The 230,686-nt window shown below is 55.6% G+C and carries 198 protein-coding genes, 1 tRNA gene, 1 pseudogene and 1 riboswitch (2 of these 201 only partly in view); of the genes and pseudogenes, 102 read left to right on the top strand and 98 right to left on the bottom strand.

Going from position 1 to position 230,686, the window contains the following annotated elements:
• From selA to OGX75_RS02610, 5 genes are all read left to right on the top strand, one after another.
• On the top strand, positions 1 to 1,063 hold the 3' portion of the coding sequence (gene selA, locus OGX75_RS02630; RefSeq protein ID WP_286451010.1) for an L-seryl-tRNA(Sec) selenium transferase. 329 nt of this gene lie to the left of the window's left edge; only the last 1,063 of its 1,392 coding nucleotides appear in the window; its start codon lies beyond the left edge, outside the window; the stop codon is at positions 1,061 to 1,063.
• Positions 1,060 to 2,907, top strand: coding sequence for a selenocysteine-specific translation elongation factor (gene selB, locus OGX75_RS02625; RefSeq protein WP_115626036.1), 1,848 nt, complete (start codon positions 1,060 to 1,062; stop codon positions 2,905 to 2,907). The genes selA and selB overlap by 4 nt, the downstream gene beginning before the upstream one ends.
• A 186-nt stretch (positions 2,908 to 3,093) precedes the next feature.
• Positions 3,094 to 4,245, top strand: a complete 1,152-nt coding sequence (gene yiaY, locus OGX75_RS02620) for an L-threonine dehydrogenase (RefSeq protein WP_286451009.1) — start codon at positions 3,094 to 3,096, stop codon at positions 4,243 to 4,245.
• A 210-nt stretch (positions 4,246 to 4,455) separates the two neighbouring features.
• A complete protein-coding gene (aldB, locus tag OGX75_RS02615) occupies positions 4,456 to 5,994 on the top strand; it encodes an aldehyde dehydrogenase AldB (RefSeq protein WP_047460312.1) in 1,539 nt (512 codons plus the stop codon).
• 500 nt (positions 5,995 to 6,494) lie between these two features.
• Positions 6,495 to 6,908, top strand: a complete 414-nt coding sequence (locus OGX75_RS02610) for a winged helix-turn-helix domain-containing protein (RefSeq protein WP_012135723.1) — start codon at positions 6,495 to 6,497, stop codon at positions 6,906 to 6,908.
• 85 nt (positions 6,909 to 6,993) lie between these two features.
• Here OGX75_RS02610 and araD read toward each other — a convergent pair whose 3' ends face one another.
• From araD to yiaK, 8 genes are all read right to left on the bottom strand, one after another.
• On the bottom strand, positions 6,994 to 7,689 hold the full coding sequence (araD, locus tag OGX75_RS02605; RefSeq protein ID WP_012135722.1) for an L-ribulose-5-phosphate 4-epimerase: 696 nt from the start codon (positions 7,687 to 7,689) through the stop codon (positions 6,994 to 6,996).
• Entirely contained in the window at positions 7,683 to 8,543 is an 861-nt protein-coding gene (locus OGX75_RS02600) for an L-ribulose-5-phosphate 3-epimerase (RefSeq protein WP_286451008.1), read from the bottom strand. The genes araD and OGX75_RS02600 overlap by 7 nt, the downstream gene beginning before the upstream one ends.
• On the bottom strand, positions 8,536 to 9,198 hold the full coding sequence (gene ulaD / locus OGX75_RS02595; RefSeq protein ID WP_058668274.1) for a 3-keto-L-gulonate-6-phosphate decarboxylase UlaD: 663 nt from the start codon (positions 9,196 to 9,198) through the stop codon (positions 8,536 to 8,538). Before ulaD ends, OGX75_RS02600 begins: the two co-directional genes overlap by 8 nt.
• The gene (locus OGX75_RS02590) at positions 9,195 to 10,700 is read right to left on the bottom strand and encodes an FGGY-family carbohydrate kinase (RefSeq protein ID WP_286451007.1); all 1,506 of its coding nucleotides are present in this window, start codon (positions 10,698 to 10,700) and stop codon (positions 9,195 to 9,197) included. Before OGX75_RS02590 ends, ulaD begins: the two co-directional genes overlap by 4 nt.
• Positions 10,701 to 10,790: 90 nt before the next feature.
• A complete protein-coding gene (locus OGX75_RS02585; RefSeq protein WP_047460323.1) occupies positions 10,791 to 12,110 on the bottom strand; it encodes an MFS transporter in 1,320 nt (439 codons plus the stop codon).
• A 105-nt stretch (positions 12,111 to 12,215) separates the two neighbouring features.
• On the bottom strand, positions 12,216 to 13,145 hold the full coding sequence (locus OGX75_RS02580; protein ID WP_071259229.1) for a DUF4862 family protein: 930 nt from the start codon (positions 13,143 to 13,145) through the stop codon (positions 12,216 to 12,218).
• A 22-nt stretch (positions 13,146 to 13,167) separates the two neighbouring features.
• Positions 13,168 to 13,632, bottom strand: a complete 465-nt coding sequence (locus tag OGX75_RS02575) for a YhcH/YjgK/YiaL family protein (protein ID WP_012135715.1) — start codon at positions 13,630 to 13,632, stop codon at positions 13,168 to 13,170.
• 11 nt (positions 13,633 to 13,643) lie between these two features.
• Positions 13,644 to 14,642, bottom strand: a complete 999-nt coding sequence (gene yiaK, locus OGX75_RS02570; protein WP_071259234.1) for a 3-dehydro-L-gulonate 2-dehydrogenase — start codon at positions 14,640 to 14,642, stop codon at positions 13,644 to 13,646.
• 218 nt (positions 14,643 to 14,860) lie between these two features.
• Here yiaK and yiaJ point away from each other — a divergent pair, with 218 nt between their 5' ends.
• Both yiaJ and OGX75_RS02560 read left to right on the top strand, forming a co-directional pair.
• Positions 14,861 to 15,676, top strand: coding sequence for an IclR family transcriptional regulator YiaJ (yiaJ, locus tag OGX75_RS02565; protein ID WP_200075943.1), 816 nt, complete (start codon positions 14,861 to 14,863; stop codon positions 15,674 to 15,676).
• Between the two features lie 117 nt (positions 15,677 to 15,793).
• Positions 15,794 to 16,267 carry a 4Fe-4S dicluster domain-containing protein gene (locus OGX75_RS02560; protein WP_286451006.1) on the top strand — a complete coding sequence of 158 codons (474 nt, stop codon included), beginning with the start codon at positions 15,794 to 15,796 and terminating at the stop codon, positions 16,265 to 16,267.
• A gap of 35 nt (positions 16,268 to 16,302) precedes the next feature.
• Here the strand turns inward: OGX75_RS02560 and avtA are convergent, their stop codons facing one another.
• Both avtA and malS read right to left on the bottom strand, forming a co-directional pair.
• Positions 16,303 to 17,553: a valine--pyruvate transaminase gene (gene avtA, locus OGX75_RS02555; RefSeq protein ID WP_058668269.1), complete on the bottom strand. Its 1,251-nt coding sequence runs from the start codon at positions 17,551 to 17,553 to the stop codon at positions 16,303 to 16,305.
• A gap of 175 nt (positions 17,554 to 17,728) precedes the next feature.
• Positions 17,729 to 19,759 (bottom strand): alpha-amylase, encoded by a 2,031-nt coding sequence (gene malS, locus OGX75_RS02550; protein WP_286451005.1) that lies wholly within the window; start codon positions 19,757 to 19,759, stop codon positions 17,729 to 17,731.
• A 316-nt stretch (positions 19,760 to 20,075) separates the two neighbouring features.
• Between malS and OGX75_RS02545 the strand changes: the two genes are divergently transcribed.
• Positions 20,076 to 20,900: a protein bax gene (locus OGX75_RS02545; RefSeq protein WP_024131053.1), complete on the top strand. Its 825-nt coding sequence runs from the start codon at positions 20,076 to 20,078 to the stop codon at positions 20,898 to 20,900.
• Between the two features lie 94 nt (positions 20,901 to 20,994).
• Here OGX75_RS02545 and xylR read toward each other — a convergent pair whose 3' ends face one another.
• The 4 genes from xylR to xylF form a co-directional block, all read right to left on the bottom strand.
• Entirely contained in the window at positions 20,995 to 22,173 is a 1,179-nt protein-coding gene (gene xylR, locus OGX75_RS02540) for a D-xylose utilization transcriptional activator XylR (RefSeq protein ID WP_012135707.1), read from the bottom strand.
• Between the two features lie 82 nt (positions 22,174 to 22,255).
• Complete coding sequence (gene xylH, locus OGX75_RS02535; protein ID WP_286451004.1) at positions 22,256 to 23,437, bottom strand: xylose ABC transporter permease XylH; 1,182 nt, start codon at positions 23,435 to 23,437, stop codon at positions 22,256 to 22,258.
• Positions 23,415 to 24,956, bottom strand: coding sequence for a xylose ABC transporter ATP-binding protein (locus OGX75_RS02530; protein WP_286451002.1), 1,542 nt, complete (start codon positions 24,954 to 24,956; stop codon positions 23,415 to 23,417). The genes xylH and OGX75_RS02530 overlap by 23 nt, the downstream gene beginning before the upstream one ends.
• A gap of 77 nt (positions 24,957 to 25,033) precedes the next feature.
• Positions 25,034 to 26,026, bottom strand: a complete 993-nt coding sequence (xylF, locus tag OGX75_RS02525; protein WP_047460342.1) for a D-xylose ABC transporter substrate-binding protein — start codon at positions 26,024 to 26,026, stop codon at positions 25,034 to 25,036.
• A 366-nt stretch (positions 26,027 to 26,392) separates the two neighbouring features.
• Between xylF and xylA the strand changes: the two genes are divergently transcribed.
• From xylA to OGX75_RS02510, 3 genes are all read left to right on the top strand, one after another.
• Complete coding sequence (gene xylA / locus OGX75_RS02520; RefSeq protein WP_286451001.1) at positions 26,393 to 27,715, top strand: xylose isomerase; 1,323 nt, start codon at positions 26,393 to 26,395, stop codon at positions 27,713 to 27,715.
• A gap of 54 nt (positions 27,716 to 27,769) precedes the next feature.
• Positions 27,770 to 29,224, top strand: a complete 1,455-nt coding sequence (gene xylB / locus OGX75_RS02515; protein ID WP_286451000.1) for a xylulokinase — start codon at positions 27,770 to 27,772, stop codon at positions 29,222 to 29,224.
• Between the two features lie 174 nt (positions 29,225 to 29,398).
• Positions 29,399 to 29,752: a YiaA/YiaB family inner membrane protein gene (locus OGX75_RS02510; protein WP_115180989.1), complete on the top strand. Its 354-nt coding sequence runs from the start codon at positions 29,399 to 29,401 to the stop codon at positions 29,750 to 29,752.
• Positions 29,753 to 29,759: 7 nt separating this feature from the next.
• Here the strand turns inward: OGX75_RS02510 and OGX75_RS02505 are convergent, their stop codons facing one another.
• Complete coding sequence (locus OGX75_RS02505; RefSeq protein WP_047460352.1) at positions 29,760 to 30,755, bottom strand: acyltransferase; 996 nt, start codon at positions 30,753 to 30,755, stop codon at positions 29,760 to 29,762.
• 189 nt (positions 30,756 to 30,944) lie between these two features.
• On the opposite strand from OGX75_RS02505, the gene OGX75_RS02500 reads away from it, so the two are divergent.
• The 3 genes from OGX75_RS02500 (at position 30,945) to glyS (ending at position 34,333) form a co-directional block, all read left to right on the top strand.
• Positions 30,945 to 31,247 carry a YsaB family lipoprotein gene (locus OGX75_RS02500; RefSeq protein WP_012135698.1) on the top strand — a complete coding sequence of 101 codons (303 nt, stop codon included), beginning with the start codon at positions 30,945 to 30,947 and terminating at the stop codon, positions 31,245 to 31,247.
• A 95-nt stretch (positions 31,248 to 31,342) separates the two neighbouring features.
• Positions 31,343 to 32,254 (top strand): glycine--tRNA ligase subunit alpha, encoded by a 912-nt coding sequence (gene glyQ / locus OGX75_RS02495; RefSeq protein WP_001168544.1) that lies wholly within the window; start codon positions 31,343 to 31,345, stop codon positions 32,252 to 32,254.
• A 9-nt stretch (positions 32,255 to 32,263) separates the two neighbouring features.
• Positions 32,264 to 34,333 carry a glycine--tRNA ligase subunit beta gene (gene glyS, locus OGX75_RS02490; RefSeq protein WP_058668264.1) on the top strand — a complete coding sequence of 690 codons (2,070 nt, stop codon included), beginning with the start codon at positions 32,264 to 32,266 and terminating at the stop codon, positions 34,331 to 34,333.
• 115 nt (positions 34,334 to 34,448) lie between these two features.
• Here glyS and cspE read toward each other — a convergent pair whose 3' ends face one another.
• On the bottom strand, positions 34,449 to 34,661 hold the full coding sequence (gene cspE, locus OGX75_RS02485) for a transcription antiterminator/RNA stability regulator CspE (RefSeq protein WP_000014594.1): 213 nt from the start codon (positions 34,659 to 34,661) through the stop codon (positions 34,449 to 34,451).
• Between the two features lie 280 nt (positions 34,662 to 34,941).
• Positions 34,942 to 35,232 carry an HTH-type transcriptional regulator gene (locus tag OGX75_RS02480; protein WP_058668263.1) on the bottom strand — a complete coding sequence of 97 codons (291 nt, stop codon included), beginning with the start codon at positions 35,230 to 35,232 and terminating at the stop codon, positions 34,942 to 34,944.
• Positions 35,233 to 35,588: 356 nt separating this feature from the next.
• Between OGX75_RS02480 and OGX75_RS02475 the strand changes: the two genes are divergently transcribed.
• Complete coding sequence (locus OGX75_RS02475) at positions 35,589 to 36,299, top strand: DUF3053 domain-containing protein (protein ID WP_024131051.1); 711 nt, start codon at positions 35,589 to 35,591, stop codon at positions 36,297 to 36,299.
• A gap of 93 nt (positions 36,300 to 36,392) precedes the next feature.
• Here the strand turns inward: OGX75_RS02475 and ghrB are convergent, their stop codons facing one another.
• From ghrB to OGX75_RS02445, 6 genes are all read right to left on the bottom strand, one after another.
• Positions 36,393 to 37,367: a glyoxylate/hydroxypyruvate reductase GhrB gene (gene ghrB / locus OGX75_RS02470; protein ID WP_047460360.1), complete on the bottom strand. Its 975-nt coding sequence runs from the start codon at positions 37,365 to 37,367 to the stop codon at positions 36,393 to 36,395.
• A gap of 22 nt (positions 37,368 to 37,389) precedes the next feature.
• Positions 37,390 to 38,670: an MFS transporter gene (locus tag OGX75_RS02465; protein ID WP_049008241.1), complete on the bottom strand. Its 1,281-nt coding sequence runs from the start codon at positions 38,668 to 38,670 to the stop codon at positions 37,390 to 37,392.
• Positions 38,671 to 38,738: 68 nt separating this feature from the next.
• Entirely contained in the window at positions 38,739 to 39,677 is a 939-nt protein-coding gene (locus OGX75_RS02460; protein ID WP_200053726.1) for a sugar kinase, read from the bottom strand.
• 3 nt (positions 39,678 to 39,680) lie between these two features.
• The gene (locus OGX75_RS02455; RefSeq protein WP_104868045.1) at positions 39,681 to 40,430 is read right to left on the bottom strand and encodes a sugar phosphate isomerase/epimerase family protein; all 750 of its coding nucleotides are present in this window, start codon (positions 40,428 to 40,430) and stop codon (positions 39,681 to 39,683) included.
• A gap of 100 nt (positions 40,431 to 40,530) precedes the next feature.
• Positions 40,531 to 41,547, bottom strand: a complete 1,017-nt coding sequence (locus OGX75_RS02450; protein WP_024131050.1) for a LacI family DNA-binding transcriptional regulator — start codon at positions 41,545 to 41,547, stop codon at positions 40,531 to 40,533.
• A 148-nt stretch (positions 41,548 to 41,695) separates the two neighbouring features.
• The gene (locus OGX75_RS02445) at positions 41,696 to 42,358 is read right to left on the bottom strand and encodes an OmpA family lipoprotein (RefSeq protein ID WP_286450998.1); all 663 of its coding nucleotides are present in this window, start codon (positions 42,356 to 42,358) and stop codon (positions 41,696 to 41,698) included.
• A 166-nt stretch (positions 42,359 to 42,524) separates the two neighbouring features.
• Between OGX75_RS02445 and OGX75_RS02440 the strand changes: the two genes are divergently transcribed.
• Positions 42,525 to 44,858 carry a molybdopterin guanine dinucleotide-containing S/N-oxide reductase gene (locus tag OGX75_RS02440; protein WP_134768949.1) on the top strand — a complete coding sequence of 778 codons (2,334 nt, stop codon included), beginning with the start codon at positions 42,525 to 42,527 and terminating at the stop codon, positions 44,856 to 44,858.
• On the opposite strand, the gene OGX75_RS02435 is transcribed toward OGX75_RS02440, so the two are convergent.
• Together OGX75_RS02435 and tag are read right to left on the bottom strand one after the other, a co-directional pair.
• The gene (locus tag OGX75_RS02435; RefSeq protein ID WP_286450997.1) at positions 44,836 to 45,267 is read right to left on the bottom strand and encodes an N-acetyltransferase; all 432 of its coding nucleotides are present in this window, start codon (positions 45,265 to 45,267) and stop codon (positions 44,836 to 44,838) included. The genes OGX75_RS02440 and OGX75_RS02435 overlap by 23 nt on opposite strands.
• Entirely contained in the window at positions 45,245 to 45,826 is a 582-nt protein-coding gene (gene tag / locus OGX75_RS02430; protein WP_012135682.1) for a DNA-3-methyladenine glycosylase I, read from the bottom strand. Before tag ends, OGX75_RS02435 begins: the two co-directional genes overlap by 23 nt.
• Positions 45,827 to 45,984: 158 nt before the next feature.
• Here tag and OGX75_RS02425 point away from each other — a divergent pair, with 158 nt between their 5' ends.
• The 10 genes from OGX75_RS02425 (at position 45,985) to OGX75_RS02380 (ending at position 58,217) form a co-directional block, all read left to right on the top strand.
• Positions 45,985 to 46,689, top strand: a complete 705-nt coding sequence (locus tag OGX75_RS02425) for an autotransporter outer membrane beta-barrel domain-containing protein (RefSeq protein WP_047460372.1) — start codon at positions 45,985 to 45,987, stop codon at positions 46,687 to 46,689.
• 252 nt (positions 46,690 to 46,941) lie between these two features.
• Entirely contained in the window at positions 46,942 to 48,144 is a 1,203-nt protein-coding gene (locus tag OGX75_RS02420; RefSeq protein WP_071259261.1) for an L-lactate MFS transporter, read from the top strand.
• A 213-nt stretch (positions 48,145 to 48,357) separates the two neighbouring features.
• Positions 48,358 to 50,049, top strand: a complete 1,692-nt coding sequence (gene eptB / locus OGX75_RS02415; protein ID WP_286450996.1) for a kdo(2)-lipid A phosphoethanolamine 7''-transferase — start codon at positions 48,358 to 48,360, stop codon at positions 50,047 to 50,049.
• Between the two features lie 91 nt (positions 50,050 to 50,140).
• Positions 50,141 to 50,217 (top strand) — tRNA-Pro (locus tag OGX75_RS02410).
• A 912-nt stretch (positions 50,218 to 51,129) separates the two neighbouring features.
• A complete protein-coding gene (gene dppA, locus OGX75_RS02405) occupies positions 51,130 to 52,737 on the top strand; it encodes a dipeptide ABC transporter periplasmic-binding protein DppA (RefSeq protein WP_012135678.1) in 1,608 nt (535 codons plus the stop codon).
• Positions 52,738 to 52,933: 196 nt separating this feature from the next.
• Positions 52,934 to 53,953 (top strand): dipeptide ABC transporter permease DppB, encoded by a 1,020-nt coding sequence (dppB, locus tag OGX75_RS02400; protein ID WP_199977263.1) that lies wholly within the window; start codon positions 52,934 to 52,936, stop codon positions 53,951 to 53,953.
• Between the two features lie 9 nt (positions 53,954 to 53,962).
• Positions 53,963 to 54,865, top strand: a complete 903-nt coding sequence (gene dppC, locus OGX75_RS02395; RefSeq protein WP_012135676.1) for a dipeptide ABC transporter permease DppC — start codon at positions 53,963 to 53,965, stop codon at positions 54,863 to 54,865.
• A 10-nt stretch (positions 54,866 to 54,875) separates the two neighbouring features.
• Positions 54,876 to 55,859 (top strand): dipeptide ABC transporter ATP-binding protein, encoded by a 984-nt coding sequence (gene dppD / locus OGX75_RS02390; RefSeq protein ID WP_012135675.1) that lies wholly within the window; start codon positions 54,876 to 54,878, stop codon positions 55,857 to 55,859.
• Positions 55,856 to 56,860, top strand: a complete 1,005-nt coding sequence (gene dppF, locus OGX75_RS02385; protein WP_012135673.1) for a dipeptide ABC transporter ATP-binding subunit DppF — start codon at positions 55,856 to 55,858, stop codon at positions 56,858 to 56,860. The genes dppD and dppF overlap by 4 nt, the downstream gene beginning before the upstream one ends.
• Positions 56,861 to 57,014: 154 nt before the next feature.
• Positions 57,015 to 58,217: a sigma-54 interaction domain-containing protein gene (locus tag OGX75_RS02380; protein ID WP_047460384.1), complete on the top strand. Its 1,203-nt coding sequence runs from the start codon at positions 57,015 to 57,017 to the stop codon at positions 58,215 to 58,217.
• A gap of 33 nt (positions 58,218 to 58,250) precedes the next feature.
• Here OGX75_RS02380 and OGX75_RS02375 read toward each other — a convergent pair whose 3' ends face one another.
• The 5 genes from OGX75_RS02375 to bcsE all read right to left on the bottom strand — a co-directional run bounded on the left by OGX75_RS02375 (position 58,251) and on the right by bcsE (position 64,567).
• The gene (locus OGX75_RS02375; protein ID WP_283316761.1) at positions 58,251 to 59,549 is read right to left on the bottom strand and encodes an aromatic amino acid transport family protein; all 1,299 of its coding nucleotides are present in this window, start codon (positions 59,547 to 59,549) and stop codon (positions 58,251 to 58,253) included.
• A 115-nt stretch (positions 59,550 to 59,664) separates the two neighbouring features.
• On the bottom strand, positions 59,665 to 60,861 hold the full coding sequence (megL, locus tag OGX75_RS02370) for a methionine gamma-lyase (RefSeq protein ID WP_012135669.1): 1,197 nt from the start codon (positions 60,859 to 60,861) through the stop codon (positions 59,665 to 59,667).
• Positions 60,862 to 61,143: 282 nt separating this feature from the next.
• Positions 61,144 to 62,823, bottom strand: a complete 1,680-nt coding sequence (bcsG, locus tag OGX75_RS02365; protein WP_049009740.1) for a cellulose biosynthesis protein BcsG — start codon at positions 62,821 to 62,823, stop codon at positions 61,144 to 61,146.
• The gene (gene bcsF, locus OGX75_RS02360; RefSeq protein ID WP_012135666.1) at positions 62,820 to 63,011 is read right to left on the bottom strand and encodes a cellulose biosynthesis protein BcsF; all 192 of its coding nucleotides are present in this window, start codon (positions 63,009 to 63,011) and stop codon (positions 62,820 to 62,822) included. The genes bcsG and bcsF overlap by 4 nt, the downstream gene beginning before the upstream one ends.
• Positions 63,008 to 64,567, bottom strand: a complete 1,560-nt coding sequence (gene bcsE / locus OGX75_RS02355) for a cellulose biosynthesis c-di-GMP-binding protein BcsE (RefSeq protein WP_286450994.1) — start codon at positions 64,565 to 64,567, stop codon at positions 63,008 to 63,010. The genes bcsF and bcsE overlap by 4 nt, the downstream gene beginning before the upstream one ends.
• A 290-nt stretch (positions 64,568 to 64,857) precedes the next feature.
• Between bcsE and bcsR the strand changes: the two genes are divergently transcribed.
• The 9 genes from bcsR (at position 64,858) to OGX75_RS02310 (ending at position 80,852) form a co-directional block, all read left to right on the top strand.
• A complete protein-coding gene (gene bcsR, locus OGX75_RS02350; protein WP_012135663.1) occupies positions 64,858 to 65,052 on the top strand; it encodes a cellulose biosynthesis protein BcsR in 195 nt (64 codons plus the stop codon).
• Positions 65,053 to 65,063: 11 nt separating this feature from the next.
• Positions 65,064 to 65,816, top strand: coding sequence for a cellulose biosynthesis protein BcsQ (bcsQ, locus tag OGX75_RS02345; protein ID WP_012135662.1), 753 nt, complete (start codon positions 65,064 to 65,066; stop codon positions 65,814 to 65,816).
• A complete protein-coding gene (bcsA, locus tag OGX75_RS02340; RefSeq protein ID WP_104868057.1) occupies positions 65,813 to 68,419 on the top strand; it encodes a UDP-forming cellulose synthase catalytic subunit in 2,607 nt (868 codons plus the stop codon). Before bcsQ ends, bcsA begins: the two co-directional genes overlap by 4 nt.
• Before the next feature lie 10 nt (positions 68,420 to 68,429).
• Positions 68,430 to 70,781, top strand: a complete 2,352-nt coding sequence (gene bcsB, locus OGX75_RS02335) for a cellulose biosynthesis cyclic di-GMP-binding regulatory protein BcsB (RefSeq protein WP_286450993.1) — start codon at positions 68,430 to 68,432, stop codon at positions 70,779 to 70,781.
• A 3-nt stretch (positions 70,782 to 70,784) separates the two neighbouring features.
• Positions 70,785 to 71,894, top strand: coding sequence for a cellulose synthase complex periplasmic endoglucanase BcsZ (bcsZ, locus tag OGX75_RS02330; RefSeq protein WP_080750344.1), 1,110 nt, complete (start codon positions 70,785 to 70,787; stop codon positions 71,892 to 71,894).
• The gene (bcsC, locus tag OGX75_RS02325) at positions 71,876 to 75,460 is read left to right on the top strand and encodes a cellulose synthase complex outer membrane protein BcsC (RefSeq protein WP_286450992.1); all 3,585 of its coding nucleotides are present in this window, start codon (positions 71,876 to 71,878) and stop codon (positions 75,458 to 75,460) included. Before bcsZ ends, bcsC begins: the two co-directional genes overlap by 19 nt.
• Positions 75,461 to 75,688: 228 nt before the next feature.
• The gene (hmsP, locus tag OGX75_RS02320; RefSeq protein WP_024131042.1) at positions 75,689 to 77,695 is read left to right on the top strand and encodes a biofilm formation regulator HmsP; all 2,007 of its coding nucleotides are present in this window, start codon (positions 75,689 to 75,691) and stop codon (positions 77,693 to 77,695) included.
• A gap of 157 nt (positions 77,696 to 77,852) precedes the next feature.
• Positions 77,853 to 79,139, top strand: coding sequence for a C4-dicarboxylate transporter DctC (dctA, locus tag OGX75_RS02315; protein ID WP_012135654.1), 1,287 nt, complete (start codon positions 77,853 to 77,855; stop codon positions 79,137 to 79,139).
• Between the two features lie 219 nt (positions 79,140 to 79,358).
• Entirely contained in the window at positions 79,359 to 80,852 is a 1,494-nt protein-coding gene (locus tag OGX75_RS02310; RefSeq protein WP_047460417.1) for a M16 family metallopeptidase, read from the top strand.
• Between the two features lie 86 nt (positions 80,853 to 80,938).
• Here the strand turns inward: OGX75_RS02310 and kdgK are convergent, their stop codons facing one another.
• Positions 80,939 to 81,868 carry a 2-dehydro-3-deoxygluconokinase gene (gene kdgK, locus OGX75_RS02305; protein ID WP_012135652.1) on the bottom strand — a complete coding sequence of 310 codons (930 nt, stop codon included), beginning with the start codon at positions 81,866 to 81,868 and terminating at the stop codon, positions 80,939 to 80,941.
• A 232-nt stretch (positions 81,869 to 82,100) separates the two neighbouring features.
• Here kdgK and pdeH point away from each other — a divergent pair, with 232 nt between their 5' ends.
• Both pdeH and OGX75_RS02295 read left to right on the top strand, forming a co-directional pair.
• The gene (gene pdeH / locus OGX75_RS02300; protein WP_012135651.1) at positions 82,101 to 82,868 is read left to right on the top strand and encodes a cyclic-guanylate-specific phosphodiesterase; all 768 of its coding nucleotides are present in this window, start codon (positions 82,101 to 82,103) and stop codon (positions 82,866 to 82,868) included.
• Positions 82,869 to 82,989: 121 nt separating this feature from the next.
• The gene (locus OGX75_RS02295; protein WP_286450991.1) at positions 82,990 to 85,050 is read left to right on the top strand and encodes an AsmA family protein; all 2,061 of its coding nucleotides are present in this window, start codon (positions 82,990 to 82,992) and stop codon (positions 85,048 to 85,050) included.
• A 59-nt stretch (positions 85,051 to 85,109) separates the two neighbouring features.
• On the opposite strand, the gene OGX75_RS02290 is transcribed toward OGX75_RS02295, so the two are convergent.
• The 3 genes from OGX75_RS02290 to OGX75_RS02280 form a co-directional block, all read right to left on the bottom strand.
• Positions 85,110 to 86,432 (bottom strand): MFS transporter, encoded by a 1,323-nt coding sequence (locus OGX75_RS02290; RefSeq protein WP_049011539.1) that lies wholly within the window; start codon positions 86,430 to 86,432, stop codon positions 85,110 to 85,112.
• A 302-nt stretch (positions 86,433 to 86,734) separates the two neighbouring features.
• Entirely contained in the window at positions 86,735 to 87,763 is a 1,029-nt protein-coding gene (gene yhjD, locus OGX75_RS02285) for an inner membrane protein YhjD (protein WP_012135646.1), read from the bottom strand.
• A gap of 47 nt (positions 87,764 to 87,810) precedes the next feature.
• The gene (locus OGX75_RS02280; RefSeq protein WP_047460427.1) at positions 87,811 to 88,710 is read right to left on the bottom strand and encodes a LysR family transcriptional regulator; all 900 of its coding nucleotides are present in this window, start codon (positions 88,708 to 88,710) and stop codon (positions 87,811 to 87,813) included.
• A gap of 119 nt (positions 88,711 to 88,829) precedes the next feature.
• Here OGX75_RS02280 and OGX75_RS02275 point away from each other — a divergent pair, with 119 nt between their 5' ends.
• Positions 88,830 to 89,588, top strand: coding sequence for an SDR family NAD(P)-dependent oxidoreductase (locus OGX75_RS02275; RefSeq protein WP_024131041.1), 759 nt, complete (start codon positions 88,830 to 88,832; stop codon positions 89,586 to 89,588).
• A 281-nt stretch (positions 89,589 to 89,869) separates the two neighbouring features.
• Positions 89,870 to 91,459, top strand: a complete 1,590-nt coding sequence (locus OGX75_RS02270; protein WP_104868064.1) for an STY4199 family HEPN domain-containing protein — start codon at positions 89,870 to 89,872, stop codon at positions 91,457 to 91,459.
• A 5-nt stretch (positions 91,460 to 91,464) separates the two neighbouring features.
• On the opposite strand, the gene OGX75_RS02265 is transcribed toward OGX75_RS02270, so the two are convergent.
• Positions 91,465 to 93,114, bottom strand: a complete 1,650-nt coding sequence (locus OGX75_RS02265; RefSeq protein WP_012135642.1) for an alpha,alpha-trehalase — start codon at positions 93,112 to 93,114, stop codon at positions 91,465 to 91,467.
• Positions 93,115 to 93,541: 427 nt separating this feature from the next.
• Here OGX75_RS02265 and OGX75_RS02260 point away from each other — a divergent pair, with 427 nt between their 5' ends.
• Complete coding sequence (locus OGX75_RS02260; RefSeq protein WP_071259278.1) at positions 93,542 to 94,936, top strand: cytochrome-c peroxidase; 1,395 nt, start codon at positions 93,542 to 93,544, stop codon at positions 94,934 to 94,936.
• Between the two features lie 156 nt (positions 94,937 to 95,092).
• Here the strand turns inward: OGX75_RS02260 and gorA are convergent, their stop codons facing one another.
• Together gorA and OGX75_RS02250 are read right to left on the bottom strand one after the other, a co-directional pair.
• The gene (gene gorA, locus OGX75_RS02255; protein ID WP_286450990.1) at positions 95,093 to 96,445 is read right to left on the bottom strand and encodes a glutathione-disulfide reductase; all 1,353 of its coding nucleotides are present in this window, start codon (positions 96,443 to 96,445) and stop codon (positions 95,093 to 95,095) included.
• Between the two features lie 104 nt (positions 96,446 to 96,549).
• Complete coding sequence (locus OGX75_RS02250; protein ID WP_047460439.1) at positions 96,550 to 97,392, bottom strand: 23S rRNA (adenine(2030)-N(6))-methyltransferase RlmJ; 843 nt, start codon at positions 97,390 to 97,392, stop codon at positions 96,550 to 96,552.
• A 206-nt stretch (positions 97,393 to 97,598) separates the two neighbouring features.
• On the opposite strand from OGX75_RS02250, the gene prlC reads away from it, so the two are divergent.
• Complete coding sequence (prlC, locus tag OGX75_RS02245; RefSeq protein WP_081353211.1) at positions 97,599 to 99,641, top strand: oligopeptidase A; 2,043 nt, start codon at positions 97,599 to 97,601, stop codon at positions 99,639 to 99,641.
• 8 nt (positions 99,642 to 99,649) lie between these two features.
• Complete coding sequence (gene rsmJ / locus OGX75_RS02240) at positions 99,650 to 100,408, top strand: 16S rRNA (guanine(1516)-N(2))-methyltransferase RsmJ (RefSeq protein WP_286450989.1); 759 nt, start codon at positions 99,650 to 99,652, stop codon at positions 100,406 to 100,408.
• Between the two features lie 73 nt (positions 100,409 to 100,481).
• On the opposite strand, the gene OGX75_RS02235 is transcribed toward rsmJ, so the two are convergent.
• Positions 100,482 to 101,684: an NAD(P)/FAD-dependent oxidoreductase gene (locus OGX75_RS02235; protein ID WP_071259286.1), complete on the bottom strand. Its 1,203-nt coding sequence runs from the start codon at positions 101,682 to 101,684 to the stop codon at positions 100,482 to 100,484.
• Positions 101,685 to 101,917: 233 nt separating this feature from the next.
• Here OGX75_RS02235 and OGX75_RS02230 point away from each other — a divergent pair, with 233 nt between their 5' ends.
• Positions 101,918 to 102,421 (top strand): RrF2 family transcriptional regulator, encoded by a 504-nt coding sequence (locus tag OGX75_RS02230; protein WP_012135633.1) that lies wholly within the window; start codon positions 101,918 to 101,920, stop codon positions 102,419 to 102,421.
• A 50-nt stretch (positions 102,422 to 102,471) separates the two neighbouring features.
• Here the strand turns inward: OGX75_RS02230 and dtpB are convergent, their stop codons facing one another.
• Entirely contained in the window at positions 102,472 to 103,944 is a 1,473-nt protein-coding gene (gene dtpB / locus OGX75_RS02225) for a dipeptide/tripeptide permease DtpB (RefSeq protein ID WP_047460450.1), read from the bottom strand.
• A 299-nt stretch (positions 103,945 to 104,243) separates the two neighbouring features.
• Positions 104,244 to 104,678 carry a universal stress protein UspA gene (gene uspA / locus OGX75_RS02220; RefSeq protein ID WP_000323571.1) on the bottom strand — a complete coding sequence of 145 codons (435 nt, stop codon included), beginning with the start codon at positions 104,676 to 104,678 and terminating at the stop codon, positions 104,244 to 104,246.
• Positions 104,679 to 105,069: 391 nt separating this feature from the next.
• Between uspA and uspB the strand changes: the two genes are divergently transcribed.
• Positions 105,070 to 105,405, top strand: a complete 336-nt coding sequence (uspB, locus tag OGX75_RS02215) for a universal stress protein UspB (RefSeq protein ID WP_012135627.1) — start codon at positions 105,070 to 105,072, stop codon at positions 105,403 to 105,405.
• 142 nt (positions 105,406 to 105,547) lie between these two features.
• On the opposite strand, the gene pitA is transcribed toward uspB, so the two are convergent.
• Positions 105,548 to 107,044, bottom strand: coding sequence for an inorganic phosphate transporter PitA (pitA, locus tag OGX75_RS02210; RefSeq protein ID WP_012135626.1), 1,497 nt, complete (start codon positions 107,042 to 107,044; stop codon positions 105,548 to 105,550).
• A gap of 230 nt (positions 107,045 to 107,274) precedes the next feature.
• Between pitA and OGX75_RS02205 the strand changes: the two genes are divergently transcribed.
• Positions 107,275 to 108,468, top strand: coding sequence for a BaiN/RdsA family NAD(P)/FAD-dependent oxidoreductase (locus OGX75_RS02205; RefSeq protein WP_286450988.1), 1,194 nt, complete (start codon positions 107,275 to 107,277; stop codon positions 108,466 to 108,468).
• Between the two features lie 37 nt (positions 108,469 to 108,505).
• On the opposite strand, the gene OGX75_RS02200 is transcribed toward OGX75_RS02205, so the two are convergent.
• The gene (locus tag OGX75_RS02200) at positions 108,506 to 109,519 is read right to left on the bottom strand and encodes a magnesium transporter (protein ID WP_049011520.1); all 1,014 of its coding nucleotides are present in this window, start codon (positions 109,517 to 109,519) and stop codon (positions 108,506 to 108,508) included.
• A gap of 56 nt (positions 109,520 to 109,575) precedes the next feature.
• Positions 109,576 to 109,759, bottom strand: a riboswitch (M-box (ykoK) riboswitch).
• A gap of 413 nt (positions 109,760 to 110,172) precedes the next feature.
• Here OGX75_RS02200 and OGX75_RS02195 point away from each other — a divergent pair.
• The 3 genes from OGX75_RS02195 to OGX75_RS02185 are packed head-to-tail and all read left to right on the top strand — an operon-like array spanning position 110,173 to position 115,108.
• A complete protein-coding gene (locus OGX75_RS02195) occupies positions 110,173 to 111,240 on the top strand; it encodes an HlyD family secretion protein (RefSeq protein WP_012135621.1) in 1,068 nt (355 codons plus the stop codon).
• Positions 111,237 to 113,984: a ribosome-associated ATPase/putative transporter RbbA gene (gene rbbA, locus OGX75_RS02190; RefSeq protein WP_286450987.1), complete on the top strand. Its 2,748-nt coding sequence runs from the start codon at positions 111,237 to 111,239 to the stop codon at positions 113,982 to 113,984. Before OGX75_RS02195 ends, rbbA begins: the two co-directional genes overlap by 4 nt.
• Entirely contained in the window at positions 113,984 to 115,108 is a 1,125-nt protein-coding gene (locus OGX75_RS02185) for an ABC transporter permease (protein WP_049011518.1), read from the top strand. The genes rbbA and OGX75_RS02185 overlap by 1 nt, the downstream gene beginning before the upstream one ends.
• A gap of 104 nt (positions 115,109 to 115,212) precedes the next feature.
• On the opposite strand, the gene nikR is transcribed toward OGX75_RS02185, so the two are convergent.
• Genes nikR through nikA form a run of 6 tightly spaced genes read right to left on the bottom strand, consistent with a single transcriptional unit; the run spans position 115,213 to position 120,535 of the window.
• Complete coding sequence (nikR, locus tag OGX75_RS02180) at positions 115,213 to 115,614, bottom strand: nickel-responsive transcriptional regulator NikR (protein ID WP_012135616.1); 402 nt, start codon at positions 115,612 to 115,614, stop codon at positions 115,213 to 115,215.
• 5 nt (positions 115,615 to 115,619) lie between these two features.
• On the bottom strand, positions 115,620 to 116,426 hold the full coding sequence (gene nikE / locus OGX75_RS02175) for a nickel import ATP-binding protein NikE (protein WP_047460469.1): 807 nt from the start codon (positions 116,424 to 116,426) through the stop codon (positions 115,620 to 115,622).
• Positions 116,423 to 117,187, bottom strand: a complete 765-nt coding sequence (gene nikD, locus OGX75_RS02170; protein WP_104868071.1) for a nickel import ATP-binding protein NikD — start codon at positions 117,185 to 117,187, stop codon at positions 116,423 to 116,425. Before nikD ends, nikE begins: the two co-directional genes overlap by 4 nt.
• The gene (nikC, locus tag OGX75_RS02165; RefSeq protein ID WP_115608734.1) at positions 117,187 to 118,020 is read right to left on the bottom strand and encodes a nickel ABC transporter permease subunit NikC; all 834 of its coding nucleotides are present in this window, start codon (positions 118,018 to 118,020) and stop codon (positions 117,187 to 117,189) included. Before nikC ends, nikD begins: the two co-directional genes overlap by 1 nt.
• A complete protein-coding gene (gene nikB, locus OGX75_RS02160) occupies positions 118,017 to 118,961 on the bottom strand; it encodes a nickel ABC transporter permease subunit NikB (RefSeq protein WP_012135612.1) in 945 nt (314 codons plus the stop codon). Before nikB ends, nikC begins: the two co-directional genes overlap by 4 nt.
• Positions 118,961 to 120,535, bottom strand: a complete 1,575-nt coding sequence (gene nikA, locus OGX75_RS02155) for a nickel ABC transporter substrate-binding protein (RefSeq protein WP_286451058.1) — start codon at positions 120,533 to 120,535, stop codon at positions 118,961 to 118,963. The genes nikB and nikA overlap by 1 nt, the downstream gene beginning before the upstream one ends.
• Positions 120,536 to 120,677: 142 nt before the next feature.
• On the opposite strand from nikA, the gene OGX75_RS02150 reads away from it, so the two are divergent.
• A complete protein-coding gene (locus OGX75_RS02150; protein WP_286450985.1) occupies positions 120,678 to 121,079 on the top strand; it encodes a hypothetical protein in 402 nt (133 codons plus the stop codon).
• A gap of 275 nt (positions 121,080 to 121,354) precedes the next feature.
• Here the strand turns inward: OGX75_RS02150 and acpT are convergent, their stop codons facing one another.
• From acpT to OGX75_RS02050, 20 genes are all read right to left on the bottom strand, one after another.
• Positions 121,355 to 121,942, bottom strand: a complete 588-nt coding sequence (gene acpT / locus OGX75_RS02145) for a 4'-phosphopantetheinyl transferase AcpT (RefSeq protein ID WP_012135610.1) — start codon at positions 121,940 to 121,942, stop codon at positions 121,355 to 121,357.
• A 1-nt stretch (position 121,943) separates the two neighbouring features.
• Positions 121,944 to 123,173, bottom strand: coding sequence for a beta-ketoacyl-ACP synthase (locus OGX75_RS02140; RefSeq protein WP_286450984.1), 1,230 nt, complete (start codon positions 123,171 to 123,173; stop codon positions 121,944 to 121,946).
• Positions 123,170 to 123,901 carry a 3-ketoacyl-ACP reductase FabG2 gene (locus OGX75_RS02135; protein WP_110493692.1) on the bottom strand — a complete coding sequence of 244 codons (732 nt, stop codon included), beginning with the start codon at positions 123,899 to 123,901 and terminating at the stop codon, positions 123,170 to 123,172. The genes OGX75_RS02140 and OGX75_RS02135 overlap by 4 nt, the downstream gene beginning before the upstream one ends.
• The gene (locus tag OGX75_RS02130) at positions 123,898 to 124,374 is read right to left on the bottom strand and encodes a hotdog family protein (protein ID WP_104868076.1); all 477 of its coding nucleotides are present in this window, start codon (positions 124,372 to 124,374) and stop codon (positions 123,898 to 123,900) included. The genes OGX75_RS02135 and OGX75_RS02130 overlap by 4 nt, the downstream gene beginning before the upstream one ends.
• Positions 124,371 to 125,540, bottom strand: a complete 1,170-nt coding sequence (locus tag OGX75_RS02125) for a beta-ketoacyl-[acyl-carrier-protein] synthase family protein (RefSeq protein WP_198448741.1) — start codon at positions 125,538 to 125,540, stop codon at positions 124,371 to 124,373. The genes OGX75_RS02130 and OGX75_RS02125 overlap by 4 nt, the downstream gene beginning before the upstream one ends.
• 1 nt (position 125,541) lies before the next feature.
• On the bottom strand, positions 125,542 to 126,093 hold the full coding sequence (locus tag OGX75_RS02120; RefSeq protein WP_096753934.1) for a DUF3261 domain-containing protein: 552 nt from the start codon (positions 126,091 to 126,093) through the stop codon (positions 125,542 to 125,544).
• 122 nt (positions 126,094 to 126,215) lie between these two features.
• On the bottom strand, positions 126,216 to 128,540 hold the full coding sequence (locus OGX75_RS02115; protein WP_286450983.1) for an MMPL family transporter: 2,325 nt from the start codon (positions 128,538 to 128,540) through the stop codon (positions 126,216 to 126,218).
• Positions 128,509 to 129,114, bottom strand: coding sequence for a LolA family protein (locus tag OGX75_RS02110; protein ID WP_047460500.1), 606 nt, complete (start codon positions 129,112 to 129,114; stop codon positions 128,509 to 128,511). Before OGX75_RS02110 ends, OGX75_RS02115 begins: the two co-directional genes overlap by 32 nt.
• On the bottom strand, positions 129,111 to 129,533 hold the full coding sequence (locus tag OGX75_RS02105; protein ID WP_012135602.1) for an acyl-CoA thioesterase: 423 nt from the start codon (positions 129,531 to 129,533) through the stop codon (positions 129,111 to 129,113). Before OGX75_RS02105 ends, OGX75_RS02110 begins: the two co-directional genes overlap by 4 nt.
• A gap of 3 nt (positions 129,534 to 129,536) precedes the next feature.
• The gene (locus tag OGX75_RS02100; RefSeq protein ID WP_286450982.1) at positions 129,537 to 131,228 is read right to left on the bottom strand and encodes a glycosyltransferase family 2 protein; all 1,692 of its coding nucleotides are present in this window, start codon (positions 131,226 to 131,228) and stop codon (positions 129,537 to 129,539) included.
• The gene (locus OGX75_RS02095; RefSeq protein WP_049011356.1) at positions 131,219 to 131,572 is read right to left on the bottom strand and encodes an ApeI family dehydratase; all 354 of its coding nucleotides are present in this window, start codon (positions 131,570 to 131,572) and stop codon (positions 131,219 to 131,221) included. The genes OGX75_RS02100 and OGX75_RS02095 overlap by 10 nt, the downstream gene beginning before the upstream one ends.
• Positions 131,559 to 132,920 (bottom strand): class I adenylate-forming enzyme family protein, encoded by a 1,362-nt coding sequence (locus tag OGX75_RS02090; RefSeq protein WP_110493695.1) that lies wholly within the window; start codon positions 132,918 to 132,920, stop codon positions 131,559 to 131,561. The genes OGX75_RS02095 and OGX75_RS02090 overlap by 14 nt, the downstream gene beginning before the upstream one ends.
• The gene (locus OGX75_RS02085; protein ID WP_024131036.1) at positions 132,917 to 133,498 is read right to left on the bottom strand and encodes a COG4648 family protein; all 582 of its coding nucleotides are present in this window, start codon (positions 133,496 to 133,498) and stop codon (positions 132,917 to 132,919) included. The genes OGX75_RS02090 and OGX75_RS02085 overlap by 4 nt, the downstream gene beginning before the upstream one ends.
• A gap of 6 nt (positions 133,499 to 133,504) precedes the next feature.
• A complete protein-coding gene (locus tag OGX75_RS02080; protein WP_012135597.1) occupies positions 133,505 to 133,756 on the bottom strand; it encodes an acyl carrier protein in 252 nt (83 codons plus the stop codon).
• A 12-nt stretch (positions 133,757 to 133,768) separates the two neighbouring features.
• Positions 133,769 to 134,026 (bottom strand): phosphopantetheine-binding protein, encoded by a 258-nt coding sequence (locus tag OGX75_RS02075; RefSeq protein ID WP_024131035.1) that lies wholly within the window; start codon positions 134,024 to 134,026, stop codon positions 133,769 to 133,771.
• The gene (locus OGX75_RS02070; protein WP_228096617.1) at positions 134,007 to 134,777 is read right to left on the bottom strand and encodes a lysophospholipid acyltransferase family protein; all 771 of its coding nucleotides are present in this window, start codon (positions 134,775 to 134,777) and stop codon (positions 134,007 to 134,009) included. The genes OGX75_RS02075 and OGX75_RS02070 overlap by 20 nt, the downstream gene beginning before the upstream one ends.
• 41 nt (positions 134,778 to 134,818) lie before the next feature.
• Positions 134,819 to 135,541, bottom strand: coding sequence for a beta-ketoacyl synthase chain length factor (locus OGX75_RS02065; RefSeq protein ID WP_286450981.1), 723 nt, complete (start codon positions 135,539 to 135,541; stop codon positions 134,819 to 134,821).
• 57 nt (positions 135,542 to 135,598) lie between these two features.
• Positions 135,599 to 136,660, bottom strand: coding sequence for a class I SAM-dependent methyltransferase (locus OGX75_RS02060; RefSeq protein WP_012135593.1), 1,062 nt, complete (start codon positions 136,658 to 136,660; stop codon positions 135,599 to 135,601).
• A 151-nt stretch (positions 136,661 to 136,811) separates the two neighbouring features.
• Positions 136,812 to 137,189, bottom strand: a complete 378-nt coding sequence (locus OGX75_RS02055; protein WP_123907531.1) for a hypothetical protein — start codon at positions 137,187 to 137,189, stop codon at positions 136,812 to 136,814.
• A 324-nt stretch (positions 137,190 to 137,513) separates the two neighbouring features.
• On the bottom strand, positions 137,514 to 138,563 hold the full coding sequence (locus OGX75_RS02050) for an AI-2E family transporter (RefSeq protein ID WP_047460519.1): 1,050 nt from the start codon (positions 138,561 to 138,563) through the stop codon (positions 137,514 to 137,516).
• 131 nt (positions 138,564 to 138,694) lie between these two features.
• Here OGX75_RS02050 and OGX75_RS02045 point away from each other — a divergent pair, with 131 nt between their 5' ends.
• Positions 138,695 to 139,912 (top strand): MFS transporter, encoded by a 1,218-nt coding sequence (locus OGX75_RS02045; protein ID WP_012135588.1) that lies wholly within the window; start codon positions 138,695 to 138,697, stop codon positions 139,910 to 139,912.
• Between the two features lie 3 nt (positions 139,913 to 139,915).
• Here OGX75_RS02045 and OGX75_RS02040 read toward each other — a convergent pair whose 3' ends face one another.
• Positions 139,916 to 140,473: a DcrB family lipoprotein gene (locus tag OGX75_RS02040; protein WP_024131033.1), complete on the bottom strand. Its 558-nt coding sequence runs from the start codon at positions 140,471 to 140,473 to the stop codon at positions 139,916 to 139,918.
• Positions 140,474 to 140,545: 72 nt separating this feature from the next.
• Positions 140,546 to 141,211 carry a 7-cyano-7-deazaguanine/7-aminomethyl-7-deazaguanine transporter gene (locus OGX75_RS02035; RefSeq protein ID WP_012135586.1) on the bottom strand — a complete coding sequence of 222 codons (666 nt, stop codon included), beginning with the start codon at positions 141,209 to 141,211 and terminating at the stop codon, positions 140,546 to 140,548.
• A 170-nt stretch (positions 141,212 to 141,381) separates the two neighbouring features.
• Between OGX75_RS02035 and tusA the strand changes: the two genes are divergently transcribed.
• On the top strand, positions 141,382 to 141,627 hold the full coding sequence (tusA, locus tag OGX75_RS02030) for a sulfurtransferase TusA (RefSeq protein ID WP_012135585.1): 246 nt from the start codon (positions 141,382 to 141,384) through the stop codon (positions 141,625 to 141,627).
• Positions 141,628 to 141,803: 176 nt separating this feature from the next.
• Positions 141,804 to 142,787: a TRAP transporter substrate-binding protein gene (locus tag OGX75_RS02025; RefSeq protein WP_012135584.1), complete on the top strand. Its 984-nt coding sequence runs from the start codon at positions 141,804 to 141,806 to the stop codon at positions 142,785 to 142,787.
• A gap of 90 nt (positions 142,788 to 142,877) precedes the next feature.
• Here OGX75_RS02025 and zntA read toward each other — a convergent pair whose 3' ends face one another.
• Entirely contained in the window at positions 142,878 to 145,076 is a 2,199-nt protein-coding gene (gene zntA / locus OGX75_RS02020) for a Zn(II)/Cd(II)/Pb(II) translocating P-type ATPase ZntA (protein WP_286450980.1), read from the bottom strand.
• 76 nt (positions 145,077 to 145,152) lie between these two features.
• Entirely contained in the window at positions 145,153 to 145,779 is a 627-nt protein-coding gene (locus OGX75_RS02015) for a lysoplasmalogenase (RefSeq protein WP_012135582.1), read from the bottom strand.
• 141 nt (positions 145,780 to 145,920) lie between these two features.
• Here OGX75_RS02015 and OGX75_RS02010 point away from each other — a divergent pair, with 141 nt between their 5' ends.
• From OGX75_RS02010 to OGX75_RS01995, 4 genes are all read left to right on the top strand, one after another.
• A complete protein-coding gene (locus tag OGX75_RS02010; RefSeq protein WP_049011347.1) occupies positions 145,921 to 146,280 on the top strand; it encodes a DUF2500 domain-containing protein in 360 nt (119 codons plus the stop codon).
• 237 nt (positions 146,281 to 146,517) lie between these two features.
• Positions 146,518 to 146,997, top strand: a complete 480-nt coding sequence (locus OGX75_RS02005) for an Hcp family type VI secretion system effector (protein ID WP_286450979.1) — start codon at positions 146,518 to 146,520, stop codon at positions 146,995 to 146,997.
• 9 nt (positions 146,998 to 147,006) lie between these two features.
• Entirely contained in the window at positions 147,007 to 147,885 is an 879-nt protein-coding gene (locus tag OGX75_RS02000; RefSeq protein WP_286450978.1) for a hypothetical protein, read from the top strand.
• Between the two features lies 1 nt (position 147,886).
• Entirely contained in the window at positions 147,887 to 148,396 is a 510-nt protein-coding gene (locus tag OGX75_RS01995; RefSeq protein ID WP_049011344.1) for a DUF1240 domain-containing protein, read from the top strand.
• Between the two features lie 48 nt (positions 148,397 to 148,444).
• On the opposite strand, the gene OGX75_RS01990 is transcribed toward OGX75_RS01995, so the two are convergent.
• Both OGX75_RS01990 and rsmD read right to left on the bottom strand, forming a co-directional pair.
• The gene (locus OGX75_RS01990) at positions 148,445 to 148,720 is read right to left on the bottom strand and encodes a DUF1145 family protein (RefSeq protein ID WP_049011343.1); all 276 of its coding nucleotides are present in this window, start codon (positions 148,718 to 148,720) and stop codon (positions 148,445 to 148,447) included.
• Positions 148,710 to 149,306, bottom strand: coding sequence for a 16S rRNA (guanine(966)-N(2))-methyltransferase (gene rsmD, locus OGX75_RS01985; RefSeq protein WP_012135578.1), 597 nt, complete (start codon positions 149,304 to 149,306; stop codon positions 148,710 to 148,712). Before rsmD ends, OGX75_RS01990 begins: the two co-directional genes overlap by 11 nt.
• A gap of 136 nt (positions 149,307 to 149,442) precedes the next feature.
• Between rsmD and ftsY the strand changes: the two genes are divergently transcribed.
• The 6 genes from ftsY (at position 149,443) to livJ (ending at position 156,580) form a co-directional block, all read left to right on the top strand.
• On the top strand, positions 149,443 to 150,945 hold the full coding sequence (gene ftsY, locus OGX75_RS01980; RefSeq protein ID WP_286450977.1) for a signal recognition particle-docking protein FtsY: 1,503 nt from the start codon (positions 149,443 to 149,445) through the stop codon (positions 150,943 to 150,945).
• A 2-nt stretch (positions 150,946 to 150,947) separates the two neighbouring features.
• The gene (gene ftsE / locus OGX75_RS01975; protein ID WP_012135575.1) at positions 150,948 to 151,616 is read left to right on the top strand and encodes a cell division ATP-binding protein FtsE; all 669 of its coding nucleotides are present in this window, start codon (positions 150,948 to 150,950) and stop codon (positions 151,614 to 151,616) included.
• Positions 151,609 to 152,667 (top strand): permease-like cell division protein FtsX, encoded by a 1,059-nt coding sequence (gene ftsX, locus OGX75_RS01970; protein WP_024131031.1) that lies wholly within the window; start codon positions 151,609 to 151,611, stop codon positions 152,665 to 152,667. The genes ftsE and ftsX overlap by 8 nt, the downstream gene beginning before the upstream one ends.
• Positions 152,668 to 152,925: 258 nt before the next feature.
• Positions 152,926 to 153,780 (top strand): RNA polymerase sigma factor RpoH, encoded by an 855-nt coding sequence (gene rpoH / locus OGX75_RS01965; protein ID WP_012135571.1) that lies wholly within the window; start codon positions 152,926 to 152,928, stop codon positions 153,778 to 153,780.
• Between the two features lie 224 nt (positions 153,781 to 154,004).
• Positions 154,005 to 155,270, top strand: a complete 1,266-nt coding sequence (locus tag OGX75_RS01960; RefSeq protein ID WP_286450976.1) for a 4-aminobutyrate--2-oxoglutarate transaminase — start codon at positions 154,005 to 154,007, stop codon at positions 155,268 to 155,270.
• A gap of 206 nt (positions 155,271 to 155,476) precedes the next feature.
• Positions 155,477 to 156,580 (top strand): branched chain amino acid ABC transporter substrate-binding protein LivJ, encoded by a 1,104-nt coding sequence (gene livJ, locus OGX75_RS01955; RefSeq protein ID WP_024131030.1) that lies wholly within the window; start codon positions 155,477 to 155,479, stop codon positions 156,578 to 156,580.
• Positions 156,581 to 156,690: 110 nt separating this feature from the next.
• Here livJ and panM read toward each other — a convergent pair whose 3' ends face one another.
• Positions 156,691 to 157,074 (bottom strand): aspartate 1-decarboxylase autocleavage activator PanM, encoded by a 384-nt coding sequence (gene panM, locus OGX75_RS01950; protein WP_275376157.1) that lies wholly within the window; start codon positions 157,072 to 157,074, stop codon positions 156,691 to 156,693.
• Between the two features lie 543 nt (positions 157,075 to 157,617).
• Here panM and livK point away from each other — a divergent pair.
• The 12 genes from livK (at position 157,618) to ugpQ (ending at position 168,381) form a co-directional block, all read left to right on the top strand.
• Positions 157,618 to 158,727, top strand: a complete 1,110-nt coding sequence (gene livK / locus OGX75_RS01945; RefSeq protein WP_012135565.1) for a high-affinity branched-chain amino acid ABC transporter substrate-binding protein LivK — start codon at positions 157,618 to 157,620, stop codon at positions 158,725 to 158,727.
• 61 nt (positions 158,728 to 158,788) lie between these two features.
• Positions 158,789 to 159,715 carry a high-affinity branched-chain amino acid ABC transporter permease LivH gene (gene livH, locus OGX75_RS01940; RefSeq protein WP_012135564.1) on the top strand — a complete coding sequence of 309 codons (927 nt, stop codon included), beginning with the start codon at positions 158,789 to 158,791 and terminating at the stop codon, positions 159,713 to 159,715.
• Positions 159,712 to 160,989, top strand: a complete 1,278-nt coding sequence (gene livM, locus OGX75_RS01935) for a branched chain amino acid ABC transporter permease LivM (RefSeq protein WP_012135563.1) — start codon at positions 159,712 to 159,714, stop codon at positions 160,987 to 160,989. Before livH ends, livM begins: the two co-directional genes overlap by 4 nt.
• Entirely contained in the window at positions 160,986 to 161,753 is a 768-nt protein-coding gene (livG, locus tag OGX75_RS01930) for a high-affinity branched-chain amino acid ABC transporter ATP-binding protein LivG (RefSeq protein ID WP_286450975.1), read from the top strand. Before livM ends, livG begins: the two co-directional genes overlap by 4 nt.
• A gap of 17 nt (positions 161,754 to 161,770) precedes the next feature.
• Positions 161,771 to 162,484: a high-affinity branched-chain amino acid ABC transporter ATP-binding protein LivF gene (gene livF, locus OGX75_RS01925; protein WP_047463875.1), complete on the top strand. Its 714-nt coding sequence runs from the start codon at positions 161,771 to 161,773 to the stop codon at positions 162,482 to 162,484.
• Positions 162,485 to 162,622: 138 nt separating this feature from the next.
• The gene (locus OGX75_RS01920; RefSeq protein WP_047460592.1) at positions 162,623 to 162,844 is read left to right on the top strand and encodes a type II toxin-antitoxin system Phd/YefM family antitoxin; all 222 of its coding nucleotides are present in this window, start codon (positions 162,623 to 162,625) and stop codon (positions 162,842 to 162,844) included.
• Entirely contained in the window at positions 162,841 to 163,209 is a 369-nt protein-coding gene (locus OGX75_RS01915) for a type II toxin-antitoxin system death-on-curing family toxin (RefSeq protein WP_047460595.1), read from the top strand. The genes OGX75_RS01920 and OGX75_RS01915 overlap by 4 nt, the downstream gene beginning before the upstream one ends.
• A 200-nt stretch (positions 163,210 to 163,409) precedes the next feature.
• Positions 163,410 to 164,726, top strand: coding sequence for a sn-glycerol-3-phosphate ABC transporter substrate-binding protein UgpB (ugpB, locus tag OGX75_RS01910; protein ID WP_024131025.1), 1,317 nt, complete (start codon positions 163,410 to 163,412; stop codon positions 164,724 to 164,726).
• Between the two features lie 100 nt (positions 164,727 to 164,826).
• A complete protein-coding gene (ugpA, locus tag OGX75_RS01905) occupies positions 164,827 to 165,714 on the top strand; it encodes a sn-glycerol-3-phosphate ABC transporter permease UgpA (protein ID WP_024131024.1) in 888 nt (295 codons plus the stop codon).
• Positions 165,711 to 166,556, top strand: coding sequence for a sn-glycerol-3-phosphate ABC transporter permease UgpE (ugpE, locus tag OGX75_RS01900; RefSeq protein WP_047460601.1), 846 nt, complete (start codon positions 165,711 to 165,713; stop codon positions 166,554 to 166,556). The genes ugpA and ugpE overlap by 4 nt, the downstream gene beginning before the upstream one ends.
• Positions 166,557 to 166,564: 8 nt before the next feature.
• The gene (locus tag OGX75_RS01895) at positions 166,565 to 167,635 is read left to right on the top strand and encodes a sn-glycerol-3-phosphate import ATP-binding protein UgpC (RefSeq protein WP_012135556.1); all 1,071 of its coding nucleotides are present in this window, start codon (positions 166,565 to 166,567) and stop codon (positions 167,633 to 167,635) included.
• Positions 167,632 to 168,381 (top strand): glycerophosphodiester phosphodiesterase, encoded by a 750-nt coding sequence (ugpQ, locus tag OGX75_RS01890; protein ID WP_286450974.1) that lies wholly within the window; start codon positions 167,632 to 167,634, stop codon positions 168,379 to 168,381. Before OGX75_RS01895 ends, ugpQ begins: the two co-directional genes overlap by 4 nt.
• Here ugpQ and OGX75_RS01885 read toward each other — a convergent pair.
• The gene (locus OGX75_RS01885) at positions 168,362 to 168,742 is read right to left on the bottom strand and encodes a DUF2756 family protein (RefSeq protein ID WP_012135554.1); all 381 of its coding nucleotides are present in this window, start codon (positions 168,740 to 168,742) and stop codon (positions 168,362 to 168,364) included. The two genes, ugpQ and OGX75_RS01885, sit on opposite strands and share 20 nt — an antisense overlap.
• 120 nt (positions 168,743 to 168,862) lie before the next feature.
• Here OGX75_RS01885 and ggt point away from each other — a divergent pair, with 120 nt between their 5' ends.
• A complete protein-coding gene (gene ggt / locus OGX75_RS01880) occupies positions 168,863 to 170,608 on the top strand; it encodes a gamma-glutamyltransferase (RefSeq protein WP_049009224.1) in 1,746 nt (581 codons plus the stop codon).
• 414 nt (positions 170,609 to 171,022) lie between these two features.
• Here ggt and OGX75_RS01875 read toward each other — a convergent pair whose 3' ends face one another.
• From OGX75_RS01875 to yhhY, 5 genes and pseudogenes are all read right to left on the bottom strand, one after another.
• A complete protein-coding gene (locus OGX75_RS01875; protein WP_286450973.1) occupies positions 171,023 to 171,517 on the bottom strand; it encodes a YrhA family protein in 495 nt (164 codons plus the stop codon).
• Positions 171,518 to 171,537: 20 nt separating this feature from the next.
• Positions 171,538 to 171,894: pseudogene (locus tag OGX75_RS01870) on the bottom strand (HNH endonuclease family protein); the annotation flags it as partial.
• 109 nt (positions 171,895 to 172,003) lie between these two features.
• Positions 172,004 to 172,501: a YrhA family protein gene (locus OGX75_RS01865; protein WP_286450972.1), complete on the bottom strand. Its 498-nt coding sequence runs from the start codon at positions 172,499 to 172,501 to the stop codon at positions 172,004 to 172,006.
• Positions 172,502 to 172,521: 20 nt separating this feature from the next.
• The gene (gene tssD, locus OGX75_RS01860) at positions 172,522 to 173,661 is read right to left on the bottom strand and encodes a type VI secretion system tube protein TssD (RefSeq protein WP_286451057.1); all 1,140 of its coding nucleotides are present in this window, start codon (positions 173,659 to 173,661) and stop codon (positions 172,522 to 172,524) included.
• Between the two features lie 208 nt (positions 173,662 to 173,869).
• The gene (gene yhhY / locus OGX75_RS01855) at positions 173,870 to 174,358 is read right to left on the bottom strand and encodes an N-acetyltransferase (protein ID WP_110493712.1); all 489 of its coding nucleotides are present in this window, start codon (positions 174,356 to 174,358) and stop codon (positions 173,870 to 173,872) included.
• A gap of 404 nt (positions 174,359 to 174,762) precedes the next feature.
• Between yhhY and OGX75_RS01850 the strand changes: the two genes are divergently transcribed.
• From OGX75_RS01850 to gntU, 5 genes are all read left to right on the top strand, one after another.
• Complete coding sequence (locus OGX75_RS01850; RefSeq protein WP_286450970.1) at positions 174,763 to 175,800, top strand: oxidoreductase; 1,038 nt, start codon at positions 174,763 to 174,765, stop codon at positions 175,798 to 175,800.
• Between the two features lie 124 nt (positions 175,801 to 175,924).
• Positions 175,925 to 176,620: a quercetin 2,3-dioxygenase gene (gene yhhW / locus OGX75_RS01845; RefSeq protein WP_012135544.1), complete on the top strand. Its 696-nt coding sequence runs from the start codon at positions 175,925 to 175,927 to the stop codon at positions 176,618 to 176,620.
• A gap of 296 nt (positions 176,621 to 176,916) precedes the next feature.
• A complete protein-coding gene (gntR, locus tag OGX75_RS01840; protein ID WP_024131020.1) occupies positions 176,917 to 177,912 on the top strand; it encodes a gluconate operon transcriptional repressor GntR in 996 nt (331 codons plus the stop codon).
• 139 nt (positions 177,913 to 178,051) lie between these two features.
• Positions 178,052 to 178,582, top strand: a complete 531-nt coding sequence (gene gntK, locus OGX75_RS01835) for a gluconokinase (RefSeq protein ID WP_024131019.1) — start codon at positions 178,052 to 178,054, stop codon at positions 178,580 to 178,582.
• A complete protein-coding gene (gene gntU, locus OGX75_RS01830; protein WP_047460635.1) occupies positions 178,582 to 179,922 on the top strand; it encodes a gluconate transporter in 1,341 nt (446 codons plus the stop codon). Before gntK ends, gntU begins: the two co-directional genes overlap by 1 nt.
• Positions 179,923 to 180,024: 102 nt before the next feature.
• Here gntU and yhgN read toward each other — a convergent pair whose 3' ends face one another.
• Positions 180,025 to 180,618, bottom strand: coding sequence for an NAAT family transporter YhgN (gene yhgN, locus OGX75_RS01825; protein WP_286450969.1), 594 nt, complete (start codon positions 180,616 to 180,618; stop codon positions 180,025 to 180,027).
• Between the two features lie 191 nt (positions 180,619 to 180,809).
• On the opposite strand from yhgN, the gene asd reads away from it, so the two are divergent.
• The 6 genes from asd (at position 180,810) to glgP (ending at position 191,647) form a co-directional block, all read left to right on the top strand.
• Positions 180,810 to 181,916 carry an aspartate-semialdehyde dehydrogenase gene (asd, locus tag OGX75_RS01820; protein ID WP_058668215.1) on the top strand — a complete coding sequence of 369 codons (1,107 nt, stop codon included), beginning with the start codon at positions 180,810 to 180,812 and terminating at the stop codon, positions 181,914 to 181,916.
• 361 nt (positions 181,917 to 182,277) lie between these two features.
• A complete protein-coding gene (gene glgB, locus OGX75_RS01815) occupies positions 182,278 to 184,464 on the top strand; it encodes a 1,4-alpha-glucan branching enzyme (protein WP_058668214.1) in 2,187 nt (728 codons plus the stop codon).
• Positions 184,461 to 186,434 (top strand): glycogen debranching protein GlgX, encoded by a 1,974-nt coding sequence (gene glgX, locus OGX75_RS01810; RefSeq protein WP_286448935.1) that lies wholly within the window; start codon positions 184,461 to 184,463, stop codon positions 186,432 to 186,434. Before glgB ends, glgX begins: the two co-directional genes overlap by 4 nt.
• A gap of 17 nt (positions 186,435 to 186,451) precedes the next feature.
• Entirely contained in the window at positions 186,452 to 187,747 is a 1,296-nt protein-coding gene (gene glgC / locus OGX75_RS01805) for a glucose-1-phosphate adenylyltransferase (RefSeq protein ID WP_024131017.1), read from the top strand.
• On the top strand, positions 187,747 to 189,180 hold the full coding sequence (gene glgA / locus OGX75_RS01800; protein ID WP_012135534.1) for a glycogen synthase GlgA: 1,434 nt from the start codon (positions 187,747 to 187,749) through the stop codon (positions 189,178 to 189,180). The genes glgC and glgA overlap by 1 nt, the downstream gene beginning before the upstream one ends.
• 19 nt (positions 189,181 to 189,199) lie before the next feature.
• Entirely contained in the window at positions 189,200 to 191,647 is a 2,448-nt protein-coding gene (glgP, locus tag OGX75_RS01795; RefSeq protein ID WP_012135533.1) for a glycogen phosphorylase, read from the top strand.
• 136 nt (positions 191,648 to 191,783) lie between these two features.
• Here glgP and glpD read toward each other — a convergent pair whose 3' ends face one another.
• A complete protein-coding gene (gene glpD, locus OGX75_RS01790) occupies positions 191,784 to 193,292 on the bottom strand; it encodes a glycerol-3-phosphate dehydrogenase (protein WP_012135531.1) in 1,509 nt (502 codons plus the stop codon).
• Between the two features lie 202 nt (positions 193,293 to 193,494).
• On the opposite strand from glpD, the gene glpE reads away from it, so the two are divergent.
• The 3 genes from glpE (at position 193,495) to OGX75_RS01775 (ending at position 195,601) form a co-directional block, all read left to right on the top strand.
• Positions 193,495 to 193,821 (top strand): thiosulfate sulfurtransferase GlpE, encoded by a 327-nt coding sequence (gene glpE, locus OGX75_RS01785; RefSeq protein WP_012135529.1) that lies wholly within the window; start codon positions 193,495 to 193,497, stop codon positions 193,819 to 193,821.
• Between the two features lie 75 nt (positions 193,822 to 193,896).
• The gene (glpG, locus tag OGX75_RS01780) at positions 193,897 to 194,727 is read left to right on the top strand and encodes a rhomboid family intramembrane serine protease GlpG (protein WP_012135528.1); all 831 of its coding nucleotides are present in this window, start codon (positions 193,897 to 193,899) and stop codon (positions 194,725 to 194,727) included.
• 115 nt (positions 194,728 to 194,842) lie between these two features.
• On the top strand, positions 194,843 to 195,601 hold the full coding sequence (locus tag OGX75_RS01775; protein WP_012135527.1) for a DeoR/GlpR family transcriptional regulator: 759 nt from the start codon (positions 194,843 to 194,845) through the stop codon (positions 195,599 to 195,601).
• A gap of 44 nt (positions 195,602 to 195,645) precedes the next feature.
• Here OGX75_RS01775 and malT read toward each other — a convergent pair whose 3' ends face one another.
• Positions 195,646 to 198,351 (bottom strand): HTH-type transcriptional regulator MalT, encoded by a 2,706-nt coding sequence (gene malT / locus OGX75_RS01770; protein WP_012135526.1) that lies wholly within the window; start codon positions 198,349 to 198,351, stop codon positions 195,646 to 195,648.
• Between the two features lie 617 nt (positions 198,352 to 198,968).
• Here malT and malP point away from each other — a divergent pair.
• Both malP and malQ read left to right on the top strand, forming a co-directional pair.
• Entirely contained in the window at positions 198,969 to 201,362 is a 2,394-nt protein-coding gene (gene malP / locus OGX75_RS01765) for a maltodextrin phosphorylase (protein WP_286450968.1), read from the top strand.
• Between the two features lie 9 nt (positions 201,363 to 201,371).
• Positions 201,372 to 203,459 carry a 4-alpha-glucanotransferase gene (malQ, locus tag OGX75_RS01760; protein WP_286450967.1) on the top strand — a complete coding sequence of 696 codons (2,088 nt, stop codon included), beginning with the start codon at positions 201,372 to 201,374 and terminating at the stop codon, positions 203,457 to 203,459.
• Between the two features lie 130 nt (positions 203,460 to 203,589).
• Here malQ and gntT read toward each other — a convergent pair whose 3' ends face one another.
• From gntT to gntX, 3 genes are all read right to left on the bottom strand, one after another.
• The gene (gene gntT, locus OGX75_RS01755) at positions 203,590 to 204,906 is read right to left on the bottom strand and encodes a gluconate transporter (protein WP_012135522.1); all 1,317 of its coding nucleotides are present in this window, start codon (positions 204,904 to 204,906) and stop codon (positions 203,590 to 203,592) included.
• Positions 204,907 to 205,419: 513 nt separating this feature from the next.
• Positions 205,420 to 205,995, bottom strand: a complete 576-nt coding sequence (gene nfuA / locus OGX75_RS01750; protein ID WP_012135521.1) for a Fe-S biogenesis protein NfuA — start codon at positions 205,993 to 205,995, stop codon at positions 205,420 to 205,422.
• A 58-nt stretch (positions 205,996 to 206,053) separates the two neighbouring features.
• Entirely contained in the window at positions 206,054 to 206,737 is a 684-nt protein-coding gene (gene gntX / locus OGX75_RS01745; RefSeq protein WP_286450966.1) for a DNA utilization protein GntX, read from the bottom strand.
• Between the two features lie 37 nt (positions 206,738 to 206,774).
• On the opposite strand from gntX, the gene bioH reads away from it, so the two are divergent.
• The gene (bioH, locus tag OGX75_RS01740; RefSeq protein ID WP_199977306.1) at positions 206,775 to 207,545 is read left to right on the top strand and encodes a pimeloyl-ACP methyl ester esterase BioH; all 771 of its coding nucleotides are present in this window, start codon (positions 206,775 to 206,777) and stop codon (positions 207,543 to 207,545) included.
• An 83-nt stretch (positions 207,546 to 207,628) separates the two neighbouring features.
• On the opposite strand, the gene feoC is transcribed toward bioH, so the two are convergent.
• The 5 genes from feoC to greB all read right to left on the bottom strand — a co-directional run bounded on the left by feoC (position 207,629) and on the right by greB (position 213,768).
• Entirely contained in the window at positions 207,629 to 207,865 is a 237-nt protein-coding gene (gene feoC / locus OGX75_RS01735; protein ID WP_012135518.1) for a [Fe-S]-dependent transcriptional repressor FeoC, read from the bottom strand.
• An 11-nt stretch (positions 207,866 to 207,876) separates the two neighbouring features.
• On the bottom strand, positions 207,877 to 210,195 hold the full coding sequence (feoB, locus tag OGX75_RS01730; protein WP_115614350.1) for a Fe(2+) transporter permease subunit FeoB: 2,319 nt from the start codon (positions 210,193 to 210,195) through the stop codon (positions 207,877 to 207,879).
• 18 nt (positions 210,196 to 210,213) lie between these two features.
• The gene (gene feoA / locus OGX75_RS01725) at positions 210,214 to 210,441 is read right to left on the bottom strand and encodes a ferrous iron transporter A (RefSeq protein ID WP_012135516.1); all 228 of its coding nucleotides are present in this window, start codon (positions 210,439 to 210,441) and stop codon (positions 210,214 to 210,216) included.
• 425 nt (positions 210,442 to 210,866) lie between these two features.
• Positions 210,867 to 213,197 (bottom strand): Tex family protein, encoded by a 2,331-nt coding sequence (locus OGX75_RS01720; RefSeq protein WP_012135515.1) that lies wholly within the window; start codon positions 213,195 to 213,197, stop codon positions 210,867 to 210,869.
• 97 nt (positions 213,198 to 213,294) lie between these two features.
• A complete protein-coding gene (gene greB, locus OGX75_RS01715) occupies positions 213,295 to 213,768 on the bottom strand; it encodes a transcription elongation factor GreB (RefSeq protein ID WP_012135514.1) in 474 nt (157 codons plus the stop codon).
• Between the two features lie 226 nt (positions 213,769 to 213,994).
• On the opposite strand from greB, the gene ompR reads away from it, so the two are divergent.
• On the top strand, positions 213,995 to 214,714 hold the full coding sequence (ompR, locus tag OGX75_RS01710) for an osmolarity response regulator transcription factor OmpR (RefSeq protein WP_001157751.1): 720 nt from the start codon (positions 213,995 to 213,997) through the stop codon (positions 214,712 to 214,714).
• On the top strand, positions 214,711 to 216,063 hold the full coding sequence (envZ, locus tag OGX75_RS01705; RefSeq protein WP_012135512.1) for a two-component system sensor histidine kinase EnvZ: 1,353 nt from the start codon (positions 214,711 to 214,713) through the stop codon (positions 216,061 to 216,063). The genes ompR and envZ overlap by 4 nt, the downstream gene beginning before the upstream one ends.
• 288 nt (positions 216,064 to 216,351) lie before the next feature.
• Here envZ and pckA read toward each other — a convergent pair whose 3' ends face one another.
• From pckA to igaA, 5 genes are all read right to left on the bottom strand, one after another.
• Positions 216,352 to 217,971, bottom strand: a complete 1,620-nt coding sequence (gene pckA, locus OGX75_RS01700) for a phosphoenolpyruvate carboxykinase (ATP) (RefSeq protein ID WP_115625993.1) — start codon at positions 217,969 to 217,971, stop codon at positions 216,352 to 216,354.
• A 417-nt stretch (positions 217,972 to 218,388) separates the two neighbouring features.
• The gene (gene hslO / locus OGX75_RS01695; protein WP_024131015.1) at positions 218,389 to 219,267 is read right to left on the bottom strand and encodes an Hsp33 family molecular chaperone HslO; all 879 of its coding nucleotides are present in this window, start codon (positions 219,265 to 219,267) and stop codon (positions 218,389 to 218,391) included.
• A 24-nt stretch (positions 219,268 to 219,291) separates the two neighbouring features.
• Positions 219,292 to 219,693 (bottom strand): ribosome-associated heat shock protein Hsp15, encoded by a 402-nt coding sequence (gene hslR, locus OGX75_RS01690; RefSeq protein ID WP_047460684.1) that lies wholly within the window; start codon positions 219,691 to 219,693, stop codon positions 219,292 to 219,294.
• 10 nt (positions 219,694 to 219,703) lie between these two features.
• The gene (gene yrfG / locus OGX75_RS01685) at positions 219,704 to 220,372 is read right to left on the bottom strand and encodes a GMP/IMP nucleotidase (RefSeq protein ID WP_012135508.1); all 669 of its coding nucleotides are present in this window, start codon (positions 220,370 to 220,372) and stop codon (positions 219,704 to 219,706) included.
• A gap of 81 nt (positions 220,373 to 220,453) precedes the next feature.
• Positions 220,454 to 222,586 (bottom strand): intracellular growth attenuator protein IgaA, encoded by a 2,133-nt coding sequence (igaA, locus tag OGX75_RS01680; RefSeq protein WP_286450965.1) that lies wholly within the window; start codon positions 222,584 to 222,586, stop codon positions 220,454 to 220,456.
• A 322-nt stretch (positions 222,587 to 222,908) separates the two neighbouring features.
• Between igaA and nudE the strand changes: the two genes are divergently transcribed.
• On the top strand, positions 222,909 to 223,469 hold the full coding sequence (gene nudE, locus OGX75_RS01675; protein WP_012135506.1) for an ADP compounds hydrolase NudE: 561 nt from the start codon (positions 222,909 to 222,911) through the stop codon (positions 223,467 to 223,469).
• Positions 223,470 to 223,562: 93 nt separating this feature from the next.
• Here nudE and mrcA read toward each other — a convergent pair whose 3' ends face one another.
• Positions 223,563 to 226,115 (bottom strand): peptidoglycan glycosyltransferase/peptidoglycan DD-transpeptidase MrcA, encoded by a 2,553-nt coding sequence (mrcA, locus tag OGX75_RS01670; protein WP_047460696.1) that lies wholly within the window; start codon positions 226,113 to 226,115, stop codon positions 223,563 to 223,565.
• Between the two features lie 120 nt (positions 226,116 to 226,235).
• On the opposite strand from mrcA, the gene OGX75_RS01665 reads away from it, so the two are divergent.
• From OGX75_RS01665 to aroB, 7 genes are all read left to right on the top strand, one after another.
• Positions 226,236 to 227,015 (top strand): type IV pilus biogenesis protein PilM, encoded by a 780-nt coding sequence (locus tag OGX75_RS01665; protein WP_286450964.1) that lies wholly within the window; start codon positions 226,236 to 226,238, stop codon positions 227,013 to 227,015.
• Complete coding sequence (locus OGX75_RS01660; RefSeq protein ID WP_286450963.1) at positions 227,015 to 227,554, top strand: PilN domain-containing protein; 540 nt, start codon at positions 227,015 to 227,017, stop codon at positions 227,552 to 227,554. Before OGX75_RS01665 ends, OGX75_RS01660 begins: the two co-directional genes overlap by 1 nt.
• Entirely contained in the window at positions 227,538 to 228,008 is a 471-nt protein-coding gene (locus OGX75_RS01655) for a HofO family protein (protein ID WP_286450962.1), read from the top strand. Before OGX75_RS01660 ends, OGX75_RS01655 begins: the two co-directional genes overlap by 17 nt.
• Positions 228,001 to 228,402, top strand: coding sequence for a DUF2531 family protein (locus OGX75_RS01650; RefSeq protein ID WP_373566018.1), 402 nt, complete (start codon positions 228,001 to 228,003; stop codon positions 228,400 to 228,402). Before OGX75_RS01655 ends, OGX75_RS01650 begins: the two co-directional genes overlap by 8 nt.
• Positions 228,314 to 229,552 (top strand): DNA uptake porin HofQ, encoded by a 1,239-nt coding sequence (gene hofQ / locus OGX75_RS01645; protein ID WP_286450961.1) that lies wholly within the window; start codon positions 228,314 to 228,316, stop codon positions 229,550 to 229,552. The genes OGX75_RS01650 and hofQ overlap by 89 nt, the downstream gene beginning before the upstream one ends.
• Before the next feature lie 308 nt (positions 229,553 to 229,860).
• The gene (gene aroK, locus OGX75_RS01640) at positions 229,861 to 230,382 is read left to right on the top strand and encodes a shikimate kinase AroK (protein WP_012135498.1); all 522 of its coding nucleotides are present in this window, start codon (positions 229,861 to 229,863) and stop codon (positions 230,380 to 230,382) included.
• Between the two features lie 58 nt (positions 230,383 to 230,440).
• On the top strand, positions 230,441 to 230,686 hold the beginning of the coding sequence (aroB, locus tag OGX75_RS01635) for a 3-dehydroquinate synthase (RefSeq protein WP_012135497.1). It continues 843 nt past the right edge of the window; only the first 246 of its 1,089 coding nucleotides appear in the window; it begins with the start codon at positions 230,441 to 230,443; the stop codon falls past the right edge of the window.

The raw sequence follows: 230,686 nt of genomic DNA, 5'->3' as shown, positions 1-230,686 counted from the left end.
GGCAATGCGCGCTCCGGTCACACTGGAATATGATCTGGATGGCGCCGGGCGCGGGCACCGCGATCGGGCGCTGGCGGATCTGTTATGTCGCATTACCGGGGCGGAAGACGCCTGTATTGTGAACAACAACGCGGCGGCCGTGTTGCTGATGCTGGCGGCGACGGCGAACGGTAAAGAGGTGGTGGTATCGCGTGGCGAACTGGTGGAGATTGGCGGCGCGTTTCGTATTCCTGATGTGATGCGTCAGGCGGGCTGTACGCTGCATGAGGTAGGCACCACCAACCGGACTCACGCGAAAGATTATCGTCAGGCGGTGAATGAAAACACCGGCCTGTTGATGAAAGTGCATACCAGTAATTACAGTATTGAAGGCTTCACCAAAGCGGTGGATGAGACAGAGCTGGCCGCTATTGGGCTGGAGCTGGATATCCCGGTGGTGGCGGATCTGGGCAGCGGTTCGCTGGTGGATCTCAGTCAGTACGGCTTGCCGAAAGAACCGATGCCGCAGCAGCTGATTGCCGCAGGCGTCAGCCTGGTCAGCTTCTCTGGCGACAAGCTGCTGGGCGGGCCGCAGGCCGGGATCATTGTCGGCAAGAAAGAGATGATTGCGCAACTGCAAAGCCACCCGCTGAAGCGGGCCCTGCGTGCCGACAAAATGACGCTGGCGGCGCTGGAGGCAACCCTGCGACTTTATCTGCACCCGGAAGCGCTGGCGGAGAAACTGCCGACGCTGCGGCTGTTAACCCGCAGTGAAGCGGCGATTCAGGCGCAGGCGCAGCGGCTACAGGCGGCGCTTGCCGCACGCTTTAGCGCGGAGTTCGCGGTAAACGTGATGCCTTGCCTGTCGCAGATCGGCAGCGGTTCGCTGCCGGTTGATCGGCTGCCCAGCGCGGCACTGACCTTTACGCCGCATGACGGGCGCGGAAGCCGTCTTGAGGCGCTGGCGGCCCGCTGGCGCGCGCTGCCGGTCCCGATCATTGGCCGAATTTACGATGGTCGCCTGTGGCTGGATATCCGTTGCCTTGAAGACGAGACCCGGTTTATGGAGATGATGTTGAAATGATTATTGCAACAGCCGGACACGTTGACCACGGAAAAACAACGCTATTACAGGCGATTACCGGCGTGAATGCCGATCGTCTGCCGGAAGAAAAAAAACGCGGTATGACCATCGATCTGGGGTATGCCTACTGGCCGCAGCCGGATGGCCGCGTGCTGGGATTTATCGACGTTCCCGGTCATGAAAAGTTTCTCTCCAACATGCTGGCGGGCGTGGGCGGTATCGATCATGCGCTGCTGGTTGTCGCCTGCGATGACGGCGTGATGGCGCAGACCCGCGAGCATCTGCAAATTTTACAACTGACGGGCAATCCGCAGCTTACGGTTGCGCTGACCAAAGCCGACCGCGTGGACGACGCGCGAATCGAAGAGGTGCGGGAAGAGATTCTGGCGACGCTGGGCCATTACGGGTTTGCCGACGCGACGCTGTTTGTCACCGCCGCAAATGAAGGGCGCGGTATTGAGGCATTGCGCGAGCATTTACGGCAGTTGACGGGCCGCGCGCATCCCGGCCATCAGAGCTTTCGCCTGGCGATCGATCGCGCGTTTACGGTGAAAGGCGCAGGGCTGGTGGTGACCGGTACGGCGCTCAGCGGCGAAGTGAACGTTGGCGATACGCTGTGGCTGACCGGTGTGAATAAGCCAATGCGCGTGCGCAGCCTGCATGCGCAGAATCAGGCGACTGAACACGCTCATGCCGGACAGCGTATTGCGCTGAATATCGCGGGCGATGCGGAAAAAGAGCAGCTTAACCGTGGCGACTGGCTTCTCTCTGACGTACCGCCGGATGCCTTTTCACGCGTCATCGTTTCGTTAGAACATGCTGCGCCGCTCGTGCAATGGCAACCGCTGCATATTCACCACGCCGCCAGCCATGTCACCGGACGTATTTCCCTGCTGGAGGGCACGCTGGCGGAACTGGTGTTCGATACGCCGCTATGGCTTGCCGATAACGATCGGCTGGTATTACGCGATATTTCTGCCCGAACCACGCTTGCTGGCGCACGCGTGGTGACGCTCAACTCGCCGCGTCGTGGTAAACGTAAACCGGAATATCTGCAATGGCTGTCGGCGCTGGAAAACGCCAGGGATGACAGCGCCGCGCTGGCGACGCATCTCGAACGCGGCGCGGTGAATATTCCTGATTTCGTGTGGGCACGGCAGCTCAACGGCGACGGTATGCGCCAGCTTATTGAACAGCATGGTTTTATTCAGGCGGGTTACAGCCTGTTGAATGCCCCTGTCGCCGCGCGCTGGCAGCGTAAGATTCTGGATACGCTCGCGATGTACCACGAACATCATCGCGATGAACCCGGCCCAGGGCGCGAGCGTTTGCGGCGCATGGCGCTCCCGATGGAAGACGAAGCGCTGGTGCTGCTGCTCATCGACCGTATGCGTGAAAGCGGCGTGATTCACAGCCACCACGGCTGGTTGCATTTACCGGATCACAAAGCCGGTTTCAGCGACGAGCAGCAGGCCGTCTGGCAAAACATTGAGCCGCTGTTTGGCGACGACCCCTGGTGGGTGCGCGATCTGGCGAAAGAAAAGGGCGTGGACGAGCAGGTTATGCGGCAGGTGCTGCGACAGGCGGCACAGCAGGGCATGATTACCGCGATCGTGAAAGATCGTTATTACCGTAACGATCGGATTGTCGCTTTTGCGAACCTGATCCGCGAACTGGATCAGGAGAGAGGCTCGACCTGCGCCGCTGATTTTCGCGATCGGCTGAATGTTGGACGAAAACTCGCCATTCAGATTCTGGAGTATTTTGACCGGACAGGATTCACGCGCCGTCGCGGAAACGATCATTTATTACGCGATGCGTTATTATTTCCGGCAAAAGAATGATACGAATTATTAAAATAGAAAATGAATTAATACAATCATTTTCTTGAATTATATAAAGCACAGCAGGCGATGAACCTAATGTGCTTTTTTATATTTTATAATGGGAAAATAACAACAGCGATCATATTTTCACGACAGGTTCATCCGTATGCTGCCAGCCTTATTTCAGTAATTAAGGATGGTACAATGGCTGCTTCAACATTTTTTATTCCTTCCGTGAATGTAATCGGCGCTGGTGCATTAAAAGAAGCAATGAATACTATGGCGGAATATGGTTTTCGCCGTACATTAATTGTCACGGATAGCATGTTGGCAACATTAGGCATGGCTGGAGATATTCAGAAGGCGTTGCAGGAACGCGATATTTTCAGCGTTATTTATGATGGCACGCAGCCGAACCCGACCACCGAAAACGTGGCTGCCGGGCTGAAACTCCTGAAAGAACACGGGTGCGATAGCGTAATTTCGCTGGGCGGCGGCTCTCCGCATGACTGTGCGAAAGGCATCGCGCTGGTGGCGGCGAACGGCGGCGACATCCGCGACTATGAAGGTGTGGATCGCTCCGCGAAACCTCAGCTACCGATGATTGCCATCAACACGACGGCGGGAACGGCATCAGAAATGACCCGCTTCTGCATCATTACCGATGAGGCGCGCCATATTAAGATGGCGATTGTGGATAAACACGTTACGCCGCTGCTCTCTGTGAATGACTCTTCGTTGATGATGGGGATGCCAAAATCGCTGACCGCCGCGACCGGCATGGATGCGTTAACCCACGCCATTGAAGCCTATGTTTCTATTGCCGCAACGCCGATTACTGATGCGTGCGCGCTGAAAGCCATCTCTATGATTGCGGAAAACCTGGCGATTGCCGTGGAAGAGGGCAGCAACGCGCAGGCGCGCGAAGCGATGGCCTATGCGCAATTCCTGGCTGGTATGGCGTTTAACAATGCTTCTCTGGGCTATGTCCACGCGATGGCGCACCAGCTCGGCGGCTTCTACAATCTGCCGCACGGCGTATGTAATGCGGTGCTGTTGCCGCACGTTCAGGTATTTAACAGCCAGGTCGCGGCAGGCCGTCTGCGCGACTGTGCGGCTGCGATGGGCGCTAATGTAACCGGGATGAGTGAAGCCGACGGTGCGAAAGCGTGCATTGACGCTATCCGTCAGCTGGCGCAGCAGGTCAACATTCCGGCGGGTCTGCGCGACCTGAATGTGAAAGAAGAAGATATTTCGGTGCTGGCGACCAATGCACTGAAAGACGCCTGTGGCCTGACCAACCCTATTCAGGCGACCCACGACGAGATCATGGCGATTTACCACGCGGCGATGTAATTGAGTGATTGCCGGATATACGCATCGTGTCATTCCGGCGTCATGCCCGATGGCGCTGTGCTTATCGGGCCTACACTGTGCGGTAAGGTGAAACGGCTTAAACATCCGCTTGTCTATATCGTGACCGCAGTCGTAAAGCAGTAAAAGGCTGGCGAAGATTTCGCCAGTCCCGTCTAACCTTTGTAGTACCCCTACAGTAAGGAGACGGTCATGACCAATAATCCCCCTTCAACGCGTATTCAGCCCGGCGAGTATGGTTTTCCTCTGAAATTAAAAGCCCGCTACGACAACTTTATCGGCGGAGACTGGGTCGCACCGGTAGACGGCGAGTATTACCAGAATCTGACGCCGGTGACCGGGCAACTGCTGTGTGAAGTCGCCTCTTCCGGCAAAAAAGATATCGATCTGGCGCTGGATGCCGCGCATAACGTGAAAGAACAGTGGGCGCATACGTCCGTGCAGGATCGCGCCGCGATTCTGTTTAAGATTGCCGATCGCATGGAGCAAAACCTGGAACTGCTGGCAACGGCGGAAACCTGGGATAACGGCAAACCCATCCGTGAAACCAGCGCCGCCGACGTGCCGCTGGCGATCGACCATTTCCGCTATTTTGCGTCCTGTATCCGCGCACAAGAGGGCGGTATCAGCGAAGTTGACAGCGAAACGGTGGCCTATCACTTCCATGAACCTCTGGGCGTGGTGGGGCAGATCATCCCGTGGAACTTCCCGCTGCTGATGGCGAGCTGGAAAATGGCCCCGGCGCTGGCGGCGGGGAACTGCGTGGTGCTCAAACCTGCGCGTCTGACGCCGCTTTCGGTTCTGTTGCTGATGGAAATCGTTGGCGATCTGCTCCCGCCGGGCGTGGTCAACGTCGTGAATGGCGCGGGTGGAGAGATCGGCGAATATCTGGCGACGTCGAAGCGGATCGCGAAGGTGGCGTTTACCGGTTCGACGGAAGTCGGGCAACAGATCATGCAGTACGCGACACAAAACATTATCCCGGTAACGCTGGAGCTGGGCGGTAAGTCCCCCAATATCTTCTTTGCCGATGTGATGGATGAAGAGGATGCGTTTTTCGACAAGGCGCTGGAGGGCTTTGCGCTGTTTGCCTTTAACCAGGGTGAAGTTTGTACCTGCCCGAGCCGCGCGCTGGTACAGGAGTCTATTTATGAGCGCTTTATGGAGCGGGCCATTCGTCGCGTCGAAAGCATTCGCAGCGGTAACCCGCTCGACAGCGTTACGCAGATGGGCGCGCAGGTCTCCCAGGGTCAACTGGAAACCATCCTCAACTACATTGATATCGGTAAGAAAGAAGGCGCGGATGTGTTAACCGGCGGGCGGCGCAAGCAGCTGGAAGGAGAGCTGAAAGAGGGCTATTACCTCGAACCGACCATCCTGTTTGGTAAGAACAATATGCGCGTCTTCCAGGAGGAGATTTTTGGCCCGGTGCTGGCGGTGACGACCTTCAGGACGATGGAGGAAGCACTGGAACTGGCTAACGACACCCAGTACGGGCTTGGCGCCGGGGTCTGGAGTCGTAACGGCAACCTGGCATACAAAATGGGGCGCGGTATTCAGGCGGGACGCGTATGGACCAACTGCTATCATGCTTACCCGGCGCATGCTGCGTTCGGCGGCTATAAGCAGTCGGGGATTGGCCGCGAAACCCACAAAATGATGCTGGAGCATTATCAGCAAACCAAATGTTTGCTGGTGAGCTATTCCGATAAACCGCTGGGACTGTTTTAAGCGCCGTATAACCACGTTGCCGGATGGCGGCTTCGCCTTATCCGGCCTACGGGAAATCGCACATGTAGGCCCGATAAGCATAGCGCCATCGGGCCTTATCCAGCCGACGGAGAACCGCATATGTAGGCCCGATAAGCGTAGCGCCATCGGGCAGATTTGCCGGAGAGAGTGAAGCCGCTGTTCGGTCGTTGGGAACCCGGCGCAGCATTATTAACTGTAATTTGAGATAAATATATAATATTTAATTGTCACATGCACCGGCCCTGTCTATTTAGCTTATACTGCTAATCGTTTGTCTTTAGTAATTACATATAATTTATACAAATATGTTTTTCAGCTATTAAACCTATACCCCATCAGAAAGGTGTGGGAAAAGAGTTGTGTCGGTTAACTATTGAAAATAAATTGCTTTTTTTTACACTTGAGGCTTACACAATAATCAAGGAGGAGGTGAACATGAGCAGGTATCTCTGGTTTAGCTCAACGTGAGTATCTAAAGTATGGAATATCAGTTACATGGATTTATGATTGGCAGGGAAATATTCCTTGATATTAACGAAGCTCGAATTTTCCGGCTGCCGGTTAATAAAATGGATAGCGTCATCTCTTTCTGTGGAGTGTTTTTTAATCGGACAATGCTCCATCTGTTTGTTTACCTTTTGGTCAATGCACGTTCTCAATATGTCTCAAAGGATGAATTACTCATCAACGTTTGGGAAAAAAATGAATTATGTGCTTCCACGCAGCGTTTATCTAAAGTCGTCAAAAATCTAAATAATAAATTAAGTCTGCTGGGGCTACCGAAGAATTCAATTGTCTGCGTGAAAGGAAGTGGATACATACTGGCACTGGATGATATTCAACCGCTTTATAGTGTGGTGGACAATGTAGATTATCAATACCGATATCGCTGAGGTCAGTAACCGTTTATTCCGTAGCGTGATGTCGCCTTCGGATTCTTACCCTGGACGTTTTACGCCCAGGGATTTTTTTATTGTCTTACTGCCCGTAATAGGCGTTCGCGCCGTGTTTACGCAGATAATGTTTGTCGAGCAATTCTGGCTGCATATCCGGTAGCTGTGGCGTGAGCTGGCGCGAAAACAGCCCCATATAGGCGCACTCCTCAAGCACCACGGCGTTATGCACGGCGTCAGCGGCGTCTTTCCCCCAGGCGAATGGCCCGTGTGAGTGGACTAATACCGCCGGGATTTGCATTGGGTTCAGACCGCGTTCTTCAAAGGTTTTGATGATTACCTCGCCCGTCTGGTATTCGTATTCCCCTTTAATTTCCTCCACGGTCATCAGCCGGGTACAGGGGATTGCGCCATAGAAATAGTCGGCATGCGTGGTGCCCCAGGCGGGCAGGTCAAGACCCGCCTGTGACCAGATCGTTGCATGGCGGGAATGGGTATGCACAATTCCGCCGATCTGCGGATAACGACGATAGAGCGCCAGATGCGTCGGCGTATCGGATGAGGGCTTTTTGCTGCCTTCAACGACCTTGCCGCTGGCGATCTCCACCACCACCATATCGTCGGCGGTCATGACGTCATATTCAACGCCGGAAGGTTTAATGACCATCAGTTTTCGCGTTTCATCGACGGCGCTGACGTTACCCCAGGTGAATGTCACCAGATGGTGTGCCGGAAGCGCCAGATTGGCTGCCAGCACCTCGGCTTTTAACTGCTCTAACATGTGAATCCTCCTTCCTGCATACGCGCTTCTATCCAGCGCCGCGCCTGGATAATTTCCAGCACCGGCTCTTTGGCCTTTTCCGTCCACATCTCAATCAAAAACGCGCCACGGTAGTTCAGCTCATGCAGCGTTTTGAAGATGCCCACAAAATCCACGCACCCTTCGCCGAACGGCACGTCGCGGAACTGACCGGGGCTGTTCTCGGTCACCGGCTGCGTGTCTTTCAGGTGGATGGCGGCGATGCGGTCAATACCGAGCTTCAGCTCAGCGGCGACGTCGTTGCCCCAGGCGCTGAGATTGCCGACATCCGGGTAAACGCTAAACCACGGCGAGGCGAGCAGCGCGTCCCATTTTTTCCATTTGCTGATGGAGTTCATAAAGGCGGTGTCCATGATCTCCACCGCCAGCATCACCTGCGCCGCTGCGGCTTGCTCCACCGCCCACGCCAGCCCTTCGGCAAAGCGTTGTTGCGTACCTTCGTCATGTTCTTCGTAATAGACGTCATAACCCGCCAGTTGAATGGTGCGGATACCCAGATCGCGCGCCAGGTGAATCGCTTTGGCCATGATGTCGCGCGCCCGCTGGCGTACGGCTTCATCGCGACTGCCGAAGGGAAAGCGACGATGCGCGGACAGGCACATTGACGGGATGGCCACGCCGGTTTCCAGCATGGCGGTCACCAGCGACGCCCGCTGCGTGGGGCTCCAGTCCAGGCGCGACAGGCGTTCGTCGGTCTCATCCACCGACATTTCGACAAAGTCAAAGCCGCAGCTTTTCGCCAGCACCAGGCGCTCCGGCCAACTGAGGTCTTTTGCCAGCGCTTTTTCATAGATACCTAACGGATGATTACGCATGCTGCTCTCCCCAGATGGCGTTAATTTGCGCGTGGAACCCGGCAGCAACCTGTGCCGGATGCGCCGCCCCTGCCAGCGCGCGTCCGGCGATAAATGCTTTGACGCGAATATCTTTAAACAACGGCAGATCGGCAGGCGTAATGCCGCCGGTAATCGACAGCTCCAGGCCAATATCAGAAAGCGCCTTCATCCGTGCCAGATCCGCGTCTCCCCACTGCTGTCCGCTGGCCTGCGCGTCGCGCCCACGGTGGTAAATCGCCTGACGCACACCGGTGCGATACCACGCGCGGGCATCGTCCAGCGTCCAGTTGCCGAACAGCTCCATCTGAATTTCACCGCCGCAGGATTGCGCGACGGCATGGCCTTTCTCCACCGTGGCGAGCGGCGCCGCACAGATAATCGTCATCCAGTTGGCGCCTGCGGCAAAAGCCTGCTGCGCGAGCGTTTCGCCCGCATCGGCCACCTTCCAGTCGGCAACGATGATTTTATCCGGGCACTGGGCGCGCAGCGCTTTCACCGCGCCAAGCCCCTCGGTTAAACAGAGGATGGTGCCAGCCTCAACGATATCGACGTGGTCCTGTAACAGGGCGACATCGTGAAGCGCCGCCTGAAGGTTGGTGTGGTCGAGCGCCAGTTGCAGTAATGGTCGGCTCATAATGCGTGCTCCTTAATGCGGGCGTGGTAGCCCTGTAATGCCTGAATCAAATCCTGGTATTGGCGGTATTTGCGCTGATAAAGACGGTGCGCGGCCATGTCGGGCATCAGCGTGCGTACCGGGTGCCGTAAGGCGTGCTGAGCCTCGCTGAAACTGCGGTATACGCCGGTGCCGACGCGGGCGGCGAGCGCGGCGCCAAAGCAGCCGGTCTCTTCAACCTGCGGCAGTTCGATGCGCAGGCCGCTGACATCCGCCAGCATCTGCATCCAGACGTCGGAGTGCGCCGGGCCGCCGGTTACGCGCAGGGTGTGCGCCTCAGTAAAGCGTTCGCGCATACGGTTGAGATGGGTCATGTGGCTGAACACCACCCCTTCGTAAATGGCCTGTAGCAGATGCGCGCGGGTATGCAGCGCCTGCATGCCGTAAAAGCCGCAGGTCATCTCCAGCCCGGCATTGCTGCCGTACAGAAACGGCAGAAAAAAGAGTTCGCCGCTCGCTTTCGGCAGACTGGCGACGGCCTGGTTGATCTCGTCAAAAGAGAGTTCGCCCCATTGGGCGGTAAACCATTCAAGATTGCCGGATGAGGTAGGGCTGGCTTCGTGAACGATGTACTGCCCGTCGTTGACGTAGCGGCCATAGACATAAGGGTGCGCTTCGTGGTCGCGCAACCCCTCAGTGATCCCGCTGGTCACCGCCCAGGTGCCCATCACCGCGTTGAGGGTGAATTCATCTTCAATACCGGCGCAGAGCGCGGTGGAAACCACGTCAAACAGACCGCCGACGACGGGCGTGCCCGCCTTCAGACCGGTGATGGCGGCTGCCTGAGCGGTGATCTCCCCGCATATTTCGGCTGACCCCATAATGGGGGGCAGCGCATCGTCGATTTCACTGATGCCCAACCATTGGGTCAGGCGCGGGTCATACTGCCCGCTGCTCATGTTGTAGAGGTTGGACTCAGAAATGTTGCTCTCTTCACACCCTTTTATGCCGGTTAAGCGCCAGCGCAGATAGTCATGCCCCATCATCACGCAGCCAATTTGTGCGTAACGTTGAGGGTCGTTCTCTTTAATCCAGCGCAGCAGAGAGGCGGGATGCCCGGTCCATAGCGTCTGACGGGTAACGGGGTAAAGCTGTTCAGGAATGCCGTCCTGCTGCCAGCGCTGGACAATCTTCAGCGCCCGGCGGTCGGAAGAGAGAATGGCGCTGCCCAGCGGCTGATCCTGCCTGTCGAGCAGAAACAGTCCTTTACCCTGAGCGGAGATACCGACGCCTTTAATTTGCTCGCCGGAGATGCCTGTACGCTGCAAAAGCCCGGCAATGGTGGCTGCACACTGTTGCCAGAGCTGGTGCATGTCGCGTTCGGCGTAACCCGGCAGTGGCGTTGCCGTCTGTAACGACTGCCGGTTGATCCCATGCTCATGACCTTTGGCGTCATACAAACCGGCTTTCAGATAAGTACCGCCACAATCGATGCCCAGCCAGAAGGCCTCTTTCTCTCTCATCTTTCATGTCTCATTTTTGCCGGATGGCGCCACGCTTATCCGGCCTACGGGTTTTGTAGGCCCGGTAAGCGCTGCGCCCCGGGCATGGTGTTACGCGGCGTGTTTACGCGGGCTCATTGTCTTTGCTGGTGTCGAACCCGCATCGCATTTCGCGGGCAGCAACAGCGCTAGCAGTGCGGCCAGCGCCAGGGAGATTGCCAGGCAATAGACGCCCGCATCTTTGCTGTACAACGTGATCAGTACGCCAACCGCGTAGGGGCCGCAGAAGCCGCCGAGGTTGCCAAGCGCGTTGATAACGCCGCGTGCGCCGCCCGCCATCTCGGCGCTGAACAGACGTGCCGGGATCGTCCAGAAAACGCCCGCCGCCGATTGCAGGAAGAAGCCGCAGCCGACCAGCGCGGCATAGGCCAGCCAGATTTGGTTTTTCAGCGCCACCGACAGGAACATGCACAGGGCGAAGCCAATCAGCGGCAGGCAGACAAACAGTTTGCGTTTACCCGTGCGGTCGGAAAGGAAAGAGAACAGGAACATCCCGGCGATCGCGCCGACGTATGGCAAAATGGCGAGCATACCGACTTGCCCCATGCTGCTGTGGGTCAGCTCTTTGAGAATGGTTGGCAGCCAGAGGGTGTAACCGTAAATCCCGGTCTGATAGAAGAAGTTCAGGGCGATAAGTTGCCACATGGTTTTGTCGGAAAGGACCGCGCTGAGAGAGGCGTTTTTGACTTCGCTTCCGGCAATGGCTTTCTGTTCTGCGGCGAGGGTTTCCACCAGATAGTTTTTTTCCGCCCCGGAGATCCAGCGGGCTTCCTGCGGCCGGTCATAAATGGTGTACGCCCACAGCACCAGCACGACGAGAGAGAGCAGACCTTCAATAATGAACAGCCAGCGCCAGTCGAGTACGGTGATGATCCAGCCGGAGAGCGGGGCGGTGATAATCCCGGCAATCGGCACAAACATAATCACAATGGCGTTCGCACGACCGCGTTCAGCATCCGGGAACCAGTTGCTGATCATCGTCAGTACGACGGGCAGCATGCCGCCTTCCGCCACACCCAGTAAGAAACGCAGGGCAAGCAATTGATACTGGTTGGTGATTAAGCCTGTGAGGACGGAAATAACCGCCCAGGCAACCAGCGACCAGCCGATAAATTTCTTGCCGCTGCCGTGAACGGCGATTTTGCCGCCGGGAACCTGTAAGAACAGATAGCCGATGAAGAAAATCCCGCCAGCCAGACCGGCCATAGTGGCGGAAATACCTAATTCGGCATCCATTCCGCCAGGCATCGCGAAAGCAATATTCACGCGGTCCATATAAGAAATAATACAGGTAATCAGAATGGGCGGAATAATTCGCAGCCAACGCTGACGAGGTATATCTTTTTCTGTAGGGCGAGAGGTCATATTCATCTTCGTATTCTCGTAAAGTAAGTATTCTGGCGATGAAAAGTAAATTATTTAATGCCTGATGACGTTTTGCTTATCAGACCTACGCCGCCATCCGGCAACGTCTTATTATTTGGCGTTATTTAATGCCGTAATGCCGTCGCGTAATATCGCTACGCGGTGACTGACGTCGGCATTAGCGTTAATTTCCAGTAACTTAATACCCATGAATTGCAGAACGTCTGTTCCTGCGCAGGTCAGTAATTCATGGGCATGTTCCTGCGTCATCATGCTGTCAGGGCAGAAAGGCGCGAAAGGCGCATGTAAATCCTGCCATTCGCCGTATTCACCGCTTTGCGTTGTACCGGAGAACATCAGCGCGCCGAGTTTACCGGCCTGTTTTACCTGCTGTGTATGGGTCAGTGGCAGGGTGGTGTTGCGTCCTTCAATGGCGGAACGCGCCCAGTTAATGCAAACGCTGATGTCGTAGTCGGCAATCACCTCCAGCACGTTGTCCAGAGGCAGGAATCCTTTGCGCGGCGCGGCGCTGGTCATCGCGTCGCAGTGTTCCAGCACCAGGTCGCACGGCCAGTCCCAGCCAGCGATCTCTTTCACTGAACGGGCAAATGCGTCCGTTGCCTGCGCGACGTTTGGGTTATCGGCCAGCGGTGCGGCGTGCAGCTCAAGCGCGATCACTTTCCCGGCGCTTGCCGCGTTGATTGTCGTGATCTTCTGGTAAAGGTGGCGATAGTACGCCACACAGGCCTGACGCTGATCTTCATTGCTGGAGGCCAGCCCAAAGCCGCGGTTTTCACCGCGACGGCGCATGGTCTCCATAATCGCCGTCACGACGATTTGCCAGTTGCCTGGCGTATGGCGCAATAACCACGCGTCGCCGAGTGGGTGAAGATGTTCAAGGCAGGGTTGCTCCAGCCCACGAATATCAGGAGTATCGGAGAGTTGCCGCCAGAATTCCTTCTCTTCCTCTTCACTCTTTTGGTGAAATGAGGGTGCACAGGGATACGCACCGATAATATAACCGGTATTGTTCGTTTTCATGTTGTGCTCCAAAGATAACGTTTTATAAAGCGGATATTGCCACTTTAACGACGATTTTCCGTATGGGTGTCGCGACCGTTTTATTGCAGCCAGGGCGATGAACATCCTGCGGGAAAAAAATAGCGTAGCTTCCCGGAACCATTTCAAAGAAAGATTCATGTTCACTGTCGTGATAGAAAATAATATCGCGCTGTTCTAATAACGATTCGCTGATTTGGTTATTACCGGTGTCGATGGCAACCCCTATTTTTTCTTCACCCCAGGCGAGAAACTGAATATCCAGATAACGGCGATGAACTTCTGGACGGTTTTCAGCCGCAGTGCGGGTGGTTAAATCAATTATCTGGGCAAAAATATTTTTGCCGTCGATTTCCACCACCCCAGGGTCCAGCGTGCGAAAGTCGGTGGTACGTAAGAAATCGAGCGCCTTTTCAATCGCGTCTGGCAGACGACACGGATTGGGCTGTGCGATATGTCCAAATATCATGCTATGCCTCCTTACAGCGCCTGGATTTTGGCCCATACGCTGTCATCGACGGTGATGCCGTTGCGGCGATTCTCATCCCGCAGCCGGGTAAATTCGTGGCCTGGCAGACGGATTGCCACGTTCTCATCGGCGCGCTCGGCGGTGGTGACGAAATCCATAATGCGCTGGAGTTTGGCATCGCGCGTGGCGCCATCAATCAGCTTATCGACCTCAATAGCGATGAAGATCTGCGAAACGCCGTATTCGTCGCTGTTTTCCTGGGTAACTTCGGCAACGGAAGCGCCGTCGGAAAGCAGGGTGGCGATCATATCCAGCACAATCGACAGACCTGACCCTTTCCAGTAGCCCATCGGCAAAATGCGGCGATTTTTTTCGATCACGCCAGGTTCTTTGGTCAAATTTCCTTCATCGTCGAACCCGCCGTCTACCGGCAGCTCACGTCCCGCCAGCCGGTTCACCTCTAACATGCCGTAGGAGAACATCGACATCGACATATCGATCATGGTGATTGGCGATGAAGGGATGGCGACGATCAGCGGGTTCGTGCCAATGCGGCACTCTTTTGACCCCCACGGCGGCATCACGGCGATAGAGTTGGTCCAGCAGATGCCGATGTAGCCTTTTTCCGCCGCCTGCCAGCCGTAGCTGCCGCCGCGCATCCAGTGGTTGGCATTGCGTAACGCCACCAGGCCGATGCCGTGGTCGGAAGCCAGTTCAATGGCGCGATCCATCATTTTTTTCGCCGTCAGATTGCCGATGGATCGCTGAGCATCCCACTGCTCGATGGCGCCAAGGCTGGTGATGCGCTGCGGTCTGGCATCAGGAATGATGTCGCCATTATCCAGTTGCTGAATGAAACGGGGAAAGCGATTCACGCCATGCGAATAGACGCCGGATTCTGTGGTACGGGCAAACATTTCTGCACAGGCGTCAGCCGTTTCCGCCGCAACGCCGCGCGCCAGCAGCACCCGATTGAACGCCTCTTTTAACTGCTCAAAAGTCACTTTCATTCCTGCTTCTCCCGTTTATTTTTGACCGCTTTTTTATCTTTAAATTTCACTATGCGAAATCTGATTTCAAATATAGCGATCAAATTTTGACAGATCAACGGGGTGGTCTATTTTTTAAAATCATCAAAATCAAATAGTTGTGTTTTTTCGGTTCAGATCGTGAACTGAAACACACTTTGCGCTACCATCAGAGCGCGACGAAAAGGGGAGCGGAAGCGATGGGCATAAAAGAGAGCGAAATGACGCAAGAAAAAGAGAGGCCAGCCGGTAGTCAGAGCCTGTTCCGTGGTTTGATGCTGATTGAGATCCTCAGTAACTACCCGAACGGATGCCCGCTGGCGCACTTGTCTGAACTGGCCGGGCTGAACAAAAGTACCGTGCATCGACTGCTACAGGGATTGCAGTCCTGCGGGTATGTCACCCCCGCGCCTGCCGCCGGAAGCTATCGTCTGACCACTAAATTTATCGCTGTCGGGCAGAAAGCCCTGTCATCGCTGAATATCATTCATGTGGCTGCACCGCATCTTGAGACGCTGAATATCGCCACTGGCGAGACCGTCAACTTCTCCAGCCGTGAAGACGATCATGCCATCCTGATCTATAAGCTGGAGCCGACCACCGGCATGCTGCGCACCCGCGCCTATATCGGTCAGCATATGCCGCTGTATTGCTCTGCGATGGGGAAGATTTACATGGCGTTCGGCCATCCTGACTATGTGGAAACCTATTGGGAAAGCCACAGGGATCAGATCCAGCCGTTGACCCGTAACACCATTACCGGGTTGCCGGCGATGTATGACGAGCTGGCGCAAATTCGTGAAAGCGGTATGGCGATGGATCGCGAAGAGAATGAGCTGGGCGTTTCCTGCATTGCCGTGCCGGTGTTTGATATTCACCATCGGGTGCCATACGCCATCTCTATTTCGCTTTCGACGTCCCGGCTTAAGCAAATTGGCGAGAAAAATCTGCTCAAACCCCTGCGTGACACCGCGCAGGCGATCTCGAATGAGTTGGGTTTTACCGTGCGCGATTAAGGCAGGCGCCCGGAAGATGATGGGCATCTGACAAAATTTAATCGTTTCCCTCGTCGGATCAAAGCAGCGATCGCGCCCTCTCTGGCACTCTGGGGTTTTACGCAGGTGGAGAGGGCAATGAACCGATTTATCATGGCGGATGCGGCGAAATGTATCGGCTGTCGTACCTGTGAGGTTGCCTGCGTAGTGGCGCATCAGGAGAACCAGGACTGTGCGGCGGTGTCGTCCGGGGAATTTGTCTCCCGCATCCGGGTCATTAAAGACGATGCGTTTACCACGGCGGCGGCATGTCGTCAGTGTGAAGATGCCCCCTGCGCGAACGTGTGCCCAACGCAGGCTATTCGTCGCGATCATGGGCACATCTTCGTGGAGCAAGCGCGCTGTATCGGGTGTAAAAGCTGTATGCTGGTGTGCCCGTTCGGCGCGATGAACGTTGTGTCGCGAACCTCACGCGTACAGGCGATTAAATGCGATCTCTGCTGGCACCGTGAAACGGGTCCGGCATGCGTGGAGGCCTGCCCGACTGACGCGTTGCAGTGCCTTGATGTGGAAAACGTGCAGCGACAACGACTGCACGCGCAACCCGTCTGAGTGTCACCCCGGTCAGGCGATGACCGGGGAGGCTGTCAGCCTTCACGCCAGGCGCGCTCAACCTCTTCAGCAAGAATTTTCACCCCTGCCTCAATTTTTTGCGGATCGGGAACGTAGTTCATCCGCATGCACTGGTGCGTATGCGGCCAGGGTTTGTCCAGCCCCGGGAAGAAGTAGTCGCCGGGAACCATCAATACGCCGCGCGCTTTCAGACGCTGGTACAGCAATTCAGTTGAAATCGGCAAATCTTTGAACCACAGCCAGAGGAAAATAGCGCCTTCCGGCTTATGGATCAGGCAGCGATTTTCCGGTAAATACCGGCGAATGGTCGCGATTGTCTCCAGTACGCGCTGGTAGTAGAACGGTTTTATTACCGTTTCCGACAGGCGCAGCAGGTCGTTACGCTTAATCATTTCGCACATCATTGCCGGGCCAATACCGCCAGGCGACAGGCTGATAATGCCGTTCATATTGGTGATGGCGGTGATGATTTTTTCATTGGCGATAATGATGCCGCAGCGGGTGCCGGGCAGCCCCAGTTTGGAGAGGCTCATGCACAGGATGATATTCGGATTCCACAGCGGGCGTGCTTCGCTGAAAATAATGCCCGGGAAGGGAACGCCGTAGGCGTTATCGATCACCAGCGGGATGCCGTGCTGATTGGCAAGGGTATCCAGCTTCATCAGCTCTTCGTCGGTGATCACATTGCCTGTTGGGTTAGTCGGGCGCGACACGCAGATCATGCCGGTCTCTTCCCCGATGCGCAGATGTTCAAAATCAACGTGGTATTTGAACTGACCTTCCGGCAATAGCTCGATATTCGGGCGAGCGGAAACGAAAAGATCCTCTTCCAGCCCGGAATCGGCATAACCAATGTATTCCGGCGCCAGCGGGAACAGCACTTTTTTAGTCGTCCCGTCGGCGCGGCGTCCGGCGAAGAGATTAAACAAGTAGAAAAACGCGCTCTGACTGCCGTTTGTTAGTGCAATATTCTGTGGTTCGATATCCCAACCCAGATTCTCACGCAGCAGCGACGCGAGCGCTGTCAGTAGCTCCGTTTTTCCCTGCGGACCGTCATAATTACAAAGCGCATCAGTGGCTTTGCCGTTTTCCAGCATTTCGCCCAGTAGCGAATGGAAGTAATTCTGCATTTCCGGGATTTGCGCTGGATTACCCCCGCCGAGCATGATTGCGCCGGGCGTGCGTAAGCCGTCATTGAGGTCTTCCATCAGGCGGGTAATGCCTGAATGGCGGGTAAATTTGTCGCCAAAAAGTGAGAATGTCATAGCAGGTGGTCTGTCGAACTCATTATCAAAGTGGCTAACCATAGCGCTACCTATGGCAGGGTGCAAATCAGGCGTTAACGCCGTGGGTGATGCTTTATGCTGAAGATTTTTATCTGGCTGGTGTTTTGTTTTGATGAGACGTCCGGCGGATGGGCACGCCGGACGTCAGGCAGGATTAAGGGCGACCCGCCCAGACGACCATGACCTTATCGCCGTCGTGTTCGCGCACAAAACCGTATCCCTGCTTCAGCGAGAGCGTGGTTTGCTTACCGGCGCCGATGGCGGGGTGTCTGGCGCGGAACTGGCTGATTCGCTGCCAGTGGGCGACGGTGGCGGCGGATTTACCGTTGATATCCTGCCAGTTCATGTCAGAACGGGTGCCTTGCAGCGGATCGGAACCCGTCGGGCCAAAGGGGCGTGCGGATTCGTCGCCATAAAAGATCTGTACGGCGCCGGGCGCCAGCAGCAGAAGCTCTGCGGCCTTATCGCCGCCTTCCCGAAAGAGGCGCGTGTCGTGCGAGGAGAGATAACTCAGCACGTTGAAATCCTGTAATTTCTCTGCCATTTGCTGCCAGGTGGCGTCCATATCCGCCAGACAATCGACCGCTTTTGCCGCCTGCTCCTGGTAATCAAAGTTGATCATCGCATCAAAGCCGTGGCGGTAATAATCACTCTGCATGACACCGTGGCCCCAGGCTTCACCGGTCATCCAGAAAGGCGCGTCGTCCTGCGTCTTTTCCGGGTTGGCCTGTTTCCACTCGGTCAACGCCGCGCTGGCCTGGGTTTTCAACTGCTGCCAGGCAGGAAGTTCGACGTGTTTGGCGGTATCTACGCGGAACCCGTCGATGCCGTAATCACGCACCCACTGACTGAGCCAGTGGGTCAGATAATCCCGCGGCGTGTAGCCCTCAATGGCTTTTGCGTGGGTATCCGGTTTGTTTTTATAGAACACCGGCAGGCCGGAAGGGGTTGTGGATTCCGTTTTAATATCGGGCAGGAAGGCCAGCGACATGGTCAAATCGTCAAAGCCTGGATTGTCATAATCGCCAATATCCGTGCGAATCCATTCTTTCCCCCACCATGCTTCCCATGCCGCTTTGTCGCTGAAGTTGATGTAGTCATTAAAGCTGTGCCAGCTTTGCCCGGCGGCGGGCTTCCAGTCAGTCCAGCGTTCGCCCAGCGTCTTTTTCAGCTCATCGCCTTGCAGATACAGCGCGCCAAACCGGAATGTCTGCATGTCCGCCAGCGTGGCGTAGCCCGTGTGGTTCATCACCACATCAAACAGAATACGGATGCCGCGCTGGTGTGCGCCATCGACTAACGCGCGAAGGTCGTCCTCGCTGCCCATATTGGCGTCCAGCGTGGTCCAGTCCTGGGTGTAATAGCCGTGGTAGGCATAATGCGGGAAGTCCCCTTTCGTACCGCCGCCGACCCAGCCGTGGATTTGCTCGAACGGCGCGCTGATCCACAGGGCATTCACCCCCAGGTGTTGCAGATAGTCCAGCTTGTCTGCCAGCCCGCGTAAATCGCCGCCATGAAAGGTGCCAATCTCCTCCATGCCGTCTTTGTGGCGGCCATAGCTTTGGTCATTCGTCGGATCGCCGTTCTGGAAACGGTCTGTCAGCACAAAGTAGACCGTCGCGTTATGCCAGTTGAATGCGGCGGGCGTGTCGGTTTCCGCGCGTTCAAGCAACAAAAGCCCGTTGCTGGTCGCGCCGGGTTGCAGCGTAATCTGACCGTTCTTAACGGTAGCGGTTTGCTGGCTGTAGTAATCGCGCACGACAGCGCCTTCCGGGAAGGTGTGACTCACCTCCAGGGTCAGCGGCGAGCCGTTCCACGTCGGGCACTGGCGCACCGTGCTGGCGACGGGATCGGCGGTGCTTTTTATCGACAGCGTTAGCGTTGGCGTACCGGAGCGGGTATCAATCTCCAGCGAGTAGTCGCCGTCTTTAAACAGTCGCCACTGTGGCGGCGTGCCTTCACACGGTTTGAGCGACAGCATCTGATTGAGTTTTATGGCATCAGCAGGTTGCCAGCACTGTTGGTCAATATGCAGCGACAAAGGGCGCGTACCTTTCGTCAACGCGGCATGGCTGACAAACTTACCCGTACCTTCCGCCGTAAAGGGCGGGAATCCCTGAGATGTCCATGATGAGGCGAATACGATGCCGGGCATGAGCGCCAGCGCAAAAGCGGTAAGTTTCATTACGCTTTCCTTATTGCTGCGATTTTAGCCAGTATGCCGTTGAAAGATAGCGGATAACTCATCCCTCTGGCGTATTCCGCCAGGCTGAGGCGCGAGGGTGAGCGATCGTGCGCAGAAAATAGCCATGTTTTGCGATAACCACCACATTTTCTTCGTATTAATAGCGTTCTTCGCCATTATTGCGTGACAGGGTTTCGGAATTGGACTATTCCTTGGGGTGCTCTTGACGGTTATTTTTGATATGATTTGAGATTCATCTCTCATTTTTTTGAAAAATATAAGGCGTTGGAATGTATAAATCCGACCAGGAGACCTAATGATATTGACGCCCATACGACGATATGGGGCAATGATTCTTATGTTACTCACCGTAGTATTTTCGGGTGAGGTGCTGGCGAAGGCGCACACGACAACAACGAGTCAAAAGTCCCACGTAACCAAGACAGGTCATAAACAGGTAAGCAGTAAACAAGAGTATTCTCGCAATAGTGCAAAGAGTAGTTCACTTCCTGATTTGCGAAAATACCCTTCTGGAACACCAAGGAAAAAAGCGTTTCTCCGGACGGTTATGCCTTTTATCACCAGTCAAAATGCTGCGATTACTGCGGATCGTAACTGGCTGATTTCAAAACAATATCAGAACCGCTGGTCGCCTTCTGAGCGTACGCGTATGAAAGATATCGCTGCGCGCTACAAGGTAAAGTGGTCTGGCAACACGCGTAACATTCCGTGGAATACCTTGCTGGAACGCGTAGACATCATCCCGACCAGTATGGTGGCGACGATGGCGGCGGCGGAAAGCGGCTGGGGAACCTCTAAACTGGCGCGCAACAACAATAACCTGTTCGGCATGAAATGCGGAAAAGGGCGTTGTACCAATGCGCCGGGTAAAGTGAAAGGTTACTCGCAGTTCGGCTCGGTTAAAGAGTCGGTTAACGCGTACGTGATTAACCTGAACACGCATCCTGCTTACTCGTCTTTCCGTAAGTCTCGCGCCCAGTTGCGTAAGGCGGATCAGGAAGTTACCGCAAGCGCGATGATTCATAAGCTGAAGGGTTATTCGACGAAAGGGCAGAGCTACAACAACTATCTGTTCGCGATGTATCAGGATAACCAGCGTTTAATCGCCGCGCATATGTAATGACCCGATTTTGTAGGCCGGATAAGGCGCTTGCGCCGCCATCCGGCACAAACGCCCGGTGACGCTTTGCTTACCGGGCCTACAAAAGACCCCGCTACAACAACACCTCACTGTACCGATCGCGGTACTCTTTTGGCGTCGTGTCATACTCCTTTTTGAAAACAGAATAGAAATATTGCAGGGATGGGTAGCCGCACATCTGTGATATTTCGTTAATCGGCAGCGTGGTTGAAATTAACAGGCTGCGCGCTTTTTCCAGTTTTTCAGCATGAATAACGGCGTGAATGGTCTCCCCGACGTCTTCTTTAAACCGTTTCTCCAGGTTCGAGCGGGAGATACCGACCGCGTCCAGCACCTGATCGACTTTAATACCTTTGCAGGCATGGTTACGGATGAAATGCATCGCCTGTATGACGGCCGGGTCGGTCAATGAGCGGTAGTCCGTCGAGCGACGCTCAACGACGCGCACAGGCGGAACCAGAATACGTTGCAGCGGCAGCACTTCCTTATCCAGCAGGCGGTGTAGCAGTTTTGCCGCCTGATAGCCCATCTGCCTGGCTCCCTGAGCGACCGATGACAGCGCGACCCGCGACAGATAACGGGTCAGTTCTTCGTTATCAATACCGATGACGCACAGCTTTTCGGGAACCGGGATATGCAGATGCTCGCAAACTTGCAGCACATGTCTCGCCCGGGCGTCGGTAACGGCGATAATCCCGGTTTGCGGCGGCAGGGTTTGCAGCCAGTCCGCCAGCCGGTTTTGCGCGTGCTGCCAGTTTTCCGGTGCGGTTTCCAGCCCCTGATAGACCACGCCACGGTATTTTTCTTGTGCAACCAGTTGGCAAAACGCGTATTCACGCTCAGCCGCCCAGCGCTTGCCGCTGGAGGCGGGCAGGCCATAAAAGGCGAAGCGATTGATCCCTTTTTCTTTCAGGTGCAGAAAGGCGCTTTCCACCAGTGCGTAGTTATCGGTGGCGATATAATGGACGGATGGATAGTGTGCAGCAAGGTGGTAAGAACCGCCGACGCCGATAATGGGCACATCCACATCGGCAAGCGCCTGAGCAATGTCATCGTCATCGTAGTCGGCAATGACGCCATCGCCCAACCACTCTTTGATGTTATCAATTCGCGCTCGGAAGTCTTCTTCAATGAAGATATCCCATTCCGATTGCGATGCCTGTAAATATTCACCCACGCCTTCCACTACCTGACGGTCGTAGGCTTTATTTGCATTAAATAACAGTGTGATACGGTGGCGTTTCTCAAACATAGTTCTTTCCCTGCTGAATCAGTCATAAAGGACAATGCCGGTACGTGTTGACCGGCATTGAGCATGACCCCTTTTCTGGAATTCAGGAACGACGTTTAGTTGCTGAGTCCATCCATACTGCCAGTAACAAGATCGCACCTTTCACGATGTACTGCCAGAATGTGGGCACGTCCATCATACTCATTCCGTTATCAAGAGAGGCCATAATAAACGCCCCCATGACGGCGCCCGCGACGCTACCCACGCCACCCGCCAGGCTGGTTCCGCCGATCACGCAGGCGGCAATCGCGTCCAGCTCGGCAATGTTCCCGGCGGAAGGCGATCCGGCGCCGAGGCGCGAACTGAGTATCAGCCCCGCAATCGCCACCATCAGGCCGTTGATGGCGAAGACCGCCAGTTTGGTTCGCTCAACGTTAATGCCGGAGAGACGAGCGGCTTCCAGATTGCCGCCAATCGCATAAATTCTCCGGCCAAACGCCGTTCGCGTCGCCATAAACATACCGCCAAGCAGCAGGAATACCAGCAGCAGTACGGGCGTTGGAACGCCGCGATAATCGTTCAGCAGCCAGATTGCGCCCAGGACAATGACGGCGGTCAGCGCCTGGCGACCAACGACCGCAGTAGAAGCTGGGGTGCTAAGCGCCAGAGCCTGCCGACGCATACGCCCGCGCCATTGCCAGCCGATAAACGCCATTAAGCTGATGGCGCCTATTGTGAAGCCCAGACCGTTGGATAAGTAGCTCTGACCAATCTGCGACATCGCCGAGCTGGTGGGCGAGACGGTCGTACCATTCGTGATGCCAATGAGAATGCCACGGAAAGCCAGCATCCCGGCCAGGGTGACGATAAACGAAGGGACTTTCCGGTAGGCGACCCACCACCCGTTCCAGGCGCCGAGCAGTAAACCCAGCGCCAGCGTGACAACAATCGTAAGCGGCAATGGCCAGCCCAGCCAGACGTCGCAGATTGCCGCGACGCCGCCTAATAGCCCCATCATTGAGCCAACGGAGAGGTCGATTTCCGCAGAGATAATCACGAAAACCATCCCCACGGCCAGAATACCGGTGATCGCCGTCTGACGAAGCAGGTTGGAGACGTTGCGCGCGCTCAGGTATGCGCCTTCCGTGGTCCAGGTAAAGAACAGCATGATCACAATAATCGCCGCGATCATGACGAACACCTGTAGGTTCAGTGATTTTAACCCAAGAAAACCGCCCGTCAGAGGGGCTGAGAGTTTCACTTCAGACGGATTGTTTTTCGACATGATATTCGCTCCTCAATGCGGCTTCCATCACCTGTTCTTGAGTCAGGTTATGATTCACCAGGTTGGCTTTCAGTTTTCCTTCGTGCATCACCAGGATGCGATCGCTTAATCCAAGAACCTCGGGGAGTTCCGACGAGATGACGATGACAGCAATACCTTGCTGAACAAGCTGGTTAATGAGTTTGTAGATTTCATATTTCGCGCCGATATCGATTCCTCGGGTGGGTTCATCGAGGATGAGAATGCGCGGGTTCAGCAGGAGACAGCGCGCCAGTATGGCCTTTTGTTGGTTCCCGCCGCTAAGGCGCCCAATCGCTAAATCAGGCGAGGATGTTTTCACTTTCAGGCGTTGCAGCGATTCCAGAATGCATTTTTGCTCTGCGGCATCGTCAAGATGGCTTATCTTCCCGGTGAACCGATCGAGCGCCGCCAGCGTGATATTTTTCCCGACGGCCATAACCGGCACAATGCCGTCGCGTTTCCTGTCTTCAGGCACCATTGCAATGCCATGAGCGATCGCTTGCTGGCAATGACGAATATCCACGGCCTGATTATCGATCATGACCTTTCCTTCCCAGCGCCCGGGCCAGACGCCGAACAGGCATTGCACTAACTCCGTGCGGCCCGCGCCGACCAGCCCTGCAATGCCGAGAATCTCGCCCCGTTTCAGCGAAAAGGAGACATCATTGACGCGTTTGATGTGACGGTTGACGGGGTGCCAGGCGGTAAGGTGCTCAACGCGCAAAATCTCCTCCCCGGTAGCATGTGGTTCATTAGGATAGAGCGCCGTCAGCTCGCGACCGACCATCATGGTGATGATATCGTCTTCTTCCATTCCGGCGGCTGCGCGGGTGCCAATATGTTGGCCGTCGCGGATCACGCAGATTGTGTCCGAGATAGCTTTAACTTCATTGAGCTTGTGTGAGATATAAATACACGCAATATCATGCTGTTGCAGATCGCGAATAATTTCCAGCAGCACGGTGGTTTCTTGTTCCGTGAGGGAGGCCGTCGGCTCATCAAGAATCAGCAGCCGAACTTGTTTATTAAGCGCTTTGGCAATTTCTACCAGCTGTTGTTGCCCCAGGCCCAGGTCGCCCACGCGGGTATCCGGTGAGATAGACAAACTGACCTGGTCTAACAGCTTCTGGCAGCGTAGCGTCATCATGTCGTAATCAAGAATGCCGTTACGGGTGATTTCGCTGCCCAGGAAGATATTTTCCAGCACGGTTAAGTGCTTAACCAGCGCTAACTCCTGGTGAATAATAGCAATGCCCTTACGTTCGGTATCACGAATATGACCGGCTTGCAGTGTTTCTCCCGCAAACAGAATTTCACCTTCATAAGAGCCATGAGGGTAAATACCGCACAGCACTTTCATTAACGTTGATTTACCCGAACCATTTTCACCGCACAATGAAACGATTTCCCCGGCATTAAGCCTGAGGCTGACGTTATCAACTGCCTTCACTGCGCCGAAGGTCTTGGTAATGTTTTTCATTTCAAGTAGATAGGGCATAACTACTCCACATAAGCCAATGCGAGAACCCGGCATGGAGGGTTTGACGCCCTCCGCTGTTGTAGAGGGCGCAACGTTTACAGATCACTCTTTTTGTGGAACCCGTCTTTAATCACGGTTTCGTCAATATTGGTTTTATTAACATCAATTGGAGTAAGCAGGCGGGAAGGGACATCTTTCAGACCGTTATTCAGCGTGGCGTCGGCCTTAGGTTGTTGCCCGTTACCCAGCTCGACGGCGATCTCGGCGGCGGTATTCGCCAGTAGCGTGATGGGTTTATAAACCGTCATGGTCTGCGTGCCTGCGACAATACGTTTAATGCCCGCAAGGTCGGCATCCTGACCGGAAATAGCGACTTTTCCTGATAATCCCTGAGCGCTGAGCGCCTGAATCGCACCGCCTGCGGTCGCGTCATTGGAAGCGACAACCGCGTCAATTTTGTTATTGTTTGCGGTCAGCGCATTTTCCATAATTTTCAGCGCATTTTCAGGCAACCATCCGTCCACCCATTGATCGCCGACGACGTTAATTTTTCCTGAATCGATATAAGGTTTTAATACTTTCATTTGCCCGGCGCGGAACAATTTTGCATTATTATCTACTGGCGAGCCGCCCATCAGGAAATAATTCCCTTCAGGCACTTTATCGACCAACGCCTGAGCCTGTAATTCACCGACTTTTTCGTTATCAAAAGAAATATAAAAATCGATGTCGGCATCATTTATCATGCGGTCGTACGCTAATACTTTTATTCCTTCTTGTTTCGCTTCTTTTACGACATTGCTTAATACTTGCCCGTTATAAGGAATAATGACCAGAACATCAACGCCACGGTTGATCATGTTTTCAATCTGCGACATTTGGGTTTCTTCATTACCATTGGCAGATTGTACAAATACTTTTGCGCCGAGGGATTCGGCCTTGCTCACGAAAATATCGCGATCTTTTTGCCAGCGTTCCAGACGTAAGTCATCGATAGCCATACCAATTTTAACTTCTTTGGCATGTCCCGTTATGCTGGCGAGCAGGAGTGAAGTGCAGACGGTGAGTAAGATGTTTTTTATCTTCATAATCGTGATGCCTTTTGTTAGAGGGAACAGCGGTAAAAGTAACAATCACAGCGTGAGACGTAGCAGATTTTTAGCAGTTAATACGCGGAAGGCAATTATAGATTTTTATCTTGCAGTTACGATTTTTGGTTTATTTCGTGAATTATGACCGAGATCGTACTTTTAATGACGCATTACGCCCGTTACATTTCGTTGTTGATGAATAACCATTTTTTGCAGACGGTTACTTTTATTTTGCGAGGCAGCGCACACTTACGAATTATCTAAATAGCAGAGTGAAATAACATAATTGAGCAATGTGAATCGAGTAACCAATATTACGCCATTACCCATCCCTCGCCGTATTACCTGATTATGGAGTTCATTATGCAGGCTTATTTTGACCAACTCGATCGTGTTCGTTATGAAGGCCCTAAAAGCACTAATCCGTTAGCTTTCCGCCATTATAATCCAGATGAAATCGTACTGGGTAAACGCATGGAAGAGCATCTGCGTTTTGCGGCCTGCTACTGGCATACCTTCTGCTGGAACGGCGCGGATATGTTTGGCGTAGGCGCGTTCAGCCGTCCGTGGCAACAGCCCGGCGATGCGCTGGAGCTGGCGAAGCGCAAGGCGGATGTGGCGTTTGAATTTTTCCATAAGCTGAACGTGCCTTACTACTGCTTCCACGATGTGGATGTTTCGCCGGAAGGCGCCTCGCTGAAAGAGTATAAAAACAACTTTGCGCAGATGGTCGATGTGCTGGAGTCGAAGCAAGAACAGAGCGGCGTGAAGCTGTTATGGGGCACCGCGAACTGCTTTACCAACCCGCGTTACGGCGCCGGGGCGGCGACGAACCCGGACCCGGAAGTCTTCAGTTGGGCGGCGACGCAGGTGGTGAACGCGATGAACGCCACGCACAAACTGGGCGGCGAAAACTACGTTCTGTGGGGGGGCCGTGAAGGGTATGAAACCCTGCTGAATACCGATCTGCGCCAGGAACGCGAGCAGATTGGCCGCTTTATGCAGATGGTGGTGGAACATAAACATAAAACAGGTTTCCAGGGTACGCTGCTGATCGAGCCAAAACCGCAGGAGCCGACAAAACACCAGTATGACTACGATGTGGCAACGGTTTACGGCTTCCTCAAGCAGTTCGGCCTGGAAAAAGAGATCAAGGTGAACATTGAAGCCAACCACGCCACGCTGGCAGGCCACTCTTTCCATCATGAGATTGCGTCCGCCATTGCGCTGGGTATTTTTGGTTCTGTGGATGCCAACCGTGGCGATGCGCAGCTGGGCTGGGATACCGACCAGTTCCCGGTAAGCGTCGAAGAGAACGCGCTGGTGATGTATGAAATCCTGAAAGCGGGCGGTTTCACGACCGGCGGGCTGAACTTTGACGCGAAGGTTCGTCGCCAGAGCACCGACAAATACGATCTGTTCTATGGTCATATTGGCGCGATGGACACGATGGCGCTGTCATTAAAAGTGGCAGCGCGCATGATTGAAGATGGCGAACTGGATAAACGCGTGGCGAAACGTTATTCCGGCTGGAATAGCGAACTGGGCCAGCAAATTTTGAAAGGCCAGTTATCCCTGAGCGACGTCGCGCACTATGCTGAACAGCGTAATCTGGCGCCGGTGCATCAAAGCGGCCATCAGGAACTGCTGGAAAATCTGGTGAATCATTATCTGTTCGACAAGTAATCGCCATTGCGCCGCGTTTAGCCAACGCGGCGCATCGATAAAGGAGTGGTCACGATGTATATCGGGATAGATCTGGGCACGTCCGGTGTGAAAGCCATCCTGCTGAATGAGCAGGGAGACGTGCTGGCCTCGCAGACGGAGAAACTGTCCGTCTCTCGCCCGCATCCATTATGGTCGGAGCAGGATCCCGAACAGTGGTGGCTGGCGACGGATCGCGCCGTAAAAGCGCTGGGGCGAGAGCATTCATTACGTGATGTAAAGGCGCTGGGGATTGCCGGGCAGATGCACGGCGCCACGTTGCTTGATAAACACCAGAAGGTACTACGCCCGGCGATTTTATGGAATGACGGACGCTGTGGTGAAGAGTGCGCGCTGCTTGAGCAGCAGGTTCCGCAGTCTCGCGCCATTACCGGCAATCTGATGATGCCCGGCTTTACCGCGCCAAAACTGCTGTGGGTTCAGCGCCATGAGCCGGATATCTTCCGCCAGGTTGCAAAGGTGCTGCTACCTAAAGATTACCTGCGTCTGCGTATGACGGGGGATTTTGCCAGCGATATGTCGGACGCGGCGGGAACGATGTGGCTGGATGTCGCAGCGCGCGACTGGAGCGACACCATGCTCAACGCTTGTCAGCTAACCCGTGAACACATGCCCGCTCTGTACGAAGGCAGCGACATCACCGGTACGGTGTTGCCTGAGGTGGCGCACTCCTGGGGGATGTCTGCGGTGCCTGTTGTTGCAGGGGGCGGAGATAACGCGGCGGGCGCGGTGGGCGTGGGGATGATCAATGCGGGTCAGGCCATGCTGTCGCTGGGAACATCAGGCGTCTATTTTGCGGTGAGCGACGGTTTTCTCAGTAAACCAGAAAGTGCGGTACACAGTTTTTGCCACGCGCTGCCCGAACGCTGGCATTTGATGTCCGTCATGCTGAGCGCGGCATCCTGCCTGGACTGGGCGGCAAAATTGACCGGTCAGGCGTCTGTTCCCGCGCTGATTGACGCGGCACGCCAGGCGGATGATAACGCGGATGCCGTCTGGTTCCTGCCTTATCTTTCCGGCGAACGCACGCCGCATAATAATCCGCAGGCGAAGGGCGTATTCTTTGGCCTTACGCATCAGCATGGCCCCGCAGAGCTGGCGCGGGCGGTGCTGGAAGGCGTCGGTTATGCGCTGGCGGATGGCATGGATGTTGTGCATGCCTGTGGCGTGAAACCCGGCAGCGTGACGCTGATCGGCGGCGGGGCGCGCAGTGAATACTGGCGACAAATGCTGGCGGACATCTGCGGGCTACAGCTTGATTACCGCACCGGCGGCGATGTAGGCCCGGCATTGGGCGCCGCGCGTCTGGCGCAAATTGCGATGAATAAAGAGCAATCATTATCTGATTTATTACCGCAGCTTCCGCTGGAGCAAGCGCATTTCCCTGATGCTGAACGCCATGCGCGTTACCTTGAACGTCGCGAAACGTTCCGCCGCATTTACCAGCAGTTATTACCGCTCATGTCTTAATCCGCTATTCCTTCCGGCAGTGGCCGGAAGGAATTCTTATTTCATATTGATTGCCTCGATATATATCGAAATCAATATGTGTGTTTTCTGATTTTCACGTTATTGTCCGGTTATCGTCTTTTCCATTCTTATTTCTTGTCTTAATGTGAATCGGCAAAGCATAAGGAGAGTGATATGGACGATAAGGTTGCGCGCAGGAAGCGTCTGGCCGGTTTAATCATGCTGGCGGGCGGTGCGCTGGTCTATCTGACAGGGCTGTGGCCTGCTTGCCACTCGTTGAGCGACAAGGGCTATTTTTTTGCGATAATGGTGATGAGTGGCTTTCCCCTGTTAATACGCCAGGAGCCGACGGGAAATGAGCGTCTGCTCACCCGGTGCAAATATCTGTTACTTCTCGCCGCAGGTATGCTTTTTGTCGGTCTATGGAATATTGATTTACCGGTCGCCGTCAAAGTGATGTGCCTTCTGGGGCTGGGCGTGAGTCTGTTGGGTACGGATATGTACGCCACGTATTCTGATGACGAATAAGGGCCGGTCAACTGACCAGCCTGCGCGTATCAATCTTCTGTAGCAATATCGACAGCAGCAAACTTCCGGCCAGGGTGAGGGTAAAAATCCATACGATATCCAGCGGCGGCCAGCGTTTAAACTCCACGCCATTCGTCCGTAGCGCATGGATTATCAGCGCGTGAAACCCGTAAATACCGAGTGAGTGGCGGGAAATCAGCGCCAGCCCGGGAACCGTGCGCGTATTCAGGGTATTTTTGACCAGCGTGAGCAGCGACGCGGCGCAAATAAACACCATTGGGCCGCAATAGACGTACCAGGTATCGGCAAAATTTCCGCGCCAGTTGAGTTCATGTAACGTTCCGCGCGAAATAATCAATACCGCCGTAATGAAAAGCGCGGCGCTTATCCAGGTCAGCGAACGTTTTTGTGTCTCCATCATGCCAATCGCCCGGCCCAGCATGCCATAGAGGATGTAGTAAAACGTGTCGCCGGTGATATACAGGTTAACGGGGAGCCACTCAAATCCGCCGATTTTTTGCGACACGGTATTGGGGTTGGCGACAACGCCAATGACGATCATCAGCACCAGCAGCATTTTGCCGCTGATGTTTTTAACCTGTATTAACGGCGATACCAGGTAGATCACCGCGATCGCGAAGAAAAACCACAGGTGGTAGAACACCGGTTTTTGCAGCAGGTTTTTCAGCGATAGCTCTGCGTTAATCGACGTAAAAAGGGTGATATATACCAACGCAACGGCGCTATAGAACAGCAGGCAGAGCGCAATGCGCAGGAAATGTCGCGGCTGGGCGCTACGTTCGCCAAAAAAGAGATAGCCCGAGATCATAAAAAACAGCGGTACGCTGACGCGTGAGGCAGAGTTCAGGACATTGGCAAAATCCCAGCTAAATGGATTGATGCTTTGCGCATTGGTGACGTACCAGGTGGTGGCGTGGATCATCACGACCATTAAACAGGCGATCCCTCGCAAATTATCAATCCAGTATATTTTGGGTTGCATCAGTGCCTCTGCTTCCGTTTTAAATAGGGTCTGACTTGTTTATTGGCGCGGTATCTCACTGGAATATTCTGAGTTTTTACGCTAAAGCTTGTGATGGCCCAGCGAGATTCGCAAAATGCGCCTGTCTTTTGGGCTAAACCCTAACCTTAATAATAATAAGAGCGACCGGCAAATAAGGCGGTAATAAAAATGATGATGAAGTCTGTTTTTCCGGCGCTGTTAACCCTCCTGCTGGTGGGATGCGCGACGACAGCGCAGCCGGTTCAGAAGGCGCAGAAGGTCAACGTGAACCCGGAACGCTCACTGGATATGGAAGCATTGTGCAAAGCGCAGGCGGCGCGGCGTTATAACACCGGCACGCAGAAAATTGATGTGACCGGTTTTGAGCAATACCAGGGTAGCTATGAGATGCGCGGCAATACTTTCCGCAAAGAGAGTTTTGTTTGCTCTTTTGACGCAGAAGGGCAGTTTTTACATCTTTCCATGCGCTAAGTTCCCCCTTTTTCCCGTTTCGTACTGTATATCTTGCGGTCAGCGGGTATACTGATCCCTTCCTTTAAATCCACACGTATCCAGCACGAAATAATATGCAAAAGTTTGATACCAGGACCTTCCAGGGCTTGATCCTGACCTTACAGGATTACTGGGCTCGCCAGGGCTGCACCATTGTTCAACCATTGGACATGGAAGTCGGCGCGGGGACTTCTCACCCAATGACCTGTCTGCGCGCGCTGGGGCCAGAGCCGATGGCGGCTGCCTATGTGCAGCCTTCTCGTCGTCCGACCGATGGTCGCTATGGCGAAAACCCGAACCGTTTACAGCACTACTATCAGTTCCAGGTGGTGATTAAGCCATCGCCGGATAACATCCAGGAGCTGTATCTCGGTTCTCTGAAAGAGCTGGGGATGGACCCGACTATCCACGATATCCGTTTCGTGGAAGATAACTGGGAAAACCCGACGCTGGGCGCCTGGGGGCTGGGTTGGGAAGTGTGGCTGAACGGCATGGAAGTGACTCAGTTCACTTACTTCCAGCAGGTTGGCGGTCTGGAGTGTAAGCCGGTTACCGGTGAGATCACCTACGGCCTGGAACGTCTGGCTATGTACATTCAGGGCGTAGACAGCGTTTACGACCTGGTCTGGAGCGACGGCCCGCTGGGTAAAACCACCTATGGCGACGTGTTCCATCAGAACGAAGTGGAGCAATCCACCTACAACTTCGAATACGCCGATGTGGATTTCCTGTTCACCTGTTTCGAACAGTATGAGAAAGAAGCACAGCAACTGCTGGCGCTGGAAAACCCGCTGCCGCTGCCTGCTTACGAGCGTATTCTGAAAGCCGCCCATAGCTTTAACCTGCTGGATGCGCGTAAAGCCATCTCCGTTACCGAGCGTCAGCGCTACATCCTGCGCATTCGCACCCTGACCAAAGCAGTGGCAGAAGCTTACTACGCTTCCCGTGAAGCCCTTGGCTTCCCGATGTGCAACAAAGACAAATAAGAGGCGGCCATGTCTGAGAAAACTTTTCTGGTGGAAATCGGCACTGAAGAGCTGCCACCAAAAGCCCTGCGCAGCCTGGCGGAGTCCTTTGCTGCGAACGTTACTGCGGAGCTGGATAACGCTGGCCTCGCACACGGCAACGTAGAGTGGTTCGCCGCACCGCGCCGTCTGGCGCTGAAAGTGGCGAATCTTGCTGCTTCTCAACCCGATCGCGAAGTTGAAAAACGCGGCCCGGCGATTGCCCAGGCGTTTGACGCGGAAGGCAAACCGAGCAAAGCGGCAGAAGGTTGGGCGCGTGGTTGCGGTATCACCGTGGACCAGGCTGAACGTCTGACCACTGACAAAGGCGAATGGCTGCTGTATCGCGCGCATGTGAAAGGCGAAAGCGCAGAAGCGCTGCTGCCGAACATGATTGCCACCTCTCTGGCGAAACTGCCGATTCCGAAACTGATGCGCTGGGGCGCGTCTGACGTTCACTTCGTGCGTCCGGTACACACCGTAACGCTGCTGCTGGGCGACAAGCTCATTCCGGCAACGATTCTGGGTATCCAGTCCGATCGCGTCATTCGCGGCCATCGTTTTATGGGCGAGCCGGAAATCACCATCGACACTGCTGACCAGTATCCGCAAATCCTGCTGGAGCGCGGTAAAGTTGTTGCTGATTACGAAGCGCGTAAAGCGAAAATCAAAGCCGATGCAGAAGAAGCGGCGCGTCAGATTGGCGGTAACGCTGACCTGAGCGAGAGCCTGCTGGAAGAGGTCACTTCGCTGGTGGAATGGCCGGTGGTGCTGACGGCGAAATTCGAAGAGAAATTCCTCGCGGTGCCGTCTGAAGCGCTGGTTTACACCATGAAGGGCGACCAGAAATACTTCCCGGTTTACGCCGCAGACGGCAAACTGCTGCCGAACTTTATCTTCGTGGCGAACATCGAATCTAAAGATCCGCAGCAAATCATCTCCGGTAACGAGAAGGTGGTGCGTCCGCGTCTGGCAGATGCCGAGTTCTTCTTCAATACCGACCGTAAAAAACGTCTGGAAGATAACCTGCCGCGTCTGCAAACCGTGCTGTTCCAGCAACAGCTGGGTACGCTGCGCGACAAGACCGACCGTATTCAGGCGCTGGCGGGCTGGATTGCTGAACAAATTGGCGCGGATGTTAACCACGCGACCCGTGCGGGCCTGCTGTCGAAATGTGACCTGATGACCAACATGGTCTTTGAGTTCACCGACACGCAGGGCGTCATGGGGATGCACTACGCGCGCCATGACGGCGAAGCGGAAGATGTAGCTGTCGCGCTGAACGAGCAGTATCAGCCGCGCTTTGCCGGTGACGACCTGCCGTCTAACCCGGTTGCCTGCGCGCTGGCGATTGCCGACAAGATGGACACGCTGGCGGGGATCTTCGGTATCGGTCAGCATCCGAAAGGCGATAAAGACCCGTTCGCGCTGCGTCGTGCCGCGCTGGGCGTGCTGCGTATCATCGTTGAGAAGAACCTGAATCTGGATCTGCAAACGCTGACCGAAGAAGCGGCGCGTCTGTACGGCGACAAGCTGACCAACGCGAATGTGGTTGATGACGTTATCGACTTTATGCTCGGTCGTTTCCGCGCCTGGTATCAGGATGAAGGTTACACCGTGGACACCATTCAGGCGGTTCTGGCGCGTCGTCCGACCCGTCCGGCGGATTTCGATGCCCGTATGAAGGCCGTGTCGCACTTCCGCACGCTGGAAGAAGCCTCCGCGCTGGCGGCGGCGAACAAACGTGTGTCCAACATTCTGGCGAAGTCCGACGAAGTGCTGAACGATCGTGTCAATGCGGCAACGTTGAAGGAACCAGAGGAAATTGCTTTGGCTCTGCAAGTTGTGGTTCTGCGTGACAAACTTGAACCCGTGTTTGCTGAAGGTCGTTACCAGGAAGCGCTAGTCGAACTGGCTGAGCTGCGTGAACCGGTCGATACGTTCTTCGAAAAAGTGATGGTGATGGTTGATGACAAAGATCTGCGCATCAACCGCCTCTCTATGCTGGCGAAACTGCGTGAGCTGTTCCTGCAGGTAGCGGATATTTCCCTGTTGCAGTAAGTTTGTCGCAATAAAATAAAACCTGCCATCTGGCAGGTTTTTTTATGGGGAAAAAGGTAAAAAAAATCCCCGCCGATAGGCAGGGATCTTCAATTCTGAGCTTATAAGGCTAAGATTACAGGCTGGTTACGTTACCAGCTGCCGGGCCTTTAGCGCCGCTTTCGATGGTGAAGGAAACTTTCTGACCTTCATCCAGGGATTTGTAACCGTCGTTCTGGATAGCAGAGAAGTGTACGAACACGTCTTTGGAGCCATCGTCAGGAGTGATGAAGCCGAAGCCTTTATCAGCGTTGAACCATTTTACGATACCAGTCATTTTACCGGACATAGTGTATTACCTTTTAAAAAATAAGTGTGCCTTTCGGCGATATGGCGTGCTTTACAGATTTTTTAAGCGTTAAGGAAATGCGCACTACGAGGGGTATCAACGGATAACTCTTGAAGGGGACTGCCTTACTAAACTGCTTTAATGGTCTGTACGTCAAACCGTTGGACGCATTAACTCATGTAACGCCTGTGGATGCAACTTTTATTTTACTTCTTTCGGGTAAGTCTGTCGGGAAACGGCCCCTTAACAGGACCGTTAAACGAAAAAATCAGGCAATAATCTATTTCATCAACTGCTTACTTAAACCTGGGTTGGCCTGGATCAGGCGCATCAGATTTAACTCGGTACTCGACGGTTTTACCCGTCTGGATTCCCATTCCTGCACCATGGCAACGGTTACGCCCATCGCCCGGGCAAAATCATCTGTTTTTAGCCCGGTTCCTCTTCGTAACTGTTCAAACTCTGTAAAAGGGTTGGGCTTGTTTGTCAGGATAATCGTCTGCGATACATCTTTAAAAACAATTTGTTCCAGACTGCTCAGCAGTTCAAACATAGGATCTTTGTATTCCATTGAGAACTCCTATAAATCACACAGCGGGATCGTGAATTTCATCGAAGCTCATTAAGAATAGTCGGGAAACGTGAAGCCGGTTGGAAGCGGCAAAGAAGTGGATTCGTTTCAGCGCATTCCGGTCAGGATCGCGCGTTGGCTAAGGATCTGAAAAAGGCCGACATATCGGATCGACGGCGCGCAATTGTAAAGATAACAAAAATTTTATCACGTAAAAAAGCTGGCCGTTTCTTCGTATAATATTCCACGGCAAGATTACGCAGAAAGGGTATCTTGCAAGGCTGTCCTGGACTATCCTTGTCAGCGTCAGGCACGCGGCATCGTTGTGCGCATTTTTGGGTGAAAGGAGTATTAAAATGGCGACAGGTAAGTCCTGCTCTCGCTGGTTTGCGCCTGTTATGGCGTTATTAATGGTAGTTAGCCTGAGCGGGTGTTTTGATAAAGAAGGTGATCAGCGTAAAGCGTTTATTGATTTCCTGCAGAATACTGCGATGCGTAGCGGGGAGCGTCTGCCGACGTTGACCGCCGATCAGAAAAAACAATTTGGTCCGTTCGTGTCTGATTATGCGATCCTGTATGGCTATTCGCAGCAGGTGAATCAGGCGATGGATTCCGGTCTGCGTCCGGTTGTGGATAGCGTCAATGCGATCCGCGTTCCTCAGGACTATGTCACTCAGCGCGAGCCGCTGCGTCAGGCAAATGGTTCTCTGGGCGTGCTGGGCCAGCAGTTGCAGAATGCGAAATTGCAGGCAGATGCCGCGCACAGCGCGCTGAAACAGTCCGACGACCTGAAACCGGTCTTTGATCAGGTTTACAGTAAAGTGGTGACGGCGCCTTCGGAGGCGTTACAGCCGCTGATTCCGGCTGCGCAAATTTTCACGCAGCAACTGGTGCAGGTCGGCGACTTTGTGGCGCAGCAGGACACGCAGGTGAGCTTTGTCGCGAACGGCATTCAGTTCCCGACGTCACAGCAGGCCAGCCAGTACAACACGCTGATTGGGCCGCTGGCGTCTCAGCACCAGGCATTTAATCAGGCCTGGACCACTGCGGTAAACGCGATCCAGTAACGCTGTTTATGCCCGATGGCGCTGGCGTCGATCGGGCATACGGTTAAGCAACGTTGTAGGCCGGGCAGGGCAACGCCGCCGCCCGGCCATTTATTATCCTGCGACCTGCGGGTTCACGCAGTTCTTCTCCACCTTGCCTTGTAACGCATCAATTAAGTTATCCACCGCGCAGGCGGCCATGTTGTAGCGCGTCTCATGAGTGGCAGACCCGATGTGCGGCAGCGCCACAACGTTCGGCAGCGACAGCAGCGGCGAATCGACCGGCAGCGGTTCTTGTTCAAACACATCCAGACCCGCCGCATGAATTTCACCGCTTTGCAGGGCGGCAATCAGCGCGTTTTCATCCACGACCGGGCCGCGCCCTGCGTTAATGAAAATGGCGGAGGACTTCATTTTGGCAAACTGCGCCGCGCCAAACAGGTGATGCGTCTCTTCCGTCAGCGGCAGGATCAGGCAGACAAAATCCGCCGTCTGCAACAGGGTGTCCAGATCGCAGTACCGGGCGTTGAAGCGTTCTTCCGCCTCAGGATGATGGCGGCGGGCGTTGTAGAGAATCGGCATGTTAAAGCCGAAGTGAGCGCGTTGCGCCAGCGCAAGACCAATGCGCCCCATCCCGACAATCCCCAGCGTTTTGTGGTGTACATCAGTGCCAAACCAGTCTGGCCCGATGCTTTTTGTCCATTCCCCCACTTTGACGCGTTCGGCCACTTCCACCACGCGGCGGGCGGTACTCAGCACCAGCGCCATTACCGTATCCGCAACGGTTTCCGTCAGCACGGTCGGCGTGTGCATCAGCAATACGCTGCGCGCGTTGAGGGCAGCCACATCAAAATTGTCATAACCCACGGAGACGGTCGATGCCGCGCGTAGTTTCGGCATCTTCTCCAGCAGCGCGCTATTGACGGTTTCGCTGGAGCCCAACAAACCTTCCGCGCTGGCGAAAGCCTGGGCGTGTTGTTCTACCGTTTCCGGGCGAAGATTTGGCACCTGCGTGACGGTGAAATGCTCTTCCAGGCGATGCAGTAAATCGTCAGGTAACGCTTTGTAGAGAATAATGGACGGCTTCATGCGGATCTCCGTGAGTTAAGGTTTAAGCGTGGCGTGCGCCAATCGGTAATTGCTGATTGTTAGCAGGCTTAACAATTAAAGTTAGCCATACTGAGGCGAAAAGCGCCACCCCCATAAAAATGTACGAGGCGGCCGGGCTGCCGGTTGCGCCGTTGAGATAGCCGACGAACCATGAACCAAAGAAAGAGCCCAGCGCGCCCATACTGTTGATCAGCGCCATTGCGCCGCCCGCGACGTTACGCGGCAGCATTTCAGGAATAATGGCGAAGAACGGGCCATAAGGGGCATACATCGCCGCACCGGCGATAACCAGCAGGGTATAAGAAAGCCAGAAGTTGTTCGCGCCAACGGCCCATGAACCGATAAAGGCAAAGGCGGCAATCAACAGCAGCGGCCAGACGAACAGTTTACGGTTTTGCAGTTTATCGGATGCCCAGGAGACAACGATCATCGCGATCGTCGCCGCCAGGTACGGCACTGAAGAGAGCCAGCCGACTTCCACCATGCCCATATTCGCGCTGCCGCTGCGGATGATGGACGGCAGCCACAGAACAAACCCGTACACCCCGATACTCCAGGTGAAATACTGCATGCACAGCAGGATGACGTTGCGTGAGCGGAATGCCTCGCTGTAATTGCGTACCGCTTTGATGCCCTGCTGCTCTTTTTCCAGCTGCGCCTGAAGCGCGGCTTTTTCTGACTCCGTCAGCCATCCAGCTTGTGACGGTTTGTCTTTCACCAGCACCCACCAGAAGAACGCCCAGATGATGGCGGGGAAACCTTCAATAATGAACATTTCACGCCAGCCGAGCGCCTGAATCAGGTAGCCTGAAACTACGGACATCCACAGCACCGTCACCGGGTTGCCGAGAATCAGGAACGTATTGGCGCGCGAACGCTCTGACTTTGTGAACCAGTTGCTGATGTAAATCAGCATGGCGGGCATAACGGCCGCTTCCACGACGCCGAGAATAAAGCGGATGGCGGCAAGCATTGGGATATTACTCACCATCCCGGTCAGCGATGCGCATGCTCCCCATAAAATCAGGCAGATGAAGATCAGCTTACGTACGCTGCGACGCTCGGCGTACACCGCGCCTGGGATCTGGAAGAAGAAATAACCGAGGAAGAACAGGGCGCCCAGCAGGGAGGAGATCCCTTTCGTGATGCCGAGGTCTTCGTTAATCCCCGCTGCGGAAGCGAAGCTGAAGTTTGCGCGATCCAGGTACGCCAGGCTGTACGTGATGAACACGATAGGCATGATGTACCACCAGCGTTTTGCTGCATTTGTTGAGCTTGTCATAGGCCTGCCTCTGTCACTATGCCGCCGCTGTATGTAGGGTACAGGGGGCTGTTATCATTGCGTGAAGTTTATTCGCCTAACGCTTCACGAGTGGGTAATCCTTCACTGTCGCCCTGAACCTGAATCGCCAGCGCGCCAATTTTATTGCCTCGCGTCACTGCCTGATGCAGCGTGCGGCCTTCCAGCAGGGCGCTGATCACGCCCACGGCAAAGCCATCGCCCGCACCAACCGTATCGACCACGTTGTCCACTTTCACCGGTGCGACGCAGCCTTGCTCGCCCTCAGCGGTTTTGTACCAGGCGCCATCCGCGCCGGTTTTCAGCACCACCGCTTTCACGCCGTGGCGCAGATAAAAATCGGCAATGCCCTCAGGCGTTTGCTGTCCGGTTAATATCATTCCCTCTTTCAGACCGGGCAGCACCCAGTCAGCCTGGAAGGCGAGGCGGTTAAGTTTTTCCACCATTTCGGCTTCGCTTTTCCACAGCACCGGGCGCAGATTCGGATCGAATGAAATCGTTTTGCCCTGCGCTTTCATGATGCGGGCGGTATGCGCCAGCAGTTCATAAGAGCTGGCGGAAAGCGCCGCCGCAACGCCGCTTAAGTGCAGATGACGCGCGCCGGAGAAGTACGCATCGTGGTAATCGTCCACGGAAAGGTGGCTTGCAGCAGAACCTTTACGGAAATATTCCACAATGGGATCGGTTCCATTTTCGACTTTAGATTTAAGCTGAAAGCCGGTTGCGTAACGTCCGTCCAGCGTGACGCCCTGCGCATCAATCCCTTCTTTTTCAAGCGACTTAAGGACAAAACGGCCAAAACTGTCATCACCGACGCGGCTTACCCAGCCGACGTTTAACCCCAGGCGCGCCAGGCCGGTCGCTACGTTAAGTTCGGCCCCGGCGACGCGTTTGATAAACGCGTCTACGTCCGCGAGATCGCCCGTTTGCGTGGCGACGAACATCGCCATTGCTTCACCAATCGTGATGACATCCAGAGAATTTTTCATGCGTTACTCCTCACGTAACAAATCGACGTAGCGACGAGTCACCGCCGTCAAATCTTGCCCTTCCAGTGGGAACTCAATACCGCGCGGTACATCAACAGGCAGCGCGTTCAGCAGCGCCAGCCAGCGGGGATCGGCGTCATCCGGCGCAACGGCGCGGAAACTGTCGTGATGGGGCGTGGCGGCTTTAACGTGGATATAGCCGACGGCGGGCGCCAGGTAGCGTGCGGCGTCTTCCGGCGAGTCGCCTACCCACAGCCAGTTCCCCATATCAAACGTCAGTCTGATGGGCAGGTTCTGTACCTGACAGGCGGCATTGAAGCGTTGCATCGGGCGCAATTTCCCGCAGGCGGTTTGATCATTTTCCACCACCAGCGCCATGCCGCTGCTCTCCAGCCAGTCACGCAGGGTGTCGAGCTGATCCTGGCGTTCAAAATGACCCAGCGACACTTTCAGCCACCGCGCTTGCAGCGTGCGGGCTTCCTGTAACAGGTCGGGAAGGTGGGGGTTGAGGCTGCCATCCTCCAGGAACAGCGGTTCCGGCGCGGAATAGCAGGCCAGCAGGCCGAAAATGTCAATGGCGGCCGCCAGCAGCGGGAGCGCGTTAAGCTCGGCGTCAGTGAACATTTCACGGCGAATCTCGACGCCATCCGCCCCCGCTCCGGCAATGATGGGCAGCATCGCGGTTTGCCCGCCTGCGGCACGCACCTGGTCGTAGCCATAGGCGGCGGTGACCACCATAATTTTTCTTTGCATGGGAACTCCAAATCTATCGCTCTTGCTATTACGCTAGATGGAACCGGTTCCAAAGAAAAGTGCAGTGTGTCGAAATTATGATCACCATCACGAAGGAAAATTAGCGGGCGGTGGAGCCGCGAACGATCAGCTCGCCGGAGAAAACCTGCTCGTGAATCGCGTCGCTGCCCCCTTCAATGCGGCGTACAACCTGCTCGACAGCGGCAAAACCAATTTGCCAGGTCGGCTGTTTCAGCGTGGTGATGCCGACGCCTGCCAGCTCTGCCCATTCCAGTTCGTCAAAACCGAGCAGGCCGATGTCGCTGCCCCAGTTAAGACCAATGCGTTTGAGCGAACGGGCGACCTGCAATGTGAGCGCGCCGTTAGCGGAGATCACGGCTTTGCGCATCCCCCGGTGCTGTTGATGAAAATGGCGCAGGGTGTTATCCAGTTGCGTATTTTCCGCCAGCGGCACCTCGGCGTTTTCCGCCACCACGCCAGGATAACGCGCCAGCGTCGCACGAAATGCGTTCAGGCGCTCGCGGCGGGTATTGACCATACCGAGCGGTTCGCTGAGAAACAGGATCGCCTCGAACCCTTGCTCAATGAGATGTTCGGTGGCGGTTGTTGCCGCCTGGGTGTTATCCAGACCCACGACATCGCAGGCGAAATCAGGGATTTTACGGTCAATCAGAACCATCGGCAGCGCCGACTGTTGCAGGCGGTTCAGCCCCTCCTCGCGCATCCCGACGGCGTTCACCACGATGCCTTCCACCTGGTAGCTACGCAGCAGATCCAGATAGTGCAGTTCCTGATCCACCTCATTGTTGGTGTTACAGACCAGTGGAGTGAACCCTTTCTCGCGGCAGGCGGCTTCAATGCCGCTCAACACGTTAACGGAATAGGGGTTGGTAATATCGGCGATGATCAGGCCAATCAGGCGGGTACGGCCGCGTTTCAGGCCTCTGGCCATCAGGCTTGGGCGATAGTCGAGTTCGGCAATGGCTTTTTCAATGCGCGCCAGCAGGGCATCGGACAGCAAATGCTTCTCGCCGTTGAGATAGCGTGAAATGCTGGTTTTTCCGGTTTTAGCGGCTTTCGCCACATCGCTGATGGTTGCCCGTGTTGATTTGCTCATCGCTGATTTCCCTGAATTTGGTGACAACACCTTAACGCGAAAATCAACGATGGCAAGCGCTTCATGCCGGATAAGAATGTAGGCCGGATAAGGCGAAGCCGCCATCTGGCGATGTGCCGGGTGGCGCTGTCGCCACCCGGCACAACGATTACTGCAACGGACTTAAGGTGATTTCCACGCGGCGGTTTTGCGCTTTACCTTCGGCGGTGCTGTTGCTGGCGATCGGGTTCGCCGGGCCCATGCCGCTGGTGCGGATGCGGTTGGCGGCAACGCACTGGGTGATCAGCGCGCTGGCCACGGAGTCCGCGCGCTGCTGCGACAGACGCATGTTCAGATCCTGCCCGCCGGTACTGTCGGTGTAGCCCACTACGTTAACGGCGGTTTTGTTGTACTCTTTCAGCACCATCGCCACGCCGGTCAGCGTGTTGGCGCCTGCCGGTTTCAGGGTTGCGCTGCTGCTGTCGAAGGTGACGTTATTCGGCATATTCAGGATGATGTTATCGCCACTTCGCGTCACGCTCACGCCCGTTCCCTGCATTTTGTCACGCAGTTTCGCTTCCTGTACGTCCATGTAATAGCCAACGCCGCCGCCCAGCGCCGCGCCTGCCGCTGCGCCAATCAGCGCGCCTTTGCCGCGATCTTTCTTGGAAGAGGAGAGTGCGCCGACGCCTGCGCCGACCAGAGAACCAATGCCCGCGCCAATGCCGGATTTACCCGCTTCGCGCTCGCCGGTGTAAGGGTTTGTTGTGCAGCCAGATACTGCCAGGGCGCCGCTCACGATAGCAGCAATGACCAAAACACGTTTTTTCATCTTAGTTCCTTAATGACTTTTTTATTTTTTCGCCACAGCGACGGTGGCGGTTGATTATGACGTGCGAACATGAAGAAAATTCCAGGGAAGACTCTTAAATTTGTAAGTAACATTGAGCGGCATAATAAATAAGCCGTCACACCTGCATCGCATTCAGGAGCGCATTTTGATCAACGCACCATCGCACTATTCGGTATTAACCGCCGCCCACTGGGGACCTGTCCGGGTCGACACTGACGGCGAGACGATTCTCGCGTCTCGCGGGGCGCTGCCCACTTCGCATCTCAATTCCCTGCAAACCGTCGTGCGCGACCAGGTTCACAGCCCTACCCGGGTGCGTTTCCCGATGGTGCGTAAAGGATTTCTCGCCTCGCCAGAGAAGCCACAGGGCGTGCGCGGTCAGGATGAATTTGTGCGGGTGAGTTGGGATGAGGCGTTGGATCTGATCCATACCCAGCACAAACGTATTCGTGAAACATATGGGCCGTCCTCGATTTTTGCCGGTTCTTATGGCTGGCGCTCGAATGGCGTACTGCATAAAGCTTCCACCCTGTTGCAGCGTTATATGGCGCTGGCGGGCGGGTATACCGGGCATCTGGGGGATTACTCTACGGGGGCGGCGCAGGCCATCATGCCGTATGTGGTGGGCGGAAACGAAGTTTACCAGCAGCAGACCAGCTGGCCGGTTGTGCTGGAACACAGTGACGTGGTGGTGCTATGGAGCGCCAACCCGTTGAATACGCTAAAAATTGCCTGGAATGCATCGGATGAGCAGGGCATTGCTTACTTTGCCGCGCTGCGCAACAGCGGGAAACGGCTGATCTGCATCGATCCAATGCGATCGGAAAGCGCGGCGTTCTTTGGCGATAAGATGGAGTGGATCGCCCCGCATATGGGGACTGACGTGGCGCTGATGCTGGGGATTGCGCATACGCTGGTGAAAAACGGCTGGCATGATGACGCGTTTCTGGCGCGCTGCACGACCGGTTACGAGACATTCGCCGACTATCTGCTGGGCGTGAGCGACGGCGTGGCGAAAACGGCGGAATGGGCGGCAGATATTTGCGGCGTATCCGCCGCTAAAATTCACGAACTGGCGGAACTCTTCCATAAAAACACCACCATGTTGATGTCTGGCTGGGGGATGCAGCGTCAGCAGTTCGGCGAGCAAAAACACTGGATGCTGGTAACGCTTGCCGCCATGTTAGGGCAAATTGGCACGCCCGGCGGCGGTTTTGGCCTCTCGTACCATTTCGCCAACGGGGGAAACCCGACGCGCCGCGCCGCCGTACTGGCTTCAATGCAGGGCAGTCTGCCAGGCGGCACCGATGCGGTAGACAAAATTCCGGTGGCGCGCATTGTCGAGGCGCTGGAGAATCCCGGCGCGCCCTATCAGCACAACGGTATGAACCGCCATTTCCCGGATATCCGCTTCGTCTGGTGGGCCGGTGGCGCGAACTTTACGCATCATCAGGATACCAACCGTCTGATTCGCGCCTGGCAAAAGCCGGAACTGGTGGTGATCTCCGAATGTTTCTGGACCGCTGCGGCGAAACATGCCGATATCGTGTTACCTGCCACGACCTCTTATGAACGTAACGACTTAACCATGACCGGCGACTACAGCAACCAGCATCTGGTGCCGATGAAGCAGGTTGTGCCGCCGCGTGATGAGGCCCGTAATGATTTTGACGTGTTTGCCGAACTGAGCGAACGCTGGGAAACGGGCGGCCATGCGCGCTTCACCGAAGGGAAAAGCGAGCTTGAGTGGCTGGAAACCTTCTACAACATCGCCGGGCAACGCGGCGCCAGCCAGCAGGTGACGCTGCCGCCGTTTGCACAGTTCTGGGAAGCCAACGATCTGATTGAAATGCCGGAGAATGCGGCCAACGCGCAGTTTATCCGCTTTGCGGATTTCCGCCGCGACCCCGACGCGCATCCACTGAAAACGGACAGCGGCAAGATAGAGATCTATTCCCGGCGAATTGCGGACTACGGCTATGCGGACTGCCCAGGACACCCAATGTGGCTGGAGCCGGACGAATGGCACGGCAATGCCGAACCCGGTCAGCTACAGGTGCTGTCCGCCCACCCGGCGCATCGTCTGCACAGCCAGCTTAACTACAGCCAGCTTCGTGAACAGTATGCGGTGGCGGGGCGCGAACCGGTTACTCTGCATCCGCAGGATGCGCAGACGCGGGGCATTGCCGACGGCGACACGGTGCGGGTCTGGAATCACCGAGGACAAATTCTGGCGGGCGCGGTGGTGACGGAGGGCATTAGACCCGGCGTTATCTGCATTCATGAAGGGGCATGGCCGGATTTAGAGGTGTCGGCTGGCGGCATTTGTAAAAATGGCGCGGTAAACGTGTTGACCAAAGATCTCCCCAGTTCGCGACTGGGGAACGGCTGTGCGGGCAACACCGCGCTGGCGTGGATTGAAAAGTATACCGGCCCCTCGCTGACGCTTACGGCGTTTAATCCGCCTGCCAGCCCATAATCCATGTCGGATGCTGTGTATCTTCCTGCCATGCGCTGTCTTCGATACGAAAACCCAGCGCATGGTAGAAATTCACCGCCGACTGATTTTTCTGGTAAACCTCCAGGCTGAGCGCGGTAAAGCGCTGCTGAACATGCTGCACCAGCGCCTTGCCAATCCCGCTGCGGATCGCGTCCGGCGTGACAAACAGCGCGCCCAAAAAGCGCGCTTCCATCACGCTGGCAAAGCCTTTCAGTAAACCTGCTTCTTCCCACACCCAGGTCTGCGCGGCGGGCAAGTACACGTCACGCACTATCGCTTCGCTTTCGCGCCAGTAGCGCGCTTCGATAAACGGGTGGGCATAGATCGTGCTCTCCATCCAGAGCGTCAAAATTGACGCCATATCGTCAGTCCGGGATTCGCGAATCATGCTGACCTCCAGGATGGCAGAAACAGCCCGTGATATGGTCGTTGACCAGCCCGCACGCCTGCATAAAGGAGTAGCAAATGGTGGTGCCGACGAACTTGAAGCCGCGTTTTTTCAGCGCTTTTGCCAGCGCATCCGACGCGGGGGTTGAGGTGGGGATCTCGCTCAGGCTGGCGGCTCGCGTTACCTGCGGCTGGTTTTCGACAAAAGACCAGACGAATTCAGCAAACGGTTCGCCATTTTGCTCCATCGCGAGATACGCCCTGGCATTGCCGATGATGGCCTGAATTTTCCCCCGATGGCGAATAATGCCCGCATCCTGCAACAGACGCTCAACGTCGTCTTCCTGCATCGCCGCGACGCGGACGGGATCAAAGTGGTGGAAGTTTGCGCGATAGTTTTCCCGTTTCTTCAGCACGGTGATCCAGGAAAGCCCCGCCTGCTGGCCTTCAAGGCAGATCATCTCGAACAGCTTTTTGCCGTCGGTTTCGGGAATGCCCCACTCCTTGTCGTGATAGGCGATGTATAGTGGGTCCTGACTGACCCATCCGCAACGCTGCATACTCTTCCTCGCTGTTTTGACTACCGCAAAAATTTCATTCGGCCCGCCTTGACGCGCCAGCTAAAAAGACAATATTTAATACAGGGCTAATAAGCCCTGGAACCGCCAAACAATGACAATAATATCGCCGAATTCGGCTCTTCTCTGGAGTCGCGTTGATGATTATAAAAAAATGCAGTGGTCGCCAGGTGTGGTGCTGCCTGGCGAGCGTTATCGTCTGTGCAATTTTCACTAACACAGCATATGCCTGGCAACAAGAATATATCGCTGATGCCGTATCGGGTCATACGACAGAACGCTATACATGGGACAGCGATCACCAACCAAGTTACAACGATATTCTGGCGGAGCGGATTCGGTCCAGCCAGAATGCGCCTGGCCCTGTGCTGAGCCTGGCCGATCAAACGCCACTGGATGCGACCAGCGGCATGAGCATGGGCTGGAATTTTCCGCTTGCCGGGCGCGTGACGACCGGGCCGGTCGCCAGCCTGCATTACGACGGCTCAACCACCTCGATGTTTAATGAATTTGGCGACAGCGTGACGGCGCAGGCGCTGACCGACCCTCTGTGGCATGCCAGCGTCAGTACGTTGGGCTGGCGGGTGAATTCGCAGTTTGGCGATATCCGTCCCTGGGCGCAAATCAGCTATAACCAGCAATACGGCGAGAACATCTGGAAAGCGCAGTCGGGGCTGAGTCGAATGACGGCGGCGGATCAGAATGGCAACTGGCTGGATGTGACGGTGGGGGCGGATATGCTACTGAACCCGCATATCGCGGCGTATGCGGCGCTCTCTCAGGCAGATAACAGCGCAAGCAATAGCGACTATCTGTACACCCTGGGCGTTAGCGCCAGATTTTAACGAGAATACGCACGTAATAAAAACAAGTTTTTTACAATTAAGTCTCTTTAATAACAAGACGTACAGCGATAGTAGGTACTAACTGACCTTAAAAAAATCACGCCGCGCAGTCTTTGTCTCGTCATTCATTCCGCAATCCAGGCATTTCATTCCGCTCTGATGGCATTTCATGCCGTTTTTCCCCTGCATAAAAAGCACTTCGTTATTGTTATCAGCAGTGAATTTCTCCTTTGTTTATGCAGGAAGACTGCCATGAAAACTTCTGATTATCAGCGTACCCGTTGGCTGACGCTTATCGGCACCATCATCACGCAATTTGCGTTAGGTTCTGTTTACACCTGGAGCCTGTTTAATGGCGCGCTCTCTGCGAAACTGGATGAACCCGTCAGCCAGGTGGCCTTTTCATTTGGCTTGTTGAGCCTGGGACTGGCGATCTCCTCTTCCGTGGCGGGTAAATTACAGGAACGTTTCGGCGTAAAACGCGTCACGATGGCGTCAGGTGTTTTACTGGGCATCGGCTTCTTTTTAACGGCGCATTCCAACAACCTTATGATGCTGTGGCTGAGCGCCGGGGTGCTGGTTGGCCTGGCGGACGGGGCGGGATATCTGTTAACGCTGTCTAACTGCGTAAAATGGTTCCCGGAACGTAAAGGGCTGATTTCCGCCTTCGCGATTGGTTCTTATGGCCTCGGTAGCCTCGGCTTCAAATTCATCGACAGCCAGCTGCTGGCGACGGTCGGTCTGGAAAAGACATTTATGATCTGGGGCGCGATTGTGCTGGTGATGATTGTCTTTGGTTCAACGCTGATGAAAGACGCGCCGAATCAGGATGTTAAAGCGGTAAACGGGGTGGTGGAAAACGACTTCACCCTGGCGCAGTCCATGCGTAAACCGCAGTACTGGATGCTGGCGGTGATGTTCCTGACGGCCTGCATGAGCGGTCTGTATGTCATCGGCGTGGCGAAAGACATTGCTCAGGGGCTGGCGCATATGGATGTTGCTTCGGCGGCCAACGCGGTCACGGTGATTTCCATCGCTAACCTGTCAGGCCGCCTGGTGCTGGGCATTCTGTCTGACAAAATCGCCCGTATCCGCGTGATTACTATCGGTCAGGTTGTCTCGCTGGTCGGGATGGCAGCATTACTGTTCGCGCCGCTGAGTGATGTGACGTTCTTCGCCGCGATTGCCTGCGTCGCCTTTAACTTCGGCGGTACGATCACGGTGTTCCCGTCGCTGGTGAGCGAGTTCTTCGGCCTGAATAACCTGGCGAAAAACTACGGCGTGATTTACCTGGGCTTTGGGATTGGCAGTATTTGCGGGTCGATTATCGCCTCGCTGTTCGGTGGGTTCTACGTCACCTTCTGCGTTATTTTCGCTCTGCTGATCCTCTCTCTGGCGCTCTCGACCACGATTCGCCAGCCTCAGCGCCGCGTCTTTAAAGAGGCTCACGCCTGATTTTATTCATCATTTAACCACTTCCCGGCCCGGATATTTTTGTAAATATCCGGGCCGCTTGCTTATTCTTCCGACACTTTTACGCTTCCCTGTGGTCTACATACCCGCGCGTGTAGACTGTCTGACATCTGCTGTTACCGCATTTATCCACCTGCCCGGTCTGGAATGGCCTTTTGCGGGTGGTTTTTATCCCGATTTCCAGGGTTTGCTTGCATGAAATACATTAAATCGATGACGCAGCAGAAGCTGAGCTTCTTGCTTGCGCTCTATATCGGCCTGTTTATGAATTGCGCAGTGTTTTACCGCCGGTTCGGTAGCTATGCGCAGGAATTTACCGTCTGGAAAGGCCTCTCGGCAGTGGTTGAACTTGGGGCCACGGTTCTCGCCACGTTCTTCTTACTCCGTCTGCTTTCCCTGTTTGGTCGCCGCGCCTGGCGGGTTCTGGTTACGCTGGTGGTGCTGTTCTCCGCGAGCGCCAGCTATTACATGACCCTCCTGAACGTGGTGATCGGCTACGGCATTATTGCCTCCGTGATGACCACGGATATCGATTTATCGAAAGAGGTCGTCGGCTGGCACTTCATTTTGTGGCTGGTGGCGGTGAGCATTCTGCCGCTGGTCTTTATCTGGAGTAACCGCTGTCGTTACACCCTGCTGCGGCAGTTACGCACGCCGGGCCAGCGCGTTCGTAGCGTGGCGGCGGTGGTTCTGGCTGGGGTGATGGTGTGGGCGCCGATTCGCCTGCTCGACGTTCAGCAAAAGAGTGTTGAACGAACAACGGGTATCGATTTGCCGAGCTATGGCGGCGTGGTGGCGAACTCTTATTTACCGTCGAACTGGCTGTCGGCTTTAGGTCTGTACGCCTGGGCGCAGGTGGATGAGTCGTCGGATAATAACTCGCTGATGAACCCGGCGAAGAAGTTTACCTATGTTGCGCCAGAAGGCATTGATGACACGTACGTTGTGTTTATCATCGGCGAAACCACGCGTTGGGATCATATGGGCATCTTCGGCTACGAGCGGAATACGACGCCGAAGCTGGCGCAGGAAAAAAACCTCGCGGCGTTCCGGGGTGAGTCGTGTGATACCGCGACCAAACTTTCGCTGCGCTGTATGTTTGTGCGCGAGGGTGGCGCGTCGGAGAATCCGCAGCGTACGCTGAAAGAGCAAAACATTTTTGCGGTGCTGAAGCAGCTAGGGTTTAGCGCCGATCTGTATGCGATGCAGAGCGAGATGTGGTTCTACAGCAATACGATGGCGGATAACATTGCCTACCGCGAGCAAATCGGCGCAGAGCCGCGCAACCGAGGTAAGACGGTTGATGATATGTTGCTGGTGGATGAAATGCAGCGTTCGTTAGCGCAAACCCCTGACGGGAAACACCTGATCGTGATGCATACCAAGGGGTCTCATTATAACTATACGCAGCGGTATCCCCGCAGTTTTGCGCAGTGGACGCCAGAGTGTGTCGGCGTTGACGACGGCTGCACAAAAGCGGAGATGATCAACTCTTACGATAACTCGGTGAGCTATGTTGATCACTTTATTACCCGCGTGTTCGATCAGCTGCGCGATAAGAAAGCCATTGTGTTTTACGCCGCCGATCACGGCGAGTCGATCAATGAGCGCGAGCATTTGCACGGCACGCCGCGCAAGATGGCGCCGCCAGAACAGTTCCGGGTGCCAATGCTGGTGTGGATGTCGGATAAGTATCTGGAGAACCCGCAGCATGCGCAGATGCTTGCGCGCCTGCAACAGGCGGCGGCGATGAAAACGCCGCGCCGTCATGTGGAGCTGTATGACACGGTGATGGGATGTCTCGGCTACACCTCGCCAGATGGCGGAATTAACGAAAACAACGACTGGTGCCATATTCCGGCTGAACAGAATGCAGTGGTGCAGTAAGCGGTCTGCTGACTTTCTCACCGATTGAATGGCATTTTCAAACTAAGGGATTGACGGGCGCGCACCTGAGCAGTAAGATGCGCCCCGCATTCGGTGATTGGCGCAGCCTGGTAGCGCACTTCGTTCGGGACGAAGGGGTCGGAGGTTCGAATCCTCTATCACCGACCAATTCAGAAAAGCCAGCCCACGGGCTGGCTTTTTGCTGTCTGGAATTCAGCATTGTAGTCCTGATAAGCGTAGCGCCATCAGGCGGGATTGGTCGCCCACTTTCGGTAACGCCGGATGGCGGCGCAGGCGCCTTATCCGGCCTACGGCGAAGCATTGTAGGCCTGATAAGCGAAGCGCCATCAGGCAGGATCGGTCACTCATTTTCGGCAACGCCGGATGACGGCGCAGGCGCCTTATCCGGCCTACGGCTCAGCATTGTAGGCCTGATAAGCGCAGCGCCATCAGGCAGGATCGGTCGCTCATTTTCGGTAACGCCGGATGGCGGCGCAAGCGCCTTATCCGGCCTACGGCGATTTCGCCATTGGCAAAAAATGTGCATCACTTCTCACTGTTTGTTCACGTTTTTGTGACATATTCCATTGTCTTTTTTTATCTTTGCTTAAATTTTTTTTTGCGTTACTTATGGCTGAGCCCAGCATTTTCCGCTGTGCGTTTTAGCGTTCGTGATATTAATCGCTCAGATATGCAGCATTTCGTCAGAAATTTTTCACAATCTGCACAAACGTTAATCACCAAATGTTGCGAAATATGAAGCGATTAATTCTGGTGTTAACGGAGTAGCACAAATTTCCCTGCTGAAAATAGTCGTTTGAAGTTTTTTTAATCTTTGTTTGTGAATTCTCACCGTTGTTGTAAATCATGGTTGCCTGTATTGACGTTTTCACATTCTGTTGACAGATTGTAGGGCATGAGGGGCATTTCATGGAGAATCCGCACTGCAACTCAGGCGCTTATGTGAACGGAATCCCCATCCTCTTAACGCCGACCCGGCCGGGTAAAAAACAAAAAAGGCCAGGCGGTGCAAACCCACTGCAAAGGGTAAAACAACAACATCACATTTGGAGCAGAAGAATGAGTATTTCCTTGAAGAAGTCAGGGATGCTGAAGCTTGGTCTGAGCCTGGTGGCCATGACCGTCGCAGCAAGTGTACAGGCTAAAACTCTGGTTTATTGTTCAGAAGGTTCTCCAGAAGGCTTCAACCCGCAGCTGTTTACCTCCGGCACCACCTATGACGCCAGCTCAGTACCTATCTATAACCGTCTGGTGGAATTTAAAATCGGTACAACCGAAGTTATTCCAGGCCTCGCTGAGAAGTGGGATGTCAGCGAAGACGGCAAAACCTACACCTTCCACCTGCGTCAGGGCGTGAAGTGGCAGGACAGCAAAGACTTTAAACCGACGCGCGATTTCAACGCCGATGACGTGGTGTTCTCGTTCGATCGTCAGAAAAATGCCGAAAACCCGTACCACAAAGTGTCTGGCGGCAGCTATGAATACTTCGAAGGGATGGGTCTGCCAGACCTGATAAGTGAAGTGAAGAAAGTGGACGATAGCACCGTTCAGTTCGTGCTGACCCGTCCAGAAGCGCCGTTCCTCGCTGATCTGGCGATGGACTTCGCCTCCATCCTCTCTAAAGAATATGCTGACAACATGCTGAAAGCTGGTACGCCGGAGAAAGTGGATCTGAACCCAATCGGTACGGGGCCGTTCCAGCTGTTGCAGTACCAGAAAGACTCCCGCATTCTGTATAAAGCGTTTGATGGTTTCTGGGGCACCAAGCCGCAGATCGACCGTCTGGTGTTCTCCATTACGCCTGACGCGTCCGTGCGTTACGCCAAGCTACAGAAAAATGAGTGCCAGGTGATGCCGTACCCGAACCCGGCGGACATCGCGCGCATGAAGCAGGACAAAAACATCAACCTGATGGAGCAGGCGGGTCTGAACGTCGGCTACCTCTCTTTCAACACCGAGAAGAAACCGTTTGATGACGTGAAAGTCCGTCAGGCGCTGACCTACGCGGTGAACAAAGAAGCGATCATTAAAGCGGTTTATCAGGGTGCGGGCGTTGAAGCCAAGAACCTGATTCCGCCGACCATGTGGGGCTATAACGACGACGTTAAAGACTACAACTACGATCCAGAAAAAGCCAAAGCGCTGCTGAAAGAAGCGGGCCAGGATAAAGGCTTCACCGTTGAACTGTGGGCGATGCCGGTACAGCGTCCGTACAACCCGAACGCTCGCCGTATGGCTGAGATGATTCAGGCTGATTGGGCGAAGATTGGCGTACAGGCCAAAATTGTCACCTACGAGTGGGGTGAATACCTCAAGCGTGCGAAGTCAGGCGAACACCAGGCGGTGATGATGGGCTGGACCGGTGATAACGGGGACCCGGATAACTTCTTCGCGACCCTGTTTAGCTGCGCTGCGGCGAAAGACGGTTCCAACTACTCTCGCTGGTGCTACAAGCCGTTTGAAGACTTGATTCAACCGGCGCGCGCCACTGACGACCACAACAAGCGTGTTGAACTCTACAAACAGGCTCAGGTGGTGATGCATGACCAGGCGCCTGCGCTGATCATCGCTCACTCCACTGTGTACGAACCTGTGCGTAAAGAAGTCAAAGGCTATGTGGTTGATCCTCTGGGCAAACACCACTTTGAAAACGTCTCTGTCGAATAATTAAAAGCCAGGGGTGCCTGAGCACCCCATGCCCGGCGGCGCTGCGTTTGCACGAACCTACGATCGTAGGCTGGGTAAGCGCAGCGCCACCCGGCGTAATGCTTTACCCCACGGCGGCGTATGCCGTGGGATAAGATTTGTGAGCAATACAGACGCACTGTCACCAGGCGGCGCGTCATTAGAGAGAATCCGGGTTATGTTGCAGTTCATCCTCCGACGTTTGGGACTCGTCATCCCCACGTTTATCGGTATCACCCTTCTCACCTTTGCCTTCGTCCATATGATCCCGGGCGATCCGGTCATGATCATGGCAGGTGAACGTGGTATCTCTCCTGAGCGTCATGCTCAACTGCTGGCTGAACTCGGTCTGGATAAACCGATGTGGCAGCAGTACCTCCATTACATCTGGGGGGTGATGCATGGCGATTTGGGCATCTCGCTGAAAAGCCGTTTGCCGGTGTGGGACGAGTTCGTGCCTCGCTTTAAAGCGACGCTGGAACTTGGCGTCTGCGCCATGATTTTCGCCACCGCAGTAGGAATTCCGGTCGGCGTGCTGGCCGCCGTGAAGCGCGGTTCCATTTTCGATCATACCGCTGTTGGCCTGGCGCTGACCGGTTACTCTATGCCTATCTTCTGGTGGGGCATGATGCTGATCATGCTGGTATCAGTGCAATGGAACCTGACGCCGGTTTCCGGGCGCGTCAGCGATATGGTGTTCCTTGACGACACCAATCCATTAACCGGCTTTATGCTGATTGACACGGCTATCTGGGGCGAAGAGGGCAACTTTATTGATGCTGTCGCGCACATGATCCTGCCTGCGATGGTGCTCGGTACGATACCGCTGGCGGTTATCGTGCGTATGACCCGCTCCTCCATGCTGGAAGTGCTGGGTGAAGATTATATCCGTACCGCGCGCGCCAAAGGTCTCACAAGGATGCGCGTCATCATCGTACACGCGCTGCGTAACGCGATGCTGCCGGTCGTGACCGTGATCGGTTTGCAGGTGGGGACGCTGCTGGCAGGGGCGATCCTGACCGAAACCATCTTCTCGTGGCCTGGCCTTGGCCGTTGGCTGATTGATGCGCTGCAACGACGCGATTATCCGGTCGTACAGGGCGGGGTGTTACTGGTAGCGACGATGATTATTCTCGTCAACCTGCTGGTCGACCTGCTGTACGGCGTGGTGAACCCGCGTATTCGTCATAAGAAGTAAGGGGCCATCATGTCACAGGTTACTGAAAATAAAGTTATCTCTGCACCGGTGCCGATGACCCCGTTGCAGGAGTTCTGGCACTATTTTAAACGCAACAAGGGTGCGGTTGTCGGTCTGGCGTATGTCGTCATCATGATCCTGATTGCGGTGTTCGCGAACGTCATCGCGCCGTATAACCCGGCAGATCAGTTCCGCGATGTGCTGCTGGCGCCGCCTGCGTGGCAGGAAGGCGGCAGTATCGCGCACCTGCTGGGAACGGATGATGTCGGTCGCGATGTGTTGTCGCGCCTGATGTATGGCGCACGTCTGTCGCTGCTGGTGGGCTGCCTGGTGGTGGTGCTGTCGCTGGTGATGGGGATTGTGCTCGGCCTGGTTGCGGGTTACTTCGGCGGCATTGTTGATAACATCATCATGCGCGTCGTCGATATCATGCTGGCGCTGCCAAGCCTGCTGCTGGCGCTGGTGCTGGTGGCGATCTTTGGCCCCTCTATCGGTAACGCCGCGCTGGCGCTGACCTTTGTGGCGCTCCCGCACTACGTGCGTCTGACCCGCGCCGCCGTGCTGGTGGAGGTGAACCGCGATTACGTTACCGCTTCCCGCGTGGCGGGCGCAGGCGCGATGCGCCAGATGTTCGTCAATATCTTCCCGAACTGCCTTGCGCCGCTGATCGTTCAGGCGTCGCTCGGTTTCTCTAACGCCATTCTCGATATGGCCGCCCTGGGCTTCCTCGGCATGGGTGCGCAGCCGCCGACACCGGAGTGGGGCACTATGCTCTCCGACGTGTTGCAGTTCGCACAAAGTGCCTGGTGGGTCGTGACCTTCCCGGGTCTGGCGATCCTGCTGACGGTGCTGGCATTTAACCTGATGGGTGACGGTCTGCGTGACGCGCTCGATCCCAAACTGAAGCAGTAAGAGGTTCGAGATGGCGTTATTAAACGTAGATAAATTATCGGTGCACTTCGGTGACGAAGGTACGCCGTTTCGCGCGGTAGACCGCGTAAGCTACAGCGTAAATCAGGGCGAAGTCGTTGGTATCGTCGGCGAGTCCGGCTCCGGTAAATCGGTTAGCTCGCTGGCGATTATGGGGCTGATTGACTTCCCGGGCCGCGTGATGGCGGAAAAACTGGAATTCAACGGCCAGGACTTGCAGCGCATCTCTGAGAAAGAGCGCCGCAACCTGGTGGGCGCGGAAGTGGCGATGATCTTCCAGGACCCGATGACCAGCCTGAACCCGTGCTACACCGTAGGTTTCCAGATTATGGAAGCGATTAAGGTGCATCAGGGCGGCAACAGGAAAACCCGTCGGCAGCGGGCGATTGACCTGCTGACTCAGGTGGGGATTCCCGATCCGGCGTCGCGTCTGGATGTCTATCCGCACCAGTTGTCCGGTGGGATGAGCCAGCGCGTGATGATTGCCATGGCGATTGCCTGTCGTCCGAAACTGCTGATTGCCGATGAACCGACCACTGCGCTGGACGTGACCATCCAGGCGCAAATCATCGAACTGTTGCTGGAATTGCAGCAGAAAGAAAATATGGCGCTGGTGCTGATTACTCACGATCTGGCGCTGGTGGCGGAAGCCGCGCATAAAATCATCGTAATGTATGCCGGACAGGTGGTAGAGACAGGGGCGGCGCACGATATCTTCCGCGCGCCGCGTCATCCGTATACGCAGGCGTTGCTGCGCGCACTGCCGGAATTCGCGCAGGATAAAGCGCGCCTGGCGTCGCTGCCGGGCGTGGTGCCGGGAAAATATGACCGCCCGAACGGCTGTCTGTTGAACCCGCGCTGCCCGTATGCCACGGATAAGTGCCGTAGCGAAGAGCCGGATCTGAATCTGCTCGGCGACGGCCGCCAGTCCAAATGCCACTATCCACTCGATGATGCCGGGAGGCCCACACTATGAGTACGCACGAGGCCACCTTGCAACAGCCGCTGTTGCAGGCCATCGATTTGAAAAAACACTACCCGGTGAAGAAGGGGCTGTTTGCGCCCGAGCGCCTGGTAAAAGCGCTGGATGGCGTATCGTTCACCCTTGAGCGCGGCAAAACGCTGGCGGTCGTGGGCGAGTCCGGCTGCGGGAAATCCACGCTGGGCCGCCTGCTGACGATGATTGAAACGCCGACCGGCGGAGAACTGTATTATCAGGGGCAGGATCTGCTCAGGCACGATCCGCAGGCGCAAAAACTGCGTCGGCAGAAAATCCAGATTGTGTTCCAGAACCCGTATGGTTCGCTGAACCCGCGTAAGAAAGTGGGGCAGATTCTGGAAGAGCCACTGCTGATCAACACCTCGCTCAGCAAAGAGCAGCGTCGTGAAAAAGCGCTGGCGATGATGGCGAAAGTCGGCCTTAAAACCGAGCATTACGATCGCTACCCGCACATGTTTTCCGGCGGCCAGCGTCAACGTATTGCTATCGCCCGCGGTCTGATGCTTGACCCGGACGTGGTGATCGCCGATGAACCCGTCTCCGCGCTGGACGTTTCCGTGCGCGCGCAGGTGTTGAACCTGATGATGGATTTGCAGCAGGAGCTGGGGCTGTCTTACGTCTTTATCTCGCACGACCTGTCGGTGGTCGAACACATTGCCGATGAGGTGATGGTGATGTATCTCGGCCGCTGCGTGGAGAAAGGGACGAAGGAGCAGATCTTTACCAACCCGCGCCATCCGTATACGCAGGCGCTACTCTCCGCGACGCCGCGTTTGAACCCGGATGACCGCCGCGAGCGCATCAAGCTGACCGGCGAGCTGCCAAGCCCGCTGAATCCGCCGCCGGGCTGCGCCTTCAACGCCCGTTGCCGTCGTCGCTTTGGCCCCTGCACCCAGTTGCAGCCGCAGCTTAAAGATTACGGCGGTCAACTGGTGGCCTGTTTCGCCGTCGATCAGGATGAGAACCGACAGCAATAACTGTTGGTTATTGCTTCATAACCGGAGCCTTGTGCTCCGGTTTTTTTATATTCCTTTTTTGGCTCCACAATGTGAGTCCATCGGCAGAACATTATCCCATAGCGACTAGAATGTAAGCAGATTTCTGATTGCCACAGAAATATCTGGAGCCAACGTGGTCACGATACGCTGGGATATTAAAACAATCGATCGTCTGTCTATGGTTGAGGATGTCCTCAAGGAGTTTTCCTGCCGCGATATTAATATTATCTCCATGAAGGTCACGCCGGGTCGGATTCTGATTAAATCCTGGTGCCGCCAGTTGCAGGATATTTCCAGCGTCCAGACCTGCCTCAATCAACATGCCGACATTATTAATGTCGCTTATCTCTCAGAGAATCTTTCTGAACTGACCACGCCCGAACTGACGCGACCGCGCTATTTCTCCGACATTATCTGTAGCAGCCAGAGTATGCAGGTGCTGATTGAAAAAGCGCTAAAAATCGCTGACAGCAAATATACCGTCCTGATCCGTGGTGAGACCGGCACGGGTAAAGAGTTGCTGGCGCGCGCCATTCATAATTCCGGGCAGCGGCGCTTTTATCCGTTTATCCCCGTCAACTGCTCAACGCTGCCTGAGGCATTGATGGAGAGCGAACTTTTTGGTTATGAAAAAGGGGCGTTCAGCGGTGCGGACGGCAGAGGGAAAAAAGGGTTGTTTGAAATGGCGGATAAGGGAACGCTGTTTCTTGATGAATTTGGCGAAATGCCGCTGAATTTACAGGCCAAGCTGCTGCGGGTGCTTCAGGACGGCGGCATCCGCCGCGTCGGCGGGGCGCAGGTGATCCCGGTTAACGCGCGTATTATTGTCGCCACCAACGCGAATCTGGAAGAGATGGTCGAACAGCGCCTGCTGCGCGCCGATCTCTGGTATCGCATTAACGTACTGACGCTCACGATTCCGCCGTTGCGCGAGCGCCCTTCGGATATCACTTTACTGATCCGCCATTTTGTACAGAAATATGCCAAAGAGTTTCAACGGCGGCTGATACTGGACAAAGCCTGTTTTGAGTCACTGCGTCACCACCACTGGCCGGGCAACGTTCGCGAACTGGAGAACACCATTATCCGTCTGATGCTGATGTCAGAAAGTGATGTCATCACCTGCGATGATTTGGGGCTTTCAACGGTGTCACAAGCGTTGCCGGGGCATCCCGACCGTCCCTTCAAAGAGCAGGTGCAACATGCTGAGCGGCAGCTGATTGAGCAGATGGTGGAAGAGAATGTCTCCTCCCGGCATATCGCGAAAGCGTTGGGGGTTTCGCACACGACGGTGCTGAATAAAATACGCAGCTACCAACTGGAGGGGGTAAGTTAAGCGCCGCCAGGAATCGACGGCGCACGGAACGCGTTATTCAATCAGCTTCAGGAGCGGCGACAGGCACAGCAAAATCCCATACAGCAGAATCAGCCAGGTTTTCAGGCCGCGCAGTTTTTCCAGTTGCGTGACTTTATAGATCAGGAAAAAAGGGATGATGCACGACACAATGCCGTACAGCGGGCTGCCCAACTGGAAGAACACCAGCACCGAGACGCGGAACGATACCCAAATGACCAGCGTGATAACGATAAAGGTACAGATGCCAAGCGTCAGCGCCAGCGGATTGATCTTCTCCACGTCGATAACCCGGCTCAGCACGTTGAGAATGATGCCCTTAATCGCTTCATGAAAACCCAGGTAAATACCGAAGAAGGCGGTGAGAACCGCAAAGATATTCAGTACCGTTGAGGTGAAATGAATGATCTGTCCGGGAATGACCTGCGCAGCCAATGCCAGCGCGGAGATATTCTGCTCAAAGGCGGAAACGGCTTCTTCGTGGCTGATGGAGAAGGTAAACGAAAACGAGAAGAACAGGATCACGGCAATCAGCGTGATATAGCTGATGCGGTGGGTACGGATGGCCATGCGCGTCGCCAGCACCCTGTCGGCTTCTCGTTTGCGGTAGGCAATGTTCATTGGGTTCAGCACCTGAATAAACACCGCCGAGAAAAAACAGAAGGGCACGGTGAGCAGCACATCGCGGAAGAAGACCGACGCCTGCGGGAAGGCCGTAATATTGCTGAAGTTCCAGTGCGGAATCATTGCGAAACCGAAGATCAGGATGATGCCTACTTTTACCACCACCATAGGGCCGGAGATTTTAAACAGCAGCTTTTCTCCACCGGAGGCGATAGCGACCAGTACGGCGAAGATCGCCACTTTATAGAGGATGGACTGCGAGAGATCGGCATCGGTCAGACCGAAGGTCTTAATGTACGACGCGCTGTCGAAAACCACGGATAAAGAGTAGATAAAAATGCCGTGGATAATCATCAAAAAGTAGATCACGCCGAGGAAGACGCCCCAGTTTTTCCCCAGGTAATGACTGATAATATCGGTGTAGTCATTACAGGTTTCACTTTCTGATAACGTCTTTAAGTAAATATCCTGCACGATATAGGTTGCGGGGTAGGCGATAATAAACGCGGTGATAAAGACCCAAATTCCTTTTAGCCCAATCTGTACCGGCATTAGCACCGTTCCGGCGCCAATGGCCATGCCGATACATAACAGCACCCAGCCAAAATCGTATTTCGTAAACGGTAGTTTTTTTGAGAACGCTGCGGTGGTCGCTTTACTGTTGCTTAATTGTAATGTGTTGTCCTGCATAGAGCCCCCTGCCCAAAATACGCGTCACCCCGGGAAGGATGATGCGTATAGCCAGGCCGTTGTGCCTTGATTCTCAACAGCCGGAGCCGACGCAGGCCAGCTCCGACCGTAATGGTCAGAATGTCGCCTTTCTGATGGCGTGTTCAAGGTCGTTAATAATATCTTCTGGATCTTCAAGACCCACAGAAAGACGGATTAGCCCGTCGGTAATACCTGCTTTAAGCCGTTCCTCTGGCGCAACAGGCGAATGTGTCATAGACGCAGGGTGCTGAATGAGGGTTTCGGTATCACCGAGACTGACCGCGAGGAGGCACAATTCTACCGAATTGATCATGCGTCTGCCAGCCTCCAGGCCACCCGCGATTTCGAAGCTGATAATGCCGCCGGGCAGGCTCATCTGGCGTCTGCCAAGTTCATACTGCGGGTGCGAAGGAAGCCCCGGATACCAGACGTGGGTAATCTTCGGATGGCTTTCCAGGAAACGGGCGATTTTCAGCGCGTTCTCGCAGTGGCGCTCCATACGAATCCCCAGCGTCTTCACGCCGCGCAGCGTCAGCCAGGCGTTAAAGGGGCTCATGCAGCCGCCGGTGATATCCTTCAGCCCGATAAACCGCGCCTGATCGATAAACTCCTGCTTGCCGACGATGACCCCGCCAATAACATCCCCGTGTCCGTTGATGTATTTCGTGACGCTGTGAACCACGATATCGGCTCCCTGGAGCAGGGGTTGCTGGCAGTACGGCGACATAAAGGTGTTATCCACAACCAACAGCACGCCCCGCTGATGGGCGATCCCGGCGACCGTTTCGATATCGACCAGGGAGAGCGTTGGGTTGGCAGGCGTTTCGATGTACACCACTTTGGTTTCCGGGCGGATGGCTTCGCGGATCTCATCCGGGTTGGCGGCATTAACGAAACTCACGTCAATACCGAACTTCGGTATGCTGTGCGACAAAAATGCGTGCGTGCAGCCATAAATCGCGCTGGCTGAGACAATGTGATCGCCCTGCTCACAGAGCGTCAGCAGCGTGGTGGTGATGGCGGAAATGCCGGACGCGGTCGCCAGCGCCGCTTCGCCTCTTTCCAGTACCGCCAGCTTTTTCTCCAGCGCGTCCGTCGTGGGGTTGCCCAGGCGGGTGTAAATGTACCCGGACTCTTCGAGCGCAAAGCGGGCGGCCCCCTGTTCGGCGCTGTCGAAAACAAACGTCGACGTCTGGAAGATTGGCGTACTGAGCGCGCCAGTTGAAGGATCGGGTTGTTGCCCCGCGTGAACGATCTGGGTGTTGAATCCGTAAGTACGACAGTCAGACATGATATCTCCTTTGATTCGGAACAGAACAGCTCACACTCAAATAGCAATCGCTGTGCCAGAAAAGGAGTTTTTATATATCAAAGAGTTAGTGGGTTTCGTTTTTTACGGGTCGTCAGAAAAGTTGCCAGCTGGCAAGAATCTTTCCAGCGTGTTGCGGCGCTTGCGCGAGTTTTGCCGGATGGCGACGAAAGCGTCTTATCCGGCCTACAAATCGGCATAATTTCAGGAGATTGTGCCTGACCTGTAGGCCTGATAAGCGTAGCGCCATCAGGCCTTTTTCGTTTACTGCGGATAAGGCACCCAGTCGCCGCCGTTCAGACGCACATACGGTTTACCCTGATACTGGATAACCACCGCGTTGGCGTTTTCAGCGACCGGTGCGGTCTGCGGCAACCCACGGGTGAGCTGATCCCAGTTGACGTTGTCTTCGACAAACAGTTTGCCGTCAAGGGCGCGCACCACCAGTTCGGAAATCGCCAGGTAGCTGCTCGGCTGGTCAATCTCAATCGATGCGCCCTGATGAGGCGTTTTCATACCGAAGAATTTCACCGCTGCCGGTACGTTGGTGATAGACGGGCTGGGGATGTCGCGTAGCCCGGAAACCTGCATTCTGTCGCCTTTGAGCGCGCCGCCGTGTTCCGGGACCATCACCACCATCACTTTACGGCCCGATTTCTCCAGCTCGGTAAAGAAGGCGTCCAGCTCATCGAACAGCTTTTGCGCGCGAATTTTGTAATCCGCCGTTTTGCTGACGCCAGGGAAGTGGTTTCCGTCGTGCAGCGGCAGCGTGTTATAGAACGTTGCGCTACGCGAGTTCTGATCTTTCTCGGTGGTTTCCAGCCAGCGGTTGAGCACGGCGGTGTCGTCATAAACCGGAGAACCGTCAAAGCCCAGCAGCGTGACGGGCAGCCCTTTTTGATCCATCAGCTCCGTCTGCATACCGCCATTCTCACGCACTTCTTTCAGGAAGCCGCCGAATTCGCCGTTATGACCCATCATCAAATGCTGCGTGAAGCCCAGCTTCGACAGGTTATCAAACAGGTAGCAGTCGTTGCCTGCCGGTTGATACAGATTCGTGTGCGACGACTGGCCGCAGCTGGCGCGCAGCAGGCGGATCGCCGCCGGGCCGCTGTAGGAGGTGGCGGAGTTAAAGTGCTTAAACAGAATATCGAAATGCGACCATAACGGATGTGACATCAGGCCTGCGGCTTCAACATCAGACCACGAGAGGGAACAGATGTTGATCACCAGCAGTTCAAACGGCTGCGCATCGGCCGGCAGCGCCGTCGGGAACGGCGTTTTTCGTTTTTCTTCCGCGTTATAGAAGGTGTTCAACCACGCGTTCAGATTGGCTGAGGTCGGAGGCGCGGTCTGCGCCGGGATATCGCCGACCACCGGGGTGTCTCCTGCCGTTGCGACCGTCGCCGCCGCAGAGCCGCCGGTGGTCGTCACCGTGTCGGTCGGCTGGCCGCCAGGCCACAGCGTAAAGACTGGCCCTGTCAGCGTCAGCACGTTCAGCCAGATCATAATGGCGACAACAAAAAGAGTGACCCGAATCCACTGCGATAAAAACAGCCAGGCGACGAGCAGCACAAACACGGCGCCGATCATCTGCCAGTTGATAAAGCGAGTCACCAGATCGAGCATATAGTCCGCGCTAAAACCCGCGACCTGCGAGCCCTGACTGATAATGCTTTGTGGGCCAGGCAGCCAGGTGTCATGCCAGAAAAGCGCAAAGCCGATTGGGATAGCGACCCAATGGCGCAGACGGTGCAGGCTGAGTTTGGGGACTGGCATTAACAAAAAGGCCATGAAGACCAGGTTCTGCAACGGATGGAAGTTGAGATATCCCGCCCAGAGCAGGCCAAACTTTACCAGAAAGTAGAAATTCCAGCCCGCAAGGCCGCGCCAGTATTGCCAGAGTGGTGAAGGCATGGATGAGGTTTGAGTATGCTGAGTCATTTTTTGTCTGCCTTGACGTTTGTTGCACGGCGCAAGGTTCCGGCGGGTTTTACATAACGGGGTCTGGCGAATAACAGTCGGGCTGTGTTACGGATGCGGCGAAGCGAATGGCGCGCCAGATAGCCCAGAGGAAAAAAGATCAGCGCGCAAAAGACGATGATCTGGATGATATCGTTGACGTTCATCATTGTGGGCGCTCCACGCTGTCATCCAGCAGTCGTAAGGGTTCGGGAATACGTCGCCAGACTCGCCCGTCATGCTCGGCATTGAGCACAGGGTTCGGCCCCTGGGTCAGCGGCAGCGGTGTGCCCCACAGTTCAGGCGACAGCAGGCGCATTTGCACGAGTTCAGCGCTGATTTGGTTATCTTCGAACCAGACCATGCGGTTGGAAAAGATATCGCCGGTCGGCAGCGGGAAGATATGGTTCAGCGCAGTGTCCAGATCGTTGACCCGACAGAATGATAAAAACAGCACCAGCCGGTTGCCGCCGATAGTCATGATATCGCCGGTACGGTTTGGGCGGCAGAGCGTCAGCGCCTGCTCGATGCGGATACCCGGCACCGGGCGCAATGCGACCATCACGCCTTTCCCGTCAGCGGGCAGCAGCGTGTTGCTCATCATGTTATGTACGGCTTCGCAGAAGACGTCCCATGTCTGGAAACCGCGCAGCTTCATGGGCTGCGTCATCGACAGGAGTGTGGCGATCTCTTCCGGGACGTAGCGGCTGAATTGCTGTCCCTGCACGCTTTCAATTAGCGTCAGGCAGCGGGAAAGCGGCGCATTCCACGGAATAACCATATTCGCGCCGCAGCCTAACAGCAGTCGCTCGTCGGTTGCTCGCAAACTGGCGAGATTTTCGCGGACGATAATTTTCAGCGCGCTTCCGCGCTGGCGGCGCAGCGTATGGATATTTCGCGCCATGGGTTCGATTTGGCTATTTTGCGTCAGGGAGAAGATGATCGTCGCCGCCTGCGCAGTTCGCGCCTCGTTGAACAAGGTTTCGTTATTATCAAAAAGCGCCCAGTGTTCCGACAGCGGCGGAGCGCCTTCAAGAACGGTGATATTGCTGAGGATGCGTTTTTCGTCGCTGCGCGGCTGAATGTTCGCCTCTTCCTTGTGGGCCAGCTCCCAGTGCGCATCTTTATGGCGCAGCGTCAGTTGTTGCCGGGCGCTGACCCCTTTTTCGCTGCACCAGAACGCGATGTCGAACAGATGCTGGTCGCCCTGAAAACGTAAGCTGGCAAGGCCGAAAAGCGAACGGTACTCCCCCATCAACAGGGAGAACTGTTTGTCATTATTATTTCCAGGGTTAATAACCAGAAGCGAACAGTGATGGAACCGGGTCCATTTATTCATTTTTTCCAGCCACTGATGAAGGCGTTCCCCTGATATATTTTGCCAGGCGTTATTCGCGCAAAGAAGAATGAAAAAGTAATGTGTAGGATCAACAGAACAAAGCAAATCGCGGGGCAAAAAGTATAACCCCTTTTCAGAATCCGGCATTGAAAATAACTGGATTTTTTCCGGGCCGTGAGATTCATCTAATTTGATTAATTCACCCGGATCGCTGCCCATACAAATGACCGCGACTTTCGCGTTCCCTGCCTGCGAGGCAATCGTTTGATTCACCAGGCTGATGGCATCTTCATTGCGATCAGCGTCAACCCACCAGACACCGCCGGCAGGCATGTGGCGTAGTTCATCCCATAATGATGAGATGCCGATAGAAAATACGGGGTCCACAGCGTCCCTCTTGTCGCTATTTTATCTGTTTATCAGTTTACTAGCGAAAGCTCAGAAATAAACCTAACATTGAAATTAAAACACATCAGATTTAGCATATGAATCAATTCGGCGGGCAGGAAGCCTTGCGACCTCGGTCATGGTGTTTTCTTTACTCTTACAGTTTGCGTAACGGAAAGGCGAGAAATGAACGATCCCCTGCATTGAAGATTAACAGTGAAGAGGGGGGGATGCTGCCAGAAAAATTGTCTGAAGCATGGTGAGTATATTCAAAAGGGACACAATACAGAATGTATAACAACAACGAACCTGACTCTCAGTTTGATTCAGCATTGGGCTATACCTTTCAAAATGATTTTCTGGCGTTAAGTCAGGCTTTCTCCTTGCCCGAAATAGACTATACCGATATTTCCCAACGCGAACAGCTGGCTGCGGCGATTAAACGTTGGCCTTTATTGGCTGAATTTGCGCAACAACCATCATAAGGGAGTCAGGGATGTCCATTCTGGGATTGCAGGGCGTGCGCGGCGGTGTAGGCACCACATCAATCACTTCGGCGCTCGCCTGGGCGCTGCAAATACTCGGGGAAAATGTGCTGGTCGTTGATGCCAGCCCCGATAACCTGCTGCGTATGTCATTCAATGTCGATTTTGCCCATCGCGACGGCTGGGCCAGGGCGCTGCTGGACGGTAAAGACTGGCGCGATGCCGGACTGCGTTATACCACCCAGCTCGATCTGCTGCCGTTCGGACAGCTTACGGTGGAAGAGCGGGAGAATCCTCAGGAATGGGCGGAAAAGCTGGGAGCTATTTGCGCTGGCCTGCGCGAACTGAAAGAGAGCCGACGCTATTCGTGGATTTTGCTGGATCTTCCCCACGGCGTCTCACCGCTGACGCAACAGTTGGTCAGTCTCTGCGATCATACGCTGGCGGTGGTAAAAGCGGACACCAATTGCCATATCCGGCTGCATCAACAGGCGCTGCCCACGGGCGCGCATATTCTGATTAACGATTTACGCATTGCCAGCCAGTTGCAGGACGATCTGTACCAGGTCTGGCTGCAAAGCCAGCGTCGTTTGCTGCCGATGGTGATCCATCGCGATGAAGCGATGGCGGAGTGTATGGCTTCGAAACAGCCGCTGGGCGAGTACCGTGGCGATTCGCTGGCGGCAGAAGAGGTGCTGACGCTGGCAAACTGGTGTTTGCTGCACTATGCGGGCAATCGCGCCCCTGCCGGGAGCGCATCATGAACATCCTGACCCGGTGGCTTCTCATTCCGCCGGTCGGCGCACGCCTGAGCGAGCGCTATCAAGGGTATCGCCGTCATGGCGCGTCGCCGTTCAGTGCGATGCTGGGCTGCCTGTGGGTGATTCTGGCGTGGATTTTTATTCCGCTTGAGCATCCGCGCTGGCAGCGCATTCGCGCGCAGCATAAAGCGCTCTATCCGCATATTAACGCCAACCGACCGCGTCCGCTGGACCCGGCCCGCTATGCCATTCAAACGCTCTGGTTGATGGCCTTCTCGCCGCGTAAAGAGAAGAAGGTCGAACCGCGCTGGCGGTCGCTCTCCCGCCTGCTGGGCGTGCGCGGTCGCTATCATCAGTGGATGGACACGCTGCCCGACCGCGTCAGTAAAAAGACCACGCACCTGGAAAGCGAAAAAGAGCTGGGCCATCTTAGCAACGGGGTGCGCCGCTTTATCCTCGGCGTTATCGTCACCTTTTCCCTGATTCTGGCGATCATCTGTATTACCCAGCCGTTTAACCCGCTGTCGCAGTTTATCTTCCTGATACTGCTGTGGGGCGTCGCGCTGCTGGTGCGGCGGATACCGGGGCGTTTCTCCGCCCTGATGCTGATCGTGCTGTCGCTGACGGTGTCATGCCGTTATATCTGGTGGCGTTATACCTCGACGCTAAACTGGGATGACCCGCTGAGCCTGGTTTGCGGGCTGATTTTGCTGTTTGCGGAAACCTACGCCTGGATTGTCCTGGTGCTGGGGTATTTCCAGGTCGTCTGGCCGCTTAACCGCCAGCCCGTGCCGCTACCGAAAGAGATGGCGCAGTGGCCGACGGTGGACATTTTTATTCCGACTTACAACGAAGACCTCAGCGTGGTGAAAAACACCGTTTACGCCTCGTTGGGCATCGACTGGCCGAAAGACAAGCTGAGCATCTGGATTCTTGACGACGGTGGGCGCGAAGAGTTCCGCCAGTTTGCCCAGACCGTCGGCGTACAGTATATCGCCCGTACCACGCATGAACACGCCAAGGCCGGCAACATCAATAACGCGCTGAAATACGCGAAAGGCGAGTTTGTCTCGATCTTTGACTGCGACCATGTCCCGACACGCTCGTTCCTGCAGATGACGATGGGCTGGTTCCTGAAAGAGAAAAAGCTCGCCATGATGCAGACGCCGCACCACTTTTTCTCGCCGGACCCGTTTGAACGCAACCTCGGTCGTTTCCGTAAAACGCCGAACGAAGGCACGCTGTTTTATGGGCTGGTGCAGGATGGCAACGACATGTGGGATGCGACGTTCTTCTGCGGATCGTGCGCGGTGATTCGCCGTAAACCGCTGGATGAGATTGGCGGCATTGCCGTTGAGACCGTGACCGAAGATGCGCATACCTCGCTGCGCTTGCACCGTCGCGGCTACACCTCGGCCTATATGCGCATTCCACAGGCGGCAGGTCTGGCGACGGAAAGCCTGTCCGCGCACATCGGGCAGCGTATTCGCTGGGCGCGCGGCATGGTGCAAATCTTCCGTCTGGATAACCCGCTGTTCGGCAAAGGCTTAAAGCTGGCGCAGCGTCTGTGTTACGTCAACGCCATGTTCCACTTTTTATCGGGTATTCCACGGCTCATCTTCCTGACGGCGCCGCTGGCTTTCCTGCTGCTGCACGCCTATATCATCTATGCGCCCGCGCTGATGATTGCGCTGTTTGTGTTGCCGCACATGATTCACGCCAGCCTCACCAACTCGAAGATTCAGGGGAAATACCGCCACTCCTTCTGGAGTGAGATCTACGAAACGGTGCTAGCCTGGTATATCGCGCCGCCGACGATGGTGGCGCTGATCAACCCGCATAAAGGGAAATTCAACGTTACCGCGAAAGGCGGGCTGGTAGAGGAAGAGTATGTCGACTGGGTGATTTCCCGGCCCTATATCTTCCTGGTGCTGCTCAACCTGCTGGGGGTCGTGGTGGGCGTCTGGCGTTACTACTACGGCCCCGCCAACGAAATACTCACGGTGATCGTCAGTCTGGTGTGGGTTTTCTATAACCTGATCATTCTGGGTGGCGCGGTGGCGGTCTCTGTGGAAAGTAAGCAGGTACGCCGGGCGCACCGCGTTGAAATCTCCATGCCGGCGGCCATTGCCCGTGAAGATGGCCACCTGTTCTCATGCACCGTGCATGACTTCTCCGACGGCGGCCTGGGGATTCGGATCAACGGGCAGGCGCAGGTGCTGGAAGGGCAAAAGGTTAATTTATTGCTTAAACGCGGCCAGCAAGAGTACGTCTTTCCTACTCAGGTCGTGCGCGTGTTGGGCAATGAGGTCGGGCTGCAATTGCTGCCGATGACCACGAAACAACATATCGACTTTGTGCAGTGCACATTTGCCCGCGCGGATACGTGGGCGCTCTGGCAGGACAGCTTCCCGGAAGACAAACCGCTGGAAAGCCTGCTGGATATTCTGAAGCTGGGCTTCCGTGGCTACCGCCATCTTGCGGAATTTGCTCCGTCTTCCGTCAAAGTAATTTTCCGTTCTCTGACGACGCTGGTTTCCTGGATTGTGTCGTTTATTCCGCGTCGCCCGGAGCGGCAGCCGGATCAGGTGATGGCTCAACAATGATGATAACGCGATGAAAAGAAAACTTTCCTGGGTTTATGCAGTGGCTATGGGGATAAGCGCTTTCCCCACTTTCATGACGAATGCGACGCCTGCAACGCAACCATTGATCAATGCTGAGCCAGCGCAAGCGCCGACAGCGCCTGCGCCAGAAACGCCGGAGCAGCCGGTCGGCCAGGTAATGCCGGGCGTGCCGGGCGCCGATGCGCCCGTGGTGGCGCAAAACGGGCCTTCCCGCGATGTGAAGCTGACTTTCGCGCAAATCGCGCCGCCGCCGGGCAGCATGGTGCTGCGTGGTGTGAACCCGAATGGCAGCATTGAGTTCGGTATGCGCAGCGACGAGGTGGTGTCGAAAGCGATGCTGAACCTGGAATACACCCCGTCGCCGTCGTTGCTGCCGATCCAGTCGCAGCTGAAGGTCTACCTCAATGATGAGCTGATGGGCGTGTTGCCGGTCACGAAAGAGCAACTGGGCAAAAAGACGCTGGCCCAGATGCCGATCAACCCGCTCTTTATCACCGATTTTAACCGCGTGCGGCTGGAGTTCGTCGGGCACTATCGCGATGTCTGCGAAAACCCGGCCAGCAGTACGCTCTGGCTGGATGTTGGCCGCAGCAGCGTGCTGGATCTGACGTACCAGACCCTGCCGGTGAAAAACGATCTGTCGCACTTCCCGGTGCCGTTCTTCGATCCACGGGACAACCGCCAGGTTACGCTGCCTGTGGTCTTTGCCGGTTCGCCGGATCTGATGCAGCAGCAGGCGGCATCCATTGTCTCTTCATGGTTCGGTTCGCGCGCAGGCTGGCGCGGCCAGCATTTCCCGGTGATGTACAACACGCTGCCGGATCGTAATGCCATCGTCTTTGCCACGAACGACAAGCGCCCTGATTTCCTGCGCGATCATCCGCCGGTAAAAGCGCCGGTGATTGAGATGATCAGCCACCCGGACAACCCATATGTGAAGCTGCTGGTGGTCTTTGGCCGCGACGATAACGATCTGTTGCAGGCGGCGAAAGGCATTGCGCAAGGGAATATCCTGTTCCGTGGCGACAGCGTGGTGGTGGATGAGGTGAAGCCTCTGCTGGCGCGTAAACCTTATGATGCGCCGAACTGGGTACGTACTGACCGTGCGGTGACGTTCGGCGAGCTGAAAACCTATAAAGAGCAGCTCCAGTCCACCGGGCTGGAACCTGCGGCGATTTCGCTGTCGCTGAATCTGCCGCCGGATCTCTATCTGCTGCGCAGCAACGGTATTGATATGAACCTCAACTACCGTTACACCACGCCGCCGAGCAAAGACAGCTCGCGTATGGATATCAGCCTGAACGATCAGTTCCTGCAAGCGTTCAGCCTGAACAGCACCCAGGAAAGCAATCGCCTGCTGCTGCGTTTGCCGGTATTGCAGGGGCTGATTGACGGTAAAACGGACGTGTCGATCCCGGCGCTGAAGCTGGGGGCGATGAACCAGCTGCGCTTTGACTTCCAGTACATGAACCCGATGCCGGGCGGCTCGGTGGATAATTGCGTGACGTTCCAGCCGGTACAAAACCATGTGGTGATTGGCGACGACTCCACCATTGATTTCTCGAAATATTATCACTTTATCGCGATGCCGGATCTGCGCGCTTTCGCCAACGCGGGCTTCCCGTTCAGCCGGATGGCTGACCTTTCAGAAACCATTGCCGTGATGCCGAAAAAACCGAACGAAGCGCAGATGGAAACGCTGCTGGATGTGACCGGGACGATTGGCGCGCAGACCGGTTTCCCGTCGATTAACCTGAATATCACCGACGATAGCCGCCAGATTCAGGGTAAAGATGCGGATATTATGGTGATCGGGACAATCCCGGATGCACTGAAAGATGACAAACGCATCGACCTGCTGGTACAGGCGACGCAAAGCTGGGTGAACACGCCGATGCGCCAGACGACCTTCCCGAGCATCATGCCGGATGAGGCCGACCGCGCGCCGGATGCGAAATCCACCATCACCTCTGCTGGCGCGATGGCGGCGGTAGTGGGCTTCCAGTCGCCGTTCAACGACCAGCGTAGCGTGGTGGCGCTGCTGGCAGACAGCCCGCGCGGGTATGAACTGCTGACCGAAGCGATGAACGACAGCGGGAAACGCGCCGCCATGTTTGGCTCCGTGTCGGTGATCCGCGAGTCTGGCGTCAACAGCCTGCGGGTGGGCGATATTTACTACGTCGGGCATTTACCGTGGTTCGAACGCCTCTGGTACGCGTTATCGAATCATCCGGTGCTGCTGGCGATACTGGCAGCGGTTAGCGTCGTGCTGTTGGCCTGGGTTCTGTGGCGTCTGCTGCGCATTATCAGCCGTCGTCGACTCGATCCCGATAACGAGTAATCGATGATGAACGCGCTGCGTGGATGGATGTTAACTGCCCTGATGCTGGCGACCGTCAGCGTGCAGGCGGCCTGTACGTGGCCGGCATGGATACAGTTCAAAAAGGACTATATCAGTCAGGAAGGACGGGTGATTGACCCCAGCGACGCGCGCAAAATCACGACGTCGGAAGGGCAAAGCTATGCGCTGTTCTTTGCCCTCGCCGCCAACGATCGGCCGGCATTTGACCTGATCCTCGACTGGACGCAAAACAACCTGGCGCAGGGTTCCTTACAGGCGCATCTGCCTGCCTGGTTGTGGGGGCAGAAAGACCCCTCGACCTGGGAGGTGCTGGATGCAAACTCCGCTTCCGACGGCGATATCTGGATGGCCTGGTCGCTGCTGGAAGCCGGGCGCTTATGGAAAACGTCGCGCTATACCGACACTGGCGCCGCGCTGCTAAAACGCATTGCGCGTGAAGAGGTGGTAACGGTGCCGGGGCTGGGTTCAATGCTGCTGCCGGGGAACGTGGGTTTTGCGGAAAAGACGCGCTGGCGCTTTAATCCGAGCTATCTACCCCCGCAGCTGGCGCAATATTTTACCCGCTTTGGCGCGCCCTGGACCACGCTGCGTGAAACTAATATGCGTTTGCTGATGGAAACCGCCCCGAAAGGGTTCTCGCCGGACTGGGTGCGCTATGAAAAAGACAAAGGCTGGCAGCTGAAACCGGAAAAAACGCTGGTCAGCAGTTACGATGCCATCCGCGTTTATTTATGGGCGGGGATGATGCACGACGGCGATCCGCAAAAAGCGCGGCTGCTGACGCGCCTGAAACCGATGGCGACGCTGACGACAAAAAACGGCGTTCCGCCAGAGAAGGTGGATGTCGCCAGTGGTAAAGCTCAGGGCGACGGGCCGGTGGGCTTTTCGGCTTCTTTATTGCCTTTCCTGCAAAACCGTGATGCTCAGGCGGTGCAGCGACAGCGCGTGGCGGACAATTTTCCCGGTAGCGATGCCTACTATAGCTATGTGCTAACGCTTTTCGGACAAGGATGGGATCAGCATCGTTTTCGCTTCACCGCTAAAGGTGAATTACTACCTGACTGGGGCCAGGAATGCGCAAGTTCAAATTAAGTCTCATCCATCTCATTTTGCCGGGTGGCGGTAACGCCTTATCCGGCCTACGGGATGCCGCTGATTGTAGGCCGGATAAGACGCTAAAGCGTCGCCATCGGGCAGTGCTCGGCCTAACGCTCGGCATCGCCTGGATGCCATTCGCCGAGGCGGCGCCTTCCGCGCAACAGCAGTTGCTGCAACAGGTTCGGTTAGGCGAAGCCTCGCACCGTGAGGATTTGGTGCGCCAGTCGCTTTATCGCCTGGAACTGATCGACCCGAACAACCCGGAAGTGGTCGCCGCCCGGTTTCGCTACCTGCTGCGCCAGGGCGACAATGACGGGGCGCAGAAACAGCTCGACAGGCTTTCCCAGTTAGCGCCGAGTTCCAGCGCGTATCAATCCTCCCGCACGACGATGATGCTTTCCACGCCGGAAGGGCGCCAGTCCTTGCAGGAGGCGCGTTTACAGGCGACCACCGGTCATACCGAAGAAGCGATTGCCGCTTACGACGCGCTGTTTAAAGGTCATCCGCCGCAAGGCGATCTGGCGGTGGAATACTGGACGACGGTGGCGAAATCTTCCGCGAGACGTAGCGAGGCGATTAATCAGCTTAAAAGAATTAACGCCAGTACGCCGGGCAATACCGCCCTGCAAAACACGCTGGCGCAGTTGCTGTTTGACGGCGGGCGACGCGATGAGGGATTTGCCGTATTAGAGCAGATGGCGAATTCCAGCGCCGGGCGCACGACGGCTTCCGCCCTCTGGTATCAGCAGATTAAAGATCTGCCTGCCAGCGACGCCAGCGTAAAAGCGCTGCAAAAATACCTGACGGTGTTTAGCGAAGGCGATAGCGTCAATGCCGCGCGCAGCAAGTTGAGTGAACAGCAGCAACAGCTTTCCGACCCGGCGTTCAGAGCCAGAGCGCAAGGCCTGGCGGCGGTGGAGGCCGGACAGGGCGGCAAAGCCGTAACGGAATTGCAGCAGGCGGTAAGCGCGGATCACCGCGACAGCGAAGCCGTCGGCGCGCTGGGGCAGGCCTATTCGCAGCGCGGCGATCGTGCCCGCGCGGTGGCGCAGTTCCAGAAAGCGCTTGCGATGGACCCGAACAGCAGCAGTCGCGGCAAATGGGAAAGCCTGCTGAAGGTAAACCGCTACTGGCTGGCGATTCAGCAGGGCGACGCCGCGCTGAAAGCGAATAACCCGGACCAGGCGGAACGCCTCTACCGGCAGGCCAGGAGCATCGACAATACCGACAGCTATGCCGTGCTGGGGCTGGGCGACGTGGCGATGGCGCGTAAAGATTATCCCGCCGCCGAGCGCTACTATCAGCAGACGCTGCGAATGGACAGCGGCAACAGCAACGCCGTGCGCGGCCTGGCGAATATCTATCGTCAGCAGTCCCCGGAGAAAGCCTCGGCGTTTATCGCGTCGCTCTCCAGTCGTCAGCGGCAAAGTATTGATGATATTGAGCGTAGCCTTGAAAACGACCGGCTGGCGCAGCAGGCCGAAGCGCTGGAAAACCAGGGGAACTGGGCGCAGGCGGCGGAACTGCATCGTCGCAGGCTGGCGCTGGACCCCGGCAGCGTCTGGGTAACGTATCGTTTGTCCCGCGATCTGTGGAACGCCGGGCAGCGCAGCCAGGCCGATGCGCACATGCGCGCGCTGGCGCGTCAGAAACCGAACGACCCGGATCAGGTGTATGCCTATGGGCTGTACCTCGCGGGCAACGATCAGGATCGAGCGGCGATGGCGCATATCAATAATCTGCCGCGTAGCCAGTGGAACAGCAATATTCAGGAACTGGCGGACAGGCTGCAAAATAATCAGGTGCTGGAAACCGCCAGCCGCCTGCGTGATAGCGGCAAAGAGCGGGAAGCGGAAACGCTGCTTCGCCAACAGCCCGCCTCTACGCGCATTGATTTAACCCTTGCTGACTGGGCGCAGCAGCGGCGCGATTATTCTTCGGCGCGCGCCGCCTATGATGCGGTTCTGGCGCGGGAGCCGGGTAATGTCGATGCCCGACTTGGCCTGACGGAAGTCTATATTGCGCAGGGCGATAACGCGGCGGCGCGGGCGGAACTGGCGAAACTTCCCGCCCCGGCGACCGGGGAGCCGCTGTCCATCAATATGCAGCGCCGTATGGCGCGGGCTCAGGCGCAACTGGGCGATACCGTCGCGGCGCAGAAGACCTTCAACACGATTGTGCCACAGGCGAAGTCACAGCCGCCTTCTATGGAAACTGCGATGGTGCTGCGCGACGCGGCGGGTTTTCAGGCGCAAAACGGCGAACCGCAGCAGGCGCTTGAGACGTACAAAGACGCGATGGTGGCTTCCGGCATTACGCCGACCCGCCCGCAGGATAATGACACCTTTACTCGCCTGACCCGTAATGACGCGAAAGATGACTGGCTAAAACGCGGCGTGCGCAGCGATGCGGCGGATTTATACCGACAGCAGGATCTGAACGTCACGCTGGAGCATGATTACTGGGGATCGAGCGGCACCGGCGGCTACTCCGATCTGAAAGCGCATACCACCATGTTCCAGGTTGACGCGCCGTTGTCAGATGGCCGGATGTTCTTCCGTGCTGACCTGGTGAACGTGGATGTCGGCAGTTTCTCGACCCGTGCGGACGGCACCTGGGATAAGAACTGGGGCACCTGTACGCTGCATGACTGTAGCGGCAACCGCAGCCAGTCTGATACCGGCACGAGCGTGGCGGTCGGCTGGAAAAACGAAACCTGGAGCTGGGATATCGGGACTACGCCGATGGGCTTTAACGTTGTCGATGTGGTTGGCGGCGTGAGCTACAGCAATGATATCGGGCCACTGGGCTATACGCTGAACGCGCACCGTCGGCCAATCTCCAGCTCTCTGCTGGCCTTTGGCGGGCAGAAAGACGCGCCGAGCAACACGGGCACAAAATGGGGCGGCGTGCGTGCGGACGGCGGCGGTGTGAGCCTGAGCTATGACAAAGGTGAAGCCAACGGCGTCTGGGCTTCGCTGAGCGGCGATCAACTGACTGGTAAGAACGTCGCGGATAACTGGCGCGTGCGCTGGATGACGGGCTATTACTATAAAATCATCAATGAGAATAACCGTCGCGTCACCGTCGGCCTGAACAATATGATCTGGCACTACGACAAAGACCTGAGCGGGTATTCGCTGGGGCATGGCGGTTATTACAGTCCGCAGGAGTATGTGTCGTTCGCCGTGCCGGTGATGTGGCGGCAGCGTACGGAAAACTGGTCGTGGGAGCTGGGCGGTTCGGTATCCTGGTCGCATTCACGCACCAAAACCATGCCGCGTTATCCGCTGATGAATCTGATCCCGACGGATTACCGCGAAGAGGCGGCCACGCAGACGAATGGCGGCGGCAGCAGTCAGGGCTTTGGTTATACGGCGCGGGCGCTGATCGAGCGACGGGTGACGTCTAACTGGTTCCTCGGAACGGCAATTGATATTCAGGAAGCGAAGGATTATACGCCGAGCCATTTCCTGCTGTATGTGCGTTATTCCGCTGCGGGATGGCAGGGCGATATGGATTTACCGCCGCAGCCGCTGGTGCCGTACGCGGACTGGTAAGCGCCGAACGCCTGATGGCGACGCATTCGCGTCTTATCAGGCCTACAACGCGCGCTTGCGGTCACGTCGCCATTTGGCAATGCGCTCTTTCGTAGGCCGGATAAGGCGGTCACGCCGCCATCCGGCACTGATGATTCGGAAAAGTCCTTTTCAGATACGGCCTCTCTTTATGTCTGCGCGATCGGGTATACTCTGGCGGCAGCCTGGGGATAGTCATGGAGAGTCAATTTGCGCGTCAGCCGCTCGTTAACAATTAAGCAGATGGCAATGGTTGCGGCCGTTGTCCTGGTGTTTGTATTTATTTTTTGCACCGTTTTGCTGTTTCATTTAGTACAGCAGAACCGCTATAACACGGCTACGCAACTGGAAAGTATCGCCCGTTCTGTCCGCGAACCGCTGTCCGCCGCAATCCTGAAAGCGGATATCCCTGAAGCGGAAACCATCCTGGCGCGCATTCAGCCTGCGGGCGTGGTCAGCCGCGCCGACGTGGTGCTGCCGAACCAATTCCAGGCGCTACGAATGAGTTTTATTCCTGAGCGCTCCGTCCCGGTGACGGTGACGCGTCTGTTTGAACTGCCGGTGCAGATCTCGCTGCCGGTCTATTCCCTTGAGCGGCCAGCCAACCCACAGCCGCTGGCGTATCTGGTGCTCCAGGCGGACTCGTTCCGCATGTATAAGTTCGTGATGAGCACGCTCTCGACGTTAGTGACCATTTACTTACTTTTATCGCTGATGCTGACGGTGGCGATAACCTGGTGTATGAACCGCCTGATTGTGCATCCTCTACGCAAAATCGCCCGGGAGCTTAACGATATCCCGCCGCAGGAGCTGACAGGCCATCAGCTGGCGCTGCCGCGTCTGCATCATGACGATGAGATCGGTATGCTGGTGCGTAGCTACAACCTGAATCAGCAGATTGCCCAGCGTCACAGCATTGAGCAAAACGATCATGCGATGCGCTTTCCGGTTTCCGAGCTTCCCAACAAGGCTTTTCTGATGGGGCTTCTGGAACAGGTTGTGACGCGTCAGCAGACGACGGCGTTAATGATTGTCACCTGTGAAACGCTGCGCGATACCGCAGGCGTGCTCAAAGAGACGCAGCGGGAAATCCTGTTGCTTACGCTGGTGGAAAAACTGAAATCGGTGCTGGCGCCGCGAATGGTGCTGACGCAGGTGAGCGGTTTTGATTTCGCCATCATCGCGCACGGCGTAAAAGAACCGTGGCACGCGATTACGTTAGGTCAGCAAGTGCTCACTGTCATTAATGAACGGCTGCCGATCGAAAGCATCCAGCTACGCCCCAGTTGCAGCATCGGGGTGGCGATGTTTTACGGCGACCTGACGGCTGAGGCGCTTTATGGTCGCGCCGTCTCCGCCGCCTTTACCGCCCGCCGCAAAGGTAAAAATCAGATTCAGTTCTTTGACCCGGCGCAGATGGAAGCTGCGCAGCAGAGATTGACGGAAGAGAGCGATATTCTCAACGCGCTGGATAACCACCAGTTCGCTATCTGGCTGCAACCGCAGGTGGAGATGTCCAGCGGTAAGGTCCTGAGCGCAGAAGCATTATTACGCGTGCAGCAGCCGGATGGCAGTTGGGAACTCCCGGAAGGGTTAATTGACCGTATCGAATCCTGCGGTCTGATGGTGACGGTCGGGTACTGGGTGCTGGAAGAGTCCTGTCGCCAGCTTTCCGCCTGGCAGGAGCGTGGCGTGATGATGCCGCTCTCGGTGAATCTTTCCGCATTGCAGCTCATGCACCCGAATATGGTGTCGGATCTGCTGGAGCTGCTAAGCCGCTATCGTATTCAGCCGGATACATTGATTCTGGAAGTAACGGAAAGCCGACGCATCGACGACCCGCATGCCGCCGTCGCCATCCTGCGCCCGCTGCGCAGCGCGGGCGTACGCATCGCGCTGGATGACTTTGGTATGGGATACGCAGGGTTGCGTCAGCTTCAGCACATGAAATCGCTGCCGGTCGATATACTAAAAATCGACAAAATGTTTGTTGAGGGATTGCCGGAGGATGACAGCATGGTTACGGCGATTATCCTGATGGCGCGCAGCCTTAACCTGAAAATGATTGCGGAAGGCGTGGAGACCGAAGCGCAGCGCGACTGGCTGGCGCAGGCAGGGGTGGACGTGGCGCAAGGTTTCTTGTTTGCCCGCGCGGTTCCGCCGGATGTGTTTGAAGAACGTTACCTGAAGAACGCGCAGCCTGATTACAAAACTTAAAAAAGGTCAGACTTGTGCGAGCCAGCTCAAAGTTTTTAACATTTTTGTTTCAATTATGATCCAGGTGCATTTCTGTCATGTTGTGTGGGTGTTATTTTAAGGCCGCAGGTTAACCATAACCTTACAAGACCTGTGGTTTTTACTTCAAGGACACCCTATGAAAACCTCTCTGTTCAAAAGCCTTTACTTTCAGGTCCTGACAGCAATTGCCATTGGTATCCTCCTTGGCCATTACTACCCTGAATTAGGCGCACAAATGAAACCGCTTGGCGACGCGTTCGTTAAGCTGATTAAGATGGTCATCGCACCGGTTATTTTCTGTACTGTCGTTACCGGCATTGCAGGTATGGAAAGCATGAAAGCGGTGGGCCGCACCGGTGCGGTTGCGCTGCTTTACTTTGAGATTGTCAGTACGATTGCGCTGATCATTGGTCTCATTATCGTCAACGTCGTTCAGCCTGGCTCCGGGATGAACGTCGATCCGGCGACGCTGGATGCTAAAGCGGTGGCGATCTACGCCGAACAAGCAAAAGACCAGGGAATCGTGGGCTTCCTGATGGATATCATCCCGGGCAGCGTCATCGGTGCGTTCGCCAGCGGTAATATCCTACAGGTTCTGCTGTTTGCGGTGATGTTCGGCTTTGCGCTGCATCGTCTGGGCAGCAAAGGCCAGCTGATTTTCAACGTGATTGAAAGCTTCTCGCAGGTCATTTTCGGCATCATCAACATGATCATGCGCCTGGCGCCTATCGGTGCTTTCGGTGCGATGGCCTTTACTATCGGTAAATACGGCGTGGGTACGCTGGTGCAGTTGGGGCAGCTGATTGTCTGCTTCTACATCACCTGTATTCTGTTCGTGGTGGTGGTGCTTGGCTCGATTGCCCGCGCAGCTGGCTTCAGCATTTTTAAATTTATCCGCTACATCCGTGAAGAGCTGCTGATTGTGCTGGGGACGTCCTCCTCCGAATCCGTGCTGCCGCGTATGCTGGATAAGATGGAAAAGCTGGGCTGCCGTAAGTCGGTGGTGGGGCTGGTTATTCCCACAGGCTATTCGTTTAACCTGGACGGAACCTCGATCTATCTGACGATGGCGGCGGTGTTTATCGCCCAGGCGACCAACAGTCATATGGATATCTTCCATCAGGTAACTCTGCTGGTGGTGCTGCTGCTCTCCTCGAAAGGGGCGGCCGGGGTAACGGGGAGCGGATTTATCGTGCTGGCTGCGACGATCTCCGCGGTGGGCCACTTACCGGTTGCGGGTCTGGCGCTGATCCTCGGTATCGACCGCTTTATGTCTGAAGCCCGCGCGCTGACCAACCTGGTCGGTAACGGCGTGGCAACGGTCGTTGTGGCGAAGTGGGTGAAAGAACTGGACCACAAAAAGCTGGATGATGTGCTGAATAATCGTGCGCCTGATGGCAAAACGCACGAATTATCCTCTTAATCTCACCTCTTATGCCCGCAGTCCCTTCCAGGACTGCGGGTGTTTGCGCATAATTGACCCCTGCACCCGAATCACTCAACATGTGGCTTCGGGATTTTTTCACTTCTGGCGTGACATTTTTATGTTCGCGCGGTCTAACACGAAGTGTTTTTAACGTCATATTCAGATAAGCCTTCCAGGCTGTCTTTTTATTACCAGGATTGTTGATCAGGGGTTTACATGCAGGGCACAAAAATTCGACTCTTAGCGGGCAGTCTGCTGATGATGGCTACTGTCGGCTATGTGCAGGCAGATGCGCTCCAGCCTGACCCGGCATGGCAACAGGGGACGCTGGCAAATGGATTACAGTGGCAAGTATTAGCTACCCCGCAGCGCCCAAGCGATCGTATTGAGGTTCGTCTGCTGGTCAATACCGGTTCGCTCACCGAAAGTACGCAACAGAGCGGTTTCAGCCATGCCATTCCCCGTATCGCGCTGACGCAAAGCGGCGGCCTTGACGCCGCGCAAGCACGTTCACTCTGGCAGCAGGGCTTTGACCCCAAACGCCCTGTGCCGCCCGTTATCGTTTCTTATGATTCCACGTTATATAACCTCAGCCTGCCCAACACCCGTAACGATCTGCTAAAAGAGGCGCTCTCTTATCTGGCGCATACCTCCGGCAAACTGTCCATCACGCCAGAGACGGTTGCGCATGCAGTCAATAGTGAAGATATGGTTGCCACCTGGCCTATGGACACCAAAGAGGGCTGGTGGCGCTATCGTCTGAAAGGGTCTGCGCTGTTAGGCCACGATCCGGCCGAGCCGCTGAAACAGCCTGTGGATGTGGAGAAACTTAACGCGTTTTACCAGAAATGGTACACCCCGGACGCGATGACGCTGATTATCGTCGGTAACGTGGACGCGCGTTCGGTTTCTGAGCAGATCAACAAAACCTTCGGCGAGTTGCAAGGCAAGCGTGAAACGCCTGCGCCGGTGCCGACGCTTTCCCCTCTGCGCGCCGAAGCGGTCAGCATTATGACTGACGCCGTGCGCCAGGATCGTCTCTCCATCATGTGGGATACGCCGTGGCAGCCCATTCGCGAGTCTGCCGCGCTGCTGCGCTACTGGCAGGCAGATTTAGCCCGTGAAGCCCTGTTCTGGCATGTTCAGCAGGCGCTCAGCAAGAACAACGCCAAAGAGATTGGTCTCGGCTTTGACTGCCGGGTGCTGTTCCTGCGTGCGCAGTGCGCGATCAACGTTGAATCTCCCGGCGATAAGCTGAATCTGAACCTGGGGCTGGTGGCGCGTGAACTGGCGAAAGTCCGTGATAACGGCTTGCCGGAAGAGGAGTTTAACGCGCTGGTGGCGCAGAAGAATCTGGAGTTGCAGAAGCTGTTCGCCACTTATGCGCGTACCGATACCGATATCTTGATCAGCCAACGGATGCGCTCGTTGCAAAATCAGGTGGTCGATATTGCCCCGGAACAGTACCAGCGTTTACGGCAGAACTTCCTGAATAACCTGACCGTTGAGATGTTGAATCAAAACCTGCGTCAGCAGCTATCGCAAGATATGGCGTTGATTCTGCTTCAGCCGAAGGGCGAACCGGAGCTGAATATGAAGGACCTACAGGCAACGTGGGATCAAATCATGGCGCCAGTGACAGCAGCAGCAACAAGCGCAGAAACCGATGATGTCCACCCGGAAGTCACGGATATCCCGGCTGCGCAGTAGCAGTAGGCCGGATAAGGCGGTCACGGCCGCCATCCGGCGAGAATGTCATGCCCGATGGCGCTACGCTTATCCGGCCTACAGTGCGGTTATTGCGGCATCGCATCGCGCGGGATAATCGCCCCGCGATGCTGAATGACCGTGCTGGCGGTCAGGTGCCCGCGCTGTGCGGCCCCGGCAGCGTCGCCGCCGGTTAAACGTATTGCCAGATACCCGGCGCTAAAGGAGTCGCCTGCTGCGGTGGTGTCGATCACTTTCTCTTTTGGCAATTTCACCGCCGGAACGTCAATCACCTCTTCGCCTTTGATGGAAACCAGGCAGGAATCTGCGCCGCGTTTCACCACCACTTCCTGGACGCCTGCGTCGTGTGTGCGGGCAATGACCTCGGCAACCGGCTTTTCACCCCACAACGCGTCTTCATCATCCAGCGTCAGGAACGCGATATCCGTGCATTCCAGCATCTGCTGATATACCTGCTGCGTCTCTTCTTTGCTTGCCCACAGGCGCGGGCGATAGTTGTTGTCAAAAATGACTTTCCCGCCGTTGGCGCGGCATTCGCGCAGCAGCGACAGTAATTTATCGCGGCTGGACGGGCTTAAAATGGCAAGGCTGATCCCGCTCAGGTAGAGGTAGTCGAAGGTCGCCAGCTCTTCGCAGATTGCCGCAGACTGCTCGCTCTCCAGCCAGAATTTCGCTGCCGCCTCGTTGCGCCAGTAATAGAAAGTGCGTTCGCCAGTGCTGTCCGTCTCGATGTAATAGAGGCCCGGTAGACGGTTTTCCATGCGCTGCGTGAGGGAGGTATCGACATTTTCGCCTTGCCATGAATCCAGCATTTGCTGGCTGAAGCTGTCAGTGCCCAGCGCCGTCACGTAGTGTACGGACAAGGCCGCAGAATCGACCTGACGGGCGATGTAAACGGATGTATTCAACGTGTCGCCACCGAAACCGCGCTGAACGTCTGCGCCTTTCTGTGACAGCTCAATCATGCATTCGCCAATCACGGCAATCTTTTTGGACATAGTCGTGAACCTGCTCTGAAAAAAATTAGCGTTAGTGTGCGCTGTGGTGTATTCAGCGGTCAACTATATTAAAACATCGTTCCATTATTTTTTTGAGCCAACGCGTATTCTGTGTTGATTTTTGTCATGCTGTTTCTATTTTGCGGGACGCTGAACATAAAGTTCTTTGCCAGAGCGCCGATAACCTTTGACGAGTCCGGGCAGTCACACTCTCATTAACAGGACATCTGAGATGATAAAGCAGGTTATCCAGCAGCTAAGCATTCCTGAGGCAAGCATTGAAAGCTTGCAGGAGCGGCGCTTTTGGTTGCAGTGCGAACGTGCTTACACTTATCAGCCAATCTACCAGACCAACGGGCGATTGATGGCCGTGGAACTGCTGACGGTTGTGGTACACCCGGATAACCCTTCCCGGCGCGTTGCCCCGGATCGCTATTTTGCCGAACTGGCGGTAAGACACCGCGTGGATGTGGTGAAAGAACAGCTCCAGTTTCTGGAGCAGAAAGCCGATTTTTTCATGCGTCATGACCTGCTGGCCTCGGTCAATGTCGATGGCCCGACGCTGATCGCGATGCGTCAGCAGCCAGAGGTATTGAAAACGATTGAGCGCCTGCCCTGGCTGCGATTCGAACTGGTGGAACATATTCGTTTACCGAAAGACTCTTCGTTCGCCTCAATGTGTGAATTCGGCCCGCTCTGGCTGGATGATTTCGGCACCGGCATGGCGAATTTCTCTGCCCTGAGCGAAGTGCGTTACGACTACATCAAAGTGGCGCGGGATCTGTTTGTGATGCTGCGCCAGACGCCGGAAGGGCGAAACCTCTTTACGCTGCTGCTGCAACTGATGAACCGCTATTGCCGAGGCGTTATCGTCGAAGGCGTGGAAACGCTGGAAGAGTGGCGCGATGTACAACGTTCGCCCGCTTTCGCGGCGCAGGGGTATTTTCTGTCGCGTCCTGTTCCGCTGGAGAACCTTGAACAGGTGATCCTGATGCTGTAATACCCGCTGTTTCCCGGAATGGCGCGTCTTTCACGCGGTATTCCAGGACGCAGCCTGCCTCCCTTTTCCGTCTGCTGGACTATCTTTAGGACTGGCAAGGAAAGAAGTGAGGAAGTAAAACATGACGAAAGCAGGCAAAATAACCGCTGCCATATCAGGGACTTTGTTGTTGTTGATCGTCGTACTCATCGTCCTGATTGCGACATTTGACTGGAATCGCCTCAAACCGACCATCAACCAGAAAGTCTCTACAGAACTCAACCGGCCATTCGCCATTCGCGGCGATCTGGGCGTGGTGTGGGAACGTCAAAAACAGGAAACCGGCTGGCGAAGCTGGGTGCCCTGGCCGCACGTTCATGCCGAAGACATTATCCTCGGCAATCCGCCGGATATCCCCGAAGTCACGATGGTGCATCTCCCGCGCGTTGAAGCCACGCTGGCGCCGCTGGCGTTGCTGACCAAAACCGTCTGGCTGCCGTGGATCAAACTGGTGAAGCCTGACGCCCGCCTTATCCGCCTCTCGGAGAAAAACAATAACTGGACCTTCAATCTTGCGGCTGACGAGAAAAACGATCCCAATGCGCAGCCGTCCGCCTGGTCGTTCCGTCTGGATACGATTTTGTTCGATCAGGGGCGCATCGCCATTGACGATAAGGTCAGCAAAGCCGATATCGAGATCCTGGTTGATCCGCTGGGTAAACCACTGCCTTTTAGCGAAGTCACGGGAGCCAAAAGCAACAACGACAACAACAACGTGGGGGATTATGTTTTCGGCCTTAAGGCGCAGGGGCGTTATAACGGGGAACCGCTGACCGGCACGGGCAAAATCGGCGGTATGCTGGCGTTACGCAGCGAAGGCGCGCCTTTCCCGGTGCAGGCTGACTTCCGCTCGGGCAATACTCGCGTGGCCTTTGCCGGGGTGGTCAACGATCCGCTGAACATGGGCGGCGTCGATCTCCAGCTTAAGTTTTCCGGCGACTCGCTGGGCGAATTGTACGATCTGACCGGCGTACTGCTGCCGGACACGCCGCCGTTTGAAACGGACGGTCGCCTGGTGGCGAAAATCGATACGGAGACATCCTCAGTTTTTGACTACCGCAATTTTAATGGCCGCATCGGCGACAGCGATATTCACGGCTCTCTTGCTTACACCACCGGCAAGCCGCGCCCCAAACTGGAAGGGGATGTGGAGTCGCGCCAGCTTCGCCTGGCTGACCTGGGGCCGCTGATCGGCGTGGATTCCGGGAAGGGGGCGCAACAGTCGAAACGCGCCGAGCAAAGCAAGGGCGAAAAGAGCATCCAGCCTGCCGACAAAGTGCTGCCTTATGACCGCTTTGAAACCGATAAATGGGACGTGATGGATGCCGACGTGCGCTTTAAGGGCGGGCGCATTGAGCACGGCAGCAGCCTGCCGGTCAGCGATCTCTCTACCCATATCATCCTGAAAAATGCCGATTTACGTTTGCAGCCGCTGAAGTTTGGCCTGGCTGACGGCAGCATTGTCTCCAGCATTCATCTGGAAGGGGATAAAAAGCCGATGCAGGGAAGGGCGAATATCCAGGCGCGTCGTCTTAAACTGAAAGCGCTGATGCCGGATGTCGAACTGATGCAGAAAACATTGGGCGAAATGAACGGCGACGCGGATATCCGGGGAAGCGGCAATTCAGTGGCGGCGCTGTTAGGTAACAGTAATGGCAACCTGAAGCTGCTGATGAACGATGGCGTGATCAGCCGCAACCTGATGGAGATTGTCGGCCTGAACGTGGGCAACTTTATTGTCGGGCAGATATTTGGCGACGATGAGGTACGGGTCAACTGCGCGGCGGCTAATCTTGACATCGTTAATGGCGTTGCGCGCCCGCAAATCTTTGCTTTTGATACGGAAAATGCGCTGGTTAACGTCACCGGAACCGCGAGTTTCGCCTCTGAGCAACTGGATTTAACCATCGATCCAGAGAGCAAAGGGATTCGCATTATTACGCTGCGTTCGCCGCTGTATGTGCGCGGGTCGTTTAAAAACCCGCAGGCGGGGGTGAAAGCCGGGCCGTTGATCGCGCGAGGCGCGGTCGCTGCGGCGCTGGCGACGTTAGTCACGCCTGCCGCCGCGCTTCTGGCGTTGATTTCCCCGTCAGAAGGCGATGCGAATCAGTGTCGGATGATTTTGTCGCAGATGAAGAAATGATGATAGTGCCGGATAGCGGTGTAAACACCTTATCCGGCCTACGGGTGATGGCGGTCAAATCACAACGACTGGTGGCGCGTCTCGTGGGTCAACAGCAGCGCAATCAGCGTCAGGGCGGCCATCGACGCCAGATAGGTGCCGACCGCCGCCAGACCGTAGTTCCCCTGCAACCATGCGGCAATATATGGTGCTACGGATGCGCCAAGAATTGACGACACGTTATACGAGAAGGACGCGCCGGTGTAGCGAACTTCTGTCGGAAACAGCTCCGGCAACAGCGCGCCCATCGGGCCGAAGGTCAGCCCCATCAGACTCAGCCCCAGCAGCAGGAAAACGAATATCAATGCCGGATTACCGGAACCGAGCAACGGTTTAAAGGCAAACAGCGCGAACAGAATGATCATTGTCGTGATAATGACCATGCTCTTACGGCGACCAAAAGCGTCTGCCAGCAGGCCCGCAACCGGCACCATCACGCCAAAGCCGATCACCGCCAGCATCAACATCCACAACACCTCGTTACGCGGTAAACCGAGCCCCGCAGGAGCGGCTGCGGTACTGTACGTCATGGAATAGACCGTCATGATGTAGAACAGCGTATAGGTCGCCAGCATGATGAATGTCCCGAGTACCGTTACGCGTACGTGCCGGGTCAGCAGGGTGCCCAGCGGGATTTTCACCTGCTTTTTCGCCGCGGCGACCTTAGCGAATACCGGTGTTTCATGCAGCGAGACGCGAACGTACAGGCCGATAATGACCAGCACCGCAGAGAAAATGAACGGTAAACGCCAGCCCCAGGTCATGAACTGCTCATCGGTCAGCAGCCAGGAGAGGAGCAGGAACGTGCCGTTGGCGAAGAAGAAGCCGATAGGCGCGCCAAGCTGCGGGAAAGAGCCGTACAGCGCGCGCTTGCGCGGCGGGGCGTTTTCGGTCGCCAGTAGCGCCGCGCCGCCCCATTCTCCGCCGAGACCCAGACCCTGGCCAAAGCGCGCCAGCGCCAGCAGCAGCGGGGCGAAAATGCCAATGGTGGCATAGCCCGGCAGCAGGCCGATCACGACGGTGGAGATCCCCATCGTCAGCAATGACGCCACCAGCGTCACTTTACGCCCGACGCGGTCGCCGAAGTGGCCGAATAGCGCAGAGCCAATTGGGCGCGCGACAAAGGCGATGGCGAAGGTGGCGAGGGACTGAAGCGTTGCCGCTGCCGGATCGCCCTGCGGGAAGAAAATATGGGGGAACACGATTACCGCGGCAGTCGCGTAAATGTAGAAGTCGAAGAACTCAATGGCGGTGCCGATGAGGGAGGCAACGACGACTTTATTGCGCGAGTTTACCGGAACGTGTTCCTGTTCGTTGTCGAGTGTGGTGGCGGTTGCTTGCATAGTATTTTCTTATTTTTTGGCGAACGAACGGCCATATTACGCACAGCAAAAGCGACATTTCAATCTGTAACAAAGCGGGATTTTGCTCAAATAATGGTCAAAAAGGGGATAATGTTTAGACCTGCGATTTCACGTCTATGAAATGCTTCACACAATTTTAAACTTAGAGGATAAAACTGGTTTTAGGTTAAATAAAAGTTACGTTCTGGATTTATATGCTGCAATGCGTGCCGTATAAGGCGTAGCAACCTGCCGGGCGGTAGGCCGGATAAGCATCACGCCATCCGGCATCAAATGATGAACTAGCGGTGGGTTTTCCCTGGCATACGCGGGTCGTCTTTGTATTCGGCGGTGGCTATCCAGGCCGCGCAAAACAGCGTCAGGCGGGCAAAGAAGTAGAAGAACGCCATCAGGCCAAGCACGGAACCGAATGCGGCGCCGGACGGGGATTTCACCAGGGAAGGCAGCGTGTAGGTCATGATGATTTTGATCACCTCAAAACCGATCGCGGCGATAAACGTACCGCGAATCAATGCCTTCTTGCGCGGTCGGTGGCGCGGTAGCCGCCAGAAAATCCAGAAGAACAGCAGGTAGTTGGCGAAAATCGAAATGGCCAGCCCAATCAATCGCCAGGCGGGTTTTAGCCACTCAATGCTGTCGAGATACAGCGCGGAGATAATCATCTGCTGCGCAGAACCGGCAATCGAGGTAATAGACAGCGTGATAATCAGCGCAACCAACAGCCCAATCAGCGAGACAAAATCGCGCAGGTATTTTATCCAGATTTTTTCCTGATCCTGCGGGGTGCGCTCCCACACGTCCCGCGACTGGGCGCGAATCGCTTCACGCAGGTTGCCCATCCAGTTGATCCCGGAATAGAGCGCAATACCCAGCCCCACCAGGCCGACGGTGGTGCGCTGCTGAACGGCGGTGTTGATGGTGCTTTTCAGCGTGGACGCCAGCGTAGGGTCGCTGACGTTCATCAGGATTTTATTGAAAATGTCCTCTAATAGCGTGGGATGTGACGCGAGAATAAAACCGGCGGCGGCAAACGACACCATCAGGACAGGGATCATCGACAGAAACGAGAAATAGGTGATCGCGGCGCCAAACTGGTTGCCCAGCCGATCGTTAAAACGCTCTGCGGCGCGGATCAGGTGGGCAATCACCGGCTGACGCTGGATTCTCGCTGCCGTCGTGGAGACCGTTTTGAGCGCCTGGGTGGCCTTGTTGTTTGTTTCTGGTTCGTCACGATCGTGCGTCTCCACTTTGGGCACCGGCGCATGGTCGAGTTCCTGAATAGGGCGTTTTACGTCTTTTTCCTGCGTCATCAGGTCGATAGTCCTTCTTTTGTTAACTCTCAGAACAGTATAGCGTGTCAGTCCACGTAGTCTTTCATTACGCCGGTCAGCCACTCCATAAACAGGTGCACCCGGCGGGAGAGGTTGCGGCGATGCGGGTAGAGCAGGGACACCGGCATTGGGTCAGCGCGATACTGCGGCAGGATCTCGATGAGCGTTCCGGCGCGTAATGCCTCGCGAACGCCGATGCGCGGCACCTGAATGATTCCCAACCCCGCCAGGCAGGCGGCATGGTAGGTCTCGGTGCTGTTGACCGTCAGAATGCCGCCGGTTTTAATCCACTGCGTACCGTTTGCCGTTGCCACTTCGAAGCCTTGCGGACGCGTGCCCAGATTGACGGAATAATGAACCACCGCATGCGAAGCCAGATCGTCCAGGCCTTCTGGGTAGCCAAAACGCGCCAGATACTGCGGGCTGGCGCAGTTAATGACCGACAGCTTTCCCAACGGGCGGGCGATCAACCCGGAATCTTTTAGCGTCCCGACCCGCACCACGCAGTCGAACCCTTCCCGTATCAAATCCACCAGGCGATCGCTGCTGCTGAGTTCCAGCTCAATACCCGGATATTGCTGTAAAAACGCGGGCAGGCGCGGTATCACCAGGTTCTTGGCGACCCCAACCGGCATATCGACCCGCAGCTTGCCGCTGATGCTGGCCGGGTCGTGCTGGAACAAACCGTCCAGCTCGTCCAGGTTCGTCAGCAGATCTTTCGCACGTTCGTAATACACCATTCCGTCCTGAGTAAGCTGAACCCGCCGGGTGGTGCGGTGCAGCAACTGCGTGCCAAGGTGGTTTTCCAGCGCCTGTATCTGGCGGGATACGCTACCTTTAGGAAGGCCTGATGTTTCGGCGGCGCGGGAAAAACTCTCCAGTTCCGCGACGCGAATGAACAACTGCATTGCGTGAATTTTATCCATCGCGAGGTCCCGGTGTTGTCCTGAATGAAACAGTGAAGCGCATTTCGCTACATTTATTGTTTTTCTAACACCTAATAAGCTCTTTCTCAATCTTCACAACACCTGAAATGAGGTTTCTTATGACGCAACGTATCGCATTAGTGACCGGCGGCAGCCGAGGGCTCGGTAAAAACGCGGCGCTTAAGCTGGCGAGCAGAGGAATCGGGATCATTCTGACGTGGAACAGCAATGAAAAAGAGGCGCAGCAGGTCGTGCATGAAATTACGCAATCAGGCGGGAAAGCCGCAGCATTGCAGTTGAATGTCGGGGATATTTCGGGATTCCCGGCGTTTGTTGAAAAGGTGCGGGAAACCCTGAAAACGGAGTGGCAGCGTGATTCGTTTGATTATTTATTGAACAATGCCGGAATCGGCATCAACGCGCCGTATTCGACCTTCACTGAAGCGCAGTTTGACCAGCTTTTGAACATTCAGTTTAAAGGGCCGTTTTTCCTGACTCAGGGGCTGTTACCCCTGCTGAAGAATGGCGGCAGGATCCTCAATGTGTCAACGGGGCTGGCCCGTTTTGCGTTGCCTGGCTACAGCGCTTATGCCGCGATGAAGGGGGCGATGGAAGTGCTGACGCGTTATCAGGCAAAAGAGCTGGGCGAGCGCGGCATTAGCGTGAACATCATTGCGCCAGGAGCCATTGAAACTGATTTTGGCGGCGGCAATGTGCGGGACAATGAACAACTGAATGCGTATATCGCGTCACAAACCGCCCTGGGACGGGTCGGTTTGCCGGACGATATTGGTGATGCCATCGCCGCGTTGCTCAGCGATGAACTGGGCTGGATGACCGCGCAGCGTATCGAAGTGTCGGGCGGCATGTTCTTATAATCAGGATGATAATATTAAGCGGGTGGTTTACACCCGCAACATTAATTTAGATTAAGGATAAACTTATTTCAGAAACGCTGTTTTATTCCTGACGTTAATTTTAATATTCCGCGATGACTGTTCATCGACTTCTCTTTATTTCCCTCGCCGCCCAAAATAAATTTCTCAACCTTTGCGTTATAGTCACTGTAATGCCAAAAAAATCTGTTATATCTATCAAAACAGATAATTAAAATAATATTAAAAGCCTTCTTTATGGAGGGGCTTTTTTAGGGACGATCATGACGAATAACGCTTCGCAGGCGATGCATTCGCCTTTTGAACACTGTCTGGGCATCATCCGTCAGGCGTCAGTGGAGATCCTGCTGCTGCTGGGCGTACATGTTGCGGAAGGAAAAGAACCGCGCTGGTTTATGGAACAACTGGATCAAGCCCGCCTTAATTTAGGCGGCTGGAGCGTGGTGGCAAAAAAATTACATATAAACGATGCGCAACTGAGCCAGTTTATGCTGCATTTGCGACATCTCCAGCAGTATGTTCCGCAATATGACAGCGGGAAGGATGTCAGTGAAAACCAACTGCTTGCCGCCCTGCGTTTTGTGGCGTCGCTGGAACAACTGCGCCAGCGGCAGCCGCTTCTCACTTATCAGACTGATATTGATGCAGGCAATCAGGACGCGCAAATACAGGCCCGGCGTCAGCTGCGGGCGATTGAACTCACGCTGAAAGCGCTCATTTCGCAGGTGTGGCCGGATCGTCATCAGCTGAATAGCTACCTGAAGCTGCATTTTGGCGCCGATCGTCTGCGACGCTGGTTAAAACTCAGCGAAGGACAGGATGCGCTCAGCGCGATGCTGTTCAGCGAGCTGGCATTGATGGTGGTCGATAAAAAGTCGTTCGCCCGTCACTATTCCGCATTTTTCAAAGACGCGTCTGCGCTGACGCTGTTTGTTGAGCCGCGTACGACCCTGCGTATGTTCCTTGAGGATTGCCGTCAGGCGCGTAACGGCATCATCGCCGGGCAGCCGCTCAGTTCCGTGCAGTTGTCGCTACTGGATTGTCAGTTCCGGCAGATCACCCGCTCGGTACAGCGGGCGTTTAATGAAAAACGCACCCGCATAAATCCGGCTTCGTTTATGGCGTCCGATGAGGGCGTGGTGGAGAAATTCTGGGAGGAGGCGCGAGAAAAAGACGCGCTGGCGGGGGGAGATAACCAGGAAATTGGCGAGAGTATTGAACCGCCTCACAAGCGACAGCAGCGGACGGCTGAAGAGCGTGAGCAGCTGATTTCCGGGGTGTTGTGGGGCGGGGTTGGCGCAATGGTGCTGGCGATCCTGGTGGGGGCGTTTTGGTTGTTCAGCTCGCCGCCTCCCTCTGCCGCGCCCGTACAACGCGACGAGGTCATGCAGGATGACGCCCGGCTTGAGGCGCCCTCCGCGCGGGAAACCATGAGCCGCATGGGGATCACCTGGGATCCGTTTAATATGCGCTCGGCGATCGACCGTAATGATACGCGCGTTACGGCGTTGTTCTTACAGGGCGGGATGAACTGGCAGCTGGCCTGGACCGAACAGGCGTTTTCGACGGGCAACGCCGATGTGCTGCAACTGCTGCTACGCTACCCTTCGCTGATGGATGAGGTAAAACCCTGCCGACGCTTCCTGACGTCGCTGAGCCACGCCATGCTGAACGGAGCGTCGCTGACGTCGCTGCATAAAAAGTATCTGCAAAGTTTTTGTACCGTTCCGGCGGTGGTGATGCGCCAGCAGCATGATATGGAGCAGGCCCGGCTGCGTGTTCAGGCCGAGCCCAGCGTGGAAAACAAAAAATGGTTAAAGATTCAGACCGCCATTTATAACGTGATTCGGTAACGCCGCTATGGTTCGCCGTATAAACCAATCAAACGGCGAACCACGCCATTGGTCCAGCCAAACCCATCCTGCAACGGATATTCCCCGCCGCCCCCTTCACGCGGCGTGCCGCAGGCAATATGGTACTTTTCGATCAGTTTATGGTGCTGCTGGTAAAAAATATTGACGGTTTTTAACCAGTTGCGGGCAATTTCATCCCCCAGCATATCGTCGCCGTACAGCTTGAATCCCTGGATTGCCATCCACTGTAGCGGCGCCCAGCCGTTAGGCTTATCCCATTGCTCGCCGGTTTCATACTCCGTCGCCATGATCCCGCCAGGTGTCAGCAGACGGCTGCGAACGGCGTTAGCGAGGCGGTCTGCCTGTTCGTGAGTCGCCATGCCGACGTACAGCGGCACGATACTGGCGGCGGAAAAGAGCGCCATTTGCTCGCGCCGCCAGTCGTAATCCCGATAGCAGCCATTCTCGTCATCCCACAGATAGCGGTTTACGGCGGCGCGGCGATCGCTGGCTTTCTGGCGAAATGCCGCTTCGGTTTCACGGTCGCCTTTCAGGGCGGAAATGTTGGCAATCGCGCTCTCCAGTTTGTAGAGGAAAGCGTTCAGGTCGATGGGGATGAACTGGGTTGTGCGGATGCTGGCCAGCCGGCTTGCATCGCGCAGCCAGCGTGATGAGTAATCCCAACCGGAGGCCGCGCCAGCACGGAGATCCCGGTATACCTCATTAGCCGGGCGACCCGAATGTTTGGCGGTTTCCACATCCTCCAGCCACGATTCGTCGCGGGGGGTGTCGCGATCGTCCCAGTAGCGGTTGAGCAGGGAACCGTCCGGCATTCTGATGACATGGCGATAGGCCTGGTTGAGCACCAGAGATTCCGCGCCGTCCATCCAGAAGGCGTACTCCATTTTCAGATGATCCAGATAGCGCCGCGCCCCGCGCACGCCATCCTCTTCGAACAGTTCGACCATCAGCGCAAAGACCGGCGGCTGCGAGCGGCTCAAATAATATGTGCGGTTTCCGTTGGGGATGTGGCCGTAATTCTCAATCATCCACGCGAAGTTGTCTGCCATACATTTCAGCAGGTCTTCCCGGCCGCTTTCCGCCAGGCCCAGCATGGTGAAATAGGAGTCCCAGTAGTAGGTTTCGCTAAAACGTCCGCCCGGCACGATATAGGATTGCGGCAGCGCCAGCAGCGAGGACCAGGGAATGTGATCCTGCGGCTCACGCGTCAGCACTGGCCAGAGCTGATCAATATGCTCTTTCAGTGAATTTTCCGGGTTGGAGACATATTCGCTGGACCAGGTTTCCGGTAGCCAGAAGTGATTTTCAACAAAGCGCAGCAGGTCAAAGTCGCGGTGTCGTCTGACCTTACGGTAGCGGATCAGAATATCCAGCGGGTCCATTTTCGGCGCGCAGTCGGGGAAAGTTTTACTGTCGGCAAAAAGCCGGGATGATTGCACATGCTCGAACAGCTCAAGATAGCGATCGGCTGGGGTAAGGGCGTCGGAGGCGGGTAGCCCCTCAATCATCTCAGGTTCCGGTTCTGCCTCGATCATTTCATCCAGCTTTAACTCGCACGGGTCCGTTTCATAAAGCAGATCGATTTCGATCGTTAATTCGTCGGATGGGGCGGGGTGTAATTTCTGGTTGAGCATAATGAGAAGGACCTCCGGATTGCGTCGTAAATGATACGGGTGTTGCCCGGCTGTCTATTAAGCGTAGACATTCGCTTCGGTATATGAGGTGCAAACTGTGCGATAGATCACGCTTTGTTAATACGTGAAAAAGAGTCTTTAAATATAGATTACTGATAATAATATAAAAAATATGGAATAGCCGTAACAGGAAGATTTTCACTTTCAGAACATTCGATTGCAACGAGTTATGAATACCGACGCCGAAAGACCCTGCTTATAATAGGGAAAAGCTATCTTATCGATAGTTTATCCCCATGTAATTGCTTGATACTTATCAAAAACCCTTCGCCTGTATTTCCTATGATGGCTATGTCTAATAAAGACATACGCCTGATTTATGTTCATCTTCTGGGTCATAATATCTCACTATAGTGAGGGTAAAATAATGAAAATCATTACCCGTCTTACCGCGATAGCCATAGCAGGCATTGCGATTTGTTATTTAGGATTATCTGGTTACGTCTGGTATCACGATAATCAACGTAGTAAAGAAGCTGATGTGCAAGCCTCAACGCTGGAAGACAATAATAAAATCCTGGGTTTTTTGCGGGAAAAGGGATGCGATTATTGTCATACCCCCTCTGCTGAACTGCCTTTTTATTCCTCTTTTCCCGTTGCTAAGCAGTTGATGAATTATGACATTCAACTGGGCTATAAATCTTTCAACCTTGAAGCAGTACGCGCCGCGTTAGTCGCGGATAAACCCGTCACGCAAAGCGATCTGAATAAGATTGAATGGGTGATGCAGTACGAAACAATGCCGCCAACGCGCTATACCGCGCTGCACTGGGCCGGTAAGGTCAGTGATACGGAGCGGGAGGAGATTCTCGGCTGGATCGCTAAACAGCGCGAACGTTACTACGCCAGCGCGGATACGGCGGCGGCGCATCGTAATGAGCCGGTTCAGCCTGTCCCCGAAAAACTGCCGGTTGACGATCAAAAAGTCGCACTGGGTTTTACCCTCTACCACGATGCCCGTTTATCGGGTGACAGTACCATCTCCTGCGCGCATTGCCATGCGCTGAATGCGGGCGGCGTGGACGGCAGGAAAACCTCCATCGGCGTGGGCGGTGCGGTAGGGCCAATCAACGCGCCAACGGTGTTCAACTCGATCTTTAACGTTGAGCAATTCTGGGATGGTCGCGCGCCGACGTTGCAGGCGCAGGCTGGCGGGCCGCCGTTAAACCCGATTGAAATGGCCTCTAAATCCTGGGATGAAATCATTGGGAAACTCGATAAAGATCCGGTGCTAAAACAGCAGTTCACGGCGATATATCCGCAAGGCTTCAGCGGAGAAACGATTACGGATGCCATTGCCGAGTTTGAGAAGACGCTGATTACGCCAAATTCGCCTTTCGATAAGTGGTTACGAGGGGATGAAAATGCGCTGACGGCGCAGCAGAAACATGGCTATGAGCTGTTCAAAGAGAATAAATGCGCGACCTGTCACGGCGGTATTATTCTCGGTGGGCGTTCCTTCGAGCCGTTGGGTCTGAAGAAAGACTTTAATTTCGGCGAAATTACCGCTGCGGACATTGGACGTATGAACGTCACCAATGAAGTTCGCGATAAATTGCGTCAGAAAGTGCCCGGATTACGTAACGTTGCGCTGACCGCGCCGTATTTCCACCGGGGGGATGTGCCAACCCTCGACGGAGCGGTGAAACTGATGTTGCGTTATCAGGTGGGGAAAGAGATTCCGCAGAAAGACATTGATGATATCGTCGCGTTCCTGGAAAGCCTGAACGGGGTGTATACGCCGTATATGCAAGGAAAATAAAAGAATGCCGGATGACGGCTGAAGTTTTATCGGGTCTACGGAAAACCGCATGCGTAGACCCGATAAGCATAGCGCCATCGGGCATGGCGCCGGATGACCGCGTAAACGCCTTATCCGGCCGACAGGATCGTCACACCATCCGGCGCTTATCGACGATTAACGCATTGTCACGAACTCTTCCGCCGCCGTTGGGTGAATCGCCACGGTGTTGTCGAAGTCTTTCTTGGTGGCGCCCATTTTCAGCGCGACCGCGAAGCCCTGCAACATTTCATCCATCCCGAAGCCGATGCCGTGAATACCGACAATCTTCTCGTCTTCGCCGACGCACACCAGCTTCATGCGGCAGGGCTGACGGTGAGAGGTCACCGCAGTGTACATGGCTGTGAACGATGATTTGTACACTTTCACCTGGTCGTCGCCGTACTGTTCGCGCGCCTGTGGTTCGGTCAGGCCCACGGTGCCAATCGGCGGGTGGCTAAAGACCACGGTCGGAATATTGCTGTAGTCCAGATGCTCGTTCGGCTTGTTGTTGAACAAACGTTCGGAGAGACGACGACCCGCCGCCACGGCGACTGGTGTCAGCTCAACCGCACCGGTGTTATCGCCCACCGCATAAATACCTTCCACGCTGGTATTCTGGAATTTATCGACGACGATGTACCCTTTTTCGTTGGTTTTCACGCCGGTGGCGGCAAGGTTAACGTTGTCGGTTGCCGGTTCGCGGCCAATCGCCCAAATCAGGCAATCCACCGTTTCGCTGCGACCGTCTTCCAGTTGCAGGGTCAGGCTGCCGTCGGCGTTTTTCACCACCGCTTTCGGGATCGCGTGGGTGTGAAAGGTCGGGCCTTCTGTGTTCATCACTTCAACCAGCGTTTCGGTGATCATCGGGTCAAAGCTGCGCAGCGGCGCGTGTTTACGCACGAACAGGTGCGTTTGGGCGCCCAGGCCGTTAATCACACCAGCCAGTTCTACGGCGATGTAACCTGCGCCGACCACCGCAACGCGCTCCGGCAGCGCAGGCAGCGCAAAGAAACCGTCGGAGTCGATACCGTATTCCGTACCCGGAATGGACGGATGGCTCGGGCGACCGCCGGTGGCGATCAGGATGTGATCGGCGGTGATCGTTTCCCCATTCACTTCAAGGGTTCTGGCATCCACGAAGCGGGCGAAGCCTTTGATCACATCCACGTTATTTTTACCCAGCACGTTGTCGTACGAGGTGTGAATACGGTCGATATAGGCCGTGCGGCTGGCAATCAGCGTGTCCCAGTTGAACGCGTTGATGGTGGTGTCAAAGCCGTAGTCCGGGCCGTACATATGGATCGCTTCGCGAATCTGCGCGGCATGCCACATCACTTTTTTAGGGACGCAACCGACGTTGACGCAGGTGCCGCCCAGCTCTTTGGCTTCAATCAACGCACATTTCTGACCGTACATAGCGGCACGGTTAATCGAGGCAATGCCGCCGCTTCCGCCGCCGATCGCGATGTAATCATAGTGTTTGGTCATGACCGCTCCTTCATGTTCATTGTAGGGCGAATGAGCGCAATGCCATTCGCCAAAATATTCGCGATTGTATACCTGGAATTAAAAGGTTCCACCGATGTCTGTGATTACTCTGGCACGATCCAGCTGACGGAAGCGTGCCCGGTGCCCGCTGGAACCAGCTTGCTGTGCAGCCACGGCAGCACGTTGTTCATCTGCTGTTCCAGCTTCCACGGCGGGTTAATGACGATCATGCCAGAGGCGGTCATGCCGCGCTGGTCGCTGTCCGGGCGTACTGCCAGCTCAATTTGCAGGATTTTGCGGATTCCGGTGTCTTCCAGATCGTGAATCATGCGTTTAATTTGCTGGCGTAACACTACCGGATACCACAGCGCATAGGTGCCGGTGGCAAAGCGCTTATACCCTTCGCTGATGCCGCTGACGACCGCCTGATAATCGGTTTTCATTTCGTAAGGCGGGTCGATGAGGATCAGGCCGCGACGCGAAACCGGCGGCAGTTTGGACTTCAACTGCATATAGCCGTCGGCACGCTCCACGCGGGCGCGGCTGTCTTTTTGAAACTCAGAACGCAGCAGCGGAAAATCGCTTGAATGCAGCTCCGTCAGTTGCAGGCTGTCCTGCTCACGCAGCAGCTGGCGGGCGATGAGCGGGGAACCCGGGTAGTAACGCAGTTGCCCGTTACGGTTAAAGTGCTCTACCACGCCGATATAAGGCTCCAGCTCGGTCGGTAAATCGTCCTGCTGCCAGATGCGGGCGATCCCTTCCATATATTCACCGGTGCGTTCGGCGTGCTCGCCGCTCAGCTGATAACGGCCAGCGCCAGCGTGCGTGTCCAGATAAAGAAACGGTTTCTCTTTCTCTTTGAGCGACTCGATAATCAGGCTCTGAACAGTGTGTTTGAGGACGTCGGCGTGGTTGCCAGCGTGAAAGCTGTGGCGATAACTGAGCATGGGTAATTAAATTCCGCTGAAATAGACGATTTGTCACAGTTTACAGCAGAAAAGGGCAGATTACCCGTAGGCCGGTAAGCGCAGCGCTACCGGGTATTTTTCCGCTACGCTCGCCATTGAAATTCACTACACTTACCCCCATCTGAAACAAATATGCACAGCGCCGGATGCGCGCTTCATTCACCTCATTCAACAGGACAGCGCTTATGACCAATCCATTACTGACGCCTTTCTCGCTACCGCCGTTTTCCCAAATCCAGCCTGAGCATGTGGTGCCTGCCGTGACAAAGGCGCTGAATGACTGCCGTGAAAACGTGGAGCGGGTAGTGGCGCAGGGCGCGCCGTACACCTGGGAAAATCTCTGCCAGCCGCTGGCGGAAGTGGACGACGTGCTGGGGCGCATTTTCTCTCCGGTCAGCCACCTTAATTCTGTTAAAAACAGCCCGGAACTGCGCGAAGCCTATGAGCAGACGCTGCCGCTACTGTCTGAATACAGCACCTGGGTTGGTCAGCACGAGGGTCTGTACAATGCGTACCGCGACCTGCGCGATGGCGACCATTACGCGACCCTGAACCTCGCGCAGAAAAAAGCGGTTGATAACGCGCTGCGCGATTTTGAGCTTTCCGGTATTGGTCTGCCGAAGGAAAAACAGCAGCGCTATGGTGAAATCGCCACTCGCCTGTCCGAGCTGGGTAATCAGTACAGCAACAACGTGCTCGACGCCACGATGGGCTGGACGAAGTTAGTGACTGACGACGCGGAACTGGCGGGCATGCCGGAAAGCGCTCTGGCCGCCGCGAAAGCGCAGGCGGAAGCGAAAGAACAGGAAGGCTGGCTGCTGACGCTGGATATTCCAAGCTATCTGCCGGTGATGACCTACTGCGACAACCCGGCATTGCGTGAAGAGATGTACCGCGCCTATGTGACGCGCGCCTCCGATCAGGGGCCGAACGCGGGTAAATGGGACAACAGCCCGGTGATGGAAGAGATCCTCGCGCTGCGTCATGAACTGGCGCAGTTGCTGGGTTTCGACAGCTATGCCTTTAAATCGCTCGCCACCAAAATGGCGGAAAACCCGCAGCAGGTACTGGATTTCTTAACCGATCTGGCGAAACGCGCGCGTCCGCAGGGCGAGAAAGAGCTGGCGCAACTGCGCGCCTTCGCGAAAGCGACGTTCGGCGTCGATGAACTGCAACCGTGGGATATCGCGTACTACAGCGAGAAACAAAAGCAGCACCTTTACAGCATCAGCGATGAGCAACTGCGCCCGTACTTCCCGGAAAACAAAGCCGTGAACGGCCTGTTTGAAGTGGTACAACGCATTTACGGCATTACGGCCAGAGAGCGTAACGATGTGGATGTCTGGCATCCCGACGTGCGCTTCTTCGAGCTGTATGACGAAAACAACGAACTGCGTGGCAGTTTCTACCTCGATCTGTATGCGCGTGAGCACAAGCGTGGCGGGGCGTGGATGGATGACTGCGTCGGCCAGATGCGCAAAGCCGATGGCTCGCTGCAAAAACCGGTCGCCTACCTGACCTGTAACTTTAACCGTCCGGTTAACGGTAAACCGGCGCTGTTCACGCATGATGAAGTGATCACCCTGTTCCACGAGTTCGGCCACGGTCTGCACCACATGCTGACCCGCATCGAAACGGCGGGCGTTTCCGGCATCAGCGGCGTGCCGTGGGATGCGGTCGAACTGCCGAGCCAGTTTATGGAAAACTGGTGCTGGGAGCCGGACGCGCTGGCGTTTATCTCCGGTCACTACGAGACCGGCGAACCGCTGCCGAAGGAACTGCTGGATAAAATGCTGGCGGCGAAGAACTACCAGGCGGCGCTGTTTATTCTGCGTCAGCTGGAGTTTGGCCTGTTCGACTTCCGTCTGCATGCGGAATTTAACCCGGAACAAGGGGCGAAAATTCTGGAGACGCTTTCTGAGATCAAAAAACAGGTCGCCGTGGTGCCGGGGCCGTCATGGGGTCGCTTCCCGCACGCCTTCAGCCATATTTTCGCCGGGGGATATGCGGCAGGTTACTACAGCTATCTGTGGGCCGATGTACTGGCGGCGGATGCCTTCTCGCGCTTTGAGGAAGAAGGCATTTTCAACCGCGATACCGGGCAGTCGTTCCTCGACAACATCCTGACTCGCGGCGGTTCGGAAGAGCCGATGGAGCTGTTCAAGCGCTTCCGTGGTCGTGAACCGCAGCTGGACGCGATGCTGACGCACTACGGCATTAAAGGCTGATAGCGTACGTGAAGATCTGCTTAGTTGATGAAACAGGCGCCGGAGACGGCGCCTTATCTGTTCTTGCCGCCCGCTGGGGGTTAGAGCATGACGAAAACAACCCGATGGTGCTGGTGCTGACGACTGCGCATCTGGAGCTGCGTAAGCGCGATGAGCCGAAGCTTGGCGGCATCTTTGTCGATTTCGTCGGCGGGGCGATGGCCCATCGCCGCAAGTTCGGCGGCGGGCGCGGCGAAGCGGTCGCGAAAGCGGTCGGCATCAAAGGCGATTACCTGCCGGATGTGGTCGATGCGACGGCGGGACTGGGGCGCGATGCTTTTGTGCTGGCTTCCGTGGGGTGTCGAGTGCGCATGCTGGAGCGCAACCCGGTGGTCGCGGCGTTGCTGGATGACGGTCTGGCGCGCGGGTATGCCGACCCGGAAATCGGCCCGTGGTTGCAGGAGCGCTTGCAGTTGATCCATGCCTCCAGCCTGACGGTGCTGACGGATATCACGCCGCGCCCGCAGGTGGTTTATCTCGATCCGATGTTCCCGCATAAGCAGAAAAGCGCATTGGTGAAAAAAGAGATGCGGGTGTTTCAGTCGCTGGTCGGGCCGGATCTTGATGCCGATGGTTTGCTGGCGCCAGCGCGCCAGCTGGCGACCAAACGGGTCGTAGTGAAGCGCCCGGATTACGCGCCACCGTTAGCGGATGTCGCCACGCCGAACGCGGTTGTCACCAAAGGCCACCGGTTTGATATTTATGCCGGTACGGCGTTGGTGGAGTAACGAATTGCCCGATGGCGCTTCGCTTATCGGGCCTACGGTTCATGCAGGGTATGCCGCCATCCGGCAAGGCTGACTAAACAAACGGCGCCAGCGGATCGGCAATCTCAAACGCCACGGCTCTGTCGGCCTTCGGTGGATAGATCAGCTCGCTGACAATCGACAGCTTGAGTTTTTTCGCTTCCGCACGCGTCAGTTTTACCTGCTGATCCCAGCCTTCGGTGTAGACCGCGCCCCATGCGCCAAGATCCAGACAGGTGACATAGTTTTCCTGACGATACGGCAGAGGAGCGACCTCCAGCAGGTCAGCGGCTGCGTTATTCCCGGCAAACTTGCCCAGCAGAATCGCGTGCTGGCAGGTCATTAACGCATGATTGCCTTTGTCATCGGTTGCGGCGTACGCCACATCGCCAGTGGCATAAATGTCATCGTGACCCACCACCTGAAGCTGAGCGTTCACATGTAAACGCCCCTGACGGTCGCGCGGAGCGTCAATCTGCCCGGTCAGATCGTTCGCCTGAACGCCGACGGTCCAGATGACGGTTTGCGACGCGATGGTTTGCCCGTCTTTCAGCGTGATGCCCGTTGCGTCTACGCTTTCCACTTCCGTATTCACCAGCCACTCCACGCCCAGCTCTGCCGACGCTTCGATAATCACGTTGCGCAGTTCTTCGCTGTAGCGAGCGCCAGGCTGCGGGCCGCGTTCAACTACGACTACTCTGGTCTTAGCATCAGCGCCGAGAATATCACGCAAACGGCCAGGCAACTCCAGCGCCATCTCGATCCCGGTAAAGCCGCCGCCGCAAACAACAACGGTATTGCGCGCGGCGCTTTCTTCTTTGTTCGCCAGATCCTTCAGGTGCTGCTCCAGTACGGCGGCGCTTTCCAGTTGATCCAGATCGAACGCATGCGCATCTGCGCCCGTTACGAGTGAACGGTTAACGTGGCTGCCGCTTGCCAGAATCAAACGGTCGTAGCGATGCAAGTGCGTTTTGCCAGAGGCATCCGCCCAGCTCACCTCTTTTGAGTCGGGAAGGATCTGCGCAACCGTCCCGCGCAGGAAGTTGACGCCGGTTTCGTCGAACAGCGGTTGCAGGGGAGCGACCAGCGTCTGGACGGCATTTTCATAAAAGCGAGGGCGTACGCGAAGTTCGGGTTGTGGGGCGATAACGGTGATATCAATTGTGTCATTCTGGTGTTTATCTGCCAGACGGGCGGCGCTCAGCGCGGCCCACATCCCGGAAAAACCTGCACCAACGATCAGAATTTGTTTACGCATTTAGGTTGCACTCAATGTTAACGATGAAGTTATTTACTAGGATTTTATTAGTCGTAGTTAATGAATGCAATGTCATTTGTGCGATCCAGTGGAAAATGATCCAGATCTGTTGGTTATCATTATGATAAATAATGAATTAAATTTTAATTCCTAATGTGCTGTGGTTCTCTGTCTGGCAAGCGCCTGTCGAAAAAGCTACAATAACTCAGAATTATTTTGGCTGAGATAAGAGCATGGCATTCTACAGTTCCGGGGTTGAGTACGGCATCCATAGCCTGATGTGTATGGTGGACAGCAAAGGCGACGCCCGCGATATGAGCGTTCGCGAAATTGCTGACCTGCAAAGCGTGCCCTACGACTATCTGGCCAAGATTTTTACCCGTCTGTCGAAAGCGGGCCTGGTGCGCAGCATCGAAGGCAAAGGCGGTGGTTTTCAGCTCGCCAGGCCTGCCGAACACATCACGGTGCTGGATGTGGTCAACGCCATTGACGGTGACAAGCGCATCTTTGAATGCCGTGAAATTCGCCAGCGTCTGGCTGTTTTTGATGAGCAGCCTCCGGCGTGGGCCTGCGAAGGTATCTGCGGCGTGCGCTCGGTAATGGACATGGCGCAGCAGCGTATGGAAGAAGCGTTAGGGCAGCATACCATTCTCGATCTGGCGCGTAAGATGTACCGCAAAGCGCCAGAGACCTTTGTGGTTGAAGTGCAGGAATGGATTGACGCGCGTAAAGGGTAAATGCCCAGGCGCAGGCCGGATGCGGCTATGTCCGCATCCGGCGCTGACGCTTATTTACTGCTATCCGGTGTATTAATCATCCGGTTCAACCACGGCACCATAATCGCCATCACAACGGTGACCGCCAGTGTGACGAGGCCTATTTTGCTGAACACGCCGGTGTAGATGGGTAGCGTCTGGAGCGGGTCGGTGATGTTTTCCGGTACGGCGGTGAAGGTTGCGACATAGCCGCCCAGCAGAAAAGCCGCCGCCTGCGTCAGGAACCACATCCCGAGAATAAAGCCCATCAGGTGCTGAGGCACCAGCGCGGCAACCATCGCCAGCCCCAGGGCGCTAATCAGCAACTCACCCAGACTCTGGAACAGGTACACCAGCACGATAAACCACGGTGAAGTCAGCCCCTGCGCATCGGCGAACCACATGCCTGCGGCGGCGGCGGTCAAAAAGCCCAGCGAACAGAGGAACATGCCCAGCGTAAACTTCATCGGCATGGTCAGATCTTTGCCTTTGCTCCCCAGACGCGTGTAAATCGCCGCCAGTACCGGGCTGGCAACCACCACCCAGAACGGGTTCAGCGCCTGGAAGCTGACCGGGTTAATGGTAAAACCGAGAATATCGTGATGTACGTTATTGATTGCGAAGAAATTCAGCGATGTAGGCATCTGTGCGTACAGAATATAAAACAGCACCGCTTCAAGCATCAGGATAAAAGCGACGAACATTTTGTTGCGTCCGGTTTTATCCAGACGAAACGCTTCACGGAAGAAGAAAATGATGACCACAATCGACAGGACGATCAGCACCAGGTTGGCGATTTTTACGTTATGCATCAGCCAGGCGCAGAGGAAAATCATGGCGACGGTGCCGATCAGTACGGCGAGCAGATTACGGAAGCTCAGCGGCTTATGGTCTGGCTCTGAACCGATATCTTTCACCATGCCGCGACAGGCGAAGTAGACCAGCAGCGCGACAATCAGCCCGGCGCCGCACAGGTTATAGGTAACGGCATAGCCGAATTTGTCGGCGATGACCGGGGCGAGGGAGAGCGACAGCAGCGACCCGATGTTAATCGACATATAAAACAGGGTGAACGCGCCGTCCAGACGGGGGTCTTTGGGTAGGTAACACTTGGACAGCAGGCTCGCAGGGTTGGCTTTAAACAGCCCGTTACCGACGGCAATCGTCCCCAGCGCGATAAAAATCAGGTTCGGTTTCAGTAACGATAACCCGGTCATGAAGTAGCCGATCGCCAGGACAATCGCCCCCAGTACCAGGGTACGCTTAGTTCCCAGCAGGTGATCGCCAACGTAGCCGCCAATGGATATCAGGCCGTACACCAGTGCGGCAAATGCGCCAAAGGTGATAAATGCCTGTTCCTGAGAGAAGCCAAGCTGTTTAACAAAGAAAACCGCCAGGATGCCCTGGACGCCGTAATAGCCGAATCGCTCCCATAATTCTACAAAAAAGATCATGAAGAACGGACGGGGTTGCTGTAGCAAGCCCGTAGGTGCAGTTGTATTCATATTCCTTCGCCTTTCAATGCCATCCCGAAAAGTATGAACGCGTATGCCAAAACGCGCCGAAAAAGTCTGACTCTGTTATAGACTGCGGTCATTAACCGAATGAATAGATTATTATAGAGATAGTTTTCGATCTAATTAGTTGATCACACTAATTATGATTTGTGGTCTGGAATGTTGTACTGGAATGCGTTCGAGGGAAGGCATAAACAAAAACGCCCGCATTGGCGGGCGCTGTGTATATCGGGCTGATGAATGCCAGGCCGGATAAGGCGTCAGCCGCCATCCGGCACAACAGGAACTTACTCTTCTTCGTCGCGCAGCGGAACAATCAGCATGTCGACATGCACGGTATTAATCAACTGGCGTGCTGAAGACATCAGTTTGCTCCAGAAGTCCTGATGATGACCGCAAACGACCAGATCCATATCGTATTTTTTGATCGCGTCAACCAGTACCTGACCCAGATCGCCGCTGCCGCTCAGGGTTTCGGTGATAGGGTAACCGGCATTGGTGGAAAGTTCGGTCAGCGCATGGTGTGTTTCTTCAGAGATGCGTTTTTGCATATCACCCAGATTCACGTCGATCAGGCCGGTGTACAGGTCAGAGTAATTGACATCAACGTGGATAAGAGAGACTTTCGCGTTGTAAGGACGCGCCATTGAAACCGCTTTTTCTACCAGAACTTTACTTTCCGGGGAAAGGTCAACCGCGATGAGAATGTGTTTGTAAGCCATAGTGTTACTCCTTCCATAAGTTGTCGATGACTAGCCAGCTAGCGTTTCTTGTGCCGCCGCGTCACCCGCGTCCTGCGAACTACAGCGCGGGGCTAGCCCAGCCGAGAAGTGAATGTAAAGACTATCCTTACATTATAGCGACCTGGATAATCCGTCAATCCGCCTTGCTTGCCAATCAGTTAAACAAAATTTTCAGTTAATTGCATTGATAGCGGTTAACCTTCTGGCAAAAAAATTAACTGATCTCCTACACTATTTAATAGAGCCGTTCGGATGCAGGGCACTGGCGTGAACGGTTTAGCAGGACTCTTTCACTGAACTGTCTGGCTGAGTATCGGGGGAGCGGTAGTCCCGGAGAGGAGCTCCGTGGGCGGGTCGCCGGGGAGGAGGTATGATAAGCACCGTCGCATTATTCTGGGCTTTATGTGTCGTTTGCATTGTTAATATGGCGCGCTATTTCTCATCGTTACGCGCGCTGTTAGTGGTACTGCGTGGTTGCGATCCATTGCTCTACCAATATGTGGATGGAGGTGGCTTCTTTACCTCGCATGGTCAACCCAACAAACAGATGCGTCTGGTGTGGTATATCTACGCGCAACGTTATCGCGATCACCACGATGATGAATTCATCCGCCGTTGTGAACGCGTTCGCGGCCAGTTCATCCTCACCAGCGCATTATGCGGTCTGGTGCTGATCAGTATGGTTGCGCTGTTGATTTGGCACTGAGCAAAAAAAGCGGGTCAGTTTCCTGACCCGCTCAATACGGTTGATTCTGCATTCCTTTGCCTGATGGCGCGTCGCTTTAAGGCCTACGTGCTGCGTTTTTGTAGGCCGGATAAGGCATCGCCGCCATCCGGCACGGTCGCGCTTAGATAATCTTCAGCGAGATCCAGTACAGCACGCCGGACAGAATAATCGCCGCTGGCAGGGTAAACACCCAGGCCATCAGAATGCTGGTGACCGTTTTGCGCTGTAGACCGCCACCGTCCACAACCATTGTCCCCGCGACGGAGGAAGAAAGGACGTGCGTGGTGGATACCGGCATACCGGTGTAGCTGGCGAGACCGATAGAGACTGCGGCCGTCATCTGCGCCGACATCCCTTGCGCATAGGTCATGCCTTTCTTACCAATCTTCTCACCGATGGTAGTCGCCACGCGGCGCCAGCCGATCATGGTGCCAATACCCAGCGCCAGCGCGACGGCCATGATTATCCAGATCGGCGCGTACTCAATGGTGCTCAGCATATCGGTTTTCAGTTTTTTCAGCAGACGCTGGTCGTCATTGCTTACGCCAGGCAGCTTCACGACTTTATCGGTCGTGTCGGAGATGCACAGCATAATGCGACGCAGCTGACTACGCTGGTCAACGCTTAACGTGTCGTAGCTTTCCAGATTCGCCAGCATACCTTTCGCGCGATCAAGCGCGTTGATGGTATTCGCCGGGTGGCAATGGAACTCTGCGGGTTCTGTCGCGCCCGGTTCCGGTGCGGGAATCAGCTGATCCACGCCGGTGACTTTTTTCAGCAGATCAGGGTGCTGCTGGAAGTACGTTTCGACGTTGTTGATGGCGTCGCGGGTACGGGTAATTTCATAGCCGGATGCGTTCATATTGACGACGAAGCCCGCAGGCGCCACGCCAATCAGAACCAGCATGACCAGACCAATGCCTTTCTGACCATCGTTAGCGCCATGAGAGAACGCCACGCCAATAGCCGAGAGGATAAGTGCGATACGCGTCCAGAATGGCGGCTTTTTCTTACCGTCTTTCTTTTCACGTTCAGCAGGGGTCAGGTGGATACGTGCGCGCTTTTTAGTGCCGCTCCAGTAGCGACGCAGCAAAAAGATCAGACCGCCAGCAAACACCAGGCCTACGATAGGGGAGACAATCAATGACCCAAAGATATTGATAACTTTAGGTATATTTAGCGCATCCACCACTGAAGTGCCGGTCATCATTGCATTGGTTAAACCGATACCAATGATGGCGCCAATCAGCGTATGGGAACTGGAGGCAGGAAGACCAAAGTACCATGTACCGAGGTTCCAGATAATGGCCGCCAGCAACATAGAGAACACCATAGCGAGGCCATGTGCGGAACCCATGTTAAGCAGCAAATCCGTAGGCAACATATGCACGATGGCATAGGCTACACTCAGACCGCCCAGTAGAACGCCAAAGAAGTTAAAGACCGCAGCCATAACAACCGCCAGTTGCGAACGCATCGCACGGGTATAAATCACGGTTGCCACTGCGTTGGCTGTATCATGGAAGCCGTTAATCGCTTCGTAGAACAGCACAAAAGCCAGAGCAAGCAATAATAAAAGCCCGGTATGTAAATCCAGGCCAGCAAACAAATGTAGCATAGGACGTTACGCCATTTTGAGGACATGAACGCGGCGCATTATCAGTGACTTTCGCGGCGCGGGCAAAGTGAAATATAGACTTTTTTTGATATAACGCCTGCTTAATGTCATGCCACTAAAGAATTATCTTATAGAATTCAATTAAATACTCATATCCATCGATTTTGTCGCTGGTGCGACCACTGAGGAATCTTTACAATTCACGCCCTGTTTTCAGAGAGGATCGCAAAGTGGAAAGGTTTGATGCCGTTATTATAGGCGCTGGCGCGGCGGGTATGTTCTGTGCGGCGCAGGCCGGTCAGGCGGGGCGCCGCGTGCTGCTCGTCGATAATGGTAAAAAACCGGGGCGTAAGATCCTGATGTCCGGCGGCGGGCGCTGCAACTTCACGAATCTGTATGTCGAACCTGCTGCCTATCTGAGCCAGAACCCCCATTTCTGCAAATCGGCGCTGGCGCGTTACACCCAGTGGGACTTTATCGATCTGGTGGGCAAACACGGCATCGCCTGGCATGAAAAAACGCTCGGCCAGCTGTTCTGCGACGACTCTGCGCAGCAAATTGTCGATATGCTGGTGGAGGAATGCGAAAAGGGCAACGTGACGATGCGCCTGCGCAGCGAAGTGCTCAGTATTGCGCGTGATGACGAAGGGTTTACCCTGGAACTGAACGGCATGACGGTCGCGGCGAAAAAAGTGGTGATCGCCACGGGCGGTCTCTCCATGCCGGGTCTGGGCGCGTCGCCGTTGGGTTATAAAATTGCTGAACAGTTTGGTCTGGATGTCCTGCCGACCCGCGCCGGGCTGGTGCCCTTCACGTTGCATAAACCGCTGCTGGAGCAGCTTCAGGTGTTATCCGGCGTTTCGGTGCCTGCGGTGATCGCGGCGCAGGACGGTACGGTATTCCGTGAAAATCTGCTCTTTACCCACCGTGGGCTATCAGGCCCGGCGGTTTTACAGATTTCGAGTTTCTGGCAGCCCGGCGAATTTGTCAGCATCAATTTGCTGCCGGAGGTCGATCCTGATGATTTCCTCAATGAACAACGTTGCGCGCACCCGAATCAAAGCCTGAAAAATACGCTGGCGATGCAGTTGCCGAAGCGCCTGGTGGAATGTTTACAGCAGCTTGGGCAAATCCCGGATGTTTCCCTGAAACAGTTGAACGCACGCGAGCAGCAAGCGCTGATTGAAACGCTGACCGAATGGCGCGTACAGCCTAACGGTACGGAAGGCTATCGCACGGCGGAAGTGACGCTTGGTGGTGTGAACACCGATGAACTTTCTTCGCGCACGATGGAGGCCCGAAAAGTGCCGGGGCTTTATTTTATCGGCGAGGTGATGGATGTCACCGGTTGGCTGGGGGGCTACAACTTCCAGTGGGCCTGGTCGAGCGCGTGGGCATGTGCGCAGGCGCTGAGCGAAGGATAACGGGTTTGCCCGACCAGAGAGCGGTCGGGCGCAGTTGTCAGTTCAGGCCAAGAAAATACTGGGCGATTTTAAAGTAGATAATCAGTCCGGTGCCGTCGATCAGCGTGGCGATAAACGGCGCAGAGACCACCGCAGGGTCGATGCCGATGCGCTTGAGCACCATCGGGATCACTGATGACACCACCGCGCTCCACAGCGTAATGCATACCAGCGTCAGGCTGACGATCAGCGTGATTTCCACGCCGATACCCATCATCCAGGCGCGCAGACAACCCGCCAGGCCCAGCGTTATGGCGATCAGCAGCGAGGTCGACGCCTCTTTGCGAATGACCCGCCCCATGTCGCGCAGCCGCACTTCGCCCAGCGCCATTGCGCGCACCAGCGTAGAGGTTATTTGCGTGCCGCTGTTGCCGCCGGTGCCAATCAGCAGGGGGATGAAGAAGGCCAGCGCAATTGCTGACTCCAGCGCCTCTTCGAAATGTTGCAGTACGCTACTGGTATAGGCTTCCGCCACAAACAGCAACAGCAGCCACACAGAACGTTTCTTCCACAGCGTCCACGGGCTGATGTCCAGATACGGTTTCTCCAGCGGCAGCGTCGCCCCCTGGCGCTGCACGTCTTCAGTGACGTCATCTTCCAGAAGATGGGCAATCTCTTTTTCCATCAGGCAGCCGACCAGCTCGCCTTTATCGACGACCGGCACCAGATCGAGCTGGCGTTCGGTCAGCTCGGCAATGATGTGTGGACGTTCGTCGTCGGGTTTGACGCGAAACAGGCAACTGTCCATTAAGGCGCGGATAGATTGCGCTGTGTCGCTTGCCTGCAAAAGTTTCTTGATGGATAAAACCCCGCGCAGCTGTTTTTCCGCAACCACAAACACCTGGCCGGGAATATCATCTGAGGTGAGTTGCGACACAAAGAATTCACGCGCCTCATGAACGCTGAGATGATCCGGCAGCGTAATAAAATCGGTACGCATATATTGCGCGATAGCATCGCCGTCAAAAGCCGGAGCCGGGTGATGTGCGTTGCAAACGTGGATGGATGACATTGATGTAATTCCCTATAAAAAGCTCTCATAGGGGCGAACAAGACAGGATGAGCACAGGCAGATCCCTACGTCCTGGTTTTAGCACTGCACAACGTATCTGTCCGATAGTGATATCGTCAGAAGTTACCTTGGCAACACCTTGATTCGATGGATGCCTGTATTTCCCTGAGTGGTCTCTCTCGATACCAGCAGGGCGGTAACTTATATTTGTGCAGGAGCCTCGCCATAACGAGATCGATAAAATGAGCCGCCAGTATAGAGAATGTTAACCATTCACAATGTTTATAATTTAGATGGTTTATCAACGGTTGATATACCACATTGTCTCTCCGCCAATAAAAGCCAGCGAAACCCATTAAAGAATGAAGTGAATAGACATCACGGGTATTGGTGTTAGTATTTCATTGATAGTACATATGAGTATGCGTGTTTCATTTACGGCCAGGAACGCTGATGATGACAACATTAGTACCCGTTTTTCGAGCATTTCCGTCATTCACTTTCCTTTACGGCGAGCGCCGCGCTGACGCCTGCATGCCGTCTGGCCATTTTCTTTTTTTCCTTCTTATCCCGGATGGAATATCCCGCTGAACATGTGTTCGGGGGTGTTGTGACACGCATTGTTGGCTAACAGGGATCACGGCGGGTCGGATATGGACAAAATAAAGCGTCATCTGGTGTGGTGGAGTGTTGGCATCCTGGTGGCAATAGCAGCCGTAGCGTGGTGGATGCTACGTCCTGCTGGCGTACCGGATGGCTTTGCCGCCAGCAACGGCAGAATTGAGGCAACAGAAGTCGATATTGCCACCAAAATCGCCGGTCGAATTGACACCATTCTGGTGTCGGAAGGGCAGTTTGTGCGCCAGGGCGAGGTGCTGGCGAAGATGGACACCCGCGTGTTGCAGGAACAGCGGCTGGAAGCCATCGCGCAAATCAAAGAGGCTGAAAGCGCGGTTGCCGCCGCGCGCGCCCTGCTGGAGCAACGCCAGAGCGAAACGCGCGCCGCCCAGTCGGTGGTGAAGCAGCGTGAAGCCGAGCTGGATTCGGTCTCCAAACGTCATGTGCGTTCCCGCTCGCTGTCGCAGCGCGGTGCGGTTTCCGCTCAACAGCTGGATGACGATCGCGCCGCTGCCGAAAGCGCTCGCGCCGCGCTGGAATCCGCCAAAGCCCAGGTCTCTGCGACGAAAGCGGCGATTGAAGCGGCCCGCACCAGCATTATTCAGGCGCAGACCCGCGTAGACGCGGCGCAGGCTACCGAACGACGCATTGTGGCGGACATCGATGACAGTGAATTAAAAGCGCCGCGAGATGGCCGCGTCCAGTACCGCGTTGCCGAACCGGGAGAGGTGCTGTCTGCGGGCGGCCGGGTGCTGAATATGGTCGATCTCAGCGATGTCTACATGACCTTCTTCCTGCCGACCGAGCAGGCCGGCCTGCTGAAAATTGGCGGGGAAGCGCGCCTGGTGCTGGATGCCGCGCCCAGCCTGCGCATTCCGGCTACCATCAGTTTTGTCGCCAGCGTCGCGCAGTTCACGCCGAAAACCGTCGAAACCAGCGATGAACGGCTGAAGCTGATGTTCCGCGTGAAGGCGCGTATCCCGCCAGCGCTGTTACAGCAGCATCTGGAATACGTTAAAACCGGTTTGCCGGGTATGGCATGGGTGCGGCTGGATGAACAGCGTCCCTGGCCTGACGATCTGGCGGTGAGGCTACCGCAATGACGAACCTGGCGCGTCTTCCCATTCCTCCCGTGGCGCACCTTGACGGCGTGAGTCAGCATTACGGGGCAACGGTGGCGCTGAACAACATCACGCTGGATATCCCCGCTCGCTGTATGGTGGGGCTGATTGGCCCGGATGGCGTCGGTAAGTCGAGCCTGCTGTCGCTTATCTCCGGCGCGCGCGTTATCGAGCAGGGCAATGTGCGGGTGCTGGGCGGCGACATGCGCGACGCGACGCACCGCCGCAATGTCTGCCCACGGATAGCCTGGATGCCGCAGGGGCTGGGAAAGAACCTCTACCATACGCTGTCGGTGTATGAGAACGTCGATTTCTTCGCGCGTCTCTTCGGGCATGATAAAGCGGAGCGTGAAGCGCGAATTACCGATCTGCTGAACAGCACCGGGCTGGCGCCGTTTCGCGATCGCCCGGCGGGGAAGCTCTCGGGCGGCATGAAACAAAAACTGGGGCTGTGCTGCGCGCTGATCCATGACCCGGAACTGCTGATTCTTGACGAGCCTACCACCGGGGTTGACCCGCTTTCCCGCGCCCAGTTCTGGGCGTTGATCGACAGCATTCGTCAGCGGCAGACTAACATGAGCGTGCTGGTCGCCACGGCCTATATGGAAGAAGCCGAGCGTTTCGACTGGCTGGTGGCGATGAACGCAGGTGAAGTGATGGCGACGGGCAGTGCGCAAGAACTGCGGGACAAAACCGGCAGCGCCACGCTGGAGCAGGCGTTTATCGCCCTGTTGCCAGAGGCGCAGCGCCAGGCGCACAAACCCGTTGTTATCCCGCCTTATGATGCGACGCAGGAAGAGATCGCCATTGAGGCGAAAGATCTGACCATGCGGTTTGGCAATTTCGTCGCCGTCGATCACGTCAATTTCCGCATCCCGCGCGGAGAGATTTTTGGTTTTCTGGGCTCGAACGGCTGCGGCAAGTCCACCACCATGAAAATGCTCACCGGGCTGCTGCCTGCCAGTGAAGGGGAAGCCTGGCTGTTCGGACAATCGGTTGACCCGAAGGATATCGAAACCCGCCGCCGGGTGGGTTACATGTCGCAGGCGTTTTCACTCTACAGCGAGCTGACCGTGCGGCAAAACCTGGAGCTACATGCCCGCCTGTTCCACATCCCGGACGCAGAGATTCCGCAGCGCGTAGCGCAGATGAGCGAGCGTTTTATGCTCTCTGACGTCGAAGATATGCTGCCGGAAGCGCTGCCGCTCGGTATTCGCCAGCGCTTGTCGCTGGCGGTGGCGGTGATCCATCGCCCGGAAATGCTGATTCTGGATGAGCCGACCTCCGGCGTGGACCCGGTCGCCAGGGATATGTTCTGGCAGTTGATGGTGGATCTGTCGCGCCGGGATAAGGTGACCATTTTTATCTCCACCCACTTTATGAACGAAGCGGAACGCTGTGACCGCATGTCGCTGATGCACGCCGGAAAGGTGCTTGCCAGCGGCACGCCGCAGGAACTGGTAGAGCGGCGGGGCGCTGCCAGTCTTGAAGAGGCGTTTATCTCCTGGTTACAGGAAGCCGCAGGGCCAGCGCCAGTATCACCGCTGCCGCCAGCGGACGCGCCAGACGCGCATAAAACGAGTAAACCGCCGCGCCAGGGCTTTAGTCTGCGACGCCTGTTCAGCTACAGCCGCCGTGAAGCGCTGGAGCTGCGCCGCGATCCGGTACGATCAACGCTGGCCTTGCTGGGGACGGTCATTTTGATGCTGATCATGGGCTACGGTATCAGCATGGATGTGGAAAACCTGCGCTTTGCCGTGCTCGATCGCGATCGGACCGTCAGCAGTCAGGCCTGGTCGTTGAACCTGGCGGGGTCTCGCTATTTTATCGAGCAGTCGCCGCTCACCAGCTATGACGATCTTGACCGACGCATGCGCTCGGGCGAGGTGGCGGTCGCGATAGAACTTCCGCCCAATTTTGGACGGGATATCGCCCGCGGCACGCCGGTGCAGATTGGCGTGTGGGTAGATGGCGCAATGCCCAGCCGCGCGGAAACGGTAAGGGGATACGTACAGGCGATGCACCAGAGCTGGCTACAGGATGTGGCGAGCCGTCAGCCGAACGCCAGCAGCCAGGGCGGGCTGATGACTATTGAAACGCGCTATCGCTACAACCCGGATGTGAAAAGCCTGCCAGCGATTGTGCCGGCGGTGATCCCGCTGCTGTTGATGATGATCCCGTCGATGCTCAGCGCCCTGAGCGTGGTGCGTGAAAAAGAGCTGGGATCGATTATCAACTTGTATGTGACGCCGACCACCCGCAGCGAATTTTTACTCGGTAAACAGTTGCCGTACATCGCGCTGGGGATGCTGAACTTCCTGTTGCTCTGCGCGCTGTCGGTGTTTGTTTTTGGCGTGCCGCATAAGGGCAGCTTCCTGACGCTCACCCTGGCGGCGCTGCTTTACGTCACCATCGCCACCGGGATGGGGCTGCTGATTTCGACGTTTATGAAAAGCCAGATCGCCGCGATTTTCGGCACCTCGATCATTACGCTGATCCCGGCGACGCAATTCTCCGGGATGATCGACCCGGTGGCGTCGCTGGAAGGGCCGGGGAGATGGATCGGCGAGATCTACCCGACCAGCCATTTTCTGACGATCGCGCGCGGTACGTTCTCGAAAGCGCTGGATCTGATGGATCTCTGGCCGCTGTTCGTGCCGTTGGCGATCGCCATTCCGCTGGTGATTGGCCTGAGCGTATTGCTGCTGAAAAAACAGGAGGGGTGATGCGCCGATTACGCAATATTTATAACCTCGGCATCAAAGAGTTACGCAGCCTGCTGGGGGATAAGGCAATGCTGACGCTGATTGTCTTTGCCTTCACGATTTCGGTGTACTCCTCCGCCACCGTTCTGCCGGGTTCGCTGCACCTTGCGCCAATCGCGATTGCCGATATGGACCAATCTCAGCTGTCGAATCGCATTGTGAACAGCTTCTATCGCCCGTGGTTCCTGCCGCCGGAGATGATCACCGCCGATGAGATGGACGCCGGACTGGATGCCGGACGTTACACCTTTGCCGTCAATATTCCGCCCAATTTCCAACGGGATGTGCTGGCGGGGCGGCAGCCGGATATTCAGGTGAACGTCGATGCGACGCGCATGAGTCAGGCGTTTACCGGCAACAGCTATATCCAGAACATCATCAGCGGCGAGGTGAACAGCTTTGTGGCGCGTTACCGCGACAATAGCGAGCCGCTGGTCTCACTGGAAACCCGGATGCGCTTCAACCCGAATCTGGACCCGGCATGGTTCGGCGGCGTAATGGCGATTATTAATAACATCACCATGCTGGCGATTGTGCTGACCGGCTCGGCGCTAATCCGTGAACGGGAGCACGGGACGATTGAACACCTGCTGGTGATGCCGATTACCCCGTTTGAGATCATGATGGCGAAGGTCTGGTCGATGGGGCTGGTGGTGCTGGTGGTTTCCGGGCTGTCGCTGATGCTGATGGTAAAGGGGGCACTCGGCGTGCCGATTGAGGGCTCCATTCCGCTGTTTATGCTGGGGGTCGCGTTAAGCCTGTTCGCCACCACGTCTATCGGCATTTTTATGGGCACCCTGGCGCGTTCGATGCCGCAACTGGGGCTGCTGATGATTCTGGTGCTGCTGCCGTTGCAGATGCTCTCCGGCGGTTCCACGCCGCGTGAAAGTATGCCGCAGATGGTGCAGGACATCATGCTGACGATGCCGACCACTCACTTTGTCAGCCTCGCGCAGGCGATACTTTATCGCGGCGCCGGGTTTGGCATCGTCTGGCCGCAGTTTCTGACGCTGCTGGCGATCGGCAGCGCTTTCTTCCTGATAGCGCTACTGCGTTTCAGAAAGACGATTGGCACGATGGCGTAAACATTATTGCCGGATGGCGGCTACGCCTTATCCGGCCTGTGAACTACCAACGAAAACGGACGTAGGCCGGGCAAGCGAAGCGCCCCCGGCAACGAAACAGGCAATCACTCTTCCTTCGGCAAACACTGCAAATGACCGTGGCGCACGCCGCGCTGGGCGATGACGTCATCGGCAAAATGCTGAACGTCGCCCATGTCGCCTTTCAGTACGGCGATCTCCAGACAGTCGTCGTGATTAATGTGTACATGCAGCGTCGCCACCGACAAATCATGGTGATGATGCTGAGTGGAAACGATGCGGCTGGCTAAATCGCGTTTCTCATGCTCATAAACATACGAGAGCACCGCGAAGCCCTGGGTGCCGTGCTCCTGCGTGGCCTCCTGCGCCAGCGCGCCGCGCAGAATGTCACGAATCGCTTCGGAGCGGTTGTTGTAGCCCCGGCGCTGGCTCAGGCTATCCAGCGTTTCGAGTAAATCGTCATCGAGAGTAATAGTGACACGTTGCATCTGAATTAAACCTTTTCTGTCGCGCGATGGCGCACGGGAAATGCGGGAAGTACCGCATTTTGTAACACACGCCCGGCGTCAGAGGAAAAGGTTAATGTGTCACCTACGGTTCGCGTCTCAACAATCTGCCCTTCATCCATCACCATTACCCGGTGGCAAAAACGTTCCACCAGACGTAAATCGTGGGTGATAAACAGACAGGCGGTGCCGAACTGCTGTTGCAGCTTTTTGAGCAGACGAATGACGCCCGCCTGCAATACCAGATCGAGGTTGGAGACCGCTTCATCCAGAATCAGTAATTTGGGTTCGACCGCCAGCGCCCGCGCCAGGCAGACGCGCTGTAATTGCCCGCCGCTCAGCTGTGGCGGACGTTTATCCAGAAGCGTGTCGTCCAGATCCACCGCCCGCAGCATCTCGCTGGCGCGCGCGATTTGCTCGGCTCTGGAAAGCGACAGCAAATGGCGCATCGGTTCACGCAGGATCTCGCGTACGGTTTTACGCGGGTTTACTGCGCTGATTGAGTCCTGAAACACCATCTGGATATCACGGCGAAACGCTTTTTGTCTGGCCCGGTTAAGCGTGGAGAGCGGCTCGCCCTGCCAGCAGACACGGCCCTGCGTCGGCGATTCCAGCCCGACCAGCAGGCGGGCAAGCGTGCTTTTCCCGCAGCCGCTACGCCCCAATAACGCCACGGTTTCGCCGCTTTTCAGGCTTAATGACACCTCTTTCAGCACCGTGTGATGCTGATGTTTGCCGCTGAGGTTAGCGTGCGCGTATTGATGGGAAATACCGCTTACCGTCAGTAACGTCATGAGGCTAACTCCATACCGTACAGCGCGAGATGCGCCGAAACCAGATTACGCGTCACGCTATGCTGCGGGGTGCGGAATAACGTTTCCACGTCACCCAGTTCTACGATCTTGCCGTTGTCCATTACTGCCACATCGTCCGCCAGTCGCGCGACGACGCCCATATCATGAGTGACCAGCAGCATACCGGGCGCGCGGCTGCGCATAATGCTTTCCAGGAGATCGAGGATTCGTGCCTGGGCGACCACGTCCAGGTCGGTTGTTGGTTCGTCCGCGATGATGAACGGCGCGTCACACAGCAGCGCCATCGCAATCATCATGCGTTGCAGCATGCCGCCGCTCATCTCGAACGGGTAAAGCTTCAGCACCCGCGCGGCATTTTCCAGACCTACCGCCTCCAGTGCCGCGATAAGCGTGGCGTCATCCGCCGGTTTACCTGATGCCAGGCAGGTTTCTTTTGCGTGGGCCGCCATCGTGTGCAGCGGATTAAAGGCGCTGCGCGGGTTCTGCATGATGGTCGCGACCTTAATTCCACGCAGCTTGCAGGGGGAAATCGGCTGACCATCGGCCAGAATGGCGCCCGCTGTCTGACGCACGCCTGCGGGCAGGATGCCCAGCGTCGCCGCGCAGGTCAGCGATTTACCACTGCCGCTGCCGCCCACCAGCGCCAGTACGCGCCCGCGCCTGAGCGCTAACGACACGCCGTGCACCAACGGTCTGTCTGCTTGCAACACAATGTTTTGTAATTCAATTTGTTGTGGCATCAGTGGGCATGCTCCGTCACCAGATGAGGGTCGAGGTGATCGCGCAGGGCGTCACCCACCATGTTAAAGGCCATCACGCTGATAAACAGCGCCAGTCCCGGCCAGAACATCTGTAGCGGCTGAGTCCAGATATACTGGCGCGCATCGTTAATCATTACGCCCCATTCCGGCGTTGGCGCAGTGACGCCGAGGCCGAGGAATGACATCCCGGCGACGTGCAGCATCATATGGCCGATATCCAGCGTCGCCAGCACGAGCAGGGAGGGAATTACCGCCCCGGCCAGGTGGTCGATAAACACGCGCACATGCCCGGCGCCGGAAAGGCGCGAGGCGAGCACAAATTCACGCTGGCGCAGGGAGATCACCAGGCTGCGCACCATCCGCGCATACCAGGCCCAGTGCGACAGGGCGATTGCGATGATGACGTTGGTCAACCCCGTCCCCAACACGCCCACGAGGAAAAAAGAGAGGATGGAGGTCGGGAACGTCATAAAGATATCCGCGACGCGCATGGTGAACTGATCGACGCGACCGCCCATCAGCCCGGCGCTGCCGCCGACGATCAGCCCCAGCGCTAACACCAGCAACAAACAGGCGATTACGGAACCGAGCGAGACGCGGGTTGCCGCCAGCAGGCGGGAGAAAATATCGCGTCCCAGATGGTCGGTGCCCAGCCAGTGCTGGCTGTCCGGCGACAGTAAACGTGACGGTAAATCAATCGCCTGCGGATCGTACGGCAACCACCACTGGCTGGTGAGCGCGATGATCGCCAGCAAAGCGATAATGAGGAGCGCCAGGCGCACCGGCCAGCGTACAGAGAGAAAAAAATTCACGAATGCGCTCCTTCATGGCGACGAATGCGCGGGTCCAGCGCGGCGTTCAGCAGGTCAACAATCAGGTTACAGACCACGAAAACCACCACCATAATGAGCGTAAAGCACTGAATGACCGGGTAGTCGCGGTTAAAAATGGCTGACACCGCATAGCGCCCGACGCCCGGCCAGGCGAAGATGTTTTCGATAATCATCGTGCCGCCAATCAGTTCGCCAATGTGCATCCCGACGGCGGTAATCATGGGTAGCGACGCGTTACGCAGAATATGGCGGCGCTCGGTTTGTTTCGCGTTCAGGCCGCGCAGACGCGCCCATGTGACGTGGCGCTGACCGGCGACTTCCAGCATGCTGGCGCGCAGCAGGCGGGCGTTAATCGCCAGCGACATAAACGCAATCGACACCGCAGGCAGAATGATGTGCTGCCAGCCGCCGTAGCCCATTGCCGGTAGCCACTTTAAATACACCGAGAAGAACATCACCAGCAGGAAGGCGAGCCAGAAGTTGGGCATTGATACGCCGAGAAACGCGATCAGCCGCACGATGAAGTCCGGCAGACGGTCACGATGGCGCGCCGCCCAGATCCCCAGCGGTACAGACGTGAGCAGGATCAGCACCAGCGCCGCGCCCGCCAGCTGTAGCGTGGCGGGCAGAAAGTTCAGTACGTCCTCCAGCACCGGGCGCTGAGTGGCGAAAGAGATGCCAAAATCCAGATGCAGCGCTTTCCACAGCCAGGAGCCGTACTGCACGACCAGCGGTTGATCCAACCCCAGCATAACCCGCGTGGAGGCGACCATCTCTGGCGTTGGCGGTAAGTTAGAGAGCCGCAGATAGTCGAGCGCCGGGTCGCCGGTGCCCATGCGCAGCATTAAAAAGATAATTACCGACGCGGCGAAAATCATCGGGATCAGCAGCAAAATGCGCCGCACAATATAACGCAGCATCAGGGTTTCACCGGGTTGATCTGTTCAAATGGGATCTCGGAGGTAATGGGCGCATAAGGAATTTTCCCCAGCCCGGGTTTCGCCACCACCATCATCGACATATAGCTGATGGGCAGATACACCGCATCGTTATGCAGACGCGTCAGGATGTCGCGATACAGAGACTTACGCTGCGCCTCATCGGTGGTGGTGAGCACCTCGCCAATTTCTTTATCAATTTGCGCTTTGTCCGGCAGCCCGAGCTGCGCCTGATAATCGGCGTGGGACGGTACGCGCATTGAGCTCATAAACGCATGCGGATCGTATGGCGCGCCCCAGGTGCGGGAGAAAATCATCCCGAAACGGCCATCGCGCATACGGGCATAAATACTGCTCTCTTCCTCGCCTACCAGCGACACATCGACGCCCACTTTGCGCATATCGGCCTGGATGATTTCCGCCATCGATTTGCTCAGCGCGTCGGTGCCGATATAGGCCAGCTCAACGTGTAGCGGCTGACCGGCTTTTTCACGAATGGTTTTCCCGGCAGGCAATGTCCAGCCCGTTTTTTCCAGCAGCGTGTTAGCCTGTTGGGGATCGTACTGGCGTGGTTTCAGGCCAATGTCGGCGTAAGGCACGGAGGGGGCAAACAGCGTATCGGCGATCTGCTGGGTGCCGTACAGGGCATTATCGATCAGCGATTTTTTATTTACCGCATAGTTCAGCGCTTCACGCACCGCCAGTTCGTTGGTTGGCGCTTTGGCGGAGTTCAGCGCCAGCATGACGGTCTCAACCGGCTCGGAAAGCTGGGTACGGTATTCCGGCGTCTGGCTGAAACGGGCGAAGGTATCGAGCGGCAGCAGTCCTTCATTGCCATACAGCAGGTCAATATCGCCGGTCTCAAAGGCCACCGCGCGGGTCGTTGGGTCCGGGATCACTTTAATCGTTATCTGGCGGATCGCGGGTTTCTCGCCCCAGTAGTGGTCATTGCGTACCAGCACGTCGTACTGGTTGAGCTTCGACGCTTTCAGAACCCACGGCCCGGTTCCGACAGGCGCTTTAATGCCGTTCATCGTTTCGTTATTTTTAAACTGGGACGGGGCGATAAAGCGGAAAGGGCGCGGCAGGGCGAGTTCTTGCAGGAAAGGATAATAGGCGCTTTTCAGGGTGATTTGCAGTTCGGTTTTACTCAGCGCTTTGACGTCGGTGATTTGGTTCGTCAGCTCCAGCCAGGCATGGCGCTGGCGGTTATCAAGCACCGCGCGGAAGTTCTCTGCTGCGGCCTGGGCGTCAAATGCTTCGCCGTTAGAGAAGGTTACGTCATCGCGCAGCGTAAACACCCAGGTTTTGCCATCTGCCGAGTGGGTCCAGCTTTTTGCCAGCCAGGGTTTTACTGAACCATCCGCCTGATACTTCACCAGCGGTTCATACACCATGCTCTGGGCGAACATCTGGTTAGGCGTATAAAGGTGCGGGTTTAGCGGCCCTACGTTTACCGGCCATGCGGTGGTTATCTCGTCAGGTGCGGCGGCATGCGCGAGGAATGACGCACAGGCCAGCAGCGCAAAAAGTGTGCGGCGTAGTCTGGACAAAATGGTGGCCCCGATTAAAAAGAGGTACGACTAAATGAGTATGACGATTCTAAAGATTCATCATACTTTTGACGTGTTCTGGATCAATAGTTGGGCGGTCAAAGGGGGAAGGTATACGAAAATCATATGGTAGCGGATGTTTTCTATGAGGAGATTATTTCACTCTGAAATATTGTTCCGTTCACTTTATGTCCCGCATTTCTCTGAAGACTCACTACCCGTGAACGTGCAAGGGAGGCTCACCGCCGCCTCCCTTGCAACCCTGGCTCTCTGGCAAGGAAAATCGCCGCTGCGCGGTTTATTCGCCTTATTCCGTCTGCCTTTCGGGTCGGGGCCGAGCCTGCATCCCGGCAGGCCGTCCCCTCCGCCCGCGTCCCTGCGGGCGGACCCGGTCAGCCGTCAACGTCTCATCGATTTTCAGCCGGAACAGGGGCATTGCTGCAATGCTCTGATTTTCAGCCGCACCGGTTTTGCTGTTAAAAAACAAACCGCAGAAATGGTCAGGTGTGGGCAGGTCCGGCTGAAAATTGCCGACGTGTTTCCGTAAGGCCGGAGGAACCCGCATGGATGCGAGTTCAGGGCGCGTTTTGCAGGGACGCTACCTCGCGCCCGCCCCGGTAGCCTGAAGGAATAAGCGGAGGGTATTGCGAAGCAACAATTTTCCTGCCGGGAGCGGGGATTGTTAAGGGGGCAGCGATAGCCCCCTTAACGCGTTCACGGGTGATGAAATTCCAGAGAAATGCTGAACCTAAAGTGAACGGAATCACGCGTCAGAATGAAATGTTCTCCGTAAAGATTTAACGGCAGGCATGACATACAAATTTACGCGATGGATTCCAGGCGCTGCACGCAATCGGCGGTTAGCGTGAACGGTGTCGGCGTGCAGACCGCCAGACTCAGGGTATCGAGCTGGCACTGGCTGACCGACAACGCCGAGTTGAGCGTGCTGTCCACGCTGACGATTTGCCAGGCGCTGCCGCCGCGCTGTTTTACGATAGCCTCTTTGCGCGTCCAGATGCGCCAGAACGCCGTCAGCTGTTGTTCGGGATGTTCGGCTTCCACTTCCGCATGTTCGCCAAGGCTGAACACCGCGTTGGCCAGCGACCGCCAGTTATCTCGCGGGCGGATCACTTCAATGTCGCAGCCGACTTCGCCCTCGTCGCTCAGCAGCAGGGCGATATCGTCCCCGCTATGACTCAGGTTAAACCAGAGCCGGGTGTCAGGAGAAAAAGCAGGTTTTCCCTGTTCGCCATACACAATCTCCGGCAATGGCGAAAGGGCATGGGAAAGCAGTACGCGACCGGCCAGCCAGCGCGCGCGGCGAGCGCCCTGCGGCGCCTGTGCGTACAGTGGCGACGGCAGCGCGCCTGTGCTCAGTGTCGAAACTTTTCCCAGAACAATCCGGTACATATCAGGGCCAACGTTTAATAATGATAGAAGTATTGATGCCGCCAAACGCAAAGTTGTTGCTTTGCAAAAATTCACAATCAATCTTGCGGGCTTCACCCATGATGTAATCCAGCGCGCCGCATTGGGTATCCGGCTGACTCAAGTTTAGCGTAGGTGCAAACCAACCTTCACGCATCATTTGCAGACTCATCCAGGCTTCCAGTGCCCCGCAGGCGCCAAGGGTATGCCCAAAGTAGCTTTTTAGCGAGGAGATCGGCACATTATCGCTATAAATTGCGGCCGTTGCCTGACTTTCTGCGATATCGCCCCGATCGGTCGCCGTGCCGTGGGCGGAAATGTACCCTATATCCCGTGCGCTTAAGCCTGCTATTTTCAGCGATTGTTCCATGCAAATCTGCATGGTTTCACGCTGTGGCTGGGTGATATGCGCGGCGTCGCAGTTAGTGGCAAAGCCGATGATTTCGCCGTAAATGGTCGCCCCTCGGGCTTTGGCATGTTCCAGCTCTTCGAGAATCAGCGTTCCTGCGCCTTCGCCAATCACCAGCCCATCGCGCTTTTCATCGAACGGCGAAGGCGTCGTTTTCGGTTCGTCATTGCGCTGGCTGGTGGCAAACAGCGTGTCAAAAACCGCCGCTTCAGACGGGCATAACTCTTCTGCGCCGCCGGCGACCATCACCGTCTGGTAGCCGTGACGAATCGCTTCCCAGGCATAACCAATCGCCTGACTGCCGGAGGTGCAGGCGCTGGACGTCGGGATCACGCGGCCCCGCAGGCCAAAGAACAGCCCGGTGTTGACGGCGGTGGTGTGCGGCATCATCTGCACGTAAGTGGTGCCGGTGATGTTGTTGGTGTGTTTTTCCGTCAGCATGGTGGCGAATTCGCTCACCGGGCCGGTACTGCCGGTAGAAGAACCATAGGCAATTCCGGTTTCGCCGTTGGTCAGCACCGCATCGTCGATAAGCCCTGCCTGCTCCAGCGCCAGTTCGGTGGCGCGGGTGGACATGAGCGACACGCGGCCCATCGCCCGAATACGCTTGCGGGTATAGTGTTCCGGTAGGGTGAAATCATCGACTGGCGCGCCAAGCAGCGTATGCAGTCCGTCATAAACCTGCCATTCCGGCATCTGGCGCACGGCGTTTTCGTAAGCGTTCAGTCTGGTGGAAACGTCCTGCCAGTTCTCGCCAAACGCGGTGACGCCGCCCATGCCTGTAATCACAACGCGACGCGTCATAGCATCCCTCCATTGATGGATATGACCTGGCGGGTAACGTAACCCGCAATATCCGACATTAAATAACTGGCCAGCCCTGCCACTTCATCTGCCTGGCCCATACGTTTCATTGGGATGATGGACATCGCCTCTTTCAGCGCGGCCTCTTCCATTGCGATCATGCCGGTGTCAATCAGCCCCGGCGCGATGCAGTTGACGGTGATTTTACGTTTTGCCAGCTCAATCGCCAGCGCTTTTGTCGCACCGATAATGCCCGCTTTTGCGGCGCTGTAGTTAACCTGACCACGGTTGCCCATCACGCCGGAAACGGATGACAGGGTAATGATCCGTCCACCCTGACGTGCGCTAATCATCGGCATGATGCACGGCTGAATCACATTGTAAAAGCTGTCGAGATTGGTGTGGATCACGGCATCCCAGTCGTCGTTGCTCAGCGCCGGAAAGGCGGCGTCGCGGGTGATCCCGGCGTTGCTGACCACGCCATACCACGGGCCATGCGCGTCGATATCCTGCTCCAGCACCTCGCGGCATTGCTCGCGACTGGCGACGTCAAAACTGAGCAGACGGCCTGCGCCGCCGACGGCGAGAATGGCATCCAGCGTTTCTTGCGCGCCCTGTGCGTCACGGTGATAGTGAACCCCGACAACAAAGCCGTCAGCCGCCAGTTGACGGGCGATGGCGCGACCGATGCCTTTGCTGGCCCCGGTAACCAGAACGGAACGACTCATGTTGCAGCTCCCTGTTGAAATAGCGTGGTGAGTTCTTCCTGCGTGGGCTGGAACGTATTTACGCGGCCTGTCGCCAGCGTGTTATCCCCCACGTCGATTGTGCATTCAAAGCTGCCGAAACGCTCATCCTGCATGAGTAATGTGGCCCTGATGGTCAGCGTTTCCCCGGCGGGGAGGGCGCCTGCGGCGCAGACGAGTTCACGCGCGCCGAGCACCATGCCCAAAGAGATGGCGCTCTGACCCTGTTGATGACGATGCCAGCCTGACCAGACGCCGACGGTTTGCGCCATCAGTTCCAGCGCGAACCAGCCGGGCAGATTGCCCTGCGGGTCAAGAAACGGGGCCAGCACGCCGCCTGGCGCCACGGTGACGCGGCAGGCGGCGGACTCGTCCGTGACGCACTCGACGTCTTCGAGCAGCAACATGGGGGCGTCATGCGGCAGATACTCGCCGGGTGATAAATAGCGACTCATGAAACCCTCCCGAGCAGAATGCTGGCGTTGTTGCCGCCAAAGGCGAACGAGTTAGATAAGATCACCGGGCGTTCAAGCGCGCGCGGTTGTTCGATGATGCCGCAGCGCGGCAACACCGGGTCACGCGGCGAATCACTGAAATCCTGCGGCGGCAGCGGCAAGTCGCGTTGCAGAATCAACATGCTGAGGGCGGCTTCGGTGATTCCCGCAGCGCCCAGTGTGTGCCCGGTCAGATGTTTGGTGGAGCTACAGGGCACATTCTCGCCAAACAGTTCACTCACGACTTTCGATTCGATCTGGTCGTTGAGCGGCGTGGCGGTGCCGTGCAGGTTGATATAACCCACCTGCGTCGGCGTGATGCCTGCGTCATTGAGCGCCTGGGTAATCGCGCGAATCGCGCCTTCACCTTGCGGATGCGGCGCGGAAATATGGTACGCGTCGCTGGACTCGCCGACGCCCAGCAGCGCGACAGGCTGCGGTTCGCGGGTCAGCAGCATCAGCGCGGCCCCTTCGCCGATGGTAATGCCGCTGCGATCCCGGCCGAACGGCAGGCATCGTGTTGGAGAGAGCGACTCCAGGCTGTGGAAGCCGTTAATCGGCATCCGGCTTAAGGTGTCCGCGCCGCCGACAATCGCCACGTCCGCCAGACCGGCTTCGATCAGTCGGCGTCCGCTGATGATCGCTCTGGCGCTGGAGGAACAGGCGGTGGAAAGGGTAAACGCCGGGCCATCAAGCGCCAGCCAGTGGCTGAGAAAGCGCGACGGATCGCCCAGCTCCTGCTGCGGGTACTGCCAGGAGAGGCTTTCCTGGCCGTTTAGCGTCAGGTTGACATGGGCATCACCCTCGTCGAGGCCGGAGGTGCTGGTGCCGAGTACCACGGCGACGCGATCGCGGCCATACTGCGCGATGGCCTCATCCACCCGGGGCTGGATCTGCGCGAGCGCGGCCAGCAGCAGCTGATTGTTGCGCGAACGGTGAGCGGCAAAGTCATCGGGGATGGCGGGCAGTTCGCCGTCAACACCGGCGAGCACCGCCTGTGGATGCCCCTGTAGCCAGCCGGAGCGAGGGCGCATGCCAGGCGCCACGCCGCGCGTCAGGTTTGTGGCGATCTCATCCGTATCGTTGCCCAGCGCGTTGATCATACCGACCGCAGAAATATAGATCATATCAGTCACCCAGATATTGAATGGTGATGTGGTATTTGAACACATGCTGCTCAATGCTGATTGGCTCGCGTTTGCCTTTGCGGTTCAGATAGATAATTTCCGTCACCAGCTTACCGCTGGCATTGCGCAGCTCGCGTTTGTCGCCGTTGTCGGTGAGCGTCCAGCCCGTCGGCAACTGCGGCTGCCAGGCGCTAATCGGCCAGTGGCTGAGCATTACGTCGGCCAGAACCTGGCTGGCGGGCGGCAGCTGCGGCACCACGATGGACTGCTCGGTGTGTAGCCCTTTCTCATCATAGGTGACCAGGAACAGGCGGATGCCAACCGACGACAGTCCGGCAAGGGTGATTTTTTGCTCGTCGGCATTGAGCATCACCAGCAGCGACTGGGTTTTGCCGTTAAAGCTGCCGGTGAGCAGTTGTTGCGAACTGACCGCCGGAGAGATGCCCGGCGCAGGCAGCGTGACGCGCGCGCCGGGTTCCAGCCACGCCTGCGGGCGGCCTTCCGGCGCTTTCTGCGAGTGGCTGCATCCGGTCAGAATGAGCGCTGCGGTCATCAGCAGAAACTGCCGGATGGCACTACGCTTATCCGGCCTGCGGTTTGTGCGCTGGCGTAGGCCGGATAAGGCAAAGCCGCCATCCGGCAAAAGGTGTCTCAACCAGTGCGCTGTTTGTTTGATCATCTTCTTTTTTTCTCTTTTTTACCGGGCATTGCCAGAGGCGATAACAGAAATGCGGTGAAAATCCCGCTGACCAGTACGATACCGAAACTGCTGATGGCCTGGGTGGTGCTAAAGACCAGCATGCCGAGGGTCAGCAGCGTGGTCATCATCGCCAGCGTAATCGCCAGCAGCGAGGTCAACGGCGTTCCGCGTGGGTTGCTGAAAAACAGCGTATAGTTGATGCCAATCCCCAGCACCAGCACCAGCGCCAATAGCGAGAACAGATTGACCGCATGGCCGCTCAATGTCAGCGCCGCCAGACCGCAGCCCAGCGACAGCACTGACGGCACCAGGCTTACCAGCCCTTTGCGCCAGCCAAGCCTGATCATCGCGCCGCAGGCAATGACCGCCAGCGCCACAAACAGCAGTCCCGTCAGCACATTGCGATAGAGGGCGAACAGCGTGTCGAAGGTGCTTTTTCGGTCAACCCACGCCACGCCGGAATATTGCGTGGCGAGGGCGTTCAGCGCGGCGCTCCGCTTCACGCCGTCTACCGGCACCAGCACGCCGCTTTCGCCATTCTCCCGCGTCAGCCACAGCAGCCGCCAGCCTTCGCTGGCCGGGCTGGCAAGCCAGGCGTCCACCGTTACCGGCATGGCGTTCAGATCCGGGTTAACCGTGGAAAGCCCGGCATTCTGTAGCGCGCGGCTCACCGCCGGAGCGGCGTTTTTCAGTAGCTTCAGATCCTGCTGCTGACGGGCGAGCGAGTTGATCGGAAGCGTGCGATAGCCGCTGAGCAGCCCGTTGCGCTTTGCCTGTTCCAGCGCTGGGGTAAAGGCTTCCAGCCGTTCCAGCGTTTGCTGTGCGGACTGACCGTAAACCACAAACCATTTCTGATCGACGCTCTGCCCGGTCAGGGCGGTGATTGCTTTTTCCTGCGCCAGAATCTGCTGCGGCAGCGCCTGTAGCTGTGAAATATCGTCATCCACATGCAGCGTTGCGATGCCCGCCAGCGAGAAGATCGCCAGCGCCACGGGCAGGCCGATGGACAGTTTTTTATTGCGTCGCCATGCCGCCAGCCAGCGCAACATCAGCACCATTGCCGGAACGGGGCGCACAGGCAGCCCGCGACACAGCCACGGATGCCAGAAAATGACCGTCAGGCAGGAGGCGCTTAATCCCACGGCGGCAAATACCGCCATCTGGCGAATGCCGGGGAAAGGGGCGAGCATCATGATCAGATACGCCGCGACGGTGGTCAGCAGCGCCAGCAGCAGGGCGTTACGCACTTTGGCGAGGCTCTGCCACGGCGACGCGTCGTTGCCGTGCACCATGCGCTCGGTCAGGTAATAAAGCGTATAGTCGGCCGAAATGCCGATGATGCTCATGCTCATCACCAGCGTCATCAGGTGCAGCTCGCCGAAAATCAGCAGGGTGACGACGGTTCCGGCCAGCGCGCCGACGCCAATTGATATCAGGCACAGCAGCAGCGGGCGCAGCGAGCGAAAGACCGCCACGATCAGCAGAATTACGCCCAGAACCGTCGCCACGCCAAGGGTGGAAACATCCTGTTTCGCCTGCTGGCTGGCGTAATCACTGTAAAAAACCGTACCGCGCGACAGCAGCTGCGCCTGCGGATAACGCGTTTTTAGTTCACCTTCCAGCGCGCTGAGCGTGGTGACGAGCTGGTGCGTTTGCTGCATATCAAACGACGAACCGGCCAGCTCGCCGTGCAGCAGATACCAGTAGTGCCCCTGCTCATCCTGAGTGACCAGCCAGCCGTCCATCAGCCGCAGACGCTGGCCGTTTTTCGCCATCGCCAGCTGCGAACCGCGCATCAGCATCAGCGGATCGTTTTGCAGCTCTTTACCGCTCACCCCGGAGAAGGCGGAATACAGCTGAGACAGAATCCACTGCGCCTGCGCGTCGCCGCCGTTTTGCAGACGAGCGCGGGTGGCCTCATCGATCAGGCCGTTGCGATGCTGCCAGAAAAAGGCGCCCCATGCCTGCTGGCTGTCGGCGTCCATCGGGCCTTTGACGTCCGCCAGCGCGTGGGATTTTTGCAACAGCGCGAGCCAGTCGCGCGCCACCTGCGGATCGGCCTGTTTACCCGGGCTTACCAGCCAGACCAACTGTTGGTCGAGGCGCTGCATGAAACCGTCGTTCAGGCCAGGCGGAATGTCCCCTAAAGCCTGTTTTGGCAGCATTGCCAGCACGCTGCTGTTCAGCCGTGACTGGGGCAGTAGCGTCAGCAATGCGCCCAACATAATCAGGCAGGCGACACCCCATAGCAGCGCGAGGCTTTTACGGTTATTGCGCGGTAAAACGTTGGCGTTCGTCATCAGTCAGTTGAGCGGGCGTCAGTTGGTGTTGAGTGAGTGCGATATCTGTGCGATCGCCTTGTTTATCATTCAGTTGGATTGACTCCAGATACGTTTGTCCGGCCAGGTCAATCGTGGCGAAAATCTTGTCCAGCGGCGTGGTGATCGGCGTTAGCCGCAGCGCCCAGCGCCCCTCGCCTTTATCGGCGAAATCGACGCGGAAGTTCTGCTCCAGCACGCTGCGGTCAGCCTGGAACAGCGCGCGCAGCAGGTGGTTAAACTGGAACATCTGTGGGTTGTTTTCGGCGGTGATGACCTGCGGCGGCTGGCCGTTGATCACCTGCACCATCCGTTTGTCGTCCAGCAGCAACTGCATCGGGAACGGGGCGGTTTGATCCCACAGCAGCCCCTGGTCGCGAGCGATCAGCATCCTGCCCTGGGATCGCAGCGGCTGCGGCAGATCCTTAATCGTCCGGGTTTGATCGAAGTGGGCGCGGACAACCGGCTGTTCGGTAAAGCGCTGTTGCAGATCGTCGAGCGTCAGAGCGCTCACGAACGGGCTGATGATCAGCGCCAGCAGCGGCAGGAATCTCATGGCGTTACTCCCATACGTTCAAACAAAATATCCGGGCTGACGAAGCACATCTCGCGGCTTTTCTCTTCTACCGCCACCTGGATGGTGTAACCCGTCGTGGCGCGTTTTCCCGTCTGCGCATCAAAAATTTCGTAGCCGATGCGCAGGCGGTTTTCGTACTCTTCAAGACGGGCGCGCACCCGAATGCGTTGTTCGAATGTCAGCGCGTTGCGGTACTTCACGCGGGTATCGACCACGGGCCACAGGTAGCCGGACGCTTTCATCTGGCGGTAGCCGTAGTCGAACTGGTTGAGCAGCGCCTCACGGGCAATCTCGAAGTAGCGGAAATAGTTGCCGTGCCACGCGACGCCCATCATATCGACGTCGTGGAACGGAATGGTCAGCTCTACTTCAGCAGTAAAACGGGGATCGTTAAGCACCCTTTACTCCTTGTTTTTGGCATCCGGCAACTGCCAGAAATCGAAAAAATTAAACCAGTCGAGCGGCGACTGTAGCGCGTAGTGCTCAAGGCGTTCGGCGTAGCGGTCGATGGCCTGCTGTAATGCCTGCTGGCGTCCGGCGCGCGGCAACAGCAGCGGGTCGGCGAACGGTTCACAGTGGATATGCCGTTTCCCGTTCTGGCGCAGAGCGAAAATAAGCTGAACCGGGCAGCGCAGGATGGAGGCCAGAATAAATGGCCCCTGCGGAAACGGCGCGGACTGGCCCATAAAACGACTCCAGCAGACGCGCCACTCGCCGCCACGCTGTGGGTTAACCGCAATACGGTCGCCAACAATGGCGATCCACTCGCCGCGTTCCAGCTTCTCTTTCAGCAGGATGGCGGTGTCCGGGCCGATGTCGGTGACGGGCATCAGGTTCAGCCCGGCCTGCGGCGCCATCTCGTCCATAATCTGTTTAAAACGTTGGGCATTGTCGCTGAACACCAGAGCGTTGATGGTTTTGCTGCCCTGCAATTGCGCCAGCGCGCGGCAGGCTTCGACATCGCCCAGATGCGAGGCCAGCAACAGTTTGCCCGTTGGCGCCGTGATGTTAAGCGTCTCTTCTGCGCCCGGCGCAAAGACCACATCGCGGCCAAACTGTAGCTCCCCGCGCCAGCTGGCGATTTTATCCAGCATCGCCTCGCCAAAACGCAGAAAGTGGTGGAAGCTGGTCAGCCGGGACGGAACGGGGCGCTGGCGTGACGTCAGCTGCGCTCGCACGCGGGCCAGCCAGTGTTGCGACGCGTTGCGGGCGTGCGCTGCCGTCAGCCAGTAGACGCCGACCACCGGATAAAGCAGCAGCGAGAACGCCTTACGCCCAAGCAGACGCCAGACCAGCAGCATCAGACGCATTCCCCACAGCCCTTTAACTTCCTGCTGGCGCGCCCAGTGCGGCGACGAGCGGCGAAACAGCAAAGACGGGATGCGCGGCAGCATGCCGAAGAACAAGCGGGTGTGCATCAGTGAAATTCGGCAGTTGTCTTTTAGCGCGTCAAAATGGGACAGTCCATCCAGCGGATAGGTAACGCGGGTCGGGACAAAATAGCTGGTGTTGCCCTGCCAGTAGAGGCGCACCATGACTTCGGTGTCGAAGTCCATCCGTTTGCCGAGCGTGACGCGCTGCGCCAGTTGCAGCACAGGGGCGACCGGATACACGCGAAACCCGCACATGCTGTCTTTCAACTGGAATGAAAGCGTTTCAATCCATACCCAGACGTGGGTTATCCAGCGACCGTACAGGCGCGAACGGGGAATGGAATCGTCATAGATCGGCTGCCCGGAGATCAGCGCGGCTGGGTTTTCCTGCGCCAGTTCGAGCAGCTTCGGAATATCTTCAATGGCATGCTGGCCGTCGGCGTCCACCTGCACCGCGTGGGTAAATCCCGCGTCTGAGGCTGCCTGTAGCCCACGAATCACCGCAGCGCCTTTGCCCGCGTTTTCCGGTAGGCGGATCAGCGTCAGGTTCGGTTCCTGAGCCGCCAGCTGTGCTAATCGCTGACGTGTTGTTTCGTCACTGCCGTCATCCACCACAATGCAGGGCAGATTAAACGGCTGTAGCCGCGCCAGCACCCGCGCCATCATCGCGCCGTGGTTGTAGCAGGGGATGAGCACGCAGGGAGTGAAGGTCAACGGCATAACCGGATCTTCCCGCTGCTGGCGGTATGCCGCGCGTCGCCATCGTGGCGCTGATAGCTAAACGTCAGGAGCTGGCGGGTTTCCTGCCAGCTCAGGGTCAGCGTCACCGTGGTTTCAGGCAGCAGCGGCGCCTGGAATTTGACGTTCTGGATGCTGTGAAAACGCCAGCCGGGCGTGAGCAGCGTGGTGGCGTAATGCATCACCCAGTCCAGCTGCGCGACGCCAGGCAACAGCGGCTGCACGGTAAAGTGGCCGCTGAACCAGAACAGGGAAGGGTCGAGATGCAGGACGATCTCAAGCTGTTGGGGTTGTGCCTGATGGCGCTCAATTTCATGGGGTATCATGAAATAACTCCTGTAATTGCGCATAGACACGCTTGTTCATACTGTTGACCGGGATCTCGTCGATCACGCGCCAGTAGCGAGGTACGGCAACCGGCTCCAGCCACGGCAGCAGCGAACGACGCCAGGTCAGCTCCTGTGCTTTGCCGCCGCAGCGCTGCCATTGTTGGCGGGTTTCGTCATCCAGCACCAGCAGAACGCCAATGCCCTGGCGACCGCCGCGTGAAACAGGCAACGCGACCGCCTCGCGGATGCCCTTCAGCTCCAGCAGCCGCTGTTCAACTTCGCTGAGCGAGATCCGTTTCTCTTCAATTTTGACGACGCGCCCCCGGCGTCCCATCAGGCGGAACTGGCCGTTCTCATCAAACTGGAGGATATCGTCGAGCAACAGGCCGTCCTGCTGCACGATCAGCGGCGAAAAGGCGCGAAATGCTTCGCCCTCCGGCTGAAAATGTACGCCGGGGAAGGGGAGCCAGGCGATCTCCTCCTGCTGGCGGTAGCGCCAGGCGAGAATGCCGGTTTCGGTGCTGCCGTAGATTTCATCCGGCCAGATATTGAGCCAGGCGGCGGTTTGCGTGACATCGCCCCAGGGCAGCATACCGCCTGCGGAAAGGATCATGTTGACCGGCGGCGGCGTGAGCCGGTGGTCGAGGCGTTTCAGGAACGCCGGACTGCTGATAAACGCATAGCGGTGGTCGTGGCTTAGCGCGGCAAGCTGCTCTGCGTAGTAGAGCATTGCGGCATGAAGCGGCAGGCCGAGCGCCATCGGCAGGAAAATACGGAAAGTCAGACCGTACAGATGCTGAGGAACGACTGACGCCACGACGCGACAGCCTGCCAGACGGTCGGCAAAACGCATCGCCAGCAGTTCGGCCTCGCAATCCAGCCGCGCGATGGGTTTGATGATGCGCTTGGGCTGACCGGTGGAGCCAGAGGTAAACAATTCAACGAAGGCATCGGCGGCAATATCGTCGAATGTGAAGGCTTCTGCGCTGAACTGTCGTGATGTATTGACCACCAGCAGCGGGCCGTGCCAGCCAGACGTCTTATCGCTGAGCACGCCGTTGAACAGCGCGCGCTGCTCATCCAGCAGAGAGACGCGGTTATGCCCCGGAATAACGGGCGTTTTTCCGCTATGCAGCGTTGCCAGCAGCGCAACAATAAACAGATAGCTGTTCTCAAAACACAGCGCCCAGCGCTCGCCCTCCTGCTGTTGCAGGTGTTTCACCAACTGCGCGACGTCATGGCGCAGGTGGCCCAGCGTCCAGGTGTCCTCACCCAGCCAGGCAACAGGCGTTTCATCCGGGCGTGGCGCGGTGAGCCAGCGGGAGAGCGGAAGGGTCTGCTTCATTGTGTTTCTCGTTTAATCACCTGGCGGCGCACCAGCCACTCGCCCGCCATCAACGCGCCCATCAGCAGATAGGCAATCATGCCGTTCCAGGCGGTCCATAGCGCCATGTCGCCGTGTAGCGCGGTAAAGAGCGCAATACCGCCGTTGCCGATGAAAAAGGCGCACCAGATTTGTGTTACGCGACGGGTGTAGCGCACTGCGGCTTCCGGCAGCGCAGGTTCACGCAGTCGCGCCAGACGTTCGACAATCGGCATGGATGTCCACAGCGAGCCGCCAAAAACGGCAAGCATGACGCCGTTAACAACGACCGGGTAAAACAGCAGCAGTTGATGTGTTTTAAGCAGATAGCTGGCGACGCAAAGCGCTATGCCCGCCACCGCCGCCACCTGAGTGACGACGCGCAGCGGCCCCGCCTGTCGCCGGGTCTGACGAAAGCGTAAAAAGAGCAGCAACGCCATCAGCGGCAGCAGCCAGTGGAGGCTGTTATGCGTCAGCCCAAACCAGATCAAAAATGGCCAGGCCAGCAGCATCAGGCCGGTCAGCAACTGAATACCCATACGCGCGTGAGCGCCTGACATGGCGTATTACGCTTCTTTCAGCAGGCGTTCTACGGCGTCGACGACATCCTGCACGGTACGCACCGCTTTGAACTCTTCCGGCTTGATTTTCTTACCGGTTTTCTTTTGCAGATGCACGATCATGTCAACGGCGTCGATGCTGTCCAGCTCCAGATCTTCATACAGGCGCGCCTCAGGTTTGATGTCCTGAGGGTCGATTTCAAACAGTTTGACCAGCAGCGCGGAGACTTCTTCATAAATGGCATGTTGTTCTGTCATAACGGACTCGCCTCAGGCACGTTGAGCGTGAATGAAAGATGCCAGCGTGGCGACGGAAAAGAAGTGCTGACGCATCTCTTCGCTCTCTGCGGAGAGCACCACGCCATACTGGTTTTTCACCGCCAGCCCCAGCTCAAGGGCATCGATCGAATCCAGTCCTAAACCATCACCAAAGAGCGCCGCCTCGGTATCGATATCGTCAGCGGACAGCTCGTCCAGATTCAGCGTATTTATTATGAGATTTTTAATTTCAAGGTAGAGCGCTTGCATCATTAATTCCTGAAAGAGGTGTAGCACCTGGTTGTAATTGAAGCAAAAGATGCCGGTTCAACTGCCTTGCCGCCAGCGCCGGTTCTTGTAAATTTGCATCGTTAAACGGGTCGATCGCGATCCGCTCGCGCACCTCTACGGTAAACAGAGGTTTCGCGGGAGGCACGTCATACCATTTGCTCTGCTTATCCAGCAGATGCTCGCTACAGTGGATAGTCACTACGCGTAAATCGCTGCCGCAGCGCACGGCGATATTGGCCGCGCCGCGTTGCAGCGTCATTTTTTCACCGGGTCGCGTTCGCGTCCCTTCGGGGAAAATCAATATTGTGTCGCCCTGATCCAGACGCTGCTGGCAGGCCGGTAACAGCGCGTCGGCCTGGCTGTTGATCAGGTAATCCGCCGCGCGAATAACGCCGCTGACGAACGGGTTTTTCAGCAGTGCGCTCTTCACCAGGCAGTCGGTTTCGGGCATGACGGAAGCCAGCAGCACGTAATCAATAAGCGTGGGATGGTTCGCCACCACCAGACACCCTTTCTCCTGTCGCAGCACGTCACTCCCCTCAATGCGGTAGTCCAGAACGCCAAGCGTTTTCGCTACCGTTAAAAAGGCGCGAAAACTGGCCGCAATGCTGCGACGGGCCAGGCGGCGGCGTCTGACGGGGTTCCATACCAATAGTAACAATAAGTTGAACCACACGACAGAAAGCAACAGCCCGCCGATGCCGAACAGGGCAAAACAAAAACCGGTCATCACCAGTCGCCATGCCCAATCCAGGCGCGCCAGAAGCGTGTTCACGCGCGGCTCCACTGCCACTCTACCCGCTCGCCCGGCAGCGTAAAGGCGTCGGCGTTTTGTAAGTAACGTTGTAAAAACAGCAGGCTTTGCGGAAGCGGCGTTTCATCCTGAGGCGCACCGGGCTGCGTGGCGCAGGACAGCACATTCCCCGCTTCAATGACAAAGGCGACGGCGTAAGGCCAGGTCGGCATCTGCGGCGGTAATCGCGGATGGTAAAACTCGGGCAGAAAGCCGTCGAAATCGACCATCAGTACCCGCTGATAATCCGCCTGAAGCAGGCACATCACTTCGCACAACCCTTGCTGGAAGGTGTCTCTCCCGGCGGAAAGCGAGGATGAGACAACCGGCTGTTTTGCGGCAATGGTCAGATTACCGACCGCGGAATTGTGTACTGACAGGGCGAAATCGGTGGGAGAGAGCGCCTGTTCCATCGCCAGCGCGTGCAGGATGCGGTAGTTACGCTCCAGTTCGCCGTGGCGGCTGGTATAGAGCACCGCGTCGATATCGTGGCGACGCAGCATGGCCAGCCCGCACTCCACCGCCAGTTTGCTGCCGGAACTGAGCCGCCGGGCGGTCATCATCGGGAGTTCGTGCAGTTTTGCCTGCGGCGCGGCGGGATCGATGGCGTACGGCTCCCGCGACCACTGCTGCCAGTGGGTCGCTTCGCTAAGTCCTGGGGCTCTGGCCTGCCAGTCTGTTATGTTTAGTGCAAATTTCATCAACGCGCGTCCGCGGTAATCCGGTGATACCAGTGACGTTTTTTTAACGTCACTTTGTTATTTTTTCTTTTGGCATATCAATAAAGTATGCCCAACGCCCAGGTTGTCATGGCGTTCATCCACCTGGAACCCTGCCATGTCCAGGTAGTGATAAAACTTCTCTACGCTGTAGAAACGGCTGTTGCCATTTGCCATACAGGTAAAATAAAGCGAAGACGCATTCAGGCTAAAAGAGGCCGCTTCAAATTTCTGCGCATCCCAGAACAGCTCCATAATGCACAGCCTTGCGCCGGGTTTCATCACGCGGGCAACGTTACTGAGCATGGTGATAATCTGTTCCGGTGAAAAGCAGTCCAGAAATTGGCTCATCCACCAGATATCGGCCTCTCCAGGTAAAGGCGTATCACCCAGCATATCCACTGCATGGAAATCTATGCGATGAGATAATCCTGCATTTTCGATATTTTTACGGGCAAGTGCAATTTGTTGTGGCAAATCTAATAAAGTGACCGCGATATTTTCATCGTACTGGCAGCAGCGTAATGCCCATTTCCCGGTATTTCCGCCCACATCGTACAGGGTTGCCGGGCGACTGGCGAATACATAAGGCAGCGCGGCGTCAAATGCGCCGTCGGAATAGTAATGATCGAAGGCGAACCAACTGTCACGCGCCGCCTGCGGTAATTGCGACAGCGCGGGATAAATCGTTGGCCAGTCGCCGAATATTTTCAGTCCTGACGGTTTGCCTTCCTTTAGCGCATTTTCCAGATAAAACAGCCCCTGATAGCAAACATCCTGGGTGAAATCCATATTTATGCGGGTCATGGCGTCATGCAGAAGAAAATGCCCCACCTTCGCGAGATAATAATGCCCCTCTTTGTGAGTAATAATACGTCCGCTTAATCCCATATCCAGCAGTACGCTGGCGGCATATTCATTGATGCTGCTGTTTTCAGTGATATCGTCGAGCGTTGCGCCGCGTTTACCCTGCCGATCCAGATATGTCAGCACACCCGCGTTACGCAGACACAATGCGGCCTGGAAAAGCATGGGGGCGAAGGCGATACGTTGTGCTTCCGTGATGGCATCCAGTGCGCTGAGCGAGTCCTGTTCGTACATAATGGGGACAACCTGTTAAGAGGGGGTAAAAGCGAGTTATCGGGCCGTCTTCGACCCGACTTTAATAATCCGCGTCATCTTTCAGGCCGCCGCTTTTGACGCGTGAACGTTCAGCTCAATGCCGCCTGAATGAAAGTGCGTACCGCCTGAATTACAGACCCGCGCCTGCGGACAAGTTAACCTGGATGTCTTTGTCCAGGTTATGTACCCAGCGGTTGTAGTTTTTGTGAATTTTGCCGCCGGAAGCCTGCAAATTGAGGCTGCTGTCGTATTTGATGTCGTAGCTGGTTGCAGAGTAGGTAATGCGCACTTCAGCGACGTGGTTGCGCGTCTGCTGACGTCCTTTGATAACGCCAGGCCCGACTTCAGACATGATCCATTGACGTTGAACGCCTGCCTTCAGAATGGCGTTTTTGACCTGCTCCTGAGTATGGCCCGCGCTCACGCTGGAGTGAACCTGATCGATAGGCGCAGTACGCGCGCAACCCGCCAGAGCACCCACAACCGCAATAGCGGCAAACCATTTAATGAATTGTTTCATGAAAACTCCCTATCAATTAACTAGTTGACTAATAATGTGCTTATTAATTTATTAATAACGAACGCCAGCCATAATGGCGTCGGTTTTTATTTTATGCATTTTTCATTTCACGCGAAAACCGACTGAATGCGGTATTGTTATATCTGTTTGAGTTAAGTCTCTTTATTCCGGTGAATGCTGTTTCTTATTTATTAAATAACGGGCGGCAGGACATATTTCATTTAAGGTAAACTGCCACATATATTTAAAACGCATGACAGTTTACCGGGCAGGTGCGTAGATAAAAACTACCCTGGTTGGTAGGTAAATTAATTATCCGGGCAACCGACTTTTCGGGCGACCCGGCCCCAGTAAAATCGCCAGTTTGCTGCCGCCTTTGGTGGTCTCCATCCAGATCTTACAGACGCTGGTAAGCGGAACGGAAAGCAGCATCCCTACCGGGCCTAATAACCATCCCCACACCAGTAAAGAGAGGAACACCACCAGCGTGGACATTCCCAGGCGGTGGCCCATCATGCGCGGTTCCAGGATATTGCCGATGATCATATGCACCACCAGAAAGAGCGCGCCGACCAGAACGCATTCGTAGAAACCGTTGAACAGCAGCGCCTGAATCATCGGCGGCACCGCCGAAATGACCGAACCAATATTAGGGACATAGTTGAGTAAAAACGCCAGCACGCCCCACATCAGCGCAAACTGGATGTCCATCAGCGCCAGCCCCAGCCAGACAATCACGCCGGTCCACAGGCTCAGCAGCGTTTTCAGCGCCAGATAGTGCGACACGCCTTTGAGCGCCCGGTGTAAACCCGCAATGTGAATTTGCGGGTTGTTCAGCGCGAAACGCAGTTTGTAGGGAACGTGGCGAACTTCGAACAGCATAAACACCACCGTCATCACCAGCAGGACTACGCTTGCCATCGCCCCGGAAAGGCCGGTCATCAGTGTGGTGGTGAAGGTCATCAGTTTATCGGAGTCGATGCGTTGCAGCAGGCGTTCCGGCGACATGTGCAGGTTGAGGAAGGGCAGCATCTCCTGCAAATGCAGAACCTTACGCGTCAGCTCCTTGTTGTATTTCGGCAGCATGGCGACGAATTCATTGATTGACGCAGCCAGCACGCCGATCAGCGCCGTCAGCACGATAAGCATCACGACCACCACGAGAGTAATCGCCACCGGGCGGTTAACGCCGCGACGAATAAACCAGGTTACCAGCGGGTTGAGGACAATGGCGAAAAAGAGCGCCAGTAAGAGCTGTACAATAATATCTGCTGCGGCATGAAGCCCTGCCAGTATGACGACCAACGACGCCAGTTTGAGCAGAATATGCATCCCCGTTTTGTCGGGTTGAGGGGTTGTCATGTCATCTTCCTTTTTGCATTTTTTCTAAGTGTAGCGCCTGGCCTGAGACCAATATTCTTAATCTTGCTACTGATTTTCGCGACTCAGCATGATAAAAATGAAACACTGTTGTAAAAACGTGGTGACCTCCCATGCCCGAACCCGTCGCTGAACCGGCGCTTAGCGGATTACGCCTCAATCTGCGTATCGTTTCTGTTGTGATTTTTAACTTCGCCAGTTATCTGACGATCGGTTTGCCGCTCGCAGTCCTGCCGGGCTATGTCCATGATGTGATGGGGTTTAGCGCTTTCTGGGCGGGGCTGGTCATAAGCTTACAATATTTTGCGACGCTCGTGAGCCGCCCTCATGCGGGGCGCTACGCTGACCTGCTGGGGCCGAAAAAGGTTGTCGTCTTTGGTTTGTGCGGCTGCTTTCTGAGCGGCCTGAGCTATCTCCTGGCGGGATTCGCCAGCGGCTGGCCGATTGCAAGCCTGCTGCTGTTATGCCTGGGGCGTGTCATTCTGGGTATTGGACAAAGCTTCGCCGGAACCGGATCAACGCTCTGGGGCGTAGGCGTGGTGGGGTCGCTGCATATTGGCCGGGTGATTTCGTGGAACGGTATTGTCACGTATGGCGCGATGGCGATGGGCGCCCCGCTTGGCGTGCTGTTTTACGCCTGGGGCGGGTTACAGGGGCTGGCGTTGACGATCATGGGCGTGGCGCTGCTGGCCGTGCTGTTTGCGCTCCCGCGCCCGGCGGTGAAAGCCAGTAAGGGCAAACCGCTGCCGTTTCGCGCCGTGCTTGGGCGCGTCTGGCTGTATGGAATGGCGCTGGCGCTGGCATCCGCGGGATTCGGCGTTATCGCCACCTTCATCACGCTGTTTTATGACGCGAAAGGGTGGGATGGCGCCGCCTTCGCGCTCACGCTGTTTAGCTGTGCGTTTGTGGGCGCCCGTTTATTGTTCCCCAATGGCATCAATCGGTTAGGCGGCTTAAACGTGGCGATGATCTGCTTTAGCGTGGAGATTATCGGGTTGCTGCTGGTGGGCGTTGCGCTGATGCCGTGGATGGCGAAAATTGGCGTGCTACTGGCGGGGGCGGGGTTCTCGCTGGTCTTCCCGGCGCTGGGCGTGGTGGCGGTAAAGGCGGTGCCGCAGCAGAATCAAGGGGCGGCGCTGGCGACCTATACGGTGTTTATGGATTTATCGTTGGGCGTGACCGGGCCGCTGGCGGGGCTGCTGATGACCTGGGCGGGTGTGCCGGTTATCTATCTGGCGGCGGCGGGTCTGGTGGCGATTGCGCTGTTGCTGACCTGGCGGTTAAAAAAACGGCCTCCGGCGGTATCGCAGGAGGCCGTGTCATCGTCTTAACCGTTACTGGATAACCAGTGTGTTAATGATGTTTTCAGCGGCGGTTTGCGCCTTCTGCTGATCGTCTGCTGGCAGCGTGATTTGCAGGGTCAGCAGTTGGTTATCCACTTTGCCCAGCAGTACGGAAGAGTACGCGGTCTGGCCTTTCGCAGAGATAATGCTGTCCAGCTGTTGCAGCGTGTGGCCTTTCAGCTCGATGGCTTTATTGGTCACGACCTGCAACTGCGGGTCGCGGCTGCGCTGTTGATCTTCCAGACGTTTCGCCAGCACGGCGAGGTCTTCATTGGTGTTATCGCCAACAATCACGATCACCGCTTTCTGGCCTGTCGCGTCAGAGTAGACGTGCATATTATTGGCCTGAGTGCCCAGCTTGCCGCTCTGGTCGGTCATATCCGCTGGCAGTGAGAACGTCAGCTTACCGTCCAGCAGGCTGACAGGTTGTCCGGTTGCGTTGCTTTCCGTAGAGGTTCCCTCTGCCGGAGCATTGGTATCGTTGTTATCACAGGCCGCAAGCCCCATAACCAGCAGGCCAATACCGACATATTTAACCAGATTGCGCATTGACTTCTTCCTTTCGATAAACGGCCATAACGGCTCATTCATCCATCTTATCACAACTCGGAAAATGAACCTTTAACTCGTCTGCAATGCCGAGATTTCAGATTTATCTGCCAGCCTTTTCAGCAACATATTCAGCAATACGCCATACATCGGCAGGAAGAAAATAATGCTGATGAGCACCTTGAAGCAGTAATCGACAAGGGCGATTTCCATCCAGTGCTCGGCCATAAAGGCATCGGGGCTGCGCCAGAAAGCGATGAAGAAGAAGGCGAGGGTATCGCTGACGTTGCCAAACAGCGTGGAGGCTGTGGGGGCCATCCACCAGCGGCGGTTCTGGCGCAGGCGGTTAAAGACGTGTACATCCAGAATCTGGCCCAGCGCATACGCCATAAAGCTGGCGGTGGCGATACGCGCGACAAACAGGTTGAAGTGCAGCAACGCGCCAAATCCCTGCCAGGAGCCCATATAAAACAGCGATGAGATGACATAGGAGATGAGCAGCGCCGGGATCATCACCGCAAAGATTATCCGTCGTGCCAGCGGCGCGCCAAAAATGCGCACGGTCAGGTCGGTCGCGAGAAAAATAAAGGGAAAGCTAAAGGCGCCCCACGTCGTGTGGAACCCGAAAACAGAGATCGGAAGCTGTACCAGATAGTTACTGGAGGTGATCACCAGTAAGTGGAATAGCGATAGCCAGAACAACGCTTTTACGCGCTGTATTTGAGTAAAGGAGTTCATATTGTACCTTTTTGATCGATATTTGGGGTGAGGGAACCCAATAAAACCGCCGCATCATACTGCTTTGAAAACGTATTGCAATGGTTGTTTTTCACGCAATCGTTAACTTGATTTGCTTACGGGCAAACAGGGCGTAAACTACAGCCGTTTTTTTAGTGAATGAGACGAAGATGACCGATCTGTTTTCCTCCCCCGACCATACGCTTGATGCCCAGGGGCTACGCTGCCCGGAACCGGTAATGATGGTGCGTAAAACCGTGCGTAACATGCAAACGGGCGAAACGCTGCTGATTATTGCCGACGATCCGGCGACAACCCGCGATATTCCTGGCTTTTGTACGTTTATGGAACATGAGCTGATGGCGAAAGAGACGGATTCGCTGCCGTATCGTTATTTGCTGCGTAAAAAGCATTGAGTCTCAGCCGGATAAAACCGGCGTGACCGCTGCGACATTTTTAAACCATCGTTTCAATTTTTCCTGCTTTTTTGTGAAGCACTTCACCTTCATCTTTCAGGGCATCGGCTACGGTTTAAGCGTAAAAACTAAAACAATGTTTTAACGCTACCCTCTCAACCTCTGGAGCTGACCCGATGAAAGTGACTCTCAAGCCGCTCGCGGCTTCCCTGTGCCTGGCTACCGCGTCAATACTGTTTTCCCATTCCGTTTTCGCGCAGGTCATTAAAGCGGCGGATGTCCATCCGCAGGGCTATCCGAATGTCGTCGCCGTGCAGAAAATGGGCGAAAAACTCAAACAACAAACCGACGGCAAACTGGAAATTAAAGTGTTCCCGGGCGGCGTGCTGGGCGATGAAAAACAGATGATCGAACAGGCGCAAATCGGCGCGATTGATATGATTCGCGTATCGATGGCGCCGGTGGCGGCTATTCTGCCGGATATCGAAGTCTTTACGCTGCCCTATGTGTTTCGCGACGAAGACCACATGCACAAAATTATTGATGGCGATATCGGGAAAAGCATTGGCGATAAGCTGACGAACAACCCGAAATCACGTCTGGTGTTTCTTGGCTGGATGGACTCCGGGACGCGCAACCTGATTACCAAAAACCCGGTGGAAAAGCCGGAAGATCTCCACGGTATGAAGATTCGCGTGCAGGGAAGCCCGGTGGCGCTGGATACACTGAAAGACATGGGGGCGAACTCGGTGGCGATGGGGGTGAGCGAGGTGTTTAGCGGTATGCAGACCGGCGTGATTGACGGTGCGGAAAACAACCCGCCGACTTTTGTCGCGCATAACTACATGCCGGTTGCGAAGAATTACACCCTCAGCGGGCACTTTATCACCCCGGAAATGCTGCTCTATTCCAAAGTGAAGTGGGACAAGCTGACTGCGGATGAGCAGCAGAAGATCCTGACGCTGGCGCGCGAAGCGCAGTTTGAGCAGCGTAAATTGTGGGATGCCTACAACCAGGAGGCATTAGCGAAGATGAAGGCTGGCGGCGTGCAGTTCCACGAAATTGATAAAGCGTATTTCGTGAAGGCCACCGAACCGGTCCGCGCGCAGTATGGCGAAAAACACCAGGCGTTGATGAAGGCGATTGCCGACGTGCAGTAAGCGCCTTCGCTTCGCCGGATGAGCAGGCCTGCGTGGGTTCGTGCCATGATCCCCGTAGGCCTGATAAGCCTGGCGCCATCAGGCGACAATCTACCCTTTACGCAACAGCCGCAGCGCGTTGGCGGTCACCAGCACCGTCGCCCCAGTATCCGCCAGCACGGCCAGCCACAGACCGGTTATGCCGAGCAGCGTGGTGATGAGGAAGATCCCTTTCAGCCCCAGGGCAATCGCGATGTTCTGACGAATATTAGCGTGGGTGGCGCGCGCCAGCTGGATCATCTGTACCAGCCCGCGCAGGCGGTTATGCGTCAGGGCGGCGTCTGCCGTTTCCAGCGCGACATCCGTTCCGCTTCCCATCGCAATACCTATCGCGGCGGCTTTCATTGCGGGGGCGTCGTTAATGCCGTCACCCACCATCGCCAGCGGGGCGTGCTGATTGAGCGCCGTCACCGCCCGGACTTTATCTTCCGGCAGCAGGCCCGCTTTAAACGTCAGGCCCAGCTCTCCGGCAATGGCCGCAGCCGCGCGTGGGTTATCGCCGGTCAGGATCACGCCTTTCACCCCTAACTGATTAAGCTCGCCGATCGCGGTGCGGGCGTCATCGCGCAGCGTATCCTGTAGGGCGAGCACGCCGATTACGTCGTCGTTGCGCAGCACCAGCACGACCGTCTGTCCGGCGCTTTCCAGTTCGCTGATTTGCCCGGCAAAGGCTTCCGCCGGGCGTTTGCCTGCGGCGCAAATCAGGATGCGCTCGCCATTAACCTGAGCTTCGATACCCGAACCGACCAGCGCGCGCTGCTCCAGCGCTGGCGGAATGGTCAGTTCACGCGTCTGCGCTTCACGCACAATGGCCTGCGCCAGTGGGTGCGTCGCGCCTTGTTCCACCGCCGCCGCCAGCGCCAGCAGCTCCGCTTCGCCGATCCCGCTTGCCGGATGGATGGCGGTGACGCGCGGTTTCCCTACGGTCAGGGTGCCGGTTTTATCGAACGCCACCTGAGTGACTCTGCCTAGCTGCTCCAGCGCTGCGCCGCCTTTAATCAGCGCCCCGCGACGTGCCGCCGCCGCCAGCCCGGAGGTGATGGCCGCCGGGGTGGAAATGACCAGCGCACACGGGCAGCCAATCAGTAGCAGCGTGAGTCCCTTATAAATCCACTCTTGCCAGGACGCGGCAAACAGCAGCGGCGGCACCAGCGTGACCAGCAGCGCGACGGCCATAATCACCGGGGTGTAAATCCGGCTGAAGCGGTCAATAAAACGCTCAATGGGCGCGCGGCGTTCTTCGGCTTCTTCAATCAGCTTCAGGATACGGTCAATCGCGCTGGCGCCCGGTTCTGACAGCACCTCCAGCGTAACGAGCCGATCCACGCTGGTGGCGCCAGCGGGGACTTTCTCGCCCGTTGAGCGCTCGACCGGAATCGACTCGCCGGTGAGCGCGCTCTCATCAAAACTGGCGAAACCGGAGACCAGCCTGCCGTCGGCGGGTAAGCGCCCGCCTGCCGCCACTTCGATAATGTCGCCGGGTTGCAGGGTGTTGATCGCCACCTCTTCGCGCACGCCATCGCGCAGGCGCGTGGCGGTTTCCGGTTTGAGGGCCATCAGCGCGCTGACCCCTTTGCGGGCGCGGCTGGCAGCCCACCCTTCGAGGCGTTCGCCGATCAGAAATAACAGCAGCACCATCGCCGCTTCCGCCGTCGCGCCAATAAACAGTGCGCCAATCGCCGCCACGCTCATCAGCGTTTCGATGGCGAACCAGCTACCGGTTTTCATCAGGCGCAGCGCCTGACGGGCAATGGGATACAGGCCGACCAGCGTGGTGGCGATAAACGCCAGTTGGCCGAACGGATGGTTGAATTGCTCCAGCCCCCAGCTAATCGCCATCATAATGATGAGCGTGATCAGCGGCAGGTTTTCTTGCAGCCGGGATTCGCGCGCCTCTGCTGTGGCCTGTTCATCACGCAGGGTATAACCCGCCTTTTGTACGGCGCGTTCAACGTGTTGGCGGATATCGGCATTCGCATCCACCACCAGTTTCTCGGTGGCGAACAGCACCTGTACCTGATTGACGCCCCCGACCTGGCGCACGGCGTTTTCGACTTTACGGGCGCAGGCGGCGCAGTCCATACCGGCGACTTTCCAGGTGTAACGCGTCCCTTCGATGGTGTCGGGGACGAGAGCTTCCGTTGCGCAGTCGCCCTCACAGCAGCAGTCATCTACCTTCCGGGGGGCTGGCGCCAGTTTGAAGGATGAAAATTGTGGGACTTTTTTGCCATCAGTATCGGGTGTCAACATGGCATCCTCCGGTTGATGATAATTTTCTCATTAACCGGAGGATACACTCTGGAGTCGACTCCAGAGTCAAGCGTTATTAAAGATAAAGTGAGCGGACAATCAGGAAGTGCCCGGCAAAGTAGCAGGCGGCGGAAATAGCGTTATCCGCGCGGAAGCGGCAGCGGTAATGGCTGCCCAGCCAGACGATGTTGCCGAGGAATAACAACGATGCGCCCATAAAAGCAGAGAGCGCCGGGGCGGTCGGGCGGAAGAACCACAGTTCACCGGCCAGCCAGACCATCATGAGCGTCATGGCGATAAAGGTGCATATCGGCCAGCGCAGCTCTTCCAGACGCGTCCAGATCACTGCAATCAGCAACCCGCCCAACACCAGCAGCACTAACGGCAATGGCCAGAAGAACGACAGCGTCATCTGGCTGGCGAAATAGAGGGTGTACAGCAGGTGCGACAGGAAGAATGCGCCAATGGCGTACAGCAGACGTTGGCGCGGCAACAGCGTCAACGCATCGCCCAGCAACGAGGCGCACAGGCCCGCCAGCACAAGGTAGCTGATCGCGTCGAACATCGGCGCTTGCCAGGCGAGTAAAAGAAGGAGAATCAGGGTGAGAGGTTTAAAGACCCAGCGCTGCCACGCTGGCCCACGATACGATGCGTCCACAAATAGCCATGCGGAAAGACAGACAGCGATAAACGACCAAAGCATCTTAGTTCCTTGAATTCGTTATTTTTTCGCGAGCGGTATGCTCACGGCCCTGTTGTCCAGTGTAGAGGTCGGCGCAGGCAGATGACAACACCATAACGGGCAGGGTATGCTTATTTCCGCATTTTCTGATGGGTTAAAATGATGAGTAAACCACCACTTTTTTTCATTGTTATCATTGGCTTGATTGTTATCGCCGCGTCGTTTCGCTTTGTTTCGCAGCGGCGAGAAAAAGCCGATAACGATGCCGCGCCATTGCAGCAAAAGCAGGTAGTGGTGAGCAATAAGCGCGAAAAGCCGATCAACGATCGGCGCTCGCGTCAGCAGCAGGTGACGCCAGCGGGCACCAGTATGCGCTATGAAGTTAGCTTTAAACCGCAGCGCGGCGGGCTTGAGCAGACGTTCCGGCTTGATGCCCAACAGTACCATGCGTTAACGGTCGGGGATAAAGGCACGCTGAACTACAAAGGTTCGCGGTTTGAGGGCTTTAAGCCTGAGCAATAACGCCGATCGGCACTGTGTTTATAGCGCCAGTGCCGACAATAAATTCAACTGAAATATATAATGCCTTTCAAATATGGCTGCTATTTATTTTTCTGTGGTAATACCTTTGGTGTTATATTTTTTGTGTGACTAAAATATCGGTCATATCACTATTCTGCTATCCACTTTTCACTATCCTGCTATTGCAACGTTATCGCAGATATATATGAATATAATTTAAAAAGCTAAGGAATTTATATGGCGAATACAATGTGGTTGGCCTTGAATGGGCAGGCGCAGGGGTTGATTTCTGCTGGATGTGCCTCGGTAAATTCGATAGGAAATAAATCACAACCCGCCCATCGTGATCAGATAATGGTAATGACAGTTAATCATGGCATGAGCCGGGTACAAAATGTGAACCATCAATGTTTGACATTTATTAAGCCGGTAGATAAATCCTCGCCGTTATTAGGGAAAGCCATAACTGACAATGAAACATTGAACTGTGAATTTAGCTTCTACCGAACTAATAGGGCGGGTTTAAACGAGTGTTATTACACGCTAAAACTTATCAATGCCAGAATATCCAGCATCCATTTACAGGTGCCTCATACTATCGATGACAGTGCGGGTCAGCCAGAAGAAGTCATTGAGCTGTCGTATGAGTCAATTACCTGGGAGCACATTATGACGGGAACCAGCGCATACAGCCTTTGGGATGAGCGAATTTATTAAGGGATAATGATGGAAAAGTATTATGACTGGATAGGAAATCACCGTGAAGATATTCTTAGAGGAAATAACTGGCAACGTAATCAGCGTGTCGAGAATGAAATCAGAACGCTAAAAAATAACCTGAACAACAATCCTCAACACATCATGCTGCTGACGCCTGAGGAGGCTCAGGGCGTAATTGACGATTTGCTGGGCAGTAAACCCGTCAGTTTTTCGACGAATTATGCCGGTAACATTAAAGATACGGTTTCTGCTACTAAAAACCTGTCAAAGCTTTTTTCTTATCAGCAGGCCGGGAAGATTGTCTTCACCTTAAAAGGCCTTGGGATTAAAGCAACGCAGTATGCTTATCAGGGAAAGCTATATGTGAAGATTACTGGTTACCCTTCTTTGCGACGCATCCTTAATGGAACCCGTTACCGGATTAATCATCCTAAGGTGCTTGAAGTAGGCATTGGCAGCGCCGGGTTTCGAAACGGCATTATGTCAGGGGCCAGATTCTGCATCTGGTTTTCCGCATGCTGGCGGTTGATTGAGTTGATCTTTAAATCCGACCATGACGTCGCCGCACTGCTGGGGAACGTGACGATGGATGTGGCGAAGGTGATTGTGAGTGTATTTACAGAAAAGTGTTTGGGACAATTTGCTTCATGGCTCACATCTCCATTTATTGCGAGTGCAGCTTTTCCGGTTTGGGGTGAAATCATCGGTGTTGTGGCGTTAGGTTTTTTCATAGCCTGGTCTCTGAATGAAGTGGACAAAAAATATGAGCTCTCAGACAAACTTATAGCGTGTATTCGTCAGGGACTTAAAGAACGGCAAAGAATTGAAGAGTGGAACGCCCAGCGCCTGGGGTACAGAAGGTCCCTTTACGGCGGAATTTATTGATATGAACTTTAATATTAATCTGGAGAATATTAAAAAAAGATGTGGTTTGCTTCTGGGTATATTTGTTTTTGGAGGGGTTACCTGGGGGTTTTATCTTGCCAGTGTGCCGGACATCACCGATCTGATTGAATCCAGAAGCATCGTTTATTTTTTCTGGGGTTCATTTTGCCTGTTATTGATGTTTCCGGTGGGGTGTTGCTTTGTTTTAGCTATTGCCTACGTGACCTTTACGAAAAGCATGCAGCCGCCCAGGTTCTTCGACAGGGCTTTTACCATTGGTATCCATGTTGCGGGGGTAGGGTTTGTTGTTGGTAATATCCTCTCTTTTATTGTTCTTTTTTATCCCCTCGGCACTAATTATGTCTTATGTGAGCGCTCAGGCCCGACGTCTGGCACCTATTACACCCGGACCGAAGAGATTTGCGAGCAGGTGAAATATCTGCTCAAAACAAAATACAGCGACATTGAAAAACTGAACGACACACTGGACGGCAAACCAAAGCAGCAATAGCGTTTTTTGGCCCGGCTCGCCACGCGCCGCCGGGCGAAAAGATCACGGTTACTTCTTCAACTGATCTTTAATCTTCTTCTGCCACACCAGCAGCTCAAACACGCCGAACAGGAAAATGCGGATTTTCTCGCCGGTGGTCATCTGCGGGCCATCTTTAGGCATGGTGCTTTTTAACAGCGCCAGCTGCATACCGTGCATCAGCACCATAAAGACCAGCGCGACGTTGACGAAGATGTTGAGCGGGCGTGGAAAGGGTTGGAAAATATTCAGTAGTAAAAATGCCCAGACGCACAGCATCAGCAGACGTCCCAGATTAATCAGCATCGCTTTCTCCTTGTGCTTCCCGTTGATACAGGCGGTATGCGACCTGTCCGGCCACTTTTTCACGATACAACGACCAGTTTGCCGGGACGGGCGGCAGACCGTTTTCGACTTCGCTTTCGACGTAAATATACGCGTCATCAGCCAGCCAGCCGTGCGTTTCCAGCAGGCTTAACGTCTCTTCCAGCAGCCCTTTGCGAAACGGGGGATCGACAAACACCACGTTGTGCGGCGTACCGGTCTGCGCCAGAAAGGCCAGCGTATTGGCGTTGACCACGCGGGCGTTGCCTGCCTTTAGCGTAGCAAGATTCTTTTGTAACTGCTGTGACACGGCGCGATCCATCTCCAGCAACGTCGCGCCCGCCGCATAGCGGGAAAGCGCTTCCAGCCCCAGCGCGCCGCTTCCGGCGAAACAATCCAGACAGTGGGCGTCTACCATGACCGGCGCCAGCCAGTTAAACAGCGTCTCGCGAACCCGGTCGGTTGTCGGGCGCAGCCCTGGGCTGTCGGGAACCGGAAGTTTACGGCCCCGCCACTGTCCGCCAATAATACGGATTTGACCGCTGCCAGAGTGATTCGGTTTTTTCATTTCTATTGCTCAATCCGCTGCTGACGTGTCATTCCAGGCGGTGATGTGAATTAAGTTAAGTGGTAGACTATTTCATCATTTTTTTAGCTTCCATGTATATAGCGCCAGATATTAACCGCGAGGAGTACAGTCGCAGATGGCAAAACAGAAAAAACGTGGCTTCTTTTCCTGGCTGGGCTTTGGTGAAAAAGAGCAGGAACAGGAACAAAAAACCGAAGAACAACAGCGTGTTGAAGAACAGTTAGCGCCAGAGACGCCGGTTGAGACGGCGGCAGACGCCGACGCGGAAACGTACGCCCACGGCAAGGCGGAGACCGACGCTTTCGCCGAAGCCGTGGTGAACGTTACCGAACAGGTTCAGGAAAGCGAAAAACCGCAGCCGGTTGAGCCAGAGCCTGTCGTAGAGCCTGTTGTTGACCCCGTGGTTGAAGAAGACATCGTTGAGCCGCAGGCGGTGGTGGAACATGAAGAACTGCCGCTGCCGGAAGAGGTGAACGTCGAAGAGACGTCGCCTGAAGAGTGGCAGGCCGAAGCGGAAACGGTAGAGATCGTGGAGGCGGTAGAAGAAGAGGCGCAAAACGAACCGCAACTGACCGACGAAGAACGGGAAGCGCAGGCGCTGGCGGTGGAAGCGGCGGAAGACGCGGTGGTTGTCGTGCCGGCGGCGGAAGAAGAGACGCCGGTTGAGGAGGTGATTCAGGAGCAAGAGAAGCCGACAAAAGAGGGTTTCTTTGCGCGCCTGAAACGTAGTCTTCTGAAAACAAAAGAAAATCTCGGTTCAGGATTTATCAGTCTGTTCCGTGGTAAGAAAATCGACGATGATCTGTTTGAAGAACTGGAAGAGCAGTTACTGATTGCCGATGTGGGCGTGGAAACCACCCGCAAGATCATCGCTAACCTGACAGAGGGTGCCAGCCGCAAGCAGCTGCATGACGCCGAAGCGCTGTATGGCCTGCTGAAAGACGAGATGGGCGATATCCTCGCAAAAGTTGACGAACCGCTTAATATTGAAGGCAAAACGCCATTTGTTATTCTGATGGTTGGCGTTAACGGCGTGGGGAAAACCACCACGATCGGTAAGCTGGCGCGTCAGTTCGAGCAGCAGGGCAAATCCGTGATGCTGGCGGCGGGGGATACCTTCCGTGCGGCGGCGGTAGAGCAGTTGCAGGTCTGGGGCCAGCGTAACAACATTCCGGTTATCGCCCAGCATACCGGCGCGGATTCCGCTTCCGTTATCTTTGACGCCATCCAGGCGGCGAAAGCGCGTAATGTGGATGTGCTGATTGCTGATACCGCGGGTCGCTTGCAGAACAAAGCGCACCTGATGGAAGAACTGAAAAAAATCGTTCGCGTGATGAAGAAACTCGACGAAGATGCGCCGCATGAAGTGATGCTGACCATCGACGCCAGCACCGGGCAGAATGCGATAAGCCAGGCCAAACTGTTCCATGAAGCGGTTGGCCTGACCGGTATCACCCTGACCAAGCTGGATGGTACGGCGAAGGGTGGGGTTATCTTCTCGGTTGCCGATCAGTTTGGCATTCCTATCCGCTATATTGGTGTGGGCGAACGTATCGAGGATTTACGTCCGTTTAAGGCGGACGATTTTATAGAGGCACTTTTTGCCCGAGAGGATTAACAATGATTCGCTTTGAACATGTCAGCAAGGCCTATCTCGGTGGGAGACAAGCGCTGCAAGGAGTCACATTCCACATGCAGCCAGGCGAGATGGCGTTTCTGACCGGCCACTCAGGCGCGGGGAAAAGTACCCTGCTGAAGCTTATCTGTGGGATTGAACGGCCGAGCGCCGGGAAAATCTTCTTCAGCGGGCATGACATTACGCGCCTGAAAAACCGTGAAGTGCCGTTTCTGCGTCGTCAGATCGGAATGATTTTCCAGGATCACCACCTGCTGATGGATCGTACGGTCTATGACAACGTGGCGATCCCGTTGATTATCGCTGGCGCCAGCGGGGACGACATCCGTCGTCGTGTGTCGGCGGCGCTGGATAAAGTCGGGCTGCTGGACAAAGCGAGGAATTTTCCCATTCAACTCTCTGGCGGTGAGCAGCAGCGCGTGGGGATTGCCCGTGCGGTGGTGAACAAGCCTGCGGTGCTACTGGCGGATGAACCGACCGGGAATCTGGATGATGCCTTATCGGAAGGGATTTTACGTCTGTTTGAAGAGTTTAACCGCGTTGGGGTGACGGTATTGATGGCGACGCACGACATCGGGCTTATCTCCCGTCGTTCGTACCGTATGCTCACCCTGAGCGAAGGTCATTTGCATGGAGGCCTGGTCAGTGAATAAGCGTGACGCTATCAACCAAATCAGGCAGTTTGGCGGCAGACTGGACCGTTTTCGTAAATCTGGCGGTTCGTCCGGCGACGGCGGCCGCAATGCGCCGAGACGCGCAAAACCCTCGCCAAAGCCGAACTCGCGTAAAACCAACGTCTTTAACGAGCAGGTGCGCTATGCGTTCCAGGGCGCGTTACAGGATCTGAAAAGCAAGCCGCTGGCGACGTTTCTGACGGTGATGGTGATTGCCATCTCTCTGACGCTGCCAAGCGTTTGCTACATGGTCTATAAGAACGTCAACCAGGCGGCGACGCAGTACTATCCGTCCCCGCAGATCACCGTTTATCTGCAAAAGACGCTGGATGACGACGCGGCCGCCGGGGTGGTCGCACAGCTCCAGGCCGAGCAGGGGGTGGAGAAGGTCAACTATCTCTCCCGCGACGATGCATTGGGCGAGTTCCGCAACTGGTCCGGCTTTGGCGGCGCGCTGGACATGCTGGAAGAGAATCCGCTTCCGGCAGTGGCGGTGGTGATCCCGAAACTGGATTTCCAGGGAACGGAGTCGCTGAATACGCTACGCGATCGCATCTCGCAGATTAACGGCATTGATGAAGTGCGTATGGATGACAGCTGGTTTGCCCGTCTGGCGGCGCTGACCGGGCTGGTAGGGCGCGTTTCCGCGATGATCGGCGTGCTGATGGTGGCGGCGGTGTTCCTCGTCATCGGCAACAGCGTGCGTCTGAGCATTTTCGCCCGCCGCGACACCATCAACGTGCAGAAACTGATTGGCGCGACGGATGGATTTATCCTGCGACCGTTCCTGTACGGCGGCGCGCTGCTCGGTTTTTCAGGGGCATTTCTTTCACTGATTTTGTCAGAAATTTTGGTGATGCGCTTGTCGTCAGCGGTGACGGAAGTGGCGCAGGTTTTCGGCACGAAGTTTGATATCAATGGTTTATCGTTCGATGAGTGCCTGTTGCTGCTGCTGGTGTGCTCGATGATCGGCTGGGTTGCGGCGTGGCTTGCCACTGTGCAACATTTACGTCACTTTACTCCCGATTAATAAAAGCGTGGTATACTCTTTCCCTGCAATGAGTTCCCGTTCGCAGGGAAAGAGCTTCAAAACATCTCATTCCCCTGCCCACAGTGTTTTTTCATAGCGGTGTCACATTTTGTGCGTAATTTATTCACAACGTTGCATTGAACTTGTGGATAAAATCACTGTCTGATAAAAGAGTGAGTGCTATTCTCGTTGCTCATAAACGCTGGCACGTTTGTTGCCCATTTGCAGTGCCAGACGATATAAATTGAGAGGATTTGAATGACCAAAGAAATGCAAAATTTAGCTTTAGCCCCTGTTGGTAACCTGGAATCTTACATCCGGGCTGCAAACGCGTGGCCGATGTTATCGGCTGACGAAGAACGGGCACTGGCTGAAAAGCTGCATTACCAGGGCGATCTGGAAGCAGCTAAGACGCTGATTCTGTCTCACCTGCGCTTTGTTGTTCATGTTGCTCGTAACTATGCGGGCTATGGCCTGCCGCAGGCGGATCTGATTCAGGAAGGTAACATCGGCCTGATGAAAGCCGTGCGCCGTTTTAACCCGGAAGTGGGTGTGCGCCTGGTTTCTTTCGCCGTGCACTGGATCAAAGCGGAGATCCACGAATACGTATTGCGTAACTGGCGTATCGTTAAAGTCGCAACCACTAAAGCACAGCGTAAGCTGTTCTTTAACCTGCGTAAAACCAAGCAGCGTCTGGGCTGGTTTAATCAGGATGAAGTGGAAATGGTGGCGCGCGAACTGGGCGTAACCAGCAAAGACGTTCGCGAGATGGAATCCCGTATGGCGGCGCAGGACATGACGTTTGACATGTCTTCGGACGACGAGTCTGACAGCCAGCCGATGGCGCCAGTGCTGTATTTGCAGGATAAAACCTCTAACTTTGCCGACGGCATTGAAGAGGATAACTGGGAAGATCAGGCGGCAAACAAACTGACCCACGCAATGGAAGGTCTGGACGAGCGTAGCCAGGACATCATTCGCGCCCGTTGGCTGGACGAAGACAATAAGTCCACGCTACAGGAACTGGCCGACCGCTATGGCGTTTCTGCTGAACGTGTACGTCAGCTTGAAAAGAACGCGATGAAGAAACTGCGCGCCGCTATCGAAGCGTAATTTCCGCGAAGTGCCCGAAAAACCCTGGATGAGAATCCGGGGTTTTTTGTTTTCCTGACCGGATAAGGCACCGCCGCCATCCGGCAAACAGGCCGACATAAATGCCCGATGGCGCTTCGCTTATCGGGCTACGGGGATAACGCTTTTTTTCTCCCCCGCTCTGGCGAATTCTTCCCCCCTGGCAAACACTTACCGATGGGTTGTGCGCATCTTAGGGGGAGAAGGTGAAAAATAACGAACTGAATGAAAGACGGTTGCAAGCGACGCCGCGCGGCATCGGGGTGATGTGCGGTTTCTATGCCGACAGAGCGGAAAACGCCACGCTGTGGGATATTGAAGGCAATGAGGTGATTGATTTCGCCGCCGGAATTGCCGTGTTGAACACCGGGCACCGCCATCCAAAAGTCATCGCGGCAATTGAAAAACAGCTCCAGTCATTTACCCATACCGCGTATCAAATCGTGCCTTATGCAAGCTACGTTACGCTTGCCGAGCGTATTAACGAGCGCGTGCCGGTCAACGGCCCGGCGAAAACGGCTTTCTTCTCTACCGGCGCGGAGGCGGTCGAAAACGCGGTGAAAATTGCGCGCGCCTGTACCCGACGACCGGGGCTGATTACCTTTGGCGGCGCGTTTCACGGGCGAACCTTTATGACGATGGCGCTCACCGGTAAGGTCGCGCCCTACAAAACTGGCTTTGGGCCGTTCCCGGGATCGGTCTATCACGCGCAATATCCGAATCCTTTGCATGGCGTTACCACGGCGGATGCGCTGAACAGTCTCGAACGGATTTTTAAAGCCGATATTGCGCCGGACCAGGTGGCGGCCATTATCCTGGAACCGGTGCAGGGGGAAGGGGGCTTTAACGTTGCGCCAACGGATTTCATGCAGGCGCTGCGTACGTTATGCGATACCCACGGCATCTTGCTGATCGCCGATGAAGTGCAGACCGGTTTTGCCCGTACAGGCAAACTGTTTGCGATGGAGCACCACGGCGTTCAGCCGGATCTCATTACGATGGCCAAAAGTCTGGCCGGCGGTATGCCGCTGTCGGCGGTATCCGGTCGCGCCGAGGTGATGGATGCGCCTGCGCCGGGCGGTCTTGGCGGCACCTACGCCGGAAACCCGCTGGCGGTGGCCGCCGCGCATGCGGTGCTTGATGTGATTGAAGAAGACGATCTCTGCACTCGCGCCACGCAGCTTGGTCAGCATCTGGTTGAGGTGTTGAACAAAGCGAAAGCCGCCTGCCCGTCCATTGCCGAGATCCGCGCGCAGGGCTCGATGGTGGCGGTAGAGTTTACCAATCCGCAAACCGGCCAGCCGTCCCCGGAATTTACCCGGCAGGTGCAGGATCGCGCATTGCAGGAGGGTCTGCTGCTGCTCAGCTGCGGTGTTTACGGCAACGTGATCCGCTTCCTCTATCCGCTGACGATCCCCGATGCGCAGTTCCGTAAAGCGCTGGAGATCATTACGCGTTCGCTGACACGATAAACCGACGCCGCCCGTTGCGGCGGCGTCCCGTTTTGTCATCAACTTGTTATCTGACTGTCAAATTAGCTATTCCAAAATCATAAAAATCGGGTATGTTTTAGCAGAGTATGCTGCTAAAGCACGGGCGGCTTACCATTAATTGAAATAAAGTGCTGAACAACAACATCACAACATACGTAATAACCACAATAATGGGGATTCTCAGGATGAATATGAAGGGTAAAGCGTTATTGGCAGGATGTATCGCCCTGTCTTTGAGCAATATGGCGTTTGCTAAGGATATCAAAGTGGCCGTTGTCGGCGCGATGTCCGGCCCGGTAGCGCAGTACGGCGATCAGGAATTTACCGGCGCGGAGCAGGCGATTGCCGATATCAACGCGAAAGGCGGCATCAAGGGCGATAAGCTGGTTGCCGTGAAATATGATGATGCCTGCGACCCGAAACAAGCGGTAGCCGTAGCCAACAAAGTGGTCAACGACGGCATTAAATATGTTATCGGCCACCTGTGCTCCTCATCCACGCAGCCTGCGTCTGATATCTATGAAGACGAAGGCATTCTGATGATTACCCCGGCTGCGACCGCACCGGAACTGACCGCGCGCGGTTATCAGCTGATCCTGCGCACCACCGGTCTGGACTCCGATCAGGGGCCGACGGCGGCGAAATATATTCTGGAAAGCGTGAAGCCGCAGCGCATCGCCATTATTCACGATAAGCAGCAGTACGGTGAAGGCCTGGCGCGCGCGGTGCAGGATGGCCTGAAAAAAGGCAACGCCAACGTGGTGTTCTTCGACGGGATTACCGCCGGCGAGAAAGATTTCTCCACCCTGGTGGCGCGCCTGAAGAAAGAGAACATCGACTTTGTGTATTACGGCGGCTACCACCCTGAGATGGGGCAGATCCTGCGCCAGGCTCGCGCTGCTGGCCTGAAAACGAAGTTTATGGGGCCGGAAGGGGTAGCGAACGTGTCGCTGTCTAACATTGCCGGTGAGTCTGCCGAGGGGATGCTGGTCACCAAGCCGAAGAACTACGATCAGGTTCCGGCGAACAAACCGATTGTAGACGCTATCAAAGCGAAGAAACAGGACCCAAGCGGCGCGTTTGTGTGGACCACCTACGCGGCGTTGCAGTCATTGCAGGCGGGTCTGAATCAGTCCGACGATCCGGCTGAAATCGCCAAATACCTGAAAGCGAATACCGTGGAAACCGTTATGGGGCCGTTGTCCTGGGATGAGAAGGGCGATCTGAAAGGCTTTGAGTTCGGCGTCTTTACCTGGCATGCCGACGGTACGGCAACCGACGCCAGGTAATTGAGTGCCGGGTGGCGGCTTCGTCTTACCCGGCCTGCATGCCTGGAAAATTGCGTGAGAGTTGCAAAACACGTAGGCCGGATAAGCGTCAGCGCCATCCGGCTTTTTTATTACCGTTTTTCCCAGCCGTCCGCCTGCGCCGTAAACCCTAATGCCTGCATAAACGCCGCCATTACGCCTCGCTCTTCGACGCCGACATCTGCCATCCACCAGGCTGAAATGCCCGGATTATTGCGGATCACCTCTTCCACCAGATACTGCCCCACGCCGCGACGACGCGTGATCTCGCGAACCCGCAATGAGTCCAGCGCGCCTTGCGTACCGCTTAGCGTTACCCGCACAGCGCCCAACAGACGCTCGTTGAAACGCGCTGCGTAGATCCGGTGAGTATCATCTACGCTTAAAGACGAGGCGGAGTATTCCGGCCAGATTTTACCCAGATCGATGAGATCCTGGGCGCTAAAGTTTTCTAAACGAACGATGGTCAGCTTCATCGACAGCATGTCCAAATCACCAAAGAGAGAACCAGTGTACCGAAATAATGTGTTCCGACACTTTCTCTTTTTTATTTCATTTACCAGGCGATTAGTTTTTTGGCAACGATAAGTACAGTTTGAAACATCAGAGAATGAAAAACAGGCAGGATAATCCCCTGGGAGGCAGTGTTTTATTCCGCTCTTTGTACCGTTATTTTATGCTGACAAGTGCGCTTTTTTTTGTTTATCTATAGCTGAAATCAGAATATTATCTTTTCTTAATCGACTGAAAAATAGAGTTTTTACTCTGATTTTGCATAAAAAACTGTGCTAAACCATTAATGCAACAGGTAAAAATAGCATAGTTCAAAAAAAGCACAGTCTGCTTTTTAACCACATAAATACAAAATATATACACAAAATCATTCAAGGTGCATCAAGGCGGCAAGAGCGTGAATCCCCGGAGCTTACATAAGTAAGTGACTGGGGGAACGCACGTAGCCAACACCGAAGCAGCGTGAAGGATGAAGTGTAATAACGTCACGAATGGGGATTCAGTAAATGAAACGGAATGCGAAAACGATCATCGCAGGAGTGGTTGCACTGGCGATGTCGCATACGGCAATGGCGGACGATATTAAAGTCGCCGTTGTCGGGGCGATGTCCGGCCCGGTAGCGCAGTGGGGCGATATGGAATTTAACGGCGCGCGTCAGGCCATTAAAGACATCAACGCCAAAGGCGGCATCAAAGGCGATAAGCTGGTGGGCGTTGAGTATGACGACGCCTGTGACCCGAAACAGGCTGTCGCGGTGGCGAACAAAATCGTCAACGACGGCATTCAGTACGTTATCGGCCACCTGTGCTCCTCTTCCACACAGCCCGCGTCTGATATCTATGAAGATGAAGGCATCCTGATGATCTCCCCGGGCGCCACAAACCCGGAGTTGACGCAGCGCGGCTACGAACACATCATGCGTACGGCGGGCCTGGACTCCTCCCAGGGGCCAACGGCGGCGAAATATATTCTTGAGAAAGTGAAGCCGCAGCGTATCGCCATTATTCACGATAAGCAGCAGTACGGTGAAGGTCTGGCGCGTTCCGTACAGGACAGCCTGAAAGCGGGCAACGCCAATATCGTGTTCTTTGACGGGATTACCGCTGGCGAGAAAGACTTTTCCGCGCTGATTGCCCGCCTGCAAAAAGAGAATATCGACTTCGTTTATTACGGCGGTTACTACCCGGAAATGGGCCAGATGCTGCGCCAGGCGCGCGCTATCGGCCTGAAAACCCAGTTTATGGGGCCAGAGGGCGTGGGCAATGCCTCACTGTCCAACATTGCTGGCGCGGCGGCAGAAGGCATGCTGGTGACGATGCCAAAACGCTATGACCAGGACCCGGCGAACAAAGGCATTGTCGATGCCCTTAAAGCCGACAAAAAAGATCCTACCGGCCCTTACGTGTGGATCACCTACGCTGCGGTGCAGTCGCTGGCAACCGCAATGGATCGTACCGGCAGCAAAGCGCCGCTCGATCTGGTGAAAGATCTGAAAGCACACGGGGCTGATACCGTGATTGGGCCGCTGAACTGGGATGAAAAAGGCGATCTGAAGGGATTTGAGTTTGGTGTCTTCCAGTGGCATGCCGACGGCTCATCGACCGTTGCCAAATAACGCCTGAAGACAAGTTATCCCTCCGCCCGCGCAAAACGGGCGGGTTGAGAAAGGTTACCTTATGTCCGAGCAGTTTCTCTATTTCTTGCAGCAGATGTTTAACGGCGTCACGCTGGGAAGCACCTATGCGCTGATCGCTATCGGCTATACGATGGTTTACGGCATTATCGGCATGATCAACTTCGCCCACGGCGAGGTCTATATGATCGGCAGCTATGTCTCTTTCATGATCATCGCCGCGCTGATGATGATGGGCATTGATACCAGCTGGCTGCTGGTCGCCGCCGGATTCGTCGGGGCTATCATTATCGCCAGCGCCTATGGCTGGAGTATTGAACGGGTGGCCTATCGGCCAGTGCGCAGTTCCAAGCGACTGATTGCGCTCATCTCCGCGATCGGGATGTCTATTTTCCTGCAAAACTACGTCAGTCTTACCGAAGGTTCGCGTGACGTGGCGCTCCCCAGTTTGTTTAACGGCCAGTGGATTATCGGCAGCAGCGAGAACTTCGCCGCCAGCATTACCACCATGCAGTTGGTCATCTGGATTGTCACTTTCCTGGCGATGCTGGCGCTGACGCTGTTCATCCGTTACTCCCGTATGGGACGCGCCTGCCGCGCCTGTGCGGAAGACCTGAAAATGGCGAGTCTGCTGGGCATTAATACCGACCGCGTGATTGCGCTGACCTTTGTGATTGGCGCGGCGATGGCGGCGGTGGCGGGCGTGCTGCTCGGTCAGTTCTATGGCGTTATCAACCCGTATATTGGCTTTATGGCCGGGATGAAGGCCTTCACCGCCGCGGTGCTTGGCGGCATCGGCAGCATTCCTGGCGCGATGATTGGCGGCCTGATTCTGGGCGTCGCCGAAGCGCTCTCCTCTGCGTACCTGAGTACCGAATATAAAGATGTGGTGTCGTTTGCGCTGCTGATTCTGGTGCTGCTGGTCATGCCGACCGGTATCCTGGGCCGCCCGGAGGTAGAGAAAGTATGAAACCGATGCATTTTGCGATGGCGCTGCTCTCTGCCGCCATGTTCTTCGTGCTGGCGGGCGTCTTTATGGGCGTTCAACTGGAACTCGATGGCACCAAACTGGTGGTGGGGACTGCTGCGGATATTCGCTGGCAGTGGGTGTTTATCGGTACTGCCGTGGTCTTTTTCTTCCAGTTGCTGCGACCGATTTTCCAGAAAAGCCTGAAGGGCATTTCTGGGCCTAAATTTGTTCTGCCAGCGATTGATGGCTCAACCGTGAAGCAGAAGCTGTTCCTGATTGCGCTGCTGGTCATCGCCGTTGTGTGGCCGTTTATGGTGTCGCGCGGCACCGTTGATATCGCCACGCTGACCATGATTTATATCATCCTCGGTCTTGGGCTGAACGTGGTGGTGGGGCTGTCTGGTCTGCTGGTGCTGGGCTACGGCGGTTTCTACGCCATTGGCGCGTATACCTTCGCGTTGCTGAACCACTATTACGGTCTGGGGTTCTGGACCTGCCTGCCGCTGGCGGGGCTGGTTGCGGCGGCGGCGGGCTTCCTGCTCGGCTTCCCGGTATTGCGCCTGCGCGGCGACTACCTGGCGATTGTGACCTTAGGCTTTGGCGAGATTGTGCGCATCCTGCTGCTCAATAACACCGAAGTGACCGGCGGGCCGAACGGTATCAGCCAGATCCCGAAACCGACATTCTTCGGTCTGGAGTTCAGCCGTACCGCCCGTGAAGGCGGCTGGGATACCTTCAGCAACTTCTTCGGCGTGAAATACGATCCATCCGACCGCGTGATTTGGCTTTACCTGGTGGCGTTGCTGCTGGTCGTCTTCTCGCTGTTTGTGATCAACCGTCTGCTGCGTATGCCGCTGGGGCGGGCATGGGAAGCGCTGCGTGAAGATGAAATTGCCTGCCGTTCATTAGGCTTAAGCCCGACGCGCATTAAGCTGACGGCGTTTACCATCAGCGCCGCGTTTGCGGGGTTCGCCGGAACGCTGTTCGCCGCGCGCCAGGGCTTTGTCAGCCCGGAGTCGTTCACCTTTGCCGAATCCGCTTTTGTACTGGCGATTGTGGTGCTTGGCGGCATGGGTTCGCAGTTCGCGGTTATTCTCGCCGCTATCCTGCTGGTGGTATCGCGCGAGCTAATGCGTGACTTCAACGAATACAGCATGTTGATGCTCGGTGGTTTGATGGTACTGATGATGATCTGGCGTCCGCAGGGCTTGCTGCCGATGACCCGTCCGCAGTTGAAACTGAAAAACGGGGAAGCGAAAGGAGAGCAGGCATGAGTCAGCCATTATTATCCGTTAACGGCCTGATGATGCGCTTTGGCGGTCTGCTGGCGGTAAACAACGTTGAACTGGAGTTGCATCCACGCGAAATCGTCTCATTGATCGGGCCAAACGGCGCCGGGAAAACCACGGTCTTTAACTGCCTGACCGGTTTCTATAAACCGACCGGTGGCACCATTATACTGCGCGATCAGCATCTGGAAGGGCTGCCGGGTCAGCAGATTGCCCGTATGGGCGTGGTGCGTACCTTCCAGCACGTCCGCCTGTTCCGTGAGATGACGGTGATTGAAAACCTGCTGGTTGCGCAACATCAGCAGTTGAAAACCGGCGTCTTTTCGGGTCTGTTGAAGACTCCGGCGTTCCGTCGGGCGCAGAGTGAAGCGCTCGATCGTGCCGCCACCTGGCTGGAGCGTATCGGCCTGCTGGAGCACGCCAACCGCCAGGCCAGCAACCTGGCCTACGGCGACCAGCGTCGTCTGGAGATCGCCCGCTGCATGGTGACGCAGCCGGAGATCCTGATGCTGGATGAACCGGCGGCGGGTCTGAACCCGAAAGAGACCAAAGAGCTGGACGAATTAATTGCGGAGCTGCGTAATCATCACAACACCACCATTCTGCTGATTGAGCATGATATGAAGCTGGTGATGGGGATTTCCGATCGCATTTACGTGGTGAACCAGGGAACGCCGCTGGCGAACGGGACGCCGGAAGAAGTTCGCAACAACCCGGACGTGATCCGCGCCTATTTAGGTGAAGCATAATGGTGGTGACGCATAAGATGGAAAAAGTCATGTTGTCCTTTGACAAAGTCAGTGCCCACTACGGCAAAATCCAGGCGCTGCACGAGGTGAGCCTGCATATTCGTCAGGGAGAAATCGTCACCCTGATTGGCGCCAACGGCGCGGGTAAAACCACGCTGCTCGGCACGTTATGCGGCGATCCGCGCGCCACCAGTGGTCGGATTGTGTTTGATGGTAAAGACATTACCGACTGGCAGACGGCGAAAATCATGCGTGAAGCGGTGGCGATTGTCCCGGAAGGGCGTCGCGTTTTTTCCCGTATGACGGTAGAAGAGAACCTGGCGATGGGCGGTTTTTTCGCCGAGCGCGACCAGTTTCAGGAGCGCATTAAGTGGGTTTACGCGCTGTTCCCGCGCTTGCATGAGCGTCGTATCCAGCGTGCGGGCACCATGTCCGGCGGTGAACAGCAGATGCTGGCGATTGGCCGCGCATTGATGAGCCAGCCGCGTTTGCTGCTGCTGGATGAGCCGTCCCTGGGTCTGGCGCCGATCATCATCCAGCAGATTTTCGATACCATCGAACAGCTGCGCGAGCAGGGAATGACCATCTTCCTCGTCGAACAGAACGCGAATCAGGCGCTGAAGCTGGCGGATCGCGGCTACGTGCTGGAAAACGGTCATGTGGTGCTGGAAGATACCGGCGATGCGTTGCTGGCCAACGAAGCGGTGCGCAGCGCATACCTCGGAGGCTAAACCGTCTGTGTGCCCGGTGGCGCTACGCTTACCGGGCCTACTCGATCCTGTAGGCCGGGTAAGGCGAAGCCGCCACCCGGCTTTTTGTTTTTTGTACGTTTTAGTTGTACAATTTATGTGTACTTAAAAGGAGGCTATATGCGTACAATGAACTATAGTGAGGTACGGCAGAACCTTGCCTCTGTGCTTGATTCTGCTGCCACGGGTACGCCGGTGACGATTACGCGTCGGGGGCATAAATCTGCGGTTATCATCAGCGCAGAGGAGTTTGAACGTTATCAGACAGCAAAACTGGATGCTGAATTTGATGCCATCATGGGCGTTCACGGCGACGAATTAAGAGAACTGGCCGATAAATGACACTTCAATTTATCTCAGCGGAAGAGATAATCCGTTTTCATGACAAATTATTGAGCGTAACGCCCGGCGTTCCGGGAATGCCGGACCCTGGGCGGGCTGAAGCGCTGTTGTACCGTGTTTTAAATAAATACGAATACGAAAGTATTACCGATGTCTGGATCCTTGCGGCGATGCATCTACTCGCTATTTCTCGTGGACATATTTTTAACGATGGTAATAAGAGAACAGCATTGTTCATCACATTGCTGTTTCTCAAACGTAACGGTATCTTTCTGGCTGCTAATCCCGATTATGTTGATATGACAGTCGAAGCTGCCGCAGGACGTCTGTCGCTAGAGGAAATTGTACAGCGTTTGCGTCGGTAGCCGCCGCCCGGTGGCGCTACGCTTACCGGGCCTACATATTATCTTCACCATTCCATCATCTTCTTATCATCCTGCTGACGTTTGGCTGTCATTTATTTGTAACTAAAAAGTTATTTTTCTGTCATTCGCGCATGTCATGTTACCTCGCGAGCATAAAACGCGTGATATCGCGCATCCGGCACAACAAGAGAGATAAGCGAATGACATCGTTACGACATACAGCGTTAGGACTGGCGTTAAGCCTGGCATTCGTGGGAAACGCCATGGCCGTTACCACCATTCCATTCTGGCATTCTATGGAAGGCGAGCTGGGGAAAGAGGTTGATTCTCTGGCGCAACGTTTCAATGCGGCCAATCCTGATTACAAGATTGTGCCGGTGTATAAGGGCAACTATGAACAGAGCCTGAGCGCGGGTATCGCCGCGTTTCGTACCGGCAACGCTCCGGCGCTGTTGCAGGTTTATGAAGTCGGCACCGCGACTATGATGGCGTCGAAAGCGATTAAACCGGTCTATGAAGTGTTCAGCGACGCGGGCATCAGTTTCGATGAGTCGCAGTTTGTACCGACGGTGTCCGGTTACTACACCGATTCCAAAAGCGGACATCTGTTGTCCCAGCCGTTTAACAGCTCCACGCCGGTGCTGTACTACAACAAAGACGCTTTCAAAAAAGCCGGTTTAGATCCAGAGCAGCCGCCGAAAACCTGGCAGGATCTGGCGGAGTACACCGCAAAGCTGAAGGCGGCAGGAATGAAGTGCGGCTACGCCAGCGGCTGGCAGGGCTGGATTCAGATTGAAAACTTCAGCGCCTGGCATGGTCTGCCGGTCGCCACTCAAAATAACGGCTTTGACGGTACTGACGCGGTGCTGGAATTTAACAAGCCGGAGCAGGTGAAACATATCGCGCTGCTGGAAGAACTGAACAAGAAGGGTGATTTCAGCTACTTCGGGCGTAAAGACGAATCCACTGAGAAGTTCTACAACGGCGATTGCGCCATCACCACCGCCTCTTCCGGTTCTCTGGCGGATATCCGCCACTATGCCAAATTTAATTACGGCGTAGGCATGATGCCTTATGACGCAGACGCCAAAGATGCGCCGCAAAACGCCATTATCGGCGGGGCGAGCCTGTGGGTGATGCAGGGTAAAGACAAAGAGACCTACACCGGCGTGGCGAAATTCCTCGACTTCCTGGCGAAGCCGGAAAATGCTGCTGAATGGCATCAGAAAACCGGCTATCTGCCGATCACCAAAGCGGCTTACGATCTGACCCGCGAGCAGGGATTCTATGATAAGAACCCCGGCGCGGATATTGCCACGCGCCAGATGCTGAACAAGCCGCCGTTGCCGTTCACCAAAGGTCTGCGTCTGGGCAACATGCCGCAGATCCGCACCATTGTGGATGAGGAACTGGAAAGCGTGTGGACCGGGAAGAAATCCCCGCAGCAGGCGCTGGATGCCGCCGTTGAGCGTGGTAATCAGCTGCTGCGTCGCTTTGAGCAGTCAACGAAATCGTAACGCATGATATGCCCGGAGGCGCTGCGCTTACCGGGCCTACAAGACCGTAGGCCGGGTAAGGCGAAGCCGCCACCCGGCACTGTTCAGGAATCAAATCTTCATGTCATCATCCCGTCCGGTGTTTCGCTCGCGTTGGCTGCCGTATTTGCTGGTTGCGCCGCAACTGGCGATCACCGTCATTTTCTTTATCTGGCCTGCGGGCGAAGCGCTCTGGTATTCGCTGCAAAGCGTCGATCCGTTTGGGCTGTCCAGCCAGTTTGTCGGTCTGGATAACTTTGTCGCCTTATTCCATGACAGCTACTATCTCGACTCCTTCTGGACGACGATGAAATTCAGTGCGCTGGTGACGGTAAGCGGCCTGTTGGTCTCGCTGTTTTTCGCCGCGCTGGTGGATTACGTGGTACGCGCAAGCCGCCTGTATCAAACGCTGATGCTGCTGCCTTACGCCGTTGCGCCAGCGGTGGCCGCCGTACTGTGGATCTTCCTGTTCAACCCCGGGCGCGGGCTAATCACCCATTTTCTTGCCGGGTTCGGCTATGACTGGAACCATGCGCAACACAGCGGCCAGGCCATGTTTCTGGTGGTGTTCGCTTCAGTCTGGAAGCAGATTAGTTACAACTTCCTGTTCTTTTTTGCCGCGTTGCAATCCATTCCCCGCTCGCTGACGGAAGCGGCAGCGATTGATGGGGCGGGGCCGGTTCGGCGCTTCTTTAAACTTTCGCTACCGCTGATTGCGCCGGTGAGTTTCTTCCTGCTGGTGGTCAATCTGGTGTATGCCTTCTTCGACACCTTCCCGGTGATTGACGCCGCTACCGCAGGCGGACCGGTACAGGCGACGACCACGCTGATTTATAAGATTTACCGCGAAGGCTTTGCCGGGCTGGATCTCTCCGCCTCTGCCGCACAGTCGGTGGTGCTGATGTTCCTCGTCATCATTCTGACGGTTATCCAGTTCCGCTATGTGGAAAGTAAGGTGCGTTACCAATGATTGAGAACCGTCGCGGGCTGACGATATTCAGCCACACTATGTTGATTCTGGGGATTGTGGTGATCCTGTTTCCCTTGTACGTCGCCTTTGTGGCGGCGACGCTGGACAACAGCGCGGTGTTCGATACGCCGATGACGCTCATCCCCGGAACGCATCTGCTGGAAAACATGGCAACGATCTGGGTTAACGGCGTGGGCGTGAACAGCGCGCCGTTCTGGCTGATGATGCTTAACAGTTTCATCATGGCTTTTGGCATTACGGTGGGGAAAATTACCGTTTCTATGCTGTCGGCGTTTGCCATTGTCTGGTTTCGTTTTCCGCTGCGTAATCTGTTTTTCTGGATGATCTTTATCACCCTGATGCTACCGGTTGAGGTGCGTATTTTCCCGACGGTGGAAGTGATCGCCAATCTGAAAATGCTCGACAGCTACGCGGGTCTGACCCTGCCGCTGATGGCCTCAGCGACTGCCACCTTTCTGTTTCGCCAGTTCTTTATGACGCTGCCGGACGAGCTGATTGAAGCGGCGCGCATTGACGGCGCTTCACCGATGCGCTTTTTCCGCGACATCGTGCTGCCGCTGTCGAAAACCAATCTCGCGGCGCTGTTCGTCATCACTTTCATCTACGGCTGGAACCAGTACCTGTGGCCGTTGCTGATTATTACCGACGTTGATCTCGGCACCGCCGTTGCGGGGATTAAAGGCATGATCGCCACCGGGGAAGGCACTACTCAGTGGAATCAGGTGATGGCGGCGATGCTGCTGACCCTGATTCCCCCCGTCGTTATCGTTTTAGCCATGCAGCGCGCGTTTGTACGCGGCCTGGTGGACAGTGAGAAGTAGGAAATTTTATGGCTGGTTTGAAATTACAGGCAGTAACCAAAAGCTGGGACGGCAAAACCCAGGTCATACAGCCGTTAACGCTGGATGTGGCGGATGGCGAGTTTATTGTGATGGTTGGGCCGTCCGGCTGCGGTAAATCGACGCTGCTGCGTATGGTGGCCGGGCTTGAGCGGGTAACGAGCGGCGATATCTGGATTGACCGCCAGCGCGTTACGGAGATGGAGCCGAAAGACAGGGGCATTGCGATGGTGTTCCAGAACTACGCGCTCTACCCACACATGAGCGTAGAGGAGAACATGGCGTGGGGGCTGAAGATTCGCGGCATGGGCAAAGGGCATATTGCCGAACGGGTGAAAGAGGCGGCGCGGATTCTGGAGCTGGACGGTTTGCTCAAACGCCGTCCACGCGAGCTTTCCGGCGGCCAGCGCCAGCGTGTGGCAATGGGGCGTGCGATTGTGCGCGATCCGGCCGTCTTCCTGTTTGATGAGCCGCTGTCCAACCTTGACGCTAAATTGCGCGTCCAGATGCGCCTTGAGTTACAACATCTGCATCGCCGCCTGAAAACCACCTCGCTGTACGTGACGCACGATCAGGTCGAAGCGATGACGCTCGCCCAGCGGGTGATGGTGATGAACAAAGGCGTGGCGGAGCAAATCGGTACGCCGGTAGAGGTGTATGAGAAGCCCGCCAGCCGCTTTGTGGCGAGCTTTATCGGCAGCCCGGCGATGAACCTGCTGGAGGGGCGCATCAGCGCCGCAGGCACCCATTTTGAGCTGGAGAGCGGGATGGCGCTGCCCGTTAACTGGAACTATCGCCGCTATGCCGGGCGGAAAATGACGCTGGGTATCCGTCCTGAGCATATTGCGCTAAGCTCGCAGGCAGAAGGCGGCGTACCGCTGGTGATGGACACGCTGGAGATGCTGGGGGCGGATAACCTGGCGCACGGACGCTGGGGCGATCAAAAAATGGTCGTGCGGCTGGCGCATCAGCAACGTCCGACGGCAGGCGGCACGCTATGGCTGCATTTGCCGGAAAATCATCTGCATCTTTTCGATGGCGAAACAGGACAACGAGTATGAGTAACTGGCCTTATCCCCACATCGTCGCGCATCGCGGCGGCGGAAAACTCGCACCGGAAAACACGCTGGCGGCGATTGACGTGGGGGCGCGGTGCGGACACACGATGATTGAGTTTGACGTGAAGCTGTCGAAAGACGGCGAGATCTTTCTGCTGCATGACGACAACCTGGAGCGCACCAGTAACGGCTGGGGCGTGGCGGGGGAAGTCAACTGGCAGGATCTGCTGCGCGTTGATGCCGGGAGCTGGTTTAGCGGCAAGTTTAAAGGCGAGCCGTTGCCGCTGTTGTCTCAGGTAGCGGAACGCTGCCGCGAGCACGGCATGATGGCGAATATTGAAATTAAACCGACGACCGGCACCGGGCCATTGACGGGGAGAGTGGTGGCGCTGGCTGCGCGGGAGCTGTGGTCTGGAATGACCGCGCCTTTACTTTCATCGTTTGAAATTGATGCGCTGGAAGCGGCGCAACAGGCGGCGCCAGAGCTACCGCGCGGTTTACTGCTGGATGACTGGCGTGACGACTGGTATACGCTGACGACCCGACTGGGCTGCGTCTCTGTTCATCTCAACCATAAATTGCTCGATGAAGCGCGGGTAAAAATGCTCAGGGCGGCGGGACTGCGCATTCTGGTTTACACCGTCAACAAACCCCAGCGCGCGGCGGAACTGCTGCGCTGGGGCGTGGACTGCATCTGTACCGATGCCATTGATGTGATTGGGCCGGATTTTACTGCGGCGAGTTATTGAGCATATCGCCACTCTGTCGCTGGGGCAGCAGATGTTGCTGACCGCTGCTCTGGCGGGTTCCACCGCTTAACATCCCGCCATTGTTGTTTGGTAAAACCTGCTCACGCACCTGGCCCTGCTGGACCCGCTGCGCGTTATTGTTCATCTGCGTTTGCAGATGCTGTTGCTGAAGCTGGGTCTGCGTTTTTAACTGCTGGTTAAGCATTCCTTTCTGCTGGGTCTGCTGCGTCTGCATTTGGGTTTGCATCCGCTGTTGACTCGGGATCTGATACCCCGGCTGATTCGGGTTATTCATGGTGTTGATGGGCTGCGCAAAGCCGGAAAACGGCAGTAGCGCCGCTAAAATTAAGAGTCGTTTCATCGTCTTTCCTCCTCTGGGGGGATCTATTAAGTTTACTCCTTTCCCGCCGCAACGATGATTATTTCAGAGTTATGCACCAGGCTTAGTGGGGGGCTGACCCCGTATCTCTGGAGAATAACGATGATGAAACCGACGTTTTTGCGCCGGGTAGCCATTGCTGCTCTGCTCTCAGGAAGTTGTTTTAGTGTTGTTGCCGCGCCGCCTGCGCCACCTCCGGTGTCATACGGTGTTGAAGAGGATGTTTTCCACCCTGTTCGTGCGAAGCAGGGGATGGTGGCATCCGTGGATGCGATGGCGACCCAGGTTGGCGTCGATATCCTTAAGCAAGGGGGAAATGCCGTCGATGCGGCGGTTGCCGTTGGCTATGCGCTGGCGGTGACGCATCCGCAGGCAGGGAACCTCGGCGGCGGGGGTTTTATGCTGCTGCGCACCAAAGACGGGAACACCACGGCGATCGACTTCCGCGAAATGGCGCCAGCCAATGCCACCCGCGATATGTTCCTGGACGATCAGGGCAATCCTGACAGTAAAAAATCGCTGACGTCGCACTTGGCGACCGGTACGCCGGGCACCGTGGCCGGATTCTCGCTGGCGCTGGAGAAATACGGCACCCTGCCGCTCAACAAAGTGATACGCCCGGCGATGAAACTTGCGGATGAGGGATTCGTCGTCAACGATGCGCTGGCGGATGACCTGAAAACCTACGGTAGTGAGGTGCTGCCGAATTATGAAAACAGCAAGGCTATTTTCTGGAAAGACGGCGAACCGCTGAAGAAGGGCGACAAGCTGGTGCAGAAAAACCTGGCGAAAAGTCTGGAGATGATTGCTGAGAATGGCCCGGATGCCTTCTACAAAGGGGCAATAGCCGACCAGATCGCACAGGAGATGCAGAAGAACGGGGGGCTTATCACCAAAGAGGATCTGGCGGCTTACAAAGCGGTAGAACGCACGCCGATTAGCGGCGACTATCGCGGGTATCAGGTCTTTTCGATGCCGCCTCCGTCCTCCGGCGGCATTCATATCGTGCAGATCCTCAATATCCTTGAAAACTTCGACATGAAGAAATACGGGTTTGGCAGCGCCGATGCCATGCAGATAATGGCTGAAGCGGAGAAATATGCCTATGCCGATCGGTCGGAGTATCTCGGCGACCCGGATTTTGTGAAGGTGCCGTGGCAGGCGCTGACCAGTAAAGCGTATGCGAAATCCATTGCCGATCAGATAGATATCAATAAAGCCAAACCGTCCAGCGAGATTCGCCCCGGTAAACTGGCGCCGTATGAAAGCAATCAGACCACCCACTTCTCGGTGGTGGATAAAGACGGCAACGCGGTGGCCGTTACCTACACCCTGAACACCACGTTTGGCACCGGGATTGTGGCGGGAAACACCGGGATTCTGCTCAACAATGAGATGGATGACTTCTCCGCGAAACCTGGCGTACCAAACGTTTACGGTCTGGTGGGCGGCGATGCTAACGCCGTAGGGCCGAAGAAACGTCCGCTGTCGTCAATGTCGCCAACCATTGTGGTGAAAGACGGTAAAACCTGGCTGGTGACAGGCAGCCCTGGCGGTAGCCGGATTATTACCACCGTGCTGCAAATGGTGGTCAACAGCATCGATTTCGGGATGAATGTCGCTGAGGCGACCAACGCACCGCGTTTCCATCATCAGTGGCTGCCGGATGAGCTGCGCGTGGAAAAGGGCTTTAGCCCGGATACGCTGAAACTCCTGGAACAGCGTGGGCAAAAAGTCGCGCTGAAAGAAGCGATGGGCAGCACCCAGAGCATCATGGTCGGGCCGGATGGTTCGCTGTACGGCGCGTCTGACCCGCGCTCAGTTGATGATTTAACTGCGGGATACTAAGGATAACGGCCCTCTTCGGTGGAAGGGGGCTTATCAGGTAGTTCTGGCTGTAAACTCGCTTTCGTTGCAGCTATTCGGAGCAATGTTCCTGAAAACTGTAATGGTAAATCAGCCTGGTGTTGTTAATTCATTTCGTTTAGCAACTTATGACCCTGGATAGATACGCGGTAATAATCCATACCTGACGGTGTTCTTGTTACTATGTCGACTAAACCCGATTTGGATAGGTTATCCACGAGTCTGGCTACGTTACCCACCCCATCCATATTCCTGCGGGTCATTGCGCGATCAAGATTATACCATGTCCAATTTACATCATCTCTTGGTGCTAGTAATTTCAAGATGTTCAGTTCAGTATTGTTTACCATGATGGTGCATCCGGGTGATAAAGGTTATTACCAGTTATTCTATAAATTACCGTACGGTATCTAATATTTCATTCAAAAAGTCAGAGAAATAATTGAATGAACCAAAAACATTGTCTGTTCCAATATTATCTCTGATTTCAAAACAGTTTGCTTTAGTATCATAGGTGAATAATGAAATGCTGTCGTCACCAATAACTAATCGTTCCTTAAGGTCAGGATTTATATAGTCATAGTTGTTTCTATAAAATTCGTTAATAACAAATAAATTTTTAACTAATGGTTCTGGAATTGACAAGCTAAAAATTCTTAATCCGTTATACTCGAACCCATCCATTGTTTCTAAGAACGTTACGTAATCTGGTTGATTAGAAAATAGTATGCATACTTCATCACATAATTGTTCGAGAATTGGAGAGGTTTTAATCTCTGGATTTCTTTTTGTTATACTTTCAATGAATGAGTTCTTGATGGAATCTTCTATGGGATAACCTGAATCGTCCATCATCTTCTTTAATTCGATTAAAAAATCTTCAATGTTCATCTTTATTAATTCCTGTGAAATTATTTAAGTGGATAAATTGAACCTGAAGGAATCGCCCACGGAGTGACTTTACTTTCACCAGGTAACATTCCTCTTATCACCGTTGATTGCATGTTAGTAAATATTTTATGATATGGTTCATTTCCTATCAATACTAAATTGTCAAAAGTATTTGTACCACTATCATCTAATGGAAGTTTATGGTGGACACTATAATCCTTTGGGACAGTTCCATTGCTCATTCTTAAAATATCCTCTGAGTTAAATCTACTGATAGCATCTGGTGTTTTTGCCAGATTAATAAGGAAATTCTTTCTTACAGAGTTATTGAAATCCCTTCGTAACACCGCTGCTTCTGTTGGGGCTCTTCTGATATAATATTGAGTAAATTGGGCTCACCTCTTAATCTATCTATGTTGTTTCACCGCAGGATATTGAGGTGAGTATCCTTCTTCGGTGGAAGTGGGACTACTTTATTAACCATAATTATACTCTGACTGTATCTAATAACTCAGACAGAAAATCAGAAAAGTTATTGAATGAGCCATAGACTGATTCAGAAGACACATTGTCTCTGATTTCAAACAGGTTAGTTTTTGTATCATATGTAAAAAGAGATATGCTGTCTTCGCCTATAACCAGACGGTGTTCAAGTTCTGGATCGATATAGTCATTGTTATTTCTGTAGAAATCATTCATCAGGAAAACGTTATTAACGGTTGGTTCAGGTACGGCAAAACTGAAGAGAGTCAGGCCATTAAACTCAAATCCATCCATGAGTTCCAAAAAGGTAATAAAATCAGGTTGATTGAGAAGGAGTTTTTTGACTTCAAACCCCAAATCTTTCAGTAATGGTTTTATATTTTTATCAGTATCAATATCCATTATAGATTTGATAAATGAGGTGCTAATCGGCATCTGAATAGGGTATCCATTTACACTCATCATCATTATTAACTCATCAATCATGATTTTTATATCCATTGTTAATCTCGCTTCTGGTATTATTTTATCTTATAAATGGAACCTATGGGTTGAACCCATGGCATGAGTTTGCTATTGCCACTTTGCATACCATTTGTCGATGTTCTCTGAAAGTTTGTAATAACTTTATGAGATTCTTTTTCTATTAGTGATAGATTGTCAAATGAGTTTGAGCCGCTATCATCCAGGGGCAGTTTATGGTGAACCTCCCAGCCAAAAGGTGGGGTTCCTTTAGCCATCTGATTAAGTTCGTTAGGACTAAACAACTCGGATGCTTCGGATGTGTGAGATATTTTTCTCAGAAAATTCTTTCTAACTGAGTTATTAAATTCCTTTCTTAGTTGTGTCGTTTCTATTGAATTGCGTTTGATATAGTTTATCTGTTTAATATCTACACTTTGCAATAATTTCATCTCGCCTCTAATTATTCCGATATATCCATTAAGTTCCTTTAATTCTTTAAAAATTGGAGTTTTAGCTAGCAAAATAGAAGCCGCCGCTATCGCCGTACCCGTAGTTTGCTCATTTAATATCTGATCGTAGCCTTTGATTGCATCCCCACCCAACTTCTCGGCCGTTTCCCTGAACCCCTCTATATTTCCGTTGTAAACGCCGCCTGCGGCAAGCAGTCTACCGACAGCTTTACTGTTAAGGGTTTTCAATCCCGGATTGAGCGGGGGTACAAACAGGCGGTTGTAGTTCGCGGGCAACGCCAGGTAGCTGAATTCAGTGTTGGCAATAAGGTGTTTGCAGAGGATATATTCATAGCTGATGGTTATTGTTTCTGTATCTAAATTATTTTCGCTGAATTGGTGTTGAATACCTGATAGAAATGCTCCCCGCAGTTGAATATAATAATACTTCTCCCATCTACCGAATCTATTGATGCGGTAGAAATAAAACTCCATATACAACTGCTCGTTGTTGTTAATAGCATTAACAAACAATGGCGTGCTTTTATCGATCAGTTTACAAAATCGCAGTCCATGCAGTTGAGAACCTTTACCAGTACTGGTTATGCTATTCGAGAGTGAAAACACGAAAACTTCATCTTCGTGTCCGGTTTGCCAGCGGTTGCCCACTGAGGCTATCGTTCCACATCCATCGGAAATAGCACCTTGCAACTCCCCTGAAATTGTCAGGTAGACAATATTTCCAATTATTACATTATCCTTTAATAACGGCATGCTAAATGTATTAGCCGTGAATCCTTTCTTTATTATCTGTTTACGCTCTATTCTCAGATTCGTATACAGAATTAATAAATGTTTTCACTTTAGCCAAATATTATTGAGGATATTCTGAATTGGGCCGGACTACTTTTAATTACGGGATATTCCCCTCTCCTGGAGAGAGGGGAGGCGAAAATTACTTCACCCGCGCCATAAAGTATGCGTCGACATACTCACCGTTACGCAGTGCGTACTTCTTGCCGGTGCCTTCAATCTCAAAACCATGCTTCTTGTAGACCGCCACGGCGGGTTCATTATCGACAAATACCGTTAGCTCGATACGCTCCACGCGCAGCCAGTTATCGCACATGTCGATCATGGTACGGAGCAGCGCGCTGGCGACCCCACGGTTTTGCCACCGCGCATCAACGCTGATGCCAAAATCGGCGACATGGCTGCGGCGCGGACGCTGGATGACCGCAATGGTGAGATGCCCAACGACAGTATCGTCAATACAGGCGACCAGCTGTTTGATGCCGGGCTGGTCGGCTAACCGCTCCTGCCACATCGCACTGGAAGGATGAGGAACCTGTAGCGTGTTGTGATACACCTCCGGCTGGGCATGGATCTGACGAATTGCGTCGTAATCTTTTGGTTCCGCGTGGCGTATCACTATCTCGCTCATTTCTGTGTCCTTAGCAGGTTAAAAGTCCTTTTAAACATCATTGACTTTAAAAACGGAGTCAACTGCATTTTTTTGCAAAAAGTATTGGACAAGTGCGAATGAGAATGATTATTATTGCTCTGCGTTCAGGGAGACCCTTGCGGAGAACCTGAAAGCACGACATTGCTCACATTGCTTCCAGTATTACTTTAGCCAGCCGGGTGCTGGCTTTTTTTTTGGCTCAGTTTCGGGCTGGTTTGCTGGTCAGTTTTGTAGGCCGGATAAGGCAAAGCCGTCATCCGGCAATGGCGCTTGTGATGCCGGATGGCGCTTATGCTTATCCGGCCTACGATCGTTTCACCGCTATTTCCCACATGTTGTTTGCGCTATGGTGTATGCAATCACCTTTCAAAAAGGACACTCCCATGACCTTACACTGCGCATTTATTGGCTTTGGTAAAAGCACCACCCGCTACCATCTGCCGTATGTTCTTAACCGTAAAGGCAGCTGGCATGTTGCGCATATCTTCCGCCGTCACGCGAAGCCGGAAGAGCAGGCGCCGATCTACTCGCATATTCACTTCACCAGCGATCTTGATGAAGTGCTGAACGATCCGCAGGTAAAACTGGTGATCGTCTGTACCCATGCGGACAGCCATTTTGACTACGCCCGGCGCGCGCTGGAGGCGGGAAAAAACGTGCTGGTGGAAAAACCGTTTACGCCAACGCTTGCCGAGGCGAAAGTGTTGTTCGAACTGGCGCGGAGCAAAGGGCTGACCGTCACGCCGTACCAGAACCGCCGCTTTGACTCCTGTTTCCTGACCGCCAAAAAAGCGATTGAGAGCGGCAAACTGGGCGAGATTGTTGAAGTTGAAAGCCACTTTGATTACTACCGACCGGTTGCAGAAACCAAACCTGGCCTGCCGCAGGACGGCGCGTTTTATGGCCTCGGCGTGCATACGATGGATCAAATTATTTCGCTGTTCGGACGCCCGGACCATGTGGCTTATGACATCCGCAGCCTGCGCAATAAAGCCAACCCGGATGATACGTTCGAAGCGCAGCTGTTTTACGGCGATCTGAAAGCCATCGTTAAAACCAGCCATTTAGTGAAGATCGATTACCCGAAATTTATCGTTCACGGCACCAGAGGCTCGTTTGTGAAGTACGGCATCGACCAGCAGGAAACCAGTCTGAAGGCCAATATCATGCCCGGCGAACCGGGGTTTGCGGCGGATGATTCTGTCGGCCTGCTGGAATACGTTAATGACGAAGGTGTGACGGTGAAAGAAGAGATGAAACCGGAGGTCGGCGACTATGGCCGCGTTTATGACGCCCTGTTCGAGACCATTACGCATGGCGTGCCAAATTACGTCAAGGAATCTGACGTTCTCACCAACCTTGAGATCCTTGAGCGGGCGTTTGAACGGGCGTCTCCGGCCACAGTAACCCTTGCGAAATAAACAAAATCAACGTCTCTGGGCTTGTTCATAATTTTTGAACAGAGGAGTCAATTTTCACCCTCTATGATCCCGTCTGGATTGGGTTCACACTTACTCCATCGAAAACATCTGGGGGGTGAATACAATGATCTACTTACGCAAAGCAAACGACCGTGGTCATGCGAATCATGGCTGGCTGGATTCCTGGCATACTTTTTCTTTTGCAAACTACTATGACCCTAACTTTATGGGCTTCTCGGCACTGCGCGTGATTAACGATGACGTTATTGAAGCAGGCCAGGGCTTTGGGACGCACCCGCATAAAGACATGGAAATCCTGACCTATGTGCTGGAAGGCGCAGTGGAACACCAGGACAGCATGGGTAACAAAGAGCAGGTTCCTGCCGGTGAGTTCCAGATCATGAGCGCCGGGACGGGCATTCGTCACTCGGAATACAACCCGAGCAATACCGACCGCCTGCGTTTGTATCAGATTTGGATCATGCCGCAGGAAAACGGGATTACGCCGCGTTACGAGCAGCGTCGTTTTGACGCCGTACAGGGCAAACAGTTGGTGCTGTCGCCGGATGCGCGCGACGGTTCGCTGAAAGTGAATCAGGATATGGAGCTGTACCGTTGGGCGCTGCTGAAAGACGAACAGTCGGTACACCAGATCTCCGCCGAACGCCGCATCTGGATTCAGGTGGTGAAAGGTAACGTCACCATTAACGGCACCAAAGCGTCTACCAGCGACGGTCTGGCGATTTGGGATGAGCAGGCGATCTCCATCCATGCCGACAGCGATAGCGAAGTGTTACTGTTCGACCTGCCGCCAGTTTAAAAATACACGTCATCCTTCAAGCCGCATCTTTGTTGGCTTCCTGGCTTACCCCGGTCGCGTACTTGATGTACGCTTCCGGGGATTTAATGAGGGACATCCTTGTCCCTCACCAGAGGCAACCTTCGGTTGTTCAAATTCGTTCCTGACGAATTTGTCACTGCGTCGCCGCCTTGATGCAACTCGAATGATTTAGTGTATTTCTCACAATACAAAAACAACCTTAGTTTTCTCTGCGAAGGTTCATGCACGTCCGTGGTAAACTGGGGAAATCTATCCCTTTTATGCCTTTCAGGACGATGAAAAAGAAAAGACCCGTACTTCAGGATGTGGCTGACCGCGTAGGCGTGACCAAAATGACGGTCAGCCGTTTTCTGCGTAACCCGGAGCAGGTCTCCGTCGCGCTGCGGGGCAAGATCGCTGCTGCACTTGATGAACTGGGTTACATTCCCAATCGTGCTCCCGATATTCTTTCTAACGCGACCAGCCGTGCGGTGGGCGTTCTGCTGCCGTCGTTAACCAACCAGGTTTTCGCCGAGGTGTTACGCGGAATTGAGACCGTCACCGATGCCCACGGCTACCAGACGATGCTGGCGCACTACGGCTATAAGCCGGAAATGGAACAGGAACGTCTGGAGTCGATGCTGTCATGGAACATTGACGGGCTAATCCTCACTGAACGTACCCATACGCCGCGCACGCTCAAAATGATTGAAGTCGCGGGCATTCCGGTGGTGGAGCTGATGGACAGCAAATCGCCATGCCTCGATATCGCCGTCGGTTTTGACAACTTTGAAGCCGCGCGTCAGATGACCGCCGCGATTATCGCGCGCGGCCATCGTCATATCGCCTATCTGGGGGCGCGCCTCGACGAACGTACTATCATCAAACAGAAGGGCTATGAACAGGCCATGCTGGACGCCGGGCTGGTGCCCTACAGCGTGATGGTGGAGCAATCGTCGTCTTACTCTTCCGGGATTGAGCTGATCCGCCAGGCAAGACGTGAATACCCGCAACTGGACGGTATTTTCTGTACCAACGATGACCTTGCCGTCGGGGCGGCGTTCGAATGCCAGCGTTTAGGGCTCAAAATTCCTGATGATATGGCGATTGCCGGTTTCCACGGCCACGACATTGGTCAGGTGATGGAACCGCGTCTGGCCAGCGTACTCACGCCGCGTGAGCGGATGGGCAGTATCGGCGCAGAGCGCCTGCTGGCGCGCATACGCGGTGAAGCGGTGACGCCTAAAATGTTAGATTTAGGTTTCACCTTGTCACCGGGTGGATCTATTTAGTCCAACAAATTTGAAGTAGCTCACACTTATTCACTTCTGCCACGAATGGATATTGCTTCTATTCTGGTCCGGCCGGACAATGTTACCGATAACAGTTACCCGTAACAATTCCTGATCCTTGTACTGTGGGGGCACCACTTTGAGCACGACTAACCATGATCACCACATTTACGTTCTGATGGGCGTATCAGGCAGTGGCAAATCCGCTGTCGCCAGCGAAGTGGCGCATCAGCTGCATGCCGCGTTTCTTGATGGCGATTTTCTCCATCCGCGTTGCAACATCATGAAAATGGCCTCCGGCGAGCCGTTGAATGACGACGACCGCAAGCCGTGGTTACAGGCGCTGAACGATGCGGCGTTTGCGATGCAGCGAACCAATAAAGTATCGCTGATTGTCTGTTCCGCACTGAAAAAACACTATCGCGACCTGCTGCGCGACGGTAACCCAAACCTGTCTTTCATCTACCTGAAAGGGGATTTTGACGTTATCGAAAGCCGCCTGAAGGCACGTAAAGGCCACTTCTTTAAAACGCAGATGCTGGTAACTCAGTTTGACACGCTGGAAGAGCCGGGCGCTGACGAGAGCGATGTACTGGTGGTGAATATCGATCAGCCGCTGGAAGGTGTCGTGGCAAGCACCATTGAGGTCATTAACAAAGGCAGTAAGTAGTGAGTACATTAACGCTTGTTTTAACAGCAGTAGGTTCTGTTTTACTGCTGCTGTTTTTAGTGATGAAGGCGCGTATGCACGCCTTCGTTGCTTTGATGGTGGTGTCTATTGGCGCAGGTCTCTTTTCCGGTATGCCGCTCGATAAAATCGCGGCGACGATGGAAAAAGGGATGGGCGGTACGCTTGGCTTCCTGGCGATTGTCGTCGCACTGGGCGCCATGTTCGGCAAAATTTTGCATGAGACGGGCGCAGTCGATCAGATTGCCGTCAAAATGCTCAAATCTTTCGGCCACAGCCGCGCGCATTACGCGATTGGTCTGGCGGGGCTGATTTGCGCGCTGCCGCTGTTCTTTGAAGTCGCCATTGTGCTGCTGATCAGCGTCGCATTCTCTATGGCGCGCCATACCGGAACAAACCTTGTGAAGCTGGTCATTCCGCTGTTTGCGGGCGTGGCGGCGGCTGCGGCGTTTCTGCTGCCCGGGCCTGCGCCGATGCTGCTGGCGTCTCAAATGCACGCTGATTTTGGCTGGATGATCCTGATTGGCCTGTGCGCGGCAATCCCTGGCATGATCATCGCCGGGCCGCTGTTTGGTAATTTCATTGGCCGCTATGTGGAACTGCACGTCCCGGATGACATTACCGAACCGCATCTGGGCGAAGGTAAAATGCCGTCGTTTGGCTTCAGTCTCTCGCTGATCCTGCTGCCGCTGGTGCTGGTAGGGCTGAAAACGATCGCCGCGCGCTTTGTCGCGGAAGGTTCCAGCGCTTACGAATGGTTTGAGTTTATCGGCCACCCGTTCACCGCGATTCTGGTGGCGTGCCTGGTGGCAATCTATGGCCTGGCGGTGCGTCAGGGGATGGCGAAAGATAAAGTCATGGCAATCTGCGGTCAGGCGCTGCAACCGGCGGGCATTATTCTGTTGGTGATTGGCGCAGGCGGCGTGTTCAAGCAGGTTCTGGTGGATTCCGGCGTTGGCCCGGCGCTGGGCGAAGCGTTAACCGGCATGGGCTTGCCGATTGCTATCACCTGCTTCGTGCTGGCGGCAGCGGTGCGTATCATTCAGGGTTCCGCGACCGTCGCGTGCTTAACGGCGGTGGGGCTGGTGATGCCGGTGGTGGAACAACTGAACTTCTCCGGCGCGCAGATGGCGGCATTGTCTATCTGTATCGCGGGCGGTTCTATCGTGGTCAGCCACGTAAACGACGCCGGTTTCTGGCTGTTCGGTAAATTCACTGGCGCGACCGAAGCGCAAACGCTGAAGACCTGGACGATGATGGAAACCATTCTCGGCACCGTCGGCGCGATTGTCGGTATGATTGCGTTCCAGCTTCTGAGCTGAGTCTTGTTGCCCGGTGGCGCTCCGCTTACCGGGCCTACAAGTGAGCACATATCCACACCGTAGGCCGGGCAAGCGCAAGCGCCACCCGGCTTTTTTACATCCTCAGCCTTTCATCCACATCCGAATGCCGTCCAGGAACATCTGGGTCGCCATCATCACCAGAATCAACCCCATCAGACGTTCCAGCGCGTTAACCCCTTTCTCGCCCAGCAGACGCAGGAACAGCGACGATTGCAGCAGAATCACAAACGTGCCGCCCCAGGCGATCAGCAGAGCGATGATCAGATGCCCCATTTGGTTCGGATACTGATGCGATAACAGCATCAGCGTCGCCAGGATGGTCGGGCCCGCCACCAGAGGGATGGCCAGCGGTACGATAAACGGTTCTTCGCCCGCCGGGAGTCCGGCGCTGTTGCCTGATGCGCTGGGGAAAATCATCTTAATGGCGATCAGGAACAGAATAATCCCCCCGGAGATCGACACGGTTTCCGCCCGCAGGTTGAGAAAGGCCAAAATTTTCTCGCCCGCAAACAGGAAAATGAACATCAGTAAAAGCGCAATAAACAGCTCGCGAACCATAATCGCCCGGCGGCGCTTTGGTTCGGTATGTTTCAGTACGGACATGAAAATGGGCAGGTTTCCGAGTGGATCCATAATCAGGATCAATAAAACTGCCGCTGAAATGATTTCATTCATAACTCAAATTCCCTGATAATTACTGCGGACTTTCTGCTTGCTGAGGAAGCGGGATAAGTCGCATTACTGATGGCTTCGCTATCATTGATTAATTTCACTTGCGACTTTGGCTGCTTTTTGTATGGTGAAGGAAGAACCAGTAGGACACTGGTTTGCATACACAGCACACATCTTTGCAGGAAAAAAACGCTATGAAAAATGTTGGTTTTATCGGCTGGCGCGGTATGGTCGGCTCTGTACTCATGCAACGCATGGTTGAAGAGCGCGACTTCGATGCCATTCGCCCTGTTTTCTTTTCTACTTCCCAGCTTGGGCAGGCAGCGCCGACGTTCGGCGGTACGCCCGGCGGCACACTTCAGGATGCCTTTGATCTCGACGCGCTGAAGGCGCTTGATATCATTGTGACCTGTCAGGGCGGCGATTATACCAACGAAATCTATCCAAAGCTCCGTGAAAGCGGCTGGCAGGGCTACTGGATTGACGCAGCATCCTCGCTGCGCATGAAAGACGACGCCATCATTATTCTTGATCCGGTTAACCAGAATGTCATTACCGACGGCCTGAACAACGGCATTAAAACCTTCGTCGGCGGTAACTGTACCGTCAGCCTGATGCTGATGTCGCTGGGCGGTCTGTTTGCTAATGACCTGGTGGACTGGGTTTCTGTTGCGACTTACCAGGCGGCGTCTGGCGGCGGCGCGCGTCATATGCGCGAACTGCTGGCGCAGATGGGCCACTTGTACGGTCACGTAGCCGATGAGCTGGCGACGCCTTCTTCCGCGATCCTCGACATTGAGCGCAAAGTGACGACCCTGACCCGCAGTGGCGACCTGCCGGTTGATAACTTTGGCGTACCGCTGGCGGGCAGCCTGATTCCGTGGATCGACAAACAGCTCGATAACGGCCAGAGCCGCGAAGAGTGGAAAGGTCAGGCGGAAACCAACAAAATTCTCAACACCTCTTCCGTGATCCCGGTGGATGGTCTGTGCGTGCGCGTCGGCGCGCTGCGCTGCCACAGCCAGGCGTTCACCATTAAACTGAAAAAAGACGTGTCTGTTCCGACCGTGGAAGAACTGCTGGCCGCGCACAACCCGTGGGCGAAAGTGGTGCCCAACGATCGTGACATTACCCTGCGTGAGTTAACCCCGGCTGCCGTTACCGGCACGCTCACCACGCCGGTTGGCCGCCTGCGTAAGTTGAACATGGGGCCGGAGTTCCTCTCCGCCTTTACCGTTGGCGACCAGCTGCTTTGGGGCGCGGCAGAACCGCTGCGCCGTATGCTGCGTCAGCTGGCGTAATTGTGGATGGCCTGGTGGCGCGACGCTTATCAGGCCCACCAATAACGTGAATCATCAGGCCGGATAACGCATCGCCGCCATCCGGCAAACAAAACAGAGTTTAAATGTTGGGTGCTGAGTCACCCTTTTTTTGCGTAATACAGGAGTAAGCGCAGATGTTCCAATATTTACCAGGAGTAAGATAAAGCATTGGCTATTCTTTAAGGGTGTCTTAATACCGGAGGTATTAAGCCTTAGCCTGAAGGTGGGACGGGGCAGAGAGGATGCACATTGGTGCTGCGCCGTTCAGGTCAAAGAAGTGTCACAACCTGATGTCGAAGATCAGTTGGAAGGGGTGACACCATAAAACAGGAAGACAGCCATGTCCGATCGTATCGATAGAGACGTGATTAACGCGCTAATTGCGGGCCATTTTGCGGACCCTTTTTCCGTACTTGGTATGCACCAAACCACCGCGGGACTGGAAGTCCGCGCCCTATTGCCTGATGCCACCGAAGTGTGGGTGATTGAACCGAAAACCGGACGTAAAGTCGGCAAACTGGAATGTATCGACTCACGCGGTTTTTTTAGCGGAGTGCTCCCCCGACGCAAAAATTTCTTTCGTTATCAGCTCGCTGTTGTCTGGCATGGACAGCAGAATCTGATTGACGATCCTTACCGTTTTGGCCCGCTGATCCAGGAAATGGATGCCTGGTTACTGTCTGAAGGCACGCATTTACGCCCGTATGAAACGCTGGGCGCACATGCCGACACAATGGACGGCGTTACTGGAACCCGTTTTTCCGTCTGGGCGCCGAATGCCCAGCGCGTCTCCGTCGTTGGGCAATTCAACTACTGGGATGGTCGCCGCCACCCGATGCGCCTGCGCAAAGAGAGCGGTATCTGGGAGCTGTTTATTCCCGGCGCGCAACACGGTCAGTTGTACAAGTTCGAGATGATCGATGCGCATGGCAAGCTGAGAATCAAAGCCGACCCGTATGCGTTTGAAGCGCAAATGCGCCCGGAAACGGCCTCGCTGATCTGCGGTCTACCGGAAAAAGTGGTGCAGACAGAAGAGCGCAAACAAGCCAACCGGTTCGATGCGCCTGTCTCCATCTATGAAGTGCATCTGGGCTCGTGGCGTCGTCATACCGATAACAATTTTTGGCTGAGCTACCGCGAACTGGCGGATCAGCTTATTCCATACGTAAAATGGATGGGCTTTACCCACCTCGAACTGCTTCCTGTTAATGAACATCCCTTTGATGGCAGCTGGGGCTACCAGCCGACCGGGCTGTATGCGCCGACCCGCCGTTTCGGCACGCGCGATGACTTCCGCTATTTCATCAATGCCGCTCATCAGGCGGGTCTGAACGTCATTCTTGACTGGGTGCCGGGCCACTTCCCGTCGGATGATTTTGGTCTGGCGGATTTCGATGGCACCAAACTGTATGAGCACAGCGACCCGCGCGAAGGGTATCACCAGGACTGGAACACGCTTATCTATAACTACGGGCGCCGTGAAGTCAGCAACTATCTGGTCGGGAACGCGCTTTACTGGATTGAGCGTTTCGGCATTGATGCGCTGCGTGTAGACGCCGTGGCGTCGATGATTTACCGCGACTACAGCCGCAAAGAAGGCGAGTGGATCCCCAACGAGTTCGGCGGGCGTGAGAACCTGGAAGCCATTGAGTTCTTACGCAATACCAACCGTATTCTGGGAGAGCAGGTGCCTGGCGCGGTGAGCATGGCCGAGGAGTCCACTGACTTCGCTGGCGTGTCCCGACCACAGGATATGGGCGGACTGGGTTTCTGGTACAAATGGAACCTGGGCTGGATGCATGACACGCTGGACTACATGAAGCTGGACCCGGTTCATCGCCAGTATCATCACGATAAGCTGACCTTCGGCATGCTCTACAACTACACCGAAAACTTTGTCCTGCCGCTGTCGCATGACGAAGTGGTGCATGGCAAAAAATCGATTCTCGACCGTATGCCTGGCGACGCCTGGCAGAAATTCGCCAACCTGCGCGCCTATTACGGCTGGATGTGGGCGTTCCCCGGTAAAAAACTGCTGTTTATGGGCAACGAGTTCGCCCAGGGGCGCGAGTGGAACCACGACGCCAGCCTTGACTGGCATCTGCTGGAAGGCGGCGACAACTGGCACCACGGCGTACAGCGGCTGGTGCGCGATCTCAACCATACCTATCGCCACCATAAAGCGCTGCATGAACTTGATTTTGACGCTTACGGTTTTGAATGGCTGGTGGTGGATGATAACGAACGTTCGGTGCTGATTTTTGTCCGCCGCGATAAAGTCGGCAATGAAATCATCGTCGCCAGCAACTTTACCCCGGTGCCGCGCCATGACTATCGTTTTGGCATCAATCAGCCAGGGAAATGGCGGGAGATTGTGAATACCGATTCCATGCACTACCACGGCAGCAATACCGGCAACGGCGGGGTGGTGCACAGCGACGAGATCGCCAGCCACGGCCGCCAGCACTCATTGAGTCTGACGCTGCCGCCGCTGGCCACCATCTGGCTTGTGCGGGAGGGTGAATGACGCAACTGGCAACCGGCAAAGCGACACCGCATGGCGCGACGTATGACGGTCATGGCGTCAACTTCACGCTCTTTTCGGCACATGCGGAGCGCGTTGAACTGTGCGTGTTTGATGCGCTCGGCAATGAGCAGCGGTATGACCTGCCGGGGCGCAGCGGCGATGTCTGGCACGGCTATCTTGCCGACGCCAGACCCGGCCTGCGCTACGGGTATCGCGTACACGGCCCGTGGCAACCCGCGCAAGGGCACCGCTTTAACCCGGCAAAACTGCTTATCGATCCCTGCGCTCGCCGCGTTGAAGGAGAGCTGAAGGATAACCCGCTGCTGCACGGCGGGTACGACGAGCCGGACCATCGTGATAATGCCGCTGTTGCCCTGAAGTGCGTTGTCACCGCCGACCGCTATGACTGGGAAGATGACGCCCCGCCGCGCACGCCGTGGGGCAACACGGTCATCTACGAAGCGCATGTGAAGGGGCTGACGTACCTGCATCCGGCGATCCCGTCAGAGATTCGCGGCACCTGGAAGGCGCTGGGCCATCCGGTGATGATCGCGTATTTCAAGCAGTTGGGCATTACCGCGCTGGAGCTGTTGCCGGTGGCGCATTTTGCCAGTGAACCGCGCTTACAGCGCCTGGGGCTGTCGAATTACTGGGGCTATAACCCGGTGGCGATGTTCGCGCTACATCCGGCTTATGCCTGCTCCCCGGAAACGGCGCTGGATGAGTTTCGCGATGCCATCAAAGCGCTGCATAAAGCCGGTATTGAAGTCATTCTTGATATTGTGCTGAACCATAGCGCGGAGCTGGATCTCGACGGGCCGCTCTTCTCCCTGCGCGGAATCGACAACCGTAGCTATTATTGGATCAAGGAGGATGGCGACTATCACAACTGGACCGGCTGCGGCAACACCCTCAATCTGAGCCATCCCGGCGTGGTGGAGTTTGCGTGCGAGTGCCTGCGCTACTGGGTTGAAACATGCCATGTGGACGGTTTTCGTTTTGATCTGGCCTCCGTGATGGGGCGCACCCCGGCGTTCCGTCAGGATGCGCCGCTGTTTACCGCCATCAACAATTGCCCGGTATTGTCGAGCGTGAAGCTTATTGCTGAGCCCTGGGATATCGGCGAAGGCGGCTATCAGGTGGGGAATTTCCCGCCGCCGTTTGCCGAGTGGAACGACCATTTCCGTGACGCGGCCCGCCGCTTCTGGTTGCAACGCAATCTGCCCCTCGGTGAGTTTGCCGGACGTTTCGCCGGTTCCAGCGATGTGTTTAAACGCCACGATCGCCTGCCCAATGCGTCCGTCAATCTGATCACCGCGCATGACGGTTTTACGCTGCGCGACTGTGTTTGTTTCAATCAGAAACACAATGAGGCGAACGGTGAGGAAAATCGGGACGGCACCAACAACAATTACAGTGATAATCATGGTAAAGAGGGATTAGGCGGCACGCTGGATTTGATTGAACGGCGGCGCGACAGCATTCATGCCCTGCTGACCACGTTGTTGCTCTCTCAGGGAACGCCGATGCTGCTGGCGGGCGATGAACACGGCCATAGCCAGCACGGCAACAATAACGCTTACTGCCAGGATAATGCATTAACCTGGCTGGACTGGCAGCAGGCAAACAGTGGGCTAACCACCTTTACCGCTGCATTGATTCATCTTCGCCAGCAGATACCGGCATTAGTGGGAAATCGCTGGTGGGAAGAAAGTGACGGCAATGTTCGTTGGCTGAATAAAAATGCAGAGCCCTTAAGCGCGGGCGAGTGGGAGAACGGGCCGAAACAGATGCAGATCCTGCTTTCAGACCGCTTCCTTATCGCGATAAACGCCACGCTTGAGGTGACAGATATCGTTTTACCTGAAGGGGAGTGGCACGCTATTCCCCCATTCGCTGGAGAGGATAATCCGGTGATTACGGCTGTCTGGCAGGGACCTGCGCACGGACTGTGTGTGTTCCAGAGATGATAAAAAAGGAGTTAGTCATGGTGAGTTTAGAGAAGAACGATCGTGTAATGTTGGCGCGCCAGCTGCCATTAAAATCTGTTGCCCTGATCCTGGCCGGTGGCCGTGGTACACGCCTGAAAGATTTAACCAACAAACGTGCCAAACCTGCCGTGCACTTTGGCGGTAAGTTCCGCATCATCGATTTTGCCTTATCCAACTGTATTAACTCCGGGATCCGCCGTATTGGCGTGATCACGCAATACCAGTCTCATACTCTGGTACAGCATATTCAGCGCGGCTGGTCATTCTTCAGCGAAGAGATGAACGAATTCGTCGACCTGCTTCCCGCCCAGCAAAGGATGCAGGGCGAAAACTGGTATCGTGGAACGGCAGATGCCGTGACCCAGAACCTGGACATCATTCGTCGCTATAAAGCGGAATATGTGGTGATCCTCGCGGGCGATCATATCTACAAGCAGGACTACTCGCGCATGCTGATCGACCACTTCGAAAAAGGAGCGCGCTGCACCGTGGCGTGTATGCCGGTGCCGATTGAAGAGGCCACCGCGTTTGGCGTGATGGCGGTAGACGAGAGCGACAAGATCATCGAGTTTGTTGAAAAACCGGCGAATCCGCCAGCCATGCCTGGCGACGCGACGAAATCTCTCGCCAGCATGGGGATCTACATTTTCAACGCCGATTATCTGTATGAGTTGCTGGAGGAGGACGACAAAGACGACACCTCCAGCCACGATTTCGGTAAAGATATCATCCCAAAAATCACCAAAGCCGGTATGGCATATGCGCATCCATTCCCGCTGTCCTGCGTGCAGTCCGATCCCGAATCTGAACCTTACTGGCGCGATGTGGGTACGCTGGAAGCCTACTGGAAAGCCAACCTCGACCTGGCCTCGGTGACGCCGGAACTCGACATGTATGATCAGGACTGGCCGATCCGCACGCACATGGAGTCTCTGCCGCCTGCGAAATTTGTTCAGGATCGCTCCGGCAGCCACGGCATGACGCTCAACTCGCTGGTCTCCGGCGGGTGCATTATATCCGGTTCGGTGGTGGTGCAGTCCGTCCTGTTCCCGCGCGTGAGGGTGAACTCATTCTGTAACATCGATTCGGCAGTCCTGCTGCCAGAGGTCTGGGTTGGACGCTCATGCCGCTTGCGTCGTTGCATCATCGATCGCGCCTGCGTAATCCCGGAAGGTATGGTGATTGGCGAAAATGCGGAAGAAGATGCCCGTCGTTTCTACCGTTCAGAGGAAGGCATTGTGCTGGTCACGCGTGAAATGCTGCGCAAATTGCAGGTCAAACAGGAGCGATAATGCAGGTTTTACATGTATGTTCAGAGATGTTTCCCCTGCTAAAAACAGGTGGTCTGGCGGATGTGATTGGCGCGTTGCCTGCGGCACAGATTGCGGATGGTGTGGATGCTCGTGTGCTGCTTCCTGCATTTCCTGATATTCGTCGGGGTATCCCGGATGCGCAGGTAGTGACCCGGCGCGATACCTTTGCGGGAAGAATTACGCTCCTGTTCGGGCATTATAACGGCGTGGGAATCTACCTGATTGATGCGCCGCATCTGTATGACCGTCCAGGAAGCCCTTATCACGATACGAATTTATTCGCCTATACCGATAACGTCCTGCGGTTTGCGCTGTTGGGATGGGTGGGATGTGAAATGGCCTGCGGGCTTGATCCATTCTGGCGCCCGGATGTGGTGCATGCGCACGACTGGCATGCAGGCCTGGCGCCTGCGTATCTGGCTGCGCGCGGGCGTCCGGCGAAATCGGTGTTTACCGTACACAACCTGGCCTATCAAGGCATGTTTTATGCACATCACATGGATGACATCCAACTGCCATGGTCGTTCTATAACATGCATGGTCTGGAGTTTAACGGGCAGATTTCATTCCTGAAGGCGGGGTTGTATTACGCCGACCATATTACGGCGGTGAGCCCGACCTATGCGCGTGAAATTACCGAGCCGCAGTTCGCGTACGGGATGGAAGGCCTGCTGCGTCAGCGTCATCAGGAAGGGCGTCTGTCCGGCGTGCTGAATGGCGTGGATGAGAAAATCTGGAGCCCGGAAACGGATCTGCTGCTGGCGGCGCGCTATACGCGTGATTCGCTGGAGGAGAAAGCGGAGAACAAGCGCCAGCTACAGATTGCGATGGGGCTGAAAGTGGATGACAAAGCGCCGCTGTTCGCCGTGGTCAGCCGTCTGACCAGCCAGAAAGGGCTGGATCTGGTGCTGGAGGCGTTGCCGGGATTGCTGGAGCAGGGCGGGCAACTGGCGCTGCTGGGCGCGGGCGATCCGGTATTGCAGGAAGGATTTTTAGCGGCGGCGGCGGAACACCCAGGCCAGGTGGGCGTGCAGATCGGCTATCACGAAGCCTTCTCTCACCGCATCATGGGCGGGGCGGATGTCATTCTGGTGCCCAGCCGCTTTGAGCCGTGCGGCTTAACGCAGTTATACGGACTGAAGTACGGCACGCTGCCGTTGGTGCGGCGTACCGGTGGGCTTGCTGATACGGTGTCGGACAGTTCGCTGGAAAACCTGGCGGACGGCATCGCCAGTGGGTTTGTATTTGAAGATAGTAATGCCTGGTCTCTGTTACGGGCGATCCGGCGTGCTTTCGTGTTGTGGTCCCGACCTTCGCTCTGGCGGTTTGTGCAACGGCAGGCTATGGCCATGGATTTTAGCTGGCAAGTCGCGGCGAAGTCTTACCGCGAGCTTTACTATCGCTTGAAATAGTTATCCAGGAATCACCTATATGAATGCTCCATTTACTTATGCATCGCCCACTCTTAGCGTAGAAGCGCTTAAGCATTCTATTGCCTACAAACTGATGTTCACGATTGGTAAAGATCCGGTCATTGCCAATAAACATGAATGGCTGAACGCCACGCTGTTCGCGGTGCGCGATCGCCTCGTGGAACGCTGGCTGCGTTCTAACCGTGCTCAACTGTCGCAGGAAACCCGTCAGGTCTATTACCTGTCGATGGAATTTTTGATTGGCCGAACCCTCTCCAATGCCTTGTTATCGTTGGGTATTTACGACGATGTTAAAGGGGCGCTGGAAGCGATGGGGCTGGATCTCGAAGAACTGATTGATGAAGAGAACGACCCCGGTCTTGGCAACGGCGGTCTTGGCCGTCTGGCGGCGTGCTTCCTTGATTCGCTGGCGACCCTGGGTCTGCCGGGGCGCGGCTATGGAATTCGCTACGACTACGGCATGTTCAAGCAGAACATTGTCGAGGGGCGGCAGAAAGAGTCCCCGGACTACTGGCTGGAATACGGCAATCCGTGGGAGTTCAAACGCCATAATACGCGCTACAAAGTGCGTTTCGGCGGGCGAATTCAGCAGGAAGGCAAGAAAGCCCGCTGGATTGAAACCGAAGAGATTCTGGCGGTGGCCTATGACCAGATTATCCCGGGTTATGATACCGACGCCACCAACACGCTGCGCCTGTGGAGCGCTCAGGCCAGTAGCGAAATCAACCTTGGTAAATTTAACCAGGGCGACTATTTCGCGGCGGTAGAAGACAAAAACCACTCTGAAAACGTATCCCGCGTACTTTACCCGGATGACTCCACCTATTCGGGACGCGAGCTGCGCCTGCGTCAGGAGTACTTCCTGGTTTCCTCAACGGTACAGGACATTCTGAGCCGCCACTACCAGCTGCATAAAACCTATGACAACCTGGCGGATAAAATCGCCATTCACCTCAATGATACCCACCCGGTGCTGTCGATCCCGGAACTGATGCGCTTGTTGATTGATGAGCACAAATTCAGCTGGGACGATGCGTTTGAGGTGTGCTGCCAGGTCTTCTCCTACACCAACCACACGCTGATGAGCGAAGCGCTGGAAACCTGGCCGGTGGATATGCTGGGTAAAATCCTGCCGCGTCATTTGCAGATCATCTTTGAGATTAACGACTATTTCCTGAAAACGTTGCAGGAGCAGTATCCCAACGATACCGCTCTGCTGGGGCGGGCGTCGATTATCGATGAGTCCAACGGTCGCCGCGTCCGTATGGCGTGGCTGGCGGTGGTGGTGAGCCATAAAGTGAATGGCGTATCGGAGCTGCACTCTAACCTGATGGTGCAGTCGCTGTTTGCTGATTTTGCGAGTATCTTCCCGACCCGCTTCTGCAACGTGACCAACGGCGTGACGCCGCGCCGCTGGCTGGCGCTGGCGAACCCGTCGCTTTCTGAGGTGCTGGACGAAAATATCGGGCGCACCTGGCGTACGGATCTCAGCCAGCTAAGCGAACTACAGCAGCATTGCGATTTCCCGCTGGTGAATCACGCGGTGCGCCAGGCGAAGCTGGAAAACAAAAAACGGCTGGCAATACTCATCGCTCAGCAGTTGAACGTGGTGGTCAATCCGAAGGCGTTGTTTGATGTGCAGATTAAACGTATTCACGAGTACAAACGTCAGTTGATGAATGTGCTGCATGTGATTACGCGTTATAACCGCATCAAGGAAGATCCTGAGGCGGAATGGGTGCCGCGCGTGAATATCTTTGCCGGTAAGGCGGCTTCGGCCTATTACATGGCGAAGCACATTATTCACCTGATCAATGACGTTGCTAAGGTGATCAACAACGATCCGCAGATTGGCGATAAGCTGAAAGTGGTGTTTATCCCGAACTACAGCGTGAGCCTGGCGCAGGTCATTATTCCTGCCGCCGACCTGTCTGAGCAGATTTCGCTGGCGGGTACGGAGGCGTCCGGCACCAGTAACATGAAGTTTGCGCTTAACGGCGCGCTGACCATCGGTACGCTGGACGGCGCAAACGTCGAGATGCTGGAGCATGTGGGGGCGGAGAATATCTTTATCTTTGGTAATACGGCGGAAGAAGTGGAAGAACTGCGCAAGCAGGGCTATAAACCGCGCGAGTATTACGAAAAAGATACGGAGCTGCACCAGGTGCTGACGCAGATCGGCAGCGGCGTGTTCAGCCCGGAAGAGCCGGGGCGCTACCGTGATCTGGTGGATTCGTTGATTAACTTTGGCGACCACTATCAGGTGCTGGCGGATTATCGTAGCTATGTTGATTGTCAGGATAAGGTGGATGAATTGTATCGTCATCCCGAAGAGTGGACCGCGAAAGCGATGCTCAATATCGCCAATATGGGGTATTTCTCCTCCGACAGGACGATCAAGGAGTATGCCGAAAATATCTGGCACATTGATTCGGTAAGGTTGTAACAAGGGACAGGACTACCTGTAGGACGGATAAGGCGTTAGTCGCCATCCGGCAAAAGGCCCGGTGGCGCTGACGCTTACCGGGCCTGTGGACTGTTTTGTAGGCCGGATAAGGCGTAGCCGCCATCCGGCATTGTCATTACGACGCCAGCGACAACTGACGTTTGCCAATATATTCCGCCAGCCACTGGCTCACGCGGGACTGCTGCTCGGCGTTGAGCCACATCCCTTCTTTGGTGCGGCGCCACAACGCGTCGTCCGCACGACGTACCCATTCGTGATCCACCAGATACTTCAGCTCCGCTTCGTAAAGTTCGTGACCGAAATCTTCACCTAACTCGGCAACGGAGGTGGCTTCGCCGAGTATCCACTCGGTATTGCTGCCGTAGGTACGGGAATAATGACGCGCCAGCGACTCCGTCAGGAACGGATAGCGGCGGCGCAGTTTGGCCGCGTAATCTTCACGATCGCCGCCGATATCCCCGCCAGGAAGCACGCACTCTTTAGTCCAGGCCGGGCCAATGCCCTGGTAATAGGACGACAGTTTTTCCATCGCGTGTTCGGCCAGCTTACGATAAGTGGTCAGCTTACCGCCGAATACCGACAGCAGCGGCGCTTTGCCGTTTTCATCGTGGATATCCAGCGTGTAGTCACGGGTGATCGCCTGCGGAGAATCGGACTCGTCATCGCACAGCGGACGCACGCCGGAGTAGGTCCAGACGATATCGTCGCGGCCCAGTTGTTTCTTGAAGTGCGCGTTATAGACCTTCAACAGGTAATTGATTTCGCTTTCATCAATTTTCACTGCCTTCGGATCGCCTTTGTACTCCACGTCAGTGGTGCCGATGATTGAGAACTCATCCATCCACGGAATCACAAATACGATACGCTTATCTTCGTTTTGCAGGATATAAGCCTGTTTCTGCGTATGCACGCGCGGCACCACAATGTGGCTGCCTTTGATCAGACGAATGCCGTAGGGTGAAGGCAGGTGCATACCGTCGTCGAAGAACTGTTTTACCCACGGCCCCGTGGCGTTGACCAGACCACGCGCCTGCCAGGTGTGCTTTTTACCGGTATCGATATCTTCCGCTTCTACGATCCACAGACCGTTTTCACGACGGGCAGAGGTCGCTCGGGTACGGGTTAACACTTCCCCGCCTTTACGCACCACCATTTGGGCGTTTGCCAGAACCAGACGTGCATCGTCTACCCAGCAGTCAGAATATTCGAAACCGCGCACGATCTCCGGTTTCAGCACCGAATCTGCGCCAAAACGCAAACCGGTTGAACCGGGCAGACTGGTGCGTTTGCCCAGATGATCGTACATAAACAAACCAATTCGGATCATCCATGCCGGGCGCAGGTGCGGGCGGTGAGGCAGTCGGAAGCGCATCGGGAAGGCGATGTGCGGCGCCATTTTCAGCAGCACTTCACGTTCGGCCAGCGCTTCGCTGACCAGGCGGAATTCGTAGTGTTCAAGGTAGCGCAAGCCACCGTGAATTAATTTAGAGCTGGCGGAAGAGGTTGCACAGGCCAAATCCTGCGCTTCCAGCATGAGCACGGATAAACCACGTCCGGCGGCGTCTGCCGCGATACCCGCACCGTTAATGCCCCCGCCTATCACAATCAGATCTTTGGTTTCCATGCTACCCTCTTGCACTTTCGTTAAAGCTCAAAAATGTTCGTTATCGAGCATAATAGCAAAAAAACGAGCTGGTGGTAACATCGAAAAAACATTTTAGAGTGATACATATAACATTATGGCGTTTACTTACCCCGGCGACGTACACTGAACGGTAAAATAGCCATCTGCATATAAAGCCTGCATATAAAAGAAAGAGAGACTCATGGATCAGTTTGAATGTATTAATGTCGAAGAAGCTCACCAGAAGCTGCACCAGGGAACGGCGGTGCTGGTGGATATCCGCGATCCGCAAAGCTATGCGATGGGCCACACGCCGCAGGCGTTCCATCTGACCAACGATACGCTGGGCGCGTTTATGCGCGACCATGATTTCGATACCGTGGTGATGGTGATGTGCTATCACGGCAATAGCAGCAAAGGCGCGGCACAGTACCTGCTACAACAGGGTTATGACGCGGTTTACAGTATTGATGGCGGGTTTGATGCCTGGCACCGCCATTTCCCCTCAGAGGTGGCATTTGGCGCTTAAGCCCACAAAGATGCAGCCTGAAGTCGGAAGGGCCTATATACTGTCCTCTTTTGTGTGGACTAAGCGACAGCAACAATGTTGATGATTACCTCTTTTGCTAACCCCCGCGTGGCGCAGGCATTTGTTGATTACATGGCGACGCAGGGCGTTATCCTGACGATTCAACAACATCATCAAAGCGATGTCTGGCTGGCGGACGAATCTCAGGCCGAGCGCGTGCGGGCGGAGCTGGCGCGCTTTCTGGAAAATCCCGCCGATCCGCGTTATCTGGCGGCAAGCTGGCAGTCCGGTCATACCGGCAGTGGGCTGCACTATCGCCGTTTCCCGTTTATCGCCACATTGCGCGAGAGGGCGGGCCCGGTCACCTGGCTTATTATGATCGCCTGTATCCTGGTGTTCGTTGTGATGAGCATCGTCGGCGCGCAGAGCGTCATGGTGTGGCTGGCATGGCCGTTTGATCCGTCACTGAAATTTGAGTTCTGGCGCTATTTCACCCATGCGTTTATGCATTTCTCGTTAATGCATATCCTCTTCAACCTGTTGTGGTGGTGGTATATCGGCGGGGCGGTGGAAAAACGTCTGGGCAGCGGAAAACTGATTGTTATTACCGTCATCAGCGCATTGCTGAGCGGTTATGTACAGCAGAAGTTCAGCGGCCCGTGGTTTGGTGGGCTTTCCGGCGTGGTTTACGCGCTGATGGGCTACGCCTGGCTACGTGGTGAACGCGATCCGCAAAGCGGCATATATCTACAGCGTGGGCTTATTGCTTTTGCGTTGATCTGGATTGTTGCCGGGTGGTTTGATGTGTTTGGCATGTCGATGGCGAACGGTGCGCACATCGCCGGGCTGGCCGTGGGGCTGGCGATGGCATTTGCTGACACGGTGAATGCGCGAAAACGAACATGATTGGGGTTGCGCCGGATGGCGGCGAAACGCCTTATCCGGCCTACTAAAAATGCACGGTCGGTAGGCCGGATAAAACGCCAGGCGTCGCCATCCGGCAAAATTCCAGGGAATAACAATGAAACAGACACAACGTCATGACGCTATCATCGAACTGGTAAAAAAGCAGGGATACGTCAGCACTGAAGAACTGGTGGAACATTTCTCCGTCAGCCCACAAACCATCCGTCGGGATCTCAACGACCTGGCGGAGCAGAATATGATCCTGCGCCACCACGGCGGCGCGGCGTTGCCTTCCAGCTCGGTAAACACGCCGTGGCACGATCGTAAAGCGACGCAAACGGCGGAGAAGGAACGTATTGCGCGGAAAGTCGCCACGCAAATCCCCAACGGTTCAACGCTGTTTATCGATATCGGCACGACGCCGGAAGCGGTGGCGCATGCCTTGTTGGATCACAGTAACCTGCGCATTGTGACCAACAATCTCAACGTGGCAAACACGCTGATGGTGAAAGAGGATTTTCGCATTATTCTCGCTGGCGGTGAGCTTCGCAGCCGTGACGGCGGCATTATTGGCGAAGCGACGCTCGATTTCATCTCTCAATTCCGCCTGGATTTTGGCATTCTGGGGATCAGCGGTATCGACAGCGACGGGTCGCTGCTGGAATTTGATTATCACGAAGTACGCACGAAACGCGCGATTATTGAAAATTCACGCCATGTGATGCTGGTTGTGGATCACTCGAAGTTTGGTCGTAATGCGATGGTGAATATGGGCAGCATTAGCCTGGTGGATGCCGTCTATACCGATATGACGCCGCCAGCAGGGGTATTGCAGGTGCTTACCGACCACCATATTCAGTTAGAGTTGTGCTGATCGTGATTGTAGGCCCGGTAAGCGTAAGCGCCACCGGGCAATCATCACACCCCGTACCCCATCATTTTCAAAAGCCTCTGCGCATGTTGTACGGCGTCCTGACGATGCGCGACGCCGAGCTTCTGATATAAATTGCGAATGTGCGTTTTGATGGTCGTGGCCGCAACCGCCAGCTCGCCAGCGATTTGCTCGTTGCTGTAGCCGGAATAGATCAGCCCCAGAACCTGCCACTCACGCTGCGTTAGCGGGCTGGTGCGGATCAGCTCCGGTACGTCCGGGTGATTTAACAGCCGCTCCACAAAGCCTTCGTCAAAATGGGCGAACTTATGTCGATGGTGCTGGTTAATTTCCCGCAGGATGCGCTGTGCGCGATGTTGTTCAAGCTCCGGCAGCGTATTCAACTGAATCAACTGACGCAGTTGCTGTGCCATCGCTTCGCCTTCAATCACAAAGTGGCTGATGAAACCGGTACGGTTCGCCAGTTGCAGCGCATCAAGCAACACCCGCTGGGCGTCGTTTTTACGTCCGGCCTGCCAGTACAGTTGATTAAGCAACAGCAGGTTACGGTTAAGATCGCTCATTAAACGCAGGCTACGGGCGTTCTCGTTTAGCTCTTCCAGCACAATCTCTGCGGATTCAAACTCACCCAGCAGGATCTGCGCTCTGGCGATATTACGCCACTGGCCTTGCAGGAAGTGGTTGTTGGCAAATTCTGGTTTCGGCGTATGACGCAGCCAGTTGGCGGCGGACTTCTTATCGCCCGTCATCTGCCAGTAAATCACGCGAACCTTATCGGCATTGGAAATCCAGTCGCTGTGATACTGGCCGTTGCCCAGCAGGTTCTCCAGACGGTTCAACTGCGTGCGGGCATTATCCAGATCGCCGCGCGCCAGCGAGCACTGCACCAGCAGCGCCAGACACTGCAATTGCTGCTGCGGCTGGAATGCGGAAAGCACATCAATACCGCTGCGGGCGGAGGCTTCCGCTTCGTCAAGACGCGCCCATGCCCACAGAAGCTGCGCGCGAATGCGCATCAGGAACTCGTGCATCGGCAACTGTTCGAGATGTTGCTCTTTAATCAGCTGGAACGCTTTCTCCTGGGTTTCCCAGGCGGCCTGCAAAAAGCCCTGGGCGAAGAGAATTTCACTTTGTTGGAGCAGGCTCCAGAGGGCGTAATGCCAGACGTCATGATGACGCGACATTTGCTCAGTTTGCTGCATCAGCGACAGTGAACGGGAGAGATCGCCTTTACAGTGCAGCACTTCGCCGTGTACGGAGGTGGCGACAATACGGCTGTAAAACCAGGCGATCGGCAGCTCATCCAGCGCCAGTTTTGCCAGCCGTTCCGCTTCATCCGGGTTGCCGTCGTTAATCGCGACCTGAGCGCGCAGGGCGTTAAATTCCGCATGCAGCGTACCGTCCATCATGCCCTGAATTTCTTGCTCAGCGCGCGCCAGCAGGGTATTCACTTCGCTGTAGCGGTGCTGGCTTTGCATCAGCCATGCCTGCAACAGAACCAGCCGCGGGTTTTCCAGCAAACTTTCCCACGGCAGGGCCTTTAACGACTCTTCCAGCAGCGCCAGCTCACTGTGGTTAAATAGCCCCCACGCATGATTCAGCAGGATATCGCGCAGCATATGCGCATCGCCCGCCGCCAGGGCATGGTGAATGGCTTCGCTGGGGAAACCTTGCGCCATCCAGCTTTCGGCGGCAGCGCGGTGGATATCCGGCAGCTCGGTCGCCAGTTCCCACTGGCAACGCTGACGCAGGAAACTGCCAAACAGCGGGTGATAGCTGAACCATTCGCCCGTATCGTCCATGCGTTGCAGGAACAGCCCCTGACGCTCAATCTCCTCCAGACGCATCTGCCCGTTCTCTTCGCCCGTCACGCGCACGATCAGCGCATCGTTCATCGAACGCAGGATGGCGCTTTTCAGCAGAAAATGCCGGGTACTCACGTCCACGTTGTCCAGCACTTCATCGACCAGGTAATCGGACAGATGGCTGGCGTTGATTCCCGCCAGGCGTCGCGCAGACTGGTGTGCGGAGTTATTGTTCTGGCGGGCGGAAAGGGCGATAAGCTGTAGCGCGGTTGCCCAACCGGCGACGTCGTCGCACATCCGGCTGCTCTCGGCGGCTTCGATAGGCGAGGACAGACGGCGGTCAAAGAACTGTTTTGCTTCCTGATGGTTAAAGGCTAATTGCTGGCTGCCGATTTCCAGCAGCTGATCGCGAACGCGCAGATTAGCGATGCCGAGCTGCGGTAAATTACGCGACAGCACGACCAGCGTGAGATTTTCGGGTTGATGACGCAGGAAAAAGCGCATCGCGTCGTGGATCACCGGGTTTGTGATCAGATGGTAATCATCAATGACCAGATAAAGCGGGCGATGCCACTCAGCCAACTCAATAAAGAGTTGCGCGAAAAGGGAGGTCAGGCTGACGTACTGGCGTTTTTGCACCATGACTTCACTGGTGGAGCAATGCCCGCCCGTTGCCTGCTGAAGCGCGGCAATTAAATAACTGGCGAATCGCTCCTGCTGGTTGTCGCCTTCATCCAGCGAGAACCAGCCTAACTCGTTTTTCCCGGCTGCCCACTGTGAAACAAGCGTGGTTTTCCCATAGCCCGCAGGGCTTGTTACCAGGGCCAGCCTGAAATTGTTCGCGCCGGAAAGTTTAGCCAACAGGCGCTCACGAACCACCGTATGGTCGAGTCGAACCGGACGACTTAATTTAGACGGAATCAACATAGTAATCACTTCACTGTGAGGAAATGGGGAAATGCGATTTTTTTTGCGCTTCGTAATTAATAGATATAAGGTCGGACAGAAACCGGTTTAATGCAAGCTATGCAAGTTTTTTGTGTGTCTGAATTTGCACTCTGTCACAATTCTAAATATCCATTGCAAGAAACGGTTTAGCACGGTCTGAGTGTGCGTGGAGACTGGGATGGTGCCCGATCCTGCCTGCCCCAAATAATGCCATTTCCTCTGTGTGGTTACTGTACTTTTTAATGAAAGTCAGGAAGTAATGAACTCAGGGAATTATTCAGGAACGGAAATAACTGAATGGGTTTGATATTTCAGGTTAGAAACTATTTCCGCATTTACATATTCACTTTCAATAAACCTCCGCGATTTAATTATTTGTGTCATCGTGCGTAAAACGGCGTGCAGTCGCAGGTATGCTGTGCGGTAATTCGACGTATTCACCGGCAATCCACTACCTTTAAGTGGCGGCGATCACACTTTTATGCTCATCCCCACTACTCCTCCCTGCCTAATCCCGGGTGGGATGAGGAAGGTCAACATCGAGCCAGGCAAACTAACGATAACGTTGTTTTATTACCTGAGGATTCGGAATTTCTATGTCACAGCCTACCTTCAACAAAGATCACTTTCAGGCTGCCCTGATGCGTCAGTGGCAGCGTTTCGGTTTACTGTCGGCTCATGAGATGACATCTCGCCAGTGGTGGCAGGCCGTTAGCGGCGCACTGGCTGAATTGCTCAGCGCGCAACCTGCGGCGAAACCGGCTAAAAACCAGCGTCATGTTAACTACATCTCGATGGAATTCCTGATTGGCCGCCTGACCGGGAACAACCTGTTGAATCTGGGCTGGTATCAGGCGGTGAGTGATGTGCTGAAAACGCATGACGTCAATCTGACCGACCTGCTGGAGGAAGAGGTTGATCCTGCGCTGGGCAACGGTGGTTTAGGACGTCTGGCGGCATGTTTCCTGGACTCTATGGCGACGGTAGGCCAGTCCGCAACGGGCTATGGCCTGAACTACCAGTATGGGCTGTTCCGTCAGTCTTTTGTCGATGGGCAACAGATGGAAGCGCCGGATGACTGGCATCGCGGTAGCTACCCGTGGTTCCGTCACAATGAACAGCTTGATGTTCAGGTCGGTATTGGCGGTAAAGTGACGAAGGACGGGCGTTGGGAACCGGGTTTTGTGATCACCGGGCAGGCGTGGGACTTGCCGGTGCTCGGCTACCGGAACGGCGTCGCACAGCCGCTGCGTTTGTGGCAGGCCGCGCATGCGCATCCGTTTAACCTGACCAAATTCAACGACGGCGATTTCCTGCGCGCGGAGCAGCAGGGGATCGACGCGGAAAAACTGACGAAAGTCCTCTATCCGAACGACAACCACACCGCAGGCAAAAAGCTGCGCCTGATGCAGCAGTATTTCCAGTGCGCCTGCTCGGTAGCGGATATTCTGCGCCGTCACCACCTGGCGGGGCGCAAACTGCATGAGCTGGCGGAGTATGAGGTCATTCAACTCAACGATACTCACCCGACCATCGCTATCCCTGAACTGCTGCGCGTGCTGCTCGATGAGCACCAGCTAAGCTGGGACGACGCCTGGGCCATCACCAGTAAAACGTTCGCCTACACCAACCATACGCTGATGCCGGAGGCGCTGGAGTGCTGGGATGAGAAACTGGTGAAAGCGCTGCTGCCGCGCCATATGCAGATCATCAAAGAGATTAATGACCGCTTTAAGAAACAGGTTGATAAAACCTGGCCGGGCGATAAGCAGGTGTGGGCGAAGCTGACGGTAGTGCACGACAAGCAGGTGCGGATGGCCAATATGTGCGTGGTCAGCGGCTTTGCGGTCAACGGCGTTGCGGCGCTGCACTCCGATCTGGTGGTGAAGGATCTGTTCCCGGAATATCACCAGCTGTGGCCGAACAAATTCCACAACGTGACCAACGGCATTACGCCGCGTCGCTGGATCAAACAGTGCAACCCGGCACTTGCAGCGCTGCTGGATAAGTCGTTGAAGAAAGAGTGGGCTAACGACCTCGATCAGCTGATCAACCTGGAGAAATTCGCCGACGACGCGGCGTTCCGCAAAACGTATCGTGAGATTAAACAGGCGAATAAAGTCCGCCTGGCCGAATTTGTGAAAATGCGCACCGGGATTGAAATCAACCCGCAGGCGATTTTCGATATCCAGATTAAGCGCCTGCACGAATATAAGCGCCAGCACCTGAACCTGCTGCATATTCTGGCGCTGTACAAAGAGATCCGCGAAAATCCGAAAGCAGACCGCGTGCCGCGCGTGTTCCTGTTTGGCGCAAAAGCGGCGCCGGGCTACTATCTGGCGAAAAACATCATCTTCGCCATTAACAAGGTGGCGGAAACCATCAACAACGACCCGAAAGTCGGCGATAAGCTGAAAGTGGTCTTCCTGCCGGACTACTGCGTTTCGGCGGCGGAAATGCTGATCCCGGCGGCGGACGTCTCTGAGCAGATTTCTACTGCCGGTAAAGAAGCCTCCGGCACCGGCAATATGAAGCTGGCGTTGAACGGCGCGCTGACGGTCGGTACGCTGGATGGGGCGAACGTTGAGATCGCCGAACAGGTCGGGGACGAGAACATCTTTATCTTCGGTCATACCGTGGAAGAGGTGAAACGGCTGAAGGCCAAGGGCTACGACCCGGTGAAATGGCGTAAGAAAGACAAAGTGCTGGACGCGGTGCTGAAGGAGCTGGAAAGCGGCAAATACAGCAACGGCGACAAGCACGCTTTTGATCAGATGCTGCACAGCATTGGCAAACAGGGGGGCGATCCGTACCTGGTGATGGCGGACTTTGCCGCCTACGTTGCGGCACAAAAGCAGGTGGACGTGCTGTATCGCGACCAGGATGCCTGGACCCGGGCGACGATCCTGAACACCGCGCGTTGCGGGATGTTCAGCTCGGATCGCTCCATCCGCGATTATCAGGCTCGTATCTGGCAGGCAAAACGCTAAGGAAGCGCCATGGAACGCAAACGTCTGGATAATGCCGCGCTGGCGGCGGGGATCAGCCCCAATTACATCAATGCCCACGGTAAACCGCAGTCGATTGGCGCCGAAACCAAACGGCGTTTGCTTGATGCGATGCACCGCGCCACCGCCGCCACGAAGGTGGCGGTGACGCCAGTGCCGAATGTGATGGTGTATACCGCAGGCAAGAAGATGCCGCTGGCGGTAGAAGGCAGCGGCGATTTTAGCTGGCTGCTGACCACCGAGGAGGGCGTACAGCACAAGGGGCACGCCACCGGCGGTAAAGCCTTTACGCTTCCGGCAAAGCTGCCGGAGGGGTATCACACGCTGACCCTGACTCAGGGCGAACAGCGCACGCACTGCCGGATCATCGTGGCGCCGAAACGCTGCTATGAGCCGCAGGCGCTGCTGACCGGACAGAAGCTATGGGGGGCGTGCGTTCAGCTTTATACCCTGCGTTCGGAAAAAAACTGGGGGATTGGCGACTTTGGCGATCTCCAGTCGATGCTGACGGATGTTGCGAAACGCGGCGGCGCATTTATTGGCCTGAACCCGATTCACGCCCTCTACCCGGCAAACCCGGAGAGCGCCAGCCCGTACAGCCCCTCATCCCGCCGTTGGCTGAATGTCATTTATATCGACGTGAATGCCGTTGACGATTTCCGGTTGAGCAAAGAGGCGCAGGCCTGGTGGAACATGCCGACGACGCAACAGACATTGCAGCGCGCACGGGACGCCGAATGGGTTGATTATTCTGCTGTTACCGCGCTGAAAATGACCGCCCTGCGGATGGCATGGAAAGGTTTTGCGCTTCGTGATGATGAACAGATGGCGGCGTTTCGCCACTTTGTCGCCCAGGAAGGCGACAGCCTGTACTGGCAGGCGGCATTTGACGCGCTGCACGCGCATCAGGTGAAGGAAGATGAATTGCGCTGGGGCTGGCCGGTCTGGCCGGAAGCGTATCAGTCAGTGAACTCGCCGGAAGTGAAACAGTTCTGTGAAGATCACCGCGATGAGGTGGACTTTTACCTCTGGTTACAGTGGCTGGCGTATACCCAGTTTGCCGCCTGTTGGACGGTATGCCAGGGTTATGATATGCCGATTGGCCTGTATCGCGATCTGGCGGTAGGGGTTGCGGAAGGCGGGGCGGAAACCTGGTGCGATCGTGAGCTGTATTGTCTGAAAGCGTCGGTGGGCGCGCCGCCGGATATCCTCGGCCCTCTGGGGCAGAACTGGGGACTGCCGCCGATGGACCCGCACATCATCGCCGCTCGCGCCTATGAGCCGTTTATTGAACTGCTGCGCGCCAATATGCAGAACTGCGGCGCTTTGCGTATCGATCATGTTATGTCGATGCTGCGTCTGTGGTGGATTCCTTACGGTGAAACGGCGGATCACGGGGCGTATGTGCATTACCCGGTGGACGCCCTGCTCTCTATTCTGGCGCTGGAAAGTAAACGTCATCGCTGCATGGTGATTGGCGAAGATCTGGGGACGGTGCCGGTGGAAATCGTGGGTAAACTGCGCGATAGCGGCGTTTACTCGTATAAAGTGCTCTATTTCGAGAATGATCATGAGAAGAACTTCCGCGCGCCGAAAGCGTACCCGGAACAATCAATGGCAGTCGCGACGACGCATGACCTTCCTACGCTGCGTGGCTACTGGGACAGCGGCGACCTGACGCTCGGCAAAACGCTGGGGCTTTACCCGGATGAAGTGATATTGCGCGGGCTGTATCAGGATCGTGAGCTGGCGAAGCAGGGTCTGCTGGACGCGCTGCACAAATACGGTTGCCTGCCGAAACGCGCGGGGCATAAGGCGTCGCTGATGTCGATGACGCCGATCCTCAACCGTGGAATGCAGCGTTACATTGCGGACAGCCATAGCGCATTGCTGGGGTTGCAGCCGGAAGACTGGCTGGACATGGCGGAGCCGGTCAATATTCCAGGCACCAGCGACCAGTACAAGAACTGGCGGCGCAAGTTGTCCACGACGCTTGAGAAGATGTTTGCCGATGACAAGGTGAATAAACTGCTTAAAGATTTGGACAAACGGCGAAAAGCGGCCGCGAAGAAGAAGTAAAAAAAGCCGGGAAATTCCCGGCTTTTTTATGGTGACAACACGTAGGCCTGATAAGCGCTGCGCCATCAGGCAATTCTGGCGCACATTGCCGGATGGCGGCTTTGCCTTATCCGGCTACAGGCCGTCTCGGTTACACCACCATTCCCAGCAGCAGACACCCAATCAGGCCGCAGACGGAGATAATAGTTTCCAGCATTGACCAGGACTTGATGGTTTCGCCGATGGTCAGGTTGAAATACTCTTTGAACAGCCAGAAGCCAGGATCGTTTACGTGAGAGAAAATGACGCTACCGGAACCGACGGCGATAACCATCAGCTCAGGGCTTACGCCCGTCGTCGCAATCAGCGGCGCCACGATACCACCCGCGGTAATTGCGGCCACGGTGGCAGAACCGAGCGCGATACGCAGTACGGCAGCGATGGACCACGCCATGAACAGCGGAGAAACGTTGGTTTCGTTCATCATGGACGCGATGTATTTGTCTACGCCGCTATCAACCAGTACCTGCTTGAATGCGCCGCCGCCGCCGATGATCAGCAGCATCATCGCGATGATTTTGATTGAGGAACCCAGCGTGTCGTTAATCTGATCCATTGAGCGGCCACGGTTCAGACCGAACGTGAACATCGCAATCAGTACCGCAATCAGCGTTGCCATTACCGGGTCGCCAAAGAACTCAGCAACCGGCAGGAAGGCATGACCTTTTGGCAGCACCATTTCTGCAACGGCGCGCATGGCCATTAAAATAACCGGCACCAGAGAAGTCCAGACGCTGACGCCAAAGCCAGGCATCTCTTCTTCAGTAAAGTTTTTTGCGCTGTACAGACCTTCCGGGATCGGCTTATCGATGCCTTTCAGGAAGCGGGCAAATACCGGGCCTGCGAGAATTACGGTCGGGATAGCCAGAATCGTACCGAACAGCAGGGTTTTACCCATATCGGCGTGGAAGATCGTGGCGATGGCGGTCGGGCCTGGGTGCGGAGGCAGGAAGCCGTGGGTAACGGACAGCGCTGCCGCCATCGGTACGCCGACATACAGCAAAGGAATGCTGGCCGCCGCTGCGATGGTGAATACCAGCGGCAGCATCAGCACGAAGCCCACTTCATAGAACAGTGCGAAACCTACCGTGAAGCCGGTTAATACCACTGCCCACTGGATGTGTTTTTTACCAAATTTGGCAATCAGCGTGGTCGCGATGCGCTGTGCGCCGCCGCAGTCTGCCAGCATTTTGCCCAGCATGGCGCCGAAACCCATAATCAGGGCGAGGCTACCAAGAGTACCACCAACACCAGCTTTAATAGAGCCAATGACTTTATCCAGCGGCATTCCTTGCATCAATCCAACAGCAAGTGCCACCAGGACGAGAGCGATGAAACCGTTCATTTTGAAGCGGATCATCAGGAGTAATAACAAAATTACACCGATAGCGACGATGACTAATGGCATGATTTACCTGGCCTTTCATTTGTTATGGGTAACGTCGGTGTGTCGACGAAAAATTCCGCTTGTCCCAACCGGGAACAGAAGCGTAACGGCACCAACACTGATTGACTTTAACACTATCTGGTTTAGTCGGCTGTTATGGGGATGTTTGGTGCCCATATGAATGATACGGGTAACATATAGCGATTGAGAATCACCCTGGCAGGCAAAATTTAAATTATGAGAGGCAGGTCATGTTATCGGAGGAGAAAAGCGGAAGATATCATCACGCCGGATGGCGGCGTAAACGCCTTATCCGGCCTACGGGATATACATTGTAGGCCCGGTAAGTGACGCGCCACCGGGCAAAACGCCGGATGGCGGCGTAAACGCCTTATCCGGCCTACGGGATATACATTGTAGGCCCGGTAAGCGACGCGCCACCGGGCAAAACGCCGGATGGCGGCGTAAACGCCTTATCCGGCCTACGGGATATGCATTGTAGGCCCGGTAAGCGACGCGCCACCGGGCAGAATCTTAGTAGTAAGAGTGCTCGCCGCGCTGGTGTTCGGTCAGATCGCGAACGCCTTTCAGCTCAGGGAATTCATTCAGCAGCTGCTTCTCGATCCCTTCTTTCAGGGTCACATCGACCATCGAGCAACCGTTACAGCCGCCGCCAAACTGCAAAATGGCGTAGCCTTCGTCGGTGATCTCCATCAGAGAGACGCGACCGCCGTGACCGGCAAGCTGCGGGTTGATCTGTGATTGCAGCATGTACTCCACACGTTCCATCAGCGGCGCATCATCAGCAACCTTACGCATTTTGGCGTTTGGCGCTTTCAGCGTCAGCTGAGAACCCAGCTGATCGGTGACGAAATCGATCTCGGCATCTTCCAGATACGGCGCGCTCAGTTCATCAACATAAGCGGTCAGCAGGTCAAATTTCAGGGCAGTGTCGCTTGCTTCCACGGCGTCCGGCGGACAATAAGAAACGCCGCATTCAGCGTTAGGCGTACCGGGATTGATCACAAATACGCGGATTTGTGTCCCTTCTTCCTGATTTGCCAGCAGTTTGGCAAAGTGCGCTTGTGCAGCATCGGAAATATGGATCATAGTAATGGCCTAATAGTTGACTATTTTACTTGGTTATAATACGCCCATCATCGAGGCTCTACAAGGTTCGACACAGGCACCATACCTGGACAGTCGCCGCGCCGTTGCGCAAAAGCAGCTGCGCGATCTCCGCGACGGTACTTCCGGTAGTGATGACATCATCCACAATGACCATATGGAGTCCCTGTACCGGCAATTCAAGGCGAAACGCATTTTTCAGGTTATGTTTGCGCAATCGGGCGCTGAGATGGTGCTGAGTGGCGGTGGCGCGAAGGCGCGTGACGCTTCGGCTGTCCCAGCCGCAGCCCAGCCAGCGCGCCAGGGGGCGACACAGCAGATCGCTTTGGTTAAATCCCCTGCGCCAGTGACGGCGCTGCCAGAGCGGCACGCTGACTAAGCGATCCGGTAGCGGAAGCGTCGATGCGCGGTGCGCGTGTAAGACTTCCAGCAACAGCAGGCGTGAAAGGGCGGCGGCGACGTCGCTGCGGCGAGAGAATTTTAGCTGGTGGATAAGTAAACTCAGCGGCGGTACGTAGTCGCTGACCGTCACCAGACGCTGCCACGGCGGGGGTTTTTGCAGACAACGCCCGCAGGGAATGGCGACGTGCGCAGCGGGTAATCCACACTGCGGGCACAGGCTGACGCGGCGACGCGCCGCTCTCGTGCAAACCGAACAAATCCCCCAGTGACTCAACGCCAGCGGCATTCGGCATAGCCAGCATAATCCCGGTACTGTTAGCATATGTTCATCCTTGTTAGCCAAAAGAGAACAGTAACTGATGAATGACATCTGGTGGCAGACTGAAGGTCAGGGAAATTGCCATCTTGTGCTGCTGCACGGATGGGGACTGAATGCGGAAGTGTGGAATTGCATTCGTGAGGAACTCTGCGCGCATTTCACGCTGCATCTTGTCGATTTACCCGGATTTGGCCGCAGCCAGGGTTTTGGCGCGATGTCGCTGGAGCAGATGGCGAAGCATGTGCTGAAACAGGCGCCTGATAAAGCCGTCTGGCTTGGCTGGAGTCTGGGAGGGCTGGTGGCGAGCCAGGTGGCGTTAACCCATCCTGAACGCGTTCAGGCGCTGGTGACCGTCGCATCATCGCCCTGTTTCAGTGCTCGCGAAGCGTGGCCGGGTATTAAGCCGGATATCCTGGCGGGATTTCAACAGCAGCTCAGCGAAGATTTCCAGCGTACGGTGGAGCGTTTTCTGGCGCTGCAAACGTTAGGCACCGAAACCGCGCGTCAGGATGCCCGCACGCTGAAAAGTGCCGTGCTGGCGTTGCCGATGCCGGAGGTTGCGGTACTGAACGGTGGGCTGGAGATATTGAAAACGGCCGACCTGCGCGAGCCGCTTAAATCGCTGACCATGCCGTTCCTGCGTCTGTATGGTTATCTGGATGGTCTGGTGCCGCGCAAAGTCGTGCCGATGCTGGATGCCGCATGGCCGGAGAGTGAATCTCAGGTGTTTGCAAAGGCCGCCCATGCGCCGTTTATTTCGCATCCCGGCGAATTTTGTCAGGCGTTGATGGCGTTAAAGCAGAAGATATAATTATTGTCTATGCAGTGCCGGATAGCGGCGTAAACGCCTTATCCGGCCTACAGGTTAGCTACCGTTCGCCATCCGGCAGAACGTTAACGCAACGTCCACCACTCCCGGAGACAGGCTTTTCCTTCCGGGCAGCTTTTGCAGCTACCGGACAGGCAGCCGTCGGGATCTTCCTGAATCCGCACGGCCCTGCCCATATTCTCCAGCTGATTCAGCATCGCGTCGATCATCGGCTGCGGCGTATGCAGCGTGCGGCTAATCTGCATTGCCTCCATACGCCCCTGCAAAGCCAGTAAATCACGAACCTGAATAAGTGACGCCATTGTTCTCAACCTTAGTGACAGTTGCCGACAGGGCTTGCGCAGCAGGCGCTGGCCGTTTTACGCGTTGCCAGCAGTTCGATATCCACCCGGCTGCGGGCGCGTCGTAACAGCCCCAGCACCACGATGTTAAACAGGATGACCGCCAGAATGCAGACCAGGCTATAGGTCGGATGCTGGCTAAAGCTTGCAACCTGATAGAACAGGGTAGACAGCGAGTAGGCGATATTCAGCCCCCACAGAATCGAGAAGCTCATCCAGCCTCGGCTGGATTCACGCGCGATAGCCCCCATCACCGAGATGCACGGTACATACAGCAGAACGAAAATCAGATAGCTGTATGCGGCAGCGGCGCTGCCAAACTTCGCGTCCATCACGCCCATCGCCCCGGTCGCCATTTCACCGTCGCCTTTGCTGGCTTCGATTGGGTTAGCCAGTACGCTAAGGCTGAAGGTGTCTTTCAGGCTTTGCCAGGTTTCATCGACCGCGCCCAGCAGCTCGTCGCCGAGATGGAAGTCAGCCGGATTAAACTCTTCTTCCTGAATATTTTCAGCGGTATAGAGGGTGTTCAGCGTCCCTACCACCACCTCTTTCGCCATTGCGCCGGTGAACAGGCCAACGGTCGCCTGCCAGTTATCTTCATGAACGCCAATCGGTTTAAAGACAGGCGTAATCACGCGGCTGATGGACGCGAGCGCAGAGTCGTTGATGTTATCGACGATTTTTCCGCTCAGGGAGAAGCTGTTAAACGCGCTGAGGAAAATACTGACGATGATGATGACCTTACCGGCACGCAGCACAAAGCCTTTCAGGCGTTGCCAGGTCTGGATCACCAGGCTTTTGATGTGCGGCACATGGTAGACCGGCAGTTCCATCACGAACGGAGAGGCTTCGCCGCGCATAATCGTGTGTTTAAGCATCAGGCCGGTCAGTACCGCCATCACGATACCCAATACATACAGCGAGAAAACCGCCAGCGCGCCGTTTTGCCCAAAGAACGCGGCGGCAAACACGGCGAAAATCGCCAGACGTGCGCCGCAGGACATAAACGGCGCCATCATAATAGTCATCAGGCGTTCACGCGGCGCGTCCAGGGTACGGGCGCCCATCACGGACGGGACGTTACAGCCAAAGCCGACAATCAGCGGCACGAACGATTTACCCGGCAGCCCCAGCGCCTGCATCAGACGGTCCATAACGAACGCCGCGCGCGCCATGTAGCCGGAGTCCTCCAGGAAAGAGAGGAACAGGTACATCATGCCGATCTGCGGCACCAGCGGCAGAACGGTATTGATACCGCCGCCCAGCCCCTGCGCGAGGAAAATGGTGAGCCAGTCCGGGAAATGCAGCGTGTAGCCGATCCACTGTATGCCGTGTATAAAGAGCGCCACGGAACCCACGTCGAACAGCGGTTGCAGCGCGCCGCCAATGTTAATGGCGAGCAGGAACATCAGGTACATGACGAACAGGAAAATCGGCAACCCGAGGAAACGGTTCAGGATGACCTTATCTACCGCTGCGGTGAAACGGCTGGGTTCCGCCGTCAGGGTGTTGCTGACCACGTCGCAAATCGCGGCGATGCACTGATAACGCGCATCGGCGATGTGCAGCGCCGGGTCATCCATCTCTTTACTCAGGCGAGTGAGCGACGCCTCAAGGTTTTGCGCGGCATTACCGGCGTAAACGCGGCTGTAGATATCGCCTTCCAGCATCTGCAAGCCCAGCCAGCGGCGCTGTTGCGCCGGCATATCCGCCGCCATGACGTCGGCCAGCGATTCGGCCTCGCGCAGCAACGGCTGAGCATAATGTACCAGCTCAACGTTTTCGTTTTCTTTATAGCGATCGATAGCCAGTTTCAGGGCTTCAATCCCACGGCCGCGTGTGGAAACCAACGGCACAACCGGGCAACCAAGGCGTGCGGACAGCGCGTCGATATCAATGCGAACCTGCTGTTTCTCCGCGATGTCGAGCATGTTGAGCGCCACAATGCAGGGAATGCCCAGCTCAAGCAGTTGCAGCGTCAGGTAGAGGTTGCGCTCAAGGTTAGAGGCATCCACCACGTTGATCAGCAGGTCTGCGTCGCCGCTCAGAATGTAATGGCAGGCGATTTGTTCATCGAGGGAAGTTTGTGACGAAATGGTGGTCAGTGAATAGGTGCCGGGTAAATCGACCAGCGTGACCTGATGGTCGGTTGTTGCGAACTGACCTTCTTTGCGTTCAACGGTAACACCCGCCCAGTTCCCCACACGCTGACGCGCGCCGGTGAGCTGGTTAAATAATGTTGTCTTGCCGGAATTTGGATTACCAATTAAACCAATGGTTAATTTTTTCATTTTTATAGACTCACCGAATTAACAGGAAACCGCTTCCACTTCTAATAACGCCAGATCTTTCTTACGTAATACCAGGCTCACGCGGCGAGTTTCGATATGAATAGGATCGCCTAATGGGGCGACGCGCACTACGTTAAATGAAGAACCTGGCAACATGCCGAGTGAAAGCAGTTTCTGACGATATGCCGGGCTGATTTCATGGGAAAAGCCGGTAATTTTCCACGCCGTGTCTGGAATGAATTGCATAGGGGGCCTACTTGTTTCTCGCTAACTGGACGTATACCTCATGCGCGCTCAGGAGGCGGCATAAGACCAGATGATTAGCCAACGAAAGAAAGATTAAATAATCAACAAGACAATGATAATGAGAATGGTTTTTATCATCAATGATTAAAATGTGACGGAATGTAGAAATGGATAATAAATTGAGTCAGTTTTGACATGGCTCAACATTTATTCGTCTTAAAAAGAACGTGTTGATTTAAACATTATTCAGCGTTGCTAATGTTTAATTAAGGTTTCATCTGTTAATGAATTGATAATTACCAGTGCTGGCAACAGGCGGGTAATGAATTAAGCAATTTAATTCGTAAGATTTAATTGTTAATTTCAAATATAACGGCCGGATGGCGGTATAGATACCTCATCCGGCCTACAAGCATAAGGCTTGATTAGCGTTTTTTACCCATTGCGGCCGCCAGCGCGTCCATCATGGCGCTGTTGCCCGCAGGCTGCGCGTCACGACCACGCGGCTTCGCCGCTTTTGCCGCCGGGCGGTTGCCCTGGGCGCGATCGTTGCCGCCGCCGCGACGGGCGTTGGTTTCACCCGGCTGCTCGTCCAGACGCATGGTCAGCGCGATGCGCTTACGTTGCAGGTCAACCTCCAGCACTTTCACCTTCACGATGTCGCCCGCTTTCACCACGGTGTGTGGATCTTCGACGAACTTATTCGACAGGGAAGAGATGTGCACCAGACCGTCCTGATGTACGCCGATATCCACAAACGCGCCAAAGTTGGTGACGTTGGTTACGGCGCCTTCCAGAATCATGCCCGGTTGCAGGTCGTTCATGGTTTCTACGCCATCAGCAAACTGCGCGGTTTTGAACTCTGGACGCGGGTCGCGGCCCGGTTTTTCCAGCTCTTTGATGATGTCGGTAACGGTTGGCACGCCGAATTTGTCGTCGGTGAAATCCACCGCTTTCAAATTGCGTAGCTCGCTGCTGTTGCCCATCAGCGCTTTCAGCGCCTGTTGGGTGGCGGCAAGAATACGCTCGACCACCGGGTAGGCTTCCGGGTGAACGGTAGAGGCATCCAGCGGGTTATCGCCGTGGTTGATGCGCAGGAAGCCCGCGCACTGTTCAAAGGCTTTCGGCCCCAGACGGCTCACTTTCAGCAACTGCTGGCGGTTCTGGAACTGACCGTTTTCATCACGCCAGGCGACGATATTCTGCGCCATCATGCGCGTTAAGCCTGCCACGCGGGTCAGCAACGGTACGGACGCGGTATTGAGATCGACGCCGACGGCGTTTACGCAGTCTTCCACAACGGCATCCAGCTTACGGGCAAGCTGGGTCTGGCTGACGTCGTGCTGATACTGGCCGACGCCGATGGATTTCGGATCGATTTTCACCAGCTCCGCCAGCGGGTCTTGCAGACGACGGGCGATAGAGACCGCGCCGCGCAGCGAAACGTCCAGATCCGGGAACTCCAGCGCCGCCAGCTCGGAAGCGGAATACACCGATGCTCCGGCTTCGCTGACGATCACTTTCTGCGCCGTCACTTTCGGGAACTGTTTCTGCACGTCGAGGAAGAAGCGCTCGGTTTCGCGCGATGCCGTGCCGTTACCAATCGCCACCAGCTCAACGTTGTGTTTTTCGCACAGCGCGGCAACCGCCACCGCAGCTTTAGCCGCCTGACCGGTATGTGGATAAATAGTGTCGGTGGCGACCAGTTTACCGGTACCGTCCACTACGGCGACCTTCACGCCGGTACGCAGACCCGGATCGAGACCCATAGTCGCGCGCAGGCCAGCAGGCGCCGCCATCAGCAGATCGTGGAGGTTGCGGGCAAAGACATTAATGGCTTCATCTTCCGCGCGTTCACGCACGGTGCCCATCAGTTCGGTTTCGAGATGCATCAGGACTTTGATGCGCCATGTCCAGCTCACCACGCCTTTGCGCCAGCTATCCGCCGGAGCGTTGTTCAGACGCAGGCCGAGGTGATCCTGGATGATCTGCTCGCAGTGGCTCTCTTTGGGCGGCTCATCGAATTGCGGGTCGGCATTCAGCGACAGTTGCAGCACGCCTTCGTTGCGGCCACGGAACATCGCCAGCGCACGGTGTGAAGGGACGGTGGCGATCGGTTCGTGATGATCGAAGTAATCTCGGAATTTCGCCCCTTCCTCCTCTTTGCCGCTTACGACGGTCGCGACCAGATGGGCGTTCTTCCACAGATAATCGCGCACTTTCGCCAGCAGCGCCGCGTCTTCGGCAAAACGCTCCATCAGAATATAGCGCGCGCCATCAAGGGCTGCTTTGGCGTCCGCCACGCCATTGTCAGCGTCGATGTATTTTGCCGCTTCCGTTTCCGGGGTGTGGGACGGGTCTGTCCACAGCAGGTCGGCCAGCGGTTCAAGTCCGGCTTCGATGGCGATTTGCCCGCGCGTGCGACGCTTGGGTTTGTAGGGCAGGTAGAGGTCTTCGAGTTCGGTCTTACTTAACGTGCCGTTGATGGCGTTAGCCAGCTCATCGGTCAGCTTGCCTTGCTCGGAAATGGACTTGAGAATGGCCTGACGTCTGTCTTCCAGTTCACGCAGATATCCCAGACGGGTCTCCAGATTACGCAACTGCGTGTCATCCAGCCCGCCGGTGATCTCCTTACGATAACGTGCGATAAACGGCACGGTGTTCCCTTCGTCAAGCAGGCGAACGGCAGCGTCTACCTGTTCGGCGCGTGCCTGAATTTCACCCGCGATAATGCGGCAGAAAGAATCATTCATCATGGATTTAGTTTCATCTGAGTAAAAAATCAGGGGATAGTTATACGGATTGACTGGCAAAATTGCCAGTCATCAGCGGGGGCTTCGGATTGTTCCGGCGCTATTTTACGTATTCGATCTCATTAACGTACCAGCTGGCCTCGCCGGCGGGCGTGTGTACTACCGCGAGATCGCCCACTTCTTTTTTCAGCAACGCCCGCGCCATAGGCGAGTCGATGGAGATGTAATCCTTACGACCGAAAATTTCATCGTAGCCGACGATGCGAAAGCGGCGGATATCGCCCTCATCGTTTTCGATCTCCACCCACGCGCCGAAGAACACTTTGCCTTCCTGCTGCGGGGAATAATCGACGATTTTCAGGTTTTCCATGCATTTGGTCAGATAACGAACACGACGGTCGATCTCACGCAGGCGCTTTTTATTATACTGATAGTCGGCATTTTCGCTGCGGTCCCCAAGACTCGCAGCCCAGGTCACTTTTTTGGTGACTTCCGGGCGCTCTTCCCGCCAGAGATAATTCAGCTCGTGTTTGAGTTTTTCGTACCCTTCCCGGGTAATCAGGGGCGTTTTCATCTCGTTGATTTACCTTTGACTATTTGGCGATGCGCACAATACGTATTACGTGATCGCCGCAGCAGAATAAATAATGTGTCGCAAGATTAATTGTATACTTAAGCTGCTGTTAAATATGCTTTGTAACAATTTAGCCTGGAATTTATACCAGAATTCGCTGGTGACGAACGTAAGCTTTTTTAAGAATACACACATTCAATTGTTGCGAACCTTTGGGAGTAAAACAATGCAAGAGAATTATAAGATTCTGGTGGTGGATGACGATATGCGCCTGCGCGCGCTACTGGAACGTTATCTGACCGAGCAGGGCTTCCAGGTTCGAAGCGTGGCAAACGCCGAGCAAATGGATCGTCTGCTGACCCGTGAGTCCTTCCATCTTATGGTACTGGACCTCATGCTGCCTGGCGAAGATGGCCTGTCAATTTGCCGCCGTCTGCGCAGCCAGAGCAACCCTATGCCGATCATCATGGTGACGGCGAAGGGTGAAGAAGTGGACCGCATTGTGGGTCTGGAGATCGGTGCCGACGACTACATTCCGAAGCCATTCAACCCGCGTGAACTGCTGGCGCGTATTCGCGCTGTGCTGCGCCGTCAGGCGAACGAACTGCCGGGCGCGCCTTCGCAGGAAGAAGCGGTAATCGCCTTCGGTAAGTTCAAGCTGAACCTCGGCACCCGCGAAATGTTCCGCGAAGACGAACCGATGCCGCTCACCAGCGGTGAATTTGCGGTACTGAAAGCGCTGGTCAGCCACCCGCGCGAACCGCTCTCCCGCGATAAACTGATGAACCTGGCGCGCGGTCGTGAATACTCTGCGATGGAACGCTCCATCGATGTGCAGATCTCCCGTCTGCGCCGCATGGTGGAAGAAGATCCGGCGCATCCACGTTACATTCAGACCGTCTGGGGCCTGGGCTACGTCTTTGTACCGGACGGTTCTAAAGCATGAGGCGAATGCGCTTCTCACCGCGAAGTTCATTTGCCCGCACGCTACTGCTCATCGTCACCTTGCTGTTCGTCAGCCTGGTGACGACTTATCTGGTGGTGCTGAACTTTGCGATTCTGCCGAGCCTCCAGCAGTTTAATAAGGTTCTGGCCTACGAAGTTCGTATGCTGATGACCGATAAGCTGCAACTGGAGGACGGCACGCAACTGGTGGTGCCGCCTGCGTTCCGCCGGGAAATCTATCGTGAGCTGGGGATTTCTCTCTATTCCAACGAGGCTGCCGAAGAGGCCGGGCTGCGTTGGGCGCAACACTATGAATTCTTAAGCCATCAGATGGCGCAGCAGCTGGGCGGCCCGACGGAAGTGCGCGTTGAGGTCAACAAAAGTTCGCCGGTGGTCTGGCTGAAAACCTGGCTGTCGCCCAATATCTGGGTGCGCGTGCCGCTGACGGAAATCCATCAGGGCGATTTCTCCCCGCTGTTCCGCTATACGCTGGCGATTATGCTGCTGGCGATAGGCGGCGCATGGTTGTTTATTCGTATCCAGAACCGACCGCTGGTCGATCTTGAACATGCTGCGTTGCAGGTGGGGAAAGGCATGATTCCGCCGCCGCTGCGCGAGTATGGCGCGTCGGAGGTGCGCTCTGTGACCCGCGCCTTCAACCATATGGCGGCGGGTGTGAAGCAACTGGCTGATGACCGTACCTTGCTGATGGCGGGCGTGAGCCACGATTTGCGCACACCGTTGACGCGTATCCGCCTGGCTACCGAAATGATGGGTGAAGAGGACGGCTATCTCGCGGAGTCCATTAATAAGGACATCGAAGAGTGCAACGCCATTATCGAACAATTCATCGATTACCTGCGTACCGGTCAGGAAATGCCGATGGAGATGGCCGATCTGAATGCCGTGTTGGGTGAGGTTATTGCGGCGGAAAGCGGCTACGAGCGGGAAATTGATACCGCTCTGCAACCGGGCAGTATTCAGGTGAAAATGCATCCGTTGTCGATTAAACGCGCGATCGCCAATATGGTGGTCAACGCCGCCCGTTATGGCAATGGCTGGATCAAGGTCAGCAGCGGTACGGAACCGCATCGCGCCTGGTTCCAGGTTGAAGACGATGGGCCGGGCATTAAGCCGGAACAGCGTAAGCACCTGTTCCAGCCGTTTGTGCGTGGCGACAGCGCGCGCAGCACCAGCGGCACCGGGTTGGGGCTGGCGATTGTGCAGCGTATTGTGGATAACCATAACGGTATGCTGGAGATTGGCTCCAGCGAGCGCGGTGGGCTTTCTATTCGCGCCTGGCTGCCGATTCCGGTCGCTCGCGTACCGGGTTCGACGAAAGACGCATAAGAAAAGGGAGGCGAAATGCCTCCCTTTTTGTTTCTCAGCGCCCGGTGGCGCTACGCTTACCGGGCCTACAATAACGTATGCTCCGTAGGCCGGATAAGGCGCAGCCGCCATCCGGCATTGCGCCCGGTGGCGCTACGCTTACCGGGCCTACGACAGCGTGTGCTCCGTAGGCCGGATTAGGCGCAGCCGCCATCCGGTATTGCGCCCGGTGGCGCTACGCTTACCGGGCCTACAACAACGTGTGCTCTGTAGGCCGGATAAGGCGCAGCCGCCATCCGGCGTGTTTTTTTACAGCTTCGGCCCGGCGCTGACCAGCGCTTCACCGGCTGGGGTATCGGTGTATTTCTCGAAATTCTCGACAAACAGTTTCGCCAGCGCGGTGGCTTTTTCCTGCCACTGTTCCGGTGACGCGTAGGTGTTACGCGGGTCAAGAATACGTGTCTCTACGCCCGGCAGCTCGGTCGGGATCGCCAGGTCAAACATCGGCAGATTAAAGGTTTCCGCATTATCCAGAGAGCCGTTCAGGATGGCGTCGATAATCGCGCGCGTATCTTTGATGGAGATACGTTTGCCCGTGCCGTTCCAGCCGGTGTTTACCAGATACGCCTGTGCGCCGGATGCCTGCATGCGTTTGACCAGCACTTCAGCGTACTGCGTCGGGTGCAGCGACAGGAACGCCGCGCCGAAGCAGGCAGAGAAGGTTGGCGTCGGTTCGGTAACGCCGCGCTCAGTACCGGCCAGTTTAGCGGTAAAGCCAGACAGGAAGTGGTACTGCGTCTGGTCAGCCGTCAGGCGAGAAACCGGTGGCAGCACGCCGAAAGCGTCGGCAGTCAGGAAGATGACTTTGGTTGCATGGCCCGCTTTTGATACCGGCTTAACGATGTTATCGATGTGATAAATCGGGTAGGAGACGCGGGTGTTCTCGGTTTTGGAACCATCGTCGAAATCAATGGCGCCATCTTCGCGAACGGTGACGTTTTCCAGCAGCGCATCGCGACGGATAGCGTTGTAGATTTCCGGTTCGGCTTCTTTAGACAGCTTGATGGTTTTCGCGTAGCAGCCGCCTTCAAAGTTAAACACGCCGTCGTCATCCCAGCCGTGTTCGTCATCGCCGATCAGACGGCGTTTCGGGTCGGTGGAGAGGGTGGTTTTCCCGGTGCCGGAAAGCCCGAAGAAGACCGCGACGTCGCCTTTCTCACCCACGTTGGCGGAGCAGTGCATGGAAGCAATGCCTTTCAGCGGCAGCAGGTAGTTCATGACGGAGAACATCCCTTTTTTCATTTCGCCGCCGTACCAGGTGCCGCCAATTAACTGAATGCGTTCAGTCAGGTTGAAGGCCACGAAGTTTTCAGAGTTCAGCCCCTGTTCCTTCCACTGCGGGTTGGTGCATTTCGCGCCGTTCATCACGATAAAGTCTGGTTTGAAATCCACCAGTTCTTCGTCCGCAGGACGGATGAACATGTTTTTGACAAAATGCGCCTGCCAGGCGACTTCCGTGATGAAGCGAACGGAGAGACGAGTATCCGCGTTAGCGCCGCAGAAGGCGTCAACGATGAACAGGCGTTTGCCGGAGAGTTGCTGAGTTACCAGCCCTTTCAGGTGCTGCCAGGTTTCCTGGGACAGCGGTTTGTTGTCGTTCTTGCCTTTGCCTTTGTCGGACCACCAGAGCGTGTCACGCGTGGTGTCGTCACGGACAATGTATTTATCCTTCGGCGAACGTCCGGTAAAGATACCAGTATCAACGGCAACGGCGCCCAGATTCGTTAATACGCCGCGCTCGTAACCTTCCAGAGTAGGATCAAGTTCCTCCTGGTACAGCAGGTCGTAGCTGGGGTTGTAAACGATATCCTGAACGTCATTGATACCATAAGCCTTGAGATCTTGCGGGGTTAAGCTGTTAACGCGCATGTCACTACTCCTTAGCCAATATGTATTACCTGAAATTGTAGGGTTTTTTAGGGTTTGTTAACCGCGACGAGGCTCATAGATTTACGTATCTGGACAAAATCACGATTGACCGAAAACGCTGTGACTCCTGTCACGAAGCGGCGCTTATTATGGCAGAGAACCCTTTTTTGTTGTGGAAAATGTTCTTAAAACGTTAAAAATGAGTGTATTCTGCGGGAATGTTGTGAGTGTAATCGCATTCATGTAAGAAATTTACGAAACCCTTACATATAAAATATCGATTCACCACGAAGGAAAAAATGAACAAAAAGTGCGGAATTTTGCGGGGCAGGCCGGATGACGACGCGGATGCGTCTTATCTGACCTGTAAATGAGTAAGCCTGATGAGCGATTCGCCATCAGGCTTTTTACTAGTGATTAATGCACCTGCGGGTCGGCAGGGGAGGCGTTGTTGCGGATTTCCGCAATGTCCATCGCGTTGAACAGATAGTGGCTGCCGCAGTAATCGCAGTGCATATCGATCTCGCCTTCTTCCGCCAGGATGCTGTCCACTTCTTCATCCGGCAGCGTTTTCAGCGCGCCCGCACAGCGTTCACGAGAACAGGTACACTTGAACTCAACGTCCTGCGGGTCGTAGAGCGTGACTTCTTCTTCATGGTACAAACGCCACAACACATCGTTAGCCGGAAGGGTCAGCAACTCTTCGGTTTTGATGGTTCCGGTCAGCGTCGCCAGGTGATCGAAGTCGTCTGCCTGCGCGTTCTGCGCGGGCATTACCTGTAGCAGCATTCCGCCCGCCGCCGGTTTGCCTTCCACCTCGCCAGTGCGGATGAACAGGCGTGTCGGCAGCTGTTCGGAACGCAGGAAGTAATCTTCCAGGCACGCCGCCAGCGTGTCGCCTTCCAGACCGACCACGCCCTGATAACGCTCGCCTTCTTCCGGTGTAATGGTGATCACCAGATAGCCGTTGCCCACCAGCGTTTTCAGATCCGCGTTTTCCGGCACTTCGCCCTGTACGCGAGCGACGCCGCGCATCTGCTGGTTGTTATTGCCGTTGATCACCGCCAGGCTCAGCGGGCCGTCGCCCTGTAGCTGCACGGTAATGTCACCGGCAAATTTCAGCGTGGCGGTCAGCAGGCTGGTGGCGACCAGCAGCTCGGCCAGCACGGTTTTTACCGGCTGCGGATAGGCGTGGTTTTCGAGGATCTGTTGCAGGGTTTCCGATACGGTCACCAGTTCGCCGCGCACGGCAAAGTTTTCAAACAGATAACGATGTAATTGGTCATGTTGCGGCATAATCATCTCTCTTGCGGGTGACAGTCACTCACTGTCGCCGTGTTTAAATCGTAACAGGTCGCGGCGCTCTTTTTTATCCGGTCGCCTGTCCGGGTGCGGCATGGTTAATGCGTTAAGTTTGCGTGCCTGCGCCATTTTTTCGCGTTTTTCCACGCTCTCCGCTGTTTCTTCATACAGCGTAACGGCTTCGCTCGCCGGACGGCGCTGCTCGGTAATGCCTTTAATGATTACCGTCCGCTCGTCGTTGCCCTGGCGCAGGGTCAGCGTCGCATTCAGCTCGACAATCTTGCCCGGCTTGCTGCGCTGCCCGTTATAGTGCACCTTACCGCCTTCAACCATTTCGCGGGCCAATGCACGGGTTTTATAAAAGCGTGCGGCCCACAGCCATTTATCCAGTCGGACCTCAATAGAGGGCTTTTCTTTCATGGCGTCTCCTTCACATCAGTGAGGGGATCAGTCGGCGGTAATCATTCAACGACGGATGGCGTGCATACTGCTTTTCTGCAATGCCGGAGTCGGGATTGGTCACGCCGAGGCAGTAACGAATGCCGAATTGGGCGGCGGCGTCGAGAATCGGTTCGCTGTCGTCGATAAACAGCGTTTTCTCTGCGCTTATTCCCGTTTCTTCAGCCACTGCGTGCCATAACCGCTGATCCTCTTTGGGATAACCAAATGTGTGGGTGGAAAGTAATAAATCAAGGTGTGATGCCAGACCGGTATGTTCCAGCTTCACCGCCAGGTTATGCGGGTGCGCGTTGGTCAGCAGAATGCGGCGTTTACCGCGGGCTTTTAACGCATCCAGAAACGGCACGGTATCTTCGCGCAGCACGGCGCGCGGCCCCTGTGCCGTCGTCATGGCGCAAATGTCCAGACCCAGTCGTTCGCTCCAGTAATCAAGACAGTACCAGTTTAGCGTATGCTGCACGGCATGATACTGCTGGCGAATATAGTCCTGGGCTTCCTGTGCAGTGATTCCCTGCTGTGCGCCATAGGTTTCCGGCACCAGTTTCTGCCAGAAATAGTTATCGAATGCCAGATCGAGCAGCGTGCCGTCCATGTCCAGCAAAACGGTATCGACGTCCTGCCAGGCAATATCAATATGCATGGGAATTCTCCAGATGAGATTGCCGCCAAATCCTGGCGGCTTTTGCCGGATATGCGCTACAGGGTAGCATACCGTGAGCTGTCAGATGAGGCTTTCCGGGGAGGCGATCAGCTTTGGATTCAGGCAGTTTTCATAATATTCCTGAATTTCCGCCATACGGGTGCGGTTACGCTGATAACGTCTGAACGCCTGAATACCGTTGTAAGCGGCGCTGCCCAGCATGGTGAGCATCAGCAACGTCGTGCCAAGGTAGCGCCATAAACCGGAACGATCCGGGATGCGGTGCAGGCCGATGTGCTGCGTGCCGTTGGCGTCGGTGTAGACACGGGTGACGATCCCTTCGGCGCTAAACGGCGTTTGCATTAACATCTGCGCCAGGCGCTGGAATGCGCCCCACTGTTCCTGCGCGGGGTAATCGTACAGGGACATCGACGGCCACGGCTGATCAACCAGATCGCTGCCTTCATCGCTGATAATCAGGAAGCCGCCCGGCGCGGGGCTGTTAAGCGCCTGTGCGGCGCGCGCGGTTTCACGGGAGATAAACGGCGCGGTTGAGGTCGTCACCAGGTTATCGAGCGACTCCGCGCTGACAGGGCGCAGCAGAACGTTCACGCCGTCAAGTTTGCCCGCATTCGCGCGTTTGACCAACGCGGCCCAGTTTTTGCTATTGCCGAGGTTCACCAGCGCGTTTTTCAGGCGCACGCATTCGTCTTCGGCGGCGCACAGATCGGCGGTCTTTAATACGATGTCGCCGAAATCATCCAGCAATACCATCCCGGACTTTTGAATCGCCGAACGCAGCGACGCGCTAACGCGGGAGTCATCTTCCGGCTTCGGGTGCAGCTGGCGGTTGATGGCCTGGGTCAGCGCTGTGGCTTTGTTGACGAGATCGGACTCGGGCAGCGGCAGCGTCCGCGCGTCATTCCAGATGATTTGCGAGCAATCAAACGGAATAAAAGGGGAGTTCGGCTGCGCAGTCCAGCTACCAGACTGATGGATATTACACATGCCTTTGCCGCTCAGATGCAGCGTATCGCCCACGCGAACTCCGGCGTCGTGGAGCTGTTTAACGCTGGTGGCCTCAATGGTTTGCGCGCCTTTCATCCACGACAAGGTGAATTTGATCGGCATATCCAGCGGGATCCAAAAGAGCAGCATAAACAGCACCAGCAGCGATCCGCCCGCAATAACGGCGCTACGCAGCCAGTGTTGCAACGGGAAATTTTTCACCTCGTCATGCAGGGAGAGAAAACGCCCTTGCCGCGCGACGTGGCGATCCAGATAGATATCAATATCCGTTTGCTGCCCGAGATCCTGTGCGATATAGGGTTGCCAGTGGGCAGGGTAAATCAGGTCAATAATCCCCAGCGAAATATTGTTGATCTGCTCCTGATCGTTTTCGCCAAACAGCCCCCAGCGACGCGGGGTTCCCCGCAGGCAGTGAATCTCTCGCAGCGAGGTTTTAGATGGCGGTGCGAACAGCCCCCAGAGACCTGCGGCGAGCAGCAGAATTGCGCCGCCCGCAATCCACGGCACGAAGACATCCGGCGTAATTAAGCAACAAAAGAACAGCAGGAATGAGGCCACAATCAGCGATGCTTCGCGCAGCCCCGCAGGGCGGCTGAGCGCATACTCTTCGTGAGTTTCCTGACGAATGTTCAGCAGTTCAATTTGCTCGCTCTCTTCGCCACGAATCGACGCCTGGGTGGAGGAGGTATGCTGTAGCGCATAGCCGCGCGTCTCCTGCATATACTCCTGCAACGTGTGGCCGTTAAGCGAGATGACCAAAGGAAGCGTATCGGTATGGATCAGCTCAACGTTATTTTCGTCATTGATGTACTGTTCCCAGAACGGCGGCAAATGAACCTCAACGGAATCAAGGTAATATCGCCATTTATTGGGATCGTCGGTCGTGATGCCATAACGCGTAATGGAATGGGTCAGAATAATGACGTTATTACTCTGGGCATTCAGCGTTAACGACACGGGAGCGGTGCTGGCGCCTGTCGGCCCCGGCACCTGCTGAATCTGACTGAGGTTGTCGAGATAGTTTTCAACCGCACTGCGCTCTTCCGGCGTTAGCTTGCGCGTCGCGGCGTCTGAAAAGGCGCTGATCCAGGGCAGATTCTGCCGCCTGGCTCTTACTCTGAGTAGCCATCCTGCCAGTAGAGAGCAGGCCAGCAAAGCAGCTAAGAAAATCAAAATGGTGCTCATGCTTTCCCCATCTTACTAAGTCTGTCAGGCGTGGTCAGTCGCACCCTGTCGAATAAATGTGATGCTGTGGTTGGCTATCGGCAAGCGTGGAGTTGAACTTGAGCATTTTTACGCGCATCCCAGTGAACGCGGATCATAGCAAACCCACCAAAAGCGGAATATCAGCAAATTCCTGGAGTTATTTCAACCTATTGACTTTTAATTTTAAATGGGAATTAATTTTTACTACGTTACATAAATGTAAATAAACGGCAATTCACATTGCCGAAACCGTGCTGTATATCGCACAATGGCACCAGATTTCACTGCATAGATTCTCACGATGAGCAAATCATTACAAAAACCCACTATTTTGAAAGTTGAAACTGTCGCGAAATCCCGGCTGTTTAACGTCGAAAGTGTGGATCTCGAATTCAGCAACGGCGTGCGCCGCGTCTATGAGCGTATGCGTCCGTCCACTCGTGAAGCGGTAATGATTGTGCCGATCGTAGACGATCACCTGATTCTGATCCGTGAATATGCCGTGGGCACGGAGTCTTATGAGCTGGGGTTCTCCAAAGGGTTGATCGACCCTGGCGAAACCGTTTTTGAAGCGGCGAACCGGGAACTGAAAGAAGAAGTTGGGTTTGGTGCGAACGATCTGACGTTCCTCAAAAAGCTCAGTATGGCGCCGTCCTATTTTTCCAGCAAAATGAACATTGTGATAGCGGAAGACCTCTATCCTGAATCACTGGAAGGCGACGAGCCGGAACCGCTGCCGCAGGTGCGCTGGCCGCTGACGCATTTAATGGATCTGCTGGAAGAACCGGATTTCAGTGAAGCGCGAAACGTCAGCGCGCTGTTCCTGGTCCGTGAGTGGCTGAAGGGGCAGGGGCGGTTGTAATTTATATTGCCGGATGGCGGCTGACGTTTTACCTGGCCTACAACAAAACGTAGGCCGGATAAGACGCCTCAGGCGTCGCCATCCGGCAAAAGATCAAAACAGTTCGTGTGTCTCACCGTTATCGATAATGGTGGTGCCCACCTCATGCACCGCCTGCTGCGTTGGCTGAGTGCCTTCGATAAAGTATTCCGCGCGGCTGTTACCGCCGTTTGCCAGTTGCCCGGTGCTTCTGTCGATATTGATCGTCACGATGCCCGGAGGCGGCGTCAACGGCTCTTCAGGAACCCCTTCCAGCACGGCTTTCATGTAAGCATCCCATGCGGGTTGCGCACTTTTCGCGCCACCTTCGTAACCAGAAATCTGGTCTTTGATCGCCCCGGACGCGGTAGTGCGCCCCAGATCGCGACGGTGATCGTCAAAGCCGATCCACACGGAAGTCACCACGCCCGGGCCGTAACCGGAGAACCAGGCATCTTTCGAGCTGTTGGTGGTTCCGGTTTTTCCGCCGATATCATGACGTTGCAGGTCGCGACCCGCGCGCCAGCCGGTGCCCATCCAGCCGGGTTCGCCGAAGATGTTGCTGTTCAGCGCGCTCTTAATCAGGAAGGCCAGCGGCGTGTTGATCACATGCGGAGCATATTCCTGCATTCCGCTTTGCGCCACTAACGCCTGGTTAGCCTGCTCCAGTTTTGGCATTGGCACGGTGGCGTTTTGCTGCTCCTGAGAGATGGCGACATCTTCAACGTTATTGTTTTCCAGCACGTTGGATTTCTGGGTATCACCGTAAATGACCGGGATATCGCAATCCGGGCAGGCGATTTTCGGCTTCGCTTCGAAGATCACGCCGCCCTGGTCGGTCTCTATCTTGCTGATGAAATACGGGTCTACCAGGAAACCGCCGTTAGACATTACCGCATAACCGCGCGCCACCTGCATCGGGGTGAAGGACGCGGAGCCCAGCGCTAGCGATTCGGTATGCACGATGTTCTGCGCCGGGAAACCGAAGCGTTGCAGATACTCTGCGGCGTAATCCACGCCCATCGCGCGCATCGCCCGCACCATCACCACGTTTTTCGACTGACCCAGACCCTGACGTAAGCGGATTGGCCCGGCATACTGCGGCGGGGAGTTTTTTGGCCGCCAGTCGGAACCGGCGCCTGCGTCCCAGCGGGAAATCGGCACGTCGTTTAGCATACTCGCCAGCGTCAGACCTTTATCCATCGCGGCGGTATAGAGGAACGGTTTGATGTTCGACCCGACTTGACGCAGCGCCTGCGTGGCGCGGTTGAATTTACTCTGGTTGAAGTCAAAACCGCCGACCAGCGCCAGAACCGCGCCGTTTTGCGGGTTGATGGAAACCAGCGCCGAGTTCACATCCGGGACTTGCGCCAGCCACCAGGCATCACCCATCTGGCGAACCCAGATTTGTTGGCCTGTCTGTACGGCGTCGGTCACTTTACGCGGCGTCGGGCCCTGTTGGGTATCCGAACGGTAAGGGCGCGCCCAGCGAACGCCTTCCATCCGCAGCGACACGGAGGTGCCATCAGCGAGCATCGCGGTGGCTTCCTGCGGATTCGCGCCGGTAATGACGGCAGGCAGCAACGGCCCGTAGGTTGGCAGGGCTTTCAGCGTGTCGGTGATTTTTTTGTTGTCCCAGGCGGTTTCGCCTACTTTCCACAGCACGTTCGACGGGCCGCGATAGCCGTGGCGCATGTCGTAGTCCAGCACGTTGTTACGCACGGCTTGCTGTGCCGCCTGCTGAACTTTGCGGGTGATCGTGGTGTAAATGCGATACCCGTCTTCATAGGCGCTTTCGCCATAACGGCTGTACATTTCCTGGCGCACCATTTCCGACAGATACGGCGCTGAGAACGCGATTTCCGGCGCATGGTAATTGGCGTCAATCGCTTCGCCGCGCGCCTGATCGTACTGCGCCTGGGTGATGTAGCCTTCGCTCAACATACGAGACAGCACCACGTTACGACGCGCCGTCGCCCGATCCATCGAGTAGAGCGGGTTAAATGTGGAAGGGGCTTTCGGCAGACCGGCAATCACCGCCATTTCGCTCAGGGTGAGCTGATCGACCGTCTTACCGAAATAGACCTGCGCCGCCGCGCCGACGCCGTAGGCACGGTAGCCGAGGTAGATCTTGTTCAGGTAAAGTTCGAGGATCTCATCTTTGCTCAGCATCTGCTCAATGCGGATTGCCAGGAACGCTTCCTTAATTTTACGCATCAGCGTGCGTTCCGGGCTCAGGAAGAAGTTTCTCGCCAGCTGCTGGGTGATGGTACTTGCCCCCTGTGAGGCATGGCCTGAGAACAGCGCGACGCTGGCCGCACGGAAGATCCCTACCGGATCGACGCCATGATGCTCGTAAAAGCGGCTGTCTTCCGTAGCGATAAAGGCTTTAACCATTTCCGGCGGCATCTGGTCAAGCGTGACCGGGATACGACGTTTTTCGCCATACTGCGCGATCAGCTCGCCATCCGCGCTGTAAACCTGCATCGGAATCTGCAAACGCACGTCTTTTAAGGTCGCGACGTCAGGTAGTTGCGGCTCGATATAGCGATAGAGGCCATAAATCGAGCCTGCTCCCAGCAGGATGCAACATACTGCAAGGATCAATAAATACTTTACGAACTTCACTGGAGATTTCCCATTTAGTGTCATTTGGGCAGTTTATAAACAAACGCGCGGTAGTATAAAGGCAAGCCAGACGCATTGATATACCCGTAAGAGCGACCATTGATAAGGAGATCATAAGCAATGGCTTTCAGGTTCTGGCAAATTGGCCTTCATATTCAGCAGCATGAGGCGCTGGCTGTCGCCGTGATTCGCGGCGCGTCAGGCTGGTCTTTACAACGCTGGTGGCGGGTGCCGCTGGCGGAACGTACCTTCGTTGACGGGCATCTCCGCGAGCCTGAACAGCTCGTCGATGCGCTGCTTCCGTGGCGTCGTTCGCTTCCTCACCGGCATCATATTTATCTCTCTTTCCCTGCCAGCCGGACGCTGCAAAAGCATTTTCCGCGCCCGGAAATGGCGCTGCGCGAACGTGAACAAACGGCGTGGCTGACCGGCGCGATGGCGCGTGAGCTGGATATGCCCCCCGACGCCCTGCGCTTTGACTATCGCGAAGATACCCTGACTCCGGCATTTAACGTGACCGCCGCCCAAAGCAAGGAGGTGACGACCTTATTAACGCTGGCGCAAAAACTGAAAATGCAGGTGACGGCGATTACGCCGGATGCCTGCGCATTACAGCACTTTATTCCTTATCTGCTGGCGCACCAGCAGTGTCTGGCCTGGCGTGACGAAGAGCAGTGGCTGTGGGCGACGCGCTATGCGTGGGGACGAAAACCGCTACAAGAGGCGGCCTGCGCCGACAGTCTTGCCGCGACGTTGTCCATTGCGCCGGAAAGTCTGACGGTGTGCGGCGCGGGCGGCTTCGAACCCTGGTGCGCGGTTGCCATTCGCCAGCCTCCCGTTCCGCCGGAAGGCCATACCTTTGCCATCGCACTGGGATTAGCAATGGGGGCGCCGTGCTGATGAGTCATCCGGTCAACTTTTTGCCCTGGCGCCAGTCCCGGCGGCGCGAATGTCTGCGATTCTGGAGCGTTATGTTCAGCGGTTCACTGCTGCTGGCCATTGCGCTGGCGTGCATCCATGAGGTTACGCTCACGGCGCAAAAACGGGCGGATGCGCAGTGGCCGATCGCAGAGAAAGAGCGCGCGGCCGCGCTGCTGGCGATCCAACCCCGCTTACAGCAGCGGCAGACCGCGTGGCAGCAAGCGTTGCAGCGGCAAACGGAATATGAGCAGACGCGGCGCTGGCAGAGCGTGCTGGAAGGGATGGCGGCGCTGTTGCCCGAGCAGGCGTGGCTAACCCGGTTATCCTGGCAGCAGGGAATGCTGGAACTTGAGGGATACGCGACGACATTTCTCGCGTTAAACACGCTGGAAACCGCGCTGCGTCGTCATCCTGATTTCCCGTTAGCCGGGAGTGGGGCAACGCAGCAGGATGCGCAGGGACGTTGGCAATTTCATTACCCGTTAAAAAGGAGCCTCGCAGATGGCCGCGCTTTTTGACCTCTGGTGCGGGTTATTGCCGCGAACCCGCCTCTTCTGCTGGTTAGGCTGGAGCCTGGGGCTGGGATTACTGGCGTGTTTATGCGCGTTTTCTTCGGGTGCGCAGCAACAGGAGCGGCAACGAACGGCGCTGGCGCAACAGCGGGCGGCTATCGACCGGCAGTGGCGAAGCCTGCGTCAGATCGCCGCATCAATGGATATGTCTCGTTTAGCGTCGGCCAGCAAGCGCGTGCCTTTTTCCCCTCTGGATTTTCAGTGCTCTCCGGTACGCCTTCTTCACTGGCAGCCTTCCGCGCAGGGAGGCGAGCTGGCGCTGGCATCCTCCTGGGAGGCGGTTCCGCAACTGTTCAGTCGGCTGGCGGAGCGTGGCATGCGCATTAACCGCTTTTCGCTTGTTCCGCAGGAGACGGAGCTGCTGTTGACGCTACAGCTGGAGCGGCTGACTGATGACTAAGCGCTGGCTGTTGGTCTGTAGCTGCCTGCTGATGCTGACCGGAATGCGCGACCCCTTCAAACCGCCGGAGGACCGATGCCGGATCGCTGAACTGCCGATGTGGCGTTACCAGGGCGTGGTGAGTCAGGGAGAGCGCCTGACTGGCATTCTCAAAGACAGCCAGCAGAAGTGGCGGCGCGTCGAACAATATCAGGTGCTGGAGAACGGCTGGACGATTTCCCGACTGACGGCAGACAGCATAACGCTTGCAACCGGTAAAGGCTGTGAACCGTCACAGTGGCGGTGGCAACGACAAGGAGAAGTGAATGAAGCGATGGATAGCCGCAGCGTTGATCGCCGTGATGCCCGCCGTACAGGCGGGGAAAGCGCAAAACGTGACGCTGGTGGTGGATGATGTTCCTGTTGTTCAGGTATTGCAGGCGCTTGCCGCGCAGGAGAAGAAGAATCTGGTGGTCTCGCCTGACGTCAGCGGTTCGCTGTCGCTGAGTCTGACGGATGTGCCGTGGAAGCAGACGGTGCAGACGGTCATAAAAAGCGCCGGGCTGGTGCTGCGCCAGGAGGGGAATATTCTGCATGTTCACTCGGTTCACTGGCAAAACGAAAACGCCGCGCGGCAGGAGGCCGAGCAGGCAAGGCTTCGGGCCAACTTACCGCTGGAGGATCGCAGTATTTCTCTGCAATATGCCGATGCCTCCGAACTGGCAAAAGCGGGAGAAAAACTGCTGAGCGCCAAAGGCAGTATGACGGTAGATAAGCGCACCAACCGGTTATTGCTTCGGGATAACAACGCCGCGCTGGCGGCGCTGGAAAAGTGGGCGGCGCAAATGGATCTCCCCGTTGAGCAGGTTGAACTGGCGGCGCATATCGTCACCATAAATGAAAAAAGCCTGCGTGAGCTGGGGGTAAAGTGGACGCTGGCGGACGCGCAACAGGCCGGGTCGCCAGGGCAGGTGACGTCGCTTGCCAGCGATCTGTCCGTCGCGGCCGCCACGTCTCGCGTCGGGTTTAACATCGGGCGCATCAACGGTCGCTTGTTGGATCTTGAGCTTTCCGCCCTGGAGCAGAAGCAGCAACTTGATATTATCGCCAGCCCACGACTGCTGGCTTCGCACCTGCAACCCGCCAGTATTAAGCAGGGGAGCGAAATCCCGTATCAGGTCTCCAGCGGCGAGAGCGGGGCGACGTCCGTGGAGTTTAAAGAAGCGGTGCTGGGGATGGAGGTGACACCCACCGTTTTGCCGAAGGGACGCATTCGCCTGAAACTTCACATCAGCCAGAACGTTCCCGGTCAGGTGCTACAGCAGGCGGATGGCGAAGTGCTGGCGATCGATAAGCAGGAGATCGACACACAGGTCGAGGTTAAAAGCGGCGAAACGCTGGCGCTGGGCGGCATCTTTTCGCGCAAGAACAAATCCGCTAAAGATAGCGTCCCGCTGTTAGGCGATATCCCCTGGCTTGGTTCCCTTTTCAGCCATGATGGAAAAGAGAACGAGCGGCGCGAACTGGTGGTGTTCATTACCCCCAGACTGGTTGCGGCAGAATAATTTATGCCTGAAATCGCGCTGTTTTTGCACTGAACACGTTTCAGGGATTTGACGTGGGGGTGTATTTAGCATACAAGGAGTACCGATTTGAGAGTTGGTTCTTCTCGTCGCTATCCGGCGACGCTGCCTCCGGGGTTGTCTACAATATGTCTTGGTAATTTATTCAGTTGCCAAACCCGTTGGAGTATTGAGATAATTTTCAGTCTGACTCTCGCAATATCTTATGAGGTTTCAGTTCATGTCCTGCTGCGCAAGGTGTCTGCGACGCGGGTTTATCATTAACGAATTGTCTTAGTAGTACCGAAAAAATGGCAGAGAAACGCAATATCTTTCTGGTTGGGCCTATGGGTGCCGGAAAAAGCACTATTGGGCGCCAGTTAGCTCAACAACTCAATATGGAATTTTACGATTCTGATCAAGAGATTGAGAAACGAACCGGAGCTGATGTGGGCTGGGTCTTCGATGTAGAAGGTGAAGACGGCTTCCGTGATCGCGAAGAAAAAGTCATCAACGAGTTGACGGAAAAACAGGGTATTGTGCTGGCAACCGGCGGTGGCTCTGTAAAATCACGTGAAACGCGTAACCGTCTCTCCGCGCGTGGCGTCGTGGTGTATCTTGAAACGACAATCGAAAAACAACTTGCGCGTACGCAGCGCGACAAGAAACGCCCGCTGTTGCAGGTAGAAGCTCCGCCTCGTGAAGTTCTGGAAGCGTTGGCCAACGAACGCAATCCTCTGTATGAAGAGATTGCCGACGTGACCATTCGTACCGACGATCAGAGCGCTAAGGTCGTGGCAAACCAGATTATTCATATGCTGGAAAGCAACTGATTCTGGCTTAATACATACTCGGTAAGCGGGTACAAGTAACTAAGGTGGATGTCGCGTCATGGAGAGGATTACAGTTACTCTCGGGGAACGTAGTTACCCTATCACCATCGCGGCTGGTTTGTTTAACGAACCAGCTTCATTCTTACCGCTGAAATCGGGCGATCAGGTTATGTTGGTGACCAACGAAACCCTGGCTCCCCTTTACCTTGATAAGATCCGTAGCGTACTTGAACAGGCGGGGGTTAACGTAGATAGCGTTACCCTGCCCGATGGCGAAAAGTATAAAAGCCTGACGGTACTTGAT

This window comes from Citrobacter sp. CK199 (assembly GCF_030333285.1).
GTDB lineage: Bacteria > Pseudomonadota > Gammaproteobacteria > Enterobacterales > Enterobacteriaceae > Citrobacter_B > Citrobacter_B koseri.
This window is presented reverse-complemented; position numbering and strand designations above follow the sequence as displayed.

Coding starts and splice junctions, on each gene's coding strand:
- selB (WP_115626036.1), top strand. CDS start 1,060: ATGATTATTGCAACAGCCGGACACGTTGACCACGGAAAAACAACGCTA.
- yiaY (WP_286451009.1), top strand. CDS start 3,094: ATGGCTGCTTCAACATTTTTTATTCCTTCCGTGAATGTAATCGGCGCT.
- aldB (WP_047460312.1), top strand. CDS start 4,456: ATGACCAATAATCCCCCTTCAACGCGTATTCAGCCCGGCGAGTATGGT.
- OGX75_RS02610 (WP_012135723.1), top strand. CDS start 6,495: ATGGAATATCAGTTACATGGATTTATGATTGGCAGGGAAATATTCCTT.
- araD (WP_012135722.1), bottom strand. CDS start 7,689: ATGTTAGAGCAGTTAAAAGCCGAGGTGCTGGCAGCCAATCTGGCGCTT.
- OGX75_RS02600 (WP_286451008.1), bottom strand. CDS start 8,543: ATGCGTAATCATCCGTTAGGTATCTATGAAAAAGCGCTGGCAAAAGAC.
- ulaD (WP_058668274.1), bottom strand. CDS start 9,198: ATGAGCCGACCATTACTGCAACTGGCGCTCGACCACACCAACCTTCAG.
- OGX75_RS02590 (WP_286451007.1), bottom strand. CDS start 10,700: ATGAGAGAGAAAGAGGCCTTCTGGCTGGGCATCGATTGTGGCGGTACT.
- OGX75_RS02585 (WP_047460323.1), bottom strand. CDS start 12,110: ATGAATATGACCTCTCGCCCTACAGAAAAAGATATACCTCGTCAGCGT.
- OGX75_RS02580 (WP_071259229.1), bottom strand. CDS start 13,145: ATGAAAACGAACAATACCGGTTATATTATCGGTGCGTATCCCTGTGCA.
- OGX75_RS02575 (WP_012135715.1), bottom strand. CDS start 13,632: ATGATATTTGGACATATCGCACAGCCCAATCCGTGTCGTCTGCCAGAC.
- yiaK (WP_071259234.1), bottom strand. CDS start 14,642: ATGAAAGTGACTTTTGAGCAGTTAAAAGAGGCGTTCAATCGGGTGCTG.
- yiaJ (WP_200075943.1), top strand. CDS start 14,861: ATGGGCATAAAAGAGAGCGAAATGACGCAAGAAAAAGAGAGGCCAGCC.
- OGX75_RS02560 (WP_286451006.1), top strand. CDS start 15,794: ATGAACCGATTTATCATGGCGGATGCGGCGAAATGTATCGGCTGTCGT.
- avtA (WP_058668269.1), bottom strand. CDS start 17,553: ATGACATTCTCACTTTTTGGCGACAAATTTACCCGCCATTCAGGCATT.
- malS (WP_286451005.1), bottom strand. CDS start 19,759: ATGAAACTTACCGCTTTTGCGCTGGCGCTCATGCCCGGCATCGTATTC.
- OGX75_RS02545 (WP_024131053.1), top strand. CDS start 20,076: ATGATATTGACGCCCATACGACGATATGGGGCAATGATTCTTATGTTA.
- xylR (WP_012135707.1), bottom strand. CDS start 22,173: ATGTTTGAGAAACGCCACCGTATCACACTGTTATTTAATGCAAATAAA.
- xylH (WP_286451004.1), bottom strand. CDS start 23,437: ATGTCGAAAAACAATCCGTCTGAAGTGAAACTCTCAGCCCCTCTGACG.
- OGX75_RS02530 (WP_286451002.1), bottom strand. CDS start 24,956: ATGCCCTATCTACTTGAAATGAAAAACATTACCAAGACCTTCGGCGCA.
- xylF (WP_047460342.1), bottom strand. CDS start 26,026: ATGAAGATAAAAAACATCTTACTCACCGTCTGCACTTCACTCCTGCTC.
- xylA (WP_286451001.1), top strand. CDS start 26,393: ATGCAGGCTTATTTTGACCAACTCGATCGTGTTCGTTATGAAGGCCCT.
- xylB (WP_286451000.1), top strand. CDS start 27,770: ATGTATATCGGGATAGATCTGGGCACGTCCGGTGTGAAAGCCATCCTG.
- OGX75_RS02510 (WP_115180989.1), top strand. CDS start 29,399: ATGGACGATAAGGTTGCGCGCAGGAAGCGTCTGGCCGGTTTAATCATG.
- OGX75_RS02505 (WP_047460352.1), bottom strand. CDS start 30,755: ATGCAACCCAAAATATACTGGATTGATAATTTGCGAGGGATCGCCTGT.
- OGX75_RS02500 (WP_012135698.1), top strand. CDS start 30,945: ATGATGATGAAGTCTGTTTTTCCGGCGCTGTTAACCCTCCTGCTGGTG.
- glyQ (WP_001168544.1), top strand. CDS start 31,343: ATGCAAAAGTTTGATACCAGGACCTTCCAGGGCTTGATCCTGACCTTA.
- glyS (WP_058668264.1), top strand. CDS start 32,264: ATGTCTGAGAAAACTTTTCTGGTGGAAATCGGCACTGAAGAGCTGCCA.
- cspE (WP_000014594.1), bottom strand. CDS start 34,661: ATGTCCGGTAAAATGACTGGTATCGTAAAATGGTTCAACGCTGATAAA.
- OGX75_RS02480 (WP_058668263.1), bottom strand. CDS start 35,232: ATGGAATACAAAGATCCTATGTTTGAACTGCTGAGCAGTCTGGAACAA.
- OGX75_RS02475 (WP_024131051.1), top strand. CDS start 35,589: ATGGCGACAGGTAAGTCCTGCTCTCGCTGGTTTGCGCCTGTTATGGCG.
- ghrB (WP_047460360.1), bottom strand. CDS start 37,367: ATGAAGCCGTCCATTATTCTCTACAAAGCGTTACCTGACGATTTACTG.
- OGX75_RS02465 (WP_049008241.1), bottom strand. CDS start 38,670: ATGACAAGCTCAACAAATGCAGCAAAACGCTGGTGGTACATCATGCCT.
- OGX75_RS02460 (WP_200053726.1), bottom strand. CDS start 39,677: ATGAAAAATTCTCTGGATGTCATCACGATTGGTGAAGCAATGGCGATG.
- OGX75_RS02455 (WP_104868045.1), bottom strand. CDS start 40,430: ATGCAAAGAAAAATTATGGTGGTCACCGCCGCCTATGGCTACGACCAG.
- OGX75_RS02450 (WP_024131050.1), bottom strand. CDS start 41,547: ATGAGCAAATCAACACGGGCAACCATCAGCGATGTGGCGAAAGCCGCT.
- OGX75_RS02445 (WP_286450998.1), bottom strand. CDS start 42,358: ATGAAAAAACGTGTTTTGGTCATTGCTGCTATCGTGAGCGGCGCCCTG.
- OGX75_RS02435 (WP_286450997.1), bottom strand. CDS start 45,267: ATGATTCGCGAATCCCGGACTGACGATATGGCGTCAATTTTGACGCTC.
- tag (WP_012135682.1), bottom strand. CDS start 45,826: ATGCAGCGTTGCGGATGGGTCAGTCAGGACCCACTATACATCGCCTAT.
- OGX75_RS02425 (WP_047460372.1), top strand. CDS start 45,985: ATGATTATAAAAAAATGCAGTGGTCGCCAGGTGTGGTGCTGCCTGGCG.
- OGX75_RS02420 (WP_071259261.1), top strand. CDS start 46,942: ATGAAAACTTCTGATTATCAGCGTACCCGTTGGCTGACGCTTATCGGC.
- eptB (WP_286450996.1), top strand. CDS start 48,358: ATGAAATACATTAAATCGATGACGCAGCAGAAGCTGAGCTTCTTGCTT.
- dppA (WP_012135678.1), top strand. CDS start 51,130: ATGAGTATTTCCTTGAAGAAGTCAGGGATGCTGAAGCTTGGTCTGAGC.
- dppB (WP_199977263.1), top strand. CDS start 52,934: ATGTTGCAGTTCATCCTCCGACGTTTGGGACTCGTCATCCCCACGTTT.
- dppC (WP_012135676.1), top strand. CDS start 53,963: ATGTCACAGGTTACTGAAAATAAAGTTATCTCTGCACCGGTGCCGATG.
- dppD (WP_012135675.1), top strand. CDS start 54,876: ATGGCGTTATTAAACGTAGATAAATTATCGGTGCACTTCGGTGACGAA.
- dppF (WP_012135673.1), top strand. CDS start 55,856: ATGAGTACGCACGAGGCCACCTTGCAACAGCCGCTGTTGCAGGCCATC.
- OGX75_RS02375 (WP_283316761.1), bottom strand. CDS start 59,549: ATGCAGGACAACACATTACAATTAAGCAACAGTAAAGCGACCACCGCA.
- megL (WP_012135669.1), bottom strand. CDS start 60,861: ATGTCTGACTGTCGTACTTACGGATTCAACACCCAGATCGTTCACGCG.
- bcsG (WP_049009740.1), bottom strand. CDS start 62,823: ATGACTCAGCATACTCAAACCTCATCCATGCCTTCACCACTCTGGCAA.
- bcsF (WP_012135666.1), bottom strand. CDS start 63,011: ATGATGAACGTCAACGATATCATCCAGATCATCGTCTTTTGCGCGCTG.
- bcsR (WP_012135663.1), top strand. CDS start 64,858: ATGTATAACAACAACGAACCTGACTCTCAGTTTGATTCAGCATTGGGC.
- bcsQ (WP_012135662.1), top strand. CDS start 65,064: ATGTCCATTCTGGGATTGCAGGGCGTGCGCGGCGGTGTAGGCACCACA.
- bcsA (WP_104868057.1), top strand. CDS start 65,813: ATGAACATCCTGACCCGGTGGCTTCTCATTCCGCCGGTCGGCGCACGC.
- bcsB (WP_286450993.1), top strand. CDS start 68,430: ATGAAAAGAAAACTTTCCTGGGTTTATGCAGTGGCTATGGGGATAAGC.
- bcsZ (WP_080750344.1), top strand. CDS start 70,785: ATGATGAACGCGCTGCGTGGATGGATGTTAACTGCCCTGATGCTGGCG.
- bcsC (WP_286450992.1), top strand. CDS start 71,876: ATGCGCAAGTTCAAATTAAGTCTCATCCATCTCATTTTGCCGGGTGGC.
- dctA (WP_012135654.1), top strand. CDS start 77,853: ATGAAAACCTCTCTGTTCAAAAGCCTTTACTTTCAGGTCCTGACAGCA.
- OGX75_RS02310 (WP_047460417.1), top strand. CDS start 79,359: ATGCAGGGCACAAAAATTCGACTCTTAGCGGGCAGTCTGCTGATGATG.
- kdgK (WP_012135652.1), bottom strand. CDS start 81,868: ATGTCCAAAAAGATTGCCGTGATTGGCGAATGCATGATTGAGCTGTCA.
- pdeH (WP_012135651.1), top strand. CDS start 82,101: ATGATAAAGCAGGTTATCCAGCAGCTAAGCATTCCTGAGGCAAGCATT.
- OGX75_RS02295 (WP_286450991.1), top strand. CDS start 82,990: ATGACGAAAGCAGGCAAAATAACCGCTGCCATATCAGGGACTTTGTTG.
- OGX75_RS02290 (WP_049011539.1), bottom strand. CDS start 86,432: ATGCAAGCAACCGCCACCACACTCGACAACGAACAGGAACACGTTCCG.
- yhjD (WP_012135646.1), bottom strand. CDS start 87,763: ATGACGCAGGAAAAAGACGTAAAACGCCCTATTCAGGAACTCGACCAT.
- OGX75_RS02280 (WP_047460427.1), bottom strand. CDS start 88,710: ATGGATAAAATTCACGCAATGCAGTTGTTCATTCGCGTCGCGGAACTG.
- OGX75_RS02275 (WP_024131041.1), top strand. CDS start 88,830: ATGACGCAACGTATCGCATTAGTGACCGGCGGCAGCCGAGGGCTCGGT.
- OGX75_RS02270 (WP_104868064.1), top strand. CDS start 89,870: ATGACGAATAACGCTTCGCAGGCGATGCATTCGCCTTTTGAACACTGT.
- OGX75_RS02265 (WP_012135642.1), bottom strand. CDS start 93,114: ATGCTCAACCAGAAATTACACCCCGCCCCATCCGACGAATTAACGATC.
- OGX75_RS02260 (WP_071259278.1), top strand. CDS start 93,542: ATGAAAATCATTACCCGTCTTACCGCGATAGCCATAGCAGGCATTGCG.
- gorA (WP_286450990.1), bottom strand. CDS start 96,445: ATGACCAAACACTATGATTACATCGCGATCGGCGGCGGAAGCGGCGGC.
- OGX75_RS02250 (WP_047460439.1), bottom strand. CDS start 97,392: ATGCTCAGTTATCGCCACAGCTTTCACGCTGGCAACCACGCCGACGTC.
- prlC (WP_081353211.1), top strand. CDS start 97,599: ATGACCAATCCATTACTGACGCCTTTCTCGCTACCGCCGTTTTCCCAA.
- OGX75_RS02235 (WP_071259286.1), bottom strand. CDS start 101,684: ATGCGTAAACAAATTCTGATCGTTGGTGCAGGTTTTTCCGGGATGTGG.
- OGX75_RS02230 (WP_012135633.1), top strand. CDS start 101,918: ATGGCATTCTACAGTTCCGGGGTTGAGTACGGCATCCATAGCCTGATG.
- dtpB (WP_047460450.1), bottom strand. CDS start 103,944: ATGAATACAACTGCACCTACGGGCTTGCTACAGCAACCCCGTCCGTTC.
- uspA (WP_000323571.1), bottom strand. CDS start 104,678: ATGGCTTACAAACACATTCTCATCGCGGTTGACCTTTCCCCGGAAAGT.
- uspB (WP_012135627.1), top strand. CDS start 105,070: ATGATAAGCACCGTCGCATTATTCTGGGCTTTATGTGTCGTTTGCATT.
- pitA (WP_012135626.1), bottom strand. CDS start 107,044: ATGCTACATTTGTTTGCTGGCCTGGATTTACATACCGGGCTTTTATTA.
- OGX75_RS02200 (WP_049011520.1), bottom strand. CDS start 109,519: ATGTCATCCATCCACGTTTGCAACGCACATCACCCGGCTCCGGCTTTT.
- OGX75_RS02195 (WP_012135621.1), top strand. CDS start 110,173: ATGGACAAAATAAAGCGTCATCTGGTGTGGTGGAGTGTTGGCATCCTG.
- rbbA (WP_286450987.1), top strand. CDS start 111,237: ATGACGAACCTGGCGCGTCTTCCCATTCCTCCCGTGGCGCACCTTGAC.
- OGX75_RS02185 (WP_049011518.1), top strand. CDS start 113,984: ATGCGCCGATTACGCAATATTTATAACCTCGGCATCAAAGAGTTACGC.
- nikR (WP_012135616.1), bottom strand. CDS start 115,614: ATGCAACGTGTCACTATTACTCTCGATGACGATTTACTCGAAACGCTG.
- nikE (WP_047460469.1), bottom strand. CDS start 116,426: ATGACGTTACTGACGGTAAGCGGTATTTCCCATCAATACGCGCACGCT.
- nikD (WP_104868071.1), bottom strand. CDS start 117,187: ATGCCACAACAAATTGAATTACAAAACATTGTGTTGCAAGCAGACAGA.
- nikB (WP_012135612.1), bottom strand. CDS start 118,961: ATGCTGCGTTATATTGTGCGGCGCATTTTGCTGCTGATCCCGATGATT.
- OGX75_RS02150 (WP_286450985.1), top strand. CDS start 120,678: ATGAGGAGATTATTTCACTCTGAAATATTGTTCCGTTCACTTTATGTC.
- acpT (WP_012135610.1), bottom strand. CDS start 121,942: ATGTACCGGATTGTTCTGGGAAAAGTTTCGACACTGAGCACAGGCGCG.
- OGX75_RS02140 (WP_286450984.1), bottom strand. CDS start 123,173: ATGACGCGTCGCGTTGTGATTACAGGCATGGGCGGCGTCACCGCGTTT.
- OGX75_RS02135 (WP_110493692.1), bottom strand. CDS start 123,901: ATGAGTCGTTCCGTTCTGGTTACCGGGGCCAGCAAAGGCATCGGTCGC.
- OGX75_RS02130 (WP_104868076.1), bottom strand. CDS start 124,374: ATGAGTCGCTATTTATCACCCGGCGAGTATCTGCCGCATGACGCCCCC.
- OGX75_RS02125 (WP_198448741.1), bottom strand. CDS start 125,540: ATGATCTATATTTCTGCGGTCGGTATGATCAACGCGCTGGGCAACGAT.
- OGX75_RS02120 (WP_096753934.1), bottom strand. CDS start 126,093: ATGACCGCAGCGCTCATTCTGACCGGATGCAGCCACTCGCAGAAAGCG.
- OGX75_RS02115 (WP_286450983.1), bottom strand. CDS start 128,540: ATGACGAACGCCAACGTTTTACCGCGCAATAACCGTAAAAGCCTCGCG.
- OGX75_RS02110 (WP_047460500.1), bottom strand. CDS start 129,114: ATGAGATTCCTGCCGCTGCTGGCGCTGATCATCAGCCCGTTCGTGAGC.
- OGX75_RS02100 (WP_286450982.1), bottom strand. CDS start 131,228: ATGCCGTTGACCTTCACTCCCTGCGTGCTCATCCCCTGCTACAACCAC.
- OGX75_RS02095 (WP_049011356.1), bottom strand. CDS start 131,572: ATGATACCCCATGAAATTGAGCGCCATCAGGCACAACCCCAACAGCTT.
- OGX75_RS02090 (WP_110493695.1), bottom strand. CDS start 132,920: ATGAAGCAGACCCTTCCGCTCTCCCGCTGGCTCACCGCGCCACGCCCG.
- OGX75_RS02085 (WP_024131036.1), bottom strand. CDS start 133,498: ATGTCAGGCGCTCACGCGCGTATGGGTATTCAGTTGCTGACCGGCCTG.
- OGX75_RS02080 (WP_012135597.1), bottom strand. CDS start 133,756: ATGACAGAACAACATGCCATTTATGAAGAAGTCTCCGCGCTGCTGGTC.
- OGX75_RS02075 (WP_024131035.1), bottom strand. CDS start 134,026: ATGCAAGCGCTCTACCTTGAAATTAAAAATCTCATAATAAATACGCTG.
- OGX75_RS02070 (WP_228096617.1), bottom strand. CDS start 134,777: ATGACCGGTTTTTGTTTTGCCCTGTTCGGCATCGGCGGGCTGTTGCTT.
- OGX75_RS02065 (WP_286450981.1), bottom strand. CDS start 135,541: ATGAAATTTGCACTAAACATAACAGACTGGCAGGCCAGAGCCCCAGGA.
- OGX75_RS02060 (WP_012135593.1), bottom strand. CDS start 136,660: ATGTACGAACAGGACTCGCTCAGCGCACTGGATGCCATCACGGAAGCA.
- OGX75_RS02050 (WP_047460519.1), bottom strand. CDS start 138,563: ATGACAACCCCTCAACCCGACAAAACGGGGATGCATATTCTGCTCAAA.
- OGX75_RS02045 (WP_012135588.1), top strand. CDS start 138,695: ATGCCCGAACCCGTCGCTGAACCGGCGCTTAGCGGATTACGCCTCAAT.
- OGX75_RS02040 (WP_024131033.1), bottom strand. CDS start 140,473: ATGCGCAATCTGGTTAAATATGTCGGTATTGGCCTGCTGGTTATGGGG.
- OGX75_RS02035 (WP_012135586.1), bottom strand. CDS start 141,211: ATGAACTCCTTTACTCAAATACAGCGCGTAAAAGCGTTGTTCTGGCTA.
- tusA (WP_012135585.1), top strand. CDS start 141,382: ATGACCGATCTGTTTTCCTCCCCCGACCATACGCTTGATGCCCAGGGG.
- OGX75_RS02025 (WP_012135584.1), top strand. CDS start 141,804: ATGAAAGTGACTCTCAAGCCGCTCGCGGCTTCCCTGTGCCTGGCTACC.
- zntA (WP_286450980.1), bottom strand. CDS start 145,076: ATGTTGACACCCGATACTGATGGCAAAAAAGTCCCACAATTTTCATCC.
- OGX75_RS02015 (WP_012135582.1), bottom strand. CDS start 145,779: ATGCTTTGGTCGTTTATCGCTGTCTGTCTTTCCGCATGGCTATTTGTG.
- OGX75_RS02010 (WP_049011347.1), top strand. CDS start 145,921: ATGAGTAAACCACCACTTTTTTTCATTGTTATCATTGGCTTGATTGTT.
- OGX75_RS02005 (WP_286450979.1), top strand. CDS start 146,518: ATGGCGAATACAATGTGGTTGGCCTTGAATGGGCAGGCGCAGGGGTTG.
- OGX75_RS02000 (WP_286450978.1), top strand. CDS start 147,007: ATGGAAAAGTATTATGACTGGATAGGAAATCACCGTGAAGATATTCTT.
- OGX75_RS01995 (WP_049011344.1), top strand. CDS start 147,887: ATGAACTTTAATATTAATCTGGAGAATATTAAAAAAAGATGTGGTTTG.
- OGX75_RS01990 (WP_049011343.1), bottom strand. CDS start 148,720: ATGCTGATTAATCTGGGACGTCTGCTGATGCTGTGCGTCTGGGCATTT.
- rsmD (WP_012135578.1), bottom strand. CDS start 149,306: ATGAAAAAACCGAATCACTCTGGCAGCGGTCAAATCCGTATTATTGGC.
- ftsY (WP_286450977.1), top strand. CDS start 149,443: ATGGCAAAACAGAAAAAACGTGGCTTCTTTTCCTGGCTGGGCTTTGGT.
- ftsE (WP_012135575.1), top strand. CDS start 150,948: ATGATTCGCTTTGAACATGTCAGCAAGGCCTATCTCGGTGGGAGACAA.
- rpoH (WP_012135571.1), top strand. CDS start 152,926: ATGACCAAAGAAATGCAAAATTTAGCTTTAGCCCCTGTTGGTAACCTG.
- livJ (WP_024131030.1), top strand. CDS start 155,477: ATGAATATGAAGGGTAAAGCGTTATTGGCAGGATGTATCGCCCTGTCT.
- panM (WP_275376157.1), bottom strand. CDS start 157,074: ATGAAGCTGACCATCGTTCGTTTAGAAAACTTTAGCGCCCAGGATCTC.
- livK (WP_012135565.1), top strand. CDS start 157,618: ATGAAACGGAATGCGAAAACGATCATCGCAGGAGTGGTTGCACTGGCG.
- livH (WP_012135564.1), top strand. CDS start 158,789: ATGTCCGAGCAGTTTCTCTATTTCTTGCAGCAGATGTTTAACGGCGTC.
- livM (WP_012135563.1), top strand. CDS start 159,712: ATGAAACCGATGCATTTTGCGATGGCGCTGCTCTCTGCCGCCATGTTC.
- livG (WP_286450975.1), top strand. CDS start 160,986: ATGAGTCAGCCATTATTATCCGTTAACGGCCTGATGATGCGCTTTGGC.
- livF (WP_047463875.1), top strand. CDS start 161,771: ATGGAAAAAGTCATGTTGTCCTTTGACAAAGTCAGTGCCCACTACGGC.
- OGX75_RS01920 (WP_047460592.1), top strand. CDS start 162,623: ATGCGTACAATGAACTATAGTGAGGTACGGCAGAACCTTGCCTCTGTG.
- OGX75_RS01915 (WP_047460595.1), top strand. CDS start 162,841: ATGACACTTCAATTTATCTCAGCGGAAGAGATAATCCGTTTTCATGAC.
- ugpB (WP_024131025.1), top strand. CDS start 163,410: ATGACATCGTTACGACATACAGCGTTAGGACTGGCGTTAAGCCTGGCA.
- ugpA (WP_024131024.1), top strand. CDS start 164,827: ATGTCATCATCCCGTCCGGTGTTTCGCTCGCGTTGGCTGCCGTATTTG.
- ugpE (WP_047460601.1), top strand. CDS start 165,711: ATGATTGAGAACCGTCGCGGGCTGACGATATTCAGCCACACTATGTTG.
- OGX75_RS01895 (WP_012135556.1), top strand. CDS start 166,565: ATGGCTGGTTTGAAATTACAGGCAGTAACCAAAAGCTGGGACGGCAAA.
- ugpQ (WP_286450974.1), top strand. CDS start 167,632: ATGAGTAACTGGCCTTATCCCCACATCGTCGCGCATCGCGGCGGCGGA.
- OGX75_RS01885 (WP_012135554.1), bottom strand. CDS start 168,742: ATGAAACGACTCTTAATTTTAGCGGCGCTACTGCCGTTTTCCGGCTTT.
- ggt (WP_049009224.1), top strand. CDS start 168,863: ATGATGAAACCGACGTTTTTGCGCCGGGTAGCCATTGCTGCTCTGCTC.
- OGX75_RS01875 (WP_286450973.1), bottom strand. CDS start 171,517: ATGAACATTGAAGATTTTTTAATCGAATTAAAGAAGATGATGGACGAT.
- OGX75_RS01865 (WP_286450972.1), bottom strand. CDS start 172,501: ATGGATATAAAAATCATGATTGATGAGTTAATAATGATGATGAGTGTA.
- yhhY (WP_110493712.1), bottom strand. CDS start 174,358: ATGAGCGAGATAGTGATACGCCACGCGGAACCAAAAGATTACGACGCA.
- OGX75_RS01850 (WP_286450970.1), top strand. CDS start 174,763: ATGACCTTACACTGCGCATTTATTGGCTTTGGTAAAAGCACCACCCGC.
- yhhW (WP_012135544.1), top strand. CDS start 175,925: ATGATCTACTTACGCAAAGCAAACGACCGTGGTCATGCGAATCATGGC.
- gntR (WP_024131020.1), top strand. CDS start 176,917: ATGAAAAAGAAAAGACCCGTACTTCAGGATGTGGCTGACCGCGTAGGC.
- yhgN (WP_286450969.1), bottom strand. CDS start 180,618: ATGAATGAAATCATTTCAGCGGCAGTTTTATTGATCCTGATTATGGAT.
- asd (WP_058668215.1), top strand. CDS start 180,810: ATGAAAAATGTTGGTTTTATCGGCTGGCGCGGTATGGTCGGCTCTGTA.
- glgB (WP_058668214.1), top strand. CDS start 182,278: ATGTCCGATCGTATCGATAGAGACGTGATTAACGCGCTAATTGCGGGC.
- glgX (WP_286448935.1), top strand. CDS start 184,461: ATGACGCAACTGGCAACCGGCAAAGCGACACCGCATGGCGCGACGTAT.
- glgC (WP_024131017.1), top strand. CDS start 186,452: ATGGTGAGTTTAGAGAAGAACGATCGTGTAATGTTGGCGCGCCAGCTG.
- glgA (WP_012135534.1), top strand. CDS start 187,747: ATGCAGGTTTTACATGTATGTTCAGAGATGTTTCCCCTGCTAAAAACA.
- glgP (WP_012135533.1), top strand. CDS start 189,200: ATGAATGCTCCATTTACTTATGCATCGCCCACTCTTAGCGTAGAAGCG.
- glpD (WP_012135531.1), bottom strand. CDS start 193,292: ATGGAAACCAAAGATCTGATTGTGATAGGCGGGGGCATTAACGGTGCG.
- glpE (WP_012135529.1), top strand. CDS start 193,495: ATGGATCAGTTTGAATGTATTAATGTCGAAGAAGCTCACCAGAAGCTG.
- glpG (WP_012135528.1), top strand. CDS start 193,897: ATGTTGATGATTACCTCTTTTGCTAACCCCCGCGTGGCGCAGGCATTT.
- OGX75_RS01775 (WP_012135527.1), top strand. CDS start 194,843: ATGAAACAGACACAACGTCATGACGCTATCATCGAACTGGTAAAAAAG.
- malT (WP_012135526.1), bottom strand. CDS start 198,351: ATGTTGATTCCGTCTAAATTAAGTCGTCCGGTTCGACTCGACCATACG.
- malP (WP_286450968.1), top strand. CDS start 198,969: ATGTCACAGCCTACCTTCAACAAAGATCACTTTCAGGCTGCCCTGATG.
- malQ (WP_286450967.1), top strand. CDS start 201,372: ATGGAACGCAAACGTCTGGATAATGCCGCGCTGGCGGCGGGGATCAGC.
- gntT (WP_012135522.1), bottom strand. CDS start 204,906: ATGCCATTAGTCATCGTCGCTATCGGTGTAATTTTGTTATTACTCCTG.
- nfuA (WP_012135521.1), bottom strand. CDS start 205,995: ATGATCCATATTTCCGATGCTGCACAAGCGCACTTTGCCAAACTGCTG.
- gntX (WP_286450966.1), bottom strand. CDS start 206,737: ATGCTAACAGTACCGGGATTATGCTGGCTATGCCGAATGCCGCTGGCG.
- bioH (WP_199977306.1), top strand. CDS start 206,775: ATGAATGACATCTGGTGGCAGACTGAAGGTCAGGGAAATTGCCATCTT.
- feoC (WP_012135518.1), bottom strand. CDS start 207,865: ATGGCGTCACTTATTCAGGTTCGTGATTTACTGGCTTTGCAGGGGCGT.
- feoB (WP_115614350.1), bottom strand. CDS start 210,195: ATGAAAAAATTAACCATTGGTTTAATTGGTAATCCAAATTCCGGCAAG.
- feoA (WP_012135516.1), bottom strand. CDS start 210,441: ATGCAATTCATTCCAGACACGGCGTGGAAAATTACCGGCTTTTCCCAT.
- OGX75_RS01720 (WP_012135515.1), bottom strand. CDS start 213,197: ATGATGAATGATTCTTTCTGCCGCATTATCGCGGGTGAAATTCAGGCA.
- greB (WP_012135514.1), bottom strand. CDS start 213,768: ATGAAAACGCCCCTGATTACCCGGGAAGGGTACGAAAAACTCAAACAC.
- ompR (WP_001157751.1), top strand. CDS start 213,995: ATGCAAGAGAATTATAAGATTCTGGTGGTGGATGACGATATGCGCCTG.
- envZ (WP_012135512.1), top strand. CDS start 214,711: ATGAGGCGAATGCGCTTCTCACCGCGAAGTTCATTTGCCCGCACGCTA.
- pckA (WP_115625993.1), bottom strand. CDS start 217,971: ATGCGCGTTAACAGCTTAACCCCGCAAGATCTCAAGGCTTATGGTATC.
- hslO (WP_024131015.1), bottom strand. CDS start 219,267: ATGCCGCAACATGACCAATTACATCGTTATCTGTTTGAAAACTTTGCC.
- hslR (WP_047460684.1), bottom strand. CDS start 219,693: ATGAAAGAAAAGCCCTCTATTGAGGTCCGACTGGATAAATGGCTGTGG.
- yrfG (WP_012135508.1), bottom strand. CDS start 220,372: ATGCATATTGATATTGCCTGGCAGGACGTCGATACCGTTTTGCTGGAC.
- igaA (WP_286450965.1), bottom strand. CDS start 222,586: ATGAGCACCATTTTGATTTTCTTAGCTGCTTTGCTGGCCTGCTCTCTA.
- nudE (WP_012135506.1), top strand. CDS start 222,909: ATGAGCAAATCATTACAAAAACCCACTATTTTGAAAGTTGAAACTGTC.
- OGX75_RS01665 (WP_286450964.1), top strand. CDS start 226,236: ATGGCTTTCAGGTTCTGGCAAATTGGCCTTCATATTCAGCAGCATGAG.
- OGX75_RS01660 (WP_286450963.1), top strand. CDS start 227,015: ATGAGTCATCCGGTCAACTTTTTGCCCTGGCGCCAGTCCCGGCGGCGC.
- OGX75_RS01655 (WP_286450962.1), top strand. CDS start 227,538: ATGGCCGCGCTTTTTGACCTCTGGTGCGGGTTATTGCCGCGAACCCGC.
- OGX75_RS01650 (WP_373566018.1), top strand. CDS start 228,001: ATGACTAAGCGCTGGCTGTTGGTCTGTAGCTGCCTGCTGATGCTGACC.
- hofQ (WP_286450961.1), top strand. CDS start 228,314: ATGAAGCGATGGATAGCCGCAGCGTTGATCGCCGTGATGCCCGCCGTA.
- aroK (WP_012135498.1), top strand. CDS start 229,861: ATGGCAGAGAAACGCAATATCTTTCTGGTTGGGCCTATGGGTGCCGGA.